185 protein-coding genes, 1 tRNA gene and 1 pseudogene (1 of these 187 running past the window's edge) are annotated in these 230,686 nt (G+C 74.0%); 102 read left to right on the top strand and 85 right to left on the bottom strand.

Annotation, left to right across the window (positions count from 1 at the left end; all coding sequences use genetic code 11):
• Nucleotides 1-90 precede the first annotated feature (90 nt).
• Nucleotides 91-630: a potassium channel family protein gene (locus tag JOE63_RS06410; protein WP_204540059.1), complete on the bottom strand. Its 540-nt coding sequence runs from the start codon at nucleotides 628-630 to the stop codon at nucleotides 91-93.
• An 87-nt stretch (nucleotides 631-717) separates the two neighbouring features.
• Here JOE63_RS06410 and JOE63_RS06405 point away from each other — a divergent pair, with 87 nt between their 5' ends.
• Complete coding sequence (locus tag JOE63_RS06405; RefSeq protein ID WP_087471211.1) at nucleotides 718-2,175, top strand: DNA repair protein RadA; 1,458 nt, start codon at nucleotides 718-720, stop codon at nucleotides 2,173-2,175.
• 18 nt (nucleotides 2,176-2,193) lie between these two features.
• Here JOE63_RS06405 and JOE63_RS06400 read toward each other — a convergent pair whose 3' ends face one another.
• Together JOE63_RS06400 and JOE63_RS06395 are read right to left on the bottom strand one after the other, a co-directional pair.
• A complete protein-coding gene (locus tag JOE63_RS06400) occupies nucleotides 2,194-2,859 on the bottom strand; it encodes an NUDIX domain-containing protein (protein ID WP_087471210.1) in 666 nt (221 codons plus the stop codon).
• Nucleotides 2,856-3,245: a DUF4406 domain-containing protein gene (locus tag JOE63_RS06395; protein WP_204540056.1), complete on the bottom strand. Its 390-nt coding sequence runs from the start codon at nucleotides 3,243-3,245 to the stop codon at nucleotides 2,856-2,858. The genes JOE63_RS06400 and JOE63_RS06395 overlap by 4 nt, the downstream gene beginning before the upstream one ends.
• A 51-nt stretch (nucleotides 3,246-3,296) precedes the next feature.
• Here JOE63_RS06395 and JOE63_RS06390 point away from each other — a divergent pair, with 51 nt between their 5' ends.
• From JOE63_RS06390 to JOE63_RS06380, 3 genes are all read left to right on the top strand, one after another.
• Complete coding sequence (locus JOE63_RS06390) at nucleotides 3,297-4,049, top strand: DeoR/GlpR family DNA-binding transcription regulator (RefSeq protein WP_087471209.1); 753 nt, start codon at nucleotides 3,297-3,299, stop codon at nucleotides 4,047-4,049.
• A gap of 133 nt (nucleotides 4,050-4,182) precedes the next feature.
• The gene (gene disA / locus JOE63_RS06385; protein WP_087471208.1) at nucleotides 4,183-5,268 is read left to right on the top strand and encodes a DNA integrity scanning diadenylate cyclase DisA; all 1,086 of its coding nucleotides are present in this window, start codon (nucleotides 4,183-4,185) and stop codon (nucleotides 5,266-5,268) included.
• A 43-nt stretch (nucleotides 5,269-5,311) separates the two neighbouring features.
• Entirely contained in the window at nucleotides 5,312-6,034 is a 723-nt protein-coding gene (locus JOE63_RS06380; protein ID WP_204540052.1) for a class I SAM-dependent methyltransferase, read from the top strand.
• A 123-nt stretch (nucleotides 6,035-6,157) separates the two neighbouring features.
• Here JOE63_RS06380 and JOE63_RS06375 read toward each other — a convergent pair whose 3' ends face one another.
• Both JOE63_RS06375 and JOE63_RS06370 read right to left on the bottom strand, forming a co-directional pair.
• Nucleotides 6,158-10,813, bottom strand: coding sequence for a galactose-binding domain-containing protein (locus JOE63_RS06375; protein WP_239576638.1), 4,656 nt, complete (start codon nucleotides 10,811-10,813; stop codon nucleotides 6,158-6,160).
• 609 nt (nucleotides 10,814-11,422) lie between these two features.
• Nucleotides 11,423-12,232, bottom strand: a complete 810-nt coding sequence (locus JOE63_RS06370; RefSeq protein ID WP_204540046.1) for a hypothetical protein — start codon at nucleotides 12,230-12,232, stop codon at nucleotides 11,423-11,425.
• 184 nt (nucleotides 12,233-12,416) lie between these two features.
• On the opposite strand from JOE63_RS06370, the gene JOE63_RS06365 reads away from it, so the two are divergent.
• Nucleotides 12,417-13,346: an A/G-specific adenine glycosylase gene (locus JOE63_RS06365; RefSeq protein ID WP_087471206.1), complete on the top strand. Its 930-nt coding sequence runs from the start codon at nucleotides 12,417-12,419 to the stop codon at nucleotides 13,344-13,346.
• Nucleotides 13,347-13,362: 16 nt separating this feature from the next.
• Here JOE63_RS06365 and JOE63_RS06360 read toward each other — a convergent pair whose 3' ends face one another.
• The 4 genes from JOE63_RS06360 to JOE63_RS06345 all read right to left on the bottom strand — a co-directional run bounded on the left by JOE63_RS06360 (nucleotide 13,363) and on the right by JOE63_RS06345 (nucleotide 18,817).
• Nucleotides 13,363-15,351, bottom strand: coding sequence for a glycoside hydrolase family 127 protein (locus tag JOE63_RS06360; RefSeq protein WP_204540043.1), 1,989 nt, complete (start codon nucleotides 15,349-15,351; stop codon nucleotides 13,363-13,365).
• Between the two features lie 119 nt (nucleotides 15,352-15,470).
• Nucleotides 15,471-16,364: a carbohydrate ABC transporter permease gene (locus JOE63_RS06355; protein ID WP_087471204.1), complete on the bottom strand. Its 894-nt coding sequence runs from the start codon at nucleotides 16,362-16,364 to the stop codon at nucleotides 15,471-15,473.
• A gap of 1 nt (nucleotide 16,365) precedes the next feature.
• On the bottom strand, nucleotides 16,366-17,379 hold the full coding sequence (locus JOE63_RS06350; protein ID WP_204540040.1) for a carbohydrate ABC transporter permease: 1,014 nt from the start codon (nucleotides 17,377-17,379) through the stop codon (nucleotides 16,366-16,368).
• A gap of 121 nt (nucleotides 17,380-17,500) precedes the next feature.
• Nucleotides 17,501-18,817, bottom strand: coding sequence for an ABC transporter substrate-binding protein (locus tag JOE63_RS06345; RefSeq protein WP_087471202.1), 1,317 nt, complete (start codon nucleotides 18,815-18,817; stop codon nucleotides 17,501-17,503).
• A gap of 324 nt (nucleotides 18,818-19,141) precedes the next feature.
• Here JOE63_RS06345 and JOE63_RS06340 point away from each other — a divergent pair, with 324 nt between their 5' ends.
• Complete coding sequence (locus tag JOE63_RS06340) at nucleotides 19,142-20,173, top strand: LacI family DNA-binding transcriptional regulator (RefSeq protein ID WP_204540037.1); 1,032 nt, start codon at nucleotides 19,142-19,144, stop codon at nucleotides 20,171-20,173.
• On the opposite strand, the gene JOE63_RS06335 is transcribed toward JOE63_RS06340, so the two are convergent.
• Both JOE63_RS06335 and JOE63_RS06330 read right to left on the bottom strand, forming a co-directional pair.
• The gene (locus tag JOE63_RS06335; RefSeq protein WP_204540034.1) at nucleotides 20,166-20,744 is read right to left on the bottom strand and encodes an amino-acid N-acetyltransferase; all 579 of its coding nucleotides are present in this window, start codon (nucleotides 20,742-20,744) and stop codon (nucleotides 20,166-20,168) included. The two genes, JOE63_RS06340 and JOE63_RS06335, sit on opposite strands and share 8 nt — an antisense overlap.
• 71 nt (nucleotides 20,745-20,815) lie before the next feature.
• Nucleotides 20,816-21,766 (bottom strand): sugar-binding transcriptional regulator, encoded by a 951-nt coding sequence (locus tag JOE63_RS06330; RefSeq protein ID WP_087471199.1) that lies wholly within the window; start codon nucleotides 21,764-21,766, stop codon nucleotides 20,816-20,818.
• Nucleotides 21,767-21,996: 230 nt separating this feature from the next.
• On the opposite strand from JOE63_RS06330, the gene JOE63_RS06325 reads away from it, so the two are divergent.
• The 3 genes from JOE63_RS06325 to glpK all read left to right on the top strand — a co-directional run bounded on the left by JOE63_RS06325 (nucleotide 21,997) and on the right by glpK (nucleotide 26,345).
• Nucleotides 21,997-23,745 carry a glycerol-3-phosphate dehydrogenase/oxidase gene (locus tag JOE63_RS06325; protein ID WP_087471198.1) on the top strand — a complete coding sequence of 583 codons (1,749 nt, stop codon included), beginning with the start codon at nucleotides 21,997-21,999 and terminating at the stop codon, nucleotides 23,743-23,745.
• 196 nt (nucleotides 23,746-23,941) lie between these two features.
• Entirely contained in the window at nucleotides 23,942-24,688 is a 747-nt protein-coding gene (locus JOE63_RS06320; protein ID WP_239576636.1) for an MIP/aquaporin family protein, read from the top strand.
• Nucleotides 24,689-24,827: 139 nt separating this feature from the next.
• Nucleotides 24,828-26,345 carry a glycerol kinase GlpK gene (glpK, locus tag JOE63_RS06315; protein WP_087471196.1) on the top strand — a complete coding sequence of 506 codons (1,518 nt, stop codon included), beginning with the start codon at nucleotides 24,828-24,830 and terminating at the stop codon, nucleotides 26,343-26,345.
• Nucleotides 26,346-26,484: 139 nt separating this feature from the next.
• On the opposite strand, the gene JOE63_RS06310 is transcribed toward glpK, so the two are convergent.
• Nucleotides 26,485-27,138, bottom strand: a complete 654-nt coding sequence (locus JOE63_RS06310; protein WP_204540031.1) for a maleylpyruvate isomerase N-terminal domain-containing protein — start codon at nucleotides 27,136-27,138, stop codon at nucleotides 26,485-26,487.
• Between the two features lie 92 nt (nucleotides 27,139-27,230).
• Here JOE63_RS06310 and JOE63_RS06305 point away from each other — a divergent pair, with 92 nt between their 5' ends.
• Nucleotides 27,231-28,196, top strand: coding sequence for an NAD(P)-dependent alcohol dehydrogenase (locus JOE63_RS06305; RefSeq protein ID WP_204540028.1), 966 nt, complete (start codon nucleotides 27,231-27,233; stop codon nucleotides 28,194-28,196).
• A gap of 10 nt (nucleotides 28,197-28,206) precedes the next feature.
• On the top strand, nucleotides 28,207-29,517 hold the full coding sequence (locus JOE63_RS06300; protein ID WP_374058998.1) for an alpha/beta fold hydrolase: 1,311 nt from the start codon (nucleotides 28,207-28,209) through the stop codon (nucleotides 29,515-29,517).
• A gap of 81 nt (nucleotides 29,518-29,598) precedes the next feature.
• Here JOE63_RS06300 and JOE63_RS06295 read toward each other — a convergent pair whose 3' ends face one another.
• Complete coding sequence (locus tag JOE63_RS06295) at nucleotides 29,599-31,113, bottom strand: XRE family transcriptional regulator (RefSeq protein WP_087471193.1); 1,515 nt, start codon at nucleotides 31,111-31,113, stop codon at nucleotides 29,599-29,601.
• 117 nt (nucleotides 31,114-31,230) lie between these two features.
• Here JOE63_RS06295 and JOE63_RS06290 point away from each other — a divergent pair, with 117 nt between their 5' ends.
• The 3 genes from JOE63_RS06290 (at nucleotide 31,231) to JOE63_RS06280 (ending at nucleotide 34,679) form a co-directional block, all read left to right on the top strand.
• Complete coding sequence (locus tag JOE63_RS06290) at nucleotides 31,231-33,183, top strand: phosphoenolpyruvate carboxykinase (GTP) (protein ID WP_204540025.1); 1,953 nt, start codon at nucleotides 31,231-31,233, stop codon at nucleotides 33,181-33,183.
• Between the two features lie 153 nt (nucleotides 33,184-33,336).
• Nucleotides 33,337-33,996 (top strand): PRC-barrel domain-containing protein, encoded by a 660-nt coding sequence (locus JOE63_RS06285; protein WP_087471191.1) that lies wholly within the window; start codon nucleotides 33,337-33,339, stop codon nucleotides 33,994-33,996.
• On the top strand, nucleotides 33,993-34,679 hold the full coding sequence (locus JOE63_RS06280; RefSeq protein ID WP_204540022.1) for a DUF4153 domain-containing protein: 687 nt from the start codon (nucleotides 33,993-33,995) through the stop codon (nucleotides 34,677-34,679). The genes JOE63_RS06285 and JOE63_RS06280 overlap by 4 nt, the downstream gene beginning before the upstream one ends.
• Nucleotides 34,680-34,725: 46 nt before the next feature.
• Here the strand turns inward: JOE63_RS06280 and trpS are convergent, their stop codons facing one another.
• Nucleotides 34,726-35,874 (bottom strand): tryptophan--tRNA ligase, encoded by a 1,149-nt coding sequence (gene trpS / locus JOE63_RS06275; RefSeq protein WP_204540018.1) that lies wholly within the window; start codon nucleotides 35,872-35,874, stop codon nucleotides 34,726-34,728.
• Between the two features lie 241 nt (nucleotides 35,875-36,115).
• On the opposite strand from trpS, the gene JOE63_RS06270 reads away from it, so the two are divergent.
• Complete coding sequence (locus tag JOE63_RS06270; RefSeq protein WP_204540015.1) at nucleotides 36,116-37,039, top strand: S1C family serine protease; 924 nt, start codon at nucleotides 36,116-36,118, stop codon at nucleotides 37,037-37,039.
• A 46-nt stretch (nucleotides 37,040-37,085) separates the two neighbouring features.
• On the top strand, nucleotides 37,086-37,964 hold the full coding sequence (locus JOE63_RS06265) for an SMP-30/gluconolactonase/LRE family protein (RefSeq protein WP_307839972.1): 879 nt from the start codon (nucleotides 37,086-37,088) through the stop codon (nucleotides 37,962-37,964).
• A 39-nt stretch (nucleotides 37,965-38,003) separates the two neighbouring features.
• Here the strand turns inward: JOE63_RS06265 and JOE63_RS06260 are convergent, their stop codons facing one another.
• Both JOE63_RS06260 and JOE63_RS06255 read right to left on the bottom strand, forming a co-directional pair.
• The gene (locus tag JOE63_RS06260; RefSeq protein ID WP_204540012.1) at nucleotides 38,004-38,858 is read right to left on the bottom strand and encodes a fumarylacetoacetate hydrolase family protein; all 855 of its coding nucleotides are present in this window, start codon (nucleotides 38,856-38,858) and stop codon (nucleotides 38,004-38,006) included.
• An 83-nt stretch (nucleotides 38,859-38,941) separates the two neighbouring features.
• Nucleotides 38,942-39,946: a C-terminal binding protein gene (locus JOE63_RS06255; RefSeq protein WP_204540009.1), complete on the bottom strand. Its 1,005-nt coding sequence runs from the start codon at nucleotides 39,944-39,946 to the stop codon at nucleotides 38,942-38,944.
• A 69-nt stretch (nucleotides 39,947-40,015) separates the two neighbouring features.
• On the opposite strand from JOE63_RS06255, the gene JOE63_RS06250 reads away from it, so the two are divergent.
• From JOE63_RS06250 to JOE63_RS06240, 3 genes are all read left to right on the top strand, one after another.
• Nucleotides 40,016-40,828: an SDR family NAD(P)-dependent oxidoreductase gene (locus JOE63_RS06250; protein ID WP_204540006.1), complete on the top strand. Its 813-nt coding sequence runs from the start codon at nucleotides 40,016-40,018 to the stop codon at nucleotides 40,826-40,828.
• Nucleotides 40,829-40,919: 91 nt separating this feature from the next.
• On the top strand, nucleotides 40,920-41,252 hold the full coding sequence (locus tag JOE63_RS21640) for a nuclear transport factor 2 family protein (RefSeq protein ID WP_307839971.1): 333 nt from the start codon (nucleotides 40,920-40,922) through the stop codon (nucleotides 41,250-41,252).
• 121 nt (nucleotides 41,253-41,373) lie between these two features.
• Nucleotides 41,374-41,859, top strand: a complete 486-nt coding sequence (locus JOE63_RS06240; RefSeq protein ID WP_053369537.1) for a GNAT family N-acetyltransferase — start codon at nucleotides 41,374-41,376, stop codon at nucleotides 41,857-41,859.
• A gap of 27 nt (nucleotides 41,860-41,886) precedes the next feature.
• Here the strand turns inward: JOE63_RS06240 and JOE63_RS06235 are convergent, their stop codons facing one another.
• From JOE63_RS06235 to JOE63_RS06220, 4 genes are read right to left on the bottom strand one after another with little or no spacing between them, the layout of a single operon-like run.
• A complete protein-coding gene (locus tag JOE63_RS06235; protein WP_307839970.1) occupies nucleotides 41,887-42,738 on the bottom strand; it encodes an SDR family NAD(P)-dependent oxidoreductase in 852 nt (283 codons plus the stop codon).
• The gene (locus tag JOE63_RS06230) at nucleotides 42,735-44,018 is read right to left on the bottom strand and encodes an enolase C-terminal domain-like protein (protein WP_307839969.1); all 1,284 of its coding nucleotides are present in this window, start codon (nucleotides 44,016-44,018) and stop codon (nucleotides 42,735-42,737) included. The genes JOE63_RS06235 and JOE63_RS06230 overlap by 4 nt, the downstream gene beginning before the upstream one ends.
• The gene (locus tag JOE63_RS06225) at nucleotides 44,015-44,812 is read right to left on the bottom strand and encodes an SDR family NAD(P)-dependent oxidoreductase (RefSeq protein ID WP_307839968.1); all 798 of its coding nucleotides are present in this window, start codon (nucleotides 44,810-44,812) and stop codon (nucleotides 44,015-44,017) included. The genes JOE63_RS06230 and JOE63_RS06225 overlap by 4 nt, the downstream gene beginning before the upstream one ends.
• Nucleotides 44,809-46,440 (bottom strand): hypothetical protein, encoded by a 1,632-nt coding sequence (locus JOE63_RS06220; protein ID WP_204539999.1) that lies wholly within the window; start codon nucleotides 46,438-46,440, stop codon nucleotides 44,809-44,811. Before JOE63_RS06220 ends, JOE63_RS06225 begins: the two co-directional genes overlap by 4 nt.
• Nucleotides 46,441-46,589: 149 nt before the next feature.
• Between JOE63_RS06220 and JOE63_RS06215 the strand changes: the two genes are divergently transcribed.
• From JOE63_RS06215 to JOE63_RS06160, 12 genes are all read left to right on the top strand, one after another.
• Entirely contained in the window at nucleotides 46,590-47,276 is a 687-nt protein-coding gene (locus JOE63_RS06215) for a GntR family transcriptional regulator (RefSeq protein ID WP_204539996.1), read from the top strand.
• Between the two features lie 111 nt (nucleotides 47,277-47,387).
• Nucleotides 47,388-48,137: an SDR family oxidoreductase gene (locus JOE63_RS06210; RefSeq protein WP_204539993.1), complete on the top strand. Its 750-nt coding sequence runs from the start codon at nucleotides 47,388-47,390 to the stop codon at nucleotides 48,135-48,137.
• Nucleotides 48,138-48,291: 154 nt separating this feature from the next.
• On the top strand, nucleotides 48,292-49,356 hold the full coding sequence (locus JOE63_RS06205) for a GNAT family N-acetyltransferase (protein WP_204539991.1): 1,065 nt from the start codon (nucleotides 48,292-48,294) through the stop codon (nucleotides 49,354-49,356).
• Nucleotides 49,357-49,677: 321 nt separating this feature from the next.
• Nucleotides 49,678-51,951, top strand: coding sequence for a peptidase C14 (locus tag JOE63_RS06200; protein ID WP_204539989.1), 2,274 nt, complete (start codon nucleotides 49,678-49,680; stop codon nucleotides 51,949-51,951).
• A gap of 86 nt (nucleotides 51,952-52,037) precedes the next feature.
• Nucleotides 52,038-54,257 (top strand): peptidase C14, encoded by a 2,220-nt coding sequence (locus JOE63_RS06195; RefSeq protein ID WP_204539988.1) that lies wholly within the window; start codon nucleotides 52,038-52,040, stop codon nucleotides 54,255-54,257.
• 265 nt (nucleotides 54,258-54,522) lie between these two features.
• A complete protein-coding gene (locus JOE63_RS06190) occupies nucleotides 54,523-55,908 on the top strand; it encodes a Gfo/Idh/MocA family protein (RefSeq protein ID WP_204539985.1) in 1,386 nt (461 codons plus the stop codon).
• A gap of 118 nt (nucleotides 55,909-56,026) precedes the next feature.
• Nucleotides 56,027-57,301, top strand: a complete 1,275-nt coding sequence (locus JOE63_RS06185; protein WP_087471177.1) for an ABC transporter substrate-binding protein — start codon at nucleotides 56,027-56,029, stop codon at nucleotides 57,299-57,301.
• A gap of 76 nt (nucleotides 57,302-57,377) precedes the next feature.
• The gene (locus JOE63_RS06180; protein ID WP_087471176.1) at nucleotides 57,378-58,331 is read left to right on the top strand and encodes a carbohydrate ABC transporter permease; all 954 of its coding nucleotides are present in this window, start codon (nucleotides 57,378-57,380) and stop codon (nucleotides 58,329-58,331) included.
• Nucleotides 58,328-59,248, top strand: a complete 921-nt coding sequence (locus tag JOE63_RS06175) for a carbohydrate ABC transporter permease (protein ID WP_264031083.1) — start codon at nucleotides 58,328-58,330, stop codon at nucleotides 59,246-59,248. The genes JOE63_RS06180 and JOE63_RS06175 overlap by 4 nt, the downstream gene beginning before the upstream one ends.
• A gap of 8 nt (nucleotides 59,249-59,256) precedes the next feature.
• On the top strand, nucleotides 59,257-60,324 hold the full coding sequence (locus JOE63_RS06170; RefSeq protein WP_157759585.1) for an NAD-dependent epimerase/dehydratase family protein: 1,068 nt from the start codon (nucleotides 59,257-59,259) through the stop codon (nucleotides 60,322-60,324).
• Nucleotides 60,324-61,511: a dihydrodipicolinate synthase family protein gene (locus tag JOE63_RS06165; RefSeq protein WP_204539983.1), complete on the top strand. Its 1,188-nt coding sequence runs from the start codon at nucleotides 60,324-60,326 to the stop codon at nucleotides 61,509-61,511. The genes JOE63_RS06170 and JOE63_RS06165 overlap by 1 nt, the downstream gene beginning before the upstream one ends.
• Nucleotides 61,508-62,569 carry a hydroxyacid dehydrogenase gene (locus JOE63_RS06160; protein WP_204539981.1) on the top strand — a complete coding sequence of 354 codons (1,062 nt, stop codon included), beginning with the start codon at nucleotides 61,508-61,510 and terminating at the stop codon, nucleotides 62,567-62,569. Before JOE63_RS06165 ends, JOE63_RS06160 begins: the two co-directional genes overlap by 4 nt.
• Nucleotides 62,570-62,611: 42 nt before the next feature.
• On the opposite strand, the gene JOE63_RS06155 is transcribed toward JOE63_RS06160, so the two are convergent.
• A complete protein-coding gene (locus JOE63_RS06155) occupies nucleotides 62,612-63,616 on the bottom strand; it encodes a DMT family transporter (RefSeq protein WP_307839967.1) in 1,005 nt (334 codons plus the stop codon).
• Nucleotides 63,617-63,698: 82 nt separating this feature from the next.
• Between JOE63_RS06155 and JOE63_RS06150 the strand changes: the two genes are divergently transcribed.
• Genes JOE63_RS06150 through JOE63_RS06140 form a run of 3 tightly spaced genes read left to right on the top strand, consistent with a single transcriptional unit; the run spans nucleotide 63,699 to nucleotide 66,423 of the window.
• Complete coding sequence (locus tag JOE63_RS06150) at nucleotides 63,699-64,616, top strand: LysR family transcriptional regulator (RefSeq protein WP_204539979.1); 918 nt, start codon at nucleotides 63,699-63,701, stop codon at nucleotides 64,614-64,616.
• 47 nt (nucleotides 64,617-64,663) lie between these two features.
• Nucleotides 64,664-65,083: a YciI family protein gene (locus tag JOE63_RS06145; RefSeq protein WP_087471172.1), complete on the top strand. Its 420-nt coding sequence runs from the start codon at nucleotides 64,664-64,666 to the stop codon at nucleotides 65,081-65,083.
• On the top strand, nucleotides 65,080-66,423 hold the full coding sequence (locus JOE63_RS06140; protein WP_204539976.1) for an RNA polymerase sigma factor: 1,344 nt from the start codon (nucleotides 65,080-65,082) through the stop codon (nucleotides 66,421-66,423). The genes JOE63_RS06145 and JOE63_RS06140 overlap by 4 nt, the downstream gene beginning before the upstream one ends.
• Nucleotides 66,424-66,427: 4 nt before the next feature.
• On the opposite strand, the gene JOE63_RS06135 is transcribed toward JOE63_RS06140, so the two are convergent.
• Nucleotides 66,428-66,823, bottom strand: a complete 396-nt coding sequence (locus JOE63_RS06135; protein WP_307839966.1) for a YybH family protein — start codon at nucleotides 66,821-66,823, stop codon at nucleotides 66,428-66,430.
• A 147-nt stretch (nucleotides 66,824-66,970) separates the two neighbouring features.
• Between JOE63_RS06135 and JOE63_RS06130 the strand changes: the two genes are divergently transcribed.
• Nucleotides 66,971-67,432: a tRNA (cytidine(34)-2'-O)-methyltransferase gene (locus JOE63_RS06130; protein WP_087472786.1), complete on the top strand. Its 462-nt coding sequence runs from the start codon at nucleotides 66,971-66,973 to the stop codon at nucleotides 67,430-67,432.
• 119 nt (nucleotides 67,433-67,551) lie between these two features.
• Nucleotides 67,552-67,884, top strand: a complete 333-nt coding sequence (locus tag JOE63_RS06125; RefSeq protein WP_087471171.1) for a hypothetical protein — start codon at nucleotides 67,552-67,554, stop codon at nucleotides 67,882-67,884.
• 82 nt (nucleotides 67,885-67,966) lie between these two features.
• Here JOE63_RS06125 and JOE63_RS06120 read toward each other — a convergent pair whose 3' ends face one another.
• Nucleotides 67,967-69,559, bottom strand: a complete 1,593-nt coding sequence (locus tag JOE63_RS06120) for a xylulokinase (protein WP_204539973.1) — start codon at nucleotides 69,557-69,559, stop codon at nucleotides 67,967-67,969.
• A 1-nt stretch (nucleotide 69,560) separates the two neighbouring features.
• Complete coding sequence (gene xylA / locus JOE63_RS06115; protein ID WP_204539970.1) at nucleotides 69,561-70,751, bottom strand: xylose isomerase; 1,191 nt, start codon at nucleotides 70,749-70,751, stop codon at nucleotides 69,561-69,563.
• A gap of 102 nt (nucleotides 70,752-70,853) precedes the next feature.
• Between xylA and JOE63_RS06110 the strand changes: the two genes are divergently transcribed.
• The 4 genes from JOE63_RS06110 to JOE63_RS06095 all read left to right on the top strand — a co-directional run bounded on the left by JOE63_RS06110 (nucleotide 70,854) and on the right by JOE63_RS06095 (nucleotide 75,263).
• Nucleotides 70,854-72,095 carry an ROK family protein gene (locus tag JOE63_RS06110; protein WP_307839965.1) on the top strand — a complete coding sequence of 414 codons (1,242 nt, stop codon included), beginning with the start codon at nucleotides 70,854-70,856 and terminating at the stop codon, nucleotides 72,093-72,095.
• Between the two features lie 137 nt (nucleotides 72,096-72,232).
• Nucleotides 72,233-73,480 carry an ROK family protein gene (locus tag JOE63_RS06105; RefSeq protein WP_204539965.1) on the top strand — a complete coding sequence of 416 codons (1,248 nt, stop codon included), beginning with the start codon at nucleotides 72,233-72,235 and terminating at the stop codon, nucleotides 73,478-73,480.
• Between the two features lie 33 nt (nucleotides 73,481-73,513).
• Nucleotides 73,514-74,284 carry a DeoR/GlpR family DNA-binding transcription regulator gene (locus JOE63_RS06100; protein ID WP_204539962.1) on the top strand — a complete coding sequence of 257 codons (771 nt, stop codon included), beginning with the start codon at nucleotides 73,514-73,516 and terminating at the stop codon, nucleotides 74,282-74,284.
• A 40-nt stretch (nucleotides 74,285-74,324) separates the two neighbouring features.
• The gene (locus JOE63_RS06095; RefSeq protein ID WP_204539960.1) at nucleotides 74,325-75,263 is read left to right on the top strand and encodes a glycosyltransferase family 2 protein; all 939 of its coding nucleotides are present in this window, start codon (nucleotides 74,325-74,327) and stop codon (nucleotides 75,261-75,263) included.
• Nucleotides 75,264-75,266: 3 nt separating this feature from the next.
• Here JOE63_RS06095 and JOE63_RS06090 read toward each other — a convergent pair whose 3' ends face one another.
• The 3 genes from JOE63_RS06090 to JOE63_RS06080 all read right to left on the bottom strand — a co-directional run bounded on the left by JOE63_RS06090 (nucleotide 75,267) and on the right by JOE63_RS06080 (nucleotide 83,248).
• On the bottom strand, nucleotides 75,267-75,893 hold the full coding sequence (locus JOE63_RS06090; protein ID WP_204539957.1) for a hypothetical protein: 627 nt from the start codon (nucleotides 75,891-75,893) through the stop codon (nucleotides 75,267-75,269).
• A 43-nt stretch (nucleotides 75,894-75,936) separates the two neighbouring features.
• Nucleotides 75,937-80,217, bottom strand: coding sequence for a family 43 glycosylhydrolase (locus JOE63_RS06085; RefSeq protein ID WP_204539954.1), 4,281 nt, complete (start codon nucleotides 80,215-80,217; stop codon nucleotides 75,937-75,939).
• 124 nt (nucleotides 80,218-80,341) lie between these two features.
• A complete protein-coding gene (locus JOE63_RS06080) occupies nucleotides 80,342-83,248 on the bottom strand; it encodes a glycosyl hydrolase family 95 catalytic domain-containing protein (RefSeq protein ID WP_204539951.1) in 2,907 nt (968 codons plus the stop codon).
• A gap of 417 nt (nucleotides 83,249-83,665) precedes the next feature.
• Here JOE63_RS06080 and chvE point away from each other — a divergent pair, with 417 nt between their 5' ends.
• From chvE to mmsB, 3 genes are all read left to right on the top strand, one after another.
• On the top strand, nucleotides 83,666-84,820 hold the full coding sequence (gene chvE / locus JOE63_RS06075) for a multiple monosaccharide ABC transporter substrate-binding protein (RefSeq protein ID WP_204539948.1): 1,155 nt from the start codon (nucleotides 83,666-83,668) through the stop codon (nucleotides 84,818-84,820).
• Nucleotides 84,821-84,899: 79 nt separating this feature from the next.
• Nucleotides 84,900-86,480 carry a multiple monosaccharide ABC transporter ATP-binding protein gene (mmsA, locus tag JOE63_RS06070; RefSeq protein WP_204539945.1) on the top strand — a complete coding sequence of 527 codons (1,581 nt, stop codon included), beginning with the start codon at nucleotides 84,900-84,902 and terminating at the stop codon, nucleotides 86,478-86,480.
• A complete protein-coding gene (gene mmsB, locus JOE63_RS06065; protein WP_204539942.1) occupies nucleotides 86,477-87,655 on the top strand; it encodes a multiple monosaccharide ABC transporter permease in 1,179 nt (392 codons plus the stop codon). Before mmsA ends, mmsB begins: the two co-directional genes overlap by 4 nt.
• A 61-nt stretch (nucleotides 87,656-87,716) precedes the next feature.
• Here the strand turns inward: mmsB and JOE63_RS06060 are convergent, their stop codons facing one another.
• Entirely contained in the window at nucleotides 87,717-88,700 is a 984-nt protein-coding gene (locus JOE63_RS06060) for a LacI family DNA-binding transcriptional regulator (RefSeq protein ID WP_204539940.1), read from the bottom strand.
• Nucleotides 88,701-89,015: 315 nt separating this feature from the next.
• Here JOE63_RS06060 and JOE63_RS06055 point away from each other — a divergent pair, with 315 nt between their 5' ends.
• The 6 genes from JOE63_RS06055 to JOE63_RS06030 all read left to right on the top strand — a co-directional run bounded on the left by JOE63_RS06055 (nucleotide 89,016) and on the right by JOE63_RS06030 (nucleotide 95,560).
• Nucleotides 89,016-89,954, top strand: a complete 939-nt coding sequence (locus tag JOE63_RS06055; RefSeq protein ID WP_204539937.1) for a carbohydrate ABC transporter permease — start codon at nucleotides 89,016-89,018, stop codon at nucleotides 89,952-89,954.
• Between the two features lie 2 nt (nucleotides 89,955-89,956).
• Nucleotides 89,957-90,901, top strand: a complete 945-nt coding sequence (locus JOE63_RS06050; protein ID WP_204539934.1) for a carbohydrate ABC transporter permease — start codon at nucleotides 89,957-89,959, stop codon at nucleotides 90,899-90,901.
• Nucleotides 90,902-90,983: 82 nt separating this feature from the next.
• On the top strand, nucleotides 90,984-92,324 hold the full coding sequence (locus tag JOE63_RS06045; RefSeq protein ID WP_204539931.1) for an ABC transporter substrate-binding protein: 1,341 nt from the start codon (nucleotides 90,984-90,986) through the stop codon (nucleotides 92,322-92,324).
• 143 nt (nucleotides 92,325-92,467) lie between these two features.
• Complete coding sequence (locus JOE63_RS06040; protein WP_204539928.1) at nucleotides 92,468-94,609, top strand: beta-galactosidase; 2,142 nt, start codon at nucleotides 92,468-92,470, stop codon at nucleotides 94,607-94,609.
• A 148-nt stretch (nucleotides 94,610-94,757) separates the two neighbouring features.
• Nucleotides 94,758-95,090: an STAS domain-containing protein gene (locus JOE63_RS06035; RefSeq protein WP_307839964.1), complete on the top strand. Its 333-nt coding sequence runs from the start codon at nucleotides 94,758-94,760 to the stop codon at nucleotides 95,088-95,090.
• On the top strand, nucleotides 95,087-95,560 hold the full coding sequence (locus tag JOE63_RS06030) for an ATP-binding protein (RefSeq protein WP_204539925.1): 474 nt from the start codon (nucleotides 95,087-95,089) through the stop codon (nucleotides 95,558-95,560). Before JOE63_RS06035 ends, JOE63_RS06030 begins: the two co-directional genes overlap by 4 nt.
• 36 nt (nucleotides 95,561-95,596) lie before the next feature.
• Here JOE63_RS06030 and JOE63_RS06025 read toward each other — a convergent pair whose 3' ends face one another.
• The gene (locus JOE63_RS06025; protein ID WP_307839963.1) at nucleotides 95,597-97,879 is read right to left on the bottom strand and encodes a SpoIIE family protein phosphatase; all 2,283 of its coding nucleotides are present in this window, start codon (nucleotides 97,877-97,879) and stop codon (nucleotides 95,597-95,599) included.
• 260 nt (nucleotides 97,880-98,139) lie between these two features.
• Between JOE63_RS06025 and JOE63_RS06020 the strand changes: the two genes are divergently transcribed.
• From JOE63_RS06020 to JOE63_RS06010, 3 genes are all read left to right on the top strand, one after another.
• Nucleotides 98,140-98,937, top strand: a complete 798-nt coding sequence (locus JOE63_RS06020; protein WP_204539922.1) for an ABC transporter ATP-binding protein — start codon at nucleotides 98,140-98,142, stop codon at nucleotides 98,935-98,937.
• Nucleotides 98,938-99,055: 118 nt separating this feature from the next.
• A complete protein-coding gene (locus JOE63_RS06015) occupies nucleotides 99,056-99,493 on the top strand; it encodes a YciI family protein (RefSeq protein WP_204539919.1) in 438 nt (145 codons plus the stop codon).
• A 38-nt stretch (nucleotides 99,494-99,531) separates the two neighbouring features.
• Entirely contained in the window at nucleotides 99,532-100,914 is a 1,383-nt protein-coding gene (locus JOE63_RS06010) for an RNA polymerase sigma factor (protein WP_204539916.1), read from the top strand.
• A gap of 33 nt (nucleotides 100,915-100,947) precedes the next feature.
• Here JOE63_RS06010 and JOE63_RS06005 read toward each other — a convergent pair whose 3' ends face one another.
• Both JOE63_RS06005 and JOE63_RS06000 read right to left on the bottom strand, forming a co-directional pair.
• On the bottom strand, nucleotides 100,948-101,997 hold the full coding sequence (locus JOE63_RS06005) for an aldo/keto reductase (protein WP_204539913.1): 1,050 nt from the start codon (nucleotides 101,995-101,997) through the stop codon (nucleotides 100,948-100,950).
• 31 nt (nucleotides 101,998-102,028) lie between these two features.
• Nucleotides 102,029-103,075 carry a LacI family DNA-binding transcriptional regulator gene (locus tag JOE63_RS06000; RefSeq protein WP_204539910.1) on the bottom strand — a complete coding sequence of 349 codons (1,047 nt, stop codon included), beginning with the start codon at nucleotides 103,073-103,075 and terminating at the stop codon, nucleotides 102,029-102,031.
• Between the two features lie 322 nt (nucleotides 103,076-103,397).
• Between JOE63_RS06000 and JOE63_RS05995 the strand changes: the two genes are divergently transcribed.
• The 3 genes from JOE63_RS05995 to JOE63_RS05985 all read left to right on the top strand — a co-directional run bounded on the left by JOE63_RS05995 (nucleotide 103,398) and on the right by JOE63_RS05985 (nucleotide 109,952).
• Nucleotides 103,398-105,671, top strand: a complete 2,274-nt coding sequence (locus JOE63_RS05995) for a discoidin domain-containing protein (protein WP_204539907.1) — start codon at nucleotides 103,398-103,400, stop codon at nucleotides 105,669-105,671.
• A 240-nt stretch (nucleotides 105,672-105,911) separates the two neighbouring features.
• The gene (locus tag JOE63_RS05990; RefSeq protein ID WP_239576634.1) at nucleotides 105,912-107,231 is read left to right on the top strand and encodes a DUF1996 domain-containing protein; all 1,320 of its coding nucleotides are present in this window, start codon (nucleotides 105,912-105,914) and stop codon (nucleotides 107,229-107,231) included.
• Nucleotides 107,232-107,333: 102 nt separating this feature from the next.
• Nucleotides 107,334-109,952: a discoidin domain-containing protein gene (locus JOE63_RS05985; RefSeq protein ID WP_204539901.1), complete on the top strand. Its 2,619-nt coding sequence runs from the start codon at nucleotides 107,334-107,336 to the stop codon at nucleotides 109,950-109,952.
• Nucleotides 109,953-110,243: 291 nt separating this feature from the next.
• Here the strand turns inward: JOE63_RS05985 and JOE63_RS05980 are convergent, their stop codons facing one another.
• Entirely contained in the window at nucleotides 110,244-111,269 is a 1,026-nt protein-coding gene (locus JOE63_RS05980; protein WP_087472779.1) for a 3-oxoacyl-[acyl-carrier-protein] synthase III C-terminal domain-containing protein, read from the bottom strand.
• A gap of 145 nt (nucleotides 111,270-111,414) precedes the next feature.
• Here JOE63_RS05980 and JOE63_RS05975 point away from each other — a divergent pair, with 145 nt between their 5' ends.
• Nucleotides 111,415-112,467, top strand: a complete 1,053-nt coding sequence (locus JOE63_RS05975; protein WP_204539895.1) for a hypothetical protein — start codon at nucleotides 111,415-111,417, stop codon at nucleotides 112,465-112,467.
• 50 nt (nucleotides 112,468-112,517) lie between these two features.
• Here JOE63_RS05975 and JOE63_RS05970 read toward each other — a convergent pair whose 3' ends face one another.
• The 5 genes from JOE63_RS05970 to JOE63_RS05950 form a co-directional block, all read right to left on the bottom strand.
• On the bottom strand, nucleotides 112,518-114,062 hold the full coding sequence (locus tag JOE63_RS05970) for a UxaA family hydrolase (protein ID WP_204539892.1): 1,545 nt from the start codon (nucleotides 114,060-114,062) through the stop codon (nucleotides 112,518-112,520).
• Complete coding sequence (locus JOE63_RS05965; RefSeq protein ID WP_307839962.1) at nucleotides 114,059-115,492, bottom strand: Gfo/Idh/MocA family oxidoreductase; 1,434 nt, start codon at nucleotides 115,490-115,492, stop codon at nucleotides 114,059-114,061. The genes JOE63_RS05970 and JOE63_RS05965 overlap by 4 nt, the downstream gene beginning before the upstream one ends.
• 138 nt (nucleotides 115,493-115,630) lie before the next feature.
• Nucleotides 115,631-116,977, bottom strand: a complete 1,347-nt coding sequence (locus JOE63_RS05960) for an ABC transporter substrate-binding protein (RefSeq protein ID WP_087471147.1) — start codon at nucleotides 116,975-116,977, stop codon at nucleotides 115,631-115,633.
• A 100-nt stretch (nucleotides 116,978-117,077) separates the two neighbouring features.
• Nucleotides 117,078-118,055 carry a carbohydrate ABC transporter permease gene (locus JOE63_RS05955; protein WP_204539889.1) on the bottom strand — a complete coding sequence of 326 codons (978 nt, stop codon included), beginning with the start codon at nucleotides 118,053-118,055 and terminating at the stop codon, nucleotides 117,078-117,080.
• Nucleotides 118,048-118,971, bottom strand: a complete 924-nt coding sequence (locus tag JOE63_RS05950) for a carbohydrate ABC transporter permease (protein ID WP_087471145.1) — start codon at nucleotides 118,969-118,971, stop codon at nucleotides 118,048-118,050. Before JOE63_RS05950 ends, JOE63_RS05955 begins: the two co-directional genes overlap by 8 nt.
• Nucleotides 118,972-119,212: 241 nt before the next feature.
• Between JOE63_RS05950 and JOE63_RS05945 the strand changes: the two genes are divergently transcribed.
• Genes JOE63_RS05945 through JOE63_RS05935 form a run of 3 tightly spaced genes read left to right on the top strand, consistent with a single transcriptional unit; the run spans nucleotide 119,213 to nucleotide 122,807 of the window.
• On the top strand, nucleotides 119,213-121,192 hold the full coding sequence (locus tag JOE63_RS05945; RefSeq protein WP_087471144.1) for a DUF6807 family protein: 1,980 nt from the start codon (nucleotides 119,213-119,215) through the stop codon (nucleotides 121,190-121,192).
• Nucleotides 121,189-122,328 (top strand): Gfo/Idh/MocA family protein, encoded by a 1,140-nt coding sequence (locus tag JOE63_RS05940; RefSeq protein ID WP_204539886.1) that lies wholly within the window; start codon nucleotides 121,189-121,191, stop codon nucleotides 122,326-122,328. Before JOE63_RS05945 ends, JOE63_RS05940 begins: the two co-directional genes overlap by 4 nt.
• 59 nt (nucleotides 122,329-122,387) lie before the next feature.
• Nucleotides 122,388-122,807 carry a TIGR03618 family F420-dependent PPOX class oxidoreductase gene (locus JOE63_RS05935; protein WP_087471142.1) on the top strand — a complete coding sequence of 140 codons (420 nt, stop codon included), beginning with the start codon at nucleotides 122,388-122,390 and terminating at the stop codon, nucleotides 122,805-122,807.
• Between the two features lie 27 nt (nucleotides 122,808-122,834).
• Here the strand turns inward: JOE63_RS05935 and JOE63_RS05930 are convergent, their stop codons facing one another.
• From JOE63_RS05930 to JOE63_RS05895, 8 genes are all read right to left on the bottom strand, one after another.
• Entirely contained in the window at nucleotides 122,835-123,950 is a 1,116-nt protein-coding gene (locus JOE63_RS05930) for a mannonate dehydratase (RefSeq protein WP_239577347.1), read from the bottom strand.
• Between the two features lie 2 nt (nucleotides 123,951-123,952).
• Nucleotides 123,953-125,590: a mannitol dehydrogenase family protein gene (locus JOE63_RS05925; protein ID WP_307839961.1), complete on the bottom strand. Its 1,638-nt coding sequence runs from the start codon at nucleotides 125,588-125,590 to the stop codon at nucleotides 123,953-123,955.
• A 180-nt stretch (nucleotides 125,591-125,770) separates the two neighbouring features.
• Nucleotides 125,771-126,889, bottom strand: a complete 1,119-nt coding sequence (locus tag JOE63_RS05920) for a Gfo/Idh/MocA family protein (RefSeq protein ID WP_307839960.1) — start codon at nucleotides 126,887-126,889, stop codon at nucleotides 125,771-125,773.
• Complete coding sequence (locus JOE63_RS05915; protein ID WP_244286044.1) at nucleotides 126,886-127,701, bottom strand: ABC transporter ATP-binding protein; 816 nt, start codon at nucleotides 127,699-127,701, stop codon at nucleotides 126,886-126,888. Before JOE63_RS05915 ends, JOE63_RS05920 begins: the two co-directional genes overlap by 4 nt.
• Complete coding sequence (locus tag JOE63_RS05910; RefSeq protein WP_087471140.1) at nucleotides 127,698-128,720, bottom strand: ABC transporter substrate-binding protein; 1,023 nt, start codon at nucleotides 128,718-128,720, stop codon at nucleotides 127,698-127,700. Before JOE63_RS05910 ends, JOE63_RS05915 begins: the two co-directional genes overlap by 4 nt.
• Nucleotides 128,721-128,789: 69 nt before the next feature.
• Nucleotides 128,790-129,749 carry an ABC transporter permease gene (locus tag JOE63_RS05905; RefSeq protein ID WP_239576632.1) on the bottom strand — a complete coding sequence of 320 codons (960 nt, stop codon included), beginning with the start codon at nucleotides 129,747-129,749 and terminating at the stop codon, nucleotides 128,790-128,792.
• Entirely contained in the window at nucleotides 129,746-130,573 is an 828-nt protein-coding gene (locus tag JOE63_RS05900; protein ID WP_204539883.1) for a sugar phosphate isomerase/epimerase family protein, read from the bottom strand. The genes JOE63_RS05905 and JOE63_RS05900 overlap by 4 nt, the downstream gene beginning before the upstream one ends.
• 467 nt (nucleotides 130,574-131,040) lie before the next feature.
• Nucleotides 131,041-131,328 carry a hypothetical protein gene (locus JOE63_RS05895; protein WP_204539880.1) on the bottom strand — a complete coding sequence of 96 codons (288 nt, stop codon included), beginning with the start codon at nucleotides 131,326-131,328 and terminating at the stop codon, nucleotides 131,041-131,043.
• 304 nt (nucleotides 131,329-131,632) lie between these two features.
• On the opposite strand from JOE63_RS05895, the gene JOE63_RS05890 reads away from it, so the two are divergent.
• Both JOE63_RS05890 and JOE63_RS05885 read left to right on the top strand, forming a co-directional pair.
• Complete coding sequence (locus JOE63_RS05890; protein WP_087471137.1) at nucleotides 131,633-132,637, top strand: LacI family DNA-binding transcriptional regulator; 1,005 nt, start codon at nucleotides 131,633-131,635, stop codon at nucleotides 132,635-132,637.
• 155 nt (nucleotides 132,638-132,792) lie between these two features.
• Nucleotides 132,793-136,182: a family 16 glycoside hydrolase gene (locus JOE63_RS05885; RefSeq protein ID WP_239576631.1), complete on the top strand. Its 3,390-nt coding sequence runs from the start codon at nucleotides 132,793-132,795 to the stop codon at nucleotides 136,180-136,182.
• Between the two features lie 157 nt (nucleotides 136,183-136,339).
• Here JOE63_RS05885 and JOE63_RS05880 read toward each other — a convergent pair whose 3' ends face one another.
• The gene (locus JOE63_RS05880) at nucleotides 136,340-137,374 is read right to left on the bottom strand and encodes a LacI family DNA-binding transcriptional regulator (protein ID WP_087471136.1); all 1,035 of its coding nucleotides are present in this window, start codon (nucleotides 137,372-137,374) and stop codon (nucleotides 136,340-136,342) included.
• A gap of 171 nt (nucleotides 137,375-137,545) precedes the next feature.
• Between JOE63_RS05880 and uxaC the strand changes: the two genes are divergently transcribed.
• The 6 genes from uxaC (at nucleotide 137,546) to JOE63_RS05850 (ending at nucleotide 144,577) form a co-directional block, all read left to right on the top strand.
• A complete protein-coding gene (uxaC, locus tag JOE63_RS05875; protein WP_204543493.1) occupies nucleotides 137,546-139,009 on the top strand; it encodes a glucuronate isomerase in 1,464 nt (487 codons plus the stop codon).
• A 76-nt stretch (nucleotides 139,010-139,085) separates the two neighbouring features.
• Nucleotides 139,086-141,122 carry an alpha-glucuronidase gene (locus tag JOE63_RS05870; RefSeq protein ID WP_307839959.1) on the top strand — a complete coding sequence of 679 codons (2,037 nt, stop codon included), beginning with the start codon at nucleotides 139,086-139,088 and terminating at the stop codon, nucleotides 141,120-141,122.
• Between the two features lie 4 nt (nucleotides 141,123-141,126).
• Nucleotides 141,127-142,611, top strand: coding sequence for a serine hydrolase domain-containing protein (locus JOE63_RS05865; RefSeq protein ID WP_204539875.1), 1,485 nt, complete (start codon nucleotides 141,127-141,129; stop codon nucleotides 142,609-142,611).
• Nucleotides 142,612-142,717: 106 nt separating this feature from the next.
• On the top strand, nucleotides 142,718-142,885 hold the full coding sequence (locus JOE63_RS05860; protein WP_204539872.1) for a hypothetical protein: 168 nt from the start codon (nucleotides 142,718-142,720) through the stop codon (nucleotides 142,883-142,885).
• The gene (locus JOE63_RS05855) at nucleotides 142,885-143,241 is read left to right on the top strand and encodes a YciI family protein (protein WP_204539869.1); all 357 of its coding nucleotides are present in this window, start codon (nucleotides 142,885-142,887) and stop codon (nucleotides 143,239-143,241) included. Before JOE63_RS05860 ends, JOE63_RS05855 begins: the two co-directional genes overlap by 1 nt.
• 10 nt (nucleotides 143,242-143,251) lie before the next feature.
• Nucleotides 143,252-144,577, top strand: a complete 1,326-nt coding sequence (locus tag JOE63_RS05850; RefSeq protein WP_204539866.1) for an RNA polymerase sigma factor — start codon at nucleotides 143,252-143,254, stop codon at nucleotides 144,575-144,577.
• Between the two features lie 3 nt (nucleotides 144,578-144,580).
• Here JOE63_RS05850 and JOE63_RS05845 read toward each other — a convergent pair whose 3' ends face one another.
• The 7 genes from JOE63_RS05845 to JOE63_RS05815 form a co-directional block, all read right to left on the bottom strand.
• Nucleotides 144,581-146,692 (bottom strand): beta-galactosidase, encoded by a 2,112-nt coding sequence (locus JOE63_RS05845; RefSeq protein ID WP_087471130.1) that lies wholly within the window; start codon nucleotides 146,690-146,692, stop codon nucleotides 144,581-144,583.
• 34 nt (nucleotides 146,693-146,726) lie between these two features.
• Nucleotides 146,727-147,458, bottom strand: a complete 732-nt coding sequence (locus tag JOE63_RS05840) for a hypothetical protein (protein WP_087471129.1) — start codon at nucleotides 147,456-147,458, stop codon at nucleotides 146,727-146,729.
• Entirely contained in the window at nucleotides 147,455-149,017 is a 1,563-nt protein-coding gene (locus tag JOE63_RS05835; protein WP_204539863.1) for a GH39 family glycosyl hydrolase, read from the bottom strand. Before JOE63_RS05835 ends, JOE63_RS05840 begins: the two co-directional genes overlap by 4 nt.
• A gap of 126 nt (nucleotides 149,018-149,143) precedes the next feature.
• Nucleotides 149,144-150,805 (bottom strand): ABC transporter substrate-binding protein, encoded by a 1,662-nt coding sequence (locus JOE63_RS05830; protein ID WP_204539860.1) that lies wholly within the window; start codon nucleotides 150,803-150,805, stop codon nucleotides 149,144-149,146.
• Nucleotides 150,806-150,891: 86 nt separating this feature from the next.
• Nucleotides 150,892-151,812, bottom strand: coding sequence for a carbohydrate ABC transporter permease (locus JOE63_RS05825; RefSeq protein ID WP_082140940.1), 921 nt, complete (start codon nucleotides 151,810-151,812; stop codon nucleotides 150,892-150,894).
• Entirely contained in the window at nucleotides 151,806-152,855 is a 1,050-nt protein-coding gene (locus tag JOE63_RS05820; protein ID WP_087471126.1) for an ABC transporter permease, read from the bottom strand. Before JOE63_RS05820 ends, JOE63_RS05825 begins: the two co-directional genes overlap by 7 nt.
• Nucleotides 152,852-155,290: a beta-xylosidase/alpha-l-arabinosidase gene (locus JOE63_RS05815; protein WP_239576630.1), complete on the bottom strand. Its 2,439-nt coding sequence runs from the start codon at nucleotides 155,288-155,290 to the stop codon at nucleotides 152,852-152,854. Before JOE63_RS05815 ends, JOE63_RS05820 begins: the two co-directional genes overlap by 4 nt.
• A 298-nt stretch (nucleotides 155,291-155,588) precedes the next feature.
• Here JOE63_RS05815 and JOE63_RS05810 point away from each other — a divergent pair, with 298 nt between their 5' ends.
• Nucleotides 155,589-156,623, top strand: coding sequence for a LacI family DNA-binding transcriptional regulator (locus tag JOE63_RS05810; RefSeq protein WP_087471125.1), 1,035 nt, complete (start codon nucleotides 155,589-155,591; stop codon nucleotides 156,621-156,623).
• Nucleotides 156,624-156,793: 170 nt separating this feature from the next.
• A complete protein-coding gene (locus JOE63_RS05805) occupies nucleotides 156,794-158,401 on the top strand; it encodes an endo-1,4-beta-xylanase (protein WP_275582765.1) in 1,608 nt (535 codons plus the stop codon).
• Nucleotides 158,402-158,526: 125 nt separating this feature from the next.
• On the opposite strand, the gene JOE63_RS05800 is transcribed toward JOE63_RS05805, so the two are convergent.
• Nucleotides 158,527-159,285 carry a FadR/GntR family transcriptional regulator gene (locus JOE63_RS05800; protein ID WP_204539857.1) on the bottom strand — a complete coding sequence of 253 codons (759 nt, stop codon included), beginning with the start codon at nucleotides 159,283-159,285 and terminating at the stop codon, nucleotides 158,527-158,529.
• A gap of 176 nt (nucleotides 159,286-159,461) precedes the next feature.
• Here JOE63_RS05800 and JOE63_RS05795 point away from each other — a divergent pair, with 176 nt between their 5' ends.
• The 3 genes from JOE63_RS05795 (at nucleotide 159,462) to JOE63_RS05785 (ending at nucleotide 162,645) form a co-directional block, all read left to right on the top strand.
• On the top strand, nucleotides 159,462-160,256 hold the full coding sequence (locus JOE63_RS05795) for a (Fe-S)-binding protein (RefSeq protein ID WP_087471123.1): 795 nt from the start codon (nucleotides 159,462-159,464) through the stop codon (nucleotides 160,254-160,256).
• Between the two features lie 134 nt (nucleotides 160,257-160,390).
• A complete protein-coding gene (locus tag JOE63_RS05790) occupies nucleotides 160,391-161,965 on the top strand; it encodes a LutB/LldF family L-lactate oxidation iron-sulfur protein (RefSeq protein ID WP_307840298.1) in 1,575 nt (524 codons plus the stop codon).
• A complete protein-coding gene (locus JOE63_RS05785) occupies nucleotides 161,962-162,645 on the top strand; it encodes a LutC/YkgG family protein (protein ID WP_204539851.1) in 684 nt (227 codons plus the stop codon). Before JOE63_RS05790 ends, JOE63_RS05785 begins: the two co-directional genes overlap by 4 nt.
• A 62-nt stretch (nucleotides 162,646-162,707) precedes the next feature.
• Here the strand turns inward: JOE63_RS05785 and JOE63_RS05780 are convergent, their stop codons facing one another.
• Nucleotides 162,708-163,358, bottom strand: a complete 651-nt coding sequence (locus JOE63_RS05780; RefSeq protein ID WP_307839958.1) for an NUDIX hydrolase — start codon at nucleotides 163,356-163,358, stop codon at nucleotides 162,708-162,710.
• A 60-nt stretch (nucleotides 163,359-163,418) separates the two neighbouring features.
• Between JOE63_RS05780 and JOE63_RS05775 the strand changes: the two genes are divergently transcribed.
• The gene (locus tag JOE63_RS05775; protein WP_307839957.1) at nucleotides 163,419-164,126 is read left to right on the top strand and encodes a uridine kinase family protein; all 708 of its coding nucleotides are present in this window, start codon (nucleotides 163,419-163,421) and stop codon (nucleotides 164,124-164,126) included.
• Nucleotides 164,127-164,129: 3 nt separating this feature from the next.
• Here JOE63_RS05775 and JOE63_RS05770 read toward each other — a convergent pair whose 3' ends face one another.
• The 8 genes from JOE63_RS05770 to JOE63_RS05735 form a co-directional block, all read right to left on the bottom strand.
• Nucleotides 164,130-164,678, bottom strand: coding sequence for a hypothetical protein (locus JOE63_RS05770; RefSeq protein ID WP_204539848.1), 549 nt, complete (start codon nucleotides 164,676-164,678; stop codon nucleotides 164,130-164,132).
• 154 nt (nucleotides 164,679-164,832) lie between these two features.
• Complete coding sequence (locus JOE63_RS05765; RefSeq protein ID WP_204539845.1) at nucleotides 164,833-165,702, bottom strand: methyltransferase; 870 nt, start codon at nucleotides 165,700-165,702, stop codon at nucleotides 164,833-164,835.
• A gap of 133 nt (nucleotides 165,703-165,835) precedes the next feature.
• Nucleotides 165,836-166,912, bottom strand: a complete 1,077-nt coding sequence (locus JOE63_RS05760; protein ID WP_204539842.1) for an LLM class flavin-dependent oxidoreductase — start codon at nucleotides 166,910-166,912, stop codon at nucleotides 165,836-165,838.
• Nucleotides 166,909-168,312, bottom strand: coding sequence for an LLM class flavin-dependent oxidoreductase (locus JOE63_RS05755; RefSeq protein ID WP_204539839.1), 1,404 nt, complete (start codon nucleotides 168,310-168,312; stop codon nucleotides 166,909-166,911). The genes JOE63_RS05760 and JOE63_RS05755 overlap by 4 nt, the downstream gene beginning before the upstream one ends.
• Nucleotides 168,309-169,112: an ABC transporter ATP-binding protein gene (locus JOE63_RS05750; RefSeq protein WP_204539836.1), complete on the bottom strand. Its 804-nt coding sequence runs from the start codon at nucleotides 169,110-169,112 to the stop codon at nucleotides 168,309-168,311. The genes JOE63_RS05755 and JOE63_RS05750 overlap by 4 nt, the downstream gene beginning before the upstream one ends.
• Nucleotides 169,088-169,951, bottom strand: a complete 864-nt coding sequence (locus JOE63_RS05745; RefSeq protein WP_087471117.1) for an ABC transporter permease — start codon at nucleotides 169,949-169,951, stop codon at nucleotides 169,088-169,090. Before JOE63_RS05745 ends, JOE63_RS05750 begins: the two co-directional genes overlap by 25 nt.
• Nucleotides 169,948-171,090, bottom strand: coding sequence for an ABC transporter substrate-binding protein (locus tag JOE63_RS05740; protein ID WP_087471116.1), 1,143 nt, complete (start codon nucleotides 171,088-171,090; stop codon nucleotides 169,948-169,950). The genes JOE63_RS05745 and JOE63_RS05740 overlap by 4 nt, the downstream gene beginning before the upstream one ends.
• Nucleotides 171,091-171,602: 512 nt before the next feature.
• A complete protein-coding gene (locus JOE63_RS05735; protein WP_087472769.1) occupies nucleotides 171,603-174,170 on the bottom strand; it encodes an ATP-dependent Clp protease ATP-binding subunit in 2,568 nt (855 codons plus the stop codon).
• Between the two features lie 279 nt (nucleotides 174,171-174,449).
• Here JOE63_RS05735 and JOE63_RS05730 point away from each other — a divergent pair, with 279 nt between their 5' ends.
• From JOE63_RS05730 to JOE63_RS05720, 3 genes are all read left to right on the top strand, one after another.
• Nucleotides 174,450-175,097, top strand: coding sequence for a hypothetical protein (locus JOE63_RS05730; protein WP_204539830.1), 648 nt, complete (start codon nucleotides 174,450-174,452; stop codon nucleotides 175,095-175,097).
• A gap of 266 nt (nucleotides 175,098-175,363) precedes the next feature.
• Nucleotides 175,364-176,317, top strand: a complete 954-nt coding sequence (locus JOE63_RS05725; RefSeq protein WP_204539826.1) for a universal stress protein — start codon at nucleotides 175,364-175,366, stop codon at nucleotides 176,315-176,317.
• A gap of 59 nt (nucleotides 176,318-176,376) precedes the next feature.
• Nucleotides 176,377-178,143, top strand: coding sequence for an ABC transporter ATP-binding protein (locus JOE63_RS05720; RefSeq protein WP_204539822.1), 1,767 nt, complete (start codon nucleotides 176,377-176,379; stop codon nucleotides 178,141-178,143).
• A 3-nt stretch (nucleotides 178,144-178,146) separates the two neighbouring features.
• Here the strand turns inward: JOE63_RS05720 and JOE63_RS05715 are convergent, their stop codons facing one another.
• Nucleotides 178,147-180,219 (bottom strand): ABC1 kinase family protein, encoded by a 2,073-nt coding sequence (locus tag JOE63_RS05715; RefSeq protein ID WP_204539820.1) that lies wholly within the window; start codon nucleotides 180,217-180,219, stop codon nucleotides 178,147-178,149.
• On the opposite strand from JOE63_RS05715, the gene JOE63_RS05710 reads away from it, so the two are divergent.
• Complete coding sequence (locus tag JOE63_RS05710; RefSeq protein WP_307839955.1) at nucleotides 180,218-180,685, top strand: hypothetical protein; 468 nt, start codon at nucleotides 180,218-180,220, stop codon at nucleotides 180,683-180,685. The two genes, JOE63_RS05715 and JOE63_RS05710, sit on opposite strands and share 2 nt — an antisense overlap.
• 90 nt (nucleotides 180,686-180,775) lie before the next feature.
• On the opposite strand, the gene JOE63_RS05705 is transcribed toward JOE63_RS05710, so the two are convergent.
• Complete coding sequence (locus JOE63_RS05705) at nucleotides 180,776-181,276, bottom strand: hypothetical protein (RefSeq protein WP_204539817.1); 501 nt, start codon at nucleotides 181,274-181,276, stop codon at nucleotides 180,776-180,778.
• Nucleotides 181,277-181,387: 111 nt separating this feature from the next.
• On the opposite strand from JOE63_RS05705, the gene JOE63_RS05700 reads away from it, so the two are divergent.
• The 8 genes from JOE63_RS05700 to JOE63_RS05665 all read left to right on the top strand — a co-directional run bounded on the left by JOE63_RS05700 (nucleotide 181,388) and on the right by JOE63_RS05665 (nucleotide 190,340).
• On the top strand, nucleotides 181,388-182,434 hold the full coding sequence (locus JOE63_RS05700; protein WP_204539814.1) for a LacI family DNA-binding transcriptional regulator: 1,047 nt from the start codon (nucleotides 181,388-181,390) through the stop codon (nucleotides 182,432-182,434).
• Nucleotides 182,435-182,535: 101 nt separating this feature from the next.
• Nucleotides 182,536-183,702, top strand: a complete 1,167-nt coding sequence (locus tag JOE63_RS05695; RefSeq protein ID WP_204539811.1) for a Gfo/Idh/MocA family protein — start codon at nucleotides 182,536-182,538, stop codon at nucleotides 183,700-183,702.
• 86 nt (nucleotides 183,703-183,788) lie between these two features.
• Nucleotides 183,789-185,021 carry a dihydrodipicolinate synthase family protein gene (locus JOE63_RS05690; protein WP_374059063.1) on the top strand — a complete coding sequence of 411 codons (1,233 nt, stop codon included), beginning with the start codon at nucleotides 183,789-183,791 and terminating at the stop codon, nucleotides 185,019-185,021.
• Nucleotides 185,018-185,938, top strand: coding sequence for a sugar phosphate isomerase/epimerase family protein (locus JOE63_RS05685; protein ID WP_087471110.1), 921 nt, complete (start codon nucleotides 185,018-185,020; stop codon nucleotides 185,936-185,938). Before JOE63_RS05690 ends, JOE63_RS05685 begins: the two co-directional genes overlap by 4 nt.
• Nucleotides 185,939-186,131: 193 nt before the next feature.
• Nucleotides 186,132-188,432: a heavy metal translocating P-type ATPase gene (locus JOE63_RS05680; RefSeq protein ID WP_374058996.1), complete on the top strand. Its 2,301-nt coding sequence runs from the start codon at nucleotides 186,132-186,134 to the stop codon at nucleotides 188,430-188,432.
• A gap of 98 nt (nucleotides 188,433-188,530) precedes the next feature.
• The gene (locus JOE63_RS05675; protein ID WP_204539809.1) at nucleotides 188,531-188,977 is read left to right on the top strand and encodes a hypothetical protein; all 447 of its coding nucleotides are present in this window, start codon (nucleotides 188,531-188,533) and stop codon (nucleotides 188,975-188,977) included.
• A gap of 65 nt (nucleotides 188,978-189,042) precedes the next feature.
• Nucleotides 189,043-189,642: a DUF305 domain-containing protein gene (locus JOE63_RS05670; protein WP_204539806.1), complete on the top strand. Its 600-nt coding sequence runs from the start codon at nucleotides 189,043-189,045 to the stop codon at nucleotides 189,640-189,642.
• Nucleotides 189,643-189,740: 98 nt separating this feature from the next.
• The gene (locus JOE63_RS05665; protein WP_204539803.1) at nucleotides 189,741-190,340 is read left to right on the top strand and encodes an alpha/beta hydrolase family protein; all 600 of its coding nucleotides are present in this window, start codon (nucleotides 189,741-189,743) and stop codon (nucleotides 190,338-190,340) included.
• Nucleotides 190,341-190,359: 19 nt separating this feature from the next.
• Here the strand turns inward: JOE63_RS05665 and JOE63_RS05660 are convergent, their stop codons facing one another.
• Entirely contained in the window at nucleotides 190,360-190,902 is a 543-nt protein-coding gene (locus JOE63_RS05660) for an rRNA adenine N(6)-methyltransferase family protein (RefSeq protein WP_087471106.1), read from the bottom strand.
• A 177-nt stretch (nucleotides 190,903-191,079) separates the two neighbouring features.
• Between JOE63_RS05660 and JOE63_RS05655 the strand changes: the two genes are divergently transcribed.
• A complete protein-coding gene (locus JOE63_RS05655; RefSeq protein ID WP_204539800.1) occupies nucleotides 191,080-191,826 on the top strand; it encodes a hypothetical protein in 747 nt (248 codons plus the stop codon).
• 138 nt (nucleotides 191,827-191,964) lie between these two features.
• Here the strand turns inward: JOE63_RS05655 and JOE63_RS05650 are convergent.
• The 3 genes from JOE63_RS05650 to JOE63_RS05640 form a co-directional block, all read right to left on the bottom strand.
• Nucleotides 191,965-192,037: transfer RNA gene (locus tag JOE63_RS05650), tRNA-Thr, on the bottom strand.
• Nucleotides 192,038-192,149: 112 nt separating this feature from the next.
• Nucleotides 192,150-193,697, bottom strand: coding sequence for an alpha/beta hydrolase (locus JOE63_RS05645; protein WP_307839954.1), 1,548 nt, complete (start codon nucleotides 193,695-193,697; stop codon nucleotides 192,150-192,152).
• Between the two features lie 90 nt (nucleotides 193,698-193,787).
• Nucleotides 193,788-194,381 (bottom strand): hypothetical protein, encoded by a 594-nt coding sequence (locus JOE63_RS05640; protein WP_204539795.1) that lies wholly within the window; start codon nucleotides 194,379-194,381, stop codon nucleotides 193,788-193,790.
• Nucleotides 194,382-194,510: 129 nt separating this feature from the next.
• Between JOE63_RS05640 and JOE63_RS05635 the strand changes: the two genes are divergently transcribed.
• Both JOE63_RS05635 and JOE63_RS05630 read left to right on the top strand, forming a co-directional pair.
• The gene (locus tag JOE63_RS05635; RefSeq protein ID WP_204539792.1) at nucleotides 194,511-195,755 is read left to right on the top strand and encodes a low temperature requirement protein A; all 1,245 of its coding nucleotides are present in this window, start codon (nucleotides 194,511-194,513) and stop codon (nucleotides 195,753-195,755) included.
• Between the two features lie 150 nt (nucleotides 195,756-195,905).
• Entirely contained in the window at nucleotides 195,906-196,280 is a 375-nt protein-coding gene (locus tag JOE63_RS05630; protein WP_087471101.1) for an SHOCT domain-containing protein, read from the top strand.
• A gap of 96 nt (nucleotides 196,281-196,376) precedes the next feature.
• Here the strand turns inward: JOE63_RS05630 and JOE63_RS05625 are convergent, their stop codons facing one another.
• Complete coding sequence (locus JOE63_RS05625; RefSeq protein WP_204539789.1) at nucleotides 196,377-197,273, bottom strand: NAD-dependent epimerase/dehydratase family protein; 897 nt, start codon at nucleotides 197,271-197,273, stop codon at nucleotides 196,377-196,379.
• A gap of 102 nt (nucleotides 197,274-197,375) precedes the next feature.
• Here JOE63_RS05625 and JOE63_RS21375 point away from each other — a divergent pair, with 102 nt between their 5' ends.
• Complete coding sequence (locus JOE63_RS21375) at nucleotides 197,376-197,819, top strand: winged helix-turn-helix transcriptional regulator (protein WP_204543484.1); 444 nt, start codon at nucleotides 197,376-197,378, stop codon at nucleotides 197,817-197,819.
• Between the two features lie 166 nt (nucleotides 197,820-197,985).
• Here JOE63_RS21375 and JOE63_RS05615 read toward each other — a convergent pair whose 3' ends face one another.
• Both JOE63_RS05615 and tmk read right to left on the bottom strand, forming a co-directional pair.
• A complete protein-coding gene (locus JOE63_RS05615) occupies nucleotides 197,986-199,122 on the bottom strand; it encodes a DNA polymerase III subunit delta' (protein ID WP_204539786.1) in 1,137 nt (378 codons plus the stop codon).
• Nucleotides 199,119-199,874 (bottom strand): dTMP kinase, encoded by a 756-nt coding sequence (gene tmk, locus JOE63_RS05610; RefSeq protein ID WP_307839951.1) that lies wholly within the window; start codon nucleotides 199,872-199,874, stop codon nucleotides 199,119-199,121. The genes JOE63_RS05615 and tmk overlap by 4 nt, the downstream gene beginning before the upstream one ends.
• A 58-nt stretch (nucleotides 199,875-199,932) precedes the next feature.
• Between tmk and JOE63_RS05605 the strand changes: the two genes are divergently transcribed.
• On the top strand, nucleotides 199,933-200,640 hold the full coding sequence (locus JOE63_RS05605) for an HAD-IA family hydrolase (RefSeq protein WP_087471096.1): 708 nt from the start codon (nucleotides 199,933-199,935) through the stop codon (nucleotides 200,638-200,640).
• An 88-nt stretch (nucleotides 200,641-200,728) separates the two neighbouring features.
• Here JOE63_RS05605 and JOE63_RS05600 read toward each other — a convergent pair whose 3' ends face one another.
• On the bottom strand, nucleotides 200,729-201,244 hold the full coding sequence (locus tag JOE63_RS05600; protein WP_087471095.1) for a MarR family winged helix-turn-helix transcriptional regulator: 516 nt from the start codon (nucleotides 201,242-201,244) through the stop codon (nucleotides 200,729-200,731).
• 90 nt (nucleotides 201,245-201,334) lie between these two features.
• Between JOE63_RS05600 and JOE63_RS05595 the strand changes: the two genes are divergently transcribed.
• A complete protein-coding gene (locus tag JOE63_RS05595) occupies nucleotides 201,335-201,565 on the top strand; it encodes a hypothetical protein (RefSeq protein ID WP_087471094.1) in 231 nt (76 codons plus the stop codon).
• A 12-nt stretch (nucleotides 201,566-201,577) separates the two neighbouring features.
• Here JOE63_RS05595 and JOE63_RS21780 read toward each other — a convergent pair whose 3' ends face one another.
• Nucleotides 201,578-202,195, bottom strand: coding sequence for a MarR family winged helix-turn-helix transcriptional regulator (locus JOE63_RS21780; RefSeq protein ID WP_087472764.1), 618 nt, complete (start codon nucleotides 202,193-202,195; stop codon nucleotides 201,578-201,580).
• 329 nt (nucleotides 202,196-202,524) lie between these two features.
• Between JOE63_RS21780 and JOE63_RS05585 the strand changes: the two genes are divergently transcribed.
• The 7 genes and pseudogenes from JOE63_RS05585 (at nucleotide 202,525) to JOE63_RS05560 (ending at nucleotide 206,791) form a co-directional block, all read left to right on the top strand.
• Nucleotides 202,525-202,815, top strand: a complete 291-nt coding sequence (locus tag JOE63_RS05585; RefSeq protein ID WP_157759581.1) for a hypothetical protein — start codon at nucleotides 202,525-202,527, stop codon at nucleotides 202,813-202,815.
• A 92-nt stretch (nucleotides 202,816-202,907) separates the two neighbouring features.
• Nucleotides 202,908-203,573, top strand: a complete 666-nt coding sequence (locus JOE63_RS05580; protein ID WP_157759580.1) for a hypothetical protein — start codon at nucleotides 202,908-202,910, stop codon at nucleotides 203,571-203,573.
• A 25-nt stretch (nucleotides 203,574-203,598) separates the two neighbouring features.
• On the top strand, nucleotides 203,599-203,991 hold the full coding sequence (locus JOE63_RS05575; RefSeq protein WP_087471091.1) for a hypothetical protein: 393 nt from the start codon (nucleotides 203,599-203,601) through the stop codon (nucleotides 203,989-203,991).
• 2 nt (nucleotides 203,992-203,993) lie between these two features.
• On the top strand, nucleotides 203,994-205,022 hold the full coding sequence (locus JOE63_RS05570; RefSeq protein ID WP_204539783.1) for a peptidoglycan-binding domain-containing protein: 1,029 nt from the start codon (nucleotides 203,994-203,996) through the stop codon (nucleotides 205,020-205,022).
• Nucleotides 205,019-205,231: pseudogene (locus JOE63_RS21775) on the top strand (ATP-binding cassette domain-containing protein); the annotation flags it as partial. The gene JOE63_RS05570 and the pseudogene JOE63_RS21775, both read left to right, overlap by 4 nt.
• A gap of 127 nt (nucleotides 205,232-205,358) precedes the next feature.
• Complete coding sequence (locus tag JOE63_RS21635) at nucleotides 205,359-205,727, top strand: ATP-binding cassette domain-containing protein (RefSeq protein WP_204539779.1); 369 nt, start codon at nucleotides 205,359-205,361, stop codon at nucleotides 205,725-205,727.
• Entirely contained in the window at nucleotides 205,724-206,791 is a 1,068-nt protein-coding gene (locus JOE63_RS05560; protein WP_204539776.1) for a hypothetical protein, read from the top strand. Before JOE63_RS21635 ends, JOE63_RS05560 begins: the two co-directional genes overlap by 4 nt.
• 19 nt (nucleotides 206,792-206,810) lie before the next feature.
• Here the strand turns inward: JOE63_RS05560 and JOE63_RS05555 are convergent, their stop codons facing one another.
• Nucleotides 206,811-207,893, bottom strand: a complete 1,083-nt coding sequence (locus JOE63_RS05555) for a Gfo/Idh/MocA family protein (RefSeq protein ID WP_087471087.1) — start codon at nucleotides 207,891-207,893, stop codon at nucleotides 206,811-206,813.
• A gap of 137 nt (nucleotides 207,894-208,030) precedes the next feature.
• Here JOE63_RS05555 and JOE63_RS05550 point away from each other — a divergent pair, with 137 nt between their 5' ends.
• Both JOE63_RS05550 and JOE63_RS05545 read left to right on the top strand, forming a co-directional pair.
• Nucleotides 208,031-208,897: an ABC transporter ATP-binding protein gene (locus JOE63_RS05550; RefSeq protein WP_087471086.1), complete on the top strand. Its 867-nt coding sequence runs from the start codon at nucleotides 208,031-208,033 to the stop codon at nucleotides 208,895-208,897.
• On the top strand, nucleotides 208,894-211,548 hold the full coding sequence (locus JOE63_RS05545; protein WP_204539773.1) for an ABC transporter permease: 2,655 nt from the start codon (nucleotides 208,894-208,896) through the stop codon (nucleotides 211,546-211,548). The genes JOE63_RS05550 and JOE63_RS05545 overlap by 4 nt, the downstream gene beginning before the upstream one ends.
• 70 nt (nucleotides 211,549-211,618) lie before the next feature.
• Here the strand turns inward: JOE63_RS05545 and JOE63_RS05540 are convergent, their stop codons facing one another.
• From JOE63_RS05540 to JOE63_RS05520, 5 genes are all read right to left on the bottom strand, one after another.
• Nucleotides 211,619-212,977: an MFS transporter gene (locus tag JOE63_RS05540; RefSeq protein ID WP_204539770.1), complete on the bottom strand. Its 1,359-nt coding sequence runs from the start codon at nucleotides 212,975-212,977 to the stop codon at nucleotides 211,619-211,621.
• 1 nt (nucleotide 212,978) lies between these two features.
• Nucleotides 212,979-213,524: a MarR family winged helix-turn-helix transcriptional regulator gene (locus JOE63_RS05535; RefSeq protein ID WP_204539767.1), complete on the bottom strand. Its 546-nt coding sequence runs from the start codon at nucleotides 213,522-213,524 to the stop codon at nucleotides 212,979-212,981.
• A gap of 555 nt (nucleotides 213,525-214,079) precedes the next feature.
• A complete protein-coding gene (topA, locus tag JOE63_RS05530) occupies nucleotides 214,080-216,842 on the bottom strand; it encodes a type I DNA topoisomerase (protein ID WP_204539764.1) in 2,763 nt (920 codons plus the stop codon).
• A 163-nt stretch (nucleotides 216,843-217,005) separates the two neighbouring features.
• Nucleotides 217,006-218,100: a phosphatase PAP2 family protein gene (locus JOE63_RS05525; RefSeq protein WP_204539761.1), complete on the bottom strand. Its 1,095-nt coding sequence runs from the start codon at nucleotides 218,098-218,100 to the stop codon at nucleotides 217,006-217,008.
• 66 nt (nucleotides 218,101-218,166) lie between these two features.
• Nucleotides 218,167-219,882 (bottom strand): ABC transporter substrate-binding protein, encoded by a 1,716-nt coding sequence (locus JOE63_RS05520; protein ID WP_204539758.1) that lies wholly within the window; start codon nucleotides 219,880-219,882, stop codon nucleotides 218,167-218,169.
• Between the two features lie 137 nt (nucleotides 219,883-220,019).
• Here JOE63_RS05520 and JOE63_RS05515 point away from each other — a divergent pair, with 137 nt between their 5' ends.
• Nucleotides 220,020-220,727 (top strand): TetR/AcrR family transcriptional regulator, encoded by a 708-nt coding sequence (locus JOE63_RS05515; RefSeq protein ID WP_239576628.1) that lies wholly within the window; start codon nucleotides 220,020-220,022, stop codon nucleotides 220,725-220,727.
• A gap of 57 nt (nucleotides 220,728-220,784) precedes the next feature.
• Here JOE63_RS05515 and JOE63_RS05510 read toward each other — a convergent pair whose 3' ends face one another.
• The 3 genes from JOE63_RS05510 to JOE63_RS05500 are packed head-to-tail and all read right to left on the bottom strand — an operon-like array spanning nucleotide 220,785 to nucleotide 226,917.
• On the bottom strand, nucleotides 220,785-224,447 hold the full coding sequence (locus JOE63_RS05510) for an ATP-binding protein (protein WP_204543480.1): 3,663 nt from the start codon (nucleotides 224,445-224,447) through the stop codon (nucleotides 220,785-220,787).
• The gene (locus JOE63_RS05505) at nucleotides 224,447-225,211 is read right to left on the bottom strand and encodes a DUF4194 domain-containing protein (RefSeq protein ID WP_204539755.1); all 765 of its coding nucleotides are present in this window, start codon (nucleotides 225,209-225,211) and stop codon (nucleotides 224,447-224,449) included. The genes JOE63_RS05510 and JOE63_RS05505 overlap by 1 nt, the downstream gene beginning before the upstream one ends.
• Nucleotides 225,208-226,917 carry a DUF3375 domain-containing protein gene (locus JOE63_RS05500; RefSeq protein ID WP_204539752.1) on the bottom strand — a complete coding sequence of 570 codons (1,710 nt, stop codon included), beginning with the start codon at nucleotides 226,915-226,917 and terminating at the stop codon, nucleotides 225,208-225,210. Before JOE63_RS05500 ends, JOE63_RS05505 begins: the two co-directional genes overlap by 4 nt.
• Nucleotides 226,918-227,284: 367 nt before the next feature.
• Between JOE63_RS05500 and JOE63_RS05495 the strand changes: the two genes are divergently transcribed.
• Nucleotides 227,285-227,986 carry a vitamin K epoxide reductase family protein gene (locus tag JOE63_RS05495; protein ID WP_307839950.1) on the top strand — a complete coding sequence of 234 codons (702 nt, stop codon included), beginning with the start codon at nucleotides 227,285-227,287 and terminating at the stop codon, nucleotides 227,984-227,986.
• Nucleotides 227,987-228,116: 130 nt separating this feature from the next.
• On the opposite strand, the gene JOE63_RS05490 is transcribed toward JOE63_RS05495, so the two are convergent.
• The gene (locus JOE63_RS05490) at nucleotides 228,117-229,613 is read right to left on the bottom strand and encodes a S1 family peptidase (protein ID WP_204539749.1); all 1,497 of its coding nucleotides are present in this window, start codon (nucleotides 229,611-229,613) and stop codon (nucleotides 228,117-228,119) included.
• A gap of 117 nt (nucleotides 229,614-229,730) precedes the next feature.
• Nucleotides 229,731-230,686 carry the 3' portion of a LysR family transcriptional regulator gene (locus JOE63_RS05485; protein ID WP_204539746.1) on the bottom strand. 16 nt of this gene lie beyond the right edge of the window, so the window shows 956 of its 972 coding nt (coding positions 17-972); the start codon falls outside the window, past its right edge; the stop codon is at nucleotides 229,731-229,733.

The raw sequence follows: 230,686 nt of genomic DNA, 5'->3' as shown, positions 1-230,686 counted from the left end.
GGAGTGCGCCTCCACCGAGCGCTACGAACCGCAGGATGCTGCGCCCCGGCGAGCTCGGGCTGGTACCGGCCGCTGCGCGATGGGAGAAAGTCAGTCCGCCCGGTTTTCGGTGCGCGGCCCGTGCTCGTGCTCGTGCCGATGCTCTGCCCGGGCGCGGGCGCGCGACGTGGCGATCGAGACGAGCACGCCGACCACGACGAGGTCGAGCACGATCTGGACCATCGCCACGATCTTCGCCGCCTCGCCGACCGGGTGGACGTCGCCGTACCCGACGGTCCCGAGCGTCACCACGGCGAAGTACAGCGCGTCGGTGCGGTTCTCGATGCCGACGAACTGGTCGGCCATGAGGTAGTAGGCGAGGGCGAAGAACGTGACCACCGGCAGGAGCAGCCCCATGACCGACTGGACCCGGACGCTCGGCGTCCCCCACGCGCGGAGCTGGCGGCGCACCTGGACCACGAGGAGCGCGCACAGCAGCGCCAGCCCGACGGCGAACACCACGAGCTGGACGACCTCCCGGGCCTCGTCGGTCGGCAGCGGGACCCCGTAGTAGACCGTGAGGCACGCCGTCGTGGAGGCGACCGTGAGGATGAGCGTCCACCACGGGCTGTCGTGCGGGAGCCTGCGCATGCGCCCAGCATCCCGCGCGAGGGCGTTCCCGTCGCGGTGTCGCGCGGGTGTCGCGCCGGTGTCGGCGGTCGTGGCTAGGTTGGGCGCGTGACGTCGTCGACCACCGCGGCCCGCTCCGCGGCCGCCAAGCGCTCCCGCCCCGCCTACCGCTGCTCCGAGTGCGGCTGGACCACGGCCAAGTGGGTGGGCCGCTGCGGGGAGTGCCAGGAGTGGGGCACGGTGACCGAGGACGCCCCGGCGGCCTCCGGCCCGCGCACCACCGCGGTCTCGCCGACGCGCTCCCCCGCGCGGCCGATCGGGGAGATCAGCGTCGAGGCGGCGCGCGCCACGCCCACGGGCGTCTCGGAGTTCGACCGCGTGCTGGGCGGCGGCATCGTGCCGGGCGCGGTGGTGCTGCTCGCCGGGGAACCGGGGGTCGGCAAGTCGACCCTCCTCCTCGCGGTCGCGAGCAACGTCGCGGCCGGCGGGTCGGACCTGCCGACGGTGCGTCCGGTCGGTGAGCGCGCCGCCGCCGCCCGCCCGACCCCGACGCCGCGACGCGTCCTCTACATCACCGGCGAGGAGTCGGCGGGGCAGGTCCGGCTGCGGGCCGAGCGCGTCGGCGCCCTCGCGCCGGGCCTCCTCCTCGCGTCCGAGACCGACCTGGCGACCGTCCTCGGGCACATCGAGGCGACCGACCCCGACCTGCTCGTCGTGGACTCCGTGCAGACCATCGCGTCCGCCCAGGTGGAGGGCGCGCCGGGCGGCGTGAGCCAGGTGCGCGAGGTCGCGGCGTCGCTCATCGCGGCGGCGAAGGCCCGTGACCTGCCGGTCATCCTCGTGGGCCACGTGACCAAGGACGGCTCGGTCGCCGGGCCGCGCACGCTCGAGCACCTCGTCGACGTCGTGTGCCAGTTCGAGGGGGACCGGCACTCGCGCCTGCGGCTCGTCCGGGCCGTCAAGAACCGCTACGGCCCGACGGACGAGGTCGGCTGCTTCGACCTCACGGAGAACGGGATCGTCGGTCTCGCCGACCCGAGCGGGCTGTTCCTCTCGCACACGGGCGCCGGTTCCCCCGGCACGTGCGTCACCGTGACGCTGGAGGGTCGGCGCCCGCTCGCGCTCGAGATCCAGTCGCTCGTGGTGCCGAGCTCGCTGACCAACCCGCGCCGGACCACGGGCGGCGTGGACTCCAGCCGCCTCGCGATGATCCTCGCCGTCATGCACCGCCACGCGGGGGTGCGGCTCGTCGACCAGGACGTGTACGCGTCGACCGTGGGCGGCGCCAAGGTCACCGAGCCCGCCGCCGACCTCACGATCGCGCTCGCCGTGCTCTCCGCGCGCGAGGACGAGGCGCTGCCCCAGGGCACCGTCGCGTTCGGCGAGGTCGGCCTCGCGGGAGACATCCGCCCCGTCACGGGCCTCGACCGCCGGCTGGCGGAGGCCGCGCGCCTCGGCTTCACGCGCGCCGTCGTGCCGCGCGGGTCGTTCCCGCGTCCCGTGGAGGGCATGACGATCCTCCCCGCGCGCCACCTCGGCGAGGCCGTCGAGCTCGCCCGGACCTGAGGGCGCAGGCGGGGGCGGTCAGCCGCCCGACCGTCCGCCGACGAGCGCCCACCACTGGAGCAGCATGATCGTCTTGCCGTCGACGATGCGGCCGTCGCCGATCATCGCCAGCGCGTCGCCGAGCGCGAGCTCGACGACCTCGATGTCCTCACCCTCGGCCGCCACCCCTCCGCCCGCGCCCGTGCGGTCGCGCGGCGTGTACGGCGCCGCGAAGAAGTGCACCTTCTCGGTGACGGAGCCCGGGCTCATGTAGGCGGTGAAGACGCGTGAGACCGGCCCGACGGTCACCCCCAGCTCCTCCGCGACCTCGCGCCGGATCGCGGTCTCGGGGTCGTCGTCGTCCAGCAGACCGGCAGCCGTCTCGAGGAGCATGCCGTCCGCATGGTCGTTCACGTACGCCGGGAAGCGGAACTGCCGCGTGAGCAGGACGGTCGACCGCGCCGCGTCGTGGAGCAGGATCGTCGCCCCGTCCCCGCGGTCGTACGTCTCGCGCTGGAGCGTCTGCCAGCGCCCGTCCCGGCGCCGGAGGTCGAAGGTCGTGCGGCGCAGCACGTGCCACCCCTGCGACGTGAGCTCGACGTCGCGGACGACGACGTCCGGGTTGCGCCGCAGCCCGCGACCTGTCCGGTCGAGACCCGTGCGGCCGCGGTGGTCGGGCACGTCGACCCCGGGGACGCCGCTCACCCGGCGCTCACGGCAGGGGCCTCGTCGCGGCGGGGCAGCTCGGAGACGTCGTGGTACACGGGGAGGCCACGGGCCGTGGCGATCGCGACGTCCTGGTCGGCACCCGCCGACTCGCCGGGCAGGCGCAGCACGGCGTCGCAGTGCTCCAGGAGACGCTGCGCGGTCGGGTAGAGCACGTCCGCCGCCAGGTCGTCGTCCACCGTGGCACCCGCCGAGCGGAGGACGGGCAGCGCCACCCACTCGCCGATCAGGGGGACGTGACCGGCCGCGAAGACGGGCCAGGCCGCCTCCTCGAGGCGGCGCAGGTTGGCCGCCATCGCGGCGTGGTCGCCGTCGGTACCGGAGCGGTACGGGCCGGCGATGAGGACGAGCAGAGGTCGCATCATGCCTCTAGACTAGGCATAACCGTGCACAATCAGGAATAACCAAGGAGAACCATGCTGGCGGCAGAGAGACGAGAAGTCCTGCTCGCGACGCTCCGCCGCGACGGCAAGATCGTCGCGAAGACTGCGGCGGAGGAGCTCGGCCTCTCGGAGGACAGCATCCGCCGGGACCTGCGCGAGCTGGCCGCCGAGGGGCTCTGCCAGCGCGTGTACGGCGGGGCGCTGCCGGTCTCGCCGGCCGTCGCCGACTACTCGCGACGCCGACAGGTCGCCGTCGCGGGCAAGGAACGCGTGGCGGCCGCCGCCGTCCGGCTGATCGACCCCGGGAGCACCGTCATCCTCGACGGCGGCACCACCGCCCTCGCCGTCGCGGCGGCGCTGCCGCCGGACCTGCGCTGCACCGTGGTGACCCACAGCCCGACGGTCGCGACGGCGCTCGTCGAGCACCCCGTCGCCGACGTGATCGTCCTCGGCGGCAGGCTCTTCAAGCACTCGGCGGTGACCAGCGGGGCGGCGACGGTCGAGGCCGCGCAGCACGTGTCGGCCGACCTGTTCCTGCTCGGCGTCACCGGCATCCACCCGGACGCCGGCCTCACCACGGGCGACCCGGACGAGGCGGCGACGAAGCGGGCCCTCGCCGCGCGGGCGGCCGAGACGTACGTGCTGGGCTCGTCGGAGAAGGTCGGGGCGGCGTCGCCGTTCCGCGTCGTCGGGTTCGACGACGTCGCCGGCGTCGTCACGGACGCCGACCCCGCGTCGGACGTCGTGCGCGCGCTCCGCGAACGGGTCCGCGTGCTCACCGCCTGACGCTCCCCCGGTGATCCCCGGACGGCGCGGGGAAGATCGCCCGCGCCGCGTCGAGATCGGATCGTGACCCGATTGTGGCCCGCTGCCGCGGGTCTCCGGGGGTGGGAAAGGGCTCACAGCGTAGGATTCCTCCGTGGCCAACTCCCCCGCGCACCCCGACGAGATGCTCCGGGAGACCCTTGCCGCCGTGGCACCCGGGACGGAGCTCCGTGACGGTCTCGAACGCATCCTTCGTGGCCGGACGGGCGCGCTCATCGTGCTCGGTCTGGACAAGGTCGTCGAGGAGATGTGCTCGGGCGGGTTCGTCCTCGACGTCGGCTTCTCCGCGACGCGGCTGCGCGAGCTGTCCAAGATGGACGGTGCCGTCGTGCTCGACCGCGACGCCAACCGCATCCTGCGCGCGGCCGTGCAGCTCCTGCCGGACCCGACCATCGAGACGACCGAGTCCGGGACGCGGCACCGTACGGCGGAGCGCGTCGCCAAGCAGAGCGGGTTCCCCGTCATCTCCGTGAGCCAGTCCATGCGGATCGTCGCCCTGTACGTCGGCGGCCAGCGCCACGTGCTCGAGGACTCCGACACGATCCTGTCGCGCGCCAACCAGGCGCTCGCCACGCTCGAGCGCTACCGCGCCCGCCTCGACGAGGTGTCCGGCACGCTCTCCGCGCTCGAGATCGAGGACCTCGTCACCGTCCGTGACGTGTGCGCGGTCGTGCAGCGCCTCGAGATGGTCGCCCGCATCTCCGAGGAGATCGCCGGGTACGTCATCGAGCTCGGCACCGACGGCCGCCTCCTCGCGCTCCAGCTCGACGAGCTCATCGGCGGCATCGGCTCGGACCGCGAGTTCGTCATCCGCGACTACGTCGACCTCGGCCGCAAGGACCGCTCGCTCGCCGAGGTCCAGAAGTCGCTCGGCGGCCTCGACTCGACCCAGCTGCTCGACCTCGGCCAGATCGGCCGCGTGCTCGACCTCCCCGGCGGCGGCGACGCGCTCGACGCGGCCGTCGCGCCGCACGGGTACCGCCTCCTGTCGAAGGTGCCGCGCCTGCCCGCCACGATCATCGACCGGCTCGTCGCGCACTTCGGCGGTCTGCAGAAGCTGCTCGCCGCGAGCATCGACGACCTCATGACGGTCGACGGCGTGGGCGAGCAGCGCGCCCGCGCCGTGCGCGAGGGACTGTCGCGGCTCGCGGAGTCGAGCATCCTCGAACGCTACGTCTGACCCACCTGACCGTCCGACCGACGAGCCCGCACGGAGGGGGACCGTGGACCACGTCGACGAGTGGTCGGCACTGGCCGACGCCTGGGCGCGCTGGTGGGCACCCGCCGCGGCCCCGGCCCAGCAGGCGGTCCTCGACGCCGCGGGCGTCGGACCCGGTTCGCGCGTGCTCGACGTCGGGTGCGGCACGGGCGAGCTCGTCGCCCTGGCCCTCGCCCGCGGCGCGGACGCGGCGGGCTGCGACGCCGCCGCCGGGATGATCGACGTCGCGCGGCGGCACAGCCCCGCCGCCGACCTGCGCGTCGCCCAGGCCGAGCGCCTCCCCTGGCCCGACGACGCGTTCGACCTCGTCACGCTCGTCAACGCCCTCGCGTTCACGGACGTCGCCAAGACGCTGAGCGAGTGCCGGCGCGTCGGCGACCTGGTCGCCGTCGCGACCTGGGCCGAGGACGACCGCAACGACCTCACCGTCCTCGAGCGGGCCGTCGCCGGCGAGGACCACGAGCCGAGCGACGAGAGCCGCGACGAGGGCCACCTCGGCGCGCTCCTCACCGAGCACGGCTTCACGGTCGTCACGGAGGGGGTGGCGGACGCGCCGATGGCGCTCGCGGACGCGGACGAGGTCGTCGCCGCGATCATGTTCGGCGAGTCGGACGACCTGCGCGCCGAGCTCCGCCCGGACGTCCTCGCCGCGGCCCGCCCCTTCCGCCGCCCCGACGGCTCCTACCTCCTGCGCAACGCCTTCCGTTGGGCCCTGGCCCGCCGCTGACACGCTCCCGCCCGGCCAAGGTTCTCCCTCGCGGGGCCAGGGCCCGCCCTCGCGCAGACGGGTCTCGCCCCGGTCCGCGGGGACGGACCGGGGCGAGACGTGGTGCGACGCGCGGGGTGCGGGTCAGCCGCAGGTGGCGGCGTCGTAGTGCGCGGTGACCGTCGTCGACCTCCCCTCGGCGTCGGTGGCGACCACCGTGGCCGCGCCGGCCTCGACCGACGTCGTGCGCGACGCGAACGACTGGTAGGCGTTCTTGCCGGGCTCGACGCCGTTGAACGTCTTGGTGCCGAACGGCGTGTCGAGCCGGACGGTGAGGGGGACGTCGTCGTCGTTGAGCGCGCGGACCGCGACGTAGACCTTGCCGGCGAGGCAGCGGGTCTCGGCCGTGACGGTGACCGCCGGACCGGCCGGGACGCCCTCACCCACGGTGAGCGTGAGCGTCGTCGTGGTGGTGCCGGCGGTGCTCACGTAGTCCGGGAGGACGAGGTCGCCCTGGATCACGTAGACGCCCGGCGTCTGGACGACGGACTCGTCGTAGTCCCACTCGACGCCGATCGCCTGGTTGTCGCGCGAGCCGTCGTTGTAGGACACGAGGACCTTGGTCGGCAGCCACGGCTGCTCGCCGACGTCGACGCTCTGCTCGAACTGCTCGGCGCCCTGGATCGAGATGCCGCCCTGCGAGCTCTCCGGCCGCACGTAGACCTGGGCCTCGGCGATCAGGCCGTAGGTCGTGTTCGTGCCGTAGACGGTGAACGGCTCGACGTTGGTCTCCGCCACCATGGCCGGCGTGATCGGCTGCCAGGTGAAGTCGACCGCGCCGCGACGACCGCTCGAGTAGACGACGTCGAGCGACGCGGGGAGCGTCGGGACCTCGCCCGTGACGGTCCGGACGATCACCGGGCTCGCCACGGAGTCCACGGTGTCACCGTTGACGCGCCAGCGCAGGATGCCGGTGCCGGCGCCGCCGGTCTGCACGCCGGTGATCCGGACGCGCAGGTAGCTCGCCTCGACGGGCTCGAACTCCAGGTGGTTGTACGCGTTGCGCTGGAGCGCGCCCGCGTACGTCGAGCCGTCGGTCAGGGTGACCGGCGTCCAGTCGGTGCCGTTCTGCGAGTGCTCGACCGTGTACGTGTCCGCGCGCGGCATGCGCGTCCCGCCGTTGTCGTCGTACCAGTAGAGGTCGGTCGACGCGAGGAGCACCGGCGACTCCCACGCGTACCGGATCCACGCCGCGGTCTGCGGGCTCGTCCCGTTCGCGGGCTGCCCCCACGTGCCCCAGCCGTTGCCCGCGCCCGGGTTCGAGCTCGCGGGCGTCGAGGACTCGTTGACGCGCAGCGGGTTCTCCCACGACGCCGACCCGCTCGTCGCGATCGTGGCGAGCGCGCCGAACTCGGCGGAGGTCGCCTTCTCGGTGAGCTCGACCTGGACGTCGCGCTCGGTCGTGAGCTCGCCGTCGGACGCGGTGAGGCGGAACGTGTACTCCCCCGCCACCGTGCCCGTCACCGTCGTGGTCAGGGCGTCGGCGTCGCCGAAGATGACGCTCGCGCCGTCGGGTGCCGCGACGGTCGTCCACCCCGAGGTGAGGGTGCCGTCGTCGGGGATGCCGTCGTCGGTCACGGTGCCGACGAGCGTCGTGGACAGGTTGCCGTCCTTGGACCGGTCGACGTTCACGGTGACCGTCGGCGCGTCGTTGACGACCTCGGGGACCTCGCGGCCGGAGTCGAAGACCTGGATCTCCGAGATCGCCGTCCAGTAACTCGGCGTGTTCGTGAACGCGACGCGGACCTTGTCGGTCGTCGTCACGGCCTCGAAGAGCGCCTCGTTGAACTTGGGGCCGGGGATCTTCGGCGCCTTGAACGCGTCCGGCACCGAGGTCCAGCCGCCCGAGCCGTCGGGCACCTGGACCGAGTACCGGACCGGCTCGCGGTACCCGCCCGCCTGCCGGTCGCTGACGAACCAGACCTTGACGTTGTCGAACGTCGTGGGCTCGCCGAGGTCGAGCTCGACGTACCCCGTGTCGCCCTCGGTCCCGTAGTTGCCCCAGTACGGCTCGTTGACGGTCGTGCCGTCGGTGACCGCGTCGAGCGACACGGGACGCTCGGTCTCCTTGATCGCGCCCGGGGTGTAGTTCATCGAGCCCGTGCTCCAGCCCGGCGTGTGGAACTGGCGCCACGTCGTCGGTCGCGCGCCCTGCTGGGTGGCCGACGACGAGAGCTCCGCCCCGCGCGCGAGGTTGCCCGCGTCCTCGGTGAGGTCGATGCCCGCGGTCTTGAGATAGGACACGACGCGCTCGTCCTCGATCGGGGTGTCCACCGCGGTCGGCAGGTCGGCACCCTGGTCGTCGACGACCTCGACCGCGAGGCCCTCGTCGGACTCGACGACCTCGTTGGCCGCCGGGTCGTAGACGAACCGGCCGAGCGCGTCGGCCGCGGCCTTGCGCTCGCCGTCGATGAACAGGCTGTAGCCCTCGCCGAGGCCGTAGTGCGAGCCGTCCTCGTCCCAGACGATCGTGACGTCCTTGCCGTGGTACCGCAGGTTGTTGACCATGAAGTGGTCGTACCCGAGGTCGATCGGCCAGAGCTCGATCTTGTCGTCGGACCGCGGCTGGATGCCGCCCATGTCCTCGACGTAGATGTAGTTCATGTTGCCGAGCATCACGTGGTTCGGGTTGTTGCGGTTGAACGTCTGCGTGCTCGCGTTCCAGTTCGAGTAGTACTCGGCCTGGTTCGGGACCAGCGCGTTGCCGTTCGGGTAGATGCTCCACGCCATCCAGTCGAGGAGCTTCGCGGCGTACTCGGGCGTGACGTACGTGTGGTCGGGGTCGTAGTGCCGCAGCGCGGACCGCACGCCGCGGTACTGGACCGTGAAGTTGATGTTGGAGAAGTTGTTCGAGCCGCCGATCCCGAACTTCGCCCGGTCGTACTGGTTGGCCGTGTAGAACGGGAAGATCGGGAAGTTGTCGCCGTACCGCAGGAAGCGGAAGCCGTCGACGTACTGGTCGGCGTCCTCGAACGGGATGAGGTTCTCGGCGTAGACGTCGTAGAGGTTCGACTCCTTCGCCGGGATGAGGTCGCGCTCGGCCTCGCTGAGCGGGTTCTGGCTCCCGCCCGACGTCGCGCCGTGCGACGTGCCCGAGAGGAACATGCGCGTCTCGTCGCTCCACAGCCGGCCGAGGATCGCGTCCCGGATCTCGTCGGCCGCGGTCCCCATCTCGGCGACCTTCGCCGGGTCGGCCCCCGCCATCGCGTAGAGCTGGCGGGCGGCGTCGAACGCGCCCCACACGTACGCGGACTCGGGCCGCTCGATCGTCCGCGCGCCCGGCGCCCCGGCGTTCACCTTGGGGTAGCCGAAGCTGATCGCGTCGGCGTCGTTGCCGGGCATGTAGTTGGTGTCGTAGGCGATGAGCTTGTCGTCGTTGCCGTCGTAGTGCTCGAGCTGGCCGACGCCGTCGCCCTCGAAGTACGTCGCGAAGCGCTCGGCGACCGCCGGACCGCCGCCGTGCACGTTGTACGCCTCGAGGCCCGCGGTGCCGAGGTACTGCGAGTAGTGGTTGTTCCAGCTCGTGTGGCCCGGGCTGTCGAGGAACGCCGACGAGCCGGACAGCTCACCGATGTTGAGGATCTGGCCGTACCCGAGGTACGGGTTGCGGATCCACTTGGTGTCCTGCAGGTGCATGGGCTGCGTGAGCGCCACCGAGTTCTGGTAGAGGTTCACGCCCTCGATCGTCGTCGGGTACTGGTAGACGTAGCCCGGCTCGTTCGCGTCGAGGCTGTTGTACCGCTCGCCCCACCAGCGGTACACGATCGCCTTCTCGATCGCGGCGTCGGGCACGTCGAGGTACGGGATGTCCTGCGCCCACTGCCGGTTGAACTCCGTCACGCCGGTGCGGAACGCGTCCGCGGGCGACAGCGCGGCGTACTCGTGGAAGCTCTCGACCGACTCGGGGAGCGTGTCGCTGGACAGCACGCCGAGGACGGACAGGTCGACCGACCCGCCCGCCGGGACGGTCACCTCGCGGTCGAGGTTGGTGCCCACGCGCTCGAACCCGGGCGCCTTGAGACCGACCGTGACGTCGGACCACGGGGTGTCGACGAGCCCGTTGTTCGCGCCGCTCGTCAGGGTCCGCGTCCCGGTGAGCTCGTCGGCCGCGTCCGTCGACGTGGTCGCCAGCGGCGACGCCGCGCGGACCGTGAACGTCACGTCGCTCGCGCCGGGGTTGGTGAACGTGATCGCCGAGAGCGCCACGTTGTCGTACGTGATGAGCTTCTTGAGGTCGGCCGTCACGCCCGTCGTCCCGACCGTGTAGCGCGCCTTCGCGTGGCTCGGCGCGTTGAAGCGCTGCGCCCCGACCTCGGTGATCGTCTGGCCCGGGACGGTCACGGTGTAGAGGTTGCCGAGGTTGTTGGGCCCGCCCGCGAACGCGGAGCCCGCGAAGCCCATGACCGCCCAGTTGCTGTTGCCCCGCAGGTACAGCGAGCGGCCGCGCGTCTGCAGCACGTTGTTGCCCGACGTCCCGCTCACCCCGAGCACGCGGTCCAGGTAGTAGTCCGTGCCGCCCGCCGCGCGGTCCTTCTCGAAGATCGACCCGTGCATCGAGCCCGCGGTCCACGGGACCCCGGGCTCCAGCGCCGCGGCGACCTGGTCCAGGTTCGAGTAGACCGGGTCACCGATGTCCATCGAGTCGGTCGTGCCGTCGGTGTACACACCGATGTCGCTCTCGTTGCCCGGCACCACGTCGGCCTGCGCCCCCGGTGCCAGCGCGACGCCGGTCACGGCCATCGCACCTGTCATCGCCGACGCGACGACCCTTCTCAACGCTCTCCCCGACATCACCAAGTCCTCTCCATCGGGAACCGGAAAACAGGTTTCGGGACGACGACGGGCCTCGCCTCGCACGGGCGGACTGCCTCGTCCGCCCGCCCCGCTGCGGGACGCGGGACCCTGATCGTCGTGCCGGCTCGCGCCGCACCCCGGAGCTCTCGCACCCGGGGCCGTGAGCCCCGGGCACCCTCCGCGGTGAGGTCGCCAGACGCGAGCCAGTCAACCAGCCACGAGAGGTCGACCGCAATGGTTTTCGGTCTCGACTTTGCTCCGCTCCACGGCCCTCCCGCGACGCCTCGAGCAACGCCTTCTCGTTGCAATGACACCGTTCCCGCGAGGTGCGACGCAATCTCACGCCCACGGACGATTTCGTAGCCATGGCGCTACCGAAAGGCGCTGTCCATCGCTTTCCTTCACGCGGCACGCGGAGCGGCAGGACGTGCCCCTCGACGAGAGGGGGGTGCGGGGTCACGCTCGGCGCCCGACCGCAGCGCCCGGCCAGGGCACGGACGCGGCGCGCGGCGACCCCGCAGCCCGGAGCCGTGGCCGGGAGACCGCGACGGACGGTCAGGCGCCGTCGGCGGGCGGCGGCGTCCCGTCCGCGGGCGGGGCGGTCCCGTCCGCGGGCGGGGCGGTCCCGTCGGCGGGCGGGACGGTCCCGTCGGCGGGCGGGACGGTCCCGTCGGCGGGCGGCGTGGTGGCGTCCGCCGGGTCCGGCGTCGGCGGGGGCGGCTCGAGCAGGGTGAACGTCACGGGCTCGCTCGTCGCACCGTCGACGCCCGCGATGCTCAGGACCGCGGTGTACGTGCCCGGCCCGACCTCGGGCTGGTCCGGCGCGCAGCCCTCGGCCGAGCGGTGCCGGTCCCAGCGCACGAGCTTCGAGGGGTCCTCGTCACCGGTGCTCATGAGCAGCAGCCGCTCCGTGGTGCCGCAGTCGGCCGACGACCAGACGAGCTCCTCGCCGGAGTAGACGAGCACCTGGCGCCCGGCGTCGGAGCCGTCGACGAGGCAGGGCCGGCCGCTCGACTGACGGAGCGTCACGGTGAGCTGGACGGCACGGCCGGGCTCGTACTCCGCCGCGCTCGCCGCCAGGCCGAGCTCGAGGGACGCGGCCGTGCAGTCCTGGGGCGCGCCGGCGGCCTCCGGGGTGGGCGGCGCGGACTTGCCCTCCTGCGCCGTCTCGTCGCCGGCGAGCAGCGGCTGGACCGCTCGCACGACGACCTGCCCGAGCAGGACGAGCCCGACCACGAGGCCGACGAGCAGCGCGAGCGCGACGAGGCGGCGTCGGAGCAGGGCCCCGCGCGTGGGCCGGTCGCCCGGCCCGCTGCGGGGGCTGGCGCCCGGCCTCGGGGCGCGGTCGGTCCGCGGCGTGCTCACGGGTCCTCCGTCGTGCAGGTGCTGGTCGTGATCACGGTAGCGGCGACCGGTGCCCGGCCCGGTGCTGCCGCGCCGACGACCGCCCAGGTCGGGGCAGAATGGGTCCTCCCCGACGCGTCCGCGCCCACCACCGGCCGGCCCGGCGTCACGAGCCCACCGACGACCGAGAGGGACGACCGCTGTCATGACCGCCCCGGCCACGCGCCCGGCCCGACCGCCCGTCACCGCGCCGGGGCCGGACCCGCACGCCGACCTGCGCGACGCCGTCGGGCGCTGGTTCGGCGCGACCGCGCGCGCCCTGCCCTGGCGCGCCGCGGACCGCACCGCGTGGGGCGTCCTCGTGAGCGAGGTCATGCTCCAGCAGACGCCCGTGGTCCGGGTCGAGCCCGCGTGGCGCGCGTGGATGGAGCGCTGGCCGGAGCCCGCGGACCTGGCGGCGGCGCCCACCTCGGACGTGCTCCGCGCGTGGGGCCGGCTCGGCTATCCCCGGCGCGCGCTGCGCCTGCAGGAGTGTGCCCGCGCGATCGTCGAGCGGCACGGCGGCGAGGTGCCGGTCGGCGAGGAGGCGCTGCGCGCCCTGCCGGGCGTCGGCGAGTACACCGCCGCGGCGGTCACCGCCTTCGCGCACGGTCGCCGCGCGGTCGTCGTCGACACGAACGTGCGCCGCGTCCTCGCCCGCGCGGTCGGGGGGAACGCGCTGCCCGCGCCGTCGTACACGGCCGCCGAGCGCGCGACGGCGGCCGCCCTCGCCCCGGCGGACGACGCGGACGCGGTGCTCTGGGCCGCCGCCTCGATGGAGCTCGGCGCGCTCGTGTGCACGGCCCGGACGCCGCGCTGCGGCGTCTGTCCCGTCCGCGACGCGTGCGCGTGGCGCGCCGCGGGGCGGCCCGGGGACGAGCACGCGGCCCGACGGCGGACGCAGGCCTGGGCGGGCACCGACCGCCAGGTGCGAGGCCGGGTCATGGCCGTGCTGCGCGACGCGCCGGGACCGGTGCCGCGCGGCGTCGTGGCCGACGTGTGGCACGACGCCGCGCAGCTCGACCGCTGCGTCGCGAGCCTCGTCGAGGACGGGCTCGTGGAGCAGGTCGACGACCTCTACCGGCTCCCCGCCTGACCCGCCGCGGGGCGGATCACGCGCCGGACCCGACGGTCGGGAGCCAGACGCGCATCGTCGACGGGCCGCGCTCGGCCCAGTCGTGGTACGGCACGAGCCGGACGTCGACCGGCGTCGCGACCGGCTCCCCGCCCGGGCGGCCGGCCCCCGTCCGCCCCGGCGCCCCGCCGCGGAGCGGCGTGTAGGGCCAGGGGCCCGTCGCCGGGTCCACGAGCAGCCCCCGCACGACGACGCGCCCGTCCTCCTCGCGCGGCACGACGGCCACGTCGACGCGCAGGTCGGCGACGTCGCGCCCGCCCGGCAGGTCGACGGACTCCACGCACAGGACCTCGGGGCCGCGCTGGACGGCGACGCAGCCGCGCACGGCGTCCACGCGCTCGTCGGGCACGAGGAACCGGGGCGCGACGTCGAGCTCGAGCGTGACGACGCTGCCCGGGCGCAGGTCGGGCACCGCGACGGTCCCCGCGGGCACCTGGCGGGCCGGGCCGTCGTCGACCACGAGCCGCCCCGACCCGGACCACGCGGGCACCCGCAGGGTGAGCGCCCAGCGCTCGGGCGCCTCCACGACGCGCACGCGCACGCGCCCGTCCGCCGGGTAGCCGGTCTGGACGTCGAGCGCGACCGGCTCGCCCGACGGCAGCGTCGCGCGGACCTCGCTCGGCGCGTACTGGTGGAGCTGCACCCCGCCGTCGTCGACCGTCGCGAGATACCCCGCGAGGCTCGCGAACGTGCGCGCGACGTTCGGCGGGCAGCACGACACCTCGAACCACGGCGCGCGCAGCGACGACTCGGCGCGCTTGCTCACCTGGTCCGGGGCCGCCGGTTCCCCGGGGACGCGCTGGTGCAGCGTGTTCGCGTAGTAGAAGGCCCGGCCGTCGTGCGCGGGCGACGTCGCGACGACGTTGAAGAGCGTGCGCTCGACCACGTCGGCGTAGCGCGGGTCGCCCTGCGCGAGCAGGAGGCGCCACGCGACCATGACCGACCCGATCGACGCGCACGTCTCGGAGTACGCGCGGTCGGGCGGGAGGACGAAGTCGTCGCCGAACGCCTCGTCCTGGTGGTGCGAGCCCTGCCCGCCCGTGACATAGGTGCGCGCGGCCTGCGTGCGCTCCCACTGCCGCGCGACCGCGGCCACGAGCTCGTCGTCGCCCGTCTCGACGGCGACGTCGATCGCGCCCGCGGCGAGGTAGTTGGCGCGCACGGCGTGACCGCGGAAGACCGTGGCCTCGCGCACCGGGACGTCGTCCTGGTAGTACGCGCGGCCCCACTCGATGTCCGCGAGGGTCCCGTGCCCGCGGCGCTCGACGAACAACGCCGCCTGCCGCACGTACCGGGGCTCGTCGAGCGCCCGGCCGAGCTCCGCGAGCGCCACCTCGACCTCGGCGTGCCCGCACACCCCCTGGATGCCGTCGGGCCCGAACGTCTCGCACACGTGGTCCGCGGACCGCCGCGCGACCTCGACCAGCAGGTCGTCGGGGTGGCCGGTGCGGGCCCGCGCGACGGCAGCCTGCAGGAGGTGCCCCTGGACGTACAGCTCGTGACCCCACTCGAGGTCCGTGTACCGGGCCTCCTGCCCGGGGCTGCCGAACCGCGTGCAGAGGTAGCCGTCCGGCGCCTGCGCCGCCGCGACGCGCCGCACGATCGCGGCGAAGCGGTCCTCGAGGTCGTCGTCGGGGCGGCGGCCGAGCTCCCAGGCCATCGCCTCGAGCAGCTTGTACACCTCGGAGTCGCTGAACTCCCGGCCGCGGCGGGTCGTCGCGACGTCGCCGCGCACGACGGCGTCGAAGTTCGGCAGCCAGCCCTCGGCCTCGAGCCAGTGCTCGATGTGCGCGAGGGTCGCGGTGCGGTTGACCTCCTGGCGCTCGGCCCAGAACCCGCCCGTGATGCGCACCTGCGCCAGCCCGAGCGGCTGCAGCCGCCCGGTCGCGGGGACGACCGGCCGTCCGCCGTCCGTGGGGCGGGCACCGGTGCCCGTCGTCCGGGGCACGGTCGGGGTCGTGGTCATGGCAGCACCTCCGGAGGCGACGGCGTCGCCTCGTGGTTCGTCGGGTCGTCGTGGTGGGACGACGCCGGGCGTCGTGGGGTCGGTCGGGCGGACGGGGGTCGGGTCGGGGGCGTGGGTCGTCATCCCTTCAGCGCCCCGGACATGAAGCCGCGCACGTAGTGGCGCTGCAGGAGCAGGAACAGGACGATGCACGGGGCCGCGAGGACGACGACGCCCGCCTGGGTCGCGCCGTAGTCGACGATGCCCATGACCTGCTGCCGCATGTTGGCCACGGCGAGCGGCAGGGGCGCCTTCGTCGAGTCGGTGATGAGGATCAGGGGTGCCACGAAGTCGTTCCACGCGGCGAGGAACGCGAACAGCCCGACGGTGATGAGTCCCGGCTTCACCGCGGGCAGCAGGACCCGCCACAGCGCGCCGAACGACGAGCACCCGTCGACCATCGCGGCCTCGTCCAGCTCGCGGGGCACCGACTCGAACGCGATGCGCATCATGAACGTCGCGAACGGGAGCTGGAACATCGTGAGCACCAGCGCGAGGCCGAGCAGCGAGTTCTGCAGCCCGATCGTGTTGAGGAGCACGTAGAGCGGGATGAGCAGCGTCGCGTACGGGACCATGAGGATCGCGAGCGTCACGAGGAACAGCACGTCGCGGCCGGGGAAGCGGAACCGTGCGAACGCGAAGCCGCCGAGCAACGACACCCCGAGCGTGAAGAGCACCGTGAGCCCGGACACGACCACGGAGTTCAGGAGGTACTGCCCGATGCCGGCCTGGTAGTTCGCCAGGGTGACGTAGTTCCCGAAGCCCCAGCCGTCGACCTGGTTGCTGCCGGGCTGCGGCGAGACCGAGGCGACGCCCGCCCAGATCAGCGGGAAGAGGAAGACGATGGCGAGGCCCCCGGTGAGCACCCAGTACGGGGTGCGGGTGAGGACGCCGGCGATGCGGGCGCGCGGGGCCGGCCGGCCGGTGGGAGCGGGTCGCGCCGCGGGTGCGGGAGCGGGTGCGGTGACGGTCATGTCACTTCTCCTCGGGTGCGCGCATGCCACGGACCTGCGCGACGTTGATGAGCACGAGGGCGGCGAGCACGATGATCGACAGCGCGGCGGCCACGCCCAGGTCGTTCTGGCCCTGGAAGGCGATGTTGTAGATGAGCTGGACCACGGTGATCGTGCTGTTGTCCGGACCGCCCTTGGTGAGGATGTAGAACTGGTCGAACGCGAGGAGCGAGCCGGTGACGCACATGATCGTGCACAGCGCGAGCGACGGGCGCAGCAGCGGGAGCGTCACGCGCCCGAACGTCTGCCAGCGGTTCGCACCGTCCATGCGTGCGGCCTCGTAGACCTCGTGCGGGATCCCCTGCAGCCCCACCATGAGCAGGAGCATGTAGAACCCGGCGAAGCGCCAGACGATGAGGAAGACCGTCGACCACAGCGCCCCCTCGGGCGAGCCGAGGAACGACACCGGCTCGTCGACGATCCCCAGCCGCTCCAGGAGCGGGGAGATCGGCCCGACCTGCGGCGAGTACAGCGCGTAGAAGAGCAGCGACGCGGACGCGAGACCCAGCGCGCTCGGCACGAGGATCGACGTGCGCAGGAAGCTCTTCCACCGGCTCGACTCCTGCACCAGGAGCGCGAACCCGAGCCCCAGGGCGATGAGGAGCACGGTCGCGATCACCGTGTACTTCAGCGTGAAGACGATCGAGTCCCAGAAGAACCGGTTGTCGACGGCGTCGCGGAAGTTGTCGGGGAAGTTGGGACCCCGGTTGCCGGCGAGCAGCGGCCAGTCGGACACCGACATCTGACCGACGAGCAGGACGGGCAAGACGAAGAACACGAGCACGAACACCGCGGTGGGTGCGGCGTAGGCCCACCCGCGGGCGGCCTGCGAGCGCCCCGGCCGACGGCGGCGCCGGACGGCGCTCGCGGTCGGGGTGCCGCGGGGCGGTCGGTGGTCGCTCGCGGCGGGGCCCGGCGACGCCGCGCCGTGCGGCGCGGGCGAGGGCGGCGTCGAGGACGCGGACTGCACGGACATGAGAGGTCTCCTGGAACAGGGCGAGGGAAGCCGGACCCGGCCCGCCGCCGCACGGGTGGGCGCGGCGGCGGGCGCTGTGGTCACGCGGTGGTGGTCGCTCGGGGCGATCACGCCGGACCGGTCACTGCGAGAGGACCGCGGTGATCTCCTCGTTGTCCGGCTCGATGCTCGAGGCGTCGCCGAACACCGCGTTGCGCACGAGCGTGAGCCACGGGCTGTTCGGCGCGTTGAACGCCTGCTGGAAGTTGCGGGCGACGGGCGTGCGGCCCTTGCTCGCGATCTCGTTGATCGTCACGACGCGCGGGTCGGCCGACGAGTACTCGTTGTCGACCAGGTCGGCGCGCGAGACGACGTCGCCGTTCTTGGCGAGCACCTCGACCTGGGCGTCCTCGGACATCATCCAGGAGAGGAAGTTCCACGCCTGGTCGGACTGCTCGCTGTCCTTGGAGATGCCGATGCCGTCGCCGCCGACGAAGGTCGACTCGCCTCCGCCCGGCCCCGGGATGGGTGCGACGCCGACGTCCACCGTCTCGTCCGCCGTCGACAGGAGCGTCGCCGGGTACGGCATGACGCCGATCTTGCCCTCCTGGAAGGGGGCGACCCAGGTCGCGCCGGTCTCGTCCCGCGTGCCGGCGCCCACGGCGTCGGAGTCGACGAGGTCCTTGTACACGGCGTAGACGTCCTGCGCGGTGTCGCTCGCGAGGAGCGACTCGGTGCCGTCCGCGCTGAGCACGTCCTCGTCCGCGGCCCAGACCGACGGGAACCACGTGAAGACGAGGCACCCGCCGCAGTTGCCGCCGAAGAAGGTGCCGTCGACGCCGCCACCGAGCGCGTCGACTGCCTTCGCCTGCTCGGCGAACTCCTCGAGCGACGTCGGCCCGGCCTCCGGGTCGAGGCCGGCCTGCTCGTAGAGGTCCTTGTTGTAGAAGAGGACCGAGATGTCGAGCACGAACGGGAGGACGTACTCCTCGTCCTCGTACGTGCCGGCCTCGAGGTGGCCCTGGTTGATCTGGTCCGCGAAGTCGAGCTGGTCGATGCGGTCGGTGACGTCCTGGTAGAGCCCCTGCTCGACCCAGTTCGGCACGTACACGATGTCGGCCGCGAACAGGTCGGGCAGCCCGCCGCTGCCCGCGGCGGCGCCGACCTTCGCGACGTAGTCGTCGTTGGGGACGATCGTGAGCTCGACCTGGTTCTCGTGGCTCGCGTTGTACGCGTCCACGAGCAGCTTCGCCTGCTTCTCGAGCGGCGCGCGCGTCCACAGCGTGAGCGTGCTGCCGTCGTCGACCCCCTCGACGCCGCCTTCTCCCGTCCCGCCCGTCGCGGCGTCGTCGCCGCCGGATCCGGACCCGCCGCACGCGGCGAGCCCGAGCGCGACGAGGCCGGCGAGCGTCGTCGTGGCCACGGACCTCTTCCACGAGGCCCCGCGGTGGTTCTTCATCTCGTGTCTCCTCGTACTCGTCTTCGAGCCGTTGCACCTGTGCCCCGTGCCCGCGCTGGGGGCGAACACGTTTTCGGTCTCCGTGTCGCGCTGCAGCGCGCTCCACGTAGCCGACCCTCCCCTCAGGCGGCTAGTGTTCGATGTCCTGGCGTCACCCCTGAGCCACGTGCTCGCGACGTCGCCAGCACCGAAACTAACCGAAAAGGTTTTCTGAATGTATGGCAGCGCGGTAGTCTCGTCAAGCAGGGCAGCGGGTTACAGTTCGATCACGGCTCGATCGTCGAGGGCGCGGCGCAGCGCACCGGCAGGAGGGGGAACGGCCTCATGACGACCCAGAGCGGGAGCGCCACGCCGCGCGCGGCGACCCTCACCGACGTCGCACGCCTCGCGGGCGTGTCCATCGCGACCGCGTCCAAGGCGATCAACGGGCGCGACCAGGTCAAGGCGGAGACGCGCCTGCGCGTCCTGGAGGCCGCGGAGCGGCTGTCCTTCGCGCCCAACGCGCTCGCGCGCGGGCTGCTCAAGGGCCGCACCGGCACGGTCGGGCTGCTCACGAGCGACCTCGAGGGACGCTTCTCGATCCCCGTCCTCATGGGCGCCGAGGACGCGTTCGGCGCGGGCCGCGTGTCGGTCTTCCTGTGCGACGCGCGGGGCGACGCCATCCGCGAGCAGCACCACGTGCGCGCCCTGCTGTCGCGGCGCGTCGACGGGCTCATCGTCGTCGGCTCGCGCACCGACCCGCGGCCGCCGCTCAGCGCGGACATCCCCGTCCCCGTGGTCTACGCGTACGCGCCCTCCGAGGACCCCTCGGACGTCTCGATCACGGCGGACAACGTCGGGGCGGGACGCCTCGCCGTCGAGCACCTGCTCTCGTGCGGGCGCCGACGCGTCGCCCACGTCTCGGGCGACCCCGGCTACAAGGCCGCGCAGGACCGCGCCGCGGGCGCCCAGGCCGCGGTCGCGGCCGCCGGCCTGGAGCTCGTGGGCGGCCAGACCTACTTCGGCTCGTGGAGCGAAGGGTGGGGCCGCGGGGCGGCACGCATGATCGTCGAGCAGCACGGCGACGTCGACGCCTTCTTCTGCGGCTCGGACCAGATCGCGCGCGGCGTGCTCGACGCGCTGCGCGAGCTGGGCCGCGACGTGCCCGGCGAGGTGTCGGTCATCGGGTTCGACAACTGGGAGGTGCTGACGACCAACGCGCGCCCCCAGCTCACGAGCGTCGACATGAACCTCGAGCGGCTCGGACGCGTCGCCGCGCAGCGGCTCTTCGCCGCGATCGACGGGACCGTGCGCCCGGGTGTCGAAGAGCTCCCGTGCCGCGTCGTGACGCGCGCCTCGACGGTGCCGATCAGCTGAGCGTCGCCGCCCCGGCCGGGAGGTCGTCGAGGTCGAGCAGCATGCGCGTGTTGCCGAGCGTGTTGGGCTTCACGCGCGCGAGGTCGAGGAACTCCGCGACGCCGTCGTCGTGCGAGCGCAGGAGCTCGGCGTACACCTCGTGCGAGACGGGGGTCCCCTCGATCGCGCGGAAGCCGTGCGCCCGGAAGAAGTCGACCTCGAACGTCAGGCAGAAGACCCGGCGGAGCCCGAGCGCGCGCGCCCGCGCCAGGAGCTCGACCACGAGCGCGTGCCCCACGCGGTGCCCGCGCCACGCGGGGTCGACGGCGAGGGTGCGGATCTCGGCGAGGTCGTCCCACATGACGTGCAGCGCGCCGCACCCGACGACGCGCGGTGCGCCCCCGCCGTCGGGCTCGCCGGTGGCACCCGGCTCCACCTCGGCGACGACGAACTCCTGGACCGCCTCGTAGTACCCGACCATCTCCTTGGCCAGCAGGATCCGCGCCTCCGCGTAGGGCTGCACGAGCGCGCGCACCGCGCGCACGTCCGCGGGCAGGGCGGGACGGACGCGGACGGCGGAGGTCGTGGGCACCGCGTCACTGTACGCGGATCCGACTCGGTTTGTATATTCATGCAATCGAGCGCATACGTGCGCGGACCCGCTCACCCGCCCCCGACCAGGCGGGACGCCGTGATCTCGTCCACGACGAGGTCCGTGACGACGCCGGCGCGCAGGGCCGCGCGCAGCGGCGCCACCTTGTTGTCGCCCGCCACGGCGCACACGCGCCGGGGCACGCGGCGCAGCTCGTCGGGACCCGGACCCGTCGCCCGCTCGTTGAGCGCGATGTCGCGGTAGGTGCCGTCCGCGCGCAGGAACACCGTGCAGACGTCGCCGACGACCCCCTCGGCGTCGAGGACCGCGATGTCGTCCGGCTCGAGATATCCCGCCGAGTACACGTGGGACGGCACGCCGCCCGCGACGGCCCCGACGGAGAAGAGCGCGATGTCCGCCCGGTGCTGCACGTCGAGCACGCGCCGCACCGACCGCTCGCGCCACATCGCCCGCTTGGTCTCGGCGTAGTCGAAGAACGCGGGCACTGGGAAATGGTGCACGTGCGCGTCGAACGCGGTGCCGAAGCCCGCGATGAGGTCGCCCGCGTAGTGCACGCCCGACGTGCGCGTGTTCGCGGCCCCGTTGAGCTGGACGACGGCGCTCCCTCGCGTCGGCTTGCGCGGCAGGTGCCGGGAGATGGCCGAGAGCGTCGTCCCCCACGCGATGCCGAGGATCATGTCGGAGTCGAACCACGTCGACAGCAGGCGCGCGGTCGTCAGGGCGACCTGCTCCAGCCGCTCGACCTGCGGGGCCTGGTCCGGCACCGGGACGACGTACGCGTCGATCCCCCACGTGCTCGCGAGGTGCTGGCCCAGCCCCGGGCCGCGGCTCCGCGCGGGCCGCAGCGAGATCTCGACCAGCCCCGTGTCCCGGGCCCGCTTCACGAGCCGCGACACGGTCGACCGCGACGTGTGCAGGTGCTTGGCGATGACCTCCATCTTCATGTCCTGCAGGTAGTACATCGACGCCGCCCGCAGGACGTCCTGCTCCCGGTCCACCATGCACGTCTCCCTTCGCTCGACCTCCATTCTGCACGTTTGTGCACCGCGGTTGCGCGTCCGTTCGGCGCGTGGTGGTCTGGAGGGCGTGCCAGCGCGCCGGGACACCGGCGCGCGCACGACGGTTACCGCTCGCGCACCCTGGTCGGGCGTGGGACCGTCGCTGTGAGCGCACCGTGGGCGCATCGTCCCGCGGCGTGCCCGCAGCACCGAGGGACGAGAGAGGAAGACGCATGGCATCCACGAGACTCACCGCGGAGTCGCGCCGGCAGGCGCTCGCCGCGCTCGAGGCCAGCACGAGCCCCGACACGGAGCTCGACGTCCTCGTGATCGGCGGGGGCGTCACGGGCGCGGGGATCGCGCTCGACGCCGTGACGCGCGGGCTGTCGACGGCGATCGTCGAGGCGCAGGACTGGGCGGCCGGGACCTCGAGCCGGTCGAGCAAGCTCGTCCACGGCGGGCTGCGCTACCTGCAGATGCTCGACTTCCACCTCGTCAAGGAGGCGCTCACCGAGCGCGACCTCCTGCTCAAGGACATCGCCCCGCACCTCGTGCGGCCCGTCCCGTTCCTCTACCCGCTCGAGCACCGCGTGTGGGAGCGCGCCTACGTGGGCGCGGGCATCGCTCTCTACGACACGCTCGCGAGCCTCGCCCCCGGCAAGCGCGCCATGCCGATCCACCGGCACCTGTCGCGCAGCCGCATGGAGAAGAAGTTCCCCGACCTCGCGCACGACGCCGCGATCGGCGCCGTCCAGTACTGGGACGCCTCCGTCGACGACGCGCGCCTCGTCACCACGCTCGTGCGCACCGCCGCGTCGTACGGCGCGCACGCCGCCTCGCGCACCCAGGTCGTCTCCCTCACGAAGGGGTCGACGGGCGCGGTGAACGGCGCCGTGCTCCAGGACCTCGAGACCGGCGCCGAGATCACCGTCCGGGCCCGCGCCGTCATCAACGCGACCGGCGTCTGGACCGAGGACACCGAGGCGCTCGCCGGCAGCGAGGGCGGGCTGCGGGTCCTCGCGTCCAAGGGCGTGCACATCGTCGTCCCGCGCGAGCGCATCAAGGGCCAGGTCGGGCTGATCCTGCAGACCGAGAAGTCGGTGCTGTTCATCATCCCGTGGTCGCGCTACTGGATCATCGGCACCACGGACACCCCGTGGGAGCAGGACTTCCAGCACCCCGTCGCGACGTCGGCCGACATCGACTACGTGCTCGACCACGCGAACGCGGTGCTCGCGCACCCGCTCACGCGCGACGACATCATCGGCACGTACGCCGGGCTCCGCCCGCTCCTCCAGCCCGGCACCAAGGAGGGCACCAGCTCCGCGAAGGTCTCGCGCGAGCACACCGTCGCCTCCCCCACCCCGGGGCTGACCGTCATCGCCGGCGGCAAGCTCACGACCTACCGCGTGATGGCCAAGGACGCCGTCGACTTCGCGATCGGCCAGCGCGCGAGCGCCCTGCCGTCCATCACGCAGAAGATCCCGCTCCTGGGCGCCGTCGGCCTCGACGCCGTCCGGCGGCAGGCGCGGCCGTGGGCCTCGCGCTACGGCTGGACGCCCGCGCTCGTCGACCACCTGCTGCACCGGTACGGGTCCAACCTCCGCGAGATCGTCGAGCTGTGCGAGGCCCGTCCGGACCTCGCGAAGCCGCTGGAGCACGCGCCGGCGTACCTGCGGGCCGAGATCGCGTACGGCGTCTCGCACGAGGGCGCCCTGCACCTCGAGGACCTGCTGCTGCACCGCACGCGCCTCAACTACGAGGTCGCCGACCGCGGCCTCGCCGCGCTTCCCGAGATCGCCGACCTCGTCGCCGAGCTCCTCGGGTGGGACGACGCGACCCGCGCCGCCGAGATCGCCAGCTACACCGACCGCGCCAACGCGGAGGCCGCCGCCGAGCAGGAGCCCGACGACGCCTCCGCCGAGCGCACCCGGCTGGAGGTCGACGACGTGTCGCCCCTCCAGCCGCTCCGCACCACCTGACAGCAGAACACCGCTCGCGAGCGCGCCTCGGGCGCCGTCCGGCAGGGGACGGCGCCCGACCAGCCCTCGCACACCGACCTCACGGGGCGCACACGCCATCGGCGGGCCGACCCGAGGACCCGGCGCTCAGGCGCGCCGGGACGGTTGAGACAGAGAAGTCCACCACGAAAGAGAGAGCACGATGGATCAACTCCTCATGAACGCCTTCTGGTCCGAGATCCTCGGCACGGCGACCCTGATCCTCCTCGGTGCGGGCGTCGTCGCGAACGTCATCCTGCCGAGGACCAAGGGCTTCAACGGCGGCTGGCTCCTCATCAACTTCGGATGGGGCCTCGCGGTCTTCACCGCCGTCTACGTGGCCTACAAGTCGGGTGCGCACCTCAACCCCGCCGTGACCATCGGCCTCTTCACCGCGCAGGAGCCGTTCTACTCCGTGACCGGCCCGGAGGGCTTGGTCACGGCGACGATCGAGCCCACCGTGGGGAACATGTTCATGTACTTCGGGGCGCAGATGATCGGTGCCTTCATCGGTGCCGTGCTCGCGTTCCTCGCGTACAAGAAGCACTTCGACGAGGACGCCCCCGGGGCGACCAAGCTCGCCGTGTTCTCCACCGGCCCGGAGATCCGGTCCTACGCGTGGAACTTCATCACCGAGGTCATCGCGACCTTCGTGCTCGTGTTCTTCGTCGTGGCGTCCGGCAAGACGCCGTCGGGCCTCGGCCCGCTCGCCGTCGCGCTCGTCGTGGTCGCGATCGGCGCCAGCCTCGGTGGTCCCACCGGGTACGCCATCAACCCTGCCCGTGACCTCGGTCCCCGCATCGCCCACGCGCTGCTGCCGATCCGGGGCAAGGGCTCGAGCGACTGGGCCTACTCGTGGGTCCCCGTCGCCGGTCCGCTGGTCGGCGGTGTCCTCGCCGGCCTGCTCGGTGCCGCCTGGATCTGACCGACCCGGACGAGCCGGACCTCTCCCCCGCGTGACCGGGGAGCCGGGGGCCTCCCCGGTCACGCGGCCCGCCGCCGTCAGGCGCCGGGCACCTTCGACGCAACCCGAACCCACACCGACGTGAAGGACTGAACGCACCATGGCCGACTACGTTCTCGCCATCGACCAGGGGACCACGAGCTCCCGGGCCATCGTCTTCAACCACTCCGGGGAGATCGTCTCCACCGGGCAGCTCGAGCACGACCAGATCTTCCCCCGCGCAGGGTGGGTGGAGCACAACCCGGAGCAGATCTGGAACAACGTCCGCGAGGCCGTGGGCCTCGCCCTGACCCGGGCGAACGTCACCTACCAGGACATCGCCGCCGTCGGCATCACGAACCAGCGCGAGACCGCGGTCGTGTGGGACAAGAACACCGGCAAGCCGGTCTACAACGCGATCGTCTGGCAGGACACCCGCACGCAGAAGATCGTCGAGGAGCTCGGCGGCTCGGACGGCCCCGAGAAGTACAAGTCGGTCGTCGGCCTGCCGCTCGCGACCTACTTCTCCGGCCCCAAGGTCAAGTGGATCCTCGACAACGTCGAGGGCGCCCGCGAGGCTGCCGAGCGCGGCGACCTGCTGTTCGGCAACACCGACACGTGGACGCTGTGGAACCTCACCGGCGGGGTCAACGGCGGCGTGCACGTCACCGACGTGACCAACGCGTCGCGCACCATGCTCATGGACCTCGACACCCTCTCGTGGCGCGAGGACATCGCCGCCGACATGGGCATCCCCCTGTCCATGCTCCCCGAGATCAAGTCCTCGTCCGAGGTCTACGGGCACGGGCGCCAGCAGGGCCTCCTGCCGGGCGTGCCGATCGCCGGCATCCTCGGCGACCAGCAGGCCGCGACGTTCGGGCAGGCGTGCTTCGAGGTCGGGCAGGCCAAGAACACGTACGGCACCGGTAACTTCATGCTGCTCAACACGGGCACCGAGAAGGTCATGAGCGAGAACGGCCTGCTCACGACCGTCTGCTACAAGATCGGCGACCAGCCCGCCCGCTACGCGCTCGAGGGCTCCATCGCCGTCACCGGGTCGCTCATCCAGTGGCTGCGCGACAACCTCGGCATGTTCGAGGACGCACCCGACGTCGAGTGGCTCGCCGGGAAGGTCGAGGACAACGGCGGCGCCTACTTCGTGCCCGCGTTCTCCGGCCTCTTCGCCCCGTACTGGCGGCCCGACGCGCGCGGCGCGCTCGTCGGCCTCACCCGGTACGTCAACCGCAACCACATCGCCCGCGCCGCGCTGGAGGCCACGGCCTTCCAGACGCGCGAGGTGCTCGACGCCATGAACGCCGACTCCGGCGTCGACCTCACCGAGCTGCGCGTCGACGGCGGCATGGTCGCCAACGAGCTGCTCATGCAGTTCCAGGCCGACCAGCTCGGCGTCGACGTCGTGCGGCCCAAGGTCGCGGAGACCACCGCGCTCGGCGCCGCCTACGCCGCCGGCATCGCCGTCGGGTTCTGGCAGGGCGAGCAGGACGTCATCGACAACTGGGCCGAGGACAAGCGCTGGTCGCCGTCCATGGAGTCCGACGAGCGCGAGCGCCTCTACCGGAACTGGAAGAAGGCCGTGACGAAGACGTTCGAGTGGGTGGACGAGGACGTGGAGCAGTAGTCCCCTCCTCGACGGAGGACCCGCCTTCTCGTCCGGAGGGGGTGGGGTGGTGTCGCCACCACCCCACCCCCTCCTTCGCGCGTCGCCTCGCGTGCGGGGCTCCGTGCCACCACGTCCGGAGTGGGGACCAGGGCGCGGGTCAGCCGAGGCTGAGGGGCAGGCGGGTCGCCAGGGGGCCCAGCGCGGCGCGCTCCGCGGCCGTGGGGGCGCGGCGGCCCGTGACGACGCGCAGCGCGTCCGGGTCCGCGAGCGACGGCGGGACCGGCGCCCCCAGGAGGGCCTCGACGAGAGCGCGCGACGCCGCGAGCGCCTCGGCCGGCGGGTCGGCAGCGGCGGGCACGTGCGCGACGAGGTCGAGGTGGTGCACGGTCCACTCCAGGACGTACGCGTCGAGGAGGTCGCGCACCGTGAGCGTCTCGCCCTGCGTCCCGACGACGGCCGTCGGGTCCGCGAGCTCGGCCGCCCGGCCCGCCGCGGCGAGGAGGTCGTCGACGTGGTGCCGCAGGGCGCCCGGCCGCCCGAACGCCGCCGCCAGCCGCGCCACGAGGCGTCCGTGAGGGTCGGGGTGCTCCTCCGCGTCGCCCGCGCGCCAGTACGCGACCGCGTCGACGGTCGGCGCGGCGTCCTCCGGGGTCACGAGGGTGACGAGGACGTCCTGCGCGCCGATGGTCAGGTGGCACACCAGGTCGCGCACCAGCCAGCCCGTGCAGCCCGACGGCCGCTCCCAGTCCTCGTCGGCGAGGCTGTCCACGGCGTCCTGCAGGGCTGTCACCGCCCGGGTGAAGAGGAGCATCTCGGCACGGTAGCCCCGTTGGCCTGACCGGCCCAGCACATTCCTGCGCCGCCGCGCTCGCTCCCGCCCGCGGGAGTCCCTACGGTGGTCGGGTGCGCGCGTGGGTCTACGAGCGGTACGGCGGCGTCGACGAGCTGCGGCTCCGGGACGTGCCGATCCCTGCGCCGACGAAGGGCGAGGTCCTCGTCGAGGTCGTCGCGACGTCCGTGAACCTGTCGGACTGGGAGGCGCTGCGCGGCAGCCCGGGCTACGCCCGGCTCGACGGCCTCCGCGCGCCGCGCACCCACGTCCTGGGGTCCGACGTCGCCGGTCGCGTCGTCGCGGTCGGGGACGGCGTCACGCGCTTCCGTCCGGGGGACGACGTCTACGGCGACAACCTCCCGCGCCGGGGCGGGTTCGCGGAGTACGTGGTGATGCCGGAGACGGCGGTGACGCACAAGCCGGCGGCGCTGACCTTCGCCCAGGCGTCCGCCCTCCCCCAGGCGGGCTCCATCGCGCTGCAGGCCCTCGCGTCGGCGGCGCCGGGGGCTCGCGTGCTGGTCAACGGCGCCGGCGGGGGTTCCGGGAGCCTCCTGGTCCAGCTCGCGGTCGCGCGGGGCCTGCACGTCACCGCGGTGGACAACGCGGGCAAGCTCGACTTCCTCGAGAGGCTCGGGGCGCACGCGGTGATCGACTACCGACGGACCGACTTCACGCGGACCGGCCCGTACGACCTCGTGGTCGACCTCGTCGCCCACCGGTCGGTGTTCGCCTACCGCCGCGCGCTCGCCCGCCGCGGCCGGTGCCTCATGGTCGGGGGAACCCTGCGGACGCTGCTCCGCATGCTCACCGTCGGGCCCGTCCTCGGAGTGCTGACCGGTACCCGGCTCGGCGTCCTCTTCGTGCGGCAGGGCCCGCGTCAGTTCGCGCCGCTCGCCGACCTGTGCGCCGCGGGCGACGTCGAGATCCACGTCGACAGCACCTTCCCCTTCGCGGAGGTGCCCGCCGCGCTCACGCTGCACGGCGAGGGACGCGCCCTCGGAAAGGTCGTCGTCAGCGTGCGCGACGCCGCTGGCTAGGGTGGTGCGCGTGAGCGTCGTGCGCGAGACCAGCTACAGCCTCCCCGGGATCCACGTCACCGACCGCGAGCTCGAGGTGCCGCTCGTCTGGGGCGACGACGCCGACCCGCGCCGCCTGACCGTCTTCGTGCGCGAGCTCGTCGACCCGGTGCGGCGCCGGGACGACCTGCCGCTGCTCGTCTTCCTCCAGGGCGGTCCCGGCGGCAAGGGGCCGCGCCCCACCGGCCCCGACGGCTGGGTCGGCACGGCGCTCGAGACCCACCGCGTCGTGCTGCTCGACCAGCGCGGCACCGGCCGTTCGTCGGCCGTGCGGGGCGCTGCGCTGGCGGCCCGCGGGTCGGGCACCGCCCAGGCCGAGCACCTGTCGCACTTCCGCGCCGACGCGATCGTCGCCGACGCCGAGCACGTGCGACGCACGGTCTACGGCGGACGGCGCTGGTCGTCGCTCGGCCAGTCGTACGGCGGGTTCCTCACCATGACCTACCTGTCCCGGGCGCCCGAGGCCCTCGACGCGTGCTACGTCACGGGTGGCCTGCCGGGCCTGACGGCGGACGCGCGCGACGTCTACCGCCGCACCCAGCCGCGCGTCGTCGCGAAGAACGCGGCCTACCGCGAGCGGTACCCCGAGGACGCGACCCGCCTCGCGCGCGTCGCGGACCGCCTGGCCGTGGGCGACGTCCGGCTCCCCGACGGCGACGCGCTCACCGTGCGCCGGCTCCAGTCGCTCGGCATGGACCTCGGCATGAAGCCGGGACCCGAGCGCATCCACTGGGTCGTCGACGAGGCGTTCGACGCCGCCGCGCCCGACGAGCTCACCGACACGTTCCTCGCGGAGGTCGCCGCGGCGACGTCGTTTCGCACCAACCCGCTCTACGCCGTCCTGCACGAGTCGATCTACGCGCAGGCCGGCACCGGCCCGACGGCCTGGGCGGCCGAGGCCGTGCGCGCCGAGGACCCCGCGTTCGACCCGGCCGCGCGCCCGCTGCTGCTGACCGGCGAGATGATCTACCCCTGGATGTTCGACGAGGTCGCCGCGCTGCGGCCGTTCCGCGCGGCGGCGGAGGCGCTCGCCGCCCGCGACGACTGGCCGGACCTGTACGACCTCGACGTGCTCGCCCGCAACGAGGTGCCCGTCGAGGCGGCGGTGTACTTCGACGACATGTTCGTCGACGCGGGCCTGTCGCTCGAGACCGCCGCGCGCGTGGGCAACGTCCGCACGTGGGTGACCAACGAGTTCGAGCACGACGGCCTGCGCACGGGCGACGTCCTCGCCCGCCTGCGCGACCGCCTCGCCGCCCGAGGCGGCCCCCTCCCCACGTGACCCTCCACCTGCTGTGGGCGTGAAATGGGCTCGGCTGAAGCGCTTCAACCAGGCCCATCTCCCGCCCACAGCAGGTGAAGGTCAGTGTTTCGACGGGGCGTGCTTGGCCAGGAACGCGTAGACCTCTGTCGCGTCGACGCCCGGGAACGCGCCGGACGGGAGCGCGGAGAGCACGTGCTGGTGCATGCGGGCGCTCGGCCACGACGCGTCCTGCCAGCGTGATGCCGCGTCGGCGGCGGGGCGGCGGCAGCACGACTCATCCGGGCACGACGACTGGCGCCGCACGGTCGTGTCGCGGCCGCGGAACCACTTGGCCGACGCGAACGGCACGCCGACGGCGATCGAGAACTGGCCGGTCGTCGTCGTGCCGGTCTGGGTCGAGCACCAGAACGTCCCGGCGGGGGTGTCGGTGTACTGGTACGACTCCTGCGCGCGGTCGCGGCGCGTGAACGCCTCCCGGACGGCCCACCGGCGGCAGACCATCTGGCCCTCGATCGCGCCCGTCACGTCGGCGGGCAGGGGCAGGCCGTCGTTCTCGTAGCCGCGGAAGAGCGCGCCGTCGTCGCCGACGCGCAGGAAGTGCAGCGGGATGCCCAGGTGCACGGTCGCGAGGTTGGTGAAGCGCTGCGCCGCGGCCTCGTGCGTCACGCCGAACGCGTCGCGGAGGTCCTCGACGGCGAGGTCCTTCTCGCGCTTGCGCCGCTCGAGGAAGTCGACGGCGGCGGACTGCGGGATGAGGCAGCACGCCGCGAAGTACGTGATCTCGACCCGCTGGCGCAGGAACTCCGCGTACGAGCGCGGCCGCTCGTGCCCGAGGACCCGGTGCGCGATCGCCTGGAGCGCGAGCGAGCGCAGGCCGTGCCCGCCGGGGATGGATGCGGGCGGCAGGTAGATGCGCCCGTTCTCCAGGTCGGTGACGGTGCGCGTCGAGTGCGGCAGGTCGTCGACGTGCCAGATGGTGAAGCCGAGCTGCTCGGCCATGCGCGCGACCGTGCGGTGCGTCAGCGCCCCGACCGTGTACCCGGCCGCGCGCGCCATGTCCTCGGCGAGCTCCTCGATCTCCGGGTAGTAGTTGTCGCGCGCCTGCCGTTCGAGGCGCAGCTCCGTGTTGGCGCGACGCGCCTCCTCGGGGGTCGCGACGGCCTCGGTCGCGCGGCGCTGGAGCTCGGCGTGCAGGCCGACGAGGTTCTCCAGGACCGGGAGCGGGAGCTTCTGGCTCGCCTTCACGGAGGGCAGCCCCAGCCCGGCGAAGAGCGGCCCCCGCTGTGCGCGGTCGAGCGCGATCTCCAGGGCGGCCCGGCGCGACGGCGGCTCGTCGGTGAGCAGGTCGGTGACCGGGACGTCGAGCGCCTGAGCGAGGTGCTGCAGGAGCGACAGGCGCGGCTCGCGGCGCCCGTTCTCGATCATCGACAGCAGGCTGGGGGCGGTCCCGACCGCCGCTCCGAGCGCGTCGAGCGTGAGGCCGCGGGTCGTGCGGAAGTGGCGCAGGCGGCGGCCGAGGGTGATGAGGTCGGCCTGCGGCGGGGTCGGCGCCGGCTCCGCCGCGCGGCTCCCGGTCGGGGTGTTCGGCGGGACCGAGGACGACGAGGTGGCCATGGCTTGACGGTACGTCAAGATCGACGAATCTTCACAGCGTCCGGGCTCGAAAACTGCCGCCATGCAGCACGAGGGTGGAGGGAGCACGAGGCCACCGCCGACCCCAGGGAGCACCCCATGACCACTGCCGCCCGCACCGCCCGCACCCGCCGCACGCGGTCTGCCGCCCTGCTCGACGACGTCGAGACCGACCTCGTCGGCCTGGTGGCGACGTCCGGCACGAACCCGGGCTCCGCCGTCGGCTCCCGGGACGGCGACCCGCGGCCCCGCGACGCCCGCGCGTGGGTGCGCGAGATCGCGAACCTCACCGAGCCGGACGCGATCGTGTGGTGCGACGGCTCCGCGGCGGAGAAGCAGCGGCTGACCGACCTGCTCGTCGACGCCGGGACGCTGCTCCCCCTCGACCCGGAGCTGCGGCCGGGCAGCTACCTCGCGCGGTCCGACCCGAGCGACGTCGCGCGCGTCGAGTCGCGCACGTTCATCTGCTCGCGCGACGAGGTCGACGCGGGCCCGACGAACAACTGGCGCGAGCCCGAGGTCATGCGGGCCGAGCTGCGCGGGGTGTTCGACGGCGCGATGCGCGGCCGGACCCTGTACGTCGTCCCGTTCTCGATGGGCCCGGTGGGCGGCCCCATCTCGCAGGTCGGCATCCAGGTGACCGACTCACCGTACGTCGTCGTCAGCATGGGGATCATGACGCGCGTCGGGACGGCCGTCATGGACCTCATCGACGCCGGGGCCGCGTTCGTCCCGGCCGTCCACTCGGTCGGCGCGCCCCTGGTCGACGACACGGGCGCGGTCGCCGAGGACGTGCCGTGGCCGTGCAACGACACGAAGTACATCGTCCACTTCCCCGAGACGCGCGAGATCTGGTCGTACGGCTCCGGGTACGGCGGCAACGCCCTGCTGGGCAAGAAGTGCTTCGCGCTGCGCATCGCGTCCGCGATGGCGCGCGACGAGGGCTGGCTCGCCGAGCACATGCTGCTCATCCGCGCGACGTCGCCCGAGGGCCGCGCCTACCACCTGGCGGCCGCCTTCCCGTCGGCGTGCGGCAAGACGAACCTCGCGATGCTGCGCCCGACGATCCCCGGCTGGACGGTCGAGACGATCGGGGACGACATCGCGTGGCTGCGCCCCGGTCCCGACGGCCGCCTGCGCGCCATCAACCCCGAGGCGGGCTTCTTCGGCGTCGCGCCCGGCACCGGCGCCGAGACCAACCCCGCAGCGGTCGAGACGTTCGCGCGCGACACGATCTTCACGAACGTCGCGCTCACCGACGACGGCGACGTCTGGTGGGAGGGCCTGACCCCCGAGCCGCCCGCGCACCTGATCGACTGGACCGGCCAGGACTGGACGCCCGACTCCGGCCGCCCCGCCGCGCACCCGAACTCGCGGTTCACGGTCGCCGCGGCGCAGTGCCCCACGATCGCCGACTCGTGGGAGGACCCCGAGGGCGTGCCGATCGACGCGATCGTGTTCGGCGGACGCCGCGCGACGAACGTCCCGCTCGTCGCGCAGGCGTACGGGTGGGAGCACGGCGTCTTCATGGGCGCGACCATCTCCTCCGAGCAGACGGCCGCCGCCGAGGGCACCGTCGGCGCCCTGCGCCGCGACCCGTTCGCCATGCTGCCCTTCTGCGGCTACAACATGGCCGACCACTGGGCGCACTGGCTGCGCGTCGGGGCGTCGCTCGACCCCGACAAGCGACCGAAGGTCTTCCAGGTCAACTGGTTCCGCAAGGACGCCGACGGCCGCTTCCTGTGGCCCGGGTTCGGCGAGAACTCGCGCGTGCTCGCGTGGATCGCGGCGCAGGTCGACCGCTCGCGCGGCGTGCGTACCGACTGCGGCGCGGTCAAGAGCCCCGTCGGCCTGCTCCCTGCGCCCGGTGCGCTCGAGCTCGGTGGCCTCCACCTGGACGACGGCGACCTCGACGCCCTGTTCGACGTCTCGCCCGAGCAGTGGCTCGCCGAGGCCGAGCTGACCGCCGAGTTCTTCGACACGTTCGGCAACCGCGTCCCCGACGAGCTCTGGGCGCAGCTCGCCCGGCTGCGGGACCGCCTCGGCGCCTGACCCGCCGGCCGCGACCGCGCCGCGTCGCCCACGCGCGGGTGACGCGGTGCGGGACGCGTGCCGCCCACGTGCGTGCGCCCGTGCACGCTCGCACGATGGAGGTGTCGGCTCCAGCAGACGGGCCTCGGTGCAGCACCGTCCGAAGGACCCATCATGATCAGCACGGACCAGATCGAGAGGCTGCTCTCCGGCGGCACCGTCGTCTCGCAGGCCGGTGAGAAGGTCGGCAAGGTCGGCCAGGTCTTCCTCGACGACCACAGCGGCGAGCCCGCGTGGGTGACGGTCAAGACCGGCCTGTTCGGCACCGCCGAGTCCTTCGTGCCCCTCGCGGACGCGGACGTCCAGGGCGACGAGATCCGCGTCCCGTACACCAAGGACACGGTCAAGGGCGCTCCCCGGGTCGACGACTCCGAGGGACACCTCTCGCTCGAGGAGGAGGCGGAGCTCTACCGCTACTACGGAGGTCGCTCGACCTCCGCCGACGCCAACCCCTCCCACGACGAGAGGTCCCGACGAGAGGACGCCGCGAGCGAGGGTGTCGCGAGCGACGGCGCAGCGGGCGACGAGGGCGTGGTCGGCAGGCACGCCGCCGGTCCGGCCGCGGACGACGCGGCGGTCGCACCCGGCGGGACGAGTCCTCGTCCCGGGCCCGCCACGGGCGACACGTACCGCCTGCGTCGGTACGTCGTCACCGAGTACATCGCCGAGGCCGTCCCGGCCGACGCGGTCCCTCCGGCGGCAGAGCCTCGTGACGCGAGCGCCACGGGCGGCACGTCCACAGGAGACGCATCCCGAGAGGAGCACCGGTCATGAGCACCGGCTACGGGGTCACCCCGCCCCAGAACGATCCCCGCGACCCCGACCGGCGGGACGACCGCGTCGGAGCGGACCCTGCCCGCGACGAGCGCGCCGCGTCCGGACCTGTGGCACGCGACCGCGAGTCGGTCGTGGCACGCGAGAAGGAGGAGTACGGCGGCATCAAGCTCGGCTCCGCCTTCTTCGGCTGGCTCACCGCCACCGGGACCGCCGTCATCCTCACCGGCCTGGCCGCCGCTGCGGGGGCGGCCTTCGGCCTCTCCGGCACCACCGACGCCCAGGAGGCCGTCGACCAGGCGACCGAGAACGCGGAGACGATCGGCATCGTCGGCGGCATCGTGCTGGTCGTGGTGCTGTTCGTCGCCTACTACTGCGGCGGGTACGTCGCGGGCCGCATGGCGCGCTTCGACGGCGCGAAGCAGGGCGTCGCGGTGTGGCTGTGGGCCGTGGTCATCGCGATCGTGCTCGCCCTGCTGGGCCTCGTGGCGGGCAGCCAGTACAACGTGCTGTCGCAGCTCAACACGTTCCCCCAGATCCCGGTGAGCGCGAGCGACCTCACGACCGGCGGTGTCATCGCCCTCGTCGCGGCCGCCGTGGTGAGCCTCGTGGGCGCCGTCCTCGGCGGCATCGCGGGCATGCGCTTCCACCGCAAGGTGGACCGGGCCGGCCTGGACGTCTGAGGGTCGGGGCGGGATCGCCGCCCCGACCTGTAACCGTGAGCGTGCGTCAGTACGACGTGCCCATGAGGTCGCGGACGTCGGCGAGGGTGCGGTCCGCGATCGCGTCGGCCCGCGCGTTGCCCTCGCGGAGCACGTCGAGCGGGTCGGGGCCGTCGCCGGCGGCGAGGGCTCGCCTCCGGGCGCGCAGGGGGCGCAGGTGCTCGACGAGCGCCTCGGTCACCACGTGCTTGAGCCGGCCCGCGCCTGCCACCCCCACCTCGTCCGCGAGCGCCTCCGGCGTCGTCCCTGCGGCGACCGCGCCGAGCGTGAGGAGGTTCGCGACCTCCGGCCGACGCTCGGGCTCGTAGGTGACGTGCCGCTCGGAGTCGGTGCGGTGGCGGCGCACGAAGCGCGCGGTGGCGTCCTCGTCGTCGCGCAGCTCGAGCGCGTTGCCCGCGGACTTGCTCATCTTGCGGCCGTCGGTGCCGAGGACGGTCGGGGCGGGCGCGAGCAGGACGTCGGGCTCGGGGAAGTACGGCTGCGCGGCGGCGTAGCGCTGGTTGAAGCGCCGCGCGATGGTGCGTGTGATCTCGACGTGCGGGAGCTGGTCCTGGCCGCCGGGGACGAGGTTGCCGTGGCAGAACAGGATGTCGGCGGCCTGGTGCACGGGGTAGGTGAACAGCAGGCCGCTCATGGGCCGCCCCTGCCGGGCCGCCGCTGCGGCGGCCTCGGCCTTGACCGTCGGGTTGCGCTCGATCTCGGCCGTCGTGACGAGGCTGAGGAACGGGAGCAGGAGCTGGTTGAGGGCGGGGACGGCGGAGTGGGCGAAGATCGTCGTCCGGGCGGGGTCGATCCCGGCGGCCAGGTAGTCGAGGACGACCTCGCGGACGGTGCCGCGCAGGTCGCCGGCGTCGTCGCGGTCGGTGATGACCTGGTAGTCGGCGACGACGAGCACGACGTCCACGCCGTCGTCCTGGAGCCGGACGCGGTTCGCGAGGGTGCCGAGGTAGTGGCCCAGGTGCAGCGCGCCGGTCGGGCGGTCGCCGGTGAGGACCCGGAACCCGGACGGGTCGGTCGCGAGGCGCGCCTCGATCTCGGCGGACCGCTCTCGCGCGGCGGCGACGGACGCGGTCGAGGACGGCGGTGCGGACGACGGACCGGACGGTGCGGCAGCGGTCGGACGGATCGTCTCGGTCGGGTCGAGGGTCGTGGTCATGGTGCTCTCCTTCGATGGGGAGCCACGCACCACGCCCGGTCGAGGACCGGAGAGGCCCGGACATGACGACGTCCCGGCTGCGGCGCGCAGCTCGGGACGTGGACAGGACTGGTCACGGCTGCGGAGGCAGCCACCACCAGCTCTGCGTGATCATGCGATCACCCTACGCCTCGGCGGGCGGCGTCCCGTCCGCCGACGGTGAACGCCGGACGGCCTCGTCCGCATCCGGCGTTGACCCGACATGGGCCCTCTCGACGACTACTCGCGGACCGTCTCGGGCGTCGCGGCCCGCGTCATGCCGGCCGTCGCGGCGCTGCGGCTGCGGCACGGGGCGCGCGAGGCCGGCGGCTCGGCGGTCGTGCTCACGGCCGACGGCCTCCTGCTGACGAACGCCCACGTGGTCGGCCCCGCGACGCGCGGCACCGCGGCGTTCTCCGACGGCACGACCCGACCCTTCGACGTCGTCGGCACCGACGTGCTCTCCGACCTGGCGGTCGTGCGCGCCCGCGGCGAGACCCCGGACCCGGTGGCGCTGGGCGACGCCGACGGGCTCGTCGTCGGTCAGCTCGTCGTCGCGATCGGGAGCCCGCTGGGACTCTCGGGGACGGTGACGGCCGGCGTCGTGAGCGCGCTCGGGCGCTCGCTGCCGACGCGGGACGGGACGGCGGCGCGCATCGTCGAGGACGTGATCCAGACCGACGCCGCGCTCAACCCGGGGAGCTCCGGCGGCGCGCTCGCGACCGCCGACGCACGCGTCGTCGGCATCAGCACGGCGGTCGCGGGCGTCGGGCTCGGGCTGGCGGTCCCCATGAACGCGACGAGCCGGCGCATCGTCGACGCGCTCGTCCGGGACGGTCGGGTGCGGCGCGCGTACCTGGGGGTCGCGAGCCAGCCGGTCGCCGTCGCGCCCGACCTCGCCGCGCGCACGGGCCACGACCAGGCGCTCCGCGTGGTCCACGTCGTCCCCGGGAGCCCCGCCGACACGGCCGGGCTGCGCGTCGGCGACCTGATGATCCGGGCGGGCGGCACCGACACGGTCGAGGCGCAGTCGCTCCAGCGCCTCATGCTCGACGAGGCGATCGGGCGTCGCCTCGAGATCACCGTGCTGCGGGGCGAGGCGATGGTGGACGTGGTCACGGAGCCGGTCGAGCTCGGGCGGTCGTGAGCCCTCGGCGTCCGCCGTGACCGTGCGCGTCGGGGAGGATGGTCCGGTGCCCCAGATCGCCGTGGAGAACGTCACCGGACCCGTCGCGCACCACGGGGAGGGTCCCGTCTGGTCGCCGTCGTGGGGCGGCCTGCGCTGGCTCGACATGCTCGCGGGCGACCTGCTCACGCTGCGCGCGGACGGCGCCGTCGAGCGTCTCCACGTGGGCGACCACGCGGCCGTGGTGCGGCCGCGGACCGGCGGCGGGTTCGTCGTCGGGCTCGCCCGCGGGCTCGCGGTCGCGGACTCCGACGGCTCGCCCGTGCGGGCGCTCCCGGCGCTCTTCGACGACCCCACGGTCCGCCTCAACGAGGGCGCGGCCGGCCCCGACGGCGCCTTCTACGCGGGCGGCATGGCCGACGGCGCACGCGCGGGAGCCAGCTCGCTGTTCCGCGTCGAGGCGGACGGCGCGTCGCGGGTCGTCGTCGAGGACGTGACGTGCGCGAACGGGCTCGCCTTCTCCCCCGACGGGACGCGCGCCTACTGGACCGACTCGCTCACGCACCGCATCGACGTGCTCGACGTGGTGCCGGCCGCGGAGGACCCGCGCGGGCTCGTGCGACGCCGCCCCTTCGTCGCGGTGGACCCCGCCGACGGCCTGCCCGACGGGATCGCCGTCGACACCGAGGGCGGCGTCTGGGTCGCGCTCTGGGGCGGCGCCGCCGTCCGCCGCTACTCCCCCGACGGCACGCTCGACGCCGTCGTCCCGCTCCCGGTGTCGCAGGTCAGCGCGTGCACGTTCGGCGGCGACGGGCTCGACGAGCTGTACGTCACGACGTCGCGCCAGGGCTTCGGGACGCCCGGCCCGGACGAGGCCGCGTCGGGGTCGCTGTACGTCGCGCGACCCGGGGTGCGCGGCCTGCCCGCGCTCCCCTTCGCCGGCTGAGCGGGAGGGAGCCAGACGCGGGCAGGCGGCGGTCGAGGCTCAGCGCACGGCGTCGCGCACGCGCTGCTCGGCGCGGCCCAGGCCGTCGATCTCCAGCGCGACGACGTCGCCGTCGCGCAGGTACGGGAACCGGCCCGAGAGCGCGACGCCCTGGGGCGTGCCGGTGTTGATGAGGTCGCCGGGCTCGAGGACCATGTACTGCGACAGGTGGTGCACGAGGTAGGCGACGTCGAAGATCATGTCGGCCGTCGTCGAGTCCTGGCGGGGCTCGCCGTTGACCCAGGACCGGAGCCCGAGATTCTGGACGTCCACCTCGTCGGCGGGGACGAGCCACGGGCCGAGCGGGTTGAACGTCTCGCAGCTCTTGCCCTTGGACCACTGCCCGCCGGAGACCTTCATCTGGTAGTCGCGCTCGGAGACGTCGTGCGACAGGACGTAGCCCGCGACGTGGTCGAGCGCCTCCTGGGGCGACGACAGGTAGCGCGCCCGGCGGCCGATCACGACGCCGAGCTCGACCTCCCAGTCGACGGTCGTCGCGCCGGGCGGCACGAGGACGTCGTCGTACGGGCCGACGACGGTGTTCGAGTGCTTCCAGAAGACGATCGGGACGTCGGGCGGGGTCGAGCCGGACTCGGCGGCGTGCTCCGCGTAGTTCATCCCGACGCACACGACCGCCGTGGGCCGCGCGACCGGTGCGCCGACGCGCAGGTCGTCCGCGCCGTCGAGCACGGGGAGCGCGCCCGCGGCGAGCGCCGCGCGGGCCCGGCCGACGCCGTCGGTCGCGAGGAACGCGCCGTCGATCTCGGCGGTGAGCGGGTCGAGGGAGTACACGACCCCGTCCTCGCGGACGGCGGGACGCTCCTGGCCGAGGGGGCCGAGTCGGACGAGCTGCACGGGTGGGTCTCCTAGGTCTGGGGCGGGTGGGGCCACCGCGGCGTGCTGCGGAGCCCCACGGTGCGGGAGCAGTGTGCGCGTTCTCAGGCGAGGGCGCGTGCGTGGTCCGGGTTCACGATCGACGGCACGGGACGGCCCGCGAGGAAGTCGACGGCGTTGCGCGCGGTGTGCACGGGGAGGTCCTGCATCGCCTCGGGCGAGAACCACGCGGCGTGCGGGGTGAGCAGCACGTTGTCCAGGGTGCGCAGGCGTGAGTCGGCGGGCAGCGGCTCGGTCGCGTAGACGTCGAGCGCGGCCGAGCCCACGTGGCCCGACGCGAGCGCGTCGGCGAGCGCGTCCTCGTCGACGAGCGGCCCGCGGCACGTGTTGACCACGCGCACGCCGGGCTTCGCGGCCGCGAGCGTGCGGGCGTCGAGCAGGTGGCGCGTCGACTCGGTGAGCGGGGCGTGCAGCGTGATGACGTCGGCGCGCGCGACGGCCTCGTCGATCCCCACGGCCTCGTGCCCGTCGGACGCCACGGCCTGCGCGTCGACGAACGGGTCGTGCACGAGCACGCGATAGCCGAGCGCCCGGGCGGAGCGCGCGACCTCGGAGCCGATCCGCCCGTACCCGATCACGGCGACGACGGTGCTCGACAGGCGCGCGGCGTGCTGCGCCGTCGGGGCCCACGTGCCGGCGCGCAGCGCGCGGTCGTAGGCGACGAGGCCGCGGTCGAGCGTGAGGATCATCGCGACCGTGTGGCTCGCGACCTCCTCGATGCAGTAGGTCGGGGTGTTCGCGACGGCGACGCCGCGCTCGGTGGCGGCCACGACGTCGACCATGTCGTAGCCGATGCCCATGCGCGAGACCATGCGCACCCCGCCCGGACCGGCGACGGCGTCCAGCACCCGCGCCGTGATCGGGGCCCACTGCACGACGAGCGCGGAGGGTGCCGACCCGCTCGCGGCGGCCTCCTCGACGGCGGCGATCACCTCGTCCTCGGTGCGCGCCGCCGCGCGCACGGCCCGCAGCCCGGCGGCGGTCAGGGTGTCCTCGCACGCGGTCCCGGGCAGGTCGCAGTCGGTGATGACGACGGTGTCGGCTGTCATGCGAGGATGCTATAGCAAATAGCACCCTCGACCAACCCTCGGGCCGGTCGGATGCTATAGCGTGGCCTCATGACCCTTGCCCCGGACGGCGCTCGCCGCCGACTCGCCCTCGTCACCGGCGCCAGCTCCGGCATCGGTGCCGCCACCGCCCTCCAGCTCGCGCGCGACGGGTACGACGTCTGGCTCACCTACACCGGCGGCGAGGCCGGCGCGCGGGCCACCGCCGCCCGGTGCGAGGAGGTAGGCGCCGCGACGCGCGTCTCGCGCCTCGACCTGCGCGACACCGCGTCCGTCGAGGCGCTCGTCGCCGAGGTGACCGTCGCGTGGGGGCGCCTCGACGTGCTCGTCAACAACGGCGGCGTGTGCCCGTACCGCGCGCTCGACGACATCGAGCTCGACGAGTGGGACCTCGTCATGGAGACCAACGCGCGCGGCACGTTCGTGCTGTCGCGCGCCGCGCTCCCGCTGCTGCGCGCGGGCCGGCCTGAGCCCGCAGGGGCCAGTGTCACGCCCGACGAGCGGGTCGCGCGCGACCGCGCCATCGTCAACCTCTCGTCCATCGCGGGCGAGCAGGGCGCACTGAAGACCGGCGTGCACTACGCCGCGAGCAAGGCCGCGATCCTCGCCATCACGCGCTCGTTCGCGCGCATCCTCGCGAGCGAGGGCATCCGCGTGAACGCCGTGACGCCCGGCCCCGTGACGAGCGCGATCACCGACCAGCTCGCCCCCGACGCCCGCGCCGGGCTCACCGCGTCCATCCCCCTCGGGGACTTCGGCACGCCCGACGATGTCGCCTGGGTCGTCGCGTCGCTCGCCTCCCCGCGCGCAGGGTTCGTCACGGGCGCGACGTACGACGTCAACGGCGGCGTCCGGATCGACTGACGCTCCTTGCTGCCGCCGCACGCGGCAGCCGCTCCCCGGCTCGGCCTCCGCGCGAGGCCGAGCGTTCCGTACCCCTGCCGAGGAGGCATCCGTGACCACCACTCCGTCCGCCGTCGTCACCGCCCAGGTCGACGCCTTCAACGTCCGCGACCTCGACGCGTTCTGCGCGACCTACGCGCCCGACGCCGTCGTGAGCGGCGTGACGCCCGAGCCGATCGTCGGTCGCGACGCCCTGCGCGCGTTCTACGCGAGCCGGTTCGAGGACACGGCGCTGCACTGCGTCATCGACGCGTCCGTGACGTTCGGCGACCGCTGGCTCGTCGCGCGCGAGCTCGTCACGACGTCGAACGGCACCGGCGAGACCATCGCGACGTTCGAGGTCCGCGACGGCCTCATCACCCGCGCGAGCATGGTCAAGGGCTGACGCCCACACGCACCGGGCGCGACGCTCGACTCCTCCCTGCCGCATCCTCCCGCCACCGGGCCGGAGCCGTCCGGGGAGAATCCGCGGGACCGCGGCGAGACGCGAGCGGTACCGTCCGATCATGACCGACGTCGCCACCGACCGCCTCGTGCTCCGCGCCTACGCACCCGAGGACGAGGACAACTTCACCGGGCTCCTCGGCGACCCCGTGGTCACCCGCTGGATGGGCGTTCCCGCCCGGCCGCTCCGCGAGGTCTTTCGCTCGGTCGTCGCCGCGGAGCCCGCCTGGGACATCTGGGCGATCTGGGCGGACGGCCGCTACGTCGGCCATGGCGAGCTCAAGCCGAGCCCGGACCCGCACGTCGACGGCCACGAGCTGGTCTATGCCCTCGTTCCGGACGCGTGGGGCCGTGGCCTCGGCACCGAGATCGCGGAGGGCATCACGAAGCACGGCCTGGAGACGCTCGGGCTGGACGCCGTCCACGCCACCGTCGCCCCGGAGAACGAGGCCTCCCTGCGCCTCCTGCGTCGGCTCGGGTACGTCGACGCCGGGTCCTGGGTCGACGACGACGGCGACGAGACGCTGTGGCTGGTCAGGAGGGGCTAGGGACCGACGGGTGCTCGTGCGCCGGGTTCAGGTGAGGCCGTACCGCGCGTCGAGGTCGGGGTCGTGGGGCGGGTTGCCGAACGACGCGGTCCAGGCGCCGTCGGCGGCGATCGACTGGCCGGACACGTAGCCGGCCTCGTCGGACAGCAGGAACGCGACGAGGGCGGCGATCTCCGCGGACTCGGCGATGCGGCCGAGCGGCGGGCCCTCGGCGAGGGCGCGCTCCTCGGCGGCCGGGTCGGCCGCGCGGGCGATCTGCGCGTCGAGGTGCGGGGTGCGCACCCCGCCCGGCGCGACGGTGTTGGCGCGGATGCCGTACCGCCCGTACGTCACGGCGACGGAGCGCGCGAGCGCGTCGATGCCGCCCTTGGTCAGCTCGTAGGCGGCGTGGTCGGCGAACGCCGCGCGGCCGTGGATCGAGCCGATGTTGACGATCGACCCCCCGCTCACCTGGTCGGTGAACGCCTCGACGGCGGCGGCGCAGCCCCAGAGGTAGCCGAGACCGTTGATCTCGACGACGTCGCGCGCGTCCTGCTCGACCTGTGCCGCACGCTCCGGGTCGGCGAGCGCGTGCAGCGGCGTGCGGACGGTGATGCCCGCGTTGTTCACCCATCCGGCGAGCGGCGCGAGGTCGCGCGCGGCGCGGGCGGCCTCGCGGTGGGTCTCGCGGTCACGGGAGTCCCCCAGCACGACGGCGGCGCACACCCCCTCCTCGACCGTCCCCGAGCCGGGGGTGCGCTCCAGCCCGACGACGGTCCACCCGTCGGCGGTGAGGCGCGCGGCCACGGCGCGGCCGATGCCCTTGCCGCTGCCGGTGACGACGACGCTGCGGTGCCTGTTCAGGTGCCTGCTCGCGGGTCCGGCCGCGGGTCCTGTCACGAGGGCTCCTCCAGGTCGAAGCGGTCAGGGTCGAGCGTGAAGCCCAGGCCGGGCGCGTCGGGCGGGGTGGCGTGGCCGCCGTCGAACGCCGGACCGCCGCGCACGAGCAGCGGCGCGGGGTCGTAGGGGTTCCCCGCGGGCGAGCGGTCGAACGTCTCGACGCCGATGCCCGCCGCCCCGCCCAGGTGCACGCTGACCTCCGGGTACACGTGGCTGGAGACCACCATGCCGCGCGCCGCCCACGCGCGCACGAGCGGGTCGGCGACCGTGATGCCGCCGATCGCGACGACGTCGACGCGCGGCACGTCGAGCGCGCCCAGCATCGCCAGGTGCGCGAAGACCTCGGGGTCGGTCACCTCGTCGCCCACGGACAGCGGCAGCCCGGACGCGTCGCGCACGCGCGCGGCGCCGACCGCGTCCTCGGGGAGCAGGGGGTCCTCGAGCCACGCGAGTGCGGGCTCGACCTCTCCCGACTGCCCCACCGCACCCGTGACGCCCCACGCGTCGAGGTCCGCGAGCGCCTCGTCCGCGTCGCGCCAGCCGAAGCCCACGTCGACGACGACGCCGCTGCGCCCCGCGACGGTCGGCCGGCCCGTGACCTCGGGCAGCTCGGCGCGCAGGATCGCGAGCAGGTCGCGCATGAGGACGCGGTCGGGCGAGCGGGAGATCTTCAGCAGCGGCCACCCGGCGCGCGCGTGCGCGAGCACCTCGTCCGCGACGTCGCGCGCGGTGCGTCCCGGCGTCGGGTAGGCGGCGACGAGGATCGCCGGACGCGGCGCAGCGACCGCACCGGGTGGCACGTCGCCGTGCTCGGCCGCTCCCGGGTGCGGGGACCCGGCGGGGTCCGCGCCGTCGTCGAGCAGGGACCACACGGGACGACCGGCGAGGCGGCCCGCGAGGTCCCACAGCGCGACGTCGACCAGGCCGATCGCGCGCCGCACGAGTCCCACGCGGCCGACGATCGCGGACCCGCGCAGGGCCGCTTCCCACGCGGCGCCGACGCTCTGGCGCGCGGCGACGCCGTCGGACGCCACGACCTCGCGGCCCACGACGTGCGGGGCGACGAGCCGGTCCACGAGCTCGGCCATGGGCGCCTCACGGGTGAGCGCGTACGACTCCCCTGCGACCGTCCGGCCGTCGTCCGTCTCGGCGACGACCCGCACGCCGACGTACTCGCGGCGCTCGACCGTCATCGCGCCGAGGCGCAGCGGCTGCGGCAGCGGGACGACCGTCGTCGCGGTGCGGACGGCGACGACGCGCGCGGCGGGCCCCACGCTCACTCCGGCTTCTTGGCGAGCGGCACGCCGTAGTCGACGAGGAACCCGCCGTCGACGTAGACGGTCTGGCCGACCATGTACGCGGCCTGGTCGGACACGAGCCAGCTCACCGCGTTCCCGATCTCCTCCGGCTGGGCGAGCCGGCGCGCGGGGATGCGCGCGAGGATCGTCTCCTCCGAGAGCGTGCCCTGCGCGACGCCCTGGCGGAACACGCCCGTGTCGATGTACCCGGGGGCGACGGCGTTGACCCGCACGCCTCGGGCGGCCCACTCGGCACCCGCGGTCGCAGTGAGCCCGATGACGGCGGCCTTGGTCGTCGAGTAGGGCGCCCGGCCCGCGGAACCGCGCGCCGAGACGGACGAGATGTTGACGACCGCGCCCCGTCCCGCCGCGAGCATGTGGCGACCCGCGGCCTGGAGGCACGCGAAGACGCCGTGCAGGTTGACGTCCACGACGGCCGACCACTCGTCCCACGTGAGGTCCTCCAGCGCGCGGTGGCGCTGGATGCCCGCGTTGTTGACGAGCGCGTCGATCCCGCCGAACGCCGCGGCGAGGTCGTCGAACGCGGCGCGCACGGCGGCGTGGTCCGTGACGTCGAGCGGGGCCCAGACGAGCCCGGGCGCGTCGGGGACGGCGCCGAGGTCGAGCGCGGGGAGGTCGTGCTGCACGACGTCCGCGCACACGACCCGGAACCCGTCGGTCGCGAGGCGCTCGGCGACGGCGCGGCCGATGCCGGCCGCTCCCCCGGTGACGACGGCGAGCGGGACGCGCAGGGCGTCGGGGGCGGGGGTGGTCACTGGTCCTCCTCGGGGACGGTGCGGGTCGGGGACGTGGGCGCCGCGGGTGGTGGTGCGGCGATGCCGGGAGGCCAGGCCGCTGCGCCGGCGAGCACGTCGTCGACGACCGCGCACGCGTGCCGCTCCAGGCGCTCGAGCGAGCCCGGCGCGAGCGGCGACTGCCACGCCTGGTAGGCGCCGACGTCGTACGCCTCGCGCGTGGGCAGGTAGACGAAGCCGGGGCCGTTGGTGAGGTTCGCGACGACGACGGGCCGTGCCCCGGCGTGGGCGCGCACCGTGCGCTGGAGGCGCGAGTACGCCTCCCCCGGGTGCGCGACGAGCAGCGCCTCGCCGACGCGCCACACCCACGTGGGGTGCGGCACGGTGGGGCCGGTGACGTAGCCGTCGCGCAGGTTCCGCGCGCGGCGCAGGCGCTCCTCGCGCGAGCGGGGGTCGATACTCGCCCACTCGGCCTCGAGCTCGTCCCACGTCGGGAGGTCGCGCAGGTCGAGCGTGACAGCCTCCTCGACGGCGGCGAGCGTGCGGGCGTCGGGGCGGGCATCGGTGCCGGTGCCGGGGAGCGCGGCCGACGGCGCGGGCTCCCAGACCGCGAGCGGCGCGCCGGACTCGACGACGCGGGTCAGCTCGAGCTCCGTGCCCGGCGGCGGGAGCTCGGCGAGCGCCGCGAGCACGGCGTGGCCGAGCGACGTGCCGTGGCGGTCGGCCACGGCGGTGTCGCCCGTGTACTGCTCGCGCGGGGCGAGCTCGCCCGACGCGCCCTGGAAGAACGCGACGGGGGCGCCCGTCTCGCGCTCGACGAGGTCGCGCATCGCGCCCACGTAGTCGGGCGAGACGAGCCGGTTCTGCCACGCGAGCGTCGTCGGGTGGCACGCGTAGTTGACGATCGTCGCGAGGGTGACGGGATCGCCTGCGGGCGCGGCGTCGTCGGGCCGGCTGTCCGCCGCGCCGGGCGCGGGGCGCGCCGTGAGGCGCCCGACGACGACCGTGTCGTCCGCGGGGTCGGCGCCGGGCGAACGCGGGGTGCCGGCGTCGGGGTTGAAGCCGACGAGCGGGCGCGGGGTGCTTCCGGCGGTGGTCCCCGCGTCCCCGCCGGCGCAGCCGTCGAGCAGCGCCTCGCGGTTGGACGCGAGGCCGCAGCGCCCGGTGGTCCACTCGAGGGTCGCGGGCCGGAGCGACGCGATCGCCTCCACGGCGGCGTCGGCCGCGGCACGCGCGAGGTCGCGCAGGTACTCGACGCCGCGGTCGCCGCCCGGGAGGTCGGCGTCGCCCGAGCACAGGACGGGCCCGGCGTGCGTGTGGGAGAGCGAGACGAGCAGGCGCTCCACGGGCAGGCCGGTCGCGTCGAGGACGGTCGTGCGGAGCGTCGTCTCGTCGTCGACCCGGCGCCACCACGTGCCGTCGACCGTCACGAGAACGAGCGGGTCGGGAACGCCGTCGGCCGGGGTGCGCTCCTCGGCGAGGGCGACCGCCGTGAGCGTCATGGCGCGGTGCGCACCCTCGGAGACGTCCCAGTCCGCCGGGCCCCAGTTGCGCGCCCGGACGCCCGGGACGGGCGTCACGTCGCGGACGGCGACGCCCGCCAGTCCGACGAACGCAGGGACGGGGGCCCGCGTGTGCAGGGCGACCATCGCACCTCCTCTGGGCTCAGGAGTGCCGATGCTATAGCATGTTGCTCGGTCGACACGTCCGACCAGGGACGGCGCCGTGGCCGCTATCCTTCGGGGCGTCGACCGACGACGATCCGAGCCCGCCGCCCCCACGACACCACGGAGAAGCCATGGCGCTCAAGAGCGTGCCGGACCAGAACGTCGCCGACCGGGTGACGGTCGAGCTGCGCGAGGCCATCTTCAGCGGCGACCTCGGGCCGGGCGAGCGGCTCGTCGAGCGCAAGCTCGCCGAGCGCCTCGGCACGAGCCACATCCCCGTCCGCGAGGCGCTCACGCGGCTCACGCAGGAGGGCCTCGTCGAGCGGCTCCCGCACCGCGGCGCGCGCGTCGCCGCCCTCACGAGCCGGGACCTCGAGGAGATCTCGAGCCTGCGCACGCTGCTGGAGCAGTTCGCCGTCGTGCGGGTCCAGGACGCCTGGGACCCGGCGAAGGAGGCGAGGCTGCGCAAGACGGTCCAGCAGATGGTCCAGGCGGCGGAGAAGGGCAGCAACGCGCGCGTCTTCGAGCTCGACCGGCGCTTCCACGAGCAGCTCTGGGAGATGGCCGACCACCGCATGCTCATGACGCTCAACGCGCAGCTCCGCAGCCGCATCACGGGGTTCCTGCGCGCCGCGAACGCCGCGCTCGAGCCCGAGGCGCGCGTCGCGCACGCCCGCACCCACGAGCTCATCGTCGACGCCATCGCGGGCGGCGACCCGGGGGCGGCGCAGCGCGTCATGGCCGAGCACATCGGCGAGGCCGCCGCCCGCCTCGCGAGCCACACCGAGGGCGAGGCGGAGCCCGCCGTCGGGGCCTGAGCCCGCGCCGCCCGCCGGCGGCGCGTCCCGCCCAGCCGTCACAGCCCGGCGGGACGCCCGGTCGACCTGAGGAGGATGCACCCGCATCCACCGATCTCAGGGAGGCACCACATGGCTCGCATCATCGTCGTCGGCGGCACCGGGCACGTCGGCTCGCGCGTCGTCGAGAAGCTCACCGCGCACGGGCACGACGCCGTCGCCGCATCACGCCGCACGGGCGTCGACGCGTACACCGGCGCAGGGCTGACGGAGGCGCTGGCCGGCGCCGACGTCGTCGTCGACACCACCCAGGCGCCGTCGTACGTCCCCGACGAGGTCCGGGACTACTTCGCCACGTCGACCGCGAACCTCGTCGCGGCGGAGAAGGCGGCGGGCGTCCGCCACCACGTCGCGCTCACCATCGTGGGCACCGACCGCCCGCAGGGCATCGGCTACTTCCACGGCAAGGCCGAGCAGGAGCGCGTCGTCCGCGAGTCGGGCGTGCCGTACTCGCTCGTGCACGCGACCCAGTTCTTCGAGTTCACCCCCGCGATCATCGGCACGGCGGCACAGGGGGACACCGTGCGGGTGTCGTCGGCGTCGATCCAGCCGATCGCCGCCGAGGACGTCGCGACCGCCGTCGCGCGGATCGCCGCCAGGGAGCCCGTGGGCGACGTCGAGATCGCCGGGCCGGAGGTCCTCGCGATCGGCGACCTGGTGCGTCGGACGCTCGCGGCGCAGGGCGACGGGCGCGAGGTCGTCACGGCGGACGACGCGCCGTACTTCGGGGCGCTGATCGAGGAGCGCACCCTCGTGGCCGTCGACGGCGCGCAGATCTTCGGCACGCGCCTGGCGGACTGGCTCGCCGCGCAGGCAGCCTGACGGTGCACCCCGGGTGGCGGCACGCCGCCGCCCGGGGTGTCGTGCGCGCCCAGCCCGGCCCGCACGGTCCGTCGCGTCGCACGCCGACGGTCGTCCCGCGACCCTACTTTTGCTATAGCATCCCGTCAACACCGCCTCGCGACCCTGGACGGCCATGCACCTGCGCACCGCCACGCCCGACGACGTCCCCTCCCTCTACGCGCTGTGGGACCGCGCGTTCGACGCGCCGCTCATGGTGCCGGTCTACGAGACCGACGACAGCCGGCTCGACCGCACGCACGTCGCCGTCGACCCGCTCCACGGCGGGGTGGTCGGCTCGGTGTACTGGACGCCGCGTGATCTCGGCGGGCCGGACGGCGACACGCTGCGGGCAGGCGGCGTCGCCAACGTCGCGACCGCCCCCGAGGCGCGAGGCCGAGGCCTCGTCCGCGCGCTGCTCTCCCGGGCCGTCGAGCAGATGGAGCAGGACGGCACCGACGTCGCGCTGCTGTTCACCGGCACCCCCGACGTCTACCGGTCGAGCGGCTTCGAGACGTTCGACGTGGCGCTCCTGCGCGGTGCGCCGCGTCCTGTCGGCGACCCGGACACCGCGGTCTCCGATCCCGCGGACGACATGCTCGCGGCGAGCGCACCGGGGCCGGGCACGGAGGGCGACGCTCCGGTGCGGGTCCGCACCGACCGGCTGCCGGGCGTCCCGTGGCCCGCGTGGTCCGTCGCGCTCGAACGGGAGCAGCTCGCCGCACTGCACGACGGGTTCGACGTCGCGGCCGGCGGCCCGCGACCCCTCGCCACCCGACGCACCTCCGAGCACTGGGAACGCCGCATCCCGCTCTGGTACTCCGGCGCCGAGGTGTTCACCGCGCGGGCCGGCGACGGGAACGTCGTGGGCTACCTCGTCCTCGAGCCCGGGTCGGGCGCCCTGAAGGTCCGCGAGCTCGGCGTCGACCCGGCGTCCGACCATGCGAGCGAGGTCGTCGACGCGCTCGCGCGCACGACGCTCCAACGGGCAGGCCTCCACGCCTCCCCCGTCGTGGAGGTCCGCCTGCCCACGCACGCACTCACCGACCGCTTCGTCGCGGCGACGCTCGACGCACCCGTCGCCGACACCGATACGACCGGGATGCTCCGACCCGTCCGGGCAGGTTCCGACGCCGTCGACCAGCTCCGCGACACCGCCGCGGCCGGGGTGGGCTTCCACTGGCCCGGCGACTACCTCTAGGCCGATCGCGGGTCGCCGCGAGCGCACCGTTGGTTCAAAGACTTGCTTTTGCTATGGCATACGTCGATGGCCGCCAACCCGCCTGACCTGCACCGACGCCTTCCAGCTCCCTCTTGACGATGCCATAGCATTTGGCTAGTCTCCGAGAGTCCGGTTCACCGTCGCAACGACGCGCACGAACCCGCTGACCCCGACCCAGCACCGGAACCGCACGACCCCCGCAGCACCGCTCCCCCGGAACACCCCGCAGCCCCGGGCCGCAGGAGCCTTCGCGTCGCCCGCCCGCACGGCGTCCTCCCGACGTCCCGAAGGGTGCCCGAGTTGTCCACTCCCCGATCCCACACCCGCCCCGCGCCCCCGACCCTCGGCCAGCCCGAGCCGGCGGTCGACGCTCCGCCCCCGTCGCGGCGCAACCTGCTGCGCGTCGCCGGCATCGCCTCTCTCGCCGCGGGCGCCGTCGCCCTCGGCAGCGGCAGCGCCCACGCCGCACCCCTCGCCGAAACGCTCCCCACGGGCAAGAACGACAAGCCCGACACCGAGGTCCGCGTCGCCACCACCGTCGCCGAGCTCACCGGATGGAAGGCCAAGAAGGTCGACGACGGCACGGTCGCCCAGCTCCTCGGCCACGCCACCGCGGGCGACGGCGCCGCACGCCTCCTGCGCTACGACGCGAAGTCCACCGCCACCCCCAACGGCGGCACCGTCCTCGCCCCGAAGGACGCAGGCGCCACGGGCCGCTGGCACACCCTGCACACCGGCACCGCCGACTTCCGCTGGTTCGGCCTCTTCGGCCCCGACGACCCCGCCGGCAGCGCCGACGATGCCCTGGACGCCCTCGTCGACGACCCCAGCATCACCCGCATCGAGGCCCGCACCGACCTCAACTTCACCCGCCGCCACACGTTCACCCGCTCGAACCTCGAGCTCGACTTCGGCGGGAACACGGTCACGACGGAGGGCATCGAGCGCAACGCCCACGACAACCCGTTCGGCGCGGTCCTGTTCTTCCAGGGGCGCGTGACCGACGAGACGCAGCAGCGCACGCTCGCCGCGACGCTCCCCGACCTCGCCGACGTCTTCGAGGTCGCGGACGCGGACGCGTTCGCCGTCGGGCAGTGGTGGGCGCTGCGCTCGGACGAGCGCCCCGGCGGTGGCGGGGACGAGCGCGAGCTCCAGCGCCTCGTCCAGGTCACGCAGGTGCTCGACGCCACGCACGTGCGCGTCGACTACAAGAACGGCTGGGAGCTGCCCGCCGGGCGCGTGCTCACCTGGACGCGCGTCGAGCCCGTCGAGCAGGTGCACGTGCGCGCGATGACGTTCCACGGCTCCGGGCCCTTCGACGGCCCGGCGAACGGCGAGCTGCCCGACGACCGCGAGATGACCGGCTCCCACCCCGTCGCGTTCGAGTACGCGGTGCGCTGCGACGTCTCGGACGTCCACGGCCACCGCACGTGGTGGCCCGTGATCATGCGGCGCTGGAACACCCACTTCGTCACGGAGCGGTGCTCGGTCGCCAACCCGCCGACGGTGTTCTACGGCGGCGCCGGGTATCTCACGCAGCAGATCTACTGCCTGTACGGGCGGGTCTCCGACTGCACGAGCCACGACGCGCGGCACCTCAACGACCTCACGGCGTCGGCGTACTGCCTCGTGGAGAACTGCCACGGCGACGGCGACGACCAGGGCGGCAACCCCTTCACGACCCACGGCCAGTACGAGCACGACCTCGTGTTCGTCGGCAACAGCGGGCTCATGGACATCGCCAACTCGGGCGGCCAGTGGGGCACGGCGGCCAAGCGCATCACGGTCAAGCACCACACGTGCTCGTGGTTCGTCGCGGGCACCAAGATCACCGACCTGACGCTCGAGGACGTGCACGTCGTCGCGCGCTCGACGTTCGACCCGCAGGCCACGCTCACGATCAACGCCGACGGCGCGCAGGTGCGCGGCTGCACGGCCGGCTTCTTCGCCGTCGGGCAGCGGTCGTCGCTGTCGCGGCGTCCGACGGTCGTCGAGGACTGCGCGTTCGCGCTGCCCGCGGGGTCCGTGCTGCACCAGACGCCGGTGACGAACCCCGTGCACTTCGTCCGCACCCGCATCACGGGCGTGGACGGCACGATCCTGCGCGGCGCCGGTCCCGTGACGTTCACCGACTGCGAGCTCGTCGGCGGCACGGACGACGCCCCGGCTGCCCCGGTCGACCTCGGCTCGGCGGACGTCACCGTCACGGGCGGGTCGTGGCAGGGCGTGGGCGTGCGGCTCAGCGGCGCGCGAGACCAGCGGCTCGTGCTCGACGGCGTCCGGGCCGCGGGCACGACGACGGCCGGGGCCCTCGTCTCGCGCGGGACCGGCGCGGGGGCCGTGGACGTCACGCTCCGCGGCGCCGATCTGCGGGCCGCCGACGGCACCGCGCACGTCGCGCTGCGCCCCGGCGACCGCTACGCCGCGACCGGGTCGCGGTTCACGGGCGGTCGCCTCGACCTGCCCGACGGCGTGCGCGTCCTCCATGCCCGCAACGTCGAGACCGGCGTCGACCGCGCGGGGCTGCCGACCGCGGGCGACGGCGTGCTCGTCGACGCGAACCTCACCGTGTGACCCGCCCGGGCGACGCCCGGGCACCCTGTTCCCGCCTCCCCACCGACACCCGCGCCGTCGCGCCGGGCCGACGAAAGGACACCCCCATGACCCTCGAGACCACGACCGAGCCGACGACGGCCGCGCCGGGCGAGGCCGCCCAGCCGCCCTCGCGGCGCAACCTGCTGCGCGTCGCCGGCATCGCCTCCCTCGCCGCGGGCGCCGTCGCCCTCGGCAGCGGCAGCGCGCACGCGGCGCCCCTCGTCGGCGCGCCGCTCGCGGCGAAGAAGGACGACAAGCCCGACGCCGAGGTCCTCGTCGCCGCCACCGTCGCCGAGCTCACGGGCTGGAAGGCCAAGAAGCTCGACGACGGCACCGTCGCCCAGCTCCTCGGCCACGCGACCCCCGGCGACGGCGCCGCCCGGCTCCTGCGCTATGACGCGAGGTCCACCGCCGCCGCCAACGGCGGCACCGTCCTCGCCCCGCAGGACGCGGGAGCCAAGGGCCGCTGGCACACCCTGCACACCGGCACCGGAGACTTCCGCTGGTTCGGCCTCTTCGGCCCCGAGAACCCCGCCGACGACGCGCTCGACGCCCTCGTGAACGACCCGAGCGTCACGCGCGTCGAGGCGCACACGGATCTCAACTTCACGCGGCGCCACACGTTCACGCGCTCGAACCTCGAGCTCGACTTCGGCAACCACCTCATGACCACCGAGGGCATCGAGGACGCCGGGCAGGACGACCCGTTCGCGGCCGTGCTGTTCTTCCGCGGGAAGGTCACGGACGACGTCCGGACGCACACCCTCTCGGCGACGATGCCGGAGCTGCGCGACGACTACGAGGTCGCGGACTCGTCGCAGTTCGAGGTAGGCCAGTGGTACGCGGTCGAGGTCAACGCGCTCGCCGGCCGGTGGGAGCGCGAGCTCCAGCGCCTCGTCCAGATCACGCAGATCGTCGACGCCACCCACGTGCGCGTCAACTACAAGGCGGGCTGGTCGCTCGCGAAGGGCCGGACGCTCACGTGGACGCGCGTCGAGCCCGTCGAGCAGGTGCACGTCCGCAACCTCGCGTTCCGCGGCCGGCCGGACGGCGACCAGTACACCGGCTCGCACCCGATCGCCTACGAGTACGCGGTGCGCTGCGACGTGGAGAACGTGCACGGCGTCGCGACGTTCTGGCCGCTCGTCATGCGCCGGTGGAGCACGTTCTTCCGCACGGCGGGCTGCTCGCTGACCAACCCGGCGTCGGTCACGTGGGGCGGCGCGGGCTACCTGACGCAGCAGATCTACTGCAACTACGGGCACGTGGTCGACTGCCACACGACCAACGCGCGGCACCTCAACGACTGGACCGCGTCGTCGTACGGGCTCGTGGAGAACTGCCACGGCGACGGCGACGACCAGGGCCCGTTCGTCACGCACGGCCAGTACGAGCACGACCTCACGTACGTGGGGAACTCGGGCCTCATGACGTTCGCCAACTCGGGCGCGGCCTGGGGCGGCGCGGCCAAGCGCATCACGGTGACGCGGCACGTGTGCTCGTGGTTCGTCGCGCGCGTCAAGGTCACCGACCTCACGCTCGAGGACGTGCAGGTGATCCGCAAGGACGGCCTCGCGGGCTCGGGGATGCTGTGGGTCAACGCCGACGGCGTGCAGCTGCGCGGCTGCCAGGCCGACGACACCCTGATCATCTCCCAGGCCTCGGCGCTGTCGAAGCGGCCCAACGTCATCGAGGGGTCGCGCTTCGCGGTCCTGCCGGACACCGCGATCACCCAGGCGAACGTCACGAACCCGGTGCACCTCGTGCGCACCACCCTGAACGGGCTGAAGAACGCGTCGTTCGCCGGGAAGGGCGCCGTCGTGCTCGACGCGTGCACGCTCGAGGCGGCCGAGGGCGAGGGGACCGTGACGGCGAGCGGCGACCTCACGGTGCGCGGCGGCGTCGTGCGCAACGTCGCGCTCGTCGCGGCGGGCGCCGCGGAGCAGACGATCCGGCTCGACGGCGGCGCCCGGCTCGAGGGGAAGCCCGCCGGCGGCGGCTTCCTGCGCCGGGCGAAGGCGGACAAGCCGGTCACGTGGGCGCTCGACGGCGTCCGGAGCACCGCGTCGTCGGGTGACACTGGACACGTGAACCTAGACGCCGGTATCAACAAGTGGTCCGCCACGGGCTCGACCTTCGCGGGCGGGACCCTCGCGCTCGCGCCGTCCGCGCTGGGCGGCGACTCGTACGCCCTGCACAGCGGCAACGTCGAGCAGGGCGTGTCGCGCACGGCGTTCCCCGAGGACGGCGACCGCGTCGTCACGACGGGCAACCTCGTCGTCTGACACGAGCCCGAAGGCACCACCCGCCGAACCCGGGATCGCTCCCGGGACGACTTCACCCTGGGGAGCGATCCCGGGTTCGGCAGCCGGAGGGAGCCGCGGCACGAAGGTCACAACTCCGCATCGCGTCGTGCGCGAGTTAACACGAGCGCCGATCTGGCGTAACATCGGCATGGCAGGCTTGCTATAGCAAATAGCAAACAAGGCCTGCCAGGGCCGGGAGACCCCCGCCCCGCAGGACCATCGCAACGGAGCAAGGACCGCACACGTGACCCCGAACCCCCAGCCTGTCACCGTCGCCCTGGTCGGCGCCGGGAACCGTGGTCAGACGTACGCGCGCTGGATCGCCGAGCACCCCGACCGCGCCCGTCTCGTCGCCGTCGCCGACCCCCGACCCCACCAGCGCGGCCTCGTCGTCGACCAGGCCGTCGCCGCGCAGGCCGGCCTCTCCGCGGCCCACGCCCTCGCCTCGGGCGCCGAGCCGGGCGCGGCGCACGCTGTCGGGCCGGGTGCCGAGCTCCCGCAGGTCACGGAGTTCGCCGGCTGGCAGGACCTCGTCGCCGCGGGCGACGCCGACCGGGCCGCAGGGGGCACGGGTCGGCTCGCGGACATGGTCATCGTCGCGACGCAGGACCGCGAGCACCGCGACCCCGTCGTCGCGCTCGCGCCGCAGGGGTACGCGATCCTCGTCGAGAAGCCGCTCGCGCCGAGCCCGGAGGAGTGCCGGGACGTCGTGGACGCGGTCGAGGCGTCGGGCGTGCTGTTCGGCGTCTGCCACGTCATGCGCTACATGCCGTACACGGACCTCGTGAAGTCGGTCGTCGACTCGGGAGTCCTGGGCGAGATCGTCAACGTCCAGCACCTCGAGCCCGTCGGCTGGTGGCACGACGCCCACTCGTACGTGCGCGGCCCGTGGCGCTCGGAGAAGACGTCGAGCCCGATGCTCCTCGCGAAGTCGAGCCACGACCTCGACTGGATCCGCTACGTCACCGGCAAGCGGATCGCGACGGTCGCGAGCTTCGGCTCCCTGAAGCACTTCCGGCCCGAGGAGCGCCCCGCGGGCGCGGCGGACCGCTGCCTGGACTGCCCGCTCGAGCCCACGTGCCCGTACTCGGCGCCGCGCCTGTACCTCACGACGCTGCGCGAGCAGGGCCCGATCTGGCCCGTCTCCGTGATCACGGACGCGACCGACGAGGCGGGCGTCGTCGAGGCGCTGCGCACCACCGACTACGGCCGCTGCGTCTACGACTCCGACAACGACGTCGTCGACCACCAGGTCGTCGCCATGGAGCTCGAGGGCGGCGGCGCGGCGACGTTCACCATGACCGCGTTCTCCGAGCAGGACCACCGCAAGACCCAGATCTTCGGCACCCACGGCTGCCTCGACGGCGACGGCGAGAAGGTCCGCGTCACCGACTTCCGCGACGGCAGCATCACCGTGCACGACGGCGGCCACCACGGTGCCACCAACGCCGCCGACGACCACGGCGGCGGCGACTCGGGGGTCATGGACGCGTTCGTGCGCGCCGTCGCGACGGGCGACCCGAGCCACGTCCGGTCGGGCGCCGTCGAGTCCCTCCAGAGCCACCTCGCCGTGTTCGCGGCCGAGGAGTCGCGCCACCGGCGCACCGTCGTCGACGTCCCGGCCCGCTGACGCGTCCGGCGCGACGACCGCACCACCCCGCACCTCCACAGCACCACACCGCACAGCACAGCACCACCCCACCCCCCACCCGCCCACCCCGGCGGGACCTCACCAAGGAGACACGTCGATGACCCTGCGCACGACGAAGCGCCTCTGGACCGCCGCTCTCGCGGTCGGCACGCTCGGCGCGCTGAGCGCCTGCGCCGGCGGTGCCGGCGCCGGCAGCTCCACCCCCACCCCCGAGGACGGCGCCGCGTCCGGCTCCGTGACCATGTGGACGTACCCCGTCATCGCCGACGAGGCCGCCCACAAGGCCTTCTGGGACGAGCAGATCGCCGCCTTCCAGGAGGAGAACCCCGACGTCGACGTCAAGGTCGAGATCTACCCGTGGGCCGGTCGCGACGAGACCCTCGCGACGGCCATCGCGGGCAACAAGGGCCCTGACGTCGTCTACCTCATCCCGGACCAGATCCCGAAGTACGGCAAGTCCCTCGCCGCCGTGGACAACTACGTCACGGACCAGGTGGGCGACCTGCGCGAGAACGCGTCGAAGGCCGTCACGGTCGACGGCGCGATGCTCGGCTCGCCGCTGATCATGAACAGCAAGCCGCTCGTGTGCAACGCCGCGGCGTTCGAGGCCGTCGGCGAGGCCGGCAACTACCCGGAGACGTGGGACGACCTCATGGCGCTCGCGCCGACGTTCCAGGCCGCCGGCTACGACGTCACCAACTACTGGGGCTCGGTCGACGCGACGCTCAACGAGTCCTTCTACCCGCTGCTGTGGCAGGCGGGCGGGTCCGTCTTCTCCGAGGACGGCTCGTCGGTCGCGTTCGACTCGCCCGAGGGCATCGAGGCCCTCCAGTTCGCGGTCGACCTCGCCGAGGGCGGGTACATCGAGAAGGACCTGCTGACGACGATCCCCGCGTTCGAGCAGACGAACACCGCCAAGGGCAAGATCGCGTGCACCTGGCAGCAGGGCCCGGCCGACGTCGCGGGCTTCTGGGGCGAGGAGAACGTCGTCGTGCTCCCGCCGCTCAAGCAGGCCGAGGCGGTCGCGTTCGGCACGGTCGGCTCGCTGTCCGTGCTGAAGACGGCGGAGAACCTCGACGCCGCGGGCAAGTGGGCCGCGTTCGCGACCTCCCCCGCGGTGAGCACCGAGTACGCGAAGGCGGCGGGCTGGTTCTCGCCGTACGAGAGCGAGTCGGGCCTCTACGCCGACGACCCGGTGCTCTCGGCGCTCGAGGACACGCTCCAGTACACGACCGCGGGCGAGGTCAACGAGAAGTCCCGTGAGGTCATGGGCGTCCTCGCCCCGGAGATCCAGGCCGCGCTCATCGGCGAGAAGACGCCCGAGCAGGCCCTGAAGGACGCGGCCGCGGCGGCAGACCCGCTGCTCGGCTGACCGACGTCGCGGCGCGGGCGGCCCTCCCCCTGGCCGCCCGCGCCGCGGCACCCCTCGCGGTACGAGAGGAGAACCCATGACCGCGACCGCCCCCACCTCGGACGGGCTCACCGCCGACGGGGCCGACCGGCGCCCGGCGCCGACGCCCCCGCGCGGCGGCACCCGCCGCGTCCTGGAGCGCCGTGAGGCGAGGATCGGCCTGCTGTTCGCCCTCCCCGCGTTCCTGCTGTTCCTGCTGTTCCGGTTCGGCCCCGCCATCGCGGGCGTCGCGCTGAGCTTCTTCGACTACACCATCGGCGTCGGCGCCGAGTGGACGGGCGTCGAGAACTTCCGACGCATGGTCGACGACCCGATCTTCTGGTCGGCGCTGCGCGTCACGGTCGTGCTGAGCCTGCTCATCGTCCCGGTGTCGCTCGCGATCTCGACGTTCATGGCGCTCATGGTGCGCCGCTCGTTCCGCGGCTCCGGCTTCTACCGGTCGGTGTTCTTCCTGCCCGTCGTCACGAGCCTCGTGCTCGCCGCGACCGTGTTCACCTGGGTGTTCTCCACGAACGGCCCGTGGTCCAAGCTCATGGGGGCGCTCGGGTTCTCGACCGACTCGTGGCTCGGAGACACGCTGCTCGTGCTCCCCGCGCTCGCGATGGTCGCGATCTGGTCGCGCTTCGGGTACGGGATGCTCATCCTCCTCGCCCGCATGCAGGACCTGCCGCGCGAGCTCGAGGAGGCCGCCGCGATCGACGGCGCCGGACCGTGGAAGCGGTTCTGGTTCATCATCGCGCCCCAGCTCAAGCCCACGCTCTTCTTCCTCGCCGTCATCGAGACGACGGCGTCGTTCCAGATCTTCGACCTCGTCTACGTGATGACCGCCGGCGGACCGGCGCGGGCGAGCTACAACCTCGTCTTCTACATCTACGACCAGGGCTTCAAGTACTTCGACCTCGGCTACGCGAGCGCGCTCGGCGTCGCGCTGTTCGTCGTCACGCTCGTCGTCGCCCTCATCCAGCGCTACGCCATCGGGAGGGACAAGTGACCGCCGCCGACCCCACCACCACCGAGCGCGTGCTCGAGGGGGCCGCGCTGCCGGTGCGCCCCACTGCCACCCGCCGCCGGCGCGGCCGCAAGGGCGCGAGCGACCTGTCGCTGCGCGGCAAGGTGCTGCGCTACGTCGTGCTCTCGCTCGCCGCCGTCGTGACGATCTTCCCGTTCTACGCGATGGTCGTGCTGTCGCTGAAGCCGGCCGCCGCGATCGACTTCCCCGCGTCGCTGCTGCCGACGAACCTCACGACCGAGGCCTACGACCGCGTGCTCGGCGCGGGCAACATCGGCACCTGGCTCGTCAACACGCTCGTGTACTCGGTCGTGTCCGTCGTCGCGGTGCTGCTGCTCGCGTCGATGGCCGGCTACGCGTTCGCGAAGAAGAAGTTCCCCGGGCGCGAGGCGATGTTCTGGTCGTTCCTCGCGATGGTCATGGTCCCGTACCACGTGACCCTCATCCCGACCTTCATCCTCATCGCCCAGGCGGGCGGGCTCGACACGTACTGGGGCCTGATCCTGCCGACGCTCGCGAACGCTCAGGCCGTGTTCCTCATGCGGCAGTTCATCCTCGACCTGCCCGACGAGCTGTTCGAGGCCGCGAAGCTCGACGGCGCCTCGGAGTGGCGCATCTTCCTGCGCATCGTGCTGCCGCTGTGCAAGCCGATCCTCGCGACGCTCGGCACGTTCGTCTTCCTGTGGCACTGGAACGACTTCCTGTGGCCGCTCATCATCGGCCAGGGCACAGACCACTGGACGCTGACCGTCGGCATCGCCTCGCTCCAGCAGCAGGACGTGCCGCTCAACATGGTGCTCGCGGGCGCCACCATCTCGTTCGTTCCGATCTTCGCCTCGTACCTCGTGGCCCAGCGCTTCTTCGTCGAGGGCGTCACCTCGTCCGGCATCAAGGGATGACTCACCACATGACCACGCAGACCAGCACCACCGCCCCGGCCGCCCTCAAGGCCCCGACGTCCGTCGCGGAGCTCGAGGAGCTGCTCACGACGCCGTCGCCCGCCCTCGTGGAGGACCTGGCCGCCCGCTCGGGCGACCTCGTCATCCTCGGCGCGGGCGGCAAGATGGGCCCGAGCCTCACCGTCCTCGCCCGCCGGGCGCTCGACGCGGCCGGGCGCACGGGCGACGCCGTGCACGCCGTCTCGCGGTGGTCCGACGCCGCGCAGGCCGACCGCCTGCGCGACGCCGGGGTGAACGTCGTCGCGGCCGACCTGCTCGCGCCCGACGCGGACCTCGCCACCCTCCCCGACGGCGCGGACGTCGTCTACATGGTCGGCGCCAAGTTCGGCACGTCGTCCGCCCCGTCGCTCGCGTGGGCGGCGAACGCGGCCCTCGTGCACGACGTCGCGCGCCGCTACGCCGACTCGACCATCGCGGCGTTCTCCACCGGGAACGTCTACCCGCTCGTGCCCGTCGAGTCGGGCGGGTGCTCCGAGGAGCACCCCGTCGGGCCGGTCGGCGAGTACGCGATGAGCTGCCTCGGCCGCGAGCGCGTGCTCCAGCACGCCGCGCTCTCGCGCGGCACAAAGGTCGTGACGATCCGCCTCAACTACGCCGTCGACCTGCGCTACGGCGTCCTGTTCGACGTCGCGTCGCCGATCCTCGCGGGCGAGCCCGTCGACCTCACCACCGGGCACGTCAACGTCGTGTGGCAGGGCTACGCGAACGAGGTCGCGCTGCGCTCGCTCGCGCTCGCGTCGTCGCCCGCGACGGCGATCAACCTCACCGGACCGGAGACGGCGTCGGTGCGGCGCCTCGCGGAGCTCCTCGGCCGCGGCCTCGACCGCGAGGTCTCGTTCACGGGCGAGCCCGCCCCGACGGCGCTGCTCAACGACGCGACGCGCTGCCACGAGCTGTTCGGCTACCCGCAGGTGCCGCTGCGCACGCTCGTGGACTGGCAGGCGCAGTGGCTCGCGGCCGGGCTGCCGACGAGCGGCAAGCCGACGAAGTTCGCCGTGCGCGACGGGGCGTTCTGATGACGGCCCCCACCACCCCCGCCGCGGCGCCGGCCACCCCGCGCCTCGCGGACGACGTCGCCGCGCTCCTGCGTGCCGGGACCGTCATCCCGGCCCAGCCCCTCGCGCTCGACGCGGACCGCCGCCTCGACGAGCGTCGCCAGCGCGCGCTCACGCGGTACTACCACGCGGCGGGCGCGGGCGGCGTGGCCGTCGGCGTCCACACGACGCAGTTCGAGATCCGCGAGCACGGGCTCCTGCGGCCCGTGCTCGAGCTCGCGGCCGAGGTCTCGCGCGCGACCGTCGCGGGCGACGCGCCCGCGGGCTCGCTGCACGCCGGGCCCCGCCCGCTCGTCCAGGTCGCGGGCGCGGCCGGCGACGTGCGGCAGGCCGTGGCCGAGGCGGAGCTCGCCGCGAGCCTCGGGTACGACGCCGTCCTGCTCGCCCCCCGCGTGCCGGGCCTCACCGGCTCGCGCGAGGAGGTCGAGCGCGTGCTGCTCGACCGTGCCCGCGCCGTCGGCGAGGTGCTGCCCGTCATCGGCTTCTACCTCCAGGAGGCGATCGGTGGCCCGCGCCTGTCCGTCGGCTTCTGGCGCGAGTACGCGTCGATCGAGGCGGTCGTCGCGATCAAGGCCGCGCCGTTCCACCGCTACCGGACGATCGACGTGCTGCGCGGCGTCGCCGCGTCGGGTCGCGGCGACGAGATCGCGCTGTACACGGGCAACGACGACGCGATCGTCGCCGACCTCACGCAGCGCCTCGACGTCCCCGTGACGGACGCCGAGGGGCGCGCCTCGACCTTCACGGCTCGGTTCGCGGGCGGCCTGCTCGGGCAGTGGGCGGTCTGGACCCGGGGCGCGGTCGAGACGCTGGCCCTCGCGCACGCGGCGCACGGCATCGGCCCCGACGGCGAGGTCACCGTGCCCGACGCCGCCGCTCTCGCTACCCTCACCGCGCGCGCGGCCGGGCTCACCGACGCGAACGCCGCCGTCTTCGACGCGGCGCACGACTTCGCGGGCGTCATCGCGGGCGTGCACGAGGTGCTGCGGCGCCAAGGCCTGCTCGCCGGCATCTGGTGCCTCGATCCGGACGAGACCCTCTCCCCCGGGCAGGCCGACGAGCTGACGCGCGTGACGGCGTCGTACCCGTGGCTCGCCGCCGCGGACGACGCGCTCGTCGCGGAGCACCTCGAGGCCTGGCTGCGATGACCGGCGCGCCCGGCGTGGAGACCGTCGCGGAGCCTGGTCCGGGAACCGAGGCCCGCGCGGTCGTCGCGGTCGCGCCGTGGCTGCGCGCCGAGCTGTTCGCCCCGGACGCGTGGGAGCGCCTGGCCGGTGCGGGACCGTTCGACGTCGTCGACGACCCGCGAGCGCTCGGCGCCGCGCTCGACCGGCTGAGCCCCGCGGCGCGGGAGCGTGTCGACGCGCTCGTGATCTCCTGGGGCACGCCGCCCCTGGACGCAGACCTCCTGGACCGGCTCCCCGGGCTGCGGCTCGTCGCGCACACGGGCGCCTCCGTCAAGCCGTTCGTCACGCCCGCGCTGTGGGCTCGCGGGGTCCGCGTGACGCAGGCGGGCCAGGCGATGGCGCGACCGGTCGCGGAGGTCTCGGTGACGTTCGCGCTCGCGCTGCTGCACCAGGTCCCGGCGTTCCACAACGCCCTGCACGACGGCGTCCCGTGGGCCGACGCGGAGGCCGCACCCCCGCGGTACGAGATCGCGGGCACGCGCGTCGGCGTCGTCGGGGCGTCGCGCACCGGGCGCGCGGCGATCGCGGTGCTGCGCGCGCTCGGCGCGGAGGTCGTGGTCGCCGACCCGACCCTCTCCCCCGCCGACGCCGCCGCGCTCGGCGCGACGCTCGTCGGGCTCCACGAGCTCCTCGCGACGAGCCGCGTCACGATGCTGCACGCGCCCGTCCTGCCCGAGACCCACCACCTGCTGGGCGCGCACGAGCTCGCGCTCCTGCCCGACCACGCCGGGCTGGTCAACACCGCGCGGTCGTGGCTCACGGACGAGCACGCGCTCGTCCGGGAGCTCGCGAGCGGGCGGATCAGCGCCGCGCTCGACGTCTACGACGCCGAGCCGCTGCCCGAGGACCACCCGCTGCGCCGCCTGCGGAACGTGCTCCTCACGCCGCACCACGCCGCCGCGACCGTGCAGGGCCGGCTCGGGCAGGGCGCGATCGTCGTCGACGAGCTCGCCCGCTTCCGCGCCGGGGAGCCGCTGGTCCACGAGGTGCGCGAGGCCGACCTCGACCGCATGGGCTGAGCCCGCGACGGACCGTGTCGAGGCGGGCCGCACCGGGGCGGGTCAGGCTCCGGCGTCCGGCACCCGCGGCGCCGGGCCGACCCGCCGCCGCGGGAGCGTCGCGACCGCGACCCCGGCGAGGCACAGCGCGCCGCCCGCGAGGGTGACCGGCGCCGGGACCTCCGCGAGCACGAGCCAGGACAGCACCACGACGATCGGCGGGACGAGATACGTGGTCGCCGCCGCGCGACCCGCGCTGAGGCGCGAGAGCGCGTACCCCCACGTCGTGAAGGCGACGGCCGTCGGGCCGAGCCCGAGGAGCACGACGGCCCACGTGGACGACGCCGGAGCCGACCCGGCGTCGGCGGCGAGCGCCGGGGCGAACGGCAGGAGCGCGACGGTGCCCGCGAGGCACCCGACCCACGTCATCGTCAGCGCGTCGACGCGTGCGAGCAGCCGCTTCTGCGACGTCGCGGCACCCGCGTAGAGGACCGCGGCCGCGAGGCCGAGCGCGACCCCGACGACGTCGCGGTCCCCCGAGGACGTCGCCGCGGCGATGACGGCCACCCCGGCGAACGCCGCGGCCATGCCCACGAGGAGGCGACGTGGGAAGCCCTCCCCGAGCAGCAGGCCCGCGAGGACCGCGACGAGGACGGGCGCGACGTTGACGAGCAGCGCCGTCGTCCCCGCGTCGAGGTGCTGCTCGGCGGCGTTGAGCGCGAGGTTGTAGAGGCTGAACCACCCCACGCCCCACGCGAGGACGGCGACGAGCACGCGACCGCGCGGGAGGACGGGCCGGCGCCCGCTCCGCCACCACCGCACGGCGACGATGACGGTGAGCCCGACGCTGCCCGCGAGCTGGCGGCCGAGCGCGAGCGCGCCTGGGGCGTAGTCGTGCCCGGCGGCGCGGACGCCGATGAACGCCGACGCCCACAGCACCACCGTGACGGCGACGGCCGCGACGACCAGCACCCCAGCCCTCGGCACGGGCGCAGCGCCAGGAAGGGGTCCCGGCGCGGCGTCGGACGGGTCGACGACGGACGGGGCGGCGGTCTCGGGTGCGGTCACCACTCGATCGTCGCGCCGCCGGACCGTTCAGCACCAGCACGGATTCCTTCCGCTCGATTCAGTCTGGCTGTAGCGTGGGGGGATGCTGGACGTCCACCGCCTGCGGATCTTCCGCTCCGTCGTCGCGAGCGGGTCGGTCCAGGCCGCCGCCGCCACGCTCGGGTACACGCCGTCCGCCGTGAGCCAGCACGTCGCCGCGCTCCAGCGCGAGACCGGCCTCACGCTGCTCGAACGGGCCGGCCGCGGCGTGCGGCCCACCGCGTCCGGGCTCGCGCTCGCGGCCCAGGCCGACGGCGTGCTCGCGCGCCTCGGCGAGGCCGAGGCCGTCGTCGCGGACCTGCGCGCGGGACGGACCGGCTCGCTCTCGCTCGCCTACTTCGCGTCGGTGGGCGCCGCCTGGCTGCCGCACGTCGTGCGCCGGCTCACGGCCGACTTCCCCGGCGTCCGTCTCGACCTGTCGCTGCGCGAGACCATCCCGGACGACCCCGACGAGCGGGCGGACGTCCAGCTCGTCGTCGCGCCGCGCGGGTTCGACCCCGGGAGCGGGTTCCGGACGCACCACCTGCTCGACGACCCGTACGTCGTCGTGCTGCGCGACGACCACCACCTGGCGCACCGGGACGAGGTCGAGCTCGTCGAGCTGCGCGACGAGCGCTGGGTCGACAACGACTTCGCGCGCGGCTGGTGCCGCCGCAACCTCGTCGAGGCGTGCACGGCCGCCGGGTTCAGCCCGCCGTTCCACGTCGAGGCGCACGACTATCCCACGGCGATCGCGTTCGTCGGCGCCGGGGTCGGGGTCACGGTCCTGCCCGCTCTCGGCGCCGCGCACCTGCCGCCCGGGCTGCTCGCCGTCCCCGTGGTCCGGCCCGCACCGGTGCGCTCGATCCACGCCGTGCTGCGCGACGCCGTGGTCGGAACGCCCCCGGCCCGGGCCGTCCTCGACACGCTCCACGAGGTCGCGGGTGCTCGTGTCGATCTCGCGGGTTCCCGTTCGACCTGAGGATGAGAGGGTCGGGAGGTCCGGCCCGCCGACACCAGGAGACGACGATGAAGTACATGCTCATCATGCGTGGCAGCGACGAGAGCCAGGCGGCGTTCGAGGACGTCTCGTTCGACGAGATGCTCGAGACCATCGGGCGGTTCAACGACGAGCTCATCCGGGCGGGCGTCCTGCTCGCGGCCGAGGGGCTGGACGACGCCGGGCAGGGCGTGGTCGTCGACCTCTCGGCCGACGTGCCCGTCGTGACCGACGGCCCGTACGGGGAGACCAAGGAGCTGTTCGGCGGCTACTACGTCCTCGACGTCGCGTCCAAGGAGGAGGCCGTCGAGTGGGCCAAGCGGCTCCCGTACTCCGGCCCCGGGGCCAAGGTCGAGGTCCGCCGCGTCACGACCATCGACGAGTTCCCGCAGGACAACGAGTGGATCCGCAAGGAGCGGGCGTGGCGCGAGGCGACCGGCCAGCTGTGAGCGCGCCCGACGCGGGCGCCGGTCCGGGTGTCGGCCCGAGTCAGACCGACCCGGGCCGGCGCGCGGTCGAGGCCGTGTGGCGCATCGAGTCCGCACGGATCGTCGGGGCGCTCGCCCGGTACACCGGCGACTTCGCGCTCGCCGAGGACGTCGCCCAGGAGGCGCTCGCCGAGGCGCTCGTCGCGTGGCCCCGCGACGGCGTGCCGCGCAACCCCTCCGGGTGGCTCCTCACGGTCGGCAGGCGTCGCGCGATCGACGCGTTCCGCCGCCGTGCCGCCCTCGACGAGCGCTACGCGTCCCTCGCCCACGGCCTGGGCGAGGGCGCCGTCGTGACCGGTGGGCCGCCGTCGGACCCCACGGGCGGGGCGGGCGCCGACCTGCCGTGGGACCCCGACCAGGTCGACGACGACGTGCTGGCCCTCATGTTCGTCGCGTGCCACCCGGTGCTCTCGCCCGAGGCGCGCGTCGCGCTCACCCTGCGCGTGGTCGGCGGCCTCTCGAGCGACGAGGTCGCGCGCGCGTTCCTCGTGCCCACCGCGACGGTCCAGGCCCGCATCACGCGCGCCAAGAAGACCCTCGCCGCGGCCGGCGTGCCGTTCGGCGTCCCCCCGGCGGACGAGCGGCGCGAGCGCCTCGGCTCCGTCCTCCACGTCCTGTACGTGATCTTCACGGAGGGGTCCACGGCCACGACCGGCGAGGACTGGCTGCGCCCCGACCTCGCCCACGAGGCGCTCCGGCTCGCGCGCGTCCTCGCGGGCCTGGTCCCCGACGAGCACGAGGCGCACTCGCTCGTCGCGCTCCTCGAGCTCACCGCCGCGCGGTTCCCCGCCCGCACGACGTCCGACGGCGAACCCGTCCTGCTCGCCGACCAGGACCGACGGCACTGGGACCGGTCCGCGATCCGGCGCGGCCGCGCGGCGCTCGCCCGCGCCGACGCGGTGGGGCCGCCCGGCCACGGCCGCGGCGCCTACGGCCTCCAGGCCGCGATCGCCGAGTGCCACGCGGTGGCCCCTTCGGTCGACGAGACGGACTGGGACCGCGTCGTGCTCCTCTACGAGGCGCTGGGGCGGCTCGCGCCGTCGCCCGTGGTCGAGCTCAACCGGGCCGTGGCCGTGGCGATGGCGCACGGCCCGGCGGCGGCGCTGCCGATCGTCGACGAGCTCGTCGCGACCGACCGCCTGCCCGGGTTCCACCTCCTGCCGAGCGTGCGCGCCGAGCTGCTCGGCCGCCTCGGCCGCGTCGAGGAGGCGCGCGCGGAGTACGAGCTCGCCGTGCGGCTGTGCCCCAACGCGCGCGAGCAGGACCTGCTGCGCCGCAAGGCGGCCGCGCTCGGGGCGTGACGCGCTACGACCCGTCGGACGCCGTGTACGTCCTCCCGGGCCAGTACGGCCACTCCTCGAAGTGCGCCACGCGCCCGTCGGGCGCGAACCGGAGCACCCACAGGTCGCGGTACTCCTGCTCCTCCGGCGCGAGGTACCGGACCTCGAGGCGCACGACCGCGTCCGGCCACTCGACCGCGACGGGTTCCGCCGTCACCCTGAAGGTCGCGCCCTCGTCCGCGGTCCAGAAGCCGCGGATCTCCTCGTGGCCGCGCAGCGGCTCCTCGTCGTAGGGCGAGCGCAGGTACGTCGCGTCCGGGGTGAACAGCCGCCCGACGGCGGTCGTGTCGCTCGCGCGCCACGCCACCTCGTACGCGGCGACCCAGGCCGTCACGGCCTCGCGGTGGACGGCCTCGGCCACGGGAGCCTCCTCGATCGTTCGTCGACGGTCCCACCGACGCTACCCGTCCCGCGACGCTGCGAGAATCGGTGCGTGAGCGAGACCCCCGACCCCCGCACCGACTGGCGGCCGCACGTCGCCGACCCGGCCGCCCGACCGCCGTCGGCCCTGCCCCACGTGGTGTTCTACGAGCCGCGCATCCCCGGCAACACGGGCAACGCGATCCGCCTCGCGGCGGTGACCGGGGCGCGTCTGCACCTCGTCGAGCCGCTCGGGTTCGACCTGGACGAGCCCAAGCTGCGCCGCGCGGGTCTCGACTACCACGACCTCGCGGCCGTCGAGGTCCACGCGGACCTGGACGCCGCGCTCGCGACCCTTCCCGGCCGGGTCTTCGCGTTCACGACGCGCGCGACGACGTCGTTCACCGACGTGACCTACCGGCCGGACGACGTCCTGCTGTTCGGCCCCGAGCCGACGGGGCTGCCCGACGACGTGCTCGCCCACGAGCGGATCACCGACCAGCTCAAGATCCCCATGCTCCCCGGGCGCCGCTCCCTCAACCTCACCAACGCGGCCTCGATCGCCGTCTACGAGGCGTGGCGGCAGACGGGGTTCACCGGCGGCGCGTGAGGGAGACCGCGTACCGGGTACGGGTCGCGAGCCGGGTTTTCCCGGATGCCCGGGCACGGCGCGCCGGGGTGGACTGGGACCGGGCCGGGCAGGCCCACCACCCCGAGCGAAGGAGCTCCATGCGAACCACACGCCAGCGCACCCTGGTCGTCTCCGCCCTCGTCGCCGCGGCCGTCGCCGTGGCACCGTCCGCGGTAGCCGCGCCGTACGACGGCGGCCCCTGCACGTTCGACGTGACCCGGACGGGCAACGTCTTCACCGTCAGCGCGGGCACGTGCGACTGGGTCCTGCTCGAGGTCTACGGCAACGCGTACGGGATGAACCTCAACCGTTCGGTCTCGACGACGTCCGTCGCGTCGGTGGAGATCGCCGGACCGGTCTGGGGCGTCACCGGCGCCGCCGCGGTGGGCCGCAAGGCTGGCGTGACGGGCCCCGTCGTCCGCGTGCTCTGACCGCCCTCCCCACCGTCGTGGGCGCACGAAGGGCCCGACCCCTCACGGGGGCCGGGCCCTTCCCTGCTGTCGCGAGGTCGTGTCAGACGAGGTCGCGGACCGCCGCGTACTGCTCGCGGATGGCCGGGACCGCGTCGGCCTCGACCACCGTGGCCGACGACGCGGCCCAGATGGGCGCGGTGACGTCCGCCCCCGGGCCGGCCTGGTGCGCGGCGAGGACCCACGCGGCCTGGCGCGCGGCGCCGTCGGCCACGTACTCGCCGGGCTCGGGGACCGTGACGGGCAGGCCGAGGACCTGCGGCGCGATGCGCCGGACCGCCTCGGACTGCGCGCCGCCGCCGATGAGCTGCACGCGCTCGACCCGGACGCCGAGCGCCCGCAGCGCGTCGAGCCCGTCCGCGAGGCCGCACAGCATGCCTTCGACGTACGCGCGCGCGAGGTGCTCCGGCGTCGACGTGCCGAGCCGGATCCCGTGCAGCGTGCCCGACGCGTCCGGCCGGTTGGGCATCCGCTCGCCCTCCAGGTACGGCACGAGCACGAGCCCGTCCGCGCCGGGAGGCGCCTGGAGCGCGAGCCGCGACAGCCCCGCGTGGTCGACGTCGAGGACGGCGCGCGCCGCGTCGAGGACGCGGCTCGCGTTGAGCGTCACCGCGAGCAGCAGGTAGCGGCCCGTCGCGTCGGAGAACCCGTTGACGAGCCCGGACCCGTCGGCGGTGCGGTCGTCGGTCACCGCGGACACGACGCCCGACGTCCCGATCGACACCGCGACGTCGCCCGCGACCATGCCGAGGCCGAGGGCCGCGCCCGCGTTGTCGCCCGCGCCGGGGCCGAGCAGCGTGCCGCCCTCGACCGCGCTCCCGGCGACCGAGGCGTGCGCGACGCCCGCCACGGCCGAGGGTGCGACGACGCGCGGCAGCACGACGTCCCTCCAGCCGAACGCGAGCTCCAGCAGGTCGAGGCGGTACGCGCCCCGGCCGTCGTCCCCGTCGTCCCGGGTCGCGTCGTAGTAGCCGGTGCCCGACGCGTCGGACGCGTCGGTGACGAGCGCGTCGAGGTCCGGGCCGAGCGGCGCGGACTCGTCGCCCGCCGGGCCGTACCCGGCGATGCGCCACGTGAGCCAGTCGTGCGGCAGCGCGACGGCGGCGACGCGCGCCGCGTTCTCCGGCTCCGTGTCGCGCAGCCAGCGGAGCTTCGTCACCGTCAGCGAGGCGACCGGCACGGACCCGATCGCGTCGGCCCACGCCTGGGCGCCCGCCTCGGTCGCGGACTCGACCCGGTCGTGGGCGTCGGGGACGCCCTCGGCGAGGCGGGCCTCGCCGAGCTCACGGATCAGGTCGCGCGCGGCCGGGGCCGAGCGCGTGTCGTTCCACAGGAGCGCGTCGCGCACGACGTTCCCGTCCGCGTCGAGCGCGACGAGCCCGTGCTGCTGGCCGCCGACGGCGAGCGCCGCGACGTCGTCGAGCCCGCCCGCCGCGGACGCCGCCTCGCGGAACGCGTCCCACCACGCGTCGGGGTGGACCTCCGTGCCGTCAGGGTGCTTCGCCGAGCCCGTGCGCACGAGCACGCCCGTCGCGGCGTCGCGCACGACGACCTTGCAGGACTGCGTGGACGTGTCGACGCCGGCGACGAGCGTGCGCTCGCCGCCGGCGTCGGACGTCCTGGGGTCGGTCGTCACCTCAGCCGATCAGGTGCTCGAGCGCGAGCTGGTTGAGGCGCACGAAGCCGAAGTCGCGGTTCGCCGCGGCGTCGACGTCGAACTCCTCGTACGCGCTGCGGTCCGCGAGCAGGTCGGCGACGGACTCGCCCTCGCCCAGCGTGGACTGGCCGAGCTCGAACACGCCGGAGTGCGCGAACGCCTCCTGGACGCGGGAGTCGGCGCGGTACGCCGCGGCCTTGCGCGCGAGCAGGCGGTAGGTCTCCATGTTGGCGCGCGCGGAGTCCCACACGCCGACCTCGTTCTCGGTGCGCGACGGCTTGTAGTCGAAGTGGCGCGGGCCCGTGTACGTGGGGCCGCCGTTCGGGAAGCCGTTCTCGAGCAGGTCGACCGTGAAGAACGCCGAGAGCAGGTCGCCGTGACCGAACACGAGGTCCTGGTCGAACTTGATCGAGCGCTGGCCGTTGAGGTCGATGTGGAAGAGCTTGCCCGCCCACAGCGCCTGCGCGAGGCCGTGCGTGTAGTTGAGGCCGGCCATCTGCTCGTGGCCCGTCTCCGGGTTGAGGCCCACGATGTCGCCGTTGTCGAGCTTCGCGATGAGGCCGAGCGCGTGGCCGATCGTCGGCAGGAAGATGTCGCCGCGAGGCTCGTTCGGCTTGGGCTCGAGCGCGATCTTGAGGTCGTAGCCCTTCTCCTTGATGTACGCCGCGGTGAGGTCGAGGCCCTCGGCGTAGCGCTCGTGCGCGGAGTGCAGGTCCTTGGCGCCGTCGTACTCGGTGCCCTCGCGCCCGCCCCACATGACGAACGTCTTGGCGCCCAGCTCGGCCGTGAGGTCGACGTTGCGCAGCACCTTGCGCAGCGCGTAGCGACGCACGCCGCGGTCGTTCGACGTGAGGCCGCCGTCCTTGAAGACGGGGTGGCTGAACAGGTTCGTCGTCACCATCTCGATGACCAGGCCGGTCTCCTGCGCCGCCTGGCGCACGGAGTCGAGGCGCTTGGTGCGCTCCGCGTCGTCGGCGCCGAACGGCACGACGTCGTCGTCGTGGAAGGTGAAGCCCCACGCACCGAGGTCGGCCAGGCGGCGCACGGACTCGGCCGGGTCGAGCGCGGGACGGCTCGCGCTGCCGAACTGGTCCTGCGCGGTCCAGCCCACGGTCCACAGACCGAAGGAGAAGTTGATGTCTGCGTCGTGTCGGGTGGTCTCGTCGGCCACGGTGGTCTCCTCGTCGAGAGGGCCGCGACGCGATCCTCGCGCCGACGGCCTATTTATGTCGTACGGATGAACTTATCCGCCCGGGTCGGTAAGGTCAAGACCGTGAACCGCAGCGTCGCGACCCGCACGGGTCCCCCAGCAGCCCGGCAGGCCACGCTGCGCGAGCACAACCTCGCCCTCGTCGCCCGCGCGGTCTTCGAGTCCGCCCAGCCGTGCTCGCGCGCCGACATCGCCGCGTCCAGCGGCCTCACGCGCGCGACCGTCTCGACGCTCGTCGACCGCCTCGTCGCCGCAGCCATCGTCGCGGAGCTCCCGCCCGCCACCCCGCAGCGCGCCGGCCGGCCCGCGGTCCCCCTCGCGCCCGCGCCGCGCTCCCTCGTCGGGCTCGGCCTCGAGGTCAACGTCGACTACCTCGGCGGCCGCGTGCTCGACCTCACCGGCGCCGTCGTCGCCGAGCACGTCGACCCGGACGACCTCCACGACAGCGACCCCGCCGAGGTGCTCGCGCGGCTCGGACGCATCGCGCAGGACCTCCTCGCGACCGTCCGCGCCGACGGCATGACCGTCGCGGGCGCCCGTCTGGCCCTGCCCGGCCTCGTCGACACGCGCGCGGGCCGGCTCGAGGTCGCCCCCAACCTCGGCTGGTCCCATCTCGACCCCGGCCCCCTCCTCGGGCTCGGCCCCGACGTCCCCGTCGAGATCGGCAACGAGGCCAAGCTCGCCGCGCTCGCCCAGGCGAGCCACGGCGTCGTGCCCGACGACGCGTCGGACCCCGCGTCCGACCCGGCGCCCTCGACCTACCTCTACGTCTCGGGCGACGTCGGCATCGGGTCCGCGATCGTCGTGGACCGCCGCCTGTTCCACGGGCGCCACGGGTGGACGGGCGAGGTCGGGCACGTCGTCGTGGACCCGCGCGGCCCGCGCTGCCGCTGCGGCGCGACCGGCTGCCTCGAGCAGTACGCGGGCAAGGACGCGCTCCTGCGCGGGGCGGGGCTGCCCGTCGACGCCCCCACCGAGGCGCTCGTCGCCGCGCTCGACGCCGCGGAGCCCGCCGCGCTCGCCACCGTCGAGCAGGCCGGGACCGCGCTCGGCAGCGCGCTCGCCGACTACGTGAACCTCGTCGACATCGACACCGTCCTCCTCGGCGGCATCTACCCCGCGCTCCTGCCCTACCTGCGCAGCGCGGCCGAGGCCGAGCTGCGCGTCCGCGTCCTCGCCGCTCCGTGGACGGACGTCGTACTGCTCCCCGCCCCCGTCGGCGACCACGCCGCCCTCACCGGCGGCGCGCGCGAGGTCCTGCGCGGCGTCGTCGAGGACCCGAGCGCCTGGGTCGCCGACGACTGACCCGTCCGCTCGCCGAGGCCTCGCTGCCCCTGATCCGGTTTATTCCAAGGGTTAGAAAAATACTCTTGCTATCCCTCGGACGGCGTGCGAGAGTGGGTGCCGCACCGACGGCTCGACGGCGAGAGGAGGGCGCAGGGATGCGCACCGCCGCGGACATCCGCATGGCCAACGCCTACGACGTCGTCCGGACGTTGCGCGCGTCCGGGGACGCGAGCAGGCGCGAGCTCGCTGCCCTGACCGGGCTCAGCTTCCAGACCGTCGCCACCATCTGCAGCCAGCTGCTGGACCACGGTGTGCTCCGCGAGGCGGCCCGCGCCAAGCCGGCGGCAGGCAGACCCACGACCCGGCTCGCCCTCGACCCCGACCACGGGCGCCTGCTCGGGGTCGACCTCACCGAGACGTACGTCCACGTCGAGACCTTCACGACGGCGCTCGACCCGGTCTCCTCGACCGAGCTGGAGCTCGACTACCACGACCGGACCCCGCGGGTCGTGGTCGGCCGGCTGCGCGAGGCCCTCGGGCGCGAGCTCGGAACCCTCGGGGAGCACCCTCTCCTCGGCGTCGGGCTGTCGGTGCCGGGACAGCTGGACCGGGACGGCGGCACGTCCGTCCACGCGCCGAACTGGGGCTGGCGCAACGTCCAGCTCCTCCGGATGCTCGACGGGCTCGCGGACGCGCCCTTCCACCTCGACAACCCGTTGAAGGCGACGGTCGCCGCCGAGCTGTGGTCGCGGCCCGAGCACGGGACCACGGACGTCGTCATCGTGACCCTCGGCACGGGCGTCGGGTTCGGCGCCGCGCTCTCCGGACGCGTCCTGCGCGGACGGACCGACAGCGCCGGCGAGTGGGGCCACTCGGTCATCGTGGCCGGGGGGCGGCAGTGCCGGTGCGGGTCTCGAGGCTGCGTCGAGGCCTACGTCGGCGCCGGCGGGATCCTGCAGACCCTGCGCGAGGTCGCGCCCGACAGCCCCGCCCTCCACGGCGAGGACCAGGCAGCCACCGTCCGGGCGCTGGCAGAGGCGTACCGTGCGGGCGACGGCGCAGCCGTCGAGACCGTCGAGCGCACCTCCTACTACCTCGGGATCGCCCTCGGCGGCATCGTCAACGTGCTCAACCCGGAGGTCATCATCCTCTCGAGCTGGGTCGCGCGAGACCTCGGGGACGCGCTGCTCGAGCGCCTGCGACCGCACCTCGCCGCCCACGCCCTCTCCGTGCCCTTGCTGGCCGTGTCCGTCGAGGTCGACCACTCCCGGGGGAACAGGCCGAGCCTGGGGGTGGCGACGCTGGTGCTCGAACGCCATCTCCGCGCCCTCACCACGCCGGAGGGCACCGCGGCCCTGGGGCCCGACGGTGCGGGGCGCGCCGACGCCCCGCGCGTGGGCTGACCGGTGCAGGACCCCGGACGGAGCGGCGCCCCGATGCTCGCCGCCGAACGACGGTCGCGGATCCTCGGCGAGGTCGACGACCTCGGAGTCGTCCGGATCACCCAGCTCGCCGAGGATCTCGCCGTCTCCGACATGACGATCCGTCGCGACCTCACGGCCCTCGCGGCGCGGGGGCTGGTCCGCAAGGTCCACGGGGGCGCCGTCGCGCCCCACCTCAGCGCGCACGAGCGGCACGCGGCCCACCGGGACGCCGTGACGGCGGAACGTGAGCAAGGCGTCGCCGAGGCGGCCGCAGGGCTCGTCGCGCCGGGCTCCTCCATCGCGATCGGCGCGGGCCGGACGGCCACGCTGCTCGCCGTGCACATCGCCGCGACGCCCTCCCTGCGTCCCCTCACGGTCACGACCAACTCGTTGCCGATCGCCGAGGCGCTGCACCGGTCGAACGACCCCCGGCTGACGACGATCGTCACGGGCGGCACCCGCCTGGGGTCGGGGACGCTCGTGGGCCCCCTGGCGGCGTCGGCCTTCGCGCATCTCCCCATGTCGATGGCGTTCATCGACGTCGCGGGGATCAGCACGACGCACGGCCTGAGCGCCCGGACCGCCGACGACGCCGCCGCGAGCCGGTCGCTGGTCGGCTCGGCGGCCCGCAGCGTGATCCTCGCCGAGCGCTCGAAGTGGGGCGCCAACGGCTCGGCCTGGTTCGCGACGCTCGCCGAGGTCGACGCGATCGTCACCGACTTCGTCCCGCCCGACCAGAAGAGGCGCCTCTACGACCTCTCGGCCCAGATCGTCCTCGCCTGAGGACGGCCCCTGGCCCGGCCCGCCACGCGAAGGAGAGCAGTTGCCGCACGTCAGCGTCGTGGTCACGTCGTACGACCAGCGCGGGCTCGTGGACGCCGCCGTCGCGTCCGTCACCCGCCAGACGCTCCCGCCTCGGTCCGTCGTCGTCGTTGACGACGGCTCGACCGATCCCGAGTCCCAGGACGTGCTGAGCGAGATCGCCGCGTCGGGACGGGCGCGCGTCGTCAGGGTGCCGCACGCCGGCGTGTCCGCGGCGAGGAACATCGGCATCGCCCTCGCCGACACCGGGTACGTCGCCGTGCTCGACGGCGACGACGAGATGGAGCCGACGTTCCTCGAGCGGACGACGGCGCTCCTCGACGCCGACGCGTCGGTCGTCGCGGCCTCGTCGTGGCTACGGACCCATGGTGTGCTCGAGACGGTCGTGCGCCCGGGCGGCGGAGCCGTCGTGGACTTCCTCCACCGCAACGCGTGCCCGGCCACCGCGGTGCTGCGCCACGACGCCTGGTACGCGTCGGGCGGGTACGACGAGACCATGCTCGACGGGTTCGAGGACTGGGACTTCTTCCTCGGCCTGCTCGGCGCGGGCGGTCGGGTCGCGATCGTGCCCGAGCCGCTGATCCGGTACCGGACCGCTCCGGCCTCGGCGAACGTGCGCTCCATGAGCAGCCGCCTGGAGATCTACGGGCGGATCATCGACAAGCACCGCGGAGTGTTCGCACGGCACCTGAGCGAGGCGATCCTGGGCGTCGAGAGTCGTGCGATCGAGCTCCGGGCGACGTGGGAGGCGCTGCTCGCGGAGGACCCCCGCGTCCCGCTCCCCGAGGTGACGTACGGGGACGGGGGGCTGGCCTCCGCCGTCCGCGTCTGCACGGCTCGCTCGTCACCGACGACGGCCCCGGTCCCGGCCGGCCGCCCGCAGGGGCGACGGGCCGGGACCGGGGCCGCGGCGGGGACCGCTGCTCCCGGTGGTCGGTGACGCCTACTCGAACAGCGAGAGCGTCACGACCCCGGTGTACTCACCCGGGTCGACGTCGGCGGCCGTCCGCAGGACGAGGTCCGCGGTGGCCGTCCAGCGGCCCTCGGCGGCGATCTCCTGCGAGTCGATGGCCAGCGCGAGGAGCTCCTGGTCGACGAGGCCGAAGGGGTCGTCCGCCTCGGTGTCCAGCACGGTCTGCACCGGCTCGCCCTCGGCGACCAGTCCCGCCTCTCCGCCGTCGAGCAGGCGTGGCGTCCACCCGAGGTGCTCGGGCCCGATCGCCGGCTGGCCCGCCGTCCCCTCGAACGCGCTCGCGGTGCCGAGCACGTACCAGCCCGCCCCGGCGGGGATCTCCTCCGCCGCACGCGTGTCGGTGATCGTGACGGTCGGGAGCGTGCCGGTGAACTGACGGACGAGCGCGGTCGAGCCGTTCTCGGTCAAGGTCGTGCCGGCGCTCTCCACGCTCATGGCCAGCGCCCCGGACGTGCCCGCGTCCGGGATGGTGACCGAGACGTCGACCTCGCCCCCGCCGTGCTGCTCCTCGGCCGTCGCGACGCCGGTCAGCCCGACGAAGGTCGCGATGCCGGCCCCGACCGCCGCCCAGCGGACGATGCTCGTTCTCCTGCTCATGGTGCTTGTCTCCTTGATCTCGATGGGTCGTGGACCTGGCCGGTCAGGCGCAGCTGCTCTCCTCGTAGGGAGCCTCGAGCGTCCTGCTGGCGGTGCCCCCTGCGGCGTCGCTCACCCGGACGGTGACCGTGCCGGGCGGGAGCGTCCGCTCCCGGGTGGTGAAGACGTGCGACGCGGCCTTGCCGGCACCCACCGCGGGGAACGACCGCGTGCCGTAGGGGGACGTCACGGTCACCGCGACCGGGGAGTCCTCGGCGTTGTCCACGCGCACCGTGAGGACGGACCCGCTCGCGACGCAGCGCGTCGCCGCCGTGGCCGTGACGTCCAGCGACGGTGCGGCGGGCTCGTCGAGCACGACCCAGACCCAGCTCAGCTGCACGTCGGCGCCGCGCGTCGGGCTCAGCGAGAAGGTGATCTCCCCCGTGGAGTCGACGACGACGTCGCCGTACGTCCCGACCGCGTCCTCGGCCCCGAAGTCCCGGTCCTCCTCGCGGACCGCGCCGTTGACGCTCACCCGGGCGCCGCGGTCGTCCCACTGGTCCCAGGGGTCCGCGTAGCCCGCGTAGACGGTGTAGCGGCCCTCCTCCAGACCGGCGAACCGGTACGTGAGGTCGCGGCCCTCGACGGCGTACCGCAGCGTCGAGAACATCGAGCCGTCGACGGAGCCGTGGCTCCGGCTGCCGTCGCTCTCGTAGCCCCAGGTCGCCCCCGTCTCCCCGTCGGCGCCCAGCGCCCGGTCGGGCGTGCTGTTGAGGAGGTCGCGCGCGGCGGCCGCCTCCGTCAGGGCGCTCCAGTCCGACGTCGGCTGGCCGCCCGCGTTGACCGCGTAGCGCAGGCCCTCCGGCACCACCGGGATCGTGCGGGTGAAGGTGCGACCGCCGAACCCGGGGAGCGTTCCGGTGGCCGTGACGACGCCCGGCGTGTCGAAGGACCCCGCGACGTGCCACGTCACGGGCTGCTCCGTCGCCGTGCCGTTCTGCGTCACCGTCACCGTCGGGACGTCGAGGCCCCCGCCCACCGGGACCGTCGCGGGCACGCCCGTGACGTCCCACGCCGCCCACTGGTCGAGGTCGTCCAGCGTCCACTCGTCCCAGACCTCGACGGCGAGCGAGTCTCCGCCCTCGCCCATGTTGAGCGGGAGCCACACCATCTGGGCGTTCTTGAGGTCCCCGCCGCCGTTCCAGCGGTCACCCATGTAGACGTACTTCCCGTTCTCGCGGTCGACCGGGATCACCGACGACGGCTGCGAGTTCCAGGAGTTGCTCTGCGCCCACCACGGGAACGGGTCGCCGTGCGTGGTCCAGGTGCCCATGAGGTCGGACGACGACGCGTACTGCGCCGGGTTCGGCGACCAGCCTGTCGTGCCCGAGGTGATGAGGAAGTACCGGTCGTCGTGCTTGAAGATCGCGGGCGACTCGCGCGACTCGTTGACGAAGATGCGGTTGTAGTCCACGCCGAGGACGGCCTCGTCGGGCGCGGTCGCGAGACCGGTGTACTCCTCGTCGAGCTTGGAGATGAACATCGTCGCGTTCTCCTCGCTCGAGTAGATGATGTAGCCGGTCCCGTCGTCGTCGACGAACAGGTTCATGTCGCGGGCCATCCCCGGGTTGCCGGCCGCCTTGTTGGTCGGGTCGCCGGCGGGCGCGTGGTGCAGGCGGTAGCTGTCGATGTACCGGAACGGGCCGAACGGCGAGTCCGCGACCGCGACGCCGGCGCGCGCCTTGGCGTACTGGGCGGTCCAGTCGCCCCAGGGGCCGTCCATGTGCGCCCACATGACCCACTTGCCGGTGCTCTCGTTGTAGATCACCTTGGGCCGCTCGATGATCGGCGGTGTCACGCCGTCGACGGGCACCGTGCCGAGGTCGCGGTACACCGCGTCCCGCTGCGCCTGCGTGTAGTTCCCGTAGAGGGACCGGAAGTACGGGTCGGACTCGAACTGGTCCGTCGAGGTCATGGCGCGCAGCGCCACGCCCTGGTCCTTCCAGTTGTAGAGGTCGTACGAGCTGTAGACGTGGACTCCGGGCGCCGAGTGGTAGCCGTTCGTGCGGTCCTCGCCGTAGAGGTAGTAGATCGTCCGGCCGTCGTCGTCCTTCGACGGCACGACCTGGCCTCCGTGCGCCTGGATCACCTGGCCGTTGTCGTCGAGCCACTCCTGGCCGGGCCGGAAGCTCGTGTAGTCGGTGACGGCGTCGCGCGGCTCGTCGAGCGTCCACGCCTGGTTCGCGCCCCAGTTCGAGCTCCACAGGCCGACCCTGGCACCGGCGTCCGTCGAGGCGTCGGCGACGTCGAGCACCTGGCCGCGCGCCGCGTTGAGCAGGGAGAAGGTCCTGCCGTCGGTCGACGTCATGAGCCACTGCACGCTCGCGTCGGACACAGCCTCCTCGTCCGTCACCGTGGCGAACGTCGTGCCGCCCGACGCGTCGGCCGCCAGCGCACGCCCGTCGTCGGTGCGCAGCACGAACCGGTCACGGGCGGTGCCGGACTCGTCGCCGACGCGCGTCGCGGTCCACGACCGCGCCTCGTCCGGGTCGCCCGACGCCAGCCGAGCGCCGCTTTCTCCGGCCGCCAGGGGTCGGTCGCTCTGCACGCCGGTGATCGTGTAGGTCGCCCCGTCGCGCAGGGCCGGCGCCTCGGGCGCGACGCCCGAGACGTCGGAGACGACGAACGTCGTGACCGACCTCGCCGGGACGGTCAGGACCGCCGACCTCGTCTCCGGGTCGACCGCGACCGGGCTGCCCGCGACGAGGGCGTTCGCCGTGCGGTCGCTCTCGGGCGACGCGGTCGTGACGACGGGCGTGACGGTCGCACCGGGTCCGACCTCACCGAACATCGACAGGTCGATCTGCACCGTCCGCGCGGAGTCGCCGTGGTTGGTGTGGACGAGCGTCGCGCCCGAGCCGTCGCCGTCGATCGCCGCCGTCGTGTCGTTGTCGTCCACCCGGACGAGGCGGTCGCCCGGCTCGATGTAGTGGGTGAAGTTCCGGAGCGTGTTGTACTTCGAGTTCACCTCGACGCCGCACGACGGGTCGGGGTCGCCGTCCGCGAGACGACGCGCCGAGTTCCCCTCGGCGTCGCAGTCGAAGTCGACGAAGATCGAGCCCCAGTTCTTCTTCTCGACCTTCTCCATGTTGTAGAGGTCCTCGACCGGCTGCCAGAGCACCCACGCCTCGGCCTCGAGCTCGCGCAGGTCGTCGTTGACGAGGTCGGCGATCCCCAGGCCGTTGTCGATCGAGGCCGGGTTCCACCAGTCACCGCCCCAGTTGCCCTCGACCTCGCTCATCCACAGCGGCTTGCCGGTGGACTTCGCGACGTCGCGGGCGAGGTGGCGGTCGTTCGTCGAGTACGTGTGGACGTTGAGCTGGTCGACGATCGCCTTCGTCTCGGCCGTCCAGCCGTTCCAGTCCTCGACGAACCGGCCCGGGTTCGTCTCGTCCGGGCCGGAGATCTTCGCGCCCGTCGTCGTGCCCGGCTTCGCCAGCTCGGCCTCGAGCGCCTCGATGACCTGGGACTGCAGGGCGGGGCCGGCGTGCGCGCCCTCCTGCCTGCTCGCCGAGGTGGGCCAACCGTCCGAGCCCAGCGTCGTCTTCCAGTAGTTGGTGTTCGGCTCGTTGAGCGGGTCGATCGTGTCGAACTCGATGCCCTGCGACTCCTCGACGTGCTGCACCACCGTCTTGAGGTACTTCGCGAACTCGTCGACCGAGTCGGTACGGATCTGGTCCTGGTCCGGGTTCTGGCCCCCGCTGACGAACCCGCTGTTCGTCATGAAGTACGGGGGCGAGTTGCTGAACGCCTCCCACGTGTCGACGTCGTCCTTGATCGCGGCGACCCAGGCGAGCTGCGCGGAGTCGGCCGTGAGGTCGTAGTCGCTCGCGGCGTCGCCCGTCCAGGCGGCGCGGAAGCGGTCGCGGTCGGCGAAGCTCGAGCTGATGGGTCCCTGGTCGTCGCTCAGCGGGGCGTCGGGGTTCCACCACCCGGGGACCGCGCCGCCCGGCCGGAGGTACGCCGGGACGTCGGAGGCGTTGCCCCCGCCGACGTTGTACCTCGCGATGTTGAGGTTCAGGCCGTCGTCACCGAAGACCATGTCGACGAGCTGGTCCCGCAGCTCGGCGGGGTAGTCGCCGGTGGCGTTCGCCATCCAGACGAGGCTGGTCCCCCAGCCCTTGAAGTCGGTCCCCGCGTAGGCGGGGTTGGGCGCGAGGACGACGTCGGGCGTCGCCGCGGTGGCCGCCGGGACGAGCACGAACGCCCCGGAGGCGACGAGCGCCGTCGCGCTCGTCGCGGCCGCGAGCCTCCGTAGCGGTGGCACGGTTCTTCTGGACTTCATCGTCGGTTCCGTTCTCGGGGGCGCGCACGACGCCGTCGTGCCGTCCCCGTGGTGGGGGTGGGGTGGGGTGGTGCATGGGTCCGGCGGTGCTGACCCGGTCGGCCCGGAGGGGTCAGGAGCGCCCTCAGGGCGCGGCCTCGACCAGCCACTCCTGGCTGGCCGCCGTCGCGTCGACCGGGTTGTGCACGAGGAACGCGCCGTCGTCGGTCGAGCCGTCCGCGACGTCGAGGCACAGGCCGGTCTCGACGTTGACCAGGCGGTACGCCCCGGACGACGCCGGCACCGGTCGCCACCACTGGTTGGGGCTGAAGCCGTCGGTCCACTGCGCGAGCGGGTGCCCGGAGGTCGTGACGGAGCCCGGGCTCTCGAGCGCCTTGTCGCTGTGGAGGCTCACGAGCGCGAAGCCGCCGCCGTAGCCGGGGCGGAGCCGCCAGCGCTGGTTGGCCGCGCCGTTCCACGGCCACAGGAGGACCCCGGCGCCGTCGTCGCGCGACGCACCGTCGACGTCGACCACCTTGCCGCTCGCGCGGTTGACGAGCCGGCAGGCACCGGGGAACAGCGCGATCTCGATCTCGACGGGCACGCCCTCGCGCAGGGCGAGGGTGCGGGCATGGGGTCCGAGCGGCGAGGCGGTGGCGTTCGCGCCGCTCACGGTGATCGACACGATGCCGCGGCGCGACACCAGGGTGAGGTCCTGGTCGACCGCCGACACGAGCCGAGCGCTCGCCCGGCGGGCGCCCAGGTCCCACGAGAGCGTGTCGACCAGCACGCGGTTCCGCCCGCGCACGCCCGTGATCTCTCCCGACGAGATCGTGTCCGGCACCGCGGGGAGGAGCTCGAGGAACCCCGGCCGCGAGCAGACGAGGGACTCCGCGACCACCGCGGGGATCGCGTGCGCGGAGTCCGCGTTGAACGTGTGCAGCTCGGGGTTGTGCGACGTCATGAACGAGCGGAACACCATGTTCGACCCGAGGATCTTGCGCAGGTTGTCGTGGACGCCGTTCCCGTCCTTCAGACGCGCGTAAGCGAGCGCGCGGTGCAGGCTGCCGTGGCCCGAGACGTTCTCGTCGCCCCGCACGACGAGGGCACGGTGCGCAGCCTGGGCGAGGCGCGGCTCGTCCTCCGGGTTGAGCTCGTGCAGGGGCCAGGCGCCGTACAGGTGGTGGACGTGGCGGTGGTTGTACCGGTCCGTCAGTCCCGGCCACGACCACTCGGCCAGGGCGTCGTCGCCGTTCACGACGTACCCCGGCATCCTCTCGAGGAGCGCCGTCCACCGCGCGACGCCCTCCCCGTCGCCCTGCTCGACCCCGAGCGCGTTCGCCGCGTCGATGGCGGACTGCAGCGCGTGGCGGCCTGCAGAGATCTCTCCGGTCGCGTTGATCGAGAGCATCGCGCCGGTCGACGACGGCGAGTTCTCCATCGAGAAGGACGGGACGAAGACCGCGTTGCCCTCGGAGTCCGTGCGGCTCAGGTAGTCCTCGTAGAAGAGCGCGAGCTCCATGAGCACCGGAGCGAGCCGCGTCCGGTAGAACTCCTGGTCACCACTGACCTGGACGTACTCGATCAGGGGGTAGAGCAGCCAGTCCGCGCCGCCGGTCCAGGCGTGCCCCGGGAAGTCGGCGTCGAAGTGCAGCATGTACCCGCTCTCGCCGTCCGTGCGCGAGGGGGCGAGGAAGCCGCGCGCGCCGTAGAGGCGGCGCGCGTTCGTCCGCCAGTCGTCGAGCTGTCCGAGCACGAGCTCGAAGTACCCGCGCATCGCGGCCGCGTCGTGCGTGAGGATGTTGCCGCCGGCCACCTGGAGGTTGACGTTCGCGTCGGTGGTGAAGTCGTCGGCCCACGCCGCCCCCCACTCGCCGCTCCAGATGCCCGTGAGCCGCGGGGGCAGGACGCCCGACGAGCTCGCGAAGAGGTAGCGGCCCGAGTCGTACATGGCCTCGAGCAGCGCGAGGTCGAGCACCGCGCGGTGCGCGTTCTGACGCGCCGTGAGGCCCGAGGCGTCCAGGCTCCGGTCCGCGTCGGGGACGGCCAGCCGCAGCGTCGAGCCGTCGACGAGCGCCTGGTGCTCCGGGAGGTGCCGGCGCAGGAGCGCGTCGTAGTCGACGAGCATCACGGCGAGCGCAGAGTGCAACGGGCGCGCGTCCCACTCGCCGGCGCGTTCGTAGCGGCCGAGCTTCGTGAGGAGGACGAGGCGCGCCGCCCGACGGACCACCAGCGTCGGCCCCGCGGCGCTGACCGACGAGCCCGAGCCGGTGACGACGGCGCGGGTGACGCCCTCGAACCCGTACGCCCCCTGCCCCGCGGGGTACGTCCCGCGCACGGTGAGGTAGCCGTTGCGGCCGCTCGTCTGGGTCGCGACGGAGTAGCCGACGTCGCTCGGGGTCCCCGGGAGGGCCGTGTCGGCGCCGAGGACGAGGTCGACCGTGCGACCGGCCGGCGGGACGAGGACGTGCACCACGGCGTCGCTGCCCCGCGAGACGAAGACCCGGCGGGTCCAGGTGCCGCCCGGCCCGGTCCAGGAGTGGACGATCTCGCCCGTCCGGTAGTCGGTCGACCGGAGGTAGCCCGTGGCTCCCGCCATCTCGGGTGCGTCCAGGCGCAGCGCGTAGCCGGGGTGGTAGGACTGCGTCCACCGGAGGTGCCAGCCGGCGGTGAACTCCTCGGTCGCGCCCCGGTAGTCGCCGGCCAGAGCCTTGTCCTGCACGGACGCGAACCGCGCCGAGAGGTCGGGCGGCGGCAGGTCGCGGGTGCCGTTGGGCAGCACGAAGCGGTGGTGGTTGAGGACGACGCGCTCCGCGTCGGGCGTGCCGTAGACCATGGCGCCGACCTCGCCGTTGCCGGAGAGGAACGCGTCGGTCCAGGCGTGGCCCGGCGTCGCGTCGAAGAGTCCGCGCTCGGGCAGGGCGTCCGGTCCCGCCAGCGCGACGGCGGCACGTGGGGCCAGCGCCCCGTTGGCGAGGAGCACGGCGCCCGCGGCGTAGGCGGACGCGGTGAGAAACCCTCGTCGGTCGAGCTGGATGTCGGGAAACCCCATGGTTGTCCTTCCGGAAGACGTCGTCGTCGGTGGAGGAGCGCCGAGCGGCCCTCCGCGACGTCGCGTCAGGTGCCGGGCACGGTCGACCGGACCATGCGCGGGGCGCCTTCCATTGATTGCCCTACCGCACGATCTAGCCGATGGTGACGCAAACATCGTGCCGACGGGTCACGGCGCTGTCAAGCGTCGGGCGCAGGTCGAGGCGCCGGCAGCCCGGCAGGCGAGACCTTTTCACCCGACCGCTCCCCGACACGGAGACGTTGGATTTCGTTGATATATGTTTAGTGATGTTGGAATGCATTGACTTTTGCGAACCCGGGAATCCAGGGTGTCCGGAGCTCGGCCAGACCCCTGGCGAGACGACACCGAGGCGCGGGCACGACGCCGTCGCGCCGGACGGACGAATGGAGCGCAACGATGCGACAGACACGACTGGTCGCCGCCGCGAGCGCCGCGATGGCGGCCTCGCTGGTCCTCACCGCGTGCGGGGGCGGCGGCGCCGGCACGGGGAGCGGCGACGGGGAGGTCGATGCGGACGGCACCGTGACCGTCGGCGTCGCGATGCCGACCCAGACGTCGGAGCGATGGATCGCCGACGGGGACGCGGTGAAGGAAGGCCTCGAGGGGCTCGGCTACGACGTCGACCTGCAGTTCGCGGGCGACGACATCCCGACGCAGACGCAGCAGATCGACTCGATGATCACGGCCGGCGTGGACGTGCTCGTCATCGCCTCGATCGACGGCACGGCGCTGAGCAGCCAGCTCGACGCGGCGGGCGCGGCGGGGATCCCCGTCATCGCGTACGACCGCCTGATCCGGGACAGCGAGCACGTCGACCATTACGTGACGTTCGACAACCACGCCGTCGGCGTCGCCCAGGCGAACGCGCTGCTCCACGGGCTCGGCGTCACGGACCGCGACGGCACGCCGACCGGCGACGCCCCCGGGCCCTTCAACATCGAGCTCTTCGCCGGCTCGCCGGACGACAACAACGCGACGTTCTTCTTCGACGGTGCGATGGAGACCCTCCAGCCGTTCATCGACGACGGCACGCTCGTCGTGAAGTCGGGCCAGGTGGACTTCGACACGGTGGCGACCCTCCGCTGGTCGCAGGAGGCCGCCCAGAAGCGCATGGAGGACCTCCTCACCTCGACCTACGCCGACGGCACCGTCCTGCACGGGGTGCTCTCGCCGTACGACGGCCTCTCCCGAGGGATCATCACCGCGCTCCAGGGTGTCGGGCTCGGCCCGACGATCACCGAGGGGCTCCCGGTCGTCACCGGCCAGGACGCCGAGATCGCCTCGGTGAAGCTGATCGCCGACGACGTGCAGTCGTCGACGATCTTCAAGGACACCCGCAAGCTCGCCGACAGCGCGGTCTCCGCGACCCGGTCCTTCGTCGAGGGCGAGGAGCCCGAGGCCAACGACACCGAGACGTACGACAACGGCGTCAAGGTCGTCCCGGCGTACCTCCTCGAGGTCGACACCGTCTTCGCGGAGGACATCCAGGGCCTGCTCGTCGACTCCGGCTACTACACGCAGGCCGAGGTCGACTCCGGCGTCGCCGACTAGCTCGAGCCGTCAGCCGAACCCGCCCCCGGCGCAGGCGGCGCAGGCTCCTGCGCCGGGGCGGCCCACAAGGAGTGAGAGCATGACCCGTCAGATCCTCGAGATGCGCGGCATCTCGAAAGAGTTCCCGGGCGTCAAGGCCCTCCAGGACGTGCGGCTCGACGTGGCCGAGGGCGAGATCCACGCGATCTGCGGTGAGAACGGCGCCGGCAAGTCCACGCTGATGAAGGTGCTGTCCGGCGTCTACCCCCACGGGACGTACGGAGGGGAGATCCTGCTCGACGGCGAGCCCGCCAGGTTCGCGTCGATCAACGACTCGGAGGCGCGCGGCGTCGTCATCATCCATCAGGAGCTCGCCCTCGTCCCCTACCTCTCCGTCGCCGAGAACATGTTCCTCGGCAACGAGGTCCGGAGCCGCTGGGGCCTGGTCGACTGGAACCGCACCAACGCCGAGGCCGAGGCCTTGCTGCGCCGCGTCGGCCTGCACGAGAGCCCTACGACGCCCGTCGGGCAGCTCGGCGTCGGCAAGCAGCAGCTCTTGGAGATCGCCAAGGCGCTCTCCAAGAAGGTGCGGCTCCTGATCCTCGACGAGCCGACGGCGGCGCTCAACGACACCGACTCCGAGCACCTGCTCGGGCTCCTCCGGCAGCTCAAGGCCCAGGGCGTCACCTCGATCATCATCTCCCACAAGCTGGACGAGATCGCGGAGATCGCCGACACGACGACGATCATCCGCGACGGGCGCACGGTCGAGAGCCTCGACATGACGGACCCGGCGGCGACGCAGGAGCGCATCATCCGGGGGATGGTGGGCCGGGACCTCGAGCACCGCTATCCCGCCCGCACCCCCGAGGTCGGGGACGAGGTCCTGCGCGTCGAGCGGTGGACCGTGCACCACCCGAGCCAGCCCGGCCGGCGCGTCGTCGACGAGGCCAGCCTCGTCGTCCGCGCGGGCGAGGTCGTCGGCGTCGCCGGGCTCATGGGCGCCGGGCGCACCGAGCTCGCCATGAGCATCTTCGGCCGGTCCTATGGACGCGACGTCAGCGGCTCCCTGTTCAAGCATGGGCGCGAGATCCAGGTGCGGACGGTCTCCGACGCGATCAGGCACGGGATCGCCTATGCGACGGAGGACCGCAAGCGCTACGGGCTCAACCTCATCGAGGACGTCCGGACCAACGTCACCGCGGCTGCCCTGGCCAAGGTCTCCCGGCGCGGCTGGGTCGACGGGAACGAGGAGGTCCGGGTCGCCGAGGGGTACCGCGCGGACATGAACATCAAGGCGCCGAGCGTCATGTCCGTGGTCGGCAAGCTCTCCGGAGGCAACCAGCAGAAGGTCGTCCTGTCGAAGTGGCTCTTCACCGACCCCGACGTCCTCATCCTCGACGAGCCGACCCGCGGCATCGACGTCGGGGCGAAGTACGAGATCTACACGCTCGTCAACCGCATGGTCGCGGCCGGGAAGGCCGTGATCGTCATCTCGTCCGAGCTCCCGGAGCTGCTCGGCATCAGCGACCGCATCTACACCCTGGCGTTCGGGCGCATCACCGGGGAGCTGCCCCGGGCGGCGGCGACGCAGGAACGCCTCATGGAGCTCATGACGCTCGAGCGCCACCGGCCAGCACCCCTCACCACACCGGAACCGACGGAGGAACACGCGTCATGACGGCCATTGCCGGCTTTCGAGAGCTCGTCACCAGGAACGTGCGACAGAGCGGGATCGTCGTCGCGTTCGTCGCGATCGTCGCGCTCTTCGCCGTGCTCAACGACAACTTCCTGAGCCCGGGGAACATCACCAACATCATCCTCCAGTACTCCTACATCCTCATCCTCGCGGTCGGGATGATCATGGTCATCGTCGCGGGGCAGATCGACCTCTCCGTCGGGTCGGTCGTCGCCCTCACCGGCGCCGTCTCGGCCGTCCTGGTCATCAAGAACGGCGCACCCTGGTGGGTGGGGGTGGGCGCCGCGCTCGTCGTCGGCCTGCTGGTCGGGGCCTGGCAGGGGTTCTGGGTCGCCTACGTCGGCATCCCGGGCTTCATCGTCACCCTCGCGGGGATGCTCCTCTTCCGCGGGCTCACGTACCAGGTGCTCGACAACGTCTCGCTCTCCCCGTTCGGCGGCACGTACTACGACATCGCGAACGGGTTCATGAACGGCCTCCTGGGTGGCTACGGCGTCGACGTCTTCACGCTCGTCGTGTTCGCCGTCGCCGTCGTCGGCTACGCCGTGAGCCAGTGGCGCAGCCGCACGGGCCGCATGGCGTACGGCCAGGTCGTCGAGTCCGCGCCGCTGTTCTTGGGCAAGGTCCTCGCCGTCGCCCTCGTCGTCATGTGGTTCGGGTACCAGCTCTCCCGCAGCCGGGGCCTGCCCTACGTGCTCGTCCTCCTCGCCGTCCTGATCATCGTGTACTCGCTGGTCACGCAGCGGTCGGTGTTCGGTCGCCACGTCTACGCGATCGGCGGCAACCTCCACGCGGCCGAGCTCTCCGGGGTGCGGGTGCGCGGCGTCACCTTCTGGGTCTTCGTCAATATGGGCTTCCTCGCGTCCGTCGCGGGCGTCGTCTACTCCTCGCGCATGAACGGCGCCCAGCCCGGGGCCGGGAACATGTTCGAGCTCGACGCGATCGCCGCGTGCTTCATCGGCGGGGCGTCGACGACCGGGGGCGTCGGCCGGGTGACCGGCGCGATCGTGGGCGGTCTGATCATGGCGGTCATGAGCAACGGCATGCAGCTCATGGGCGTCCCGCAGTCGACGCAGCAGATGGTCAAGGGGCTCGTCCTGCTCCTGGCCGTCGCGTTCGACGTCTGGAACAAGCGGCGCGCGAACGCCGTGCGGTGACGTACCCGCGCTCGTCGCCGCGCCCGGACCGGGCCGGCGACGAGCGTCGTCGGTGGCAGGGCTATGCCGGACGGGCGGTGCTCGCCCGCACGACCAGGCGCGTGGGCACGAGGTCGGTCCCCGTCTCGTGCACGCCCTCGCGGACCTGCCGGAGCACCTGCGTGACGAGTCGGCGACCCACCTCGGCGAAGTCCTGGTGGACCGTCGTGAGGGGCGGCAGGAACTCGCTGGACTCGGGCAGGTCGTCGAACCCCACGACGCTCACGTCCTCCGGGACGCGCTTGCCGCTGTCGTGCAGCGCCCGGACGAGCCCCAGGGCCATCTGGTCGTTGGCGACGAAGATCGCCGTGCAGTCGTCCCGTGCCGCCAGCCGCAGCCCGGCCGCGTAGCCGGACGTCGGCGACCAGTCGCCGCGCTCGACGGGCGGGACCTCCCGGCCGGCCTCCTCGAGCGTCGTCCGCCACGCGGCGGCCCGGCGCTCGGCGGCGTACGACTCCTGCGGACCGGCGAGGTGGTGCACCGTGGAGTGCCCCAGCTCGAGCAGGTGCTGCACCGCCTGCCGCGTGCCGTCGGCCTGCGCGGTGTCGACGACCGTGTACTGCTCCCCCGCGTCCGAGTCCGCGACGACCACCTGGACCCCGGGCGGGATGCTGACGCGCGCCGTGTCCAGGAGGTGCACCTCCAGGAGCAGGATCACGGCGTCGACGGCGAGCTCTCCCAGCCGCGTGAACGCCCCCCGGACGCCCTCCTGGGTCGGGACCGTGACGGGGATGAGCGTGATCGCGTACCCCTGTGCCGCGGCCGAGGCGGCGATGGCCTCCACCGTCCTGACGTTGCCCGTCGTGGAGAGGGTGAAGAGGATGATCCCGATCGTCCGGAACTCGCCGCTCTTGAGGGCGCGCGCCGCGCTGTTCGGCCGGTATCCGAGCTCTCGCATCGAGGCCAGGACCCGCTCGCGGGTCTCGTCCACCACGGTGTCGAGACCGTTGGACACGCGCGAGACCGTCTGCGGCGAGACCCCGGCGTGACGCGCCACGTCACCCATGGAGACCCGTCGCGGTCGCGGCCGCCGCACGGGCCGACCGTCGGCTGGTTCCTCCGCACCCGGGGTGGGGGCCCCCCGTGTCTCCTGCGGCTCGGATGCAGACGTTCGCACGTGCAGTCACCTCCTCGGTCGCGCCCCCTGGGAGCGCTCCCGAACTATAACCATCCGGCAACGCCGACCTTCGCGCCTTGACGCCTCACCGACGATAGTGCGATTCTCGTCCACAGCGGATGTTTACGTAACCATCCGCCTTCGGAGCGGCTCCCCGACGACCTACTCGCCGGCCCCGCATCGCACTGACAGCAAGGAAGCACGATGACGACGACGTCCCCGCCTGTGGCAGCCCACAGGCCGCCGGTCGACGCGGCCTCGTCCCGGCAGGTCCGGCGCCGACGGCGCTCCTGGACCGGCTGGGGCTTCGTGGGCCCGTTCATGGCGGTCTTCGCGCTGGTGTTCCTGGCACCGATCGCCTACTCGATCTACCTCAGCCTGTTCCGCACGCAGATGGTGGGCGGCACCCAGTTCGTCGGGTTCGAGAACTACGCGCGAGCGTTCTCCGACCCGCAGTTCTGGTCGGGCGTGTCGCGCGTCGGGCTGTTCCTCGTGGTCCAGGTGCCGATCATGCTCGGCATCGCCCTGCTCGTCGCGCTCGCGATCGACTCGGGGCGCCTGTACGGGCGCAACTTCTTCCGGATCTCGATCTTCCTCCCCTACGCCGTCCCGGCCGTCGTCGCGACGCTCATGTGGGGCTTCATGTACGGGACGCGGTTCGGCCTCGTCGCGAACATCAACGACGCGCTGGGCACGTCGATCGCGAACCCGCTGTCCCCGGACTGGGTGCTGCTGTCGATCGGCAACATCGTGACCTGGGAGTTCGTGGGCTACAACATGCTCATCTTCTACTCGGCGCTGCGCGTCGTGCCCACCTCGCTCTACGAGGCGGCCGAGCTCGACGGCGCGTCCCAGTGGCAGGTCGTGCGGGCCATCAAGATCCCCGCGATCCGCGGCTCGCTCGTGATCGCGACGATCTTCTCGATCATCGGCTCCTTCCAGCTCTTCAACGAGCCGAGCATCCTGCAGAGCCTCGCGCCGAACGCCATCACGACGTACTTCACCCCGAACCTGTACGCGTACTCGCTGTCGTTCTCCGGCCAGCAGTACAACTACTCGGCGACCGTCGCCATCATCATGGGCGTCCTCACGATGATCGTGGCCTACGTCGTCCAGCTGCGCGGCATGCGCAAGGAGGCCTGACGATGACCGCCACGACCCCCTCGACCCCGGCGGTCCCCGCCACGGCCCGCACGACGGCGCGCAAGCCCGTGCGCCTGCGCTCGCGCGCCCCCCACAGCGTGGCCCGCCCGCGCCGCAGCGTCCTGATGACCGTCCTGGCCGGCATCGTCCTGGTCTACGCGCTCGTGCCGCTCTTCTGGCTCGTCGTCAACGCGTCCAAGACGCAGTCGAGCCTGTTCAGCTCGTTCGGCCTGTGGTTCAGCGGCGACTTCGCGCTGTTCGACAACATCGCGCGCACCCTCACGTACGACGACGGCATCTTCGGCCGCTGGTTCGCCAACACCCTCCTGTACGTCGTGCTCGGCGCCGGCGGAGCGACGTTCCTCGCCGTCCTCGGCGGGTACGCGCTCGCCAAGTTCGACTTCCCGGGCAAGCGCGGCGTCTTCGCGACGGTCATCGGCGCGGTCGCCGTGCCCGGCACCGCGCTCGCCGTCCCGACGTTCCTCATGTTCAGCCAGATGGGCCTCACCAACACCCCGTGGGCCGTCATCATCCCGTCGCTCATCTCGCCGTTCGGCCTCTACCTCATGTGGGTGTTCGCGGCGGAGTCGATCCCGACGGAGCTGCTCGAGGCGGCGCGCGTGGACGGCTCGAGCGAGGGCCGCACGTTCTTCCAGGTCTCCCTGCCGCTGCTCGCGCCCGGGATCGTCACGGTCCTGCTCTTCACCATGGTCGCGACCTGGAACAACTACTTCCTGCCGCTGATCATGCTCAAGGACCCCGACTGGTACCCCCTGACGCTCGGCCTCAACGCGTGGAACGCGCAGGCCGCGACCGCGGGCGGCGAGGCGATCTTCGACCTCGTGATCACCGGCTCGCTGCTGACGATCCTCCCGCTCGTCGCCGCCTTCCTGCTCCTCCAGCGCCACTGGCAGTCCGGCCTCGCGGCCGGGTCCGTCAAGGAGTGACCGGACCCCGACCCCATGCCCTGCCGCCCGCAGCGCGTGTGCACCACCCGATCCGTCTGACGACGAAGTGAGAGGAATCCTCATGTCCATCCGTACCACCCGCGCCCTGCGTGCTGTCGCCGCCACCGGCGTCGTCACGCTCGCCCTGGCTGCCTGCAGCTCCGGCGGCGGCAACGACTCCGGCGCGGACGCCGGCTCGGCCGACGACGTCGCCGCGGCCCTCGAGGAGGGCGGCAGCCTCACGGTGTGGGCCTGGGAGCCCACGCTCGAGGACGTCGTCACCGACTTCGAGGCGAAGTACCCGAACGTCGACGTCGAGCTTGTCAACGCCGGCACCGGCAACGACCAGTACACGGCGCTGCAGAACGCGATCGCGGCCGGCAAGGGCGTGCCCGACGTCGCGCAGGTCGAGTACTACGCGCTCCCCCAGTTCGCCCTCTCGGACGCGCTCGCCGACCTCTCCTCGCTCGGCGCGGACCAGCTCGACGGGACGTTCACGCCCGGCCCGTGGAGCGCCGTCCAGCAGGGCGAGGGCATCTTCGGCCTCCCCATGGACTCCGGCCCCATGGCCCTCTTCTACAACGAGGAGGTCTTCACGCAGCACGGCATCGAGGTGCCGACGACGTGGGACGGCTTCGTGGAGGCGGCCCGCGCGCTGCACGCCGCGGACCCGAACGTCTACATCACCAACGACACCGGCGACGCGGGCTTCACGACGTCGCTCATCTGGCAGGCCGGCGGCCAGCCCTTCCGGGTCGACGGCACCGACGTGACCATCGACCTCGCGGACGAGGGCAGCACGCAGTTCGCCGAGACCTGGCAGACGCTCCTCGACGAGGACCTGCTCGCGCCGGTCAGCTCGTGGAGCGACGAGTGGTACCAGGGCCTCGGCAACGGCACGATCGCGACGCTCGCGATCGGCGCCTGGATGCCCGCGAACCTCGAGTCGGGCGTGCCCGACGGCGCCGGCAAGTGGCGCGTCGCCCCGCTCCCCCAGTGGGAGGAGGGCGCGTCGGCCAGCTCGGAGAACGGCGGCTCCGCCCTGTCCGTGACCGCCGCGAGCTCGCAGCAGGCGCTCGCCTACGGCTTCCTCGAGTACGCGAACGCGGGCGACGGCGTGCAGGCGCGCGTCGACGGCGGCGCGTTCCCGGCCACGACGGCCGAGCTGGGTTCGGACGAGTTCCAGGGCTACGAGTCGGAGTACTTCGGCGGCCAGAAGATCAACGAGGTCCTCGCGCAGTCGGCCGCCGACGTCGTCGACGGCTGGTCCTACCTGCCGTTCCAGGTCTACGCGAACTCGATCTTCAACGACACCGTCGGCCAGGCCTACGTGTCGGACACGACCCTCGCCGAGGGCCTCACGGCCTGGCAGGACGCGTCCGCGAAGTACGGGACCGAGCAGGGCTTCACCGTCAACGAGTGACCTGGTCCCCGTCGGGCGCCTGCCGGGGCGCCCGACGGCCCTGCCCCTGACAGCCGCGTGGTCGTGCCTCCCGGCACGACCACGCGGCCCCCACCGACGGCGCACCTGCCGCCCATCGCTCTCCGAGCACCTGAGGAGCCTGCATGTCCACCCCCACCCCGTTCCGCTGGCTGCGCCGTCCCGGGCCGCACACGCCGCCGGGCACGGTGACCACCGACGGCACGACCGGCACGTACGCGCCGTCCGGACTGTCCTACGGCGCGGACTACAACCCGGACCAGTGGCCGCGCGAGGTCTGGGCCGAGGACGTGCGGCTCATGCGCGAGGCGGGCGTCACGGTGGTCTCGCTCGCGATCTTCTCGTGGGCCAGGATCCAGCCGACCGAGGACACGTGGGACTTCGCGTGGCTCGACGAGGTCATGGAGCTGCTCCACGCCCACGGCATCGGCGTCGACCTCGCGACCGCGACGGCCTCGCCGCCGCCGTGGCTCACGACGAAGCACCCGGAGATCCTGCCCCAGACCCGCACGGGCGAGACCCTGTGGCCGGGCGCCCGGCAGCAGTGGCGCCCGACGTCGCCGGTCTTCCGTGAGCACGCGCTGCGCCTCGTGGAGCGCATGGCCGAGCGCTACGGCGACCACCCGGCGCTCGTCGCGTGGCACGTCTCGAACGAGCTCGGCTGCCACAACGTCGACGACTTCTCCGACGACGCCGCCGCAGCCTTCCGCACCTGGCTGCGCGAGCGCTACACGACCCTCGACGCGCTCAACGACGCGTGGGGCACGGCGTTCTGGTCGCAGCGGTACAGCGCGTGGGAGCAGGTCCTGCCGCCGCGCCTCGCGGCGTCGCACCCGAACCCCACCCAGCAGCTCGACTTCAAGCGCTTCTCGTCCGACGCGCTGCGCCAGTACCTGCGCGCGGAGGCCGCGATCCTGCGCCGCACGACGCCCGACGTCCCCGTGACGACGAACTTCATGGTCATGGGCGAGACGAAGGGCATGGACTACGCCGCCTGGGCGGACGAGCTCGACTTCGTCTCCAACGACCACTACGTGCTCCCCGGCCCGCAGGCCCTGGACGAGCTCTCGTTCTCCGCCAACCTCACCGGGGGGATCGCCCGGCACCGGCCGTGGTTCCTCATGGAGCACTCGACGAGCGCGGTGAATTGGCAGCCCGTCAACGTCGCGAAGAAGCCGGGCGAGCTCGCGCGCGACTCGCTCACGCACGTCGCGCACGGCGCCGACGCGGTCTGCTACTTCCAGTGGCGGCAGTCCGCGGCGGGAGCCGAGAAGTACCACTCGGGCATGCTCCCGCACGCAGGTGAGCGCTCACGTCTCTTCCGCGACGTCGTCGCGCTCGGTGCGACGCTGCGCGACCTCGCGCCCGTCGCGGGCAGCGCGCAGAAGCCCGCGCGCGCCGCGATCGTCTTCGACTGGGACTCGTGGTGGACGAGCGAGCTCGACTCCCACCCCACGGACCGGCTGCGCTACCGCCAGGAGGCGCTCGACTGGTACTCGGCGTTCCTCGCGCTCGGCGTGCGCGCCGACGTCGTGCCGACGGCGACGGACCTCGCGGGGTACGACGTCGTCGTGGCCCCCGTGCTGCACGTCGTCCCGGCCCACCTGCGCGACCGCCTCACGGCGTTCGTCGAGGGCGGCGGCCACCTCGTGACGACCTACTTCTCGGGCGTCGTCGACCAGGACGACCACGCGTGGCTCGGCGGCTACCCCGGTGCGCTGCGCGACCTGCTCGGCATCCGCGTCGAGGAGTTCGCCCCGCTCCTGGACGGCGAGAGCGCGACCGTCGAGGTCGCGGGCGAGCAGCTCGAGGGGACGCTGTGGACCGAGCCGGTCGACGTCGTGGACCCCGACGTCGACGTGCTGGGCTGGTACAAGACCGGCGAGCAGGCCGGGCGCGCGGCGGTGACCCGCCGGACCGTCCGGTCCGGCGACAGCGCGGGCTCGGCCGCGTACGTCTCCACGCGGTTCGGCCGCCTCGGGCTCGTCCCCGTGCTCGCCCGCCTGCTCGACGACGCGGGCGTGCGCAGCGAGCTGCCCGCCGCCGTCCGCGGCGACGTCGAGCTCGCGGTGCGCACGGACGGCACCGACGACTTCTGGTTCCTCGTCAACCGCACGACGCACCCGGTCGAGGTGCCCGACGTCCCGGGCGACGTCCTCACGGGCCGGCGCCTCGCGCCGTCGGGCACGGCGGACGGCGTGCTCCTGCTCGAGCCGCGCGGTGTCGCCGTCGTCCGCCGCGACGCCGATCACGCCTCGCGGCGGTGAGACCCGTTCCGCCGCGGGCGCGAGGGACAGGTGGCCTGATCCGGCCATGCCCGCGCCACGCGGCGGATCGCAGGGCGAGCGTCGGCAGGTCCGCGTACCGTGTCCCGGGTGCCCGGCACGGTGCCGGGACGAGGAGGAGCGCACCACGGTGACCCCGACGACGAGCGGCGACGTCCTGACGACGAGCGGCGGTACGCGCTGGACGATGCGGGGCGAGATCGACGCCGCGGTCCAGGCCCGGCGCGAGGACGAGCTGCTGCGGATCGCACAGTCCGCGAACGAGCGCATCCACGTCGACCTCGGCGAGGTGACCTTCATGGACTCGGGCGGCCTGCGGCTGCTGTACCACGCCGCGACCGCGGGCTCGGGAGCTCCCGTGCTGGAACGCGTCCCGCGCCGCGTCCGCGACCTGCTCGAGCTCAGCGGGGTCGTCGACCTCTTCGAGTTCGCGGACGACACGACCGGCGAGGGCGGCGCGTGAGCGTCGAGCACGCCGCGGTCCCCGTCGGCTTCGTCGAGATCGGCTCCTGGCCGCTGCGCGGCCTGGGCGACCTCGCGACGCTGCGCGAGGGCCTGCACCGCCTGCTCACGGGCGGGCCGCTCCCGCCGGACCGCGCGCTCGAGGCGACGCCGGAGCGCGTCGTCCTCGTCGCGAGCGAGCTCGCCACCAACGCCCTGCGCCACGGCCTGCCGCCCACGCGCGTCCGGCTGCTCAGCGACGGGCGCGAGCTCGTCGTCGACGTCGTCGACCACTCGCCGGACGCGCCCGTGGTCGCCGGTCGGCGCTCACCGGGCGCGGGCGGGTTCGGCCTGGTGCTCGCCCAGCGGGCGTCGACGGCCGTCGGCTGGTGCCGGGCCGGTACCGGCGAGAAGCACGTGTGGGCGCGGTTCGATGTCCCGGTCTTCCGTGCCGGGGCCTCGGTGCGCAGCGCGCTCCTCCCCGTCGGCTGACCGCTGTCGGCTGCCCGTTGACCCGCCGCGACGCGCTCAGGCGTCGCGGCGCACCAGGAGCAGCGTCGCGTCGTCGGCGGAGCGCGGGTCGCGCGCCGCGGTGACGATGCCGTCGACGTCCACGTCCGGTCCCGCCCTGAAGACCCCGGCGAGGCGCCTCAGCCCGTCCCGGATCGACTCGCCCCGACGCTCGACCAGCCCGTCGCTGTAGAGCACGAGCGCTCCCCCGCGCGGCACCTGGAGCACGCGCGCCGTCGGGACGCGGTCCACGATCCCCAACGGAGGGACGCTCGCGCGTTCGGCCCACGCCGTCGTGCCGTCCGGCCCGACGACGAGCAGGGGCGGGTGGCCCACCGACACGTGCTCGACGACGCCGCTCTCCGGGTCCAGGAGCGCGACCGCGAGCGTCGCGACCTCGCCCGGCAGCGTCCAGCGGGCGACCTCACCCAGCCGCGCCACCGCCTCGACCGCCGATCCCGTGCTCACGAGCGCCGCGCGCAGGGTCGTGCCGAGCTGGCCCATCGTCGCGGCCGCCTGGAGCCCGTGCCCCGTGACGTCGCCGACCACGAGCGCGAGCCGGCCCGAGGGGAGCACGAGGGCGTCGTACCAGTCGCCGCCGACCAGACCGGTGCCGGCGGACTCGTAGCGGGACTGCAGGGTCCAGCCCGGGACGTCGGGCAGGAGCGCCGGCAGGAGGCTGCGCTGGAGCTCCTCCGTCGCCCGCACGGCCTTGCGCCCGCGCACGTACAGCGCCTCCACGAGGTGGCCGCGCAACGACGTCGCGACGTCGGTCTGGTCCGACGTCCACGGCGCGCTGTGGCCGCGCACGACCTCGCGCCAACGCTGGAACGACTTGCGCGGGCTCAGCCGGACCGTCTCGCCCTCGCGCTGCGCGATCGCCTTGTTGTACGGGTCGCCGCCCCAGTCGACGTGCCGCAGCACCTCGTCACGCACCCACACGACGACCTGCCCCTCGGGGAGCACGATGCCCAGCACCCCGGCGACGTCGGGCGCGAGCGCCGCCACCTCGGGCGCGTCGCGGCCCAGCGCCTCGGTCGCGACCAGGTCCTCGCCGTGGCCCAGCACCCAGGCCACGAGCGCGCGGCACCCGTCCTCGTCGGGCACGTTGCCGACCTTGATGAGGCCGCCCTCGGCGACGACGACCGCGCCGTCCGCCCGGACGAGGCGGCGGAGCCACCCGGAGCGCGTGAGCGCGGTGCCGATCGGGACGCTCTCGTCGCGGCTGTCGGCGGCGAGGTGGGCGAGGACGCCCTCCGCGCGCCGCACCTCGGCCTCGCGCTCGTCCTCCGCCTGCGCGACGAGGCGGACCGAGAGCGCCGAGCCGAGGAACTCCGCAGCCGTGCGCACCTCGTACGGCGGCTCGTGCGGACCGGCGTAGTGGTGGCACGCGATGAGCCCCCACAGCCTGCCCTCCCGCAGGAGCGAGATCGACATCGACGCGCGCACGCCCATGTTGCGCAGGTACTCGAGGTGGATGGGCGAGACGCTGCGGAGCGTGGAGTAGGTGAGGTCGAGCGGTGCACCCGTGGTCGGCAGGAGCGTCGGCACGACCGGCTGCGGCGCGTAGTCCACGTCCGCGATGAGCCGGATCCAGTTCTTCTCGTACAGCGCGCGGGCCTGCGGCGGGATGTCCGACGCCGGGTAGTGCAGCCCGAGGAACGCGTTGAGGTCCTCGCGGCGCGCCTCGGCGACCACCTCGCCGTTGTACGCGGCGTCGAAGCGGTAGATCATCACCCGGTCGAACCCGGTGAGCTCACGCACGTGCCGGGCCGCGTCGTCGTACAGCTCGTCGAGCGTCGCGGCGCGCTCGAGGTCGCGTAGCGCGTGCCGCACGGCCAGGTACGTGTTGGGGAACGTCAGCGGGCGCGCGCCCGCCGCGGTCTCGAGCTCGACGACGAGCACCGGCTCCGGCTCCGGCCCGTCCGCGGGCAGCGGGGGTCGGTGGAGCACCGCGTCGACTGCGCGCGGTGTCCCGTCCCAGCGGTCGAGGGGCAGCGTCACGGGGTTGCGCGTGGCGAGGTCGCCCACGTTCGCGGCGTGGTCGAGCAACCGGCGAGCCGGGTCCGCGCCCAGCGCGTCGGCGAGCGGCCGGCCGGCCAGCTCCTCGGCCGTGACGCCCAGGTGCCGCGCGACGTTCGCCGACGCCTGGAGCAGCACGCCGTCGTGCTCCCGCACGACGAGCAGCACGCCGCGGGGCTGGATCATGCCGGGCACGTGGATGGGCTCGCGCGCGCAGTTGTCGAGGTCCACCGCCTCGCCGGGCGCCAGCAGCTCCGGCTCGTCGACCGTCCTGGTCACGTGGTCCTCCGTCCGAGTCGCCGCACGCCGGCAGGTGCCGCGGTGCGGGTCGACGGACCACCTGGGCTCGAGGATCCGGGTCGAGTGCCCCAGGCTACCGCGCCCGATGCTCCCGGCCCGACCGGCCCGCGTCGAGACGCCGCGCGGGACCGCGACGGGCCCCGCGTGAGCGACGCCACGGAACTCCGCGGTAGCGTCGTTCGTCGGACGAGCGGGAGCCCGGACCGCCCGCCCGGACCCCGACGACCAGAAGGTGACCCATGAGCACGACGACGACCCCGATCCTGCGCGCCACCGGCCTCGCGGCCGGCTACGGAGGGCCCGACGTCGTGCACGGCATCGACCTCGACGTCGTGCCCGGCACCCCGCCGGTCGGGATCGTCGGCGAGTCGGGCGCCGGCAAGTCCACGGTCGTGCGGGCGCTCGTGGGGCTCGTGCGCCCGACCGCGGGGCACGTCACGTACGCCGGTCGCACGGTCACCAAACTCTCGCGCCGCGACAAGAAGCAGTTCACCGCCGACGTCCGCCGCGTCTCCCAGGACGGCCTCGCCGGGATCGGGATCGACCCGCGCTGGACCGTCGACCGCACGCTGTCCGCCGCGCTCAAGGACGCGCGGCGCGCCGGCCGCCCGAGCGGACGGTCCGTCGAGGACCTGCTCGGCGACGTCGCGCTCGATGCCCGGTACGCGCCGCGCACGATCCACTCCCTCTCCGGGGGCGAGAAGCAGCGGGTCGCGCTCGCCGTGGCGCTCGCCACGCGCCCGCGCGCCCTGCTCCTCGACGAGCCGCTCACCGCCGTCGACCCGGCGATGCGCGGCGACGTCGTGCGACGCCTCGGCGACGCGACGGCCGAGCTCGGCACCGCGGTGCTGCTCGTCTCGCACGACCTGGAGCTCGTCGAGCGCCTGTGCCCCACCGTGCACGTGCTCGCCGACGGGACCTTCGTGACCTCCGGGGCGCTGCGCGACGTCTTCGCCGGCACCGCCCCGGGCGCCGACCACCCCTCGGTTCGTGGGCTCGCCGAGGCCGCCCCGCTCGCGGTGCAGCGCTTCCGCTGACGCACTCCGGAAACTCGTCGGCGGCGCGTGTCGAAAACCGGGGTGCGCCGTCCGACGTGAAGGTGAACGCGCCTTCACGACACTAGGGTCGAGGAGGCACTCACCGAGGAGGAACGTCATGCGAGTCATGGTCATGATCACGGGCAACGGGGCCGACGAGGACAAGATCGCCCCCACGCAGGAGATGCTCGCCCAGATGGGCGCGTACAACGAGGAGCTCGTCAAGGCGGGCATCATGCTCGACGGGCAGGGCCTGCAGCCCACCGCCAAGGCCGCGCGCGTCGTGTTCAGCGGGGGCGAGACGTCGGTCGTCGACGGTCCGTTCACCGAGTCCAAGGAGATCGTCGCCGGGTACTGGATCTGGCAGGTCTCCTCGCTCGAGGAGGCCGTCGAGTGGGCGCGCAAGTGCCCGAGCGACCCGAGCTCCGGGCTCGAGGAGGTCCTCGAGATCCGGCCGATCTTCGAGATCGAGGACTTCGGCGCCGAGTACACGCCCGAGCAGCGCGAGAAGGACGAGCGCCTCGCCGAGCAGATCCGCGCGCAGCAGGGCTCCTGAGCCCCCGCTCCGGGCAGCGGTAGGACAGGGGTACGACGATGACCGACGTCTCCCGCACGGTCGAGGCCGTGTGGCGCATCGAGTCGCCACGGCTCGTCGCGGGCCTGGCCCGGACCCTGCGGGACGTCGGCCTCGCCGAGGAGGTCGCCCAGGAGGCGTTCGTCGCCGCGCTCGAGCAGTGGCCCGAGCAGGGCGTCCCCGACAACCCCGGCGCGTGGCTGACGACGGTCGCGCGCCGCCGCGCCGTCGACCTGGTCCGCCGCGAGCGCACGCGCGACGCGAAGTACGCGCGGCTCGCGGCGGACCTCGCCGCGCCCGGTGCGGGGTCCGGCGCGGCGACGACGGCGGTCGCGCACCCCGGCGACGGCGGCGCGGTCCTCGTGGGGTCGGTCCCGTCCCCCGACGCGATCGTCGAGGACCCCGTCGGCGACGACCTGCTCGCGCTCGTCCTCGTCGCCTGCCACCCCGTGCTCCCGCGCGACTCCCGCGTCGCGCTCACCCTGCGACTCGTGGGAGGCCTGACGACGGACGAGATCGCGCGCGCGTTCCTCGTCCCCTCCGCGACCGTCGGGCAGCGCATCTCCCGCGCCAAGCGGACGCTCGCGGAGGCCAACGTCCCCTTCGACGTCCCGCAGGCCGACGAGCTCGCCGCCCGCGTGCCCGCCGTGCTCGAGGTCGTGTACCTCGTCTTCACCGAGGGGTACGCCGCGACGTCGGGCGACACGTGGGTGCGGCGCGAGCTCGCGGAGGACGCCATGCGGCTCGGCCGCGTGCTCGCCGGGCTGCTGCCGGGCGAGCCGGAGGTGCACGGTCTCGTCGCGCTCATGGAGCTCCAGGCGTCCCGGTTCGCGGCCCGGTCAGGACCCGACGGCGAGCCCGTGCTGCTCCAGGACCAGGACCGCGCGCGCTGGGACCGGCTCCTCCTGCGGCACGGCCTCGCCGCGCTCGACCGCGCGCTCGCGCTCGGCACCCGCGCCGGGAAGGCGCTCGGCCCCTACTCGCTCCAGGCCGCGATCGCCGCGTGCCACGCACGCGCCGCGACGTGGGCGGACACCGACTGGGAGGCGATCGTCGCGCTCTACGACGCGCTGGCGTCGGTCGCCCCCTCCCCCGTGGTCGAGCTCAACCGCGCCGTGGCCGTGGGGTACGCGGACGGCCCCGAGGCCGCGCTCGTCGTGCTCGACGCCGTCGCGGACGACCCGCGCCTGGCCCGCCACCACCTCTACGGCGCGGTGCGCGGCGACCTCCTGACCCGGCTGGGCCGGCACGCCGAGGCCGCCGACGTCCTCGAGCACGCCGCCGCCCTGGCCCCGACCCGCCACGAGCGCCAGCTCCTCCTGGAGCGCGCCGCCGCGGCATCGTCGTCCGCCGACCAGCACCCCGCCCGTGGTCGCGAGGTAGAACCCCCGGGCCCGAGGTAGAGCCCCGCGAGCTCTACCTCGGGTCCGGAGGTTCTACCTCGCGAGGGCGGACTCGATCGCGTCCGACTCGTCGGGGGTGAGCGGGGGTGCCGAGAGCGCGGCGACGTTGTTCTCGAGCTGGCGGACGCTGCTCGCGCCGATGAGCGCGGACGTGACGCGGTCGTCGCGGAGCACCCAGGCGAGGGCGAGCTGGGCGAGCGTCTGGTCGCGGCCGGCGGCGATCTCGTTCAGCGCGCGAGCCTTCCCGAGGTAGGACTCGTCGAGGTTCTGCTCGGACAGGAACGGCGAGTCCGGGCGGGCGGCGCGCGACCCCTCGGGCGCGGAGCCGGAGAGGTAGCGGTCGGTGAGCAGGCCCTGCTGGAGCGGCGAGAACACGATGGTGCCGACGCCGAGGTCGCCGACGACGTCGAGCAGCGACTCGCTCTGGACGCCGTCGTACCGGTCCTCGTGCGCCGGGTCCTCGACGTGCCGGTTGAGCATCGAGTAGCTGGGCTGGTGGATGAGCAGCGGGGTGCCGAGGTCGGCGAGGATCGCGGCGGCCTCGCGCGTGCGGGACGGCGAGTAGTTCGAGACGCCGACGTAGAGCGCCTTGCCCTGCTGGACGGCGTCGTGCAACGCCCGCATGGACTCCTCGAGCGGCGTGCTCGGGTCCGGGCGGTGGTGGTAGAAGACGTCGACGTAGTCGAGGCCCATGCGTGTCAGCGACTGGTCGAGCGACGACAGGAGGTACTTGCGCGAACCGCCGTCGCCGTACGGGCCGGGCCACATGTCGTACCCGGCCTTGGAGGAGATGACGAGCTCGTCGCGGTACGCGCCGAGGTCCTGGGCGAGGTGGCGGCCGAAGTTCTCCTCCGCGGAGCCGTACGGCGGGCCGTAGTTGTTCGCGAGGTCGAAGTGGGTGATCCCGAGGTCGAACGCGCGGCGCAGCACGGCGCGCTGCGTCTCGAACGGGTTCACGTCACCGAAGTTGTGCCAGAGACCGAGCGAGATCGCGGGCAGGTCGAGGCCGCTGCGCCCCGTCCGGCGGTAGGTCATGGTGTCGTAACGGTCGTCGGCGGCGACGTAGCGCGGGGCGAGAGGCATGGGCCCATTCTGCCCCTCCGGCGCGGTGGGGCTACGCCGAGTCCCGCACGACGAGCACGGGGTCGAAGATCCGCGACGTGACCCGTGGCTCGCCGGTCTCGACCTGTTCCAGCAGGAGGCGCGCCATCTCGGCCGCCATCTCCTCCACGGGCTGGCGCACGGTCGTGAGCGCCGGGCGCGTGAGCGTTCCGGCGGGGCTGTCGTCGAACCCCACGACGGCGACGTCGTCGGGCACCCGGCGTCCCTGCTCGCGCAGCGCGTGGACCGCCCCCTGCGCCATGACGTCGTTCGAGACGAAGACGCCGTCGAGCCCGGGGGCGGTGCGCAGCAGCTCGAGCATCGCGGCCTCGCCGCTCTCGACGGTGAAGTTGCCCTCGACGCTCGGGACGTAGGCGTGGCCCCGCCGGGCCATCGCGGCGCGGAAGCCCTCGAGGCGGTCCCGGGCGGCGAGCACGTCGAGCGGGCCCGACACCACCCCGACGGCCCGGCACCCGCGGTCGAGGAGGTGGTGCGCGGCGAGGCGTGCCCCGTCGGCGTTCGCGACGTCGACGTAGCTCACCGGCAGCGGGTGCGGCGGCCGGGCGAAGAGCACGGTGGGGCGGCCCGTCGCGAGGAGCTGCTCGGGGAGCGGGTCGTCGGCGTGGGTCGAGACCAGGAGCGCGCCGTCGGCGTTGCCGAACCGTAGGTAGGACACGACCTGCCGCCTCGCCTCGTCACCGTCGGCGAGCATGAGCACGGGGTGGACGTCGTGCGGCCGCAGGGACCGCACGAACGACCCCACGACGCGGCCGAAGAACGGGTCGGCGAGCAGGCGCGGGAGGTGCAGGCCGTCGTCGGGGACGGGCTCGGCACCGGAGACGACGACCGCGACCGTCCCGGTCCGCCGCGTGACGAGGGAGCGGGCGGCCCGGTTGGGCACGTAGCCGGTCGCCGCCACGGCCTCGAGGACGACCTCCTGGACCGCGGGGGCGACCTTGCGCTTGCCGTTGACGACGCGCGAGACCGTCGCGCGCGAGACGCCCGCGACACGGGCGACGTCGTCGAGCGTCGGCGCCCGGTGCTGCACGTCTTCGCTCACACCCCGACGATAGCAGGGGTAAGAGCGCTTTCCCCGACCGCCCCAGCGCGGGACGAGCCTGGTCCGCTTCCCGTTTTCTTACTAACCAGTTTGTCAGACTTACTGCCCGTTTTCGCACGGTTTATGGGCTTATTCCCACCAGGCCGAGCGCCTGCTGCGCTTGACAGCCCCCGTGAGCGGGTGAAAACTCGGGCCTCGGGTAAGAGCGCTCTCCCTGCTTCACAACCTCAGTCGCGGCGCCGCGGCTGAGGGCACGGCTCGACGACGAACTGTGCCCCGGGTCGATGCAGACCTGGGGCGGACGGAGAGGTAGACGAACACGATGCGCACCACATCCCCCACCGCCCCCGGGCGACCCCGCAGACGCCGAGCGGCCCGCGCCGCGCTCGCGACGATGGCCTCCGGCGCGCTCGCGGGAGCGGCGCTGGTCGTGCCGGCGGCGACCGCGAGCGCCGAGCCGGTGCTCCTGTCCCAGGGCAAGCCCGCCACCGCGTCGTCCGTCCAGGACGACTGGACCGGGTACGCCGCGAGCAACGCCGTCGACGGCGACCTCGGTACGCGCTGGTCCAGCGCCTGGAGCGACCCCCAGTGGCTCCAGGTCGACCTGCAGCAGGACGCGAGCGTCGACCGCGTCGAGCTCGTCTGGGAGGGCGCCTACTCGTCCGCGTACCAGGTCCAGGCCTCCGACGACGCCTCCACGTGGCGCACGCTCTACTCCACGACCCAGGGCGACGGCGGCACCGACGTGCTCGACGTGGACGGCGAGGGTCGCTACGTGCGCGTGCTCTCGACCGCGCGCCCGGGCGGCTACGGCCACTCCCTCTACGAGTTCCGCGTGTTCGGCGAGGCGGGCGGCTCGGGGCCGACCGATCCCACCGACCCCACGGACCCGACCGACCCGTTCCCCGACTACGTGCACCCCGGCCACCCGGCGGTCCCGGTCAAGGACTCGGGCCCGAGCGTCGTGAAGGTCGTCGGCGGCAACGGCGACTGGGACCTCCAGGTGGACGGGCAGCCGTACACCGTGCGCGGGTTCACGTGGGGCGGCACGAGCGCCGAGGAGACCGGCCCGCGCATGCAGGGCCTCGCCGACATCAACGGCAACACGACCCGCACCTGGGGCACGGGCGCCGACTCGCGCGCGATCTTCGACGCCGCGGCCGAGCACGACGTCCGCGTCATCGCGGGCTTCTGGCTCATGCCCGGCGGCGGGCCGGGGTCGGGCGGCTGCATCGACTACCGCACCGACACGACCTACAAGAACGACACCAAGGCCGACATCCTGCGCTGGGTCCAGGAGTACAAGAACCACCCGGCCGTGCTCATGTGGAACATCGGCAACGAGGCGATCCTCGGCCTGCAGAACTGCTACTCGGGCACGGACCTCGAGGAGATCCGCAAGGCGTACGCGTCGTTCGTCAACGAGGTGAGCGTCGCGATCCACGCGATCGACCCCAACCACCCGACGTCGAACACCGACGCGTGGACCGGAGCCTGGCCGTACATCCGGGACAACGCGCCCGACCTGGACCTGCTCTCCATCAACGCCTACGGCGACGTGTGCAGCATCGCGAGCGCGTGGGAGGCCGGGAACTACGGCAAGCCGTACGTCCTCACCGAGGGTGGCGCGGCCGGCGAGTGGGAGGTTCCGGACGACGTGAACGGCGTCCCGGACGAGCCCACCGACATCGAGAAGAGCCGCGCGCTGCCGCTGTCGTGGAAGTGCCTCATGGAGCACGAGGGCAAGGCGCTCGGCGCGACGTTCTTCCACTACGGGGTCGAGGGCGACTTCGGCGGGGTGTGGTTCAACATCACGCCCGGCAACAACAAGCGCCTCGGCTACCACGCGATCGCCAAGACCTGGGGCGTCGACCTCGCGGGCGTGAACACCGCCCCGCGCATCACCGGCATGGCGATCCCGGGCTCGACGGCCGTGACCGCCGGCGCCACGCTGGACTTCGACCTCGCCGCGACGGACCCCGACGGCGACCCGATCAACTACGTCGCGTTCTTCAACAGCAAGTACGTCGACGGCGCCGGGGGCCTCGCCTGGACCGAGCTCACGAGCAAGGGCCAGGGGAAGTTCTCGGTCACCGCGCCCTCCCGGCTCGGCGTGTGGAAGCTCTACGTCTGGGCCGAGGACGGGAAGGGGAACGTCGGGGTCGAGACGCGTTCGTTCCGCGTCGTCGCACCGCCCGTCGCCGGGACGAACATCGCGCAGGGCAAGACCACGACCGCGTCGAGCTTCGACCCCTGGAACGGCAACTGGTCGCCCGGTCAGGCGACCGACGGCGACCAGGGCACGCGCTGGGCGAGCAACTGGAACGACGACGAGTGGCTGACGGTCGACCTCGGCTCGGTCCAGGCGTTCCAGCACGTCCAGCTCGTCTGGGAGTCGGCGTTCGGCAAGGCCTACCGGATCCAGACCTCGAACGACGGCCAGTCCTGGACGACGGTCCGCACGGTGACGGACGGCGACGGCGGGGTCGACAGCCTCGACGTCGCGGGCAACGGCCGCTACGTGCGGCTCAAGCTCGACGCGCGCGGCACCGCGTGGGGCTACTCGCTGTTCGAGCTCGGCGTCTACCAGCGCTGACACACAGACGTCCGGGTGGGGGCGGCGGCAACCGCCCCCACCCGGCACGGCGCCCGGTGACAGACGCCGGGCGTGCCCATCATCCGCGCAGCGTCGCGCGCTCCTGCCCGAGAGGCTCCGCAGCGCGCGACGACCCTCGAAGGAGGAAGCATGCACGGCACGACACGCACCACCACGCTATCGCCTCCCCGGCACGGCAGACGCCGCGCCGGGACACGCCGACGTCGGATCGCCGCGACGATGACAGGCGTCCTCGTCGCGTCGACCTCGGTGGTCGTCACGACGAGCGCCGCGGCCGCCCCGGACACCCTGCTCTCCCAGGGCGCGCTCACCTCGGCGTCGAGCTCCGAGTCCGGCGGCCTCGGGCCCCGGTTCGCGGTCGACGGCGACCGGGCCACCCGCTGGGCGAGCCAGCCGAGCGACGACCAGTGGCTCCGCGTCGACCTCGGCGAGGCGCACGACCTCGACCGCGTCGTCCTCGACTGGGAGGCGGCGTACGGCAAGGACTTCACGGTCCAGGTGTCGCAGGACGGGCAGTCCTGGACGACCGTCGCGACCGTCGCCGACGGGACGGGCGGCGTGCAGTCGTTCGACGTCGACGTGGCGGGACGCTACGTCCAGGTCGTCGGCACGGAGCGCGGCACCCAGTACGGCTACTCGCTGTACGAGCTCCAGGTGTTCGGCGACGGCGACGCGCCGGACCCCGAGGAGCCGCCGGAGTGGGACGACGAGGTCACGCACCACGAGTTCCAGGCGAACTGCTCGTTCTCGCACTTCCTGCCCGACGACCCGATCGTCTTCCCGGGACAGCCCGGGAAGTCGCACCTGCACACGTTCGTCGGCAACCGCGTGACGGACGCGTTCACGGTCCCGGAGGACCTGTTCGAGAACACCGACTCGACCTGCACGGTCCCGCAGGACCACTCGTCGTACTGGTTCCCGGCGATCGAGAAGAACGGGGTGCCGATCGAGCCCGACATCCCGATGACGATCTACTACAAGTCGGGGATCGACGACTACACGAAGGTCCAGCCGTTCCCGCCGGGGCTGCGGTTCGTGGCGGGCGACATGATGGCGACGTACGACGAGTTCCGGACCGCGCCGGGCGCCGTCGAGGGCTGGGAGTGCGGCGACATCTCGAAGAGCTGGGACATCCCGGCCCACTGCCCCGAGGGCACCGAGCTGAACATCCGCTACCAGGCGCCGAGCTGCTGGGACGGCATGCACCTGTCTCCCGACGCGGCGTCGCACATGGGTCACGGCACGCACATGGCGTACCCCGTGGACGGGCAGTGCCCCATGACGAACCCGATCGCGGTCCCGATGATCGAGTTCAAGATCGCGTGGCCCGTGAGCGGTGACATGTCCGACGTGAGACTCGTGAGCGGCTCCGACCAGTCGTGGCACTACGACTTCATCAACGGCTGGGAGCCCGAGGTGCTGGAGCGCCTCGTGGAGCACTGCATCAACGGCGGGCTCCAGTGCAACCCGCGCGGCTACGACCTCTACAAGCCGCACCGCGGCACGGTCCTCGACGAGAACTACCAGCTCGTCGGCTGACACCCCACCGCCCGACGGGTGCGGCGTCGTCGACCTCGACGGCGCCGCACCCGGGGCACGGTCGTGCCCGGCACGACCCACCGACCCGAAGAAGGCAGGACCATGCATCTCCGACCTACGGCCAGGCTCCGCCTGGCCTCCCTCGCCGCAGGGCTGACCGCGGCGTGCGTCGCGGCGCCGCTCGTGGCTGCCGCAGCGCCCGTCTCGACCGCGGCGGAACCCGTCAACCTCTCCCAGGGCAAGCCCGCGACCGCGTCGAGCGTGCAGGGCGACTACGCCGCCGCACGGGCCGTCGACGGCGACCTGAACACCCGCTGGGGCAGCGAGTTCGCCGAGGGCCAGTGGCTCCAGGTCGACCTCGGCCAGGTCTCGACGCTCTCGTCCGTCGCCCTGAGCTGGGAGGGCGCGTACGGCAAGGGCTTCCGCATCGAGGCGTCCGACGACGGCTCGACCTGGCGCACGCTGCGGACCGTCACCGACGGCGCGGGCGGGCAGCAGACGCTGCCCGTGTCCGGGACCGGGCGCTACGTGCGCCTGCTCGGCACCGAGCGCGGCACCGGCTACGGCTACTCGTTGTGGGAGCTCCAGGTGTTCGGCACGCCCGGGACCGGCGGCGGCCCGGTCGACCCGGTCGACCCTGGCGACGACTGCACGGCGAACGCCGCGCTCGGGAAGGCGGCGACGGCGTCGTCCGCCGAGGGCGCGTACGCCGCGGGCCTCGCCGTGGACGGCAAGGCGGACACGCGCTGGAGCAGCGACTTCTCCGACGCGCAGTGGCTCCAGGTCGACCTGGGCGCGATCAAGCCCGTCTGCGGGATCGAGATCGACTGGGAGGGCGCCTTCGGCAAGGGCTTCCGCGTCGAGACGTCCGACGACGGCGCCCTGTGGCGCACGCTGCGCACCGTGACCGACGGGACGGGCGGCAAGCAGGCCCTCGACGTCACCGGGTCCGGCCGCTACGTCCGGCTCGTCGGGACCGAGCGCGGCACCGGCTGGGGCTACTCGATCTGGGAGCTGCGCGTGCTGACCACGGGCGACGGGACCGGGAACCCGGGCACGGGTGAGCCGATCGAGGGCGGCGGGGACCTCGGGCCGAACGTGCACGTGTTCGGCCCCGGCACCCCGGTCGCCGACATCCAGTCCGCCGTCGACGCGGCGTACGCCGCGCAGGAGGAGAGCCAGTTCGGCCTGCGCCGCGACCAGTTCCTGTTCGAGCCCGGCACGTACCCGGTGCACGTCAACGTCGGCTTCAACACCGCGGTCAACGGCCTCGGCAAGAACCCCGACGACGTGAACATCACGGGCGGCGTATGGGCCGACGCGGAGTGGTTCGAGGGGAACGCGACGCAGAACTTCTGGCGCTCCATCGAGAACCTCGCCGTCACCCCGACCGGCGGCGACATGCGCTGGGCCGTCTCGCAGGCGGCCCCGATGCGGCGCATCCACGTCAAGGGCAACCTCATGCTGCACTCGTCGCGCTACGGCTGGGCGTCGGGCGGCTTCACGGCCGACTCGATCGTCGACGGCCAGGTCCGCGGCTACACGCAGCAGCAGTGGTACACGCGCGACTCGACGCTCACGGGCGGCTGGGACGGCACGCTGTGGAACATGGTGTTCTCCGGCACCGAGAACGCCCCGCCGACGACGTTCCCCGAGCCCGCGGTCACCACGCTCGACACCACGGGCACGATCCGCGAGAAGCCGTACCTCTACCTCGACGGCGACGACTACGCCGTCTTCGTCCCGTCGCTGCGCGAGGGCACGCGGGGCGCGACGTGGAAGAACGGCTCCACGCCCGGCACGTCGATCCCGCTCGACGACTTCTACGTCGCGCACCCGGGCGACACCGCCGAGCACATCAACGCCGCGCTCGACCAGGGCCTCCACCTCCTGCTCACGCCCGGCGTGTACGACCTCGACGAGACGATCGAGGTGAACCGCGCCGACACGGTCGTGCTGGGACTCGGCTACGCGACCATCGTGCCCACCGCCGGACAGACCGCGCTGCAGGTCGGCGACGTCGACGGCGTCCGGGTCGCGAGCGTCCTGTTCGACGCCGGGGCGGCCGAGTCGCCGAGCATGCTCACCGTGGGCACGGACGGCTCGAGCGCCGACCACGCGGACGACCCGATCTCGATCCACGACGTGTTCGTGCGCGTCGGCGGCGCGCACGCGGGCAAGGTCGACAGCGCGATCGTCATCAACGCGGACGACACGATCGTCGACCACATCTGGTCCTGGCGCGGCGACCACGGCGAGGGCATCGGCTGGGACGTCAACACCGCCGACTACGGCCTCGTGGTCAACGGCGACGACGTCGACGGCTACGGCCTCTTCGTCGAGCACTACCAGAAGTACAACACCCTGTGGAACGGCGAGCGGGGGCGCACGATCTTCTACCAGAACGAGCTCCCGTACGACCCGCCGAACCAGGCCGCGTGGAACCACGACGGCATCCGCGGGTGGGCCGCGTACAAGGTCGCGGACCACGTGCGCAACCACGAGGCCTGGGGCCTGGGCTCTTACTGCGTGTTCACGTCCGACGCGTCGATCGTGTCCGACAACGGGTTCGAGGTCCCGATCACCCCGGGCGTCAAGATGCACTCGCTGCTGACCGTCTCGCTCGGCGGGGTGGGCACGTACGAGCACGTCATCAACGGCGTCGGCCCCCGCGCCAGCGGCGTCGAGACCGTCCCGGCGAAGGTCGTCAGCTACCCGTAAGGGAAGCCGAGCAGCCGGTATCGGACAGTCACGGCAGTCGCTCTCCACCCCGTGCAGGGGCCGGGTCGACGGCGACCTCACCGGACTGTCACCGCCGACGGTTGACGAGATGCGAGTTGTTGCCCCTCCACGGACGGAGGAGAGGGCAACGACTCGCATCTCGTCGTCGGGCCGGGCCAGGCGACCGGAGGCGACCCGACCGCTCGACCCCGGGCGACCCGAGGCGCTCGAGCGGAGGCAACCCGAAGAACCCGCCCAGCTCGGGCCGGCCAGGCGCGGCGCGAGCCGGTGTCAGCGGGTCGGGGTCTCCACGACCTGGCCGGCCCAGGCGAACCCGCCGCCGAAGCCGAAGAGCAGCGCCGGGACGCCGGCGGGGATCTTGCCGGCGTGCCACCACTTGGAGAGCCCGAGCGGGATGGACGCGGCGGAGGTGTTGCCGGACTCGACGATGTCGGTGACGACGATCTTGGACTCCAGCCCGAGCGACTTCGCGAGGGGCTCGATGATGCGCAGGTTGGCCTGGTGCGCGACGAGCACCTCGATGTCGTCGAGCGCGACGCCGGAGCGCTCCACGACGGAGCGCGCGCGGTCGGCGGCGCGCGTGATGGCCCACTTGAAGACGGCGCGGCCGTCCTGGGCGAACTTGTCGGCGGGCGACTCGATGAGCACGGCGGGGGTGAGGTCGGGCTCGGAGCCCCAGGTCACGGGCCCGACACCGGGCTCGTCGCTCGCGCGCAGCACGGCCGCGCCTGCGCCGTCGGCCGTGAGGATGCACGTGCTGCGGTCGGTCCAGTCGGTGAACGCGGTGAGCTTCTCCGCGCCGATGACGACGGCGGTGCGGGCGGAGCCGGCGCGGATCGCCTGGTCGGCGAGGCCGACGGAGTGGGCGAACCCGGAGCACGCGACGTTGACGTCGAGCACCGCGGGCCCGACGACGCCGCGCAGGTCGAGCTCGGACGCCTCCTCGGGCGTGGACTGCCCGGGCATGACGCCGGTGCGCAGGTGGTAGGCGACGCGGCCCGCGGTGTTGGGCGATCGGTCGGTCGCGGTGGCGGTGGCGACGATGACGAGGTCGACCTCGGCGGGGTCGACACCGGCGTCGGTGAGCGCGTGGCGCGCGGCTGCGGTGGCCATGTCGGCGACCGTCGTGTCGTCGTCGGCGACGTGCCGCGTGACGATCCCGGTGCGCGAGCGGATCCACTCGTCGTTGGTCTCGACGAGCTGCGCGATGTCGTCGTTCGTCAGCGTCTTCTCGGGCTGGAAGTGACCGAGGCCGGCGATGCGCGACCCGGCCGCGCCGGTGGCGGGAGTGAGCATGAGGTCGATCATGTCACGCGTCGCCGCGCCCGAACGACCTCGTCACGCGTCGCGGACGGACCCCGCCGCGCACCGGACCGGTGACATCACGCCCGCTATCCCCTACCCTGCACTTGACGTTCTCTTGACCGAGAAGAGGGTCGTCATGACCGCATCGCGCGACGACCTCGACGGACCCACCGCCGCTCCGCCGGTGGACGCCCCGGGCTGGGGGTCGGCCTCGGAGCCAGCCGCCGGGCTGACGGGCCTGCCCGGCAACCCGGGGTTCCTCAGCCCCGGCGTCCCGGCGTTCGCCGTGCGCGACCGGCACGGCAGGGCCGTCGTCGAGACCCCGCTCTCGCCGCGCGCCCAGACGCGCTACCTGACCCGGCTGGTCCTCGGCTCCGGCGTGCTGGTGGCGGTCGTCGGCGGGGTCGCCCTGGCTCTGCTCGCCGGCCACCTGCTCGGCCCTGGCGCGCTGCCGGGCGGTCGCCCGGCGCCGTGGTGGCTCGTGGTCGCGCTCGCCGTCGTCGCGCTCCCCGCGTGCGTCCTCCTGCTGGGCGTCCACACCGTCTCCCACGGTGCGAGCGGCTCGGCGCGCGTGGCCTCGCGCCTGACGTGGGCCACCGCGCTCCTCGCGCTCGCGCTGGGGACGGGGACCGTGGTCGGGCTGGACCTGGCCGGTGTCGCCCACCCGCTCGCCCGGGACCTCGCGCTCGAGCCGCTGCTCGCGCTCGCCGGCGTCGCCGTCGGGGCGCTGGCGTGCGGCGTGGTCGCCGTCCTCGCGACGACCGAGGCGCAGCTCGAGGCGCGAGCCGTCCAGGAGCGCCTGCGCACGCTGCGTCGTGACGGGGTCCGCACCCCGGGCTCGCTGGTGGACCGGAGGTACCAGGGTGCGTGGACCGACGACGCGCGACCCCGGTTCGACGCGACCGTCGCCTACGGGCCGCCGGGGGTGGAGCGGAGCGTCGAAGTCCTGCTCGTCGCCCCGCAGGACCGCGTGCCCCTGCCCGGCGCGCCGGTCGTCGTCGTGCACGAGGTGCGTGACGCCGCGGACGCCGCGGACGCCGTCGCGCGGTCCCGCCGACGCGGCCGCCAGCCCGCCCCCGACCGCTGGCTCGACGACCTCCTGCTCGTCGAGCTGGACCAGTCACGACCCGTGGCCTACGACCCCGACGTCGCGGCGTTCGCGAAGGAAGAGTCCGCGAGCGGCTCCTGAGCCACGACCACGGCTCTACCTCGGGCTACCGGAGCTCTACCTCGCGGGGGTCAGGTGACCGTGCCGAGCTGCCACGGGACGAACTCCTCGCCGCCGAGGTCGAGCTCCTCGCTCGCCGTCTCCTCCCCCGAGGCGACGGCGAGGATGCGCGCGAAGATCTCGTCGCCCACCTCCTCGAGGGTCGCGACGCCGTCGACGACCCGCCCGCAGTCGATGTCCACATCGTCGCCCATGCGCGCGGAGAGCTCGCTGTTGGTCCCGAGCTTGATGGTCGGGGTGGGCTTGCAGCCGAACACCGACCCGCGACCCGTCGTGAAGCACACGACCGTCGCCCCGCCCGCGACGAGCCCGGTGACGGAGACGGGGTCGTAGCCGGGGGTGTCCATGAACACGAAGCCCGGGGTGTCGAGCGGCTCGGCGTACTCGTGCACGGCGGCGAGGTCGGCCTGCCCGCCCTTGGCGACGGCGCCGAGCGACTTCTCGAGGATCGTCGTCAGGCCACCGGCCTTGTTGCCGGGCGACGGGTTGTTGTCGAGCGTGCCTCCCCCGGCCTCGGCGTAGCCCTGCCACCACTCGAGCCGGTCGAGCAGGCGCTGCCCGACCTCCCGCGTGACCGCCCGGCGCGTGAGCAGGTGCTCGGCGCCGAACACCTCGGGCGTCTCCGCGAGCGCCGACGTCCCGCCGTAGGCGACGAGGCGGTCGGACGCGATGCCGAGGGCCGGGTTCGCGGTGATGCCGGAGTACCCGTCGGAGCCGCCGCAGTTGAGACCGAGCACGAGCTCGGACACGTCGCGGTCGGTGCGCTCCCAGCGGGCGTCGATGTCCTCCACCATCTCGCGCACCGCCGCGACGCCCGCGCGGACGGTGGCCCGCACGCCGCCCGTCTCCTGGATGGTCAGCGTGCGCACCACCGTGTCCGGCGACAGGTCCGCCCCCGCGAGCACCGTGTCGACGGCGATCATCTCGCAGCCGAGCCCGAGGACGAGGACGCCCGTGACGTTGGGGTGCGCGGCGTACCCGCGCAGCGTGCGCAGGAGCACCTGCGCACCCTCGCTGGTCGGCACGAGGCCGCACCCCGACTGGTGCGTGAGGGCGACGACGCCGTCGACGTCCTCGTACGCGTCGAGCGCGAGCCCGCGGAACTGGTCCGCGATCATGCGCGCCGTGCTCGCGGAGCAGTTGACCGACGTGAGGATCGCGACGTAGCTGCGCGTGCCGGTTTTCCCGTTCGCACGCCGGTAGCCGCGGAACGTCGGGCGCGGTCCGGGCGGCACCTCCAGCGCGGTGCGCACGGTGGCGAGCTCGTGCTCGCGCTCCCCCGGTGCGTACCCGAGGTTCTGCGTGTGCACGTGCTGGCCCGCGCGGACGTCGCGCGTCGCGACGCCGATCACCTGCCCGTACTTGTGCACGGGGTCGCCCGCGGGGACGTCCCGCAGCGCCACCTTGTGCCCGCGCGGGACGGCGTCGGCCACCGTGACCGTGCCGCCCGCGGCGAGGTCGACGGCGTCGCCCGGCGCGAGGTCGCGCGTCGCGACGGCGACGTCGTCCTCGGGCCGCAGGACGAGCACGTCGGCCGCGCGCGCGGTCGCGGTCACGACCGCACCGCCGACCGCGGCGCGGCGGTCGCCGTCGCGGGGCGCTCGAGCGACACCCCGAGGTCGGCGGTGCGCACGACCTGCCCCGTCTCGAGCGAGCGGTTCACGGCCACGCCGACGGCGACGCTGCGCAGGCCGTCGACGTAGCCCGCGGCTCGCTCGAGCGGGTCCTCGCCCGGGCCCCGGAACACGTCGGCGAGGAGGAGACGGTCCCCTCCGCCGTGCGAGCCCTCGCCCTCCTCGATGACGACCTCGCGCGCGGGCTCCCAGTGCCGCTGCACCACGAGCCGTGCGCCGTAGGGTCGGACGTCGCTCGCCCCGGGGTCGTGCACGGCGCTCGGGTCGACGGCGGGGCGGCGCTTGCCGTCCGGGCCCAGGTCCTCCGCCGCGCGTCCGGACTCGACGTGGGCGCGCTCGACGACGTCGAGCTCGGCCCGGCCGCGCGTGCCGTTGACCGCGACGCGGTACCCCTCCCACGGGCTGTGCGCGGTCAGGGAGTAGGTGAGGGTCGCGCCGCGCCGGTAGCCGACGAGCGCGCCGATCGTGTCCTCGATGGTGACGCCCGGCGCGAACACGTCGCGGTCGCGGACGTAGCCGTCCTCGGCCTCCGCGTCGAGGTAGAGCGCGCGCAGCGTGTCGTCCGCGGCGAGGTCGATCCCGTACGGGTCGTCGGGCGCGGCGTCCCGCCCGAGGCCGGGACGCTCTCCGGAAGGGCGCCCGGCGCCGTCGTCCCCGTAGAAGCGGAGCCCGCCACGTGCCGCGACGCTCTCGGGGACGTCGTCGAGCCACCAGTTGACGAGGTCGAAGTGGTGGCTCGCCTTGTGCACCGCGAGCCCGCCCGAGGCGGCCTTGTCGCGGTGCCAGCGGCGGAAGTAGTCGGCACCGTGGACCGTGTCCAGCAGCCACTCGAAGTGCACGGAGACGACGTCGCCGATCTCGCCCGACGCGATGACGCGCCGCAGCGCGGTGTTGCGCGGCGAGTACCGGTAGTTGAAGGTCACCGTGAGCGTGGCCGACGAGCGCTCCGCCGCGGCACGGATGCGCGCCATCCCGGCGGCGTCGGTCGTGAGCGGCTTCTCGCACACGACGTCGACGCCGGCCCCGAGCGCCGCGACGACGTAGTCGGCGTGGGCGTGGTCGGGCGTCGTCACGATCAGCGCGTCCACCGCCTGCTCGGCGAGCATCCGGCCGAGGTCGGACGGCTCGTAGCGGGGCAGCGGCCCGAGGCCCGCGGCCTCCAGGCGACGGTCGTACCAGGCGGCGCGCACGGGGTTCGGCTCGCACCACGCGACCAGGTGCCCGTCCGGGCGGTGCTCGCCGAGCAGCGCGTCGACGAACATGCGCGCGCGGTGCCCGGTGCCGGCGAGGGCGTAGCGGCGCGGACGGCGGGTCGGCGCGGGCTCGGACGGGATGGTGCCGGGGTGGTGCACGGGTCTGCGGTCCTCTCGGGGTCCTGGGTCAGGTCGGGGTGGGCGGCGCGGTGGAGAGCTGCGGAGGTGCGGCCGGGCCGGTCCGTGGGGCGACGGGCCGGCCCGGCCGGTCAGGGGTGGCGGGAGACCACGGCCGGGCTACTGCCCGATGGCCGCGCCCACCTCGTCGAGGAACTGCGTCGCGGCGTCCTGCGGCGACTTCTGCTCGAAGAGCACCTCGGTGTTGATGCGCTTGAGGATCTCGACGACGTCCCCGGCGCCCTGCGGCGGGACCGGGGGGCCGTCGACGATCTCGGAGCCGAGCGCCTCGAGGAAGTCCGCGGCCTGCTTGTCGGCCGGGGACAGGCTGTCCTTCACGGCAGCGCGCACCTCGGTGTTCGCGGGCAGGCCGCGGTCGGACAGCATGAGCGCCCCGGCCTCGGGGTCGTTGAGCAGGAAGTCCACGAACTTGGCGGCCGCCTCGGGGTGCTCGGACGTCTTGGCGACCGAGTAGTACATCGCGGGCTTGAAGTACATGCCCGTGCGCTCGCCCTCGGACTCGCCCGGGAGGCGCAGGAGCTGCAGGTCGCGACCCGACGCCGTGCTGATGGCGCCGAGCTGGTTGGTCCACCACATGCCCATCGCGCCCTGGTTGGTCCCGAGGAGCGAGCCCTCCGGACCGGCGCCCTCCAGCTCGACGGACCGCGCGGCGTCGGGCTGGCCACCGCCCGCCTGGAGGTCGAGGGAGAGCTGGAAGAAGTCCGCGACGGTCTCCGCGGAGACGCCGAGCTCGCCCTCCGGCGTGTACAGCGCCTCGCCGCGCTGCCGCGCGAGGATCGACAGGCCCGCCTCGTTGAAGCCGTAGTCCTGCGTGCCGTAGATGCCGTCCGTCGCGCCCGCGCTCACCGCGTTCGAGACCGCGACGTAGTCCTCCCAGGTCCACGTGGAGTCGTCCGGGACCTCGACGCCCGCGTCGGCGAACACCTGCGGGTCGGCGAGCACCGCGTAGGCGTTCACGCCGGTGGGGATGCCGTAGAGCGCGCCGCCCGTCTCGCCGGAGCCCACGACCGACTCGTCGATCGTGCTCGTGTCGATGTCGAGCGACCCGAGGTCCGCGAGGACGCCGCGCGAGGCGTAGTCCGCGAGGTAGCGCTCCTCCTGCGTGATGACGTCGGGCGCGTCGCCGGCGGCGACCGACGTCGCGAGCTTGTCCCAGTACCCGCCCCAGTCGGTGTAGTCGGGGACGACCTGGATGTCGGGGTTCTCCTCCTCGAAGAGGTCGATGATCTGCTGCGTCGTCTGGTGGCGGGTGTCCGACCCCCACCACGAGAAGCGGATCTCGACGGGCCCGGACTCCGCGGCGGACGACTCGTCGTCGCCGCCCGGGTTCGCGACGCCGCCGTCGCCGCTGCAGGCGGTCAGGGCGAGGGCACCGACGGTCAGTGCGGCAGCCAGCGCCGCGCGGCGCGTGCCGGGCCGACGCGAGCGGTGGATCGAGGTGTTCATGACTCTCCTTGTGCGTGACGGGACGTCGTCGTTCTGTCGTGCGGAGCGGTGCCGGACGGCACCGGGAGACCCGCGGGCAGGCGCCCGCGAGCGGGAGGAGCTACTTGATCCCCGTCGTGGCGATGCCCTTGACGAGGTACTTCTGACCGAAGAGGAAGACGAGGAACACGGGGACCAGGGAGACGATCGACATGGCGAACATCGGCCCCCACGAGCTCTGGCCCGTGGCGTCGACGAACGTGCGCAGCGCGATCGGGACCGTGTACATGTCCGGCTTGGTCAGGAAGATGAGCTGGCTGAAGAAGTCGTTCCAGGTCCAGATGAAGGTGAAGATCGCGGTGGTCGCGAGCGCGGGCAGCGCGAGCGGCATCATGATGCGCAGGTAGATCCGCCCGTGCCCGCAGCCGTCGAGCCGCGCGGCCTCGTCCAGCTCCTTGGGGATCCCGCGGAAGAACTGGACCATGAGGAAGATGAAGAACGCGTCCGTCGCGAGCAGCTTCGGCACGATGAGCGGCAGGAACGTGTTGATCCACTCCAGGGAGGAGAAGAGCACGTACTGCGGCACGATCACGACGTGGATCGGCAGCATGATCGACATGAGCATGATCGCGAACCAGACCCCGCGGCCCCGGAACTGCAGGCGGGCGAACGCGTAGGCCGCCAGCGAGCACGACACGAGGTTGCCGAGCACCGACCCGAGCACCACGACCGCGGAGTTGAGCAGGTAGTGGCCGAACGGGTGCGTGAGCGCGTTCCACCCGTCGGTGTAGTTGCCGAGGTCGACCGCGGACGGGATGAGGCCCGGCTCGCGGAAGATCAGCGCCGAGGGCTTGAAGGAGCTCGCGAGCATCCACAGCAGCGGGTAGAGCATGACGAGCCCGAACGCGACGAGCAGCACGTGCTTGAGCACGGACCGGACGCGCGCCGACCGCGCACGGCGCCGGGGGCGCGGGGCGGTGGGCGGCGCGTCGGCCGCGAGCTGGGCGAGCGTCGACCGGGCGCGGTCGCCGGGGGCGGCGTCCTCGGTGACGACGGCGTCGGTGGGGGTCCCCGTGGCGGGGTGCGTGGTGTCAGTCATCGTAGAAGACCCAGTACTTCGAGGCGAGGAAGTTGACGAACGTCATCCCGCCGATGATCAGGAGCAGGAACCAGGCCATCGCCGACGCGTAGCCCATCTCGAGCGAGCCGAAGCCCTTGAGGTAGAGGTAGAGCGTGTAGAACATCGTCGAGTCCGCCGGCCCGCCGGTCCCGCCGCTCACGACGAACGCCTGCGTGAACGACTGGAACGCGTTGATGAGCTGCAGCACGAGGTTGAAGAAGATGATCGGCGTGAGCATCGGCACCGTGATCGAGCGGAACTGGCGCCACCGGCCCGCGCCGTCGATCGAGGCCGCCTCGTAGTACATGCGCGGGATCTGGCGCAGCCCGGCGAGGAAGATGATCATCGGTGCCCCGAACGTCCACACGTTGAGGGCGACGAGCGTGCCCAGCGCGTAGTCCGGGTGCGAGACCCAGCCCTGCCCCTCGATCCCGACGAGCGCGAGGACCTGGTTGATGAGCCCGTCGGCGCCGAAGACCTGACGCCACAGGATCGCGATCGCCACGCTCCCGCCGAGCAGCGAGGGCAGGTAGTAGATCGAGCGGTAGACCGCGAGCCCGCGCAGGCCCTTGTCGAGCAGGAGCGCCAGACCGAGCGCCGCGGCGAGCTGGAGCGGCACGGAGACGAACACGTAGGTGAACGTCACCTGGAGCGAGTTGAGCAGCCGCGGGTCGGCGAACATCCGCTCGTAGTTGTCCCACCCGATCCAGCTCGGCGCCTGGAGCAGGTTGTAGTCCGTGAAGGACAGGTACAGCGACGCGACCATGGGTCCCGCCGTGATGAGCGCGAGGCCCACGAACCAGGGGGCGAGGAAGAGCGCCGCCGCCCTACCGTCCCCCTTCTTGCGTGCGGGCCGCCGCGCGGCGGTCCCTCGCGCGAGCTCGGTCACCGCCATGCGAGACCCTCCTCGCACCTCGTGCCGGTCATCCGTCACCCTCCGGTCGTCGTCGATCGGTAGTCCTGCGTTCCCCCGTCGCGGGGAAACCGGTTGCTGGGTGAGGACCGTAGCACATGTGGAACCGGTTTCCCATGGTGTACGGTCAGGTCATCGCGCAGCACCGGCCGACCCCGGGGAGCGCGGGCACCACGCTGCCGTGCGTGCCCGCAGCGCGCGGACCACGACTCGAGGGAGAACGATGGCAAGCGTGAGCACACGGCGAGGCGGGGTGACGATCGCGGACGTCGCGACCGCCGCGGGCGTCTCCCGGGCGACGGTGTCGCGCGTCATGAACGGCCGCGCGACGGTCGACCCGGAGATCAGCGCGCGCGTCCGCCAGGCCGCGGAGGACCTGAGCTACCGGCCGAGCAACGTCGCGCGGAGCCTGTCGCTCGGACGGACCAACACGGTCGCGCTCGTCGTCCCGGACCTGGGCAACCCGGTCTTCCAGCAGATCCTGCGCGGGGTGACCTCCGCGGCCGCCCCGGCCGGGTACCGCGTCCTCGTCGCGGACACGGCCGAGGACCCCACCGAGGAGGCCGCGATCGCGCTCGAGGCGCGGCTGCGCTGCGACGCCCTCGTGCTCGTCTCCCCGCGCATGCCCGCGACCGAGCTCGCGCGCCTCGTCCCCGACGTCGCGCCCGTCGTGCTCGTCAACCGCGAGCTCGCGCCCACGGGCGAGGCGGCCGTGCCGTCGCTCGTCGTCGACTACGCCGACGCCGCGGCCCAGGTGCTCGAGCACCTGCTCTCCCTCGGCCACCGTCGGGTCGCCTACCTCGCCGGCCCGCCCGGCAGCGCCTCGGACGCGCTCCGGCGCACCGGGCTGCGGCGCGTGCTCGACCGCACGCCGGACCTCGAGCTCGTCGAGCTCCCCGCGGGGCCCGACATCGCCGCCGGGCACGCCGCCGTCGACGAGGTCCTCACCGCCCGCCCGACCGCCGTCGTCGCGTTCAACGACCTCGTCGCGTTCGGCCTGCTCGCCGGGCTCAACGAGGCCGGCGTCGCCGTGCCCAAGGACATGTCGGTCGTCGGCTTCGACGACATCGACCTCGCGCGCTTCGCGACGCCGTCGCTCACGACGGTCGCCGTGCCGCAGGCCGAGCTCGGTCGCCACGCGTGGAAGGAGCTCTCCGCGCTCATCGACGACACCGTGCCCGCGTCCCGCACCACGCGGTTCGAGCCCCGGCTCGAGGTCCGCGCGACGACGGGACCCGTCCCGCGCCAGGTCGCTCGGGCCCGCGTCGCCCCGGCCGCCGAGCCTGCCGGCGCGGTCGTCGTCGAGAGCGCCGGAGCCGGGCCGGCGGACCAGCCCGTGCCGCGCGAGGTCCGCTGGACCCCGGACGGCGAGGCCGTCGTCCTGCGCGCCGGCGACCTGCGCCTGGCCCGCTACCAGCAGGGCGACCGCATCCCCGCCGTGCACGCGCCGCGCTCCTACCTGCACCCCGTCCACACCCTCGCGGGCGTCCCCCTCACCGACGCCGGGCCGGTCGACCACCGGCACCACTACGGCGCCTCCATGGCCGTCGCCGACGTCAACGGCACCTCCTACTGGGGCGGCCGCACGTTCGTCGCCGACGTCGGCCCGACGCTCCTGCCCAACCACGGCCGCCAGGTGAGCCACGCGCTCGCCGTCGACCCCGTGGAGCAGCACCTCCTGCACGACGGCGTCCGCTGGCACGACGAGCAGGGCGTCCCCCAGCTCGAGGAGGACCGCCGCCTCGACGCGTGGGTGCTCGACGACGAGACCTGGGTCCTCGACTGGCGCTCGACCCTGCGCGCCGAGCGCGGGGCGCTCGTCATCGGGTCTCCCGCGACCAACGGCCGGCCCGGGGCCGGGTACGGCGGCTTCTTCTGGCGCCTGCGCACGGCGACCTCGACGAGCGTGCTCAGCGCGTACGGGCACGGCGAGGAGAGCGCTCACGGCAGCACCTCGCCGTGGGTCGCGTTCGTGCAGGAGCACCCCTCCCACACGACGACGCTGCTCCTGGTCCAGCAGGGCGAGACGGTGCCGTGGTTCCTCCGCGCGTCCGAGTACCCCGGGGCCGGCCCGGCCCTGGCCTGGGACGCGCCCCGGACCATCCCGGCGGGCGGCACGGTCGAGACGGGCGCGCGCGCCGTGCTCGTCGACCGCGGGCTCGACCTCGACGAGGCCGCGGCGCTCGCGGAGCGCGTCCGGTGAGCGACGTCCCGCGGGCCGCCGTCCCGGTCGCGGTCGTCGGGGTGCACGGGCACGGCGGGTCCCACCTGCGCACGGTCGCCGCGCTCGCGGAGCAGGGCCGCGTCCGGCTGAGCGCGGTCGTCGACCCGCGTCGCCCCGACGACGCCCCCGCGCCCTGGTTCCCCACGCTGGGCGACCTGCTCTCGTCGTCCGACGCGGCCGTCCGCCCCGAGGTCGTCGTGATCTCGACCCCGATCCCGACCCACCTCCCGCTCGCGCGCGCCGCGATGGAGGCGGGCGTCGACGTCCTGCTCGAGAAGCCGACCGCCGCGTCGCTCGCGGAGCACCTCGCGCTGGTCGAGGTGGCCGAGCGCACGGGCCGCCGGTGCCAGGTGGGCTTCCAGACCTTCGGCTCGCACGCGGTCGACGCGGTCGCCGAGCTCGTCGCGGACGGCGAGATCGGCGACGTCGTGGGCATCGGCGCCGTCGGCACGTGGGTGCGGACCGCCGGCTACTGGCGCCGCGCCCCGTGGGCGGGTCGACGCCGGCTCGACGGGCGCGACGTCGTGGACGGGGTCGTCACCAACCCCCTCGCCCACGCGGTCGCGACCGCGCTCCGCATCGGCGGCGCCCGCACCGCCGAGGACGTCGCGCACGTCGTCACCGACCTCTGGCGCGCCAACCCGATCGAGGCGGACGACACGTCGTCGCTGCGCGTCGTCGCGCGCGACGGCCTGCCCTACGGGTTCGGCCTCACGCTCTGCGCCCCCGAGCGCACCCCGGCGCGCGCGCTCGTGCTGGGCACGGACGGCGACATCACGCTCGAGTACGAGCACGACCGCGTCCTGCTGCGCTCACCCCGTGCCCAGGTCGAGAAGACGTACGGACGCACCGGGCTCCTGGAGGACCTCCTCGCCGCCCGGCGCGACCCCGAGCGGCGGCTCGCGTGCGACGTGCGCGACACCGGCGCGTTCATGCGCGTCGTGGAAGCCGTGCGGAGGGCGGCGGACCCTCGCCCGCTCGACCCGGCGGCCGTGACGTGGACGGGCGAGGGCGACGACCGGCGTCCCGTCGTCGACGACGTCGCGCGCTGGTGCGAGGAGGCCGCGCGCACGGCCCGGACGTTCACCGAGCTCGGCGCGCCCTGGGCGCGCTGACGCTCCTCGGGTGACGTAGCGTCGGGACGTCCCGCCGTCCCGCGCCCGGAGGTGCCGTCGTGTCCCGACCCCCGCTGCCGTCCCGTCTCGTCGAGCTGCTGCGCCGCCCGAACGCCGCCGTCATGGCGACCGTGCGGTCCGACGGCGCGCCCGTCACCGCGGCGACCTGGTACGTCTGGGAGGACGACGGCCGCGTGCTCGTCAACCTCGACGAGTCGCGCGTGCGGCTCCAGCACCTGCGGAACGACCCGCGCGTCTCGCTCACCGTGCTCGACGAGAACTGGTACACGCACGTGACGCTCATCGGCCGCGTCGTCGAGCTGCGCGCGGACGAGGGCCTGGCCGACATCGACCGGATCTCCCGCCACTACACGGGGCACGAGTACGCGAACCGGCACAGCCCGCGCGTCAGCGCGTGGATCGCGGTCGAGCGCTGGTACGGCTGGGGCGACGCGAAGGCCGCCGCTGGGGACGCGTAGCCCGCACCCCCGGGCAGCGGCCAGCCGTCAGGCGTCGTAGCGGAACGCGTCCCACGCGCCGAGCAGGTACTGGATGCCGAGCGCGCGGTCGTACAGGCCGTAGCCGGGGCGGGGCTTGTTGGTCGTGTTCTCGTCCCACAGGTGCCGGCCGTGGTCGGGGCGCACGTAGCCCTGGTATCCGGCCTCGGCGTACGCCTTCATGATGCCGGTCGTGTCGACGCTGCCCTCGCACGCGCGGTGCGCGACCTCGGTGAAGTCGCCGTTCCCCAGGTGCTTGATGTTGCGCACGTGGGTGAAGTGGATGCGGTCCATGAACGTGCGCACGGCGTCGACCGCGTCCTGCCCGGGGTTCGCGGAGAAGCTGCCGAGGCACAGGGTCAGGCCGTGGTACGGGCTGTCGTGCAGGGACAGCACGCGCGCCAGGTCGTCCTTGGTCGACACGACGCGCGGCCAGCCGAAGACGTCGTAGGGCGGATCGTCGGGGTGCACGCCGAGCTTGACGTCCGCCTCCTCGCACGCGGGGATCACCGCGTCGAGGAAGTACCGGTAGTGGGCGTACATGTCCTCGCGCGTCACGCCCTCGTACGCCGCGTCGAGCTCGGCGAAGCTCGCGAGCCGCTCGGGCTCCCAGCCGGGCAGCGTGAGCCCGTGCGTGTTCGCCTCCATGTCCGCGATGAGGCTCTGCGGCGACATCGCGTCCACGACGGCGCGCTCGAAGAACAGCGCGGTCGAGCCGTCGGGCAGCGGGTGCCACAGGTCGGTGCGCAGCCAGTCGAAGACCGGCATGAAGTTGTAGCAGACGACCTTCACCCCGGCCCGGCCCAGCCGGCGGATCGTCGTCACGTAGTTCTCGATCGCCTCGTCGCGGCTGCGCCCCAGGACGGTCCTGCCGAGCTTGATCGACTCGTGCACGTTGACCGACTCGACCACCTCGGCGTCGAACGTCCGCGTGATCCCGCGCGCGCGGGCCTCGTCGCTCAGGCCGGTGATCTTGGCGACCTCGGCGTCGATCTCCGCCTGCTCCCACACCTCGCCCGCCTGCTTGTCGTGCAGGCTCCACACGATCGTCTCCACACCGGGGACCTGGCGCACGTGGTCGAGCGTGACCGTGTCGTTCCCCTCCCCGTACCAGCGGAACCCCATCTTCACGGCGCAGCCTCCTCGTTCGTCGTGCCGGTCGTGCCGGTCGCGCTCGCGCCGACGACCGCGGCGACGGCACCGTCGGCAACCTCGTCCAGCCGCCCGTCCGGGACCCCGGGCAGCAGGCCGGGGAGGAGGACGAGCGCGCGGACGGCCGTGGCGTCGTCGGGGGAACTCCCGACGACCGCGCGCAGCTCGTCGCCGCGCGGGTCGTCCACCGTGCGCCCCGCCCGGGCCTCCGCGACGACGTACCCGGCCCACGCGGCGAGCGCCGCCACGACGCCCTGCGGCGCCGGGGCGTCCGGGCGCGCGGCGAGGAGGTCGGCGAGCGTCGCGCCCCAGCGGAACGGGATCTTCTGCGTCCCGTCCATCGCGACCTGGCGCGTCGTGTGCCCGGTCGCGGGGTTGGCGAACCGCGCGATCAGCGTCTCGGCGTACGCGGCGAGGTCGACGCCGTCGGGCGCGTCCAGCGTCGCGAGCGCGTCGGCCTGCAGGGCCCGCGCACCTGCGGCGAGCGCCGGGTCGGCGACGGCCGCGGCGATCGTCGCGTGCCCGGCGAGCGAGCCCGCATAGGCGAGATAGGAGTGCGCGCCGTTGAGCAGGCGCAGCTTCGCGCGCTCGTACGGCGCGACGTCGCTCGTGAGGGTCGCCCCGCCCCGCTCCCACGCAGGGCGCGGCCCGGCGAAGCGGTCCTCGATCACCCACTGCAGGAACGGCTCCGCCACCACCAGGCCCTCGTCGCGCGCGCCGAGCAGCGTCTCGACCTCGTCGCGCTGCGCGGGCGTGGTCGCGGGCACGATGCGGTCGACCATGCTGCACGGGAAGGTCACCGACGCGGCGAGCCAGGCGCGCAGCGCGTCACCCTCGGCGCCCGGGAGCGCGGCGTCGACCGCCTCGCTCACGAGCCGCGCGAGCACGTGCCCGTTGTCGGCGAGGTTGTCGCAGCTCAGCACGGTCAGGGGCGCTCCCCCGGCCCGACGGCGTGCCGCGAGGCCGCGCACGAGGAGCCCGACGGCGCTGGTCGCCGCGTCGGCGTCGGCGACGTCCTCCGCGCCGGCCGGGAGGCCCGCGGCCGGCGCGTCCGCGCCCGGAGAGCCCGTGGCCGCCTCCTCGCGGCGCAGCAGGTCGAGGTCGCCCGCGACGGCGTCGACGTCGAGGTGCCCGTCGGCGCGACGCGCGTACCCCTTCTCGGTGACGGTGAGCGTCACGACGTGCGTCGTCGGCGCGGCGAGCGCCGCGAGGACGCGCGCCGTCTCCTCGGCCGGCCACGCGACGTCGGTCACCGACCCCACGACGCGCGGGGACGCCCCGTCGGGCCCGACCGTCAGCACGGTGTAGACCCCGCCCTGCGGACGGAGCTGGTCGCGCACCGACGCGGAGCGCTGCGTCACGCCGAGGATGCCCCAGCGCGTCTCGCCCGTGGCGCGCGCGGCGTCCTCGGTGACGACAGCCTGGTGCGCACGGTGGAACGCGCCGATCCCGAGGTGGACGATCCCGACCTGCGTCGGGCGGACGGGCGCCGGCGGGAACGCGGGGTGGGCGTCGCGGCGCAGGCGCGGTCGCGCCGACCGTGCGGCGTCGGCCGGCGTCGCGGGGGATGACGTCGGGCCGGGTCGGCTCGGGACGTCGGTCGGGGCGGTCACGCGACCTCCTGCGGGTGTCGGTCGGCGACGGGGTCGCCGGCGGTTCTCTGGGGGCTGGGCCCCGAAACGGTTGTGCGAACGATTGTATCCATAGGATCACTGGTGTCTATGAGTCACGGAGGGTGGGGAGTGCAAACGTTCGCAGACCCGAGTGCGGCGATCGTGGGCGTGCGGACGGCGTCACCGCGCCGGTGTCGCCGCCCCTCGCACCGCGAGGTCGCCCGGGCGGACGGCCCGGCCGGTCGCGGCGGCCTCGCGGATCGCGCACAGGAGCCGGACCGTCTCCACCGCGTCGGCGGCGTCGACCGGGGGCGGTGCCGTGCCGTCCAGGGCCGCGAGCACCTGCTCCCACTGCACGCGGTGACCGGCGTGACCGATCGCGAGCGGGTCGGCCGCGCCGCCCGTCGAGGTCCCCGACGTGGGCGCCGGGACGCCCGGCACGTCCCAGCGGAGCACCTCGTCCTGCGCGAGCTCCACCGACCCGCGCGACCCGTGGAGCGCGAGGGTGGCGGGGAACCCCGGGGGCGTGGCCGTCGTCGTCGTGACGACGCCGAGCGCGCCCGACGCGAGGCGCAGCGTCGCGACCGTGGTGTCCTCGGCGGTGTCGTCGTCGGCGCCCGGCACGGGGTCCGCCGCGCGCGACGCGCGCGCGAGCGTCCCCGCCTGGGCGGTGACCGACTCGACCGGCCCGCACAGCCAGCGCAGGAGGTCGACGTTGTGCACGCCCTGGTTCATGAGCGACCCGCCCCCCTCCGCCGTGGACGACCGCCAGCGCGCGGCCGCGTAGTAGTCGTCGTCGCGATACCAGGGGACGTGCGTCGCGACGAGGCGCAGCTCGCCGAGCGCGCCGTCGTCGAGCGCGCGCCGGAGCGCCTGGTGCTGGGGCTCGAAGCGGCGCTGCGAGACCATCGAGACGACCCGGCCCCGCTCGCGCGCCACGCGCTCGACGAGGAGCGCGTCCTCGACCGTCACCGCGAGCGGCTTCTCCACGACGACGTGCTTGCCCGCCGCGAGCGCCGCGAGCGCGAGGCGCGCGTGGCTCCCGCTCGGCGTGCAGACCGCCACGACGTCGACGTCCTCGTGGCGCACCACCTCGTCCGGCGCCAGGTGCGCCGCGGGTCCCGACGGCGTCACGTCGTCGTCGAGGCCCGCGCCCCCGCTGTACGCGACGAGCCGCGCCCGCGGCGCCAGGTCGCGCAGCGCCCGCGCGTGCAGCACGCCGATGCTGCCCATCCCGACGATCCCGACGCCGACGCCGGGACCGCCGCCCCCCGGCGCCGACCGCACGGACGCGCTCACTCGGCGACGTGGCTGGCGCCGAGCAGGTCGCGCAGCCGCTCGGCGGCCCCCGTGAACCGGGGGTCGACGAGCGTCGTGCCGTAGTCGCGCTCGTCGGGCAGCCCGGGCTCGAGGGTCTCGACGATCCGTCCGGGGCGCGGGCTCATGACGACGATCCGGCTCCCCAGGAACACCGCCTCGGGCACGGAGTGCGTGACGAGCACGATCGTCGTGCCGGTCTCGCGCCAGATGCGGTTCATCTCGATGTTCATCTGCTCGCGCGTGAGCGCGTCGAGCGCTCCGAACGGCTCGTCCATGAGCAGGACGCGCGGCTCGTGCAGCAGGGCCCGGCACAGCGCGACGCGCTGCTGCATGCCGCCGGACAGCTCGTGCGGCAGGGCCTTCTCGAAGCCGGTGAGCCCGGTCAGCGCGATGAGCGCGTCCGCGCGCTCCTGCGCCCGGCGCTTGTCCATGCCCCGCATCTCCGCCTGGAGCAGGATGTTCTTGCGCACCCCGCGCCACTCCAGCAGCGCCGAGCGCTGGAACGCGAACCCGATGTCGCGCTGCGGCCGCGTGACGGGCTGCCCGTACAGGCGCACCTCGCCCTCGGTGTACGCGGTGAGGCCCGCGACGATCTTCAGCAGCGTCGACTTGCCGCAGCCGGACGGCCCGACGATCGTGACGAACTCGCCCGGCTGGACGCTCAGGGAGACGTCGTCGAGCGCCACGGTCTCCGACCGCTTCGACGTGAAGCGCATCGTGAGGTCGCGGACCTCGATGATGGGGTCCGTGCCGACCGCGTCGGCGGGGACCGCGAGCTCCGTCGCGGTCACAGGTCCGCCCCGAACGCGCCGTCCCAGAAGTCGGCGGGGGTCGTGCCGCCGTCGAAGTCCGTGTTCTCGGACAGGAACGTCAGGGTGTCCGTCCACTGCTCCTCGGTGTTCACGCCGGGGGCGGGCGCGTCCGCGAGGTTGAGCAGCTCGATCGTCGCGGCGAGCTGCGCCGCCAGGACCGCCTCGTCGGGCGCCTGCTCGGCACCCGCGGCCATCGCCGCGACGGCGGCGTCCGGGTCCTCGGACGCCGCGAGGAACGAGCGCGACGTCGCGCGCACCATCGCCTCGACGAGCTCCGGGTCGTCCGCGATGAGCTTCTCGTTGGCCACCAGCCCGGTGCCGAGCAGGTTCATGCCGAAGTCCGCGAAGGGCAGCGCGTCGACCTCCTCACCGGTCTGGTTCTCGATCGTCGGCGCCTGGTCGTGGTGGAAGCCCTGGATCGCGTCGACCTTGCCCTCGATGAGCGCGGCGATCTTGCCCGCCGCGTCCACGTTGACCACGGTCACGTCCGCCGGATCGACGCCGTTGAGCTCCAGCCAGGCCGGGAACGTGCCGTACATCGCGTCGCCCGGCGTGCCGCCGACCGTCTTGCCCACGAGGTCGGCGGGCTCGCTGATGCCCTGGTCGGCGAAGAACTCCACCGAGCTGGGCCCGGTCTGGAGGAACACGCCGACGCTGCGCACCGGCATGCCGGAGCTGATCGCGTTCGCGAGCGGCGGGGTGTCCGCCCAGCCGAAGTCGGTGTTGCGCTGCGCGACCTGCTGGACCGTGTTCCCCGAGCCGTTGCCCGGCTGGATCGTGAGGTCGATCCCCTCCTCCTCGAAGATCCCCTGCTCGACGCCGTAGTAGAACGGCGCGTGCTCGCCGTAGGGCACCCAGTTGAGCGTGACGGTGACCTCGGTGAGGCCGCCCTCGCCCTCCGCGGGGCCGGACGGGTCGGCCGACTGCCCGCAGGCCGCCGTCCCCGCCACCACGACGCCGGCCACGGCCAGCGAGACTGTCAGACGTGCACCACGCATGGGAAGACTCCTTCTGCTCGCGCCGCCTCGTCGTCGGGGCGGCGAACTCTGGGGTGGGTCAGGGGTGGTTCAGGAGGACGCGAGGACGAGGTTCCCGCGCCGCGACGCGTGCCACGGGATGAGGAGACGCTCCAGCAGCTCGACGAGGAGGAACAGCACGACGCCGATGAGCGACATGAGGATGAGGTCGGCGAACAGGAGCGGCGCGTCGAGGTTGCCGCTCGCGAGGAGCAGCACGTACCCGAGGCCGCGGTCGGCGCCGACGAACTCGCCGACGACCGCCCCCACCACCGCGAGCGTGACCGCGACCTTGAGGCCGGACATGAGCTGCGGCAGCGACCCCGGGAAGCGGATCTTGCGGAACGTCTTCCAGCGCGACGCGCCCATGGTCGCCGACATCTCCAGCAGCTCGGGGTCGATCGACCGCAGCCCCGCGACGGCCGAGACCACGACCGGGAAGAACGCGATGAGCACCGCGAGGATGATCTTGGGCGCCGCGCCGAACCCGAACCAGACCACGAGGATCGGGGCGATCGCGATCTTGGGGATCACCTGGGCGAAGAGGATGAGCGGGTAGAGCGACTTCTCGGCCGTCGGCGAGTAGACGAGGAGCACGGCCGTCGCGACGCCGATCACGGACGCGAGCACGAACCCGACGACCGTCTCCATCGTGGTCACCCAGGTGTGCTCGGCGAGCATCGCCCAGTCCTCGACCATCGTGTCCCAGACGGCCCCCGGCGACGGGACCAGGTACGCCGGCACGAGCTCGCGCCACGCGACGAACCACCACACGGCGAACAGCGCGAGCAGCACCAGCGCGGGGCGCCAGGCTGCCGAGGCGACCGCCGCCACCCGGCTGCCGACCGACGTCGTGCCGCGCGGGCGCGGGCCGGGGCGCCGGGCCGCCCCGGCGGGCGGTCGCGCCGCCTGGCGGGCCGGTCGCACTTCCTGGGCAGTCGTCATCGTGCGGTCCTCCATGGTCGTGGTCCTGGTCGTCGGCGGGACGTCCGGGCTGGGCGCGTCGGTCATCGGAACGGCACCGCCTCGGCGTCGAGGATCGTGGTGAAGGCCTCCCAGGCCTCGGTGAACAGCTCCGGCCCGGAGAACCCGCCGAGGCTGTGCGCCTCGCTCAGGTGCGGCTCGAGCGAGAAGAACCCGTCGAAGCCGTCGTCGCGCAGCGCACGCACGGTCTCGGGCACCTCGCCGTCCCCGCGCCCGGCGGGCACGACGGCGCCCGTCGCCGCGAGCGCGTCCTTCACCTGGACGTACTCCAGGTACGGGCGCAGCAGCGCGTAGCCGTCGGTGAAGGGGCGCACGCCCACCTGGACGAAGTTGGCCGAGTCCCACGCGAGGGCCAGGTGCGGCGAGCCGACGGACTCGACCACGTCCAGGCACCGCTCCGGGACGTCGCCGTAGACGTCCTTCTCGTTCTCGTGGACCAGCACGACGCCCGCCGCGCGCGCCACGTCGGCGAGCGCCGCCATCCGGCTCAGGACGACGTCGCGCCACGACGCCGGGTCGGTCCCCGGGCGCACGAAGAACGAGAACACCCGCACGTACGGGGCCCCGAGCTGCCGGGCGACGCGCGCGGCGTGACGCATCCGGTCGAGGTGGGGGTCGAAGTCCTCGTCGACGAAGATCTTGCCGACGGGCGACCCGATGCTGGAGACGCGGAGGTCGTGCCGGTGCAGCAGGCCCGCGACCCGCTCGCGCTGGTCGTCGTCGAGGTCGAGCACGTTGGTGCCCCACGCGCTGCGGAGCTCGACGAACCCCAGCCCGAGCTCGGAGGCGACGACGCACTGCGTCTCGACGTCAGGGGAGATCTCGTCGGCGAAGCCCGAGAGCGTCCACATCGAGCGCCCTCCCTTCTGCTGGTGGCTCCCGTGGCGACGCCGCGGCCCGGCACCGTGAGCCCGCGGGCCGCAGCCTCCGGCCCGGGGAGGGGCTCGTGCGGAGGGGCGGCGCGGGGCCGATGAGGCGAGGACGCGGGGTCGTACGGGACGGTGGTCGAGGTCCTGCGCACGGAGCTCGTTCTCCGTGCGCCTGGCATGGACAGTAGGTGCGGGCCATCGCCGGGACAACGAGTTGCCATTTGTTGCACCTGACAGCGCTGGACGAGCGGTCGGGGCGCGAGGCGCGCCGGGGCGCGGGTGCCGGACCGTGACGTCAGGACGACACGCGCGGAAAGGCGTGGTTGCCGTCGGTTGCCACCGGTCGGCGCCGCTGGACGACGCCCTGCGACGGTTCGGTGACGGACCGTCGGCGGCTGGCCGGGCCGCGTCAGGGCGGGGCGCCGGGTGCGCGGAGGGCGCGCCGGGCGTCAGGCGCCGGGGTCCGGCGGGGTGCCGAGGTCCAGGGCGACGAGCCGGAAGCCCGCCGACCGGACGGCCCGCAGCACCTCGCCGCGCAACGGCTCGCTCGCCACGACGGGCAGCTCCGTGTGGGGGGCCTCGATCCGGGCGAGGTCGCCGTGGTGGTGGACCCGCAGGTCCTCCAGGCCGAGCCGGCGCAGCTCGCTCTCGGCCGCCTCGACCTGGACGGCGGCCTCACCGTCGCGGGCGCGGTCGACGGCGAGGTCGACCGACGGCGCCTGGTCCGTGCGGCTCATCGGCACCGCCCGCCGGGCACGACCGTGGCGGCACCGGAGGGTCGAGGTCCAGGCCGCCGACGTGCCGTCGTCGGGCGCAGGGACGCGTTCGCACGCGAGATCACGGAGCCATTGGAGGATGCCCGTCGGGGCCCGTCAAGGAGTTGCCGTCGGTTGCCGTGGGTTGCCACGGGACGCGCCGCGTGCGGGTCGTCGCACGGTACGAGCCACGGGTGCGTACCTGCTGGTCACGCGGCACGACCGCGACACGAGGATGACAACCGGTTGTTGTCCACCGCTGTCAAGGCCGTTACAGTCCGACCGCATGACCTCAGCCGGCAATGGTGCCAGCCCGACGATCTACGACGTCGCCCAGGCGGCCGGCGTCGCCCCCTCGACCGTGTCACGGACGTTCTCGCGTCCCGGCCGCGTCAACGCGCAGACCGCGGAGCGCATCCGCCAGGTCGCGAGCGAGCTCGGCTACCGGACGAACCCGCTGGCCCGCGGCCTGCCGACGGGCCGGACCTCGCTCCTCGCGATCGTCGTGGCCGACGTGACCAACCCCTTCTTCTTCGAGATCATCCGCGGCGCGGAGAAGACGGCCCGCGACGCCGGGTACACGCTGCTCATGGTCGACGCCCACGAGTCCGACGAGGCGGAGCGCCGCGCGCTGGACCGGACCCTGCCCCTCGTCGAGGGCCTGGTCCTCGCGACCTCACGGCTCTCGGACTCCTCGATCCGGGTCGCGGCGAAGCAGCGTCCCACCGTCGTCATGAACCGGCACATGACGGACGTCCCGAGCGTCCTGACGGACAACGCGCAGGGCATGCGCAGCGCCGTCGAGCACCTGGCCGACCTCGGGCACACGAGCCTCGCCTACGTCGCGGGGCCCGAGGCGTCGTGGGCCGACGGGATGCGCTGGCGCGCGTTCCGCGAGGCGACGCGCGAGACCGACGTCCAGGCACGGCGGATCGGCCCGTTCCCGCCGACGCTCGCCGGCGGGCTCTCCGCGGCCAAGTCGCTCGTCAAGCACCCCGCCACGGCGGCCGTCGCGTACAACGACCTCATCGCGATCGGCGCGATGCGCGGCCTGCGCCGGCTCGGGGTCGAGGTCCCGCGCGACCTGAGCATCGTCGGGTTCGACAACATCTTCGGCTCGGACTTCTGCACCCCGCCGCTCACGACCGTCGCCGCGCCGCTGCGCCACTTCGGGTCGTTCGCGGTCCAGCGGCTCCTGGCACAGCTCCGCCCGTCGCCCGCGCCCGCCGCCGGGCCGACGCTGCTCCCGGCCAAGCTCGTCGAGCGCGGCTCGACGGGCCGCCCGGCCTGACCCCGTCCCCGCGGGCGCCGCCGTCGGCGGGACAGGGGGCAACAAGTGGCAACTCGTTGCCCGGACCGCGCGCGCCCCGGATAGTGACGGCACAGCGCACCGATGCGCGCCCTGTGCGCAGTCCGACGCACGGTCCTCGACGGAGAGGCAGGCTGATGGAACACCCCTCGACCGACGCACCACCCCCGCACGCCACGCCCGGGCACCGACGCAGAAGACGGCGCGCCGTCGTGGCGGCGCTCGCCGCCCTGGCCGTGCCGTCCGGCGTCCTCACGGCCCAGGCCGCGGTGCCGACCGCCGCGCCCGCCGTGGCACCTGCCGCGACGCAGGCGGACATCCGCCCGCAGGAGCCCGGCGTGACGCTGCGCGTCTTCGACGTCCAGGTCATCCTCGACGACTACTGCACGCTCAAGCCGGGGCAGACGCCCAACGTCGACAAGATCATGCCGACCATCGACTGGACCACGGCGGCCGACTTCGGGCTCACGGACAAGTTCGTCACCGAGGTGACGGGGTACCTGAACGTCCCCGAGGCCGGGACGTACGACTTCCGGATCACGAACGACGACGGCGCGCGGCTGCTGCTCGACGACGAGCTCGTCGTCGACCACCCGGGACGCCACGGCGCGACGCCCAAGGAGGGGTCGATCGCGCTCGAGGCGGGGTACCGCGCGCTGCGCATCGACCACTTCGACGGCGAGTTCGACCAGCGGCTCAAGCTCGAGTGGCGCCCGCCGGGCGCGTCGGGCTACGTCGTCGTGCCGAACTCCGTGCTGAGCACCGACGCCGACGTCACGCGCGTCACCTCGCCCGGCCGCAAGCAGTGCGAGGGCGTCACCGAGGCCCCCGGCGACGGCCTGCCCCTCACCGAGGTGCACCCCGACTACACGCTCACCGACCTGCGCCCCGAGGGCTTCCAGCCCCAGGTGACCGGCATGGACTGGCTGCCCGACGGCCGTCTGGCCATCTCCACGTGGGGCGGCGACCGGCTCACGCAGCTCGGCGCGGTGTACCTGGTCGACCACGTCCAGGGGGACACCGGCGCGGACGAGGTGACGTACACCCAGGTCGCGGAGGGCCTGACGGAGCCGATGGGCCTCAAGTACGTCGACGGCACGATCTACGTGTCCGAGAAGGACGGCCTCACCGCGCTCGTCGACACCGACGGCGACGAGGTCGCCGACGAGTACGACACGATCGCGACCTGGCCGTTCGGCGGCAACTACCACGAGTTCGCGTTCGGCCTCCTGTACGAGGACGGCTACTTCTACATCACGACCGGCATCGCGATGGTGCCGGGCGGCAACTCGCTCGACCCACAGCTCGCGGAGAACCGCGGCTCGGTCATGAAGATCAGCAAGGAGACCGGCGAGGTCGAGTACGTCGCGGGCGGCCTGCGCACCCCGAACGGGCTCGGCTGGGGCGCCGACGGCGCCATGTACGTCGCCGACAACCAGGGCGTCCGCATCCCGACGTCCAAGCTCGTGCGCGTCGAGGAAGGCGCGTTCTACAACCACTTCACCAACCCCGACGGCCCCTACGACGACCAGCCCGTCACCGAGCCGGTCCTGTGGATGCCGCACAGCGAGATCTCGAACTCGCCCAGCAACCCGGTCGTGCTCACCGAGGGCGTGTTCGCCGGTCAGCTCGCGATCGGCGACGTCACGTACGGCGGCCTGCAGCGCGCCTACCTCGAGGACGTCGCGGGCCAGGAGCAGGGTGCCGTCTTCCGCATGACGCAGGGCCTGGAGTCCGGCGTCAGCCGGACGAGCGTCGGCCCCGACGGTGCGATCTACGTCGGTGGCATCGGCTGGTCCGGCAACTGGGGCCAGGCGGGCAAGCTCTCCTACGGCCTGCAGAAGCTCACGTACGACGACAACAACGCGTTCGACATGCTCGCGATGCGGGCCGTCGAGGGCGGCTTCGAGATCGAGTACACGCAGCCGCTGTCCGAGGAGACGGCACAGGACCTCGCGTCGAAGTACACCGCCGCGCAGTGGCGCTACGTCGCGACCCCGCAGTACGGGGGCCCGAAGGTCGACGAGGAAGACCTCGACGTCGCGGCCGCGACCGTCTCGGAGGACCGCAAGACCGTCACGCTCCAGATCGACGGGCTGAAGCCCGGCCGCGTCGTGAACGTCCACTCCCCGCGCCCGTTCGCGTCGGAGAGCGGCCAGGAGCTGTGGAGCACCGAGGCCTGGTACACCCTCACGCGCCTGCCCGACGGGTCCGTCGCGCCGCCGGTCTACGAGGCCGAGGCAGCGAACATCGAGGGCGGGGCCGGGTGGAACAGCAACCACGCCGGCTACTCGGGGTCCGGGTTCGTGGACCGCAACTGGGAGCCGGGTGCGCAGACGACGTTCGCCGTCCGCACCGAGGAGGCCGGCCTGCACGACCTCGCGATCCGCTACGCCAACGGCCAGAACAGCGACCCCGCGCCGCTGCCGAGGAACCTGAGCCTCTACGTCAACGGCGAGAAGATCAAGCAGGTCTGGTTCGACAGCACGGTGGCCTGGTCCACCTGGGCCACCCAGGTCGAGACCGTGCCGCTGCGCGAGGGCGCCAACACCATCACGATCCGGCACGACGACGACGACATCGGGCACGTCAACCTCGACAGCCTCACGGTCACCCCGACCGAGCGCATCGCGCTGTTCGACGGCGACGACCTCGACCAGTGGGCGGCCGTCAACGGCGGCGGGCCCGCGACCTGGCCGATCGCCGACGGCTCCGTCGAGTCGTTCGGCGGCGACATCCGCACCAAGGAGAAGTTCGACGACTTCCGGATGCACGTCGAGTGGTACCAGCCCGAGCACGCGCCCGACGTCACGGGCCAGGCCCGCGGCAACAGCGGCGTCTACATCCAGGAGCGGTACGAGGTGCAGGTGCTCGAGTCCTTCGGCATCGACCCGCCGAAGAACAACGACGCCGGGTCGATCTACCTCCAGAAGGCCCCGGACGTGAACGCCGCGACCCCGATGGGCACGTGGCAGACGTACGACCTCGAGTTCCGGGCGGCGCGGTTCGGTCCCGACGGCAAGAAGACCGAGGACGCCCGCATCACCCTCGTGTGGAACGGGCAGGTCGTGCACGACGACGTCGCGGTCACCGGCAAGACCGGAAACGGCCGGGCAGAGGGACCCACGTCGGGGTACATCAAGCTCCAGGACCACGGCGACCCCGGCCTCAACCCCCGGTTCCGCAACATCTGGATCGAGCGCCTCCCCAGCGTGGAGGAGCCCGGCCAGGAGGAGGTCGCGATCACCGCGACCGCCGAGGTCCGGTGCCTCGCGGGCACGCCGTACGTCGCCGTCCGCGCGCTCAACGAGGACACCGTCCCGCTGGACGTCGTCCTCGACACGCCGTACGGGTCCAAGACGTTCACCGACGTCGCCCCCGGCAAGAACGCCTACCAGTCGTTCGCCGTCCGGGGCGTCGAGGACCCGGCGGCCGGATCCGTGACCGTCACCGCCCGTCCGTCCGACACCTCTGACGAGCGGGAGACCGTCGCGACGCCGGAGCACGGCCAGCCGTCCTGCGGCTGACCGACCCGGTCCCGGACCCGGGGCTGTCTCGTGCGCCACCCCGGCGCACGAGGCAGCCCCGGGTCCGTCGTCTGCCGAGGAAGAACCCGGGCAGCGCGAGGTAGAGGTTTCGGTCGCGAGGTAGAGCCCCGCGAGCTCTACCCGGAGACGGGAGGCCCTATCTCGGCGGGACCGGCTGGCCGGTGGGGGCGAGGGTCGTGGAGTCGCGGACGACGAGCTCGACCGGGAGGACGTCGTCCGCCGACTCCTCGGGGGGTGTCCCGACGGTGGCGGCGACGTCGGGGCGGCGCGTGCCGAGCGCCGCGACCAGCCGGTCGACGGCGCGGGCGCCGAGCTGCGCGAGGTCCGTGCGGACCGTGGTCAGCGGCGGGGAGGCGAGGGTCGCGACGAACGTGTCGTCGAACCCGACGACGCTGAGGTCGCGCGGGACGTCGACGCCCCGTTCGCGCAGGCGGGCCACGAGGCCGAGGGCGACGAGGTCGTTGTAGGCGAGCACCGCCGTCGCGCCGGACGCGACGACGAGGTCGGCCGCCGCACGACCGCCCTCGACGCGGGGGCGGAACGACCCGACGGTCACGGTCTCGACGTCCGGGTAGCGCTCGCGGACGGCGTCGAGGCCGGCGCGGCGCCGCGCGTCCGACCACGACCGGTCGGGCCCGCCGACGTACGCGACGCGGCGGTGGCCGAGCGCGCGCAGGTGCTCGACGGCGAGGACGACGCCGTGCGCGTCGTCGGAGGAGACGGAGGGGACGCCGTCGTGCCGGAGGTTGACGAGGACGACGGGGGCGTCGCGCGCGGCGTCGAGGTCCGCCTCGGCGGCGCGCGGGGAGCACAGCACGAGCCCGTCCGTCTGGGACCGCAGACCGGTCACGAGCTCGGTCTCGAGCGCGGGGTCCTCCCCCGCGTCGACGACGAAGACGGCGTGGCCGGTCTGGCGCGCCCGCGCCTGCACGCCCTTGGTCACGGACGCGAAGTAGGGGTTCTCCAGGTCGGGCACCACGAGCCCCAGCGCTCCGGTGCGGCCGGCGCGCAGCCCGCTCGCGGCGCGGTTGGGCCGGTACCCGAGGCGGTTGGCGACGGCGACGACGCGGTCGCGCGTCTCCGGGGCGACGCGCTCAGGCTCGGCGAGCGCGCGGGAGACCGTGGAGATCGACACCCCGCTCTCGCGGGCGACGTCACGGACGGTGACCACGGCTGCCTCCTCGGGGCTGGGGACCCCGTGGGGAGACGGGGGCTGCGAACGATTGTAGCGCTCGGGGGTCGTGGCACATCAGAACACCGATGACGTAGGATGCAAACGTTCGCAACGACGCCACTGGAGGAACCCGTGACGAGCACGGCCCACCTGGACCCGACCACCGCGATGGCGCCGTGGTCCCTGCACCCCGACCGCGCGCTCCCCGCCGACCCCGTGCTCCGACCGCTCGCCCGCGAGGTCTACGCCGCGACGCGCGACCTGCCGATCGTCTCCATGCACGGGCACGTCGACGCCGCGCTGCTCGCCGACGACGCCCCGTTCGGCGACCCCGCCGCGCTGTTCGTGACGCCGGACCACTACCTCGTGCGCATGCTCGTCGCGCAGAGCACGTCGCCGCACGGCGCACCGGGCGTGCGCGGCGTCCAGGACCTCGGCGTCGCGCCCGTGCCCGGCGCGCCCGACGGCACCCCGCCCGCCGAGACGGACCCGCGCGAGATCTGGCGCCGGTTCTGCGCGGGCTGGCACCTGTTCCGGGGCACCCCGACGCGCTACTGGACCGAGCACGCGCTCGTCGAGGTGTTCGGCGCAACGGTGAAGCCGTCGGCGCAGACCGCCGACGTGCTGTACGACCACCTGATCGACCGCCTCGCGCGCCCCGAGTTCCGGCCGCGTGCGCTGTTCGAGCAGTTCGGCCTCGAGCTCCTCGCGACGACCGACCCCGCGCAGTCCCCGCTCGCCGACCACGCGCGCCTCGCGGCCGACGGCTGGGGCGAGCGGGTCGTGCCGACGTTCCGCCCCGACCCGCTCCTGCACGTCGACCGTGCGGACTGGGCCACCCAGGTGGCCGAGCTCGGCGCGGCGGCGGGGACCGACGTCGTCGACTACCGGTCCTACCTCGATGCGCTCCGGTCGCGCCGCGCCGCGTTCGTCGCCGCCGGCGCCCGCGCGACGGACCACGGCCACCTGACCGCCGACACCACGCCCCTCGACGACGTCGACGCCGCCCGCATCCTCGACCGCGCGCTGCGCGGCGAGGCCACCGCGGCGGACGCCCGGGCCTTCTCCGCCCACATGCTCTTCCAGATGGCCGCGATGTCGGCCGAGGACGGGCTCGTCATGCAGCTCCACCCGGGCGTCCTGCGCGACCACTGCTCCGGCGTCGTGCAGGCGTACGGCCCCGACAAGGGCTACGACATCCCCGAGCGCACCGAGTACGTCCGCGCGCTGCGCCCGGTCCTGGAGGCGTTCGGCCACCACCCGGGCTTCCGGATGATCGCGTTCACCGTCGACGAGGACACGTTCTCGCGCGAGCTCGCCCCGCTCGCGGGCGTCTACCCGGCGCTGCGGCTCGGCGCGCCGTGGTGGTTCCTCGACACCCCCGACGGCATGCGCCGCTTCCGCGAGGCCGCGACCGACTCCGCGGGCTTCTACAACACGAGCGGCTTCGTCGACGACACGCGCGCCTTCTGCTCCGTCCCGGCCCGCCACGACCTCGCGCGCCGGATCGACGCCGGCCACCTCGCCCGCCTCGTCGCCGAGCACCGCCTCGACCTCGACGAGGCGCTGGAGACCGCCGTCGACCTCGCCTACCACCTGCCGAAGGCGTCCTACCCGCCGTTGAATGCATGACGTGGTCGCCGCGGCGGCCCGGTCTCGCGACCATCTCACGCACGCCCGCTCAGACCGTTCCCCCAGGAGAGACCCCGTGACCACCCCGGACCACCCGTCCGTGCACCCCGCCTGGCTGCCCGACGCCGCGACGTCGTTCCTGCGCGGGCGCACCGTGCTCGTCGCGGGCGACGGCCCGCTCGCCGAGACCGTCCGCGGCGAGGCCCGCCGTGCAGGCGCGACCCTCGTCGACGGCGACGCCGACCTCGTCCTGCGCGACACCGGCGCCGTCCCCGGCGGCGAGGGTTTCGTCGTCGCGCACCGTGACGGCCGCGTGGAGGTCGCGGCGGACGACGACGCCGCCGTCCTCCATGCGTGGTTCCACGTGGTGCGCACCGGGACGACGGACCCGGCCGGCCACACCGCAGGCCACCACGAGCCCGCGCACGCGCTGCGCATGCTCGACCATTGGGACAACGTCGACGTGCACCCGGTCATGGGCCAGGTCGAGCGCGGGTACGCGGGCGGCTCGATCTTCTACGCGGACGGGCAGGTGCGCGAGGACCTCTCGCGCGTCGAGCAGTACGCGCGCCTGCTCGCGGCGACGGGCGTGAACCGGGTCGCGATCAACAACGTCAACGTGCACGCGCGCGAGGCGCGGCTCCTCACCGACGGCCTGCCCGACGTCGCGCGCGTCGCCGCGGCGTTCCGGCCGTGGGGCATCCGGGTACACCTGTCGGTGAGCTTCGCCTCGCCGATCGTCCTCGGCGGGCTCACGACGTCGGACCCGCTCGACCCGGAGGTCCGGGCGTGGTGGGCGGACGCCGTCGCTCGCGTGTACGGGGCGATCCCCGACTTCGGCGGGTTCGTCGTCAAGGCGGACTCCGAGGGCCAGCCGGGACCGTTCGCGTACGGGCGCGACCACGCCGACGGCGCGAATCTGCTCGCGCGGGCGCTCGCCCCGTTCGGCGGGACGGTGCACTGGCGGGCGTTCGTCTACAACCACACCCAGGACTGGCGCGACCGCTCGACCGATCGGGCGCGCGCCGCGTACGACCACTTCGCCCCGCTCGACGGGCGGTTCGACGAGAACGTGGTCGTGCAGGTCAAGCACGGCCCCCTGGACTTCCAGACGCGCGAGCCCGTCTCGCCCGTGCTCGCCGCGATGCCGCGCACGCGCCTCGCCGTCGAGCTCCAGGTGACGCAGGAGTACACGGGTCAGCAGCGGCACGCGTGCTACCTGGGCCCGTGGTGGAGCGAGATCCTGCGGTTCCGGCCGTGGGGCCCGGTCGAGGGGGACGACGGCTCCCCCACCGTGTCCGACGTCGTCGGGGGCGCCGGGCCGGACGCCTCGCCCCAGGTCGTGGCCGCACGGGGCGGCGGGATCGCGGCGGTGTCGAACGTCGGCGACGACGCGTTCTGGACCGGGCACCCGCTCGCGCAGGCGAACCTCTACGCGTTCGGCCGCCTCGCGTGGGACCCGACGCTCGACCCGGCCGGCGTCCTCGACGAGTGGGTCTCCCTGACGTTCGCGTCCCCGTCGCCCGCCGGCGCCGACCGCACCGTCGACCCCGACGTCCGGGCGGCGCTCCACGCCGTCCTCGACGACTCGTGGCGCACCTACGAGGCGTACACCGCCCCCCTCGGCGTGGGCTTCATGGTGAACCCGGGGCACCACTACGGGCCGTCGGTCGACGGCTACGAGTACTCGCCGTGGGGCACGTACCACTTCGCCGACCGCGACGGCATCGGCGTCGACCGCACCCGCGCGACCGGGACCGGCTACACCGGCCAGTACCCCGCGCCGTGGCGCGACGTCTACGAGTCGCTCGACACGTGCCCGGACGAGCTGCTGCTGTTCTTCCACCACGTGCCGTACGGGCACGTGCTGCACGACGGCACGACCGTCGTCCAGCACGTGTACGACACGCACTTCGCCGGCGTCGAGCGCGTCGAGGAGTACGTCCGCACGTGGGAGGGCTTGCGCGGCGTGGTCGACGACGCGGTGTTCGAGCGCGTCACCGAGCGCCTCGCGGAGCAGCTCCGCTCGGCGCGCGAGTGGCGCGACCACGTGTGCACCTACTTCCTGCGCGCGTCCGGCGTGGCCGACGCGCACGGCCGCACGATCTACTGAGCACGTGACTCAGCCAGCGACCGAGCCGGTGACCGCAGCCGTAGCCCACCCGGGCACGACCGCGCCCTCTCCCGAGGCGCACGGGATCCCGTCCGCCGCGGTCCTCGAGCTGCTCGACGCGCTCGAGGGCGCTGGGCTCGACCCGCACGGCCTCGTCGTCGCGCGCGCCGGCGTCCCGGTCGTCGAGGCGTCCTGGGCGCCGCACGACGCGCCGCTGCCGGGCCTCGTCTACTCCGTCTCGAAGACGTTCACGGCGCTCGCCGTCGGGCACCTCGTGGCGGAGGGTCGCCTCCAGGTCGACGACCTCGTCGGGGCGTTGCTCGGCCTGCCCGACCCGACCGGCCTCACCGTGCGGCACCTGCTGACGATGAGCACCGGTCACACGTCCGGCGAGCTCGCCGAGATCGGGTTCGACCTCCCCCGCCTGCTCGCGACCCCGCCCGAGCACGCGCCGGGCACGCACTTCGCGTACAGCTCGCCCGCGTCGCGCGCGCTGTCGTCGGTCGTCACGGCGGTGACCGGTGAGCGGCTGCTCGCCTACCTGCGCCCGCGCGTGCTCGATCCGCTCGGGATCACGCACCCGTGGTGGGTCGGGATCGACGGACTCGACCAGGGCTTCTCGGGGCTGCACGTGACGACCGCCGAGATGGCGCGCCTCGCCGTCGCGATGGCCGACGGCGGCCGGTATGCGGGCGTCACCGTGATCCCGCCCGCGTGGCTGGCCGCGATGCGCGAGCCCTGGTCGGACACTGCGGAGCACGGCGGCGCGCCCGGGGTGGCCGGCGGCGAACCGCCGGACTGGTCGCGCGGCTATGGCTACCAGGTGTGGACGAGCCGGCACGGGTTCCGGGCCGACGGCGCGTACGGACAGTTCGCGGTCGCCGTCCCCGAGCGCGCGCTCGCGATCGGCTACCGCGGCGCGACGCGCAGCGCCCAGCCCACCCTCGACGCGATCTGGGCGTTCGTCGAGCGGACGGGCGAGGACGGAACCTCGCTGCCGCCCGACCGGGACTCCGCCGCCCGCCTCGCCGACCGGCTCTCGATGCTCGACGCGTGGCCGGGCATCCTCGACCAGGAGCTCGACCCGGAGCCGACGCCGCAGGACGTGATCAGCCCGGTGCCGTGGACGCTCCACGCCGTCCGGGCCGGGTCCCCGTACTCCTGGCGCCTCGACGTCGGCGGGCAGCCGGTCCCCGTTGCCGAGGACCGCTGGACGACCCGCGTCCTGCCCTGGCCCCACGCCGCCGGGGGCTCCGGGCCCGCCGCAGGCCCGGTCGTCGACCCTGTGCTCGTCGTCTCGGCGCGCGGCCGCGCGCTGCCCGACGGCACCGTCGAGGCGCACGTGGTGCTCCCGACGTCGCCGCACCGCCTCGTCGCGACCGGCCGCCCCGGCGAACGCCTGACCCTCGCGTGGCACACGACGCCGCTGTGGCACCCGAGCCTGTCCACGCTCGTCGTCCCTGCGGCCCACGCGGCGACGCTCCTCTGACGCGAGACCGCTCCGAGAACTCGTCCGCGCGAGGTGTCGATCTCGCCACCCGGGCTTCGTCGTCCTGATGAGCGGCCGCACGGGCCGCACCGACGAAGGAGGCACCATGACCTTTCTGGAGACGATCCTCGCGGCGAACCGGGAGCAGCCGCCGGACCTCCGCTACCGTGACGGACGGCGCAGCGTCGGCGACGGGATCGACGTCGCCGACGTGCTGCTCTACGGGCCGACGGCGCTCCGCCGGCCCGCGACGACGAGGGCGGAGGACCTCTGATGCGCTACCTGATGCTCGTGCTCGGCACGCCGCACGACCCCGACCTGCGCCCCGAGGAGGCCGAGGCCGCGCCCCCGATCGAGCAGTGGGTCGACCGCCACTACGGCAGCGGGGCCGCCGTGGTCGGCGACCGGTTGCGCCCGGCGGAGGACGCCGTCGGTGTCCGGGTGCGCGGCGGCAAGGTCCTCGTCACCGACGGGCCGTTCTCCGAGACCAAGGAGACGATCGCCGGGTTCGACGTCCTCGAGGCGCCCGACCTCGACACCGCGATCGCCATCGCGTCCGAGCACCCCATGGCGTACGGCGGCGCGATCGAGCTGCACCCGGCCTGGCCGCTCGACCTCGACGGGTCGTGACCTGCCGGTCGTGACGGCCACGAGCCGCGCCGTCGAGGACGCGTTCCGCACCGAGTGGGGACGCGTCCTCGGCGCGGTCGCGCGCAGCACGGGCGACCTCGACCTCGCCGAGGAGTCGGCGCAGGAGGCGTTCGCGACCGCGCTGCGCACGTGGGGCCGCGACGGCGTCCCGGATCGGCCCGGCGCCTGGCTCACGACGACGGCACGCCGGCACGCGATCGACGTGCTCCGACGGCGCCGGGTCGAGTCGGAGCGGGTCGCCGCGGCGGCGCGTCTGGGGGACCGCGTCGACGCAGGACCCTGGGACGGCCGCAGCACCGCCGACCCCGTCGTCGAGCAGGTCGCCGTCGGCCTCGACGACGACGCGTGGAACCTCGACGACCCCGACGGCGACCTCCTGCGCCTGCTGTTCACGTGCTGCCACCCGGCGCTGCCCGCCGAGGCCCGGGTCGCGCTGACCCTGCGGTCGCTGACCGGCATGACGACGGCCCAGGTGGCGCGGGCCTTCCTCGTCCCCGAGGCGACGATGGCGCAGCGCCTCGTCCGGGCCAAGCGCCGCATCCGCGCGACCGGGATCACGTTCCGGGTGCCGCCCGCCGAGCTCCGGGCGGAGCGTGTCGACGGCGTCCTCGCCGTCCTGTACGTGCTCTTCACGGAGGGCTACGACGCCTGGGCGGAGCCCGCCGACGTGGTCGAGGGATCGGCCGAACGGCGGGCGCTCGCCGGCGTCGCCGTCCGTCTCGCGCGCCTGGCCGCACGCCTGCTCGACGACGAGCCGGAGGCCCGCGGGCTGCTCGCCCTCCTGCTGCTCCAGCACGCGCGCCGCGACGAGCGCGTCGGCACGGACGGCGCGACACGGACCCTCGCGGAGCAGGACCGCGCGCGCTGGCGGCACGACGAGATCGCCGAGGGCGTGGCCGAGCTCGAGACGGCGCTCGCCGTCGGGCGACCCGGGCCGTACCAGGTGCAGGCCGCCGTCGCGGCGCTGCACGACGAGGCCTCCGACGCCGACGCGACCGACTGGCCGCAGATCCTCGGCCTGTACGACGTGCTGCTCGACCTCACCGGCTCGCCGGTCGTGGCGCTCAACCGCGCGGTCGCGGTCGCGGAGGTGCACGGCGCGGACGCCGGGCTCACCGCGGTCGGCGCGGTCGCCGCCGAGCCCGCGCTCGCGGGGTACCACCTGCTGCCCGCGGTGCGCGCCGAGCTGCTCGTGCGGGCTGGGCGACCCATGGACGCCGTCGTCGACCTGCGCCGCGCCCTCGCGCTCGTCGACCGCGAGGGCGACCGCCGCCTCCTGCAACGCCGCCTGGCCGGGCTCGCCTCGTCCCCGTGAGCGTCAGGGGCGGTCCTCCCGCAGCACGACGACGTCGGTCGGGTCGAGGCGGAGCATCTCGCCGTGCTCGATGCGGCGGCCGGTGAGCAGGTCGGTGCCCGACGCGTGGGCCGCGACCTCGACGGTCTCCTGGGCGTGGTTGAGGACGAACGCGGTGCGCTCGCCGTCGCGCTCGCGCAGGGCGAGCTCGAGGTCGGGGACGTCGGCGTAGGGGCCGACCAGGCCGTGCCGGTCGAGCACGCGGCGCACGACCCACGCGACGCCCGGCTCGTCGAGCGCGGTGGCGACGTACCAGGCCTCACCGGGAACGCCGTCGGTCCCCCCGACGCGGTGGCGCGTGACCGCGGGGCTTCCCGCGTAGAACTCGGCGCCGTACGTCCCCACGACCTCGGCACCCTGCGGCACCAGGACCTCGAACACCAGCGCGCCGCCCACGACGAGCGGCGCCTCGGCGCTCCCCGGCGTCCCGGCGGTGCCGGCGACGTCGTCGAGGTCGGGGTCGTGCAGCGCGACGGGGTTCACGACGCCCGGCTCGGCCGAGTCCGTCTCCTCGACCCGGATCCCGAACAGCGGGCCGAGCGGCCCGGGCGCGTCCAGGAGGAACGCGTTGTCGTCCTCGTCGACGCGGCCCGCCCAGAACGACGACAGCACCGTCCCGCCCCGGGCGGCCACGCCCTCCAGCCGCACGGTGACGTCGCCCTTCAGCAGGTGCAGCATGGGCGCCACGACGACGTCGTACCGCGACAGGTCGGCGGTCACGGGCACGACGTCCACGTCGGCGTTCGCCTGCCAGAGCGCGCGGTAGTACGCGAGGACGGTGTCGATGTAGCGCGCGTGGCGGTTGAAGCCGTCCGTCATCTCGGCGGCCCACCAGGAGTCCCAGTCGAACAGCAGCGCGACCCGCGCGGGCGTGCGCGCGCCGAGCACCGCGTCGCCGAGGCCACGCAGCTCGCCGCCCAGCGCCGCGATCTCGCGGAAGCTGCGCGTGTCTCGGCGGCCCGCGTGGTCGAGCACCGCGCCGTGGTACTTCTCGCACGCGCCCTTCGACTGCCGCATCTGGAAGTACAGGACGGCGTCGGCGCCGTGCGCGACGGCCTGCCACGACCACAGGCGCAGCACGCCCGGGCGCTTGACCGGGTTGACGTCGCGCGAGGCGGTGATGGTCGGCGTCTGCTCCATGACCCAGAATGGCGCGCCGTCCTTGAGTCCCCGCATGAGGTCGTGCGCGAGCGCCATGCGCGCGTGCTCGCGCTGCCCGGGCGGGTAGTTGTCCCACGACGCGAAGTCGAGGTCGTCGGCCCAGCGGTGGTAGTCGAGCGGGCGGAACATGCCCATGAAGTTCGTCGTGACGGGCGTCGTCGCGTCGTGCTCGCGGATGCGGGCCTTCTCGTCGCGGAAGTTCTGCCGCATCGCGTCGGTCATGAAGCGGCGGTAGTCGAGCGTGATGCCCTGGAACGCGGTGTGGTCGGGTCCGCGCCAGTGCTCGGTGAGCTTGTTCGGCGGCACGACCTGGTCCCAGTCGGAGAACAGGTGCGACCAGAAGGTCGCGTTCCAGGCCTCGTTCAGCCGCTCGATCGTGCCGTACCGCTCGCGCAGCCACCCGCGGAAGGCGACGGCGCAGCGCTCGCACCAGCAGCCGCCGTCGTACCCGCCGTACTCGTTGCCCACGTGCCACGCGACGAGCCCGGGCGTGCCGGCGTAGCGCTCGGCGATGCGGCCCGCGAGCTCGGTGGACAGCCGGCGGTAGACGGGCGAGCTCGGGCACGCGTTGTGGCGCTGCCCGTACGCGTGCGCGCGGCCCTCGAAGTCGGTGCGGTTCACCTCGGGGTACGCGTGCGCGAGCCACGGCGGCAGCGCGCCGGTCGAGGTCGCGAGCACGATCTGGCGCCCGCCCTCGACCGCGCGCGCCACGATCTCGTCGAGCCGCGTGAAGTCGTAGGTGTCCTCGGCGGGCTGGAGGTACGACCACCCGAAGACGGCGAGCGTCACCGTGTCGATCGAGGCCTCGTCGAACGCGGCGTAGTCGTCCTCCCACACGGCGCGCGGCCACTGCTCGGGGTTGTAGTCGCCCCCGTAGAGGATCTTCTCGGTCGCGGGCAGACGTGCGGGGGTCATGACGGGGACGGCTCCTCGGGTGGGCGGGTCAGGGTCAGTCGGTCGTGAATCGGGCACGGACGTCGTCGAGCATCCGCCGGTCGTTGCGGTACCAGCACCACACCCACACCCCGCCGACGAGCGCGAGGACGCCGTCCGTGGCGAACCACGCGACGCCGGCCGCGGCGACGAGCAGCGAGACGACGCCGAGGCTCACGAGCGGCGTCCGGCCGAGGTAGTGGGCCGCGAGTCGCGCGACGTCACGCGTGCGGAACGAGAAGAAGGTCGCGATCGCGACGGCGTGCAGCCCCCACACGAGCGCGAGCGCCGCGATCACGACGAGCACGGCCGCGTACGTCGGGCCGACGCCGGCGGCCGAGGCGTTCGCGAGCACGACCCCGACGACCGCGAGCACCCCGAGCGCGGGCGCCCACACGCGCAGCGCGTCGAGCGCACCGCGGCGGTAGCCGCGCACGAACGTGCGGGCGGGTGCGACCTCGTCATCGGTCTCGCGCGCCCGGACGGCGTACAGCGCCGCGGACAGCGCGGGACCGAGCGGGAGGGCCGCGAGCGCCGCGAGCGGCACGTTGGACGCCGCGCGGTCGAGCAGCAGAAGCAGGACGAGCGTCGGCAGCGCGGCGAGCGCGAGCAGGGCCGTCACGACGACGTACCAGTAGACGAGCGCGGTCGCCCGCCCGAGCGTCCCCTGGCCGAGCGCGCCCGGCAGCGGCGACCCCGTGCTCCTGCCCGTGCCCGACGGCGGCGCGGGCCGGGTCACGTCGCTCACCGTGCGCTCCCCGGGCCGAGGACGCGGCCGAGGATCCGGTCGTCGTCGAGCCATGCGGGCGTCTCGTCGCGGACGGGGTCGATCTCGACGAGCGTGACCTCGTGCCGCGCGAGCGTGAGCGTGAGGTCGACCCGCCCGTCCGCGACGGCGAGCGACGTGGTCGAGCGGGCGGGCTCGGCGGCCTCGTGGAGGAGGTCGAGCTGGCGCGCGGTCGGAGACGCGGGGCGGCCGAGGTGCTGCCACGCGGTGAACGCGTTGCCGTCGGTCTCGTTGACGACGCTGCGGTGCACGGTGGCACGCGGCGCCGTCCCGGGACCGCCGGGTGTCCCGACCGGGACGGAGAGCCGCAGCTCGTGGCGTTCGGGCTCGGTCGGGTCGTCGGTCCCGCCGACGGGCTGCCACGCGAGCACGGTGACCCGGCCGGTCGCGTCGCGCGTCACGAGGTGGTCGGCGCCGCGCGCGAGCACGTCGGGGCCCATGCGCGCCATGAACGTGTAGAGGTGGTAGGTGGGCTTGCGCACCTGGCGGTGGGCGAGCATGCCGAACCCGCCGTGGAAGAACGCGGTGGGGATGTTCTCCTCCTCGAAGACGTCGCAGAACGTCCAGTAGGAGAACGAGTCCACCACGTCGCCCCCGGCGGCGAGCACGGGCGCGAGGGCGGCCGCGTTGTACGCGGTGTCGTGCACCGGGTTGTCGGGGCGGTAGCTCGTGTTGAACTCGGTGACGTGCGCGGGCAGCCCCTCGAGCCGGGTCCCGGCGAGGAGCTCGCGGGGGCGCGCGAACTGGTCGAGCAGGTCGGTCGGGCGGCGCAGCGTCTGGTAGACGCCGAACGGGACGTGCTGCGCCGGGCCGGTCGTGTACGCGTGGAAGGACACGAAGTCGCACGGCAGGTCGCGGGCGGCGACGGCGTCGGCGAACGGCGCCCACCAGTCGTCGGCGCCGGGCGAGATCGCCGGGCCGCCCACCTGGAGGTCGGCGTCGACGTCCTTCACGGCGTGCGCGGTCGCCTCGTACAGGCGGAGGTAGGCCTCCTGGTCGGCGCCCTCCCAGAAGTTCACGAGGTTGGGCTCGTTCCAGACCTCGACCGGCCACGTCCGGACCTCGTCGATCCCGTAGCGGTCGACCAGGTGGCGCAGCACCGCGGCCACGAGCGCCGCCCACTCGCGGTGGTCGCGCGGCGGCGTGACGTTCCCCCTCCACCAGAACACCGTCTGGTCCCCCGACGCCAGGCCCGACGGCATGAACCCGAGCTCGAGGAACGGCTTGACCCCGAGCGCGAGGTAGGCGTCGACGACCTGGTCGACGTAGGTGAAGGCGTACCGCGTCCCGCTGTACCTGGTCGTGGGCCCCGCCACGTCGTACGGGCGGTGGACCCCGACGTCGTCGGACAGCAGGCCGTGGCCGCGGATGTACCGGAACCCGATCTCGGCCTGCGCGAGGGCGAGCGACTCCTGGTAGTCCTGGCGCAGCGCGAGGTTGAACCGGCCCGTGCCCACGCACGTGCGCCACGCGTCGGACAGGACGGCGACGGGCTCGGACGGGACGACGGTGGGTGTCACGGGTCAGGCTCCAGCTGAGAGGGGTGGTGCGACGGGTGGTGCGGACGGCGTACCGTCGCCGCCCGGCGGGGCGGCCGGGCGGCGACGGGGCCGGGGCGGCGGGTGCCCGTCGGCACCCGCCGGGCGTCAGCCCGCGGAGCGGGCGAGCGCCCCGTTGTACGTGTCGATGAGCTGCGTGCCGCCGAGACCGTCGATCTCGGACACGTAGGCGTCCCACTCGCTCAGCGGGCGCTGCCCGGTCACGAACGCCGCGGTGGCGGCCATCACGGCGTCCTTGATCTGCGTGTCCAGGAGCGATGCCTGCTCGAGCTCGATCTCGTCGAGGCTGGCGGCCGGCTTCACCGGCAGCATCTCCTTGCGCTCGAGGACGGCGTCCGTCCACGCCTTCGTCTCGTCGGTCATGACGGACTGGAGCAGCTCCTTCGAGGAGCCGTTGGCGAGCAGGAAGACGCCGTTGCTGTAGCCGAAGTCGGCGTTGAGCTTCTTCGGCGCGTCGGGGTTGAGCGCGTTCCAGCCGATGTCGGCCGGGAGCGTGCGGGTGCCGCCGTCGTTCGTGTAGGTCTCGCCCTCGACGCCCCACTGGGCGAACTCGATGCCCTCGTCGGAGTAGTACAGCCAGTCGACGAACTGGAGCAGGGCCTTGAAGTACGGCTTCTCGGCCGCGTCGCTGGAGATCATGAGGCCGGAGGACAGGCGGCTGCCCGCGAGCTTGCCGCCGAACGGGCCGTCGGGCAGCACGATCATGCGCAGCGTGACGTCCTTGCCCGCCTCGGCGAGCTTGCTGCGGTAGTTGGTGATCTCCTGCGTGTTGCCGGAGATCGCGGCGGCCTCGCCGTTGACGAACTTCTGGATCGCCTGGTCGTCGTTCTGCGTGATCTCGGGGTCGAGCAGGCCGTCGGAGGTCAGGCCGGCGACGTACGTGATCATGTCCTTGTACGCGTCGGTCGCGCCGGTGAGCTGGAACTCGCCGGACTCCTCGTCGAACCACGTGTTGGAGTAGCCCCAGCCGCCCTCGGTCCCGTAGTTCGGGGCGATGTACTGGAGCATCGCGCCCAGCGGCTGCGTGTCGGTCCAGCGGTCGGTCATCGCGTACGACAGCTCGGGGTTCGCGGCCTTGACCGTGGCGAGCTGCTCCGCGAACTCGTCCCAGGTCTCCGGCTCCTCGGTGATGCCGGCCTTCTGGAACAGGTCGTCGTTGACGACGACCGAGTACTGCACGTCGGGGATCTCGCGCAGGCCCGGGAGGAGGTAGTACTTGCCGTCCGCCTGGCGCTTGGCGTCGAGCTCCTCGCCGAGGCCCCACTTCTCCACCTTGTCGGCGAAGTTCGGGAGGTACTCGAGGTAGTCGGAGACGGGCAGGATCGCCCCGCCCGAGACGAACTGGACCTCCTGGCCGGGGTACGTCACCGGGATGAGGTCGGAGGCGTCTCCGGCACCGATGAGGAGCGCCTTCTTGTTGTCCCAGTCGGCCAGCGGGACGTCGGTCCGCGTGAAGGTGACGTTCTGGTTGGCCTCCAGGTTCTGGAAGATCGACCAGTCCTCCTTCACCGGGTAGTTCGGGTGGTCGCGGTACATCAGCGAGAAGTCCACCGGCTCCGTAGCCTTGAAGGTCGTGCCGACCTCGAAGTCCTCCATGGCGCCGGCGGAGTGCTCGGCGTCGATCGTGACGGCGCCGCCGCCCTCCTCGGGCTCGGGCGTGTCTCCGCCTCCGCCGCTGCACGCGGTCAGGACCAGGGCCAGGGTGGTCGCGGTCGCCACCGTGGCGGCCGGGATCCGGATCGTTCTCATCTCTCTCCTCGGGTTCGAGCTTCGTCGCTCTGACGTCGCTGAGGTGCGGGTGGTGCGGTGGGGTGGTGCGGGTGGCGCGTGGCGGCTCAGCCCTTGACGGAGCCGAGCATCACGCCGGAGACGAAGTACTTCTGCACGAACGGGTACAGGCACACGATGGGGAGGACGGTGAGCAGCATCGTCACGGACTGGATGTTCGAGCCGATCTGGACCGCCTCCTGCGAGCCGGGCCCGGTCGCCGCGGCGATGAGGTTGCGCAGGTAGACGGTGACGGGGAAGAGCTCCTTCTTGTCGAGGTACAGGAACGCCCCGAACCACGAGTTCCAGATGCCCACCGCGTAGAAGAGCGTCATGGTCGCGATGACCGCCTTGGACAGCGGCAGCACGATGCGGCCGAAGATCCCGTACGTCGACAGCCCGTCGATCGCGGCCGCCTCCTCGAGCTCGGTCGGGAAGTTCTCGAAGAACGACTTCATGACGAGCAGGTTGAACACGGAGATGGCGCCCGGGAGCACCACGGCCCACATCGTGTTGCGCATGCCCAGGACGTCCGCGACGAGGATGTAGTTCGGGATCAGGCCGCCGCCGAAGAACATCGTGAACACCGCGATGCCGATGAACGCGTTGCGCCCCTTGAGGTGGCGGCGGCTGATCGCATAGGCGTACGTCGTGGTGAGCGCCATCGCGATGAGCGTGCCGACGACCGTGTAGACGACCGTGTTCTTGTAGTTGGTCCAGAACATCGCGTCGGAGAGCACGTACTGGAGCGTCTGGACGTTGAACCCGCGCGGCACCAGGTTGACGTTGCCCGCCGCGATCTGACCCTCCGACGAGAACGCCTTCGCGACGAGGTTGACGAACGGGTAGAGCGTCACGACGCACACGACCGCGAGGACGAGGCCGTTGACCACGCGGAACGCGCGGTACCCGCCCGTGTCCTTGATCGTGCCGCCCTCGCGGCGGACGGCGGTGAGGTCCGGCGTCGCGGACAGAGGGTCGGTCACCACAGCGAGGCTCCAGTCAGGCGGCGCGAGACGGCGTTCGCGGAGAGGACGAGCACGAGCCCGATGAGGGCCTCGAACAGCCCGATCGCGGTCCCGTAGGAGAACTGCGCGGACTGGATGCCGACGCGGTAGAGGTATGTCGAGATGACGTCGCCCGTGGAGTAGACCAGGGGGTTCTGCAGCAGCAGGACCTTCTCGAACCCGACCGCCATGAAGGAGCCGATGTTGAGGATGAGGAGCACCATCATCGTGGGGCGGATGCCCGGGAGGGTGATGTGCCACGTCTGCTGCCACCGGTTGGCGCCGTCGATGCGCGAGGCCTCGTAGAGCTGGTCGTCGATCGTCGTCAGAGCCGCGAGGTAGAGGATCGTCCCCCACCCGACGGTCTGCCAGACCTCGGACGAGACGTAGATGGTGCGGAACCACTCGGGCTGCTGCATGAACGCGACCGGGTCTCCGCCGAACGCCTCGACGATCTGGTTGACCGTCCCGTTGACCGACGTGAGCTGCAGCACGAGGCCCGCCACGATGACGATCGACATGAAGTGCGGGAGGTAGGAGACCGTCTGCACGATCTTCTTGAACCGGCGCGACCGCAGCTCGTTGAGCAGGAGCGCGAAGACGATCGGCAGCGGGAAGCAGATCAGCAGCGTGAGGAGCCCGAGGATGACGGTGTTCCAGAACACCTGCCAGAACTGCTGGTTCTGGATGAACATCTCGAAGTAGCGGAAGCCGACCCACTCGTCCCCGAACACGCTCCCGCCGGGCCGGAACCGGCGGAACGCGATGACGTTCCCCAGCATCGGGAGATACCGGAAGACCAGCAGGAACAGCACGGGCACCACGAGGAACGTGTACAGGCGCCAGTCCTTGCGCAGCGCGACGCGCCACGGGACGCTGCCGGCCCTGCGGCGCCGGGCGGCCCGGCGCGCGCGGCCGCCGTCGTCGCCCGCGGGCTCGCCGGGCCGTGCGTGCTCGGCCGCGGCGACGGCGCTCGCGACGGTGGTGGCCTCGCCGACGTCGACGGGGCCCTGATCCAGGGTCATCCCACGCTCACCTCCTCGTGATCGTTCTCGCGGTACGTGCCCGGCACGGCCGGGACGGTCACGGGCCCGGAGACCCGCGCGTCGGTGACGAGGCGGCGCGTGTGGTCGACGACGCGCTCGGGCCCCACGAGGCGCAGCGGGAGCGTCGCGACGGCGTCGGCGCTGGACCGCGAGACGCGCAGCTCGACGTCGCCCGGCTCCACGACCCGGTGCCCGTCGGCCCCGGTGAAGGACGTGACGTCGGCCGGCACGACGAACGACACGGTCGCGGCCTGGCCCGGGTCGAGCGCGACGCGCGCGTACCCGACGAGGCGCACGACGGGGCGCGTCACCTGGGCGACCGGGTCGTGCAGGTAGAGCTGCACGACGTCGGCCCCGGGGACGGTCCCGGTGTTGCGCACGGTGACCTCGACCCGCGCCTCGCCGTCGACCGGCCACGCGGCGGGTCCGCCCGCGGCGGCGCCGACGACCTGCACGTCCTCCCACGCGAACGTCGCGTAGGACAGGCCGTGGCCGAACGGGAAGGCGGGCGTCGGGTCGACGCTCGAGACGCCGGAGCGCAGGCCGAGCGGCGCGGACAGGTAGGTCGCGGGCTGGCCGCCGGGGTCGCGCGGGACGCTCACGGGCAGGCGGCCCGACGGCGACACCTCCCCGGCGAGCACCTCGGCGACCGCCCGGCCGCCGAGCTGTCCGGGGAAGAACGCCTGCACGACGGCGGCGGGCGGCGTCGGCTCGTCGAGGAGCGCGCCCAGCGCGTAGGGCCGGCCGGTGAGGAGCAGCAGGACGACGGGGGTCCCGGTCGCGAGCACGGCACGCACGAGGTCCTCCTGGACCCCGGGGAGCCGCAGGTCGGCCGCGTCGCAGCCCTCGCCCGACGTCCCGCGGCCGAACAGTCCAGCGCGGTCCCCCACGGCCACGACGCACACGTCCGCGGCGCGCGCGGCGGCGACGGCCGCGGCGAACCCGCTGGTGTCCGTCCCGGTGACGTCGCAACCCTGGGCGTGCACGACGTCGAAGCGCGACCCGAGCTCGGCGAGGACGGTCGGGATGTCGATCCCGGTCTCGACCTCGGGGTGCTGGGCGCCGACGTGCGCGGGGAAGGAGTAGCAGCCGAGCATCGCCATCGGGTCGTCAGCGAGCGGGCCGACGACGGCGAGGCGCGTCCCGGGCGCGAGCGGCAGCGCGCCGCCGTCGTCCGCGAGCAGCACGACCGCCTCGCGCGCGAGGCGCAGGGCGAGGTCGCGCCCCGGCGCGTCGTCGAGCACGAGGCCCGCGCCGCCGTCGGGCACGGGCTCCCAGCCGGGGTCGAGGAGGCCGAGCTCGACCTTCTGCCGGAGCACGCGGTGCAGCGCCTCGTCGACGAGGGACTCCTCGACGTCGCCGCGGCGCACGGCCTCGGCGAGCGCCGGACCGAACGCGTCGACGGTGGGGAGCTCGACGTCGACGCCGGCGCGCAGCGCGAGGCGCGCGGCGTCCGTGCCGTCGGCGGCGACCTTGTGCAGGGTCTCGAGGAACCGGACCCCGAAGTAGTCGGCGACGACCGTGCCGTCGAAGCCCCACGTCTCGCGGAGCAGGCCCGTGAGGAGCCCCCGGTCGGCGGCCGACGGCATCCCGTCGACGTCCGTGTAGGCGTGCATGACGGAGCGGGGCCGGCCGTGGCGCACCGCGGTCTCGAACGGCGGCAGGACGACGTCGGCGTACTCGCGCGGCCCCATCGCGACGGGCGCGAGGTTGCGACCCGCCCGGGACGCGGAGTACCCGGCGAAGTGCTTGAGCGTCGCGACGACGCCGGACGACTCGAGCCCGCGGACGTACGCGGCGCCGACCGTGCCGACGAGGTAGGGGTCCTCGCCGATGGTCTCCTCGGTGCGGCCCCAGCGGTGGTCGCGCGCGACGTCGAGCACCGGCGCGAGGCCCTGGTGCACCCCCGCGGCCCGCATGCTCGCGCCGATGCGCGCGGACATCGCCTCGACGAGCTCCGGGTCGAAGCTCGCGCCCCAGGACAGCGGGACCGGGTAGGCGGTCGCGCGCCAGGCGGCGAACCCGGCGAGGCACTCCTCGTGCACCTGGGCGGGGATGCCGAAGCGGCTCGCGGCGACGAGGTCGCGCTGCGACCGCTCCAGGGAGCGCGCCCCGGCCTCGGGGCTGACGGGCGCGGTGCCGTAGGGGCGCGTGAGCTGACCGAGCCCGTGCTCGATGACGGACTCCCACGTGGGGACGTGGCCCGTCATGTCGGCCTGGTGCGGCGCGACGCCCCCGCCGGAGGCGTCCGCACCGACCCACACGCCGACGAGCTGGGCGAGCTTCTCCTCGAGCGTCATCGCGGCGGCGAGCGCCCGGGCGCGGTCGCCCGCGGCGAGCCGCACGTCGCGCCAGGGCGGCGTGGTCGTCCCGTCCTGCCGCTCGGCGGCGGCCGGGGTCGTCTGCGTCGTCAATCGTGGTCCTCGGGTCGGTCACGTCGTCGTGCCTCGCCCGGTAGCCCGGGCGTCCACGGCGTCGTGGTTTCGAAAGTATCGGCCTCTGCACCGATACCCATTGGTCCGGGACGCTAGACCGGTGACGCACGCGTCGTCAAGCGAGACGCGGGTCACAGTTCGGTGACGACGGCACCCGACGTCTCCGATGCCGGGACACCCGCGATAGCAGCGACGATCACCCGTCTCAGCAACGGACGGGCGCCACGCACAAGTGCTACGGTTCGACTCGAAAGTTGCGACCAGCACGAGGAGCGTCATGCCAGCGCAGGACCGGGGTGCCGCCACGGGCGGCCCCGCGACGATCGCGTCCATCGCCGCGGAGGCCGGGGTGTCCGTGCCCACGGTGTCCAAGGTGCTCAACGGCCGGCCCGACGTCGCGGCGGCCACCCGGGCGCGTGTCGAGGCCGCGCTCGAGCGCCACCAGTACCGGCGCCGCCGGTCCGCACCCGCGACGCCGACGCCCCTGATCGACCTCGTGTTCCACCAGCTCGACTCCGCGTGGTCCATCGAGATCATCCGGGGCGTCGAGGAGGCGGCCGCCGCCGCCAAGGTGGGCGTGGTGCTCTCCGAGCTCGGCGGCGAGCACCGGCCTCCCCAGGACTGGCTCGACGCCGTCCTCGCGCGCCGCCCGCTCGGGGTCCTTCTCGTCCTGTCGAGCCTCGACCAGTCCCAGCGGCACCAGCTCGAGACACGCTCCATCCCGTTCGTCGTGGTCGACACGGAGGGCGAGCAGCCCGCGGGGGTCCCGACGGTGGGGTCCAACAACTGGAGCGGCGGACTCTCGGCGACGCGGCACCTCCTGGGCCTCGGCCACCGTCGCGTCGCCATCATCTCGGGCCCCTCGGACGTGCTGTGCAGCCGCGCCCGCATCGACGGCTACCGCAGCGCGCACGACGAGGCGGGTGTCGCCGTCGACCCCGGGCTCGTGCGCTACGGCGACTTCTACGTGGACGGCGGGTACGAGCACGGCAAGGCCCTGCTCTCGCTCCCCGACCGCCCGACGGCGATCTTCGCCGGGTCGGACATGCAGGCGCTCGGCGTCCTGCGGGCCGCGCGCGAGCTCGGCCTACGGATCCCCGAGGACCTGTCGGTCGTCGGCTACGACGACCTCCCGCTCGCGGGCTGGATCGGCCCCGAGCTGACCACCGTGCACCAGCCGCTGCACGAGATGGCGGGGACGGCGACGCGCATGCTGCTCGACCTCGCGCGGGGCGGCCGGCCCATGAACCAGCGCCTCGACCTCGCGACCGAGCTCGTGGTGCGCGAGAGCACGGCGCCGCCGCAGACCTGACGCTCCACCCTCACCCGCGCAGCCGTGTCACCGCTGTCGCGTTTGTCCCACGATGTAAAACGTTATCGATAACGATTGCTATCTCCTCTCGGTGTGACTAGCGTCACTCGCGCACGTTGTTCGCGCTGGTGGGCCAACGGAGGTCCACCCCGGGAGGAAGAGGATCGACGATGACCCGAGCACTACCCTTGCGCAGCACGAACGGCAGGAGGTCGGCCGTGCTGGCCGCCCTCGTTGCCGTGCTCATCACGACCGGCGTCGGCGTGGGCTCCGCCCAGGCTGCCGGCGCCACCCTCGAGGCCGCGGCAGGCGAGTCCGGCCGCTACTTCGGCACCGCCCTCGCGGCCGGGAGGCTGTCCGACTCGACGTACTCGACCATCGCGAACCGCGAGTTCGACACGATCACGGCCGAGAACGAGATGAAGATGGACGCGACGGAGCCGTCGCAGAACAGCTTCAACTACTCCCAGGGCGACCAGATCGTCAGCTGGGCGACGAGCCGTGGCAAGCAGGTCCGCGGGCACGCCCTCGCCTGGCACTCGCAGCAGCCGGGCTGGATGCAGAACATGTCCGGCTCCGCGCTCCGCCAGGCGATGCTCAACCACGTGACGCAGGTCGCGACGCACTACCGCGGCAAGATCTACGCGTGGGACGTCGTGAACGAGGCGTTCGCCGACGGCGGCTCCGGCGCGCGCCGCGACTCGAACCTGCAGCGCACCGGCAACGACTGGATCGAGGCCGCGTTCCGGGCGGCCCGCGCCGCCGACCCGGGCGCCAAGCTCTGCTACAACGACTACAACACCGACAACTGGAGCCACGCGAAGACGCAGGCCGTCTACAGCATGGTCCGCGACTTCAAGGCGCGGGGGGTGCCGATCGACTGCGTCGGCTTCCAGGCCCACTTCAACTCGGGCAACCCGGTGCCGAGCAACTACCACACCACGCTCCAGAACTTCGCCGACCTGGGCGTCGACGTGCAGATCACCGAGCTCGACATCGAGGGCTCCGGCTCCTCCCAGGCCGAGCAGTACCGCGGCGTCGTCCAGGCGTGCATGGCCGTGTCGCGCTGCACCGGCATCACCGTCTGGGGCGTGCGGGACACCGACTCGTGGCGCGCGTCCGGCACCCCGCTGCTGTTCGACGGCAACGGCACCAAGAAGGCCGCCTACACCGCAGTGCTCGACCAGCTCAACAGCGGTGGCCGGACCCCCGGCGGCCCCGGCGAGAACCCGGGCGGGGACGGCTCCTGCACCGTGACCGTCACGCGGGGCGACTCCTGGGGCGACCGCTTCAACACGACCTTCCAGGTCTCGGGCGCGTCCGACTGGACCGTGACCATCCGCACCGGCTCAGGCCAGAGCCTGCAGAACTCCTGGAACGCCGCCGTCTCTGGCACCAGCGGCACGCTCACCGCGACACCGAACGGGAACGGCGACGCCTTCGGCATCACGCTGTACTCGAACGGCAACACCACGCTCCCGACGGCCACCTGCGCGTCGGCCTCCGCGGGCGGCGGCGAGACCTGCACCGTGACCGTGACGCGGGGCGACTCCTGGGGTGACCGCTTCAACGCCACCTTCCAGGTCTCGGGCGCGTCCGACTGGACCGTGACCATCCGCACCGGCTCCGGCCAGAGCCTGCAGAACTCCTGGAACGCCGCCGTCTCCGGTACGAGCGGCACCCTCACGGCGACACCGAACGGCAACGGCGACGCCTTCGGGATCACCTTGTACTCGAACGGCAACACCACTCTCCCGACGGCCACCTGCTCGGCCTGACGGGGCGCTGGGGTGGCGGGACCGTCCGTCCCGCCACCCCGGCGGAGGCCCGGAGGACAGCGTGGTCGCACGCCGCTCCAGGCCCGACCGTGACCGGGCCGCGACGCCGCCGCACCGGAGGTCGCTCAGAGCCCCGTCTCGGCGTAGAAGCCCTCGATGTGGGCGCGGACCTCGCGCGCGGCACGCTCACCGTCGCCCGCGGTCACAGCAGCCAGGACGGCGCGGTGCTCGGCGCGCAGGCGCGTCGCCGTCCGGTCCCAGGACGGCAGGGCCGCGCTCCCCTGAGCGACGTACGACTCGATCGCGCCACGCAGCCCGGTCATCACCGCCTCGACGAGCGGGTTGCCCGCGAGCCGCACGAGCAGCACGTGGAACGACGCGTCGAGCTCGCGGAACTCGGCCGCCGCGAGCGCCGGGTCGTCCATGCGGTCGAGCAGCGCGCCCGCCGCGGGGAGCGCCCCGGCGACCTCCGGGGTGCCGGGTCCTGGCTCGGACGCCCGCTCGCCGGTGTCCCGCGCGGCGACGACCCGCTCGGCGACGACCCGCTCGGCCGCCGCGCACGCCGCCCACGTCTCCAGCAGCACGCGCGTCTCGACGACGTCGCGCACGGCGAGCGTCCCCGACGCGACGTGGAGCCGCACGGCCGCACCGAGGCCCGCGGCGGGCCGGTCGACGACGGTCGCACCGGCGTCGGGCCCCGACCCGACGGCCGTGCGCACGATGCCCATGGCCTCCAGGACGCGGATCGCCTCGCGCACGGAGGGGCGCGACACGCCCAGCTCCTCCGCGAGCGCACGCTCGGCCGGGAGCCGCTCCCCCAGCGCCCAGCGACCCGCGGCGAGGTCCGCCTCGATGCGGGCGAGGACGCGTTCGTGGGTGCGCACCCGCCCAGGGTAGGCGACCCGGGCACGCCGTGGTCAGACCACAGCGGGGAACGTGGTCTACAGTGAAGAACCTGTGGTCAGACCACAGCCGCGGCGCCTCACCGCGGCGGTCCCGGCAGGCGGCGACGACGCGGCCCGGCGAGACTGGACCCGACTCGCCCTCCCCCGGAGCAACGATGCGCATAGCCCTCACCGCGACCTGCATCGGCGACGTGATGTTCCCGCAGGCACCGCGCGCCACCGCCCTCCTCCTCGAGCGCCTCGGGCACGAGGTGTTCTTCCCCGAACGGCAGGCGTGCTGCGGTCAGATGCACGTCAACACCGGCTACCTGGACGAGGCGGTCCCGGTGGTGCGCAACCACGTCGAGGCGTTCTCCCCCGTGCTCGACGGCGAGTGGGACGCGATCGTCGTGCCGTCCGGGTCGTGCACGGGCTCGGTCCGGCACCAGCAGGGCATGGTCTGCCGCCGCGCCGGGCTCGACGACCTCGCCCGCACCGCCGACGCGGTCGCCGCGAAGACGTACGAGCTCTCCGAGCTGCTCGTCGACGTGCTGGGCGTGACCGACGTCGGCGCGTACTTCCCGCACCGGGTCACCTACCACCCCACGTGCCACTCGCTGCGCATGCTGCACGTGGGCGACAAGCCGCTGCGCCTGCTGCGCGCCGTCGAGGGCATCGACCTCGTCGAGCTGCCCGCCGCCGAGTCGTGCTGCGGGTTCGGCGGCACGTTCGCGCTGAAGAACGCCGAGACCTCGACCGCGATGCTCGCCGACAAGATGACGCACGTGAAGTCCACCGGCGCGGAGGTCCTCACCGCGGGCGACGCGTCGTGCCTCATGCACATCGGCGGCGGCCTGTCGCGCATCCGCGCGGGCGTCCGCACGCTGCACCTCGCGGAGATCCTCGCGTCCACGAAGGACACGCCCACCCCCGCCGGGGTCGGTCCGTCGACGCGAGGGGGTGCCCGGTGAGCCGCACGTTCCTCGGCCTGCCCGTGCGGCGCGGCGCGCGCACCCTGCCCGACGACGTCGCGCGCCCGGGCGGGCACGGCACCTCGGCGGGTACCTCGGCGAGTGCCGGGGCGGCGTCGGACGCGTTCGGCGACGTGCCGCACCCGGACGCGCCGCTGCGCTGGGGCGGATCGTTCCCCGACGCGGCGCGCGAGGCGCTCCAGAACACGCAGCTGCGGCGCAACCTCGCGCACGCGACGTCGACGATCCGGGCCAAGCGCGCCGCCGTCGTCGGCGAGGTGCCGGACTGGGAGGCGCTGCGCGACGCCGGGTCGGCGATCAAGACCGACGTCATGGCGCGCCTGCCCGAGCTCCTCGAGGAGCTGGAGCGCAACGTCGAGGCGCGCGGCGGCGTCGTGCACTGGGCGCGCGACGCGGACGAGGCGAACCGGATCGTCGCGGACCTCGTGAAGGCGAAGGGCGCCGACGAGGTCGTCAAGGTGAAGTCCATGGCGACGCAGGAGATCGGGCTCAACGAGGCGCTGGCCGCCGAGGGGATCGCGGCGTACGAGACAGACCTCGCCGAGCTCATCGTGCAGCTCGCCGACGACATGCCGTCGCACATCCTCGTCCCGGCGATCCACCGCAACCGCGCGGAGATCCGCGAGATCTTCCTCGCGCGCATGGGCGACGCCCCGCCCGACCTCTCCGACGTCCCGCGCGAGCTCGCCATGGCCGCGCGCGCGCACCTGCGCCGCAAGTTCCTCTCGGCCAAGGTCGCCATCAGCGGCGCGAACTTCGGCGTCGCGGACGCGGGGACGCTCACCGTCGTCGAGTCCGAGGGCAACGGCCGCATGTGCCTCACGCTCCCCGAGACGCTCATCACGGTCATGGGGATCGAGAAGGTCGTGCCCACGTACACCGACCTCGAGGTGTTCCTCCAGCTCCTGCCGCGCTCGTCGACGGGCGAGCGCATGAACCCGTACACGTCCCTGTGGACGGGCGTCACGCCGGGCGACGGGCCGCAGGAGTTCCACCTCGTGCTGCTCGACAACGGCCGCACCGACGTCCTCGCCGACGAGGTCGGGCGGGCCGCGCTGCACTGCATCCGCTGCTCGGCGTGCCTCAACGTGTGCCCGGTGTACGAGCGGGTGGGCGGCCACGCCTACGGGTCGGTCTACCCCGGCCCGATCGGTGCGATCCTCACCCCGCAGCTCACGAAGTCCTCCGGCGGCCTCTCCGGCCACCACGACCCCAACGCCTCGCTCCCCTACGCCTCGACGCTGTGCGGCGCGTGCTACGACGTGTGCCCCGTGAAGATCGACATCCCGTCGATCCTCGTCGAGCTCCGGGCGCGCGAGGTCGACGCCGACCGCGGCCGCCCCACCGGCTGGGGCGCCGCGATGAAGGCCGCGTCGTTCGTCATGTCCGACGCGCGGCGGTTCGAGCTCGCGGAGAAGGCCGCCGGGCTGGGCCGCGTCGTCGCGGGCCCGAAGGGCCGGATCTCGACCCTCCCGCCCCCCGCGTCCGCGTGGACCCGCTCGCGCGACCTCCCGGCCCCCGCGAAGCAGACCTTCCGCGACTGGTGGCGCGACCGCCCCACCCCCGCGCCCCCGCCCGCCGACCCCGGGTTCGTCGGCAACCCAGGTGCCGAACCCGGGGATACCGGTGGGTTCGGCGCCCGGGTGACCGACGACCCCGGGTTCGGCGAGGGGGGTGAGGGTCGATGAGCGCGCGCGACGACGTCCTCGGCCGCGTGCGCGGCGCGCTCGGCGGGTCGATGACGACCGCCTCGGCGGCGTCCGGCTCCGTCCCGCGGGTGTACCGCGAGCGCGGCGAGCTCGACCCCGGCTCGCCGGAGGCCGTGGACCTCTTCGTCGACCGGCTCGTCGACTACCGGGCGCACGTTCACCGCGCCGCCGGCCCGGCCGAGGTGGCCAGGATCGTCGGCGACCTGCTCACGGACGCGGCGTCCGTCGTCGTGCCGCCAGGGCTCGACGTCGCGTGGCTGAGCGCCCTGGGCGACGGGACCGTCGTCGTGCCCGACACGCGCGACGACCCGCGCACCCCCGACGAGCTCGACCGTGCGGACGCCGTCGTCACCGCCGCGCGCGTCGCGATCGCCGACACCGGGACGATCGTGCTCGACGGCGAGCCCGACCAGGGCCGGCGCGCGATCACGCTCGTCCCCGACCTGCACGTGTGCGTCGTGCGCACGGACCAGGTGGTGCAGACCGTGCCCGAGGGCGTCCGGCTTCTCGCCGCGCACGCGGAGCGACCGCAGACGTGGATCAGCGGCCCCAGCGCGACGAGCGACATCGAGCTCTCCCGCGTCGAGGGCGTGCACGGCCCGCGCACCCTCCACGTGATCCTCGCCCCGCCGAGGGAGAGCCCGGGTAGGCCGCGGTAGAGGCGTGGTCACGACCAGGCCGCTGCCTCGCGGACCACGGCTCGACCTCGGCCGCCCTGCGCTCAGGCCCGACGGCGGTGGCGCACCTCGGCGAGGACGGTCGCCAGGCGGGCCGGGAAGTCGTCCGGCGTCCCGGCCGGCAGGGCGTCGACCGGGAACCACGCGACGTCCTCGCTCTCGTCGCTCACGGCCGTCCGCGCGGCCGGGTCGGCGAACGCGACGAACCCGACGTCCCAGTGCGTGCGGCACGCGCCGAACGCGGCGGCGAGGTCGTGCCGGTGCACGTCGACCGGGGCGGACGGCGCGGCGTCGGTGCGCGGGTCGGTGCCCGTCCCGGCGGGCGGGTCCGGGTCGAACGGGACGAGGTCGTCGAGGCCGCTCTCCTCGCGCGCCTCACGGAAGGCGGCGCCCGCGAGCGTCGTGTCGTCCGGCTCGGTGTGCCCGCCCACCTGGACCCAGAACTGGCCCTTGCGGTGGAAGCAGAGCAGGACGCGGTCCAGGTCCGGGCTGAGCACGAAGCAGCTCGCCGTGAGGTGCTGCGGTCCGCCGTCGCGCCGGACGGCGTCAGCGCGCGGACCGGAGCCGCCGTCGCCACGGACGAACGCGCGGTACTCGGCCGCGAGCGCCGCCTGCTGCTCGTCGACCGGCTCCCAGCGGTCGAGGCGGGCGAGGGCGTCGCGGGCGAGCAGGGCGGCAGGATCGAGGGTGGTCACCGGCGAAGGCTACGCGGCGTGCGTGCCCGTCCCCGTGCGGCGCTGCGAGAATGGGGTCCCGTGAGCGACCCTCAGCACGACGACGGAGACCCGGTCGAGACCGGCACGGGTCCGGCGACCGACGACCTCGGCACGGACCCCGCGCTGTTCGACCTCCCGCCGGGCTCGCGCGAGGTCCCGACGCGGGTCGTGCTCCTCACGGGCGCGTCCGGCTCGGGGAAGACGTCGCTCACGCGGCGCCTCGGCCTCCCGGTCGTCGCGCTCGACGACTTCTACCTCGACCACGACCACCCCGGCCTGCCGACGCGGTTCGGCATCGTGGACTGGGACGACCCGCGGTCGTGGGACGCGCGGGGCGCGATCTCCGCGCTCGTCGACCTCGCGCGGACCGGCCACGCCGACGTCCCGGTCTACGACATCCCGACGTCGACCCGCACCGGCACGACGCACCTCGACGTCACGGGCTCGCGCGTCGTGCTGGCGGAGGGGATCTTCGCCGCGGAGATCGTCGCCGCGCTGCGCGCCGAGGACGTGCTCGCCGACGCGATCTGCCTGCGCCGCAACCGGCTGGTGACCTTCTGGTTCCGGCTGCTGCGCGACCTCGCGGAGATGCGCAAGCCGCCGCTGACCCTGTTCCGGCGCGGCTGGGCGCTGCTGCGCGCCGAGCCCGGACTCGTGCGCCACTGGGAGTCGCTCGGGTGTCGCGCCCTGACGCCGACGCAGGCCGAGAAGGAGATCAGCGCGCTGCTGCGACCCAGCGCGGCGTAGGCGTCACGCCCGCGGGTCGGTGACGTCGACCGTCGCGACCGACGGCCCGCCGCAGTCCGGCCCGAAGTCGCCGGTCGTGGTCTCCCACACGGGGTCGACCTCATGCTCGACGACGACGTCACCCGACGCGAGCTCCACGACGCGCACGGCGATCGGCCCGACCGGGCCGTCCATCGCGGAGCCCGTCCAGCCGCCGCGCGACGGCCCGACGGGCATGTCCTCCGCCGCCGCCTCGGACGGGGTCTCGGCACCCTCGGGCTGGTCCGGCGGGACCGGGTGGTCGGGGAGCGTCGTCAGGATCGGCTCCGGGTCGAGCGAGACCGTCCCGTCACGCACGAGCCCGCAGGGGTTGATCCCGACGCAGCCCACGAGGACGCCGTAGGCGTCCCGATCCGGCCAGGAGTCGTCGAGCCGGACCTCGAGGCGCGCCACGTAGCCGACCGCGGGACACGCGGTGACCGGGCCTCCCGGGCCACCGCACGCGGGCAGCACGGCGACGAGCAGCGCTGCGGCGAGACCGCGCGCACGCCGTCGTCCCCGTCGGTCGCTCATTGCGGGCCCCCTCAGTGGAGGGCACGTCCGACATGCCCTCGTCCAGGACCTGTCGCGTGCGTCCGGATCCTTGCACCGAGACCTGCGAGTCCGCCGCGGAGCCTGACGAGACGTGAGAAGTGGCCCCTGAACCGCACGTCCCGGGGGCCACTTCTCACGTCTCGGCGGGGAGCGTCCCGACGACGATCGTCGCGCCGATCTCCTCGTCGCGGACGACGCGCGCCCGCAGCCCCGCTCGTTCGAGGACGTCGACGGCGCCTGCGGCCTGCCGCTCGCCGGACTCGGTGAACAGGTGGCCGCCCGGCGCGAGCCATTCCCGCGCGTCGGCCGCGACGCGGCGCAGCACGTCCAGCCCGTCGCCGCCGCCGTCGAGCGCGACGTGCGCCTCGTGGTCGCGCGCCTCGCGCGGCAGCAGCGGGATCTCCGCCGTCGGCACGTACGGCACGTTCGCGAGCAGCAGGTCCACGCGTCCCCGGAGTCCGGCGGGCAGCGGGTCGAACAGGTCGCCCTCGTGGGCGGTGCCTCCGACGGCTGCGACGTTGCGCGCCGCGCACGCGACGGCGGCCGGGTCCACGTCGGTGGCGTGCAGCGCGACGTCGGCCACGGCGCCGAGGTCCGTCGCCGTCGCGAGCCCGAGCGCCCCGGCGCCGCAGCACAGGTCGACCACGACGACGGGCGACCGGACGTGCGCGCGGTCCGGTGCGCCGTCGGGCAGCGCGACCGGGCGGTCACCCGGGGCGGCCCCGGCGACCTGCCGCCCGAGCGCGACCGCCTCGTCGACGAGCAGCGTGGTGCGCTGGCGCGGCACGAACACCCCGGGGTCGACGGCGACGCGGAGCCCGTGGAAGTCGACGTACCCGAGCACGTGCTCGAGCGGCTCCCCGGCGACCCGGCGTGCGGCGAGCGCCTCGAGGTGCGCGTCGTCGTCGGCCCGCGCGACGAGGAGCGCGGCCTCGTCCTCCGCGAAGACGCACCCCGCGGCGCGCAGGCGGGCGGCGAGGTCGTCGAGCTGGCTCTGATCCACGTCCGGACGGTACTCCGGGCCGGGGTGCGTCCGCGCGGGGATCGCCCGCCGGAACGAGATCGACCCGCGCGTCCGAGCCGGACCCTGAGGGGGCCGGTCTCGGGACGCACGGGTCGATCTGGACCGTGACCGGTCAGTCCCGCAGGAGCGGGAGGAGCCGGGTGCCCTGGCGCTCGATCTCGCGCAGGTACGGGGTGTCGGAGAGGACGAAGTGCGTGACGCCGAGGTCCTGGTAGCGCCGCACCGACTTCGCGACGTCCTCCGCCGAGCCGACGAGCCACGTCGTGCCCGCTCCTCCGCCGCCGAACCGGCCGGGCGTCGTCCACAGGTTGTCGTCGAGCACCTCGCCGCGCGCGGCGAGGTCGAGCAGGCGCTGCTGCCCGACGGCGGTCTTCCGCCCCCGGTCGCGCGCGGTCCAGGCCTCGCCCTCGCGCGACCGCGCGGCGAGCTCCGCGACCTTCGCCTCGGCGTCGGCCCACGCCTCCTCGGTGGTGTCGCGGACGAACGTCGTGATCCGCAGCCCGAACTCGAGCGGGGCGTGCTCGCGCCCCAGCTCGGCGCTCAGCCGCTTCAGCCGGTCGATGCGCTCCGCGATCCCGTCGAGCGGCTCGCCCCAGAAGAGCTGGACGTCAGCCTCGGTCGCGGCGACCCGCTCGGCCGCCTCCGACGCGCCGCCGAAGTAGATCCGCGGGTGCGCGCGGCCCTCGCGCGCCACGGGACGCGGCCCGAGCCGTGACCCGGTCACCGAGAAGTGCTCCCCGGCGTACGTCACCTCCTCCTGCGTCCACAGGCGCCGCACGATCTGCAGGAACTCGCGCGTGCGCGCGTACCGGTGGGCAGGGTCCGCCTCGCCGTCGCCGTACGCCTCCTGCCCGTCCGTGCCGGACACGATGTTGACCCGCAGCCGCCCGCCGCTGAGGTGGTCGAGCGTCGCGGCGGCGGACGCGAAGTGCGCGGGCCGCCAGAACCCGGGCCGGATCGCGACGAGCGGCTCGAACGTCGTCGTGCGGGCCGCGAGCGCCGTCGCGACCGTGAACGTGTCGGGACGCCCCCAGCTCGTCCCGAGCAGCGCCCCCGCGAACCCGTGACGCTCCAGGGCGTGCGCGTGGCTCGTCAGGGTGTCGAGGCTGTTGTGGTCCTCGACCGTGTCGTCCCCGCGGTGGCCCGGCCGGACCTGGTTCGGGATGTACCAGAGGTGCTCGGCGCTCACGCGAGGGCCCCCTCGAGGACGCGCGCGGTGCCGTCCGACGTCGCGCCGACACCGCCTGCGTACCGGTTGGCCGGGCGCTCGAGCCCGTAGTGCTCGCGCAGCGTCCGGCCCTCGTACTCCTCGCGGAACAGGCCGCGCTCGCGCAGCACCGGCAGCACGTGCTCGACGAACCGCTCGAGCCCCGACGGCAGGACCGCGGGCATGATGTTGAACCCGTCGGCGGCCTCGGCGTCGTACCAGTCCTGGATCGCGTCGGCGACCTGCTCGGGCGTGCCCGCGAACGTGCGGTGCCCGCGCCCGCCGCCGAGCCGCCCGATGAGCTGGCGCACCGTGAGCCGCTCGCGCCGCGCGAGCTCGACGATGAGCGTGTACCGGCTCTTGGCGCCCTCGATCTCGTCCTCGGTGGGCAGGTCGTCGGGCAGCTCGCGGTCGAGCGGCAGGTCCTCGGGCGCGAGACGCAGCGTCTTCGCGAGCTGGGCGCGCGCGTACTCCGGGACGATGAGCTCGTCGAGCTCACGCTCCTGGGCGAGCGCCTCCGCCTCGGTCGACCCGATGACGGGGACGATGCCGGGCAGGATCCTCACCGTCCCCGGGTCGCGGCCGACGGTGACCGCGCGGGCCTTGAGGTCGGCGTAGAAGTCGCGGGCGTCGTCGAGCGTCTGGTGCGCGGTGAACACCGCCTCGGCGTAGCGCGCGGCGAGGTCCTTGCCGTCCTCCGACGACCCGGCCTGCACGATGAGCGGCCGCGCCTGCGGCGAGCGGGGCGTGGTGAGCGCGCCGTGCACGGAGAAGTGCGGACCGACGTGGCCGGGAGCGTGGATCTTGCCCGCGTCCGCCCACACGCCCGCGGCCTTGTCGGCGAGCACGGCGTCGTCCTCCCACGAGTCCCAGAGCTGGAACGCGACGTCGAGGAACTCCGCCGCGCGGTCGTACCGCACGGCGTGCGCCGGCTGGTCGTCGAGGCCGAAGTTGCGCGCGATGTCCGGCCCCGCCGTCGTCACGACGTTCCACCCGGCCCGACCGCCGGAGACGTGGTCGATCGACGCGAACCGCCGCGCGAGGTTGTAGGGCGAGTTGTACGTCGTCGACGCCGTCGCGATCAGGCCGATGCGCTCGGTCACGGTCGCGATCGCCGTGAGCACGATGAGCGGGTCGAGCGACCCCGCCGGGCGGCGCCCGACGTCGGACCGCAGCCCGGGGCCGTCGGCGAAGAAGATCGAGTCGAGCTTGCCCGCCTCCGCGATCTGCGCGAGGCGCTGCAGGTGGGTGATGTTCGTCGACGTCCACGACGGGTCGCTCTCCGGCAGCCGCCACGACGCCTCGTGGTGGCCCGTGCTCATGAGGAACGCGTTGAGGTGCAGGCGGCCGGGGCGGTGGTCTGCGGAGGAGTAGCGGGTCATGCGGCGGTGTCCTTCCTGTCGTCCCGGACCACGCCGAGCGCGTCGAGCAGCTCGGTGCGGAGCAAGGAGAAGCGAGGGTCGGCGGGGTCGCGCGCCTCGCCGGGGAGGTAGCTCTGGTCGATGCGGCGCTCGGCCGCGATGCGTCCCTCGTCGAGCACGACGACGCGGTCGGCGAGGACGATCGCCTCGTCCACGTCGTGCGTCACGAGCAGGACGGCGGGGCGGTGCCGGGCGCACAGGTCGCGCAGCAACGCGTGCATGCGGATGCGGGTCAGGGCGTCGAGCGCGCCGAACGGCTCGTCGGCGAGCAGGAGCCGCGGCGAGCGCACGAGCGAGCGGGCGAGCGACACGCGCTGCTGCTCGCCGCCCGAGAGCTGGTTGGGCCACGCGCGCTCTCGCCCGGCGAGCCCCACCTCGGCGAGGCTCGCGCGGCCCGCGTCGCGCGCCGCCCCCCGGCCGCGCGCGGCGGCGTCGAGCCCGAGCACCACGTTGTCCAGCACGCGCGCCCACGGCAGCAGCCGCGAGTCCTGGAAGACGACGGACACCTGGTCCGGGACGGCGACCTCGCCCGAGCCGTCGACCCCGTGGTCGAGCGCGGCGAGCGCGCGCAGGAGCGTGCTCTTGCCCGAGCCCGACCGGCCGAGGATCGCGACGAACTCGCCGTCGTCCACGGTGAGGTCGAGGTCGTCGAGGATGCGCTTCTCCCCGTACGACCGCACGAGCGAGCGGACCCGCACGGCCGCGCCGACCGCCGTCGGGCGGTCCTCCCCCACGGTCAGTCCTCCAGCGTGCGCCGCCACGACAGCACCCTCCTCTGCAGGAGGCGGACGCCGAGGTCCGCGGAGTAGCCCAGCACGCCGTAGACCACGAGGCCGACGAGGATGATCTCCGTCTGCCCGTACGTCCGCGCGAGCTCCATCATGTAGCCGATCCCGGCCGTCGCGTTGACCTGCTCGACGACGACGAGCGCGAGCATCGACCCCGTCACCGCGAACCGCAGCCCGAGGAAGAACCCGGGCAGCGCACCCGGCAGGATCACGCGGCGCACGAACTGCCACCGCGAGAGCTGCACCGTCTCGGCGAGCTCGACGTAGCGGCTGTCGATCGCCCGCAGGCCGTTGTGCGTGTGCAGGTAGATCGGGATGAACACCCCGAGCGCGATGGTGATGACCTTCATCTCCTCGCCGATCCCGAACCACAGGATGAGCAGCGGCAGGAGCGCGAGGTTGGGGATGGCGCGCTTGACCTGGATCGGGCCGTCGAGCACGGCGTCGCCGACCCGGCTCAGCCCGGCGGCGAGGGCGAGCACGACGCCCGCGACGATGCCGAACGCGAGCCCGAGCGCCGCACGCGTGAGAGACACCCCGAGGTGCGCGCCGAGCTTGCCGTTCGCGACGAGCTCGGCACCCGTCGTGACGACCGTCCACGGCGCGGACAGCACGCGCGGGTCGATGAGCCCCGTGGCGGAGCCGACCGACCAGACGCCGACGAGGAGCGTCACCCCGACGAGCGCCGCGAGCGGGATCGGCCGGCCGAGCCCCAGGCGCGTGCCGCGAGGGCGCACGTCCGCGGTCGTCGCGGGTGCGGCGTCGAGCCTCGGGGCCGCGAGGTCCACCCGGTCGACGACCGCCGCGCTCACTGCGCTCCCCCGTCGCGTGCCGCCGCGGCGGCCTCGCCCGCGACGGGGCCGAAGCGCTCGTCGAACAGGTCGGTGGCGTCGAACGGCTCGTGGTCGAGCTCGGTCGCGAGCAGGTCGATCGTCGCCTGCGTGCGCTCGATGCCCTCGGTGAGGTCGGACGGGATGTCCGGGACGGGCGCGTGGTCGATGAGGTACTGCGCGTCCTCCTCGCTCAGCCCCTGGTCCTCGACGTAGTACCCCTGCTTCCACTCCTCGGGGTGCTCGTCGATCCAGATCTTCGCCGCCGCCCACGCCGCGACGTACTCGCGCAGGGCCGCGGCCTTGGCCGGGTCCCGCACGACCTCGGTCGGTCCGTAGAGGTGCGAGGCGTCGTCGCGCAGGTGGTGCTTGACCGACGTCGCACCGTCGGCCTCGTACGTGCCCAGGTAGCGGAAGAGCTGCGTGCCGCCCAGCGGGGCGATGTCGACCTCACCGGCGGCGAGCGCCGTCGAGTACACGTCGCCCGTGCTCGGCAGCTCGACGAGCTCGACGTCGTCCTGCGTGAGACCGGCCTCCTGGAGCGCCTTGAGCACGATCGCGCCCTGCGCCTGGCCCGGGCTGAACGCGATGCGGTGGCCGCGGAAGTCCTCCAACGAGTCGAGCTCGACGCCCGGCGCGCCCGCGAACTCGTAGATCGGCGCGTCCTCCCAGTTCTCGCGGTAGATCGACGCGTAGATCTGCACGTCAAGGCCCGTCCACGTCGCGTGGATCGGCGGGATCTCGGCCACCGCGCCGACGTCGAGCGACCCCGCGCGGAACGCCTCCGTCGTCGCCGGGCCGCCGGAGATGTTGGCCCACTCGACCTCGAACGAGAAGTCGCTGTCGAGGTCGTCGCCGGCCAGCTCGAACGCCTTCTGCGTCGTCGGGTCGCCGATCCGCAGGACCGTGCCCTCGGGAACCTCGGTGGGCAGGTCGGCGTCCGGGGCGAGCGCGCCGGCCGCAGCCGGTCCGTCGTCGGACGCCTGCGCGGCGCTGCACGCACCCGTCGCCAGGAGCGCGACGAGACCGAGCACGACGGCGGTCGCTCGGCGCCGGTCGGACGGACGACCCGACGGGCGGCCGGGCGGTGCGGAGGAACGGACGAGCGGGTGTGCGGGCATGGCGAGTCCTCTCGGGGAGAGCGCACGGGGCATGCGGAAGCCGTGCGCGGGAGGTGCGGTGGTGGGCCCGACGGCGGCCGGGGCGGCCGTCGGTCAGTGCGTCGACGTGCTCAGCGGCACGGGGTCGGACGACACGCGGCGCGGCGACACGCCTGCGCGTCGAGCGCGCGACGACACGCGAGGCCGGGCACGCGCCCGGCGTCGGCGGTAGGGACGGCGACAAGGCCCCCCGGTGTCGTCTGCATGCGGGCGACTGTGCCAGCGTGCGCACGCCACAGGAAGAGCACCCGCACCCCGTCCCACGACGAGGACGAACGTAACGCCGTGCAACGTCGTCGCATCCTTCACCGCGAGGGAGAACCAGCGGTCGCGAGGTAGTACCCGCGGAGCTCTACGTCGCGACCGCTGGTTCTATCTCGCGCGACCTCCGCTCTCCCTCGGCGGGACGACGACGGGCCCCGACCCTCCGGGTGGAGGATCGGGGCCCGTGTGTCAGGCGTTTCAGGAGTGCGTCACTCCGCGCCGGCCTGCAGCTCGCCCGTCGGGGGCAGGTCGCGGACCGAGACGCCGGTGGGGGCGTCGAGCGCGGCGGCCGCACCCACGCTCACCGGGCCGCGGTCGTGCTCGCCCTTGGAGACACCCCGGAAGGTGAACTCCCCGAGCAGGCCCTCGCCCTCGGCGTCGACCAGGACGATCTCGCCGGCCTTGAGCTCGCCGAACAGGATCTTCTCGGAGAGCACGTCCTCGATGTCGCGCTGGATCGCGCGGCGCAGCGGACGGGCACCCAGGACCGGGTCGTAGCCCTTCTCCGCGAGGAGGTTCTTCGCGGGCTGCGTGAGCTCGATGCCCATGTCCTTGTCCCGCAGGCGGGTGTCGAGACGGGCGATCATGAGGTCGACGATCTGGATGATCTCGGTCTGCGAGAGCTGCGGGAAGACCACCACGTCGTCGACGCGGTTGAGGAACTCAGGCCGGAAGTGCTGCTTGAGCTCGTCGTTGACCTTCGCCTTCATGCGCTCGTAGGACGTGACCAGGTCGCCGCCGGCGTTGAAGCCGGTCTGGACGCCCTTGGCGATGTCCCGCGTGCCGAGGTTGGTCGTCATGATGATGACGGTGTTCTTGAAGTCCACGACGCGCCCCTGCGAGTCGGTCAGGCGACCGTCCTCGAGGATCTGCAGGAGCGAGTTGAAGATGTCCGCGTGGGCCTTCTCGACCTCGTCGAACAGGACGACCGAGAACGGCTTGCGCCGCACCTTCTCGGTGAGCTGGCCACCCTCGTCGTACCCGACGTAGCCGGGGGGCGAGCCGAACAGCCGCGAGACGGTGTGCTTCTCCGAGAACTCCGACATGTCGAGCTGGATGAGCGCGTCCTCGTCCCCGAAGAGGAACTCGGCGAGCGCCTTGGCGAGCTCGGTCTTCCCGACGCCCGTGGGGCCGGCGAAGATGAACGACCCACCGGGGCGCTTGGGGTCCTTGAGGCCCGCACGCGTACGGCGGATGGCCTGCGACAGCGCCTTGATCGCGGCCTCCTGGCCGACGACGCGCTTGTGCAGCTCGTCCTCCATGTTGAGCAGGCGGCTGGACTCCTCCTCGGTGAGCTTGAAGACCGGGATGCCCGTGGCCATGGCCAGGACCTCGGCGATCAGCTCCTCGTCCACCTCGGCGACGGTGTCCAGGTCACCGGACTTCCACGCCTTCTCCTTGTCGGCGCGCTTCGCGGTGAGCTGCTTCTCCTTGTCGCGCAGGCCGGCGGCCTTCTCGAAGTCCTGCGCGTCGATCGCGGACTCCTTCTCGCGGCGCGCCTCGGCGATCTCCTCGTCGAGCTCCTTGAGCTCCGGCGGGGCGGTCATGCGGCGGATGCGCAGGCGCGCGCCCGCCTCGTCGATGAGGTCGATCGCCTTGTCCGGGAGGAACCGGTCGTTGATGTACCGGTCCGCGAGCGTGGCCGCGGAGACGAGCGCGGCGTCCGTGATGGACACGCGGTGGTGCGCCTCGTAGCGGTCGCGCAGGCCCTTGAGGATCTCGATCGCGTGGTTGAGCGACGGCTCGGCGACCTGGATCGGCTGGAAGCGGCGCTCCAGGGCCGGGTCCTTCTCGACGTGCTTGCGGTACTCGTCGAGCGTGGTCGCGCCGATGGTCTGCAGCTCGCCGCGCGCGAGCATCGGCTTGAGGATGCTCGCGGCGTCGATCGCGCCCTCGGCGGCACCCGCCCCGACGAGGGTGTGGATCTCGTCGATGAACAGGATGATGTCGCCGCGCGTGCGGATCTCCTTGAGCACCTTCTTCAGGCGCTCCTCGAAGTCACCGCGGTAGCGCGAGCCGGCCACGAGGGCACCGAGGTCGAGCGTGTAGAGCTGCTTGTCCTTGAGCGTCTCGGGCACGTCGCCGCGCACGATGTCCTGCGCCAGACCCTCGACGACGGCGGTCTTGCCGACGCCCGGCTCACCGATCAGCACCGGGTTGTTCTTGGTGCGGCGGCTGAGCACCTGCATGACGCGCTCGATCTCGAGGTTGCGCCCGATGACCGGGTCGAGCTTGCCCTCGCGCGCGGCCTGGGTGAGGTTGCGCCCGAACTGGTCGAGCACGGCCGAGCCGGACGGCTGGCCCTCGGCGGGGCCGCCCGCGGCGACGGGCTCCTTGCCCTGGTAGCCGGACAGGAGCTGGATGACCTGCTGGCGCACCTTGTTGAGGTCGGCGCCCATCTTGGTCAGGACCTGGGCCGCGACGCCCTCGCCCTCACGGATGAGGCCGAGCAGGATGTGCTCGGTGCCGATGTAGTTGTGGCCGAGCTGCAGCGCCTCGCGCAGCGACAGCTCGAGCACCTTCTTGGCGCGCGGCGTGAACGGGATGTGCCCGCTCGGGGCCTGCTGGCCCTCGCCGATGATCTCGGTCACCTGGGTGCGGACGCCGTCGAGGGAGATCCCGAGGGACTCCAGCGCCTTGGCCGCGACACCCTCGCCCTCGTGGATGAGGCCGAGGAGGATGTGCTCGGTGCCGATGTAGTTGTGGTTGAGCATCCGTGCCTCTTCTTGGGCAAGGACGACGACCCGACGGGCTCGGTCTGTGAATCTCTCGAACATGTGCTGCTCCTCGTGAGCGGCGTACACCTGCCCGCCGGACGACGGGTACAAGCCTGACCGCATTGACTCTATGCGGTTCGAACGAGCCGCACCCCCTCCGTATGCCGTTGTTCGCCAGGGGCGTGAAAGAGGGGTCGGGCCGTGACCTGCGGGGCCGCCGGACGCCGTCGTGGGCAGATCACCCGGCCCGACACGCGCGCGGCACGTTGACCGCGGCGCGCACCCCGTGCAGGCTCGGGAGTGCGCCCCGCACGGACGGCCAGAAGGGTGGCGAGAGCGATGCACCAGCCGGACCAGCAGCCCGAGGACCCCGCCGCGCCGGGAGCCGACGAGCGCGACGCGCCGTCCGCGAGCGCGCCCGCCACGTGGGAGCAGGTCGTCGCCCGGTTCTCCGGCGTCGTCGCCGAGGTGGACGACCCGTTGACGTGGGGCCTCGACCTCGACGAGGAGACGCTGACCGGTGCCGGGCACGGCGCCCACGACCCGGCGGAGGAGCGGTTCCTGCGCTCCTACGTGTCGTTCACCGGCGAGACGCTCGACCTCGAGACGCTGCGCGTCCTGGCCGCGCACGACGAGCAGGCGGAGGACATCGTCCGCACCGCCCTCAGCGGGGCGCTCGCCGCGCCGCTGCACTCCGACACCCCGGGCGACGACGACTTCCTCGACTCCTACCAGGAGTACCGCGCGGCGATGCGCGCGATCGTCGAGGAGGTCGACGTCGCGCCGGTCACGCGCACCACGTTCGGGGTCGACGGCGAGGCGCGCCCGTGCCTGCACGTCACCGTGCGCGAGCACGCGGCGGTGTACGTCCCGCTGGACGACCGAGCGCTCGTCGTCTCGGGTCCGGCCGACCTGCTCGCGCGGGTGGACGTCGTGACCCGCCCGCTGCGCAACATCCTCCAGGACGAGCCCGAGCCGCGGTTCTGACACCCCGATCGGCCCGACGCCGAACCCGGGGTTGCGAGTCGTCCACGCCGCCGAACCCGGGGTTGCGCGGCACCCGGCGCTCGGGGCGACGTCCAACCCCGGGTTCGGCGACCGCCCAGGGACCCTCGTCCGTCGATCCGGGACGGCCGTCCCGGGCGGAGCGCGGCCTCGCGGCCTAGGGTCGTGTCACGACCGGCGCCGGGCGACGGCGTCGGGACAGCACGCCGACGGCGGACGCGGTCGGCCGACCGGGCGGAGGTGGCGGGATGCGCGGCGTGATCGTCGGTGTGGACGGGTCGGAGGAGTCCGGCGGCGCGCTCGACTGGGCGCTGCGCGAGGCGGCGGACCGGAGCGTGCCGCTCACGGCCGCGCTCGCGTTCGAGTCGCGGCAGGGTCCGAGCGACGGCCCCGACGCGGCGGCCGACGAGAAGCGGGCGCTGGTCCAGGAGTGGCTGGACGCCGCGCGAGCACGCACGGGCCTCGCCGCGGACGCGGTGACGGCCACGGCTCTCGCCGAGCGCGGCAGCCCCGCGGCGGTCCTGCTCGCCCTCGCCCAGCCCGGGACCGCCCAGCCCGTCCAGGACGACGTGCGGCCCGACCCGGGCGACGGCGACGACGCGGACCTGCTCGTCGTCGGGCGCTGCGGTCGGGGCCGCCTGGGGCGCATGGTCCTCGGGTCGGTGCCGACCGCCGTCGTGCAGCACGCGACGGTCCCGGTGACCGTGGTGCGCGGCACGCCCGACGTGCGGCACGACCACGCCCGGCCTGTCGTGGTCGGGGTCGACGGGTCGTCCACGTCGGTCCAGGCGCTGCGGCACGGCGCGGACGTCGCGCGGCGCACGGGCGCGACGCTCGAGGCCCTGTTCTACTGGCAGATCGTGTCGCTCGCGCCGCTCCCCGACTCGTGGGGGTGGACGCCGCCGATCGACGACTACGAGAAGTTCGCCTCCCAGAAGCTCGACGCCACGCTCGAGGCCGCGGCCGTCGACCTGCCCGACGACCGCGTGGTGCGCAGCGTGAAGCACGTGCACGCGGCGAAGGGGATCATCGAGGCGTCGTCGCACGCGGAGCGGCTCGTGCTCGGCAACCGTGGCGTCGGCGGGTTCGACCGGCTCCTGCTCGGGTCCGTGAGCCGGCACGCAGTGGAGTACGCGCACTGCCCGGTCACGGTCGTCCGGCCCCCGGACGCGACGCACCCCTCGGGCACCCACGACGGCTGAGGGTTTCGCCCCTCGAAACGATTCGACGCCGCCCGCCCCGGAGGTGGACGATGTAGCACGTGCAGATCGAGGACACCTACGACGGCTCCCGACCCGTCCGCACCGTCACCCGGCTCTTCGCGCCCCAGCGCGGGCGGCTCGCCGCCGCGGCGCTCGCGTTCGCCGTCAAGCACTCGCCCGTGTGGGTGATCCCGGCGCTCACCGCGACGGTCATCGACGTCGTCGTCGAGCACCGGCCGCTGCGGGAGCTGTGGATCACGGGCGCGATCATGCTCGCCGTCGTCGCGCAGAACCTCCCGCTGCACACGCTCTACGTGCGGTGGCTCTCGACAGCCGTGCGCACGGTCGAGAACGGGCTGCGCATGGCGCTCTCGCGCCGGCTCCAGGAGCTCTCGATCGGCTACCACCGCCGCGTGAGCGCGGGCGTGCTCCAGGCCAAGATCGTGCGCGACGTCGAGAACGTCGTCGAGGCGTCGCGCACCACGTTCGACTCCGGCATGGCCGCGCTCACGACGCTCGTCGGGGCGGTCGTGCTCACGGCCGTGCGCGTCCCGGAGTTCCTCGTGGTCTTCGCCCTCACGGTGCCCGCCGCAGCATGGCTCGTCGTCGCGATGCGCCGCCGCATGACCACCCGCAACGCGGCGTTCCGGGCGGAGGTGGAGAACATGTCGGCGCGCGTCGCCGAGATGACGCACCTCATCCCCGTGACCCGCGCGCACGCGCTCGAGGAGCGCGAGCTCGACCGCATGGGCTCGGTGCTGCACCGCGTGCGCGAGGCCGGGATCCGGCTCGACGTCGTCAACGGCCGGTTCGGCGCGCTGTCCTGGATCGTGTTCCAGGTGCTCTCCGTCGCGGGGCTCGTCGGCGCGGCGTGGGTCGCGTGGACGCAGACGTTCGCGGTGTCCCCCGGCGACGTCGTCATGCTGTCGAGCTACTTCGTCACGCTCACCGCGTCCGTGACGGGGCTGCTGAGCCTCGCGCCGATCATCACGAAGGGCCTGGAGTCCGTGCGGTCCATGGGCGAGGTGCTGGGCGAGCCCGACGTCGAGCGCAACGCCGGCAAGCGCGTCCTCGACCACGTCGAGGGCCGCGTCGCGTTCGAGGACGTCACGTTCGCGTACGACGACGTCCCCGCCCCGGGCGAGGAGCCCGCCCTCGCGGTCGACCACCTCTCCCTGACGGCACGGCCCGGCGAGACCGTCGCCCTGGTCGGGGCCTCGGGGTCGGGCAAGTCGACCGTGCTCAACATGGTCATCGGGTTCCTCGCGCCGACGTCGGGGCGCGTCCTGGTCGACGGTGTCGACACCGCGACGGTCGACCTGCGCTCCTACCGCCGGTTCCTCGCCGTCGTGCCGCAGGAGTCGATCCTCTTCGAGGGGTCCGTCCGCGACAACGTCACCTACGGCAGCCCCGACCTCACCGACGCCGCCGTCGAGCGGGCCCTGCGCGACGCGAACGCGTGGGACTTCGTCACCGAGATGGGCGGCCTCGACGCCGTGATCGGCCAGCGCGGCGGGCGCCTCTCCGGCGGACAGCGCCAGCGCCTCGCCATCGCCCGCGCCCTCGTGCGCGACCCGCGCGTGCTCGTCCTCGACGAGGCGACGTCCGCGCTCGACACCACGTCAGAACGACTCGTGCAGGAGGCGCTCGGGCGGCTCATGCGCGGGCGCACGACGTTCGTCGTCGCGCACCGACTCTCCACCGTCCGCGGCGCCGACCGCATCGTCGTCATGGACCACGGCCGCGTCGTCGAGGTCGGCAGCCACGACGAGCTCGTCGCCGCCGGCGGGACGTACGCGAGCATGCACGCCACGCCCGCGGCCTGAGCGTCAGGGCCGGCGGCCTCCCGTCGCCGCGCCCCGGAACGCGAAGACGAGGACGCGCACCGCGAGCACGGTCCCGACGAACCCCAGCGCCGCGCCGAGGACGGCGAAGAGGCGCAGGCCCTCGACGAGCTCGGGTCCGGAGTCCGCGGAGACCAGCACGACGGCCGCCACGACGGCTGCGGCGGCGATGACGGTGGACACGACCTGCTGCACGAGGCCGGTGACGAACGCGCGGTCGTCGGGGTGGGCGAACGACCGGACGTTGACGGTGAGCCGCCCGGCCTCGACGTCGCTCGTGATCTTGGCGAGGCGCCGCGGGAGCCGTTCGAGCTCGGGCGCGAGGCCGAGGAAGAGGCTCGTCGCGCGCTCGCGCAGGCCCTCCGGCGTGACGACGCGCCGCACGAGCGGCTGCGCGGTCGCACGGGCCCCGGCGACGAGGTCGAACCCGGGGTCGATGAGGCGCAGCGTCCCCTCGAGCGACGTGAACGTGCGGAACGCGGCGGCGACCTGCGAGGGGACGGCGAGCCCCGCGTCGGTGACGAGCCGGAACAGCGCGGTGAACATCGCGCCGCTCGCGCCGGCGCCGCGGAACCGCACGATCACCTGCCCGACAGCGCGCTCCAGGCGGCGTACGTCGAGGTCCGCCGGGGCGTCGAGCAGCTCGAGCAGGGCGTCGGTCGCGGCGACGGCGTCGTCGGCGTCGACCGCGAGCAGCACGGCCGCGAGCGCCAGGCGCTCGGGCTCGCCGAGGCGTCCGACGGAGCCCATGTCGAGCAGGCCGAGGCGACCGTCGTCGGTGACGAGCACGTTGCCGGGGTGCAGGTCGGCGTGGAACGTGCCCGCGACGAGCACCTGCTCGAGCGTCGCGGTGAGGAGCCGGGACGCGAGGTCGGCGCGCACGGCGTCGTCCAGGCCCGCGAGGACGTCCGCGGCACGGCCGACGGGGACGCCGTCGAGCCGTTCCATGACGAGCAGCGTCGTGCCGGAGAGCTCGGGGTAGACCTCGGGGACGCGGACGCGCGGCCCTGCGGTCGGCTCGGCGCCGTCGGCGTCCGGCAGCGGTTCCCCCACAGCACCCCGCGCGAGCGCGGCGCGCAGCGCGAGCGTGTTCTCCAGCTCGACGGTGTAGTCGAGCTCCTCGCGCAGCGAGGCCGCGAAGCCGTCCGCGAGGTCGACGACGCCGAGCGAGCGCCCCCACGCGGTGTCGCGCTCGATGCGGCGCGCGAGCCGACCGAGGATCGCCAGGTCCGTCTCGACCTGTGCCCGCGCCCCGGGGCGCTGGACCTTGACCACGACGTCCCGCCCGTCGAGCAGGCGCGCCGCGTGCACCTGCCCGACCGACGCCGACGCGAGCGGCTCGGGCGAGAACTCCGCGAACGCCTCGTCGATCGGCTGCCCGAGCGCGTCGACGACGGCAGCCTCGACCTGCGGCCACGGCGCGGGCGGGACCTCGCTCTGGAGCGTGGCCAGGGCGTCGGCGAACGTGGCGGGGAGCAGGTCGCGGCGCGTCGACAGGACCTGGCCGAACTTCACGAACGTCACGCCCGCGTCGCTGAGGGCGTCGCGCAGCGCGGCGGCCTGGCGGCGCTGGTCGGTGCGCGAGAGCCGGGACCCGTCGGGCTGCCGCGCGCCGCGCGTGAGCGCCCCGCCGAGGCCGTGCCGGACGCCGATCGCGAGGATCTGCGCGTACCGCCGGGTCTCGCGACGCCCCTGGCGCAGTCCCCGCAGCGCGCGCCACGGGCCGGGCACCGAGCCGGTCGGTATCAGCAGCTCGAGCACGAGCAGGACGCACAGCCCCAGCACGAACGCCCAGGCGAACGCGAGGACGATCGCCACGAGCGCGACGCCGGGCGCGACGGTGAGCGTCCCGTCCGGGCGCGACCAGCCGACGTCGAGCAGGCCGTTGGTGAGCACCCACGACGTGACGGTGAGCATCGCGAGCGCCACCACGGCGGAACGGATCCAGCCGACCGCGGCCCCCATGACACGGCGTGCCGTCGCCGCGAGGAGCACGAGCATGACCACCGTGGAGACGACGCCGACGAGCCCGATGAAGAATCCGGAGACGACCTGCATGACCGTCACTCTTCCCGACGGCGCCGCGGATCACCACCACGGCGCGCTACTGGGACGGGCACCGCGCCACCGGGACGGGCACCGCGACGCCGGGCGCGGCATGATGGAGCTCCCCCGACAGGTCGGAGCCCCGATGACGAACGTCGACCTTCTCACCGACGCGCACCTCACCCACGCCCGGACCGCCCCGAACGGGCGCAGCGCCGAGGTCGTGCTGCACGACGGTCCCCTGCGTCAGACGATCCTCGCGCTGCGCGCGGGCGTCGAGCTCGGGGAGCACAACTCCCCGCCCGCGGCGTCGATCCAGGTGCTGCGCGGTCGCGTCCGCGTCACGGCGCTCGGCGAGGGCGACGTCGAGCTGGGCACCGGCGAGCTGCGCGTCCTCACGCACGAGCGGCACGCCGTGGGCGCGATCGAGGACTCCGCGTTCCTGCTCACGACGGTGACGAGCATCCCGGACGCCTGAGCGACGGCGCACGATCTCCGTCGCGCCGAACCCGGGATCTCGGGTCACCCGGGCTCGACCGTGACCGGCGACCCCGGGTTCGGCGGGTCGTCAGCGCCGCACCGCCAGCGCCGCGAGGGTGAGCGCGACGGCGTCCTCCGCGACGGCGCCCGGCCAGTCGGGGCGCGAACCGACGGCGAGGCGTCGCCACGCCGCACCGCCCCACGTCCCGACGGCGGCCCCCGCCGCGCCCGCGACCGCGGCGGCGACGACGCCCGCGGGACCCGTGCGGCGCCGGGCCAGCAGGACTCCGCCCAGCGCCCCGCTCGCGAGGCGGAACACCGGCCCGGGCGGGTCGAGGCGGCTCGGCGTCTGCGGAAGCTTGTCGCCGACCAGCTCGCCCGCGACCCCGGCAGCGGCCGTACCGCGTACGAGGACGCCGAGAGCACCCGGGCCGTCGCCCGACCCGCGAGCCCGACCTCCGACCCAGCCGCCGAGCACCGGCGCCGCGACACCGAGGCTGCTGCGCGACCCCGCGGCCACGCCGAGCGCGAGCGCCCGGGCGAGGAGCGTCGTCGTGCGGGGCGTGGGCGCTGCGTCGTCAGACGTCATGGGGTCCTCCTGCGGCTCGTCGGTGGTGCGGGGGGTGGCGGTCTCGTCGAACGTAGCCGCTCCGGGCGCGGCCCACCCGGGCTGCGGGAGCGGTCCCGCTAGCCTGGGTCCGTGCCCGGACCCACTCTGAGCGAGGTCGCGCGCGACGCCGGCGTCTCCCTCGCGACCGCCTCCCGCGCGATCAACGGGAGCGCGAACCGCACGGTGCGCCCCGACCTCCGGGAGCGGGTGCTCGCGTCGGCCCGTCGGCTGGGCTACTCACCGGACCCGAGCGCGCAGGCCATGGCGCGCGGTCGCACGACGAGCGTGGGCCTCGTAGTGCACGACATCGCGGACCCGTACTTCTCGTCCCTCGCGGCGGGGGTCGCCGACGCGGCCGACCGCGACGGGCTCATCGTCACCCTGACGAGCACACGCCACTCGCCGGAGCGCGAGCGCGCGTTCGTCGAGCTCATGGACCGGCAGCGGGCGCGGGCGGTCGTGCTGGGCGGCGGTCGGCTCGCGGAGGACGCCGACGGCGCGCTGCGGGGCGCGCTCGAGCGCTACCGCGCGTCGGGGGGCGGGGTCTCCCTCGTGGGCCAGCCGCTCGGCGACCTGCCCGCGGTGGAGATCGCCAACGCCGAGGGCGCCGCGGACCTCGCGCGCGCCCTGCACGGCCTGGGCTACCGCGCGTTCGGGGTGCTCGCCGGGCCGGGGGGCCACCGCACCGCGCTCGACCGGGCGCGCGGCTTCACCGAGGCGCTGTCCGCGCTGGGCTCGCCCGTCGCCGCGGACGCGGTCGTCGAGTGCCCGTTCACGCGCGACGGCGGCCACGGTGGGATGTGCGAGCTGCTCGACCGCGTGGGGCAGGGTCTCCGCGGCACGGGCACCCCGCCCGTCGCCGTCTTCGCGGTGAACGACGTCATGGCCGTCGGGGCGATGGCCGCGGCGCGCGAGGCGGGCCTGCGCGTCCCCGAGGACGTCGCCGTCGCGGGGTTCGACGACATCGTGACCCTGCGCGACGTCACGCCGGGACTGACGACGGTCCGCATCCCGCTCGCCGAGGTCGGGGAGCGGGCCCTGGCGCTCGCGCTCGCGGCGCCCGACGACGAGGCCGCGCCGCAGCGGGTCGTGGTCCGGGGCGAGGTCGTGCTCCGGGAGTCCACACCCTTGCTCTGACGCCTCCCTGTTGACGCGGGAAAACGGTTCCCCTACGCTCGCGGAAAGCGCATTCCGCGTCCGGCAGCCCGCCGGGCGCCCGACCGACGACGGAGTCCTCGATGACCACCACCCGAACCCTGCGGATCGCGATGAACGGCGTGACCGGCCGCATGGGGTACCGCCAGCACCTCGTCCGCTCGATCCTGCCGATCCGCGAGCAGGGCGGCGTCGAGCTCCCCGACGGCACGCGGCTCCAGGTCGAGCCGGTGCTCGTCGGGCGCAACGAGACCAGGCTCCGCGAGCTCGCCGCGCAGCACGACGTCGAGCACTGGACCACCGACCTCGACGCCGCGATCGTCGACCCGGCGACGGACGTCGTCTTCGACGCCTCGATGACCGCGCTGCGCGCCAAGACGCTGACGAAGGCCATGCAGGCCGGCAAGCACGTCTACACCGAGAAGCCGACGGCCGAGACGCTCGCCGAGGCGATCGACCTCGCCCGGCTCCGCGAGGAGACCGGGGTGACCGCCGGCGTCGTGCACGACAAGCTCTACCTGCCCGGCCTCGTCAAGCTTCGCCGGCTCGTCGACGAGGGCTTCTTCGGCCGCATCCTGTCCCTGCGCGGCGAGTTCGGCTACTGGGTGTTCGAGGGCGACCACCAGGCCGCGCAGCGCCCGTCGTGGAACTACCGCGCCGAGGACGGCGGCGGCATGACGACGGACATGTTCTGCCACTGGAACTACGTGCTCGAGGGCATCCTCGGGTCCGTCCGGACCGTCACCGCCCAGACCACGACCCACATCCCCACGCGCTGGGACGAGCAGGGCACGGAGTACGCCGCGACCGCCGACGACGCCGCGTACGGGATCTTCGGGGTCGAGACGCCGGGCGGCGACCCGGTCGTCGCGCAGATCAACTCGTCGTGGGCCGTCCGCGTCTACCGCGACGAGCTCGTCGAGTTCCAGGTGGACGGCACGCACGGCTCGGCGGTCGCCGGGCTGCGCCGGTGCGTCGCGCAGCAGCGCGCCCACACGCCCAAGCCCGTCTGGAACCCCGACCTGCCCGTCACCGAGCCGTTCCGCGACCAGTGGCTCGACGTCCCCGCGAACGCCGACCTCGACAACGGCTTCAAGGCCCAGTGGGAGGAGTTCCTGCGCGACGTCGCCGCCGAACGCCCGCACCGCTACGACCTGCTCTCCGCGGCGCGCGGCGTCCAGCTCGCCGAGCTGGGACTGCGCTCGTCGGCGGAGGGCCGCCGCCTCGACGTGCCGGAGATCGTGCTGTGAGCGCGCCGACCGCGCACGCTTCCACGCACACGACCTCGCCGCTCCCCGGCGCGCGCGAGCTGCGCGACCGCGACGGCAGCGGCGCCGTGGTGCGCCTGCCCCGCTTCACCGACGACGGCCGCGTCGCTGGGACCGAGGTGCGCGAGCTGCTCGTCCCCGGTCCGTGGACGACGCCGTCCGCCCCCTTCACGTCGCGCGTCGCCTTCGCGGCGGCGCACGTCGTGCCGCAGGTGGGCGCGGAGAACGTGCCCGGCGCGCCCGCCGTCGTCGACTGGGACACGACGCTCGCCTACCGCCACCGGCTCTGGGAGCACGGGCTGGGCGTCGCCGACGCGATGGACACCGCCCAGCGCGGCATGGGCCTCGACTGGGCCGCGACCCAGGAGCTCGTGCGGCGCTCGGCGGCCGAGGCGCGGACCGTCGGCGGTCGGGTCGCGTGCGGCGCGGGCACCGACCAGCTCGACCCCGCCGTCGTCGCGGGGTGGGAGCCGGGCGACCCCGCCGCGCTCGCCGCCGTCACCGACGCCTACCGCGAGCAGGTGCGCGTGGTCCAGGACGCCGGCGCCCAGGTGATCGTCATGGCGTCGCGCGCGCTCGCCCGCGTCGCCCGCTCCCCCGAGGAGTACGCGCGCGTCTACGACGCCGTGCTCGCCGAGGCCGAGGCGCCCGTGATCCTGCACTGGCTCGGCACGATGTTCGACCCTGCGCTCGCCGGCTACTGGGGCACGTGCGACGACGTCGCCGCGGCCACCGACGTGTTCGTCGACCTGGTCCGCGCCCACCAGGGCCGCGTCGACGGCGTGAAGGTGTCGCTGCTCGACGCCGGGCACGAGAAGGACCTGCGGGCCCGCCTCGCCGTGCTCGACCCGGGCGCCGGCCCGGCCGCGCCAGGCCCCGTCCGTCTCTACACGGGCGACGACTTCAACTACCCGGAGCTCGTGGTCGGCGACGGCCGGGCGCACTCGGACGCGCTGCTCGGCATCTTCGCGGCGATCTACCCGGCCGCATCGACGGCGCTCGGCGCGCTCGACGCCGGGCACCCGGACCGCGCGCACGCGATCCTCGCGTCGACCGAGGCGCTGGGGCGCCACGTGTTCACCGCGCCGACGTACTACTACAAGACGGGGATCGCGTTCCTGTCGTGGCTCAACGGCACGCAGCCCGCGTTCCAGATGGTCGGCGGCCTGCAGTCGGGGCGCTCGGTCGCGCACCTCGTCGCGCTCGTCCGGCTCGCGGACCGCGCCGGGCTCCTGCTCGCCCCGGACCTCGCCGCGCGTCGCACGCGCGCGTTCCTCGAGGCGAACGGGGCGGCGTCGTGACCAGCGCGTCGTCCGGGGCCCGGAACGCGCCCGACCTCTCGCGCTGCTCGCTCAACACCGCGACGGTCAAGCGCGCGACGCTCGAGGAGGCGGTCGGTCTCGCCGCCGAGGCGGGCTACGGCGCCGTCGGGCTGTGGCGCGACCGCGTCCAGGAGATCGGCGCCGAGCGCGCCGCGCAGGTCGTCGCCGGCGCCGGGCTGCGCGTCTCCTCGCTGTGCCGGGGCGGGTTCCTCACGGCGACCGGCGCGGACGACGTCGCCGCGGCGCTCGACGACAACCGGCGCGCGATCGAGGAGGCGTCCACGGTCGGGACGCGCGAGCTCGTGCTCGTCGTCGGCGGTCTCCCCGCGAACGGCACGCCCGGGCAGGGGCCGCGGCCCGGTGCCGGACCGGCCGACCGCGACCTCGTCGCCGCGCGCGGCCGGGTGGCCGACCGGCTCGCCGACCTCGCCCCGTTCGCCGCGGACCACGGCGTGCGGCTCGTGCTCGAGGCGCTGCACCCGATCTTCGCGGCGGACCGCGCCGTGCTCTCGACCCTCGGCCAGGCCCTCGACCTCGCCGCGCCGTTCGACCCGGCGGTCGTCGGCGTCGTCGTGGACACGTACCACGTGTGGTGGGACCCGGACCTGCGGTCGAGCGTCGCGCGTGCCGGGAGCGAAGGGCGCATCGCGGGCTACCAGGTGTGCGACTGGGTCCTCCCGCTCGCGGCCGACCCGCTGCTCTCGCGCGGCCACGTGGGCGACGGGTACGTCGACTTCGCGACGATCACCCGCTGGGTCGCCGAGACCGGGTACGCGGGCGACGTCGAGACCGAGATCTTCCGGCAGGAGATCTGGGACGACGACCCGCGCCGCGTCGTCGCGACCGTGGCCGACCGCTACGCCCGCCACGTCCTGCCGCACCTCACCGGCTCCTGACCGGCACGCACCCCGACCAGGCCCGTCCAGGTCCACCACCCCGCAGCCCGTGCGCTGCTCGGCCCTCCCGCCGAGCGACGCACGGGCTGTGCTGCGTCGGCCCACGACACCCCCGAGGGGTTGACGAATCGGACATGACGGTGCATGATCGTGAGCAGAGCATACCCCCTAGGGGTATCTGGGAGGAGGAACGGTGGACCACCGTACGGAGCATGACCACGGGCACGGGCCCGGTCCGGGCACCGACGCCGCGCACCAGGGGTCGCACGCCCACGACGGCGGGCACGCCCCCGCCGCGCACGCGCCGACCCACGACCACGCGCAGCACGACCACGCCGCGCACGCCGGGCACGACGTGTCAGACGGCGGGGCGCGCGCCGGGCACGACATGTCCGGCCACGGCGACCACGCCGGGCACGACATGTCCGGCCACGGGGGCCACGGCGACCACGTCGGGCAGTTCCGCCGTCTGTTCTGGGTCATGCTCGTCCTCGCGGTGCCCACCGTCGCGCTGAGCCCGATGTTCGCGATGCTCCTCGGCTACGACCTGCCCGACGCGGCGTGGCTCCCCTGGGTCTCGCCCGTGCTCGGCACGGTGATCTTCTTCTGGGGCGGACGGCCGTTCCTCACGGGTGCGGTGAGCGAGCTCCGCGGCCGCAAGCCGGGGATGATGACGCTCATCTCGCTCGCGATCACGGTCGCGTTCGTGTCGTCGCTCGGGTCGAGCCTCGGGCTGCTCGCGCACGAGCTGGACGTGTGGTGGGAGCTCGCGCTCCTCGTCGTCATCATGCTGCTCGGCCACTGGCTCGAGATGCGCTCGCTCGCCCAGACGGCGTCGGCGCTCGACTCGCTCGCCGCGCTCCTGCCGGACGAGGCCGAGCGCGTCGCGGAGGACGGGTCTGTCACGACGGTCCCGCCGACCGACCTGCGCGTGGGCGATCTCGTCGTCGTCCGCCCGGGCGGGCGTGTCCCCGCGGACGGCGAGGTCGCGTCCGGGTCCGCGGACGTCGACGAGTCGATGATCACCGGGGAGTCGCGGCCCGTGCGCCGCACCGTCGGGGACGCCGTCGTCGCCGGGACCGTCGCGACGGACGACGCGCTGCGCGTGCGGATCACGGCCGTGGGCGAGGACACCGCGCTCGCAGGCATCCAACGGCTCGTCGCCGACGCCCAGGCGTCCTCGACCAAGACCCAGCGCCTCGCCGACCGCGCCGCCGGCTGGCTGTTCTGGTACGCGCTCGGCGCGGCCGCCCTGACGATCGGCCTGTGGCTCGTCTTCGGCACGCCCGAGCAGGCACTGATCCGCGCGATCACCGTGCTCGTCATCGCGTGCCCCCACGCCCTGGGCCTCGCGATCCCGCTCGTCGTGTCGCTCTCGACCGAGCGCGCCGCGAAGGCCGGCGTCCTGGTGAAGGACCGCCTCGCGCTGGAGCGCATGCGCACGGTGGACACCGTCCTGTTCGACAAGACGGGGACGCTGACCGCGGGCGAGCCGGTCGTCGCGCACCTCGCCACCGCGGGCGGCACGACCGAGGACGAGCTCCTCGCGCTCGCCGCCGCGGCCGAGGCCGACAGCCAGCACCCGCTGGCGCGGGCGATCGTGCGCGCGGCGGAGGAGCGCAGCGGACGCGGCCTCGTCGTCCCGCAGGCGACCGGCTTCCGGTCGCTCACCGCGGTCGGCGTCGAGGCGACGGTCCCCACGCCGGACGGCGCCCGGCGCGTGGCGGTCGGCGGTCCCGCGCTCCTGCGCGAACGCGGCCTCGACCCGCTCCCCGACGCCGAGGCGTGGGCGCACGACGGCGCGACCGTCCTGCACGTGGTGGTCTCTCCCGACGTCGCGGGTGCGGACGCGGACGCGCGCCACGAGCACGGTCACGAGCACGCGACGGACGAGGTCGTGGGGGCGTTCGCCCTCGCCGACGCGATCCGCCCCAAGTCGCGCGAGGCGGTCGACGCCCTGCACCGGCGCGGCATCAAGGTCGTCATGATCACGGGCGACGCCGAGCCGGTGGCTCGGGCGGTCGGGCGCGAGCTGGGCATCGACCAGGTGTTCGCAGGCGTGCGCCCCGAGGACAAGGACGCGAAGGTCGCGGAGCTCCAGCACGACGGCCGCGTCGTCGCGATGGTCGGCGACGGCGTCAACGACGCCCCGGCGCTCGCGCAGGCGGACGTCGGCATCGCGATCGGCGCCGGGACGGACGTCGCGATCGCGTCGGCCGGGGTCATCCTCGCGAGCTCCGACCCGCGCGCGGTCCTGTCGATCATCGAGCTGTCGCACGCCTCGTACCGCAAGATGCAGCAGAACCTGTGGTGGGCCGCGGGCTACAACATCGCGGCCGTGCCGCTCGCGGCGGGCGTGCTCGCCCCGGTCGGGTTCGTCATGCCGATGGCGGTGGGCGCGATCCTCATGTCCGCGTCGACGGTCATCGTGGCGCTCAACGCGCAGCTCCTGCGCCGCATCGACCTCGACCCGGCGCGGCTCGCGTCCCGGTGATCCCCGCGCCGACCACGAGGTTGCTGTCGTTCTCCGCACGAGAACGACAGCAACCCCGTGCTCGCGGGCGAGCAAGGTCGTGGTCGGCGGTCGCGCTCGTGGGCCTGCTGGCGGCCGCCGTGCTGTGGATGCACGTCCTGGCGGGCAGCAGCTCGCACCACGGCGTCGCGCTGCCCGACGTCGGCTCCGGGCACGGCGGTCCGGTCACCCTCCTCGACGGCCCGACGGCGTCAGGCGGCACCTTCACCGAGGACGGCGAGCCCCCGCACGCCGCCACCACGCTCGGCCAGGACGACGGCACACCGGCCTCCGGGACAGCCTCCGGGACAGGTCCGGTCCTCTCGGCCGGCGCGGACGCGCCCGGCGGCGCGGGGCCGCTGTGCCTCATGGTGCTCGTCGCGCTGGTGACGCTCGCCGCACGGGTCGCGCTGCGCCGTCGGGCACCGTGGCCCCCGACGCGCGGCGACGTGCCCCTCCACCACCTGCGGGCCGCGCTCCCGGACCGCCCGCCCGACCTCCACGCGCTGGGGATCAGCAGGACGTAGGCCGACATCGGCCCCGTCCTGGGCGCCGTCGTGCGCCCGCTGCACCCCACGAACGGAGATCGACCATGACACGCACCGTCCGCACGACCCTCGCCGCGCTCGCGCTCGGCACCACGCTCGCCCTGGCGGGCTGCTCCGACGCCGGCACCGGAGACGCCGGCGGGCAGCCCGCGGGCACGCCCACGAGCACCGCGCCCGCGAGCGCCGCGACGGCGTCCGACGCCGACGTGATGTTCGCGCAGATGATGATCCCGCACCACGAGCAGGCCGTGGAGATGTCCGCGATCGTGCTCGCGAAGGACGGTGTCGACGAGCGCGTCGTCGCCCTCGCCGAGCAGATCGAGGCCGCGCAGGCCCCGGAGGTCGAGCAGATGACCGCGATGCTCGAGCGCTGGGGCGCCGACCCGTCCGGCGGCGACCACGCCGGGCACATGGGCGGCATGCTCGACGACGGCGCGCTCGCCGCGCTCGAGGCCGCGCCCGCCGAGGAGGCCCAGCGTCTCTTCCTGGAGGGCATGGTCGAGCACCACGAGGGCGCCGTCGCCATGGCGCAGGACGTCCTCGCCGACGGCGAGGACCCCGAGGTGCTGGCGCTCGCGGAGGAGATCGTCGCGGCGCAGCAGGAGGAGATCGACGCGATGCGCTCACTGCTGACCGAGCTCTGACCCGCCGAGCACGACGTAGGTGTCGTTCTGAACGCCTTCGCGACACCTACGTCGTGCTCGACCGCGAGGAACGTCGTGCTCGCTGCGAGACTGGGCGGGTGACCACGACGCACCCCGCCGACCGGCCCGCCACCGGCGTCCTGCTCACGCCGGGCGCCGGCGCGAGCCGCGACCACCGCGCGCTCGTCGCGATCGACGAGGCGCTCGCCGCGCTCGACCCGCCCGTGCCGGTGCGACGCGTGGACTTCCCGTACCGGATCGCGGGCAGGCGGATGCCGGACCGCCCGCCCGTCGCGATCGCCCACGTGCGCGCGGAGGCGGAGTCGTTCGCCGCCGAGCTCGGCACGACGACGGACCGCCTCGTGCTCGGCGGCCGCTCGTACGGCGGGCGCATGTGCTCGATGGCCGTCGCCGAGGGCCTGCCCGCGGCCGGGCTCGCGCTCGTCAGCTACCCCCTGCACCCGCCGGGCAAGCCCGAGCGCCTGCGCACCGAGCACTTCCCCGACCTGCGCGTGCCCATACTGCTCGTGTCGGGGCGCACGGACCCGTTCGCGACCCCCGACGAGCTCACCGAGCACGCCGCCGCGATCCCCGGCCCGGTCACCCGCGTCGAGCTGCCGGGCGCGCACGACCTCAAGGGACAGGACGCCGCGGTGTGCGACGCGCTCGTCGCGTGGCTCGCGACGCTCGGCTCCTGACAGCGCCCGCAGGGGACCCTCAGCGCCGCCCGCGCCGGACGCGGAGCACGGCCGCGTCGACGCGCGGCGGCGGTCGGAACGCCGAGCGCGGCACCGACCGCCCGACCTCGACGGCCCAGCCCCGCGCGGCGCGCCCCGCCGTGCCCTCGCCCGCGGCGATGCGCCGAGCGGCCTGCCGCTGCACGACGACGTCCGCCGCCACGAGCGCCGAGCCGCGCGCGAGCACGCGGGTGAGCAGGGGCGACGTCAGTCCGAACGGCGGGTTCGCGACGACGCGGAACGGGCGGTGCGGCAGGCGCAGGTCGGCGAGGTCGACCTCGAGGACCGTCACGTCCGCACCGGCGAACCGCTCGCGCAGGGCGCGGGCGCGGCGCGGGTGCAGCTCGACGGCGAGGACTCGCGCGCCCGCGGCCACGAGGTGCCGCGTGAGCGCCCCGTCCCCCGCCCCGAGATCGAGGACGAGCTGACCGGGACGCACCCCGGCGTCGTCGACCACGCGCGCGGCGTGCTCAGCGGTGAGCGGGTGCCATCCCCACTCGCGTCGCGTGCCCGGCCCGGCCACGACGCACCATCGTCATCAGGAACATGGCGGCCACGCTAGGACCCCACGAGCGTCGTCGTCGAGCGATTTGTCCGGGCTCGCGACTCGGTTCTCCGGCGGCTTCCCCACAGCTTTCCGACGGCGAGCCAGGACTGCGTACGATGTGCCGCGGACCACGCCCGAGCCGACCCGGAGGTGATGATGCGCGCCGCTGGCCGACTGCTCGCGCTCGCGACCCTGGGGGTCGTCACGACGGCGCTCGCCGCGTCCCCGGCGGTGGCTGCCGACCGCGACGGCGGCGGCGGGCTCACCGTCACCGTCGACACCGTGTCCTTCGACGCGAGCCGCCTGCACGAGGGACCGGGGTGGCTCGGGTACGTCGTGACCAAGCCCGACGGGTCGCACGCACGCAACCTCGGCGACAGCTACTCGAGCGAGGACGCCGCGGACGGCGTGCTGGAGCTCGACGTCCCGCGGCGCGGGCAGTACAGCGACGGGTACTGCATCAGCTGGGTCCTGGTGACGGGCATCGACCGGCAGTACGCGGGGTGGAACGGCGACGCCGCCGTCTGCACGACCGCCGCCACGCCCCCACCGACGACGCCGCCGCCTGCGCCCGCGACGGAGGCGCCCGTCGAGGCACCGGCGGTCGAGGCGCCGGCGCCGGTCGTCGAGGCGCCCGTCGAGACCGCGGAGGCGCCCGCGCCGGAGGTCACGGAGGAGCCGACGCAGGAGCCGACGACCGAGACCCCCGTCGATCCCTCGCCCGAGCCCACGACGCCGCGGCCCGAGCCCTCGCGGACGCCCCTGACGTCCGCGGCAGAACGCATGGCCCCTCCGCAGCCCGCGGAGGAGACGTTCCCGACGCTCGCCGTCGTCGGCGTCGGCGGGCTCGTCGCCGCGGCGGCGGGTGGCGCGATCCTGCTCCTGCGCCGCGTCGGCTGAGCCGCCGCGCTCAGCGCGTGACCCTGCGCCGGTGGCGGTGCCCGGCAGGGCGAGGGGCCCGCGAGCGGGACGGCGCACCGCCCCCAGGAACGACGAAGCCCTGACCAGCGTTTTCGCTGGTCAGGGCTTCGATGTCGGAGCCGCCTATCGGAATCGAACCGATGACCTATTCATTACGAGTGAATCGCTCTACCGACTGAGCTAAGGCGGCATGCTACGTCCCGGTCCGCTCCGCGAACCGCTGGCAACGAGCGCCTACTGTACCCAACGACCGGGCCAGATTCCAAAGCGGCCTCGTCGGCCGCCGCCGGGCGCCCTCGGCGTCAGCAGCGCAGGCCGTCCTCGGGCACCGTCCCGTCCACGAGATAGGCGTCGACGGCGTCGCCCACGCACGCGTTGGAGCGGCCGTAGGCGGTGTGCCCCTCGCCCTCCCACGTGAGCAGGACGGCCGAGTCGAGCGTGTCCGCGAGGCCCTCGGCCCAGACGTACGGGGTGGCGGGGTCGTTGGTCGTCCCGATGACGACGATCGGCGCGGCGCCCTCGGCGTGGAGGTCGAACTCCTGCTCCGCCACGGGGTACGCCCAGCCGTCGCACGTGAGGCCGCCGAACGCGAAGAAGGAGCCCATGGTGGGCGCCGCCTCCTCGAGGCGCTCGAGCTGGGCCTGCATCGCGTCGGGGTCGTCGTCCTGGCGCCCGTCGAGGCAGTTGACCGCGCGGAACGCCTCCGACGAGTTGGACGAGTACGTCCCGTCGGGGTTGCGGTCGTTGTAGAAGTCGGCCAGGTAGAGCAGCAGGTTGCCCGTGCCCTCCTCGAACGCCTCCGTGAGCGCCTGCGTGAGCACCGGCCAGCTCTGGTCGTTGTAGAGCGTGACGGCGACGCCGTAGAAGCCGAGCGTCTGCGTCACGCGGCGGTCGGAGTCGGTCGGCAGCGGGTTCGCCTTCGCGGCGTCGAGGAGCGAGCGGATCTGCCGCATCCCCGCGTCGGCGTCACCGCGCAGCGGGCACTCGCCCCCGGCCTGGCAGTCCTCGACGTAGGCGCGCAGGGCGTTCTCGAAGCCGACGGCCTGCTGCTCGGAGATCGTGTCGGGGTCGAGGCTCGTGTCGATCGCGCCGTCGAGCACGAGGCGCCCGACCTTGTCCGGGAACAGCCCCGCGTACGTCGCGCCGAGCTGCGTGCCGTAGGAGTAGCCGAGGTAGGCGAGCTTCTCGTCGCCGAGCACGGCCCGCAGCATGTCCATGTCGCGCGCGGCGCTCTGCGTGTCGACCTGGCCGAGCAGGTCGCCCGTGTTCTCGGCGCACGCGTCGGCCCAGGCGCGCCGGTCCTCCGCGAGCGCCTCGAGCCCCGCCTCGTCGGTGTCGAAGTCGCGGGACAGCGACTCGTCCTTCGCCGCGTCGTCGAGGCACACGACGGGCGAGGACTGGCCGACGCCCCGCGGGTCGAACCCGACGAGGTCGTACGCCGCGCTGACGCGCTCGCCGACCGTCGGGGCGAGGGTCGTGATGAAGTCGATCCCCGAGGCCCCGGGCCCGCCCGGGTTGGTGAGGAGCGACCCGATGCGCTCCCCCGTCGCGGGCTGCCGCTTGACCGCGAGCTCGATCTCGCCCGCCGCCGGGTCCTGCCACGAGAGCGGGGCGCGCGCGGTCGCGCACTCCCATCCCGCGCCGCAGTCCTCCCACGCGAGGCTCTGGCCGTAGAAGTCCTCGAAGCCCTCCGGCCCGGTCTCGCCCGTGCCGGACGCGGAGGTCGCGACGTCGTCCACGGGGGTCTGCTGCTTGGGCGGCACCGAGCACGCGCCCAGGACGAGGGCCAGCACGAGGGTCGCGGCGCCGGCCAGGGAACGTCGAGCAGCGCGGGAGAGGGGCGTCGTCACCCGCACACGGTAGCCGCTCCCCCGGCGCGCGCAGGACGGTCCCGCCGGGGCGGGACCGTCCTTTCACGCGCTCTTCACCGCAGGGGGTGACTACTCCTCGACCCAGGCCGACTCGCCGGTCGTGCCGTCCGCCGCGGGCGGGACGACGACGGTCCCGCGGTCGCCCAGCACGACGCTCACCTCGCCGCTCGCGTCGACGTCGTCGGGCACCCCGACCACCGAGGTGGCCGGCACGTAGTCCATCGTGCACGGCGTGTCCGGGGCGATCTCGACGAACGTCACGACGACGTCGCTGCCCTCGACCGCGGCGTCGTCCTCCGCGAGCACGGGACACGTGCTCGACCCGTACGTCACGACGAACAGCAGACCGGGCTCGGCGCTCCACGCGGCGCCCGTCCCGCCCTCGGTCGGCGCGTCGACGCCGGGCGGCAGGCCCATGCCGTGCGCGCCCGCCACGACGTCCATCGTCCCGGCGTCGGGCAGGCCCTCCTCGTCGGAGGCGTCGTCCGACGGCTCCTCGGACGCGTCGTCGCTCGGCTCGGTGGACTCCCCAGAGGCGGACGTGTCGTCCCCGCCGCCGTCGGTCTCGGAGGCGCACGCCCCCAGCAGGCCGACGGCGAGGACGAGCGAGAGCGCGGACGCGGTGCGAGCCGTCCGGGAGACGGGGCGACGGACGGGGACCATGAGCACTCCTCGGTGGGCGACGGTGGCGCGACCATCGTGGGCCCTGGTGGGCGGTCGTGCGCGGCGAACCGCGACGCGCCGGGCGATCGTGACCGGACGGTGACCCGGCGCCGGTGGGAGCATCCCACCATGGACGCTCCGCTCCCGACGCCCGGCACCGGGCCCGCCCCTCTGCCCTGGGGACTGCGCACGGACCTCCGGCGGCACGGCGACGGCGGCGACTCGAGCCGCGTCGGCTACGTCGAGCTCTTCTTCGACCTCGTGTTCGTCTTCGCGGTCACGCAGCTCTCGCACGGCCTCATCGCCCACCCGGGGGCGGAGACGCTCGCGCACACGCTCGTCCTGGGCGTGGCGGTGTGGTGGGTGTGGGTCTTCACGATGTGGGCCACCAACTGGCTCGACCCCGAGCGCGTCCCCGTGCGGACGATGCTCGTCGTCCTCATGCTGCTCGGCCTCGTGCTCGCGAGCGCCATCCCCGAGGCGTTCGGCGACAAGGCCCTGCTGTTCGCGGTGATGCTCGTGACGATGCAGGTGGGGCGGAGCGTGTTCGTGCTGGTCGCCCTGGGCCGGGTCTGGCCGGAGAACGCGGTGAACTTCGTCCGCATCACCACGTGGTTCGTCGTCTCGGGCAGCCTGTGGATCACGGGGGCGCTCGTCGAAGAGCAGCGGCTCGTGCTGTGGGCGGTCGCGTGCGCGATCGACCTGGCGGGCCCGCGCGCGATGTTCTGGCTGCCGTGGCTCGGCGCGTCGCGTGCGAGCACGTGGGTCGTGCGGGGCGAGCACATGGCCGAGCGCGTGAGCCTGTTCGTCATCATCTGCCTGGGCGAGTCGATCATCGTCACGGGCGCGGCGTTCGCGGAGCTGCCGCTCGACGCGACGACCGTGTCCGCGTTCTGCTCCGCGTTCGCGAGCACGGTGCTCATGTGGCTGCTCTTCTTCGACCGCTCCGAGCGGCGCGCGACCGAGTACTTCACGTCGCGCGACGAGCGCGGCATGGTGGCGCAGACGGCGTACACGTACGTGCCGTTCGTCATCGTCGCCGGGATCGTGCTCACGGCGGTCGCGGACGAGCTGGTCCTGCTGCACCCGCTGGGTCACGACGGCGCGGGTCACGCCGACGCGTGGACCGCCGCGCTCGTGTGCGGGGCGGCGGCGACCTACCTGGTCGGCAACGCGCTGTTCCGCCGCGCGGCCGGCGGCCCGTGGTCCTTCCCGCACCTGCTCGGCGCCGCGGCGGTCGGCGCGCTCTACGCGACGCACCTCTGGCTCACGCCGCTCGCGCTCAACTGGGTCACCGACGGCATCCTGCTCGCCGTCATCGTCGGCGACGTCGTGCGGGCTCGTCGTCGGGTGACGGCGGAGGAGCCCGGGTGATCCGCCCCGAGAGACGAGGTACGGCCCGTTCGTGCGCTTCACCCGGCTTTCGCCGGGCGCGAACCCCCCATCGTCGCTAGGTTCGCCCTGTTGGTGCGCGGCAGCCGGCCGTGCTCCGGGTACGGGGATCCGTCGAGAAAGGGCGCGACCGTGGACTTCTGGGACTTCTTCTGGCTCCTCGTCTGGAGCTTCTTCTTCATCGCCTACCTCATCGTGCTCTTCCAGATCATCGCGGACCTGTTCCGTGACCGTGAGCTCTCGGGCTGGTGGAAGGCCGTGTGGATCATCTTCCTCATCTTCCTGCCGATCCTGACGTCGCTCGTCTACCTCATCGCCCGCGGGCGCGGGATGGCGGAGCGGCAGGCGGCGGCTGTCGTCCAGGCGAAGCAGGACACCGACGCGTACATCCGCCAGGTCGCGACCACGTCGCCGGCCGAGCAGATCACGCACGCCAAGTCGCTCCTCGACTCCGGGGCGATCACGCCCGAGGAGTTCGCACAGCTCAAGGCGAAGGCGCTCGCCTGACGGACGTCACACGACCGGACGGGCCGGTCGCACCCGCGTGCGGGTGCGACCGGCCCGTCTCACGTTCGAGGCACGTCCCGGCGGCGTGAGCGTGCGTCAGGCGCGCGCCGCGGCCTCGGGCGCGTAGGAGCCGCTCTCCAGCTCCACGAGCAACGGCTCCCGGACCGGGTTCCACCCGAGCTCGGCCGAGCGCACGGCGCGCGTCTCCTGGTCCAGCAGCAACGCGTCCGCGAACGGTGCCCCGAACCGCTCGCGCGTCGCCTCCACCGACTGCGGCACGACGACGCCGCCCAGCCCCGCTGCCCGGCTCGCCGCCTCGGCGAGGGCCCGGACCGTCGGGTGCTCCGCCGTCGTCCCGAGCAGGTGGCCGCGCGCTCCCTGCTCCAGCGCGAGCGCGTAGAGCACCGCGAGGTCGTCGACGTGCACGACCGACCAGTGCTGCGCCCCGTCGCCCACGAGCGCGAGGCCCGTGCCCTCCGGGCCGTCCACGCGCGGCGCGCCCGACACGAGCGCGGGGATCCCGCGTCCGTCCCCGTAGACGACGCCCGGCGCGACGACCGACGCCACGACGTCCGAGGCGAGCAGCAGCTCCTCCACGGCGACGCGCCACGCGACGATCGCGGGCGGGTCGGTCGGCGAGCTCTCCGCGGCCGCGCCGCTGCCCCACTTCCACACCCCGCTCGTGTGCACGAACGGCTTGGTCGTCCCGCCGAACGCACGCGTGACCGCCTCGACGACCGTGCGGTCGAGGGTCTCGCTCGTCCCGTCGCCGGGCGCGGCGGCGTGGACCGCGCCGTCCGCGCGGTCGAGGACGGCGACGAGCGCGTCCGCGTCGTACGCGTCCACCTGGACGGGGGTCGCCCCGGCGTCGGCGACGGCCGCGGCGGACGCCTCGGAGCGCACGAGCGCGGTCACCTCGTGCCCGCGGCCGCGCAGCTCGCGCAGCACGGCCGACCCGACGAACCCGGTCCCCCCGGTGAGCAGCACCTGCATGTCGTACCTCCCGTGTCGTGGCCGGTCGGCGACCGGTCCGGACGGCACGGTATCTCCCAGGTACTGGTGACTTCACCGTGCCATACTTCCCGCGTGGATACCATGGCGAGCCGACCACGCGGCACCGTCGCCGCGGACGTCTCGCAGAGCGGACCACGCGGTGGGACAGACGGCGGGACGGGCCTCGGGCCCGACGTGTTCTCCGCCGACTGCCCGAGCCGACTCGTCGTCGAGCGCATCGGCGACAAGTGGACGCTCCTCGTCTTCATGGCCCTGCGTCGGCGCGTCCTGCGCTTCGGTGAGCTGCGCGACCTCGTCGGCGTCGTCACGCCCAAGGTCCTCACGCAGACGCTGCGCTCGCTCGAGCGCGACGGCCTGGTCCAGCGCACCGTCCACGCCGAGGTCCCGCCGCGCGTCGAGTACGCGCTCACCGACCTCGGTCGGTCGCTCCTGGGCCCCATCGACGCGATCCGCGCCTGGTCCGAGGAGAACGGCGAGCGCATCGCCGCGTCGCGGGCCGCCGCGGTCGACCGGGCCGGGACGTGAGCCCGCGGACAGATCCAGCGCCGACGACTGCGCCGGCGGTCCTCGTGCTCGCGCTCCTGCTCGCGTTCACGGTCAGTGCCGTGTCGTCGACCGGTCGAGCGCCGCTCGGGAACGGGCGGCTCTCCCGGGGGCACCGCCGCTGACGAGGGGCGGCCTCGCGGGCGGCTCAGCCCTGGGGACGCAGCGCGATGACCATCGCCTCGACCGCGAGCAGCGGCGCGACGTTGCCCTCGAGCCGCTCGCGCGCGACACCGATCGCGTCCATCCGCCGCACGGTCTGCTCCGGCGTGGAGTCCTCGGCGAGCGAGCGCACCGCCTCGGCCAGCTCGACGTTGACGAGCTCGACCTCCGCCCCGAGCTGCACGACGAGCACGTCGCGGTAGAGGGAGAGCAGGTCGACCATCGCACGGTCGAGCACGTCGCGCTGGTGCCGCGTCGCGCGCCGCTTCTGGTCGGCCTCGAGATCGCGGAGCTGGGACCGCAGACGCGGCGGGAGGGTCTCGCCGTCGGCGACGCCGAGCGCGCGCAGCAGCTCCGCCTTCTCGGCCGCGTCGCGCTCCTCGGTCGCCGCCTTCGCCTCGGCCTGCGCGAGGTCCACGAGCTCCCCCGCCGCGAGCACCGCGTCGCCCACCCCGCGGACGCGGCGCGCGAGCGAGAGCACGGACGTCCGCCGGTCGCGCGCCCCCGCGTCACGGGCCAGCCGGCGCGCGAGCCCGATGTGGCTCTGCGCAGCCCGGGCCGCGACGAGCGCGACGTGCTCGTCGACGCCGTCGCGCTGGACCAGCAGCCCGGCCACGGCCTCGACCGGGGGCACGCGCAGCACGACGCCACGGCACCGCGAGCGGATCGTCACGAGCACGTCCTGCGGGCTCGGCGCGCAGAGGATCCACACCGTGTGGGGGGCGGGCTCCTCGATCGCCTTGAGCAGCACGTTCGTCGTGCGCTCGGCCATGCGGTCGGCGTCCTCGACGACGATCACGCGACGTCGCCCCTGCGACGGCGTGCGGCTCGCGACCGTCACGAGGTCGCGCACCTCCTTGATCGCGATGGTGACGAGCTCGGTCGCGACGAGCGTGACGTCCGGGTGCGTCCCGGCGAGCGTCGTGCGGCACGCCTGGCAGTGCCCGCACCCGCCCTGCTCGCACTGGAGCGCCGCGGCGAACGCGCGCGCGGCGTTCGAGCGGCCGGAGCCGGGCGGGCCGGTGAGCAGCCACGCGTGCGTCATCGCAGCAGGGTCGGTCGCGGCGGCTCGGAGCACCTCGACGGCCTGCTCCTGACCGACGACGTCGTCCCAGACGGTCATGCCGCCCCGCTCCCCGACGCCGGTCCCGCCGCGTCCCCCGCGCCGGGCTCGTACCCGATCGCGCTGTCCGTGTCGTCGAAGCCGTCGTCCGGGTCTGCGGCGACGGTGTCCTCCGCCTCCTCCACGACCGGCGTGAGCTCGAGCCGGGCCGCGACGTCGACGCGGATCTGCGCCTGGAGGTCGTCGACCGAGGCGGCGGCGTCGAGCACGACCCAGCGCTCCGGGTCCGCCGCGGCGCGCGCGAGGAAGGCGTCGCGCGTACGGCGGTGGAACTCCGCCCCCGCGCGCTCCAGCCGGTCGTGCTGCCGGCGGATCCGCGCCCCGGCCACGGCCGGGTCCAGGTCGAGCAGGATCGTGACGTCCGGCATGAGGTCCTGCACGGCCCAGCGCGAGATGAGCTCGACCTCGTCCGCGCCGAGCTCGCGCCCGCCCGCCTGGTACGCGACGGAGGAGTCGAGGTAGCGGTCCGTCACGACGACCGCGCCGCGCTCGAGGGCGGGCCGCACGAGGCTCGCGACGTGGTGCGCGCGGTCCGCGGCGTAGATGAGGGCCTCCGTGCGCGGGTCCATGTCCTGCCCGTGGAGCACCGCGGCGCGCAGCTCCTTGCCGAGCTCGGTGCCGCCGGGCTCGCGCGTCAGCACGACCTCGCGCCCCGTGAGCTCGCCGAGCCACTGCCCGAGCAGGCGCGACTGGGTGGACTTGCCCACGCCGTCGCCGCCCTCGAAGGAGATGAAGTACCCGGGTGCGCTCACGGCGTCCACCCTATCCGCGGCGTCGGACACGGGCGTGGCCGCGGGCTAGCCTCGGGGGATGCCCGACCTCGCCCCGCCCCGCACCCTTCCCACGCCCGGCGTCGCGTTCGCCGGCCGCACGTTCGACGCCGTGCTGTTCGACATGGACGGCACGCTCATCGACTCCGTGCCGGCCGTGAACCGGAGCTGGCGCCGGATGGCGTCCGAGCACGGGCTCCCCGACCCCGACGACTTCCAGATCCCGCACGGCACGCCGGCACGGACCCTCATCGCGACCCTGCTGCCCGCCGACCGCGTGGAGGCCGCGTTCGAGCGCATCCACGAGCTCGAGCTCGAGGACACCGAGGGCGTGACGATCCTGCCCGGGACGCGCGCCGCGCTCGCCACGCTGCCGCCGGACCGGCAGGCGATCGTCACCTCGTGCACGCGCCCTCTGGCGGCGGTCCGGATCGCGGCGTCGGGCCTGGCCGCACCGTCCGTCGTCGTGACGGCCGACGACGTCGCGCGCGGCAAGCCCGACCCGGACCCGTTCCTGCTCGGCGCGGAGCGCCTCGGCGTGGACCCGGCGCGCTGCCTCGTCGTCGAGGACGCCCCGGCGGGGATCGCCGCGGCGCGTGCCGCGGGCTGCACGACGCTCGCCGTGACCGGCACCCACTCGGCCGACGAGCTCGCGGCGGCGTCCCCGGCGCCGGACGCCCTGGCGACGGGCCTCGCGGCGGTCCGCTTCGTCGTGGACCCCGACGGCGTCCGCGTCACCGACGCCTGACCGCCCCGCCGAACAGGGGATCGTCTCCCACCCTGGCCCCCTGACGAGCCGCCACCCGCATGCTCGGCGGGCTGCAGACGCACGTTCGTCAGTAGACGCCGGCGCGCAGCGCGGCCGTGACGACCTTCGACGCCGCGGCGTGGACCTCGGCGAGCTCGTCGAGGCTGAGCCCTGTGGCCGCGACGATCGACGGCGGGATGCCCTCGGCGTCCTGGCGGCGCGCGCGCCCCTCGGCGGTCAGGGTCACGCGGACCTGCCGACCGTCGTCGGGCGAGCGTGACCGGCGCACGTAGCCGAGCGCCTCGAGCCGCTTGAGGAGCGGCGACAGCGTCCCGGCGTCGAGGTGCAGCCGCGCGGCGAGGTCGCCGACGGTCGAGGTGGTCCCCGTCGCGTCGTCCTGCCAGAGCGCGAGGAGCACGAGGTACTGCGGGTGCGTGATGCCGAGCGGCTCGAGCAGGGGGCGGTACAGCGCGACCATGCCGCGCGCGCCCGCGGAGAGCGCGAAGCAGACCTGCGCCTCGAGCGCGAGGGGGTCGGCGAACAGCGTGCCCGCGCCCCGCGCGACCGCCCCGTCGACCGTCCCGTCGAACTCGTCACCCGCCATGGCGCCATGGTACCGAGGTTCGCGCTATTCTTGGCACACCAATGATTGGTGCACCAAGCATCTGACGAGACCTTGCAGCGGAGGACGACCGTGGCGCGGAAGAAGGACAGGCGCACGCTCGGCATGCGCATCACCGAGGGCTTCCTCCCGATCTTCGGCCCCGCCCAGGTCGGCCGCCAGGACGCCGACGGGCGCGGGATCTCCGACGCCGAGCGCGAGCGCGACCAGGAGCTGCGGACCCGCTTCGAGCGCGTGACCGGCCCCGACGGCCGCAGCTACGTCGTCGAGCACGACGAGGGATCGACACCCGCCGGACGGTGACGCCCGCGGGGGCTACGCAGACCCCGCCTCCTCGACGGCAGCGACCATCCTCGACGCCAGCTCGAGCGCCCCGTCGAGCTCGTCCCCGCCGAGCCCCGTCGCCGCGGCGATCGCGGACGGCAGGTCCTCCACGGCGCCCCGGGGCTCGTTGCCACGCGCCGTGAGCAGCACCTCGACGACCCGCGCGTCGTCCGTGGAACGCACCCGACGCAGGTAGCCCGCCCCCTCGAGCCGCTTGAGCAGCGGCGAGAGCGTGGCCGGGTCGAGCCGCAGCCGGTCGGCGAGGCTCGTCACGGTCGCACGTTCCGACACCCTGGCCCCCTGCCACAGCGCGAGCATCACGAGGTACTGCGGATGCGTCATCCCGAGCGGTTCGAGGTGCGGACGATACAGCGCGACCAGCCCCCGAGCCGCGACCGAGAGGACGAAACACAGCTGAGCCTCGAGCTCGAGCGGGTCTTTCGTCTCTGCGCTCACGAAGCAGGACGATAGCGCACCGTCGAGCACATTTCTTAGTGCACAAACAATTCGCACCCAGAAGAATTCTCGATCATTGTCGCGCCACCGAGCACGACCAGGGAATTCCGACAGGATTCCCAGCCAGGCCCCAGGTTCGGCACCTAGCGTCATCGCCACAGCGCAGTACATCGAGATGCAGGGGGCAACTCGTGATTCAGCACGCAACCCATCGCCAGCGGCGACCGGGAAATCTCGGACAGGCCTTCGACCTGCGACGACGCGGTCCGGAGCGGCGCCGATCCCCGCGCCGGGGCGACGACACCGCCCCGGTGCCGCACCCGCGAGCGCGCCACATCCTCTCCGATGACGCCGTTCTTCATCTATTGAATTCCCAATCATCTCGGGCAATGAGACGCCCATAGTCTCCTCGCTAATGTTCCGCACATGCTTTGTGTGCCGCGCCGACCTGGCCGGCAGAAATCACCAAGCAAGGGGACATCATGAAGCAGGGAGCAAAGCGTTCCGTGGCGACGGGCGTCACCGCCGTCGCGCTGACCGCCGGCCTGGCCCTCACGGGCACGGCGGCCTCGGCGGCCGGCTACTACACGCTGCACGCCGCCTCGGACTACTCGAAGGCGACGACCACCACGAACAACGGCTGGGACGGCCGGTCCTACGCCCAGCACGGCAACCGTTCCGCCCTGTCCGCGTGGTACTCCGCGTCCTCGTACGCGTGGGCGGACTCGGGCACGTCGTCGAGCTACGCCGCCCAGGTGTGGTTCCGCTACTGACCGCAGCGATCACGGGTGGGGGTGCCTCCTCGCACCCCCACCCGTGGTGTGTCCGGACTCGTTCGTACCGACCTCCCTGGAGCTGATGTCCCGTGTCACGAAGCGTGCGCACCCGCGCGAACCGCCTCATCACCGCGCTGTGCCTCGTCGGCGGCGCGGCCCTCGCGCTCGGTGCCTGCAGCACCGCCACGGAGCCGGACGACACGCCGACCACGGGCGAGAAGATCGCCGACAGCCTCGTCGCGCTCTTCGAGCAACGGCTCGAGAACCCCCACCTCTCCGACTTCGAGCGCGACGTCTTCGAGCGCGCCGTCGAGACCGGGCGCATCGACCCCGCCGACTACGAGGAGGCCTTCCAGCGGTACGAGGCCTGCATGAGCGACCTCGGCTACCAGGACACCTGGGTCATGGGACCTGACGGCATCTACCAGATCACCCCGCCCCAGTCCGTCATCACCGGCGGCCAGGCCGCGCTCGACGAGTACGGGGAACGTGGCACCGACTGCGCCGACGGCACGACCATGCGCATCGAGGCCACCTACGGGCAGCAGCAGAACAACCCGAACCTGCTCGCCGACCCCCGCGAGATCGCCATCGAGTGCCTCCAGGGCCTCGGCGCCGTCCCGGAGGACTACTCCCCCGACGACCTCGAGCGCGAGCTCGGCGGCGACGTGTCGGCGGCGACCTTCGACCCGACCGACCCCGAGCAGAACCAGTGCCTGCGCGGCGCCGGGTTCGCCCTCGCCGTCGGACCGTAGACCCCCCACCACCGGAAGGACGATCATGAAGCGCACCACGACACTCCTGGCCGCACTCACGAGCGCGACGCTGCTCCTGGCAGCCTGCACGTCGACGACGTCGGAGGAGCCGCCGCCCACCGCCGAGTCATCGACCGACCAGGGCACGGACGACGGTGCCGGCGGCGGGAACGCTGGAGGGGGGAACGACGCGCCGCCCCCTTCCGGCGAGGCCGACCAGGCCACCCAGGACTACCTCGACTGCCTGCTCGACCACGGGGTGGACGCGATCATCGACGGCGAGGGGAACATCGCCCTCGGCGCCGGGGACCAGGGCAGCGTGTCCGCCGGCGACTCCTCGAGCGCCTCCGACGAGGCCCAGGCGGAGTGCGCGAAGGCAGTTCCCGAGTACGTCGCGCCGAACGACGACGAGCAGTAGACGTGGCCGGGATCCGACGCTCGTCCGCGGTGCTGCTGACCAGCATCGCGGTCGGCGCCCTGGGGGTGGGAGCGGGTTTGTTCCTCGCTCCGCCCCAGGTGCCCGACGAGCTCACCGCGGCGAGCGACGAGCGCTCCTCCCCGGTGGCGCCGCAGCAGTTCGACGACGACCGGACCGTCAACGTCACGCTGCACGTGTCGGAGCCCGTGGCCCTCCGCAGCGCCGCGACCGGCACGGTGACGGAGGCGTTCGCCGCCCCGGGGCAGGAGATCGCCTCCGGGGCGACGATCTTCGACGTCGACAGCGAGCCCGTCGTGGCGCTGCACACGACCGTCCCCCTCTATCGCGACCTGACGCAGGGCGACCGGGGCATCGACGTGCAGGCCCTGCAGGACGAGCTGGTGCGGCTCGGCTACACGGTCGACACCACGGGCTACTACGGGCGCGGCACGACGGCGGCCGTCAAGGAGCTCCAGAAGCGGGCTGGCGCGACGAAGCCGACCGGGAGCCTCGCGCTCTCCCACGTCATGTGGCTCCCCGCGCCGAGCGTCGTTCCCGAGACCTGGACGGCGACGCTCGGCACCCTGCTCGGCGCCGGCGACGTCGGCACCACCCCGGCCGCGCTGACGAGCGTCAGCATCAACGAGGTCCCGAACGGGCTCGCCCCCGGGCCGCGCACGCTCACGCTCTTCGGCAGCACGACCGTGCTCGACGACTCCGGGACGGCGACCGACCCCGCGTTCCTCGCGGCAGCCGCCGCCACGCCGGACTACCGGGCGACGCGTGCCTCGGACTCCCCGGACACCGCACCGGCCACGACCCAGCTCGCCGAGCCCCTCGCCGCCCTGCGCGTCCCGCCGTCGGCCGTCTTCGCGGTCCAGGGCACGTCGGCGTGCATCCAGTCCGACGGCGTCGCCCGGCCCGTGACGATCGTGGGGTCCGGCCTCGGCGCGAGCCTCGTGACCGTCGAGGGTGAGGCGCCGACCACCGTGGACGTCGGCGAGGCGATCACCGCGGACGGCTGCGGATGAGCGCGACGCACAGCACACGACCGGGCGTCGGGCCCGACGCCCGGCCCGATGCTGAGCCCCCGGCCGGCCGCCGCGCGCGGGAGGTGCGCGTCGAAGGCCTGGGGCACAGGTTCCCGGGCACGCCGATGCTGTTCGAGGACCTCGACCTCCGCCTCTCTCCGGGCGAGGTCGTCGGCCTGTGCGGCCCCTCGGGCTGCGGGAAGTCGACGCTCCTGTCGATCCTCGCCGGCTGGGAGACCCCGACGGCGGGCACCCTCACGAAGACCGGGATCGAACGGACGGGCTGGGTGTTCCAGAACCCGTACGGCGTCCCCCCGACGGTCGGCGCTCGACCACGTGGCCTTCCCCCTCGTCGCCCGCGGCCAGACCCGCCGAGCGGCATCGGCCGAGGCGCTCGGGGTGCTGCGGATGTTCGACCTGGAGCACGCCGCCGACCGGCCGTTCTCCGCGCTCTCGGGCGGCGAGGCGCAGCGGCTCATGCTCGCGCGCGCGGTCTGCACCGCCCCGGACCTGCTGCTCGTCGACGAGCCGACCGCGCAGCTCGACACCCGGACCGCGGCGACCGTCAACGCGACGCTCGGCAACATCGCCGCCGGAGGGTCGATCGTCGTGATCGCGACCCACGACCCGGACACCCGTGCGGCGTGCGACCGCGTGGTCGACATGGTCCGCCTCGTCCACGACCCGGTGGTGGGACAGCCGTGAGACTCTCCACGATCCTCTCCGAGGTCGCCCGCAACCTGGCCACGGGGACGACCCGCGCCGTCGGGCTCGCGCTCGCCCTGGGCGTCGCGGCGGGGGCGCTCGCCGCGCTCGACGCCTCGACGATCGTCGGCATGGAGCACGACGCGGCGCGGTACCGCTCCGCGGCCGCCGACGTGCGCACGGTGAGCGCACCGGGCCTGGTCGACCCGCAGGCGTGCGACGCGCTCGGTGGGTCGACCTCCGTGCAGGACGCGGGGGCGCTGGTCCCGACGACGCCCGTCGTCCCGTCCGCGACCCCGGCCAGCCCGCTGCAGTCGTTCGCGGTCACGCCGTCCCTGGCGGGCGTCCTCGCCGTGCGCTCGCCGCTGCCCGAGGGCGTGTGGATGTCCGACCAGCTCGCGGAGCGACTGGGGCTCGCCCGGGGCGCGACGCTCGAGACCGACGACGGGCCTCTCGTGCTCGCCGGCACGTTCGCGTGGCCCGACGACGGCCGCGACGGCCGCCTGGGCTTCGCGGTCCTCCGGCCCACCGTGACGAACGCCCGGTTCGAGGAGTGCTGGGCAGCCGCCTGGCCGACGACGCCCGCCGTCGAGGACCTGCTCCGGGGCGTCGTCGACGTCCAGCCGCAGAGCACCGAAGCCATCACCGTCGGCCAGGTGAACCGTTCCCTCGGTGCGGCCTACGACGCGCACGCCACGTACGTCGCCCGACCGACCCGGTACACCGTCGCGGCGTGCGCGGTCCTCGGCCTCGTCCTCGGCTACGCGAGCGTGCGACGACGTCGCCTCGAGCACGCGGGCGCGCTCCACGCCGGGCAGTCGCGCTCCGCGCAGCTCGCGACGTCGTCGCTCGAGACCGTCGTCTGGGCGGCGGTCGGGACCGCGATGAGCGTGGTCGGGCTCCGCGTGGTCGTCGCCCGGGTCGGGGCGATGGACCCGACAGCGGTGTTCGACGTCGTGGTCCGCGGCCCGGTGCTCGGCGCCCTGTGCGCCGTGGTCGGGGCGACGGTCGCCGCCTGCCTCGTCCGCGAGCAGCACCTCTTCCGCTACTTCAAGGACCGGTGACGACCTGCGTCGGGTGGTCTCATTCCCCGGGGTAGACGACCCCGACCTGGCGACGGACCTCGTCGAGCGTCCGCATGACCTCGAGCGTCGAGTCCCACGACATGCGCGGGCTCTGCGTCTCCCCCGCGGCGACACGGCGCGCGACCTCGGCCGCCTGGTACTGCTTGCCCTCGCCCGTGAAGCCGTCGTAGTACCAGGACGAGCCGTCGTGCCGGACCACGCGGAACGACGTCGGCGCGTAGAACGCGCCCTCGACCTCGATGCGCCCCGCGGTCCCCGAGATCACGGCCGTCGTCGCGGTGCGCGACCACAGCGTCGTCGACAGCGTGGCCTGGGTGTCGCCGTAGCCGAGCGTGATGCTCACCTGCCCGTCCACGCCCGTCTCCGTGAGCGAGCCCACCGCGGTGACCGAGGACGGCACGCCCAGCAGGTCGTGCGCGAACGACACCGGGTACACGCCCAGGTCGAGCAGCGCGCCGCCCGCGAGCTCCGGTGCGTAGAGCCGGTGCTCCGGGTCGAACGCGAACCACTGCCCGTGGTCGGCGCTGAGGTTGACGACGTCGCCGATCTCCCCGCGCGCGATCACCCCGCGCAGCGCGGCGACGTGCGGCAGGAACCGCGTCCACATGGCCTCCATGACGAAGACGCCCGCCTCGCGCGCGGCGTCGAGCACCTCGACCGCCTCGGCCTCGTTGCGCGTGAACGCCTTCTCGACGAGCACGTGCTTGCCCGCGGCGATGGCGAGCAGCGCGTGCTCGCGGTGGTGGGAGTGCGGCGTCGCGACGTACACGACGTCGACCTGCGGGTCCTCCACGAGCTCCTCGTAGCCGTGGTGCGTCGTCGGGACGCCGTGCGCGGTGGCGAAGCGCTCCGCGCGCACGCGGTCGCGCGAGCCGACCGAGGCGACGCGACCCTGCGTGTGCAGGCGCACCGCCTCCGCGAACGACGACGCGATCCCGCCCGCCCCGAGGATGCCCCAGCGGATCGGCGGCGCGCTGCGCGGGTCGAGGACCGTGCCGGTGACGTCGGCGGAGAGGTCGGGGACAGGGTGGACGGCGAGCTGTGCCGAGTTCTCGGCAGCCGCCTGGGCGTCGATGCTCATGGCCCCACGCTATCCCGGTGGGATCGCTCCCACGGCGCGGTGTCCACGGCACGTCGGGGCGACGTCCTGCGCCGCGGGACGGCATCTCCCCCGCGCGGGTGGTGCGGCGCGCTCCCCGTCGCGCCACGATGGGGACCATGACGTCCCCCGCGCCCCGGACCGACGCGCCGACCGACACCCCGGACGTGCCCGAGGCGCGCGCGAGCGCGCGCGACCTCGTCAAGGTCTACGGGTCCGGTCCGACGGCGGTGCGCGCGCTCGACGGCGTCGACGTCGACTTCGCGCGCGGGCGGCTCACCGCGATCATGGGGCCGTCCGGCTCGGGCAAGTCGACGCTCATGCACTGCCTGGCGGGCCTGGACTCGCCGACCTCCGGGAGCGTCGTGATCGACGGGCAGGAGATCAGCCGGATGTCGCAGCGGCGCCTCACGGCGCTGCGCCGCACGCGCGTCGGGTTCGTCTTCCAGGCGTACAACCTCGTCCCCACGCTCACCGCGGCGGAGAACATCACGCTCCCGCTCGACATCGCGCGCACGCACGTGGACCGGGCCTGGTTCGACGAGGTCGTCGACTCGGTCGGGCTGCGCGACCGCCTGCACCACCGCCCGTCCGAGCTGTCCGGCGGGCAGCAGCAGCGCGTCGCGTGCGCGCGGGCGCTCGTCTCGCGGCCGTCGATCGTGTTCGCCGACGAGCCGACCGGCAACCTCGACTCCCGGTCCGCGGGCGAGGTGCTCGCGTTCCTCCGGCGGTCCGTCGACGAGCTCGACCAGACCGTCGTCATGGTCACGCACGACCCGCGCGCGGCGTCGTACGCGCACCGCGTCGTGTTCCTCGCCGACGGCCGCCTCGCGGGCGAGCTGCACGACCCGTCGCAGCAGGACATCCTCGACGCCCTCGCGCTCGCCGCGGGCGACGACGCCCCGCCCGCCGGGCCGACCGGAACCGCGGGCGGCGCGTCCGTGGCTCCGGCCGGGCGCCACGCCGCGCCGGTCGACCCGGCATGATCCGCGTCGCGCTGCGGGGCGTGCGCGCGCACGTCGTGCGGTTCGTGCTCTCGGTGCTCGCCGTGACGCTGGGCGTCGCGTTCGTCGTGGGCACGTTCGCGTTCCGCGGCATGCTCTCCTCCACGTTCGACGACATCATCGCGACGACCCTCACCGCCGACGTCTACGTGCGCGGCTCGCAGGAGGTCACCGGGGACGCGACCAGCCCGGGCGGCGGGAACGGCGGGAACGGGTTCGCGGGCGACCGCACGCTCGTCCCGGCGGACCTCGCCGCGGACGTCGAGGCGGTCGACGGCGTCGCGCGCGCCGTGCCGGACGTCTCCGGGCCGGTCGTGCTCGTCGCCGCCGACGGGACCGCCGTCGTGACGACGGGACCGCCCAGCACCGCGTTCTCGATCGACCCCGAGGACCCGAGCCTCACCCTGCTCGACGGTGCGTGGCCGGGTCCGGGCGAGATCGTGCTCGAGCAGAGCGCGGCGGAGACGGCCGGGCTGGGGACCGGAGACGCGACGACGGTCGTGCTGGGCGGCGAGCCGACACCTGTGACGGTGTCCGGCGTCTTCGGGATCGAGGCCGCCGCGGCGGGCGCGGTGCTCGTCGGGATCGACGGGGAGACCGCGCGCGAGGCGTTCGCGCCGGACGGCATGGTGCCGCAGCTCTCGGTCTGGTCGTCTCGCTCATCACAGGACGTCGACGAGGACGCGCTCGCGCAGCGCGTCGGGGACGTGCTGCCCGACGGCGCCGAGGCCGTGACGGGCGAGCAGGCGCGCGCCGAGGCGAGCGAGGCCGTCGAGGAGGTGCTCGGCTTCGTCGAGACGTTCCTGCTCGTGTTCGCGGCGATCGCGCTGTTCGTCGGGGCGTTCATCATCGCGAACACGTTCGCCATGTCGGTGCGCGAGCGGCTGCGCGAGCTCGCGCTCCTGCGCGCGCTCGGCGCGTCACCCGGTCAGGTGTTCACGTCCGTGCTCGTGCAGGCGTTCGTCGTCGGGCTCGTCGGCGGCGGGCTCGGCGTCCTTGCCGGCGCGGGGCTCGTGCGCGTCATCCGGTGGGGGCTCGCCCTGGCCGGCATGGAGTTCTCCGGCCGCGTGCCGCTCGGCGCACCGCAGGTCGTCGCGGCGGTCGGGCTCGGGGCGGTCGTCAGCCTGCTCGCCGCGGTCCTGCCCGCGCGACGCGCCGCGGCGATCCCTCCCGTCCAGGCGATGCGCGACGACGTCGCCCCGGACCGCGGGACCGGCGTCCGGGCCGTCGGCGGGGTCGTGCTCGTCGCGGCGGGCGCCGGGGTGCTGTGGCTCGCCGCGTTCCTCGGGTCCGCGGTCGCCGACGCCCCGACCGGGTGGGCGTGGGTCGACGACCTGAGCCCGCGCGTGCTGCTCGGCGTCGGCGCGGGGCTCGTGCTCGTCGGGGTGCTCGTCGGCTCCCCGGCCGTCGCGCGCGGCGTGCTCACCGTGCTCGCGTGGCCGCTCGTCGTCGCGCTGCGGCCGCTCGGCCGCCTCGCGCGCGGCAACGTCACGCGCAACCCGCGCCGCACCGCGAGCACCGCGGGCGCCCTGCTCATCGGCATGGCGCTCGTGTCCGTCACGGGCGTCATCGCCGCCTCGACCCAGGCGTCCGTGCGGAGCATCGTCGAGAACGAGGTGCGGGCGGACCTCGTCGTCGACTCGGCGACGCTCGTGGTCCCCGACGGCGCGGTCGACGCCGTGACGGCGACGCCCGGTGCCGCGGTCGTCGACACCGTGCGCCTCGGGCTCGCGCCCGTCGCGACGGTCGAGACGTCCGGGAGCGCGACGTCCGGGTCGGGCGCCGGGGAGGCGCGCGGGACGGACGTGGCCGGCGTGCCGGCGGGCTTCTTCGACACCGCGCTCGACCCCGTGGCGCTCGCGGGAGACCCGACAGCGACGCTCGAGGCGGGGGACGCCGTCGTGCACCGGCGCACCGCGCGCGAGCGCGGCTGGGAGGTGGGCGACGCCCTGCGCCTGGGCGAGGGGGACGCCGCGGTCGAGGTGCGCGTGGGCGCGGTGATCGACAGCCAGCTCGTCGGGACGGGGATCCTCGTGCGCGACGACGTGTTCGACGCCGTCGTGCCGGCCGCGCAGGCGAGCGTCCGGATCGTCTACGTATCGGCCGCGGACGGGGCGAGCGCGGCCCAGGTGGACGAGCTGCGCGCGGCGCTGACGACCGCCGTCGAGCCGTTCCTCGTCGTCACGGTCCTCGACCGCGAGGACACGGCCTCTGCGTTCGCCGACCAGGTGAACCAGGTGCTCGTGATCCTCTACGCGCTGCTCGCGCTGTCGATCGTCATCGCGCTGCTCGGGATCGTCAACACGCTCGCGCTGTCGATCATCGAGCGCACGCGCGAGATCGGGCTGCTGCGCGCCGTCGGGCTCGGGCGGCTGCAGCTGGCCGGCGTGATCGCGATCGAGTCGGTGCTCACCGCGGTCTACGGGACGGTGCTGGGCGTCGCCACGGGCATCGGGATCGGCGCCGCGCTGCCCGGCGTCCTGGCCGACGAGGGCCTGAGCACGCTCGCCGTCCCGTGGGGTCAGGTCCTCGCGATCCTCGGCGTCGCCGTCGTGATCGGCCTCGTCGCGAGCGTCTGGCCCGCGATCCGCGCCGCCCGCCTCCCCGTCCTCGACGCGGTCACGATCGACTGACCACCCCGGCGCCCGCTGAGCGCTGGACAGTCGTCGTCCCGGTGCCGTCAGGACGACACATACCCAGCACTCAACGGACGGGGATCGGCTCGGGGGTCGGGGTGCGGTAGCGGCGGAGCGGGGCGTTGCGCCAGGCGACCAGGCCGACGACGGCGCTCGCCGCCAGGCCGCCCACCGCCAGCGCGACAGGGGCGGAGGTGAGCGACGCGAGCACTCCGCCGCGGAAGTTGCCGACCTCCGGCCCCGCGACGCCCACGACGTGCTCGACCGACGACACGCGCCCCCGGAACTCGTCCGGCGTCTCGAGCTGGACGAGCGCGCCGCGGGTCACCACGCTCACCGTGTCAGCGGCACCCGCCACAGCGAGGCAGCCCAGCGCGAGCCACAACGGGCCCGCGAGGCCGAACCCGGCGAGCGCGACGCCCCACGTCGCCGCGGCGGCGAGCTGGAGCGCTCCGGCCCGCGGCGCCCGGGTCACCGCACCCGAGAACAGGCCCGCCCCGATCCCGCCCACCGCGACGGCCGAGAGGAACAGCCCGAGGGTGCGCGGGTCGCCGTCGAACCGGAGCTCGTTCACGAGCGGGAAGAGCGAGATCGGCATCGCGAGCACCGTCGCCGCGACGTCGGTCGCGAACGACCCGCGCAGGGTCGGTCTGCGCCACACGATCGACCACCCGCCCGCGGCGGCCCGACGGCGCGGCGCGCGTCCGGCGGCCGGCGCACCCGCCGCCGTCGGCTCGGCCGGAGCATCCGCCCCCACCGCACGGTCCTCGGTGGGCGCCACCGCGGGCACGACCGCGGCCACCTTGGCGGACGGGCCCGGCGAGCCACCCGGGGGCAGCGGCGGGAGACGCACGAGCCCGAGCAGCGCGACGAGCGCCGCCGCGGCCTGGAGCCCGTACGCCGCCGGGAGGTCCCAGTGCGCGACCACCAGGCCGGCGAGCGCCGGGCCGACGAGCATCGAGACCTGGAACGCGAGGTTCTGCAGCGCGAGCCCGGCGGCCACCTGGTCGGGCGGGAGGAGACGCGGCGGCACGGTCCGCCGGGCCGGTGAGCCCAGCGCGTTGCACGCCGCCCCGAGGCTCACGAGGCCGAGGAGCAGCCACACGGACCGGTTGCCCGCGAGGGCCTGCGCGGCGAGCCCCGCCGCGGCCAGCACCTGCCCGGCCGCGGCGAGCCGCATGATCGTGCGCCGGTCGTGGACGTCGGCGAGGTGACCGCCGACGAGCCCGAGCGTCAGGAGCGGGACGGCGGTAGCCAGGCCGATCGTGCCCGTCCACAGCGGGCTGTGCGTGAGCTCCCACACCTGGAGCAGCACGGCGACGCTCGCGACCTGGAACCCGAGCCCACCGACGGCCGAGCCCGCCCACAGGTCGCGGTACGAACGGCTGGAGCGCAGGGGGCGGAGGTCGAGGACGTGGCGGCGCACCTCAGCGGCCCTCGGGCGGGGCGGCCTCGGGGTCCGGACCGGTGGGCTCGGCGGGCAGCGGGTAGCCCGCCGCGTCGAGCCGCTCCACGAGCCGCTCGCGCAACGACCGTCGCGCGAGGACGCGCTCGAGCTCGACGACGACCGCGCTCAGGGCATGGGGCAGCTCGTCGTCGATCTCGGCGACGGACTCCTCGGTCGCGCGCCACTCCGCCTCCAGGAGCGGGACGAGCGCGCGAGCCTTCTCCGTGAGCGCCACGCGGCGCGTGCGGGCGTCCTCGCCCGCCTCGGTCTCGACCAGGCCCTCACGCCGCATGGCCGTCACGGTCTGGCTCATCGCCGAGTGCGTCCGCCCGAGCGACACCGCGAGCTCACGGATGGTGAGCGGGCCGGTGTGCGAGAGCCGGATCAGCGGGTACACGAACCGCGACCGCACGCCCTCGATGCCACGGTCGGTGTAGACCGTGCCGATCTCGTCGTCGAGCCGCCGCAGCAGCGCGTGCAACGCGTCCCAACGCCCGGGAACCGTGGTGGGGTCGATTGATGTCACAGCACTGTTATAACAGCACTCATCTATCGTGCCAAGCCGCGTCCGCCCCGCGAGGTAGAGCCGTGGTCATGCCCGACGGCGTGTGGTCGCCCTGGGTGGTCGGGGTGGGTGGTGGTGCCGCGTCTACCATCCGCCGCTCGTTCCTCGCGGCTCCCGCCAGGCCCGCCACGACGCGGCACCACCACCCACCCCGACCCGGCTTCGCCTCACCCTGGTCGGCGCTCACGTCGGGCGACCGCCCGCGGCGTCGGTTCACCGTCACACCCCGGTCCGCGGGGACCCGACCTGAGAGGCGACCCACCCGTCGTCGGGCATGACCAGGGCTCTACCTCGGCGACCGTGGTTCCACCTCGGCGGACCAGGCCTCTACCTCGGCACGGCGACGGCCGAGCGGTGGGGGTGGGCTCGGATGCGAAAGGGCGTCAAAGCGGCGCTCCACAGACCCACGCCCGGCAGGCCACGGTGACGGCGCCGCAGCCCCGAGCACCGAGCCCACCCCCACCGCGGACCCGACCACGCGGGCCCGAAACCCGACCACACCTCTACCTCGGGCGGCTACTTCTTGGCCGGGGCCTTCTTGGCGGCGGGCTTGCGGGCCGTGGTGCGCTTCTTGGCCGGGCCCTGGGCGCGCTTCTCGGCGAGGAGCTCGATCGCGGCCTCGGGAGTGATCGACTCGGGCGTGACGTCGCGCGGGAGGGTGCGGTTCGTCTCGCCGTCGGTGACGTACGCGCCGAAGCGGCCGTCCTTGACGACGATCGGCTTGCCGCTGTTCGGGTCGTCGCCGAGCTCGCGCAGCGGCGGGGTCGCGGCGCGCTGGCCGCGGCCGCGCTTGGGCTGCTTGTAGAGCTCGATCGCCTCGTCGAGGGTGACGGTGAACATCGACTCCTCGTCGGGCAGCGAGCGCGAGTCGGTGCCCTTCTTGAGGTAGGGCCCGTAGCGGCCGTTCTGCGCCGTGATCTCCTCGCCCGACTCCGGGTCCGTCCCGACGACGCGCGGCAGCGACAGCAGGCGCAGCGCGTCGTCGATCGTGATCGTGTCGAGCGACTGCGTCTTGAGCAGCGACGCCGTGCGCGGCTTGGGCTGCGCGGCCTTGGCCTTCTTCTGCGCGGCGGCCGAGAGGCTCGTGTCGATCGGCGGGAGGTCGAGCACCTCGGTGACGTACGGGCCGTAGCGGCCCGCCTTCGCGACGACCTCGTTGCCCGAGACGGGGTCGGTGCCCAGCACCTTGCCGTCGTCGGCGCCGGCCGCGAGGAGCTCGCGCGCCTTGGCGACGGTCAGCTCGTCGGGGGCGACGTCGTCGGGCACGGACGCACGCGGCGGGTTCTCGCCCTCCTTGACGGGGACGGAGAGGTCCTCCACGTAGGGCCCGTAGCGCCCGACACGGAGCTGGATGCCCTCCCCGATCGGCACCGAGTTGATGCCGCGCGCGTCGATGTCGCCGAGGTTCGCGACGAGGTCGCGCAGGCCCTCGGCGTCCTCCCCCTTCGCGGCGTCGCCGAAGTAGAACTCCGTGAGCCACGCGACGCGGTCGCGGCGGCCCGCCGCGATCTCGTCGAGGTCGGCCTCCATGCGCGCGGTGAAGTCGTAGTCGACGAGCCGGTCGAAGTGCTCCTCGAGCAGCCGCACGACGGCGAACGCGAGCCAGCTCGGCACGAGCGCCTGGCCGCGCGACAGCACGTACCCGCGGTCCTGGATGGTCGAGATCGTCGACGCGTAGGTCGAGGGCCGCCCGATGCCGAGCTCCTCGAGCGCCTTGACCAGGCTCGCCTCGGTGTAGCGGGGCGGGGCCGACGTCGAGTGCCCGTCGGCCGTGAGGTCCTCCCCGCGCAGCGGGTCGCCCTCGGCCATCTGCGGCAGGCGCGCGTCGTCGTCGCCCTTGGTCCCGACGACGGGCGCGTCCTCGGCGTACCGGTCGACGTCCGAGCTCTCCTCGTACGCGGCGAGGAAGCCGCGGAACGTGATGACGGTGCCGGACGCGGCGAAGACGGCGTCGCGACCCGCGACGTCCCCCGCGGCCGCGGACAGCGTCGCGCCGAGGCGGACGGACGCCGTCGAGCCCTTGGCGTCGGCCATCTGCGACGCGACCGTGCGCTTCCAGACGAGCTCGTAGAGCTTGAACTGGTCGTCGCTCAGCTCGCGCTTGACCTGCGCGGGCGTGCGGAACGAGTCCCCCGCAGGACGGATCGCCTCGTGCGCCTCCTGGGCGCCCTGGTTCTTCGCGGTGTAGACGCGCGGCTTCTCGGGCACGAACTCGGGTCCGTAGAGCTCGGCGGCCTGGCGCCGGGCCGCGGTCGTGGCCTCGGCCGAGAGCGACGGCGAGTCCGTACGCATGTAGGTGATGTAACCGTTCTCGTACAACGACTGCGCGGTCCGCATCGCCTGGCGCGACGACATGCGGAGCTTGCGGCTCGCCTCCTGCTGGAGGGTCGACGTCGTGAACGGCGCCGCCGGGCGGCGCGTGTACGGCTTGGTGTCGAGGGAGCGCACGGCGAAGGCAGCGTCCGCGAGGCCCGCCACGACGGCGCGGGCCGTCGCCTCGTCGAGGTGCGCGACGCCGTCGCGCACCGCGGCCGCCTTGAGCTGGCCCCGGTCGTCGAAGTCGCGGCCCGACGCGACGCGCGCGTCGCCGACCTGCACGAGCCGGGCGCCGAACGCCTTCCCGGCGTCGGCGGCGGACGCGTCCGCGTGCTCGAACGTGCCCGTGACGTCCCAGTACTCGGCCGCGACGAACGCCATGCGCTCGCGCTCGCGCTCGACCACGAGGCGGGTCGCGACCGACTGGACACGGCCGGCCGAGAGCCCCTGGGCGATCTTGCGCCACAGCACCGGCGAGACCTCGTAGCCGTAGAGGCGGTCGAGGATGCGGCGCGTCTCCTGCGCGTCGACGAGGTGCTCGTCGAGGTCGCGCGTGTTCTGCAGCGCCCGCTGGATGGCCTCGCGCGTGATCTCGTGGAACACCATGCGCTTGACCGGGACCTTGGGCTTGAGCGCCTCGAGGAGGTGCCAGGCGATGGCCTCGCCCTCGCGGTCCTCATCCGTGGCGAGGTAGAGCTCGTCGGCGTCCTTGAGCGCGCGCTTGAGCTCGGCGACCTTCTTCTTCTTGTCCGCGTAGACCTCGTAGTACGGGTCGAAGCCGTGGTCGACGTCGACCGCGAACTTCCCGTACGGGCCCTTCTTCATGTCCGCGGGCAGCTCGGACGGCTGCGGGAGGTCGCGGATGTGCCCGACGCTCGCCTCGACCTCGTAGTCGTCGCCGAGGTAGCCCTGGATCTTGCGAGCCTTGGCGGGCGACTCGACGATCACGAGCTTGCGTGGCATCCGATCCTGCTTTCGTCCGTGCGTACGTGTCAGTGGCGGGGCGTTCGTGCCCGACGGCGGCCGGGCCGCGCCCCGGGCGCGCTGCGCCGCGGCGCCCAGGGACGACCGTCCGGTCGTCCGCCGTGGCAGCCTACGACGTTACTCCCGTCGCGCCAGCCGCACCCTACCCCCGAACGGCGTGCACGTCCGGGCGAGCCGTGGACTGCCGGACGAGGAGCAGGACGGCGAACGCCGCGGCGGTCACCGCGAGCACGCCCGCCACCCCGCCGGCGTACGCGGTGACCTCCTGCGCGGCCGTCGTGTCCCACGTCGCGGGCGTCGCCCGCAGCGCGAGCGCCGCCGCCACACCGGCCGCCGCGGCTCCGAGCAGGAGGAGGACGGCCATGACCGTCGAGCCCGGCGACGAGCCGGCGCCCGGGTCGAGGGCCGACCGCGGCGTGAAGGCGCACACGAGCGCCGCCCACGCGAGGACGACGAGGACCGCGGCGACGACGTCGCTCGGCCGGTGCCACTGCCCGACGAGGGTCGAGACCCCGGTCGCGGCCGTGTACGCGCCGCCGAGGACCGCCACGAGAGGACGCGCCGCGCGCGGCACGACGAGCAGCAGGGCCGCGGCGACCGACCCGGCGACCGTGGTGTGACCGCTGGGCAAGGAGTTCTCCCAGTGCCAGCCGCCGATCAGCTCCTCGCGGCCGAGGAGCGAGTGCTTGACGAGCTGCGTCGTGACGTTCGCCCCCACGACGAGGAACGCGACCTGCACGGCGAGGCCCCAGCGGCGACGCAGGAGCGCGATGCCCATGGCCGCGCCGAGCCCGCCGACGACGAACGCGACGGAGACCGTGTCCAGGACCGGCTCCGCCACCGTCCAGAGCTCGCCCTGGCCGGTGACGGCACCGTCGAACGCCGCGCGCTCGAGCATCTGCCCCGCGAAGGTGTCGACGAAGAACCGCCACACGAGCCACGCGCAGGCGACGGCGAGCACCGCGACGACGGCGGCGACGACCCGCGACGCGGTGCTCGGTCCGTCCGCCTCGACGGCCGGGGGACGGCGGGGCGCGGGCTGCGGCGTCGGCGGGTACGACGCCCCGGGCGGGTACGGACCCCCCGGCGGGTACGGGGCCGGAGGGGGCGCTGCGACCGGCTGGTACGGGGCGCCGGAGCGCGCGGGCGGCAGCACCGGCGGCGTCGCCGGGAGCGGTCGCGTACCCGTCCCGCCGCTGGTCGGCAGCGGCCGGGTCGGGGCGTGGTCGGCAGGCATCCCTCCACCGTAGAGGACGCGTGTGTGCGTTCGGAGAAGACGGCGGGAAGAGGCTCCGGGCGCGCGCTACTCCCCCGCGCTCGGCACGAGCCGCGTGAGGATGAGAGACGCCGCCGGGCTGGTCGGCTGCGGCGACGCGTACGGGTCGGCGTCCGACGGGAACCCGGTGTACGCGACGGTCGAGTACTGGGCGGCCGTCGGCCGGCCGAGGAGCGGGATCGCGGGGACCTGGTCCACGTAGACGTGCTGGATCGTGGCCAGCGCCGCGGCGCGCTCCGCCTCGTCGGTGGAGGACGCGTAGGTGAGGAACGCGGCATCCGCGTCCGCGTCCTGGAACCGGCCGAAGTTCTGGTCGGCGCTGGTGCCGAGCGGGCGCAGGTGGGCACCGTTCATCTGGCTGGAGTACGTGTCCCAGGGCGTCGCGCCGCCGTCGGTCCAGTGCATCGACGCCTGGAAGTCGCCCTTGCCGATCTTGTCGAACCACTCGGCCTCGTCCTGCCCCTCGACGGTCGCGACGATGCCGAGCCGCGCGGCCGCCTCCTTGACCGCCTCGAGCTCCCACATGTAGTCGGTCCACCCGGAGGGGTTCGTCAGTGTGAACGTGACGGGAGCGCCGTCCTGGTCGTGCAGGACGCCGTCCACCAGCTCGTAGCCCGCGTCCTCGAGGATCGCGGCGGCTGCGGGAACGTCGACCGCGAGGACCCGGTCGGCGAGCTCGGCGCCGACGAACGGCTCGCCGGCCGGCAGCGGTAGCCCGGTCGCGTTGCGCAGCGCGGGCCAGACGCCGGAGGTGGCGTAGTTCGAGATGCTGTCACGGTCGAGCACGCCGTTCAGCGCACGCCGCACGGCGACGTCGTCGAACGGCGGCACCTGCGTGTTGAGGAAGAGCGCGTCGATCGCCAGGCCGGTCGGGGCGAACTGGTGGAGGTGGTCGGGGTCGGCGGCGAGGTAGACCGTCTCGTAGCCGGGGATGTACGCCCAGCCCCACTGCACCTCGCCGCTCACGTACGCCGCGGTGAGCGAGTCGTTGTCCGGGTACGCGACGTACCGCAGCTCGGGGACGGCGAGGGGCCCGCCCCAGTAGTCGTCCCGAGCGACGAGGGTGACGCCGTCGGGCGCGAACTCCTCCAGGACGTACGGGCCCGTGCCGACGGGGTCGACGTCCGGGTCGTCGAGGAGGGTCTCGACGGGACGGTCGGCCCACACGTGCTCGGGCACGACGAACGTGTTGATCGCCTTCGTGCGGTTGACGTACTGGCCGCTCCCGAACGTCACGACGACGTCGCGACCCTCGACACGCACGTCCTCGTACGGGAGGAGGTCGGGGTTGAGCGCGGGGTCGTCCTTGCGGAGCGTGAACGTGAAGGCGACGTCGTCGGGCGTGAGGGGTTCGCCGTCGGACCAGAGCACGCCCTCGCGCACCGTGACCCGCAGCTCCGTGTAGCCCGCGTCCCAGGACCAGGCGCTCGCGAGCCAGGGGGTCGGGTCCTGGGCGGGGTCGACGAGGTTGACCTGCGCGAGCGGCTCGTAGAGGACGTTCGCGTACCCGAGCTTCTGCGCGGCGGACCCGCTGTCGAAGGGGTTGTTGTCCTCCTCGTCCACCGAGTTGGGCATCCCGATCGTCAGCACGGGCGAGACCGCCTCGGGCGTCGGCTCCTGGGCCGGGCTCACGAGGCCGCAGGCGGAGGCGACGAGCACGGCGGGGACGGTGATGGAGGCGACGACGGCCGCGCGACGCGCCGCGGCGCGGACGGTTCGGCGGGCGACGGTGCGAGTGGTCACGCGGGGGCTCCTCAGCGAGTCCGTGATCTGCGGCGACGCCGGGCGCTCCGTCGCCCTCGACGCCATTCCGGAGGCGATTCAACCACACATTACTTACCCGTCAGTAAGAGACAGAGGGTCACAGTATGGTTACCGTCATGACCGACGCCACCCCCGCGCGGAGCGCCACCGACGCCGCCCCCGCACGGACGCCCCGCCCCCGCCGCACGCGCCCGGCGACGCTCGAGCGCCGCGAGGAGATCCTGCGCGCAGCCATGCGCGTGTTCGGTTCCAAGGGCTACCACCAGGGCTCGCTCGCCGAGGTCGCCGAGCAGGTCGGCATCACCCACGCCGGGGTGCTGCACCACTTCGGCTCCAAGGACCGGCTGCTGACCGAGGTGCTGGAGTTCCGGGACCGCGTCGACGTCGAGCACCTCGAGGGGCAGCACATCCCCGGCGGGCTCGACCTCTTCCGGCACCTCGTCAAGACCGCCGCGATCAACGCGGAGCGGCCCGGTATCGTCCAGGCCTACACCGTGCTCACGGGCGAGGCCGTCACCGACGGCCACCCGGCCAGCGCCTGGGTCACCGAGCGCTTCACCGGGCTGCGCGCCGACATCGCGGGCGCGCTGCGCGAGGTGATCGAGGAGCGCCGCGCCGCGGGCGACACCGAGACGGACTACGAGCTCACCGACGCCGCGCTCGACCTCGCCGCGTCCACGATCATCGGCGCGATGGACGGCCTCCAGATCCAGTGGCTCCTCGACCCCGACGCCGTGGACCTCGCCGAGTCCACCGCGTTCGCGATCGAGGCGATCCTCGCCTCGACCCTCGCCGGTGCCCGGCGACCGCGACCGCTCGGCTGACGGGACCGCCGTCGGGCACCAGCCCGACCCGCCGTGGGAGAAGCCTGGCCCGCGACCCTACCTCGCGGCGGGCGCAGGCTCCGGCGCAGCGGTGAGGTCCGTGCCCGACGGCGGCACCTCGCCGGCCGTGCGGCCGTCCCGGTACGCGGCGATCGACAGGGTCCGCAGGCGGGACGACCGCCCCGACGGGTTGTCGACGAACCCGACGGCCGAGATGTACGGCTCGATGACGTGGATCTTCTGCAGCGGCGTGACGATGAGGAGCTGCAGCCCCAGGCGCCGGAACAGCTCGAGCGCGAACCGGGTGGACTCGTCCGACCCCCGACCGAACGCCTCGTCGATGACGACGAACCGGAACGCCGTCGAGCGCACCGCGCCCCAGTCGAGCTTGAACTGGTAGGCGAGCGACGCCGCGAGCACGGTGTACGCGAGCTTCTCCTTCTGCCCGCCGGACTTGCCGCCGGAGTCGGAGTAGTGCTCGTGCTCGGAGTCGTCGGCGCGCGACCGCTCCGAGGCGGAGAGCACGAACCAGTTGCGGACGTCCGTCACGCGCCGGCGCCAGGCCTCGTCGAGGTCGGTCATGCCCTCGCGCCCGCGGAACCGCTCGACGAGCGCCTTGACGCGCAGGAACCGGTCCTCCGAGTACGACAGCGCGTCGGCGTCCCCCGCGACGGACCCGTCGCCCTCGGCGAGCGCGCGGTCGTCCTCCGCGAGGATCCCGTCGCCGTCCGTGCACGCGCGCAGGTCCTGCTGGAACTCGCGCACCTCCAGGTTCGGCGTGCGCGACATCTCGAGCCGGATGTACCGGCCCGGGTTGTAGTCGATCGCGCGGAGCGAGTCGTTGATCGTGTCGATCCGGTCGCGGATGACGTCGGCCTGCTTGGCGAGCTCGGCCGCGAAGCCCGCGATGTCGCGGATCGCGTTGGTGTTGAGGTACGCCTTGAAGTCGGCCTCGAAGCGCGGGAGGTCGTCGCGCACGAGCCGGTCGTGGATCTCGCGGTAGCCGTCGGCCGACCGCACGTCCGCGTCGAGCTCGGCGGTCTCGACCGGGTACGTCGAGCGGAACGACGCCATCTGGCCCGCGACGCGGGTCCCGAGGTCGGCCCGCTCACGCTGCGCCTGCTCCGCCTCGGCCGTGAGCCGTGAGCGCACCGCGTTCTCGACGGCATCCAGGTCGGCCGCGCGCGTCGGGCCGGTCGCGCCGTCCCGGTCGGAGCCGTCCCGGTCGACGCCGTCGGGCGGGCCGACCGTCGCGAGCTCGCGGTCGAACTCCGCTGCGAGCGCCGCCGTCGTCTCCTCGTCCAGCACCTCGCCCGCGCCGTCGAGCACCGCCCGCGCCCGCTCGCGCGCGGAGCGCGCCTCGTCGAGCGCGTGCCGGTCGGCGCCGAGCGTCGCGACGACGCGGTCGCGCTCGGCCTCGAGCTCGTCGTGGCGGCGCGCGTTGTCGTCGAGCAGCGTCGCGATCCGGCCGAGCTCGTCGCTCGCCTGCTCGAGCCGTCGCTTCTCCTCGGCGAGCTCGGCGATGCGCGCCGTCTCGGCGCCCCGGTCGAGCTCGTCCCAGTCGCGGTAGACGTCCAGCCGCCCGAGCGCGGCGGAGCGGGCCTGGAGGTCGGACCGCTCGGCTGCGGCGGCCTCCCGACGGCGCGCGACGACGTCGCGCCGGGCGGTCACCTCGGCCGCCTGCTCCAGCAGGGCGTCGATCTTGGCCTGCGTGGACCACCCGAGGACGTAGCCGCGGCGGTCGTCGACGGCGCGCGTGTCGTTCTTCTCGTGGTGGTCCGGCGAGTGCTTGACCTGGCCGGCGCGCGTGATCGCGCGGGGCAGCCGACGGAACGCGTCGAGGTCGGGCGCGCACGCGTGGTCGGCGCGCCGCTCCAGCTCGGCCTCGACCCACGCGGTGAGCGACGGCGCGTCGTCGAGGCGGCGCACGTCGAGCAGGTCGGCGAGCAGCGGGACGTCGTCGCGCGGCGCGGGGCGGGCGGCCGGGACGCGCGCGGGCACCCGGTGGTACACGAGACGCAGGCCCAGGTGCTCGCGGTCGACCCACGCGGACACGGCGTCGTAGTGCGCCGCGGGCACGAGGAGGGAGAGCGCGAAGCCGCGCAGGACGCGCTCGGCCGCGCCCTCCCAGTCGGCGTGCTCGGGGCGCACCGCGAGCAGCTCGCCCACGAACGGCAGGTCGCCCGGGGTCACCCCGACGCCGGCGCACAGCCGGTCGCGGACCTCCAGGTGGGTGCGCGGCAGGTTGGAGCGCCGGTCGGCGAGGCTCGCGAGCTCGGCCTTGACGTCGGCGGTCTCCTGCTCGACGGCGCGCAGCTCCGCGGCGACCTCGCTCACCCGCTCCTCCGCCCGGGCGAGGTCGTCGCGCACGCGCACCGCGGCGTCGTCGGCCGCGCGCCGCAGCGCGGCGAACGCCTCGGCGTCGACGAGCGCGGCGGCCACTGCCGCCGCCCCGCCGCCGAACCCTGGCTCGCTCCCCACGACGCCCTCACCCTGGGGGGAGACCCCGGGTTCGGCACCGTCCGGGCCGCCGAGCGTGAGGCCCGCCGCCGCGGCATAGCCCGCGAGCTGGGCGACGCGGCGCTCGCGCGCGGCGCGCTCGACCTCGCGGCGCGCCACCTCGCCCTCGATCGCGGCGAGCCGGTCGCCGCCGTGGCCCGCGCGCTCGAGCTCGAGCCGCTGCCGCTCGGCCGCGAGGAGCCCCAGCTCGTCACCGACCCGCTGGCGGCGGGACTCGCCGTCCGCGACGCGCTCGTCGAGCGCGCCGATCAGCCCGTCGAGGTCGGCCACGCGGCGCGACGCCGTGAACGCGCGCAGGGCGTCGCGCCGCGCCACGAGCGCCGCGGACCGCTCCCCCAGCGCGTCGTGCGCGTCGCAGTCCGCGAGCAGCGGCGCGAGACGCTCGATCTGCGCGGTGGCCCGCACGACGGCGTCGTGCGCGCTCGTGAGGTCGTCGAAGTGCGCGACGAGCCGGTCGGTCCACCGGTCCGCGTCGAACGGCTCGAGCATGTGCTCCCGCACGAACTCGCCGAGGTCGCCGACCGACTTCATGGACACGGTCTGGTGGAACAGGTCCATCGCCTGCTCCGACGGGATGCCGAGCAGGCGACGGAAGTCGCGCCCGTACTCGGGGAAGTGGTCGCGCACCTGGGCGCCGGACTCGCGCAGCCGACGCCGCAGCGCCGCCACGTCGCCGCCGAACCCGGCGAAGTCCGCCGTGATCGTCAGCGGGCGGTCGGCCGTGACGAAGAACCGGTCCGGCTGGCCCGACTGCCCCGGCGCGAGCCAGAACACCTGGGCGAGCGTGACCTCCTGGTCGAACCCGCGGTTGGAGAACCGGCCCAGCACCACCGAGTACGTGCCGCGCTCGCGCAGGCCGACGTGGCGCGTCGTGCCCGTGGCCTCGTCGCGCTCGGACTTGTAGTGCCCCGCGACGTACGAGCGCAGCGACCGCTCGCGCGCGCCCGCCCCGGCTGCCTTGTTGTAGGAGATCCGGTGCGACGGCACGAGCAGCGTCGTCACCGCGTCGACGATCGTCGACTTGCCCGACCCGATGTCGCCCGTGAGGAGCGCGTTGCGCCCGTCGAGGTCGAACGCCCACACGCGCTGGTCGAACGTGCCCCAGTTGAGCACCTCGAGCCGCTCGAGGCGGAAGCCCGCCCGGGCGTCGAGGTCCGCCGCCGGGTCGTGCAGCTCGACCGCGCTGAACAGGCCCTCCATCACGCCACCGTCCTCGTCGTCGTGCCTGCGCTCGTCGTTGCACTCGTCCCCGAGCTCGTGCCGGTGCCCGCCGTGCCCGACGCCGTCCCGCGCGCCCCGCCGTCGGCGGCGAGCTCCAGGTACTGCGCGAGGCGCGCGTCGAAGTCCGCGAGCCACTGCGCGTCCACGAACGCCTTGAGGATGCGGCGCACCTCGTACCGCCGCGCGTCGCCCGCGGCCGGGTCGCCGTCCTCGACCGGGACGGCTCCGCCGTCGGGCGCACCGTCCGGGTCAGGACGGCCCGCGGGACGCAGGAAGCCCAGCTCCACGACGCGCCGCACGAGCCCGTCCACGCGGTCCACGAGCCGCGCCTCGTTGGCCGCCGCGCCGGGGTCCTGCGCGAGGAACACCCGCAGCAGGTCGACGATCTCCGTGCGCGCGAGCACGAGCCGCGTCTCGCCGCCCTCGGAGTCCGCCTGCGCGAGCCGCTTGCGCAACAGCGCGAGCAGCAGGCTCACGTCGAACGGCAGCTCGCGGCGCGGGATGAGGCGCGGCACGCGCTCGTCGCGCTCGTGCTCGGGCTGCGAGCGCAGGTAGGCGTAGCCGTCGCCCTCGTCGACGACGACCTGCAGGCCCATCATCGCGACGGTGTCGCGCACCTGCGGCTCGCGCGCGAGCAGGTCGCGCCACAGCGCCTCGCCGGACTCGCGGTAGACGACGCCCTTGAGGAGCGACGTCACGACGACGGACAGCTCCGGGTCGCGCGCGGGGCGGGTCGTGCTCACGGGGTCTCCTCCGGGGCGGGGTCGGCGGTCTCGTGGAGACGCTCGGCGGCTCGGGCGGTGGGCGGGGTGTCGAGGACGGCGACGGGGTCGTGCGGCGCCCGCGGCGGGTCGCCGCCCGCCCCGGTGCGCCGCGCGTACGTGACGCGCGGCAGCCGCGCGACGCGCAGCACCGGGTCCGGCACCCCGTCGTCGGCGACCGGGCCGGTCGGGGCCTCGCCCTCCCAGCGCACCTCGTCGGTGCGCTCCTCGTCGTGCACGACGACGAAGCGCGGGTCCTCCAGCGACAGGTACGTCACGAGCTCGGCCAGGCCGTGCTCGAGGGGCGCGGCGGCGAGCAGGTCGACGAGCGCGACCTCCCCCGGGCCGCCCGGGGTGGTGAGCGTCGCACGGACCACCCGTGCGAGGCGCTCCGGGTCGACGTGCACCTGGTCGTACAGCGCGTCGACCTCGAAGTCGTCGTCGCCGGCCTCGACGTGGTCGGAGTCGAGCCGGGCCGTGGGCCGGGGCGAGAAGAGCGGCCGCTCCGTCGGCAGCACGACCTCCGGCGCGACGGCGTCGACCGCCATCCCCGGGGGACCTCCCGCGCCCGGTCCAGCCGGCCTGCGAGCGACGTCGCGCGCGGCGAGCGCCTTCGCCTCCACGCCGCGCAGGATGTCCATGACCCGCCGGTTCTCGAGCCAGACCTGGTCGTCGAGGAAGCGGCGGAGTTGCTCCGAGAGGGTCCGCACGGTCGCCTGCGTGCGCTCGCCGGCGTCGAGCCAGTCGTAGTGGACGCGGCGCAGCCGGCGGTGCTCGTCGTCCACCGCGACCCGCACGACCGCGTCGGGACCCGCGGCCTCGGGCGTCGGCCGCACGACGTCGGGCACGATCGCGTCGAGGGACTGGACGCGCTCGACGAGCGCGGCGAACTCCTCCTGCCGGCGGCGGTCGAGGAGGAAGTCGTAGAACGCGTGGAACGAGCGGCCCTGGTCGGACTCGGCGATGGCCGTGCGCGACCGCACGACCTCCTCCAGCAGCTCGCCCTTGGCGCCGTCCCAGCCGGTGATGCGCTCGCGCAGCTCGCGGTCGAGCGAGCGGAAGTTCGCCTCGACCTCGCGGAAGTCCGAGAGGAGGTCGGCGGCGGTCTGCGTGAGCTGCTGGTAGCGGTCGCGCTGCGCCGCGGCGTCGAGCACGGCCACGCGCCCGGCGCGCACCTGCGCGATCTCCTCGTCGATCGCGGCGCGCCGCTCCTCGAGCTCGCGCAGGCGCTCCGCCGGGTCGGTCTGGGTCCCGACGGCGAGCTGGCGCAGGAGCTCGAACACCGTGTTGAGCCGCGACTCGGTGCCCACGAACCCGCGCCCGCGCAGCGACGCGACCCAGCGCACGGCCTGCTCGACGGCGGGCGTCGCGTCGTAGTGCGGCTCGCCGGAGCCTGGCGGGTACCAGGCGCGCAGCCAGCCCTGGTCGGGGTGCGCCCAGTGGTCGACGTACGCCTGCGGGGCCCGCGGGTACCGCGGCTCTGCTCCTGAGGCCCGCGCGGACCGGCCGTCGACCGCCCACAGGTGGTCGTCGAGCCGCGCGACGAGCTCGCTCTCGGGGATCGCGCGCACGTTGTCCTCGACGAACAGCGTGCCGAGGAACGACAGCACGAGCGGGGCCGTGTCCGCGCGCAGGAGCCGCCACGCCGCGCTCGACCGTCGCAGGGAGTCGACGTCGTCGTGCTGCACGCAGGTCCTCTCGGGGGGCGGGGCGGCCCCGCGGGAAGCGCGGGCGCCCCCAGATCTTAGGTCGCGACTCGCCCCCGACCCGGACGACCCACCGGGCGGTCACGCCCGGCCCCCGGCGAATGCTGCGTCCGCGCTCGACCGATGCGTTCCCGGACGCAGCGCTCGAGCGGGAGCGCATCGCTCGGCAGCAGGCGAGCGCGTCCCCGGATCCGGGACCATGGTCCCTGTCGGCCGAGGGTGCGGGCTTCATAGTCTGGGTGCGGCGCCGAGCCGGCAGCGCGCCCACCCTGCCGGCCGGCGCCACCTTCTGCCCGCCCGCCGGGGCGTCCCCCGACCCGGCGGGGCCCCGCGGACCCGAGGACCGCCCGTGACCGGAACGACCACCGCCCTGACGGACGACGCGCGCCCGGGCCGGACGCCGTCGGGCACGGGGGCCGTGCGGGACGCGGCGTTCGACCCGTTCGCCCGCCCGACCGGCTGGACCCACTCCCGCGGCGTGCTGTTCGGCGAGATGCTGCTGTTCGGCCTGCTCAGCCTCACCGCGGCGTTCGTGCTGTCGTACGACGCCGTGCTCCTCGCCGCGAACCCGACGGCCACGCTGTCGTGCGACGTCAACACCGTGCTGTCGTGCGGGACGGTCGCCCAGTCGTGGCAGGCGCAGGTGTTCGGGTTCCCCAACGCGTTCCTCGGCCTCATCGCCGAACCCATCGTCATCACGACGGCGGTCGCGGCGCTGGGCGGGACACGGTTCCCCCGCTGGTTCCTCTTCGCCGCGCAGTGCGTGTACCTCCTCGGCGTCGTCTTCGCCTACTGGCTCTTCTACCAGTCGATGTTCGTGATCGGCGCGCTGTGCCCGTGGTGCCTGCTCATCACGGTCTCGACGACGCTCGTCTTCGCGTCGCTCCTGCACTGGAACGTCCTGGAGGACAACCTGTACCTGCCGCGCGCCGCGCAGGCGCGGCTGCTCGGGTTCGTGCGCTCGGGGGCCTTCGGCTACCTGGTGGCGGCGTGGCTCGTGGGTCTCGCGATCCTCGTGGTGCTCAAGTACGGCCCGGCGCTGCTGGCCTGACGGGACCCCCGCGCGCGGCGAGCCGCGCCGAACACGTCCCTGCACGCCGTCGAGCACGAGGTTGCTCCCGGAAAGACGACGGGAACGACAGCAACCTCGTGCTCGACGCGGACAGGGGTCAGGCAGGGCCTCAGGGGGTTGTCGTGGCCAGGGTGTAGGGGCCCGAGCCTGCGTAGGCGTGCACGACGAACCGGTAGTAGCCCGCCGCGCCGTCGTACGTGAGCGACTCGTTGGCCCCCGGCGACGTGGACTGCGCGACCGTCGCCCACGAGTAGCCGTTCCACTGCTGCAGGTACAGGTCGTAGTCGCTGCCGGCCGGGCCCGTGACGCAGCCGCGGTGGGAGCCCGCGGTCGCGGCCGTGTAGTACGACCCGTTCGGCTGGACGGCCGTCGCCCCGGCGGAGAGCGTGCCGGTGTACGTCCGGGCGTAGCCGGTGCATCCGGTCGGGGGCTCGGGGTCACCGCCCCCACCGTCGCTCGTGACGAGCGTGAGCCTGTACGCGGACAGGATCTCCCCGACGGGCTGGAAGTACGTCGTGCCGCCGGAGCTGCAGTTGCCGGACCCGCCCGACGTGACGCCCTGCGCCTGGTTGCCCGCGAGCAGCGAGCCGCCGGAGTCGCCCGGCTCGGCGCACACGTTCGTGCGGATGAGGCCGGTGATGGTGCCCTGCGCGTACGTGACCGAGGCGTTGTACGCCAGGACCGTCCCGCAGTGCCAGCCGGTCGTGGAGCCCGACCGGCACACCGACGCGCCGACCGGCACCTGCGTCGCCCCGGCCACGGCCACGCGGCCGCCCGCGTAGTTGTTCACGGCGCCCACCGGCGTGTTGCCCGCGTCGACCTGGACCCAGGCGTAGTCGTTGCCGGGGAAGCTCGACCCGCGGAACGTGCCGGCCGGGCCCGACGTGCGCGCACCGGCCGAGCCGCAGTGCCCGGCGGTGACGAACCCGCCCTGGACCGCGAACCCGACGGAGCACCGCGTCCCGCCGCCGATCGTGTAGGCGTTGCCGCCGACGACGTCGATCAGCGGCCGCGGCACCTCGGCCGTCTCCTCGTACGCCACCGCGTCCGCGGGCACGCCCGCCGCCGCGACCTGCGCGGCGACGTCGGACCCGCCGCCCTCGCGCACGGAGACGACGACGCGGTTGCGCGTCACGTCGACGTACCAGCCCGGCAGCGCCGCCGGGTCGTCGGCGAGCGCCCCGTCGAGGGTCGCGCGCCAGGTCTCGAGGTCGGCGAGCGTGTGGTCCACGGTCACCGCGATGGCGCCCTCGGCCCGCACCGCGCGGGCGTCCGCGGCGTCGGTGACGCCGACGTAGAGGACGTTCGCGGCGTCGTCGACCCAGGCGCCCGCGTAGTCGGCGCCCAGGCGACGTTCGAGCGCCGCCTCGGTTCCTGCCGCGTCGGACTGGAAGGCGAGCCGCGTCCGTGCGTCCCGCGCGCTGAGGCCCAGGTCGCGCTGCAGCGCGCGCTCCAGGCCGGGGGTCGTCTTGGGGACCGCGCGCACCGTCGCGCGCTGGTCCTCGGGGGCGGGCGTACCCGCGACGGCGTGCGTCGCGGCCGCGCCCGTCAGGAGCGTCGCGGCGGCGGTGACCGCGGCGATCCTCCTGCGGAGTGGTCGTGTCATGTCGTCCATTCCCTTCGCCGGGCCGGGCGGCCCGGTCGAGGGTCACGCTAGGGAGACCTCCGGCGCACGCCCAGATCACGATCAGGTCATACGCGGGCGCTATGTGCGGGCTCGCCCCTACGCGATCTCCACCGGGTGCTCGGCACGCCAGCGCCGGTAGCGCGGCGAGCGCTGCACCGCGTCGCGGTGCGCCCCCGAGGCGGCGCGTGCGATCGCGTCCACCGGCAGGCGCTCGGCCGCGTCACGGCGCCAGCCCACGTGGTGCGTCCAGCGCAGCGGAGCCCCGTCGAGGGCGACCGTCCGCACGCCCGGTGCGTCGAGCAGCACGGGCTGGACGAGCGCGACCGCGTGGCCGCCGCGCACCTGGTCGATGCACGACGTCCGGTCCGACTCCCCCATCGCCCGCGGCGTGAACCCCGCACGCACGCACGCGCTCACGAAGCACCGCTCGAAGCAGCCGGTGCCCGGGGCCGTGAGCCACAGCGCGTCGGCGAGCTCGCCCAGCCCGACGGCGTCCCGCGCCGCGACCGGGTGGTACTCGTCGACGAGGACGAACACGGGGTCCGTCGAGACCGCCGTCCACACGACGCCGCCCTCCGCCGGCGGGGCCGCGTCGCCGCACATGCCGACCAGCGCGACGTCGAGGGTCCCGCTCGCGAGCCGCTCCGCCGTCTCCTCGACGGACCACGACGTCGCCGTCGTGACGAGGAGGTCGTCGACCCCGAGCGCCGCGGGCAGCGCCGCGTGCAGGCGGTTCGCGAACAGCCCGCCGATCGCGGAGCTCACCGTCCCCACGCGGACCGGACCCGCCGTCGCGCGGTCCGACACGTGCCGCCGCGCGTCGTCGACGAGCGCCGCCATCGCGGGCAGCACGACGCGCGCGTGCCGCAGCACCACCTCACCGAGCTCGGTCGGGCGCGCCCCCTGGCGGTCGCGCGTGAACACGCACCCGCCCAGCACACGGTCGATCCGGTTGAGCTGGGCGGTGAGGGCGGGCTGCGCGAGACCGAGCGACGCGGCCGCCTTGGTCACGCTGCCCGACTCGGCCACCACCACGATCATGCGCAGGTGAC

This window comes from Cellulosimicrobium cellulans, from assembly GCF_016907755.1.
In the GTDB taxonomy this organism is placed as follows: domain Bacteria; phylum Actinomycetota; class Actinomycetes; order Actinomycetales; family Cellulomonadaceae; genus Cellulosimicrobium; species Cellulosimicrobium cellulans_D.
The sequence above is the reverse complement of the archived record's forward strand: the minus strand, read 5'-3'. Positions and strand labels throughout refer to the sequence as shown.

Excerpts from the sequence above, each read along its gene's own strand:
- JOE63_RS06410 (WP_204540059.1), bottom strand. The coding sequence starts at position 630 with ATGCGCAGGCTCCCGCACGACAGCCCGTGGTGGACGCTCATCCTCACG.
- JOE63_RS06395 (WP_204540056.1), bottom strand. The coding sequence starts at position 3,245 with ATGATGCGACCTCTGCTCGTCCTCATCGCCGGCCCGTACCGCTCCGGT.
- JOE63_RS06390 (WP_087471209.1), top strand. The coding sequence starts at position 3,297 with ATGCTGGCGGCAGAGAGACGAGAAGTCCTGCTCGCGACGCTCCGCCGC.
- JOE63_RS06375 (WP_239576638.1), bottom strand. The coding sequence starts at position 10,813 with ATGGCCGTGACCGGCGTCGCGCTGGCACCGGGGGCGCAGGCCGACGTG.
- JOE63_RS06365 (WP_087471206.1), top strand. The coding sequence starts at position 12,417 with ATGACCGCCCCGGCCACGCGCCCGGCCCGACCGCCCGTCACCGCGCCG.
- JOE63_RS06360 (WP_204540043.1), bottom strand. The coding sequence starts at position 15,351 with ATGACCACGACCCCGACCGTGCCCCGGACGACGGGCACCGGTGCCCGC.
- JOE63_RS06355 (WP_087471204.1), bottom strand. The coding sequence starts at position 16,364 with ATGACCGTCACCGCACCCGCTCCCGCACCCGCGGCGCGACCCGCTCCC.
- JOE63_RS06350 (WP_204540040.1), bottom strand. The coding sequence starts at position 17,379 with ATGTCCGTGCAGTCCGCGTCCTCGACGCCGCCCTCGCCCGCGCCGCAC.
- JOE63_RS06345 (WP_087471202.1), bottom strand. The coding sequence starts at position 18,817 with ATGAAGAACCACCGCGGGGCCTCGTGGAAGAGGTCCGTGGCCACGACG.
- JOE63_RS06340 (WP_204540037.1), top strand. The coding sequence starts at position 19,142 with ATGACGACCCAGAGCGGGAGCGCCACGCCGCGCGCGGCGACCCTCACC.
- JOE63_RS06330 (WP_087471199.1), bottom strand. The coding sequence starts at position 21,766 with ATGGTGGACCGGGAGCAGGACGTCCTGCGGGCGGCGTCGATGTACTAC.
- JOE63_RS06325 (WP_087471198.1), top strand. The coding sequence starts at position 21,997 with ATGGCATCCACGAGACTCACCGCGGAGTCGCGCCGGCAGGCGCTCGCC.
- JOE63_RS06320 (WP_239576636.1), top strand. The coding sequence starts at position 23,942 with ATGAACGCCTTCTGGTCCGAGATCCTCGGCACGGCGACCCTGATCCTC.
- glpK (WP_087471196.1), top strand. The coding sequence starts at position 24,828 with ATGGCCGACTACGTTCTCGCCATCGACCAGGGGACCACGAGCTCCCGG.
- JOE63_RS06310 (WP_204540031.1), bottom strand. The coding sequence starts at position 27,138 with ATGCTCCTCTTCACCCGGGCGGTGACAGCCCTGCAGGACGCCGTGGAC.
- JOE63_RS06295 (WP_087471193.1), bottom strand. The coding sequence starts at position 31,113 with ATGGCCACCTCGTCGTCCTCGGTCCCGCCGAACACCCCGACCGGGAGC.
- JOE63_RS06290 (WP_204540025.1), top strand. The coding sequence starts at position 31,231 with ATGACCACTGCCGCCCGCACCGCCCGCACCCGCCGCACGCGGTCTGCC.
- JOE63_RS06285 (WP_087471191.1), top strand. The coding sequence starts at position 33,337 with ATGATCAGCACGGACCAGATCGAGAGGCTGCTCTCCGGCGGCACCGTC.
- JOE63_RS06280 (WP_204540022.1), top strand. The coding sequence starts at position 33,993 with ATGAGCACCGGCTACGGGGTCACCCCGCCCCAGAACGATCCCCGCGAC.
- trpS (WP_204540018.1), bottom strand. The coding sequence starts at position 35,874 with ATGACCACGACCCTCGACCCGACCGAGACGATCCGTCCGACCGCTGCC.
- JOE63_RS06270 (WP_204540015.1), top strand. The coding sequence starts at position 36,116 with ATGGGCCCTCTCGACGACTACTCGCGGACCGTCTCGGGCGTCGCGGCC.
- JOE63_RS06255 (WP_204540009.1), bottom strand. The coding sequence starts at position 39,946 with ATGACAGCCGACACCGTCGTCATCACCGACTGCGACCTGCCCGGGACC.
- JOE63_RS06250 (WP_204540006.1), top strand. The coding sequence starts at position 40,016 with ATGACCCTTGCCCCGGACGGCGCTCGCCGCCGACTCGCCCTCGTCACC.
- JOE63_RS06240 (WP_053369537.1), top strand. The coding sequence starts at position 41,374 with ATGACCGACGTCGCCACCGACCGCCTCGTGCTCCGCGCCTACGCACCC.
- JOE63_RS06220 (WP_204539999.1), bottom strand. The coding sequence starts at position 46,440 with ATGGTCGCCCTGCACACGCGGGCCCCCGTCCCTGCGTTCGTCGGACTG.
- JOE63_RS06215 (WP_204539996.1), top strand. The coding sequence starts at position 46,590 with ATGGCGCTCAAGAGCGTGCCGGACCAGAACGTCGCCGACCGGGTGACG.
- JOE63_RS06210 (WP_204539993.1), top strand. The coding sequence starts at position 47,388 with ATGGCTCGCATCATCGTCGTCGGCGGCACCGGGCACGTCGGCTCGCGC.
- JOE63_RS06205 (WP_204539991.1), top strand. The coding sequence starts at position 48,292 with ATGCACCTGCGCACCGCCACGCCCGACGACGTCCCCTCCCTCTACGCG.
- JOE63_RS06195 (WP_204539988.1), top strand. The coding sequence starts at position 52,038 with ATGACCCTCGAGACCACGACCGAGCCGACGACGGCCGCGCCGGGCGAG.
- JOE63_RS06185 (WP_087471177.1), top strand. The coding sequence starts at position 56,027 with ATGACCCTGCGCACGACGAAGCGCCTCTGGACCGCCGCTCTCGCGGTC.
- JOE63_RS06180 (WP_087471176.1), top strand. The coding sequence starts at position 57,378 with ATGACCGCGACCGCCCCCACCTCGGACGGGCTCACCGCCGACGGGGCC.
- JOE63_RS06170 (WP_157759585.1), top strand. The coding sequence starts at position 59,257 with ATGACCACGCAGACCAGCACCACCGCCCCGGCCGCCCTCAAGGCCCCG.
- JOE63_RS06165 (WP_204539983.1), top strand. The coding sequence starts at position 60,324 with ATGACGGCCCCCACCACCCCCGCCGCGGCGCCGGCCACCCCGCGCCTC.
- JOE63_RS06160 (WP_204539981.1), top strand. The coding sequence starts at position 61,508 with ATGACCGGCGCGCCCGGCGTGGAGACCGTCGCGGAGCCTGGTCCGGGA.
- JOE63_RS06150 (WP_204539979.1), top strand. The coding sequence starts at position 63,699 with ATGCTGGACGTCCACCGCCTGCGGATCTTCCGCTCCGTCGTCGCGAGC.
- JOE63_RS06145 (WP_087471172.1), top strand. The coding sequence starts at position 64,664 with ATGAAGTACATGCTCATCATGCGTGGCAGCGACGAGAGCCAGGCGGCG.
- JOE63_RS06125 (WP_087471171.1), top strand. The coding sequence starts at position 67,552 with ATGCGAACCACACGCCAGCGCACCCTGGTCGTCTCCGCCCTCGTCGCC.
- JOE63_RS06105 (WP_204539965.1), top strand. The coding sequence starts at position 72,233 with ATGCGCACCGCCGCGGACATCCGCATGGCCAACGCCTACGACGTCGTC.
- JOE63_RS06100 (WP_204539962.1), top strand. The coding sequence starts at position 73,514 with ATGCTCGCCGCCGAACGACGGTCGCGGATCCTCGGCGAGGTCGACGAC.
- JOE63_RS06090 (WP_204539957.1), bottom strand. The coding sequence starts at position 75,893 with ATGAGCAGGAGAACGAGCATCGTCCGCTGGGCGGCGGTCGGGGCCGGC.
- JOE63_RS06085 (WP_204539954.1), bottom strand. The coding sequence starts at position 80,217 with ATGAAGTCCAGAAGAACCGTGCCACCGCTACGGAGGCTCGCGGCCGCG.
- JOE63_RS06080 (WP_204539951.1), bottom strand. The coding sequence starts at position 83,248 with ATGGGGTTTCCCGACATCCAGCTCGACCGACGAGGGTTTCTCACCGCG.
- chvE (WP_204539948.1), top strand. The coding sequence starts at position 83,666 with ATGCGACAGACACGACTGGTCGCCGCCGCGAGCGCCGCGATGGCGGCC.
- mmsA (WP_204539945.1), top strand. The coding sequence starts at position 84,900 with ATGACCCGTCAGATCCTCGAGATGCGCGGCATCTCGAAAGAGTTCCCG.
- mmsB (WP_204539942.1), top strand. The coding sequence starts at position 86,477 with ATGACGGCCATTGCCGGCTTTCGAGAGCTCGTCACCAGGAACGTGCGA.
- JOE63_RS06060 (WP_204539940.1), bottom strand. The coding sequence starts at position 88,700 with ATGGGTGACGTGGCGCGTCACGCCGGGGTCTCGCCGCAGACGGTCTCG.
- JOE63_RS06055 (WP_204539937.1), top strand. The coding sequence starts at position 89,016 with ATGACGACGACGTCCCCGCCTGTGGCAGCCCACAGGCCGCCGGTCGAC.
- JOE63_RS06050 (WP_204539934.1), top strand. The coding sequence starts at position 89,957 with ATGACCGCCACGACCCCCTCGACCCCGGCGGTCCCCGCCACGGCCCGC.
- JOE63_RS06045 (WP_204539931.1), top strand. The coding sequence starts at position 90,984 with ATGTCCATCCGTACCACCCGCGCCCTGCGTGCTGTCGCCGCCACCGGC.
- JOE63_RS06040 (WP_204539928.1), top strand. The coding sequence starts at position 92,468 with ATGTCCACCCCCACCCCGTTCCGCTGGCTGCGCCGTCCCGGGCCGCAC.
- JOE63_RS06020 (WP_204539922.1), top strand. The coding sequence starts at position 98,140 with ATGAGCACGACGACGACCCCGATCCTGCGCGCCACCGGCCTCGCGGCC.
- JOE63_RS06015 (WP_204539919.1), top strand. The coding sequence starts at position 99,056 with ATGCGAGTCATGGTCATGATCACGGGCAACGGGGCCGACGAGGACAAG.
- JOE63_RS06010 (WP_204539916.1), top strand. The coding sequence starts at position 99,532 with ATGACCGACGTCTCCCGCACGGTCGAGGCCGTGTGGCGCATCGAGTCG.
- JOE63_RS06005 (WP_204539913.1), bottom strand. The coding sequence starts at position 101,997 with ATGCCTCTCGCCCCGCGCTACGTCGCCGCCGACGACCGTTACGACACC.
- JOE63_RS05995 (WP_204539907.1), top strand. The coding sequence starts at position 103,398 with ATGCGCACCACATCCCCCACCGCCCCCGGGCGACCCCGCAGACGCCGA.
- JOE63_RS05990 (WP_239576634.1), top strand. The coding sequence starts at position 105,912 with ATGACAGGCGTCCTCGTCGCGTCGACCTCGGTGGTCGTCACGACGAGC.
- JOE63_RS05985 (WP_204539901.1), top strand. The coding sequence starts at position 107,334 with ATGCATCTCCGACCTACGGCCAGGCTCCGCCTGGCCTCCCTCGCCGCA.
- JOE63_RS05980 (WP_087472779.1), bottom strand. The coding sequence starts at position 111,269 with ATGCTCACTCCCGCCACCGGCGCGGCCGGGTCGCGCATCGCCGGCCTC.
- JOE63_RS05975 (WP_204539895.1), top strand. The coding sequence starts at position 111,415 with ATGACCGCATCGCGCGACGACCTCGACGGACCCACCGCCGCTCCGCCG.
- JOE63_RS05960 (WP_087471147.1), bottom strand. The coding sequence starts at position 116,977 with ATGAACACCTCGATCCACCGCTCGCGTCGGCCCGGCACGCGCCGCGCG.
- JOE63_RS05955 (WP_204539889.1), bottom strand. The coding sequence starts at position 118,055 with ATGACTGACACCACGCACCCCGCCACGGGGACCCCCACCGACGCCGTC.
- JOE63_RS05950 (WP_087471145.1), bottom strand. The coding sequence starts at position 118,971 with ATGGCGGTGACCGAGCTCGCGCGAGGGACCGCCGCGCGGCGGCCCGCA.
- JOE63_RS05945 (WP_087471144.1), top strand. The coding sequence starts at position 119,213 with ATGGCAAGCGTGAGCACACGGCGAGGCGGGGTGACGATCGCGGACGTC.
- JOE63_RS05930 (WP_239577347.1), bottom strand. The coding sequence starts at position 123,950 with ATGGGGTTCCGCTGGTACGGGGAGGGGAACGACACGGTCACGCTCGAC.
- JOE63_RS05910 (WP_087471140.1), bottom strand. The coding sequence starts at position 128,720 with ATGCGTGGTGCACGTCTGACAGTCTCGCTGGCCGTGGCCGGCGTCGTG.
- JOE63_RS05905 (WP_239576632.1), bottom strand. The coding sequence starts at position 129,749 with ATGACCGACGCGCCCAGCCCGGACGTCCCGCCGACGACCAGGACCACG.
- JOE63_RS05900 (WP_204539883.1), bottom strand. The coding sequence starts at position 130,573 with ATGTGGACGCTCTCGGGCTTCGCCGACGAGATCTCCCCTGACGTCGAG.
- JOE63_RS05895 (WP_204539880.1), bottom strand. The coding sequence starts at position 131,328 with ATGAGCCGCACGGACCAGGCGCCGTCGGTCGACCTCGCCGTCGACCGC.
- JOE63_RS05890 (WP_087471137.1), top strand. The coding sequence starts at position 131,633 with ATGACCTCAGCCGGCAATGGTGCCAGCCCGACGATCTACGACGTCGCC.
- JOE63_RS05885 (WP_239576631.1), top strand. The coding sequence starts at position 132,793 with ATGGAACACCCCTCGACCGACGCACCACCCCCGCACGCCACGCCCGGG.
- uxaC (WP_204543493.1), top strand. The coding sequence starts at position 137,546 with ATGGCGCCGTGGTCCCTGCACCCCGACCGCGCGCTCCCCGCCGACCCC.
- JOE63_RS05860 (WP_204539872.1), top strand. The coding sequence starts at position 142,718 with ATGACCTTTCTGGAGACGATCCTCGCGGCGAACCGGGAGCAGCCGCCG.
- JOE63_RS05855 (WP_204539869.1), top strand. The coding sequence starts at position 142,885 with ATGCGCTACCTGATGCTCGTGCTCGGCACGCCGCACGACCCCGACCTG.
- JOE63_RS05845 (WP_087471130.1), bottom strand. The coding sequence starts at position 146,692 with ATGACCCCCGCACGTCTGCCCGCGACCGAGAAGATCCTCTACGGGGGC.
- JOE63_RS05830 (WP_204539860.1), bottom strand. The coding sequence starts at position 150,805 with ATGAGAACGATCCGGATCCCGGCCGCCACGGTGGCGACCGCGACCACC.
- JOE63_RS05820 (WP_087471126.1), bottom strand. The coding sequence starts at position 152,855 with ATGACCCTGGATCAGGGCCCCGTCGACGTCGGCGAGGCCACCACCGTC.
- JOE63_RS05810 (WP_087471125.1), top strand. The coding sequence starts at position 155,589 with ATGCCAGCGCAGGACCGGGGTGCCGCCACGGGCGGCCCCGCGACGATC.
- JOE63_RS05805 (WP_275582765.1), top strand. The coding sequence starts at position 156,794 with ATGACCCGAGCACTACCCTTGCGCAGCACGAACGGCAGGAGGTCGGCC.
- JOE63_RS05795 (WP_087471123.1), top strand. The coding sequence starts at position 159,462 with ATGCGCATAGCCCTCACCGCGACCTGCATCGGCGACGTGATGTTCCCG.
- JOE63_RS05785 (WP_204539851.1), top strand. The coding sequence starts at position 161,962 with ATGAGCGCGCGCGACGACGTCCTCGGCCGCGTGCGCGGCGCGCTCGGC.
- JOE63_RS05770 (WP_204539848.1), bottom strand. The coding sequence starts at position 164,678 with ATGAGCGACCGACGGGGACGACGGCGTGCGCGCGGTCTCGCCGCAGCG.
- JOE63_RS05755 (WP_204539839.1), bottom strand. The coding sequence starts at position 168,312 with ATGACCCGCTACTCCTCCGCAGACCACCGCCCCGGCCGCCTGCACCTC.
- JOE63_RS05740 (WP_087471116.1), bottom strand. The coding sequence starts at position 171,090 with ATGCCCGCACACCCGCTCGTCCGTTCCTCCGCACCGCCCGGCCGCCCG.
- JOE63_RS05735 (WP_087472769.1), bottom strand. The coding sequence starts at position 174,170 with ATGTTCGAGAGATTCACAGACCGAGCCCGTCGGGTCGTCGTCCTTGCC.
- JOE63_RS05730 (WP_204539830.1), top strand. The coding sequence starts at position 174,450 with ATGCACCAGCCGGACCAGCAGCCCGAGGACCCCGCCGCGCCGGGAGCC.
- JOE63_RS05725 (WP_204539826.1), top strand. The coding sequence starts at position 175,364 with ATGCGCGGCGTGATCGTCGGTGTGGACGGGTCGGAGGAGTCCGGCGGC.
- JOE63_RS05710 (WP_307839955.1), top strand. The coding sequence starts at position 180,218 with ATGACCGTCACTCTTCCCGACGGCGCCGCGGATCACCACCACGGCGCG.
- JOE63_RS05715 (WP_204539820.1), bottom strand. The coding sequence starts at position 180,219 with ATGCAGGTCGTCTCCGGATTCTTCATCGGGCTCGTCGGCGTCGTCTCC.
- JOE63_RS05705 (WP_204539817.1), bottom strand. The coding sequence starts at position 181,276 with ATGACGTCTGACGACGCAGCGCCCACGCCCCGCACGACGACGCTCCTC.
- JOE63_RS05695 (WP_204539811.1), top strand. The coding sequence starts at position 182,536 with ATGACCACCACCCGAACCCTGCGGATCGCGATGAACGGCGTGACCGGC.
- JOE63_RS05670 (WP_204539806.1), top strand. The coding sequence starts at position 189,043 with ATGACACGCACCGTCCGCACGACCCTCGCCGCGCTCGCGCTCGGCACC.
- JOE63_RS05655 (WP_204539800.1), top strand. The coding sequence starts at position 191,080 with ATGATGCGCGCCGCTGGCCGACTGCTCGCGCTCGCGACCCTGGGGGTC.
- JOE63_RS05640 (WP_204539795.1), bottom strand. The coding sequence starts at position 194,381 with ATGGTCCCCGTCCGTCGCCCCGTCTCCCGGACGGCTCGCACCGCGTCC.
- JOE63_RS05635 (WP_204539792.1), top strand. The coding sequence starts at position 194,511 with ATGGACGCTCCGCTCCCGACGCCCGGCACCGGGCCCGCCCCTCTGCCC.
- JOE63_RS05625 (WP_204539789.1), bottom strand. The coding sequence starts at position 197,273 with ATGCAGGTGCTGCTCACCGGGGGGACCGGGTTCGTCGGGTCGGCCGTG.
- JOE63_RS21375 (WP_204543484.1), top strand. The coding sequence starts at position 197,376 with ATGGCGAGCCGACCACGCGGCACCGTCGCCGCGGACGTCTCGCAGAGC.
- JOE63_RS05615 (WP_204539786.1), bottom strand. The coding sequence starts at position 199,122 with ATGACCGTCTGGGACGACGTCGTCGGTCAGGAGCAGGCCGTCGAGGTG.
- JOE63_RS05605 (WP_087471096.1), top strand. The coding sequence starts at position 199,933 with ATGCCCGACCTCGCCCCGCCCCGCACCCTTCCCACGCCCGGCGTCGCG.
- JOE63_RS05600 (WP_087471095.1), bottom strand. The coding sequence starts at position 201,244 with ATGGCGGGTGACGAGTTCGACGGGACGGTCGACGGGGCGGTCGCGCGG.
- JOE63_RS21780 (WP_087472764.1), bottom strand. The coding sequence starts at position 202,195 with ATGACGCTAGGTGCCGAACCTGGGGCCTGGCTGGGAATCCTGTCGGAA.
- JOE63_RS05585 (WP_157759581.1), top strand. The coding sequence starts at position 202,525 with ATGAAGCAGGGAGCAAAGCGTTCCGTGGCGACGGGCGTCACCGCCGTC.
- JOE63_RS05575 (WP_087471091.1), top strand. The coding sequence starts at position 203,599 with ATGAAGCGCACCACGACACTCCTGGCCGCACTCACGAGCGCGACGCTG.
- JOE63_RS05555 (WP_087471087.1), bottom strand. The coding sequence starts at position 207,893 with ATGAGCATCGACGCCCAGGCGGCTGCCGAGAACTCGGCACAGCTCGCC.
- JOE63_RS05550 (WP_087471086.1), top strand. The coding sequence starts at position 208,031 with ATGACGTCCCCCGCGCCCCGGACCGACGCGCCGACCGACACCCCGGAC.
- JOE63_RS05545 (WP_204539773.1), top strand. The coding sequence starts at position 208,894 with ATGATCCGCGTCGCGCTGCGGGGCGTGCGCGCGCACGTCGTGCGGTTC.
- topA (WP_204539764.1), bottom strand. The coding sequence starts at position 216,842 with ATGCCACGCAAGCTCGTGATCGTCGAGTCGCCCGCCAAGGCTCGCAAG.
- JOE63_RS05525 (WP_204539761.1), bottom strand. The coding sequence starts at position 218,100 with ATGCCTGCCGACCACGCCCCGACCCGGCCGCTGCCGACCAGCGGCGGG.
- JOE63_RS05515 (WP_239576628.1), top strand. The coding sequence starts at position 220,020 with ATGACCGACGCCACCCCCGCGCGGAGCGCCACCGACGCCGCCCCCGCA.
- JOE63_RS05510 (WP_204543480.1), bottom strand. The coding sequence starts at position 224,447 with ATGGAGGGCCTGTTCAGCGCGGTCGAGCTGCACGACCCGGCGGCGGAC.
- JOE63_RS05490 (WP_204539749.1), bottom strand. The coding sequence starts at position 229,613 with ATGACACGACCACTCCGCAGGAGGATCGCCGCGGTCACCGCCGCCGCG.